At 42.5% G+C, this 230,686-nt stretch carries 227 protein-coding genes, 4 pseudogenes, 1 riboswitch and 1 other annotated feature (2 of these 233 running past the window's edge); of the genes and pseudogenes, 38 read left to right on the top strand and 193 right to left on the bottom strand.

The window, feature by feature from the left end; translation table 11 throughout:
• The 21 genes and pseudogenes from K1I94_RS02590 to uvrC form a co-directional block, all read right to left on the bottom strand.
• A protein-coding gene (locus K1I94_RS02590) for a CAP domain-containing protein (RefSeq protein WP_223314311.1) crosses the window boundary here: on the bottom strand, positions 1-1,355 show its 5' portion. It extends 574 nt beyond the left edge of the window; only the first 1,355 of its 1,929 coding nucleotides appear in the window; its start codon is at positions 1,353-1,355; the stop codon falls past the left edge of the window.
• A 702-nt stretch (positions 1,356-2,057) separates the two neighbouring features.
• Positions 2,058-2,348, bottom strand: a complete 291-nt coding sequence (locus K1I94_RS02585; RefSeq protein ID WP_002906439.1) for a cupin domain-containing protein — start codon at positions 2,346-2,348, stop codon at positions 2,058-2,060.
• 29 nt (positions 2,349-2,377) lie between these two features.
• Complete coding sequence (ldcB, locus tag K1I94_RS02580; protein WP_373276228.1) at positions 2,378-3,172, bottom strand: LD-carboxypeptidase LdcB/DacB; 795 nt, start codon at positions 3,170-3,172, stop codon at positions 2,378-2,380.
• Between the two features lie 4 nt (positions 3,173-3,176).
• Positions 3,177-4,907: a TcaA second domain-containing protein gene (locus tag K1I94_RS02575; RefSeq protein ID WP_002912591.1), complete on the bottom strand. Its 1,731-nt coding sequence runs from the start codon at positions 4,905-4,907 to the stop codon at positions 3,177-3,179.
• 15 nt (positions 4,908-4,922) lie between these two features.
• The gene (locus tag K1I94_RS02570; RefSeq protein ID WP_223314310.1) at positions 4,923-5,960 is read right to left on the bottom strand and encodes a DUF6574 domain-containing protein; all 1,038 of its coding nucleotides are present in this window, start codon (positions 5,958-5,960) and stop codon (positions 4,923-4,925) included.
• A gap of 98 nt (positions 5,961-6,058) precedes the next feature.
• Entirely contained in the window at positions 6,059-6,373 is a 315-nt protein-coding gene (locus tag K1I94_RS02565) for a rhodanese-like domain-containing protein (protein ID WP_223314309.1), read from the bottom strand.
• Positions 6,366-7,328 (bottom strand): zinc-binding alcohol dehydrogenase family protein, encoded by a 963-nt coding sequence (locus K1I94_RS02560; protein ID WP_223314308.1) that lies wholly within the window; start codon positions 7,326-7,328, stop codon positions 6,366-6,368. Before K1I94_RS02560 ends, K1I94_RS02565 begins: the two co-directional genes overlap by 8 nt.
• Before the next feature lie 275 nt (positions 7,329-7,603).
• A complete protein-coding gene (locus tag K1I94_RS02555; RefSeq protein WP_223314307.1) occupies positions 7,604-8,092 on the bottom strand; it encodes a prolyl-tRNA synthetase associated domain-containing protein in 489 nt (162 codons plus the stop codon).
• A gap of 11 nt (positions 8,093-8,103) precedes the next feature.
• Complete coding sequence (locus tag K1I94_RS02550; protein ID WP_002897466.1) at positions 8,104-8,688, bottom strand: uracil-DNA glycosylase family protein; 585 nt, start codon at positions 8,686-8,688, stop codon at positions 8,104-8,106.
• Between the two features lie 53 nt (positions 8,689-8,741).
• Positions 8,742-10,148: a dipeptidase PepV gene (gene pepV / locus K1I94_RS02545; protein WP_223314306.1), complete on the bottom strand. Its 1,407-nt coding sequence runs from the start codon at positions 10,146-10,148 to the stop codon at positions 8,742-8,744.
• Positions 10,149-10,217: 69 nt separating this feature from the next.
• A pseudogene (locus tag K1I94_RS02540) lies at positions 10,218-10,823 on the bottom strand (nitroreductase family protein).
• A gap of 118 nt (positions 10,824-10,941) precedes the next feature.
• Positions 10,942-11,475: a T6SS immunity protein Tdi1 domain-containing protein gene (locus K1I94_RS02535; RefSeq protein WP_223314305.1), complete on the bottom strand. Its 534-nt coding sequence runs from the start codon at positions 11,473-11,475 to the stop codon at positions 10,942-10,944.
• Positions 11,476-11,488: 13 nt separating this feature from the next.
• Positions 11,489-11,965, bottom strand: coding sequence for a hypothetical protein (locus tag K1I94_RS02530; RefSeq protein WP_223312996.1), 477 nt, complete (start codon positions 11,963-11,965; stop codon positions 11,489-11,491).
• Between the two features lie 289 nt (positions 11,966-12,254).
• Entirely contained in the window at positions 12,255-12,740 is a 486-nt protein-coding gene (locus K1I94_RS02525) for an Imm6 family immunity protein (RefSeq protein WP_223312997.1), read from the bottom strand.
• 10 nt (positions 12,741-12,750) lie between these two features.
• Positions 12,751-13,233 carry an Imm6 family immunity protein gene (locus K1I94_RS02520; RefSeq protein ID WP_223312998.1) on the bottom strand — a complete coding sequence of 161 codons (483 nt, stop codon included), beginning with the start codon at positions 13,231-13,233 and terminating at the stop codon, positions 12,751-12,753.
• Positions 13,234-13,246: 13 nt separating this feature from the next.
• Positions 13,247-15,394, bottom strand: a complete 2,148-nt coding sequence (locus K1I94_RS02515) for a hypothetical protein (RefSeq protein WP_223314304.1) — start codon at positions 15,392-15,394, stop codon at positions 13,247-13,249.
• Complete coding sequence (locus tag K1I94_RS02510) at positions 15,391-15,870, bottom strand: hypothetical protein (RefSeq protein WP_223314303.1); 480 nt, start codon at positions 15,868-15,870, stop codon at positions 15,391-15,393. Before K1I94_RS02510 ends, K1I94_RS02515 begins: the two co-directional genes overlap by 4 nt.
• The gene (locus K1I94_RS02505) at positions 15,846-16,538 is read right to left on the bottom strand and encodes a DUF5081 family protein (protein WP_223314302.1); all 693 of its coding nucleotides are present in this window, start codon (positions 16,536-16,538) and stop codon (positions 15,846-15,848) included. Before K1I94_RS02505 ends, K1I94_RS02510 begins: the two co-directional genes overlap by 25 nt.
• Positions 16,535-16,870: a hypothetical protein gene (locus tag K1I94_RS02500; protein WP_223314301.1), complete on the bottom strand. Its 336-nt coding sequence runs from the start codon at positions 16,868-16,870 to the stop codon at positions 16,535-16,537. Before K1I94_RS02500 ends, K1I94_RS02505 begins: the two co-directional genes overlap by 4 nt.
• Entirely contained in the window at positions 16,871-17,302 is a 432-nt protein-coding gene (locus K1I94_RS02495; RefSeq protein WP_223314300.1) for a hypothetical protein, read from the bottom strand. It lies immediately after the preceding gene.
• Between the two features lie 129 nt (positions 17,303-17,431).
• Positions 17,432-19,261 (bottom strand): excinuclease ABC subunit UvrC, encoded by a 1,830-nt coding sequence (gene uvrC, locus K1I94_RS02490; protein ID WP_223314299.1) that lies wholly within the window; start codon positions 19,259-19,261, stop codon positions 17,432-17,434.
• A gap of 364 nt (positions 19,262-19,625) precedes the next feature.
• Here uvrC and K1I94_RS02485 point away from each other — a divergent pair, with 364 nt between their 5' ends.
• From K1I94_RS02485 to K1I94_RS02475, 3 genes are all read left to right on the top strand, one after another.
• Complete coding sequence (locus tag K1I94_RS02485; RefSeq protein WP_223314298.1) at positions 19,626-20,882, top strand: extracellular solute-binding protein; 1,257 nt, start codon at positions 19,626-19,628, stop codon at positions 20,880-20,882.
• Between the two features lie 81 nt (positions 20,883-20,963).
• Entirely contained in the window at positions 20,964-22,322 is a 1,359-nt protein-coding gene (locus K1I94_RS02480; protein ID WP_223314297.1) for a carbohydrate ABC transporter permease, read from the top strand.
• Positions 22,322-23,158 carry a sugar ABC transporter permease gene (locus K1I94_RS02475; RefSeq protein ID WP_002897450.1) on the top strand — a complete coding sequence of 279 codons (837 nt, stop codon included), beginning with the start codon at positions 22,322-22,324 and terminating at the stop codon, positions 23,156-23,158. The genes K1I94_RS02480 and K1I94_RS02475 overlap by 1 nt, the downstream gene beginning before the upstream one ends.
• Before the next feature lie 162 nt (positions 23,159-23,320).
• Here the strand turns inward: K1I94_RS02475 and K1I94_RS02470 are convergent, their stop codons facing one another.
• From K1I94_RS02470 to rimM, 3 genes are all read right to left on the bottom strand, one after another.
• Positions 23,321-25,882: a CAP domain-containing protein gene (locus tag K1I94_RS02470; RefSeq protein WP_223314296.1), complete on the bottom strand. Its 2,562-nt coding sequence runs from the start codon at positions 25,880-25,882 to the stop codon at positions 23,321-23,323.
• A 190-nt stretch (positions 25,883-26,072) separates the two neighbouring features.
• Complete coding sequence (trmD, locus tag K1I94_RS02465; RefSeq protein ID WP_049547688.1) at positions 26,073-26,795, bottom strand: tRNA (guanosine(37)-N1)-methyltransferase TrmD; 723 nt, start codon at positions 26,793-26,795, stop codon at positions 26,073-26,075.
• Positions 26,785-27,303 carry a ribosome maturation factor RimM gene (rimM, locus tag K1I94_RS02460; RefSeq protein WP_002903018.1) on the bottom strand — a complete coding sequence of 173 codons (519 nt, stop codon included), beginning with the start codon at positions 27,301-27,303 and terminating at the stop codon, positions 26,785-26,787. Before rimM ends, trmD begins: the two co-directional genes overlap by 11 nt.
• A 198-nt stretch (positions 27,304-27,501) precedes the next feature.
• Here rimM and K1I94_RS02455 point away from each other — a divergent pair, with 198 nt between their 5' ends.
• Positions 27,502-27,960, top strand: coding sequence for a hypothetical protein (locus K1I94_RS02455; protein ID WP_125397115.1), 459 nt, complete (start codon positions 27,502-27,504; stop codon positions 27,958-27,960).
• 107 nt (positions 27,961-28,067) lie between these two features.
• On the opposite strand, the gene K1I94_RS02450 is transcribed toward K1I94_RS02455, so the two are convergent.
• From K1I94_RS02450 to lepA, 14 genes are all read right to left on the bottom strand, one after another.
• A complete protein-coding gene (locus tag K1I94_RS02450) occupies positions 28,068-28,856 on the bottom strand; it encodes an alpha/beta fold hydrolase (RefSeq protein WP_223314295.1) in 789 nt (262 codons plus the stop codon).
• A gap of 163 nt (positions 28,857-29,019) precedes the next feature.
• The gene (locus tag K1I94_RS02445; RefSeq protein WP_223314294.1) at positions 29,020-29,811 is read right to left on the bottom strand and encodes an alpha/beta fold hydrolase; all 792 of its coding nucleotides are present in this window, start codon (positions 29,809-29,811) and stop codon (positions 29,020-29,022) included.
• A gap of 15 nt (positions 29,812-29,826) precedes the next feature.
• On the bottom strand, positions 29,827-30,375 hold the full coding sequence (locus K1I94_RS02440) for a putative immunity protein (protein WP_223314293.1): 549 nt from the start codon (positions 30,373-30,375) through the stop codon (positions 29,827-29,829).
• A 166-nt stretch (positions 30,376-30,541) separates the two neighbouring features.
• Positions 30,542-30,781, bottom strand: a complete 240-nt coding sequence (gene kphA, locus K1I94_RS02435; RefSeq protein ID WP_002895313.1) for an RNA-binding protein KphA — start codon at positions 30,779-30,781, stop codon at positions 30,542-30,544.
• A 19-nt stretch (positions 30,782-30,800) separates the two neighbouring features.
• Positions 30,801-31,073, bottom strand: coding sequence for a 30S ribosomal protein S16 (rpsP, locus tag K1I94_RS02430; protein WP_002895310.1), 273 nt, complete (start codon positions 31,071-31,073; stop codon positions 30,801-30,803).
• Between the two features lie 128 nt (positions 31,074-31,201).
• On the bottom strand, positions 31,202-32,029 hold the full coding sequence (locus K1I94_RS02425; RefSeq protein WP_223314292.1) for a hypothetical protein: 828 nt from the start codon (positions 32,027-32,029) through the stop codon (positions 31,202-31,204).
• Positions 32,026-32,730: a YjjG family noncanonical pyrimidine nucleotidase gene (locus K1I94_RS02420; protein ID WP_317627920.1), complete on the bottom strand. Its 705-nt coding sequence runs from the start codon at positions 32,728-32,730 to the stop codon at positions 32,026-32,028. Before K1I94_RS02420 ends, K1I94_RS02425 begins: the two co-directional genes overlap by 4 nt.
• A gap of 190 nt (positions 32,731-32,920) precedes the next feature.
• The gene (locus K1I94_RS02415) at positions 32,921-33,847 is read right to left on the bottom strand and encodes a DNA repair protein RadC (protein WP_223314290.1); all 927 of its coding nucleotides are present in this window, start codon (positions 33,845-33,847) and stop codon (positions 32,921-32,923) included.
• Positions 33,848-33,900: 53 nt separating this feature from the next.
• On the bottom strand, positions 33,901-34,734 hold the full coding sequence (locus K1I94_RS02410) for an AraC family transcriptional regulator (RefSeq protein ID WP_223314289.1): 834 nt from the start codon (positions 34,732-34,734) through the stop codon (positions 33,901-33,903).
• Positions 34,735-34,931: 197 nt separating this feature from the next.
• The gene (locus K1I94_RS02405; protein WP_048763203.1) at positions 34,932-35,426 is read right to left on the bottom strand and encodes a YkgJ family cysteine cluster protein; all 495 of its coding nucleotides are present in this window, start codon (positions 35,424-35,426) and stop codon (positions 34,932-34,934) included.
• 167 nt (positions 35,427-35,593) lie between these two features.
• Positions 35,594-36,238 (bottom strand): hypothetical protein, encoded by a 645-nt coding sequence (locus K1I94_RS02400; protein WP_075202667.1) that lies wholly within the window; start codon positions 36,236-36,238, stop codon positions 35,594-35,596.
• 103 nt (positions 36,239-36,341) lie between these two features.
• Positions 36,342-37,133, bottom strand: a complete 792-nt coding sequence (gene pnuC, locus K1I94_RS02395; protein ID WP_002895303.1) for a nicotinamide riboside transporter PnuC — start codon at positions 37,131-37,133, stop codon at positions 36,342-36,344.
• Between the two features lie 439 nt (positions 37,134-37,572).
• Entirely contained in the window at positions 37,573-38,067 is a 495-nt protein-coding gene (locus K1I94_RS02390) for a DUF3592 domain-containing protein (RefSeq protein ID WP_223314288.1), read from the bottom strand.
• Positions 38,068-38,170: 103 nt separating this feature from the next.
• Complete coding sequence (lepA, locus tag K1I94_RS02385) at positions 38,171-39,994, bottom strand: translation elongation factor 4 (RefSeq protein WP_223314287.1); 1,824 nt, start codon at positions 39,992-39,994, stop codon at positions 38,171-38,173.
• 122 nt (positions 39,995-40,116) lie between these two features.
• Between lepA and K1I94_RS02380 the strand changes: the two genes are divergently transcribed.
• Complete coding sequence (locus tag K1I94_RS02380) at positions 40,117-40,932, top strand: Cof-type HAD-IIB family hydrolase (RefSeq protein ID WP_223314286.1); 816 nt, start codon at positions 40,117-40,119, stop codon at positions 40,930-40,932.
• 82 nt (positions 40,933-41,014) lie between these two features.
• On the opposite strand, the gene K1I94_RS02375 is transcribed toward K1I94_RS02380, so the two are convergent.
• The 7 genes from K1I94_RS02375 to K1I94_RS02345 all read right to left on the bottom strand — a co-directional run bounded on the left by K1I94_RS02375 (position 41,015) and on the right by K1I94_RS02345 (position 47,339).
• Positions 41,015-41,590, bottom strand: coding sequence for an NADPH-dependent F420 reductase (locus K1I94_RS02375; RefSeq protein ID WP_223314285.1), 576 nt, complete (start codon positions 41,588-41,590; stop codon positions 41,015-41,017).
• A 235-nt stretch (positions 41,591-41,825) separates the two neighbouring features.
• Positions 41,826-42,191 (bottom strand): TIGR02328 family protein, encoded by a 366-nt coding sequence (locus K1I94_RS02370; RefSeq protein WP_223314284.1) that lies wholly within the window; start codon positions 42,189-42,191, stop codon positions 41,826-41,828.
• A gap of 50 nt (positions 42,192-42,241) precedes the next feature.
• Positions 42,242-43,336 (bottom strand): ferrochelatase, encoded by a 1,095-nt coding sequence (gene hemH, locus K1I94_RS02365; RefSeq protein ID WP_223314708.1) that lies wholly within the window; start codon positions 43,334-43,336, stop codon positions 42,242-42,244.
• 195 nt (positions 43,337-43,531) lie between these two features.
• Positions 43,532-44,815 (bottom strand): glycosyltransferase, encoded by a 1,284-nt coding sequence (locus tag K1I94_RS02360; RefSeq protein ID WP_223314283.1) that lies wholly within the window; start codon positions 44,813-44,815, stop codon positions 43,532-43,534.
• On the bottom strand, positions 44,784-45,431 hold the full coding sequence (locus tag K1I94_RS02355) for a hypothetical protein (RefSeq protein ID WP_223314707.1): 648 nt from the start codon (positions 45,429-45,431) through the stop codon (positions 44,784-44,786). The genes K1I94_RS02360 and K1I94_RS02355 overlap by 32 nt, the downstream gene beginning before the upstream one ends.
• A complete protein-coding gene (locus K1I94_RS02350) occupies positions 45,424-46,566 on the bottom strand; it encodes a glycosyltransferase (protein WP_223314282.1) in 1,143 nt (380 codons plus the stop codon). Before K1I94_RS02350 ends, K1I94_RS02355 begins: the two co-directional genes overlap by 8 nt.
• A 2-nt stretch (positions 46,567-46,568) precedes the next feature.
• Positions 46,569-47,339 (bottom strand): SDR family NAD(P)-dependent oxidoreductase, encoded by a 771-nt coding sequence (locus tag K1I94_RS02345; protein ID WP_223314281.1) that lies wholly within the window; start codon positions 47,337-47,339, stop codon positions 46,569-46,571.
• A 138-nt stretch (positions 47,340-47,477) separates the two neighbouring features.
• On the opposite strand from K1I94_RS02345, the gene pepT reads away from it, so the two are divergent.
• Entirely contained in the window at positions 47,478-48,701 is a 1,224-nt protein-coding gene (pepT, locus tag K1I94_RS02340) for a peptidase T (protein ID WP_223314280.1), read from the top strand.
• A gap of 43 nt (positions 48,702-48,744) precedes the next feature.
• Here pepT and K1I94_RS02335 read toward each other — a convergent pair whose 3' ends face one another.
• The 17 genes and pseudogenes from K1I94_RS02335 to K1I94_RS02255 all read right to left on the bottom strand — a co-directional run bounded on the left by K1I94_RS02335 (position 48,745) and on the right by K1I94_RS02255 (position 66,405).
• Positions 48,745-49,404: a DUF6572 domain-containing protein gene (locus tag K1I94_RS02335; protein WP_223311537.1), complete on the bottom strand. Its 660-nt coding sequence runs from the start codon at positions 49,402-49,404 to the stop codon at positions 48,745-48,747.
• 84 nt (positions 49,405-49,488) lie between these two features.
• Positions 49,489-49,917, bottom strand: a complete 429-nt coding sequence (locus K1I94_RS02330) for a hypothetical protein (protein WP_223314279.1) — start codon at positions 49,915-49,917, stop codon at positions 49,489-49,491.
• A gap of 282 nt (positions 49,918-50,199) precedes the next feature.
• Positions 50,200-50,754 carry an alanine acetyltransferase gene (locus tag K1I94_RS02325; RefSeq protein ID WP_125356859.1) on the bottom strand — a complete coding sequence of 185 codons (555 nt, stop codon included), beginning with the start codon at positions 50,752-50,754 and terminating at the stop codon, positions 50,200-50,202.
• Positions 50,755-50,770: 16 nt separating this feature from the next.
• Complete coding sequence (locus K1I94_RS02320; protein ID WP_168955583.1) at positions 50,771-50,908, bottom strand: hypothetical protein; 138 nt, start codon at positions 50,906-50,908, stop codon at positions 50,771-50,773.
• Between the two features lie 54 nt (positions 50,909-50,962).
• Positions 50,963-51,118, bottom strand: a complete 156-nt coding sequence (locus K1I94_RS02315; RefSeq protein ID WP_223314278.1) for a hypothetical protein — start codon at positions 51,116-51,118, stop codon at positions 50,963-50,965.
• Between the two features lie 192 nt (positions 51,119-51,310).
• Positions 51,311-51,400 (bottom strand): annotated as a pseudogene (locus K1I94_RS02310) (DUF2185 domain-containing protein); the annotation flags it as partial.
• A 6-nt stretch (positions 51,401-51,406) separates the two neighbouring features.
• Positions 51,407-52,015 (bottom strand): hypothetical protein, encoded by a 609-nt coding sequence (locus K1I94_RS02305; RefSeq protein ID WP_223314277.1) that lies wholly within the window; start codon positions 52,013-52,015, stop codon positions 51,407-51,409.
• Positions 52,016-52,133: 118 nt separating this feature from the next.
• Positions 52,134-52,880, bottom strand: coding sequence for a PoNe immunity protein domain-containing protein (locus K1I94_RS02300; RefSeq protein ID WP_223314276.1), 747 nt, complete (start codon positions 52,878-52,880; stop codon positions 52,134-52,136).
• 283 nt (positions 52,881-53,163) lie between these two features.
• Positions 53,164-56,709 (bottom strand): pneumococcal-type histidine triad protein, encoded by a 3,546-nt coding sequence (locus tag K1I94_RS02295; RefSeq protein WP_223314275.1) that lies wholly within the window; start codon positions 56,707-56,709, stop codon positions 53,164-53,166.
• A gap of 9 nt (positions 56,710-56,718) precedes the next feature.
• The gene (locus tag K1I94_RS02290; RefSeq protein WP_002906389.1) at positions 56,719-57,657 is read right to left on the bottom strand and encodes a metal ABC transporter solute-binding protein, Zn/Mn family; all 939 of its coding nucleotides are present in this window, start codon (positions 57,655-57,657) and stop codon (positions 56,719-56,721) included.
• A gap of 268 nt (positions 57,658-57,925) precedes the next feature.
• Entirely contained in the window at positions 57,926-61,105 is a 3,180-nt protein-coding gene (gene carB, locus K1I94_RS02285; RefSeq protein ID WP_223314274.1) for a carbamoyl-phosphate synthase large subunit, read from the bottom strand.
• A 23-nt stretch (positions 61,106-61,128) separates the two neighbouring features.
• On the bottom strand, positions 61,129-62,205 hold the full coding sequence (locus K1I94_RS02280; protein WP_223314273.1) for a carbamoyl phosphate synthase small subunit: 1,077 nt from the start codon (positions 62,203-62,205) through the stop codon (positions 61,129-61,131).
• Positions 62,206-62,319: 114 nt separating this feature from the next.
• The gene (locus K1I94_RS02275) at positions 62,320-63,237 is read right to left on the bottom strand and encodes an aspartate carbamoyltransferase catalytic subunit (protein WP_002917113.1); all 918 of its coding nucleotides are present in this window, start codon (positions 63,235-63,237) and stop codon (positions 62,320-62,322) included.
• A 107-nt stretch (positions 63,238-63,344) separates the two neighbouring features.
• Positions 63,345-64,628, bottom strand: a complete 1,284-nt coding sequence (locus K1I94_RS02270; protein ID WP_125347999.1) for a uracil-xanthine permease family protein — start codon at positions 64,626-64,628, stop codon at positions 63,345-63,347.
• A gap of 8 nt (positions 64,629-64,636) precedes the next feature.
• Positions 64,637-65,155 carry a bifunctional pyr operon transcriptional regulator/uracil phosphoribosyltransferase PyrR gene (pyrR, locus tag K1I94_RS02265; RefSeq protein ID WP_002904664.1) on the bottom strand — a complete coding sequence of 173 codons (519 nt, stop codon included), beginning with the start codon at positions 65,153-65,155 and terminating at the stop codon, positions 64,637-64,639.
• A 271-nt stretch (positions 65,156-65,426) separates the two neighbouring features.
• Positions 65,427-66,059 carry a Pr6Pr family membrane protein gene (locus K1I94_RS02260; RefSeq protein WP_002904665.1) on the bottom strand — a complete coding sequence of 211 codons (633 nt, stop codon included), beginning with the start codon at positions 66,057-66,059 and terminating at the stop codon, positions 65,427-65,429.
• A gap of 7 nt (positions 66,060-66,066) precedes the next feature.
• Positions 66,067-66,405, bottom strand: a complete 339-nt coding sequence (locus K1I94_RS02255) for a zinc ribbon domain-containing protein YjdM (RefSeq protein WP_223314272.1) — start codon at positions 66,403-66,405, stop codon at positions 66,067-66,069.
• Between the two features lie 274 nt (positions 66,406-66,679).
• Between K1I94_RS02255 and K1I94_RS02250 the strand changes: the two genes are divergently transcribed.
• Both K1I94_RS02250 and K1I94_RS02245 read left to right on the top strand, forming a co-directional pair.
• Positions 66,680-67,204 (top strand): membrane protein, encoded by a 525-nt coding sequence (locus K1I94_RS02250; RefSeq protein WP_002904666.1) that lies wholly within the window; start codon positions 66,680-66,682, stop codon positions 67,202-67,204.
• 20 nt (positions 67,205-67,224) lie between these two features.
• A complete protein-coding gene (locus K1I94_RS02245) occupies positions 67,225-67,758 on the top strand; it encodes a transcription repressor NadR (RefSeq protein ID WP_002897397.1) in 534 nt (177 codons plus the stop codon).
• A 120-nt stretch (positions 67,759-67,878) separates the two neighbouring features.
• On the opposite strand, the gene K1I94_RS02240 is transcribed toward K1I94_RS02245, so the two are convergent.
• From K1I94_RS02240 to K1I94_RS02205, 8 genes are all read right to left on the bottom strand, one after another.
• Entirely contained in the window at positions 67,879-68,175 is a 297-nt protein-coding gene (locus K1I94_RS02240; RefSeq protein ID WP_002900174.1) for a hypothetical protein, read from the bottom strand.
• 44 nt (positions 68,176-68,219) lie between these two features.
• A complete protein-coding gene (locus K1I94_RS02235) occupies positions 68,220-68,687 on the bottom strand; it encodes an 8-oxo-dGTP diphosphatase (protein ID WP_223314271.1) in 468 nt (155 codons plus the stop codon).
• 92 nt (positions 68,688-68,779) lie between these two features.
• Positions 68,780-69,226 (bottom strand): hypothetical protein, encoded by a 447-nt coding sequence (locus K1I94_RS02230; RefSeq protein ID WP_223314270.1) that lies wholly within the window; start codon positions 69,224-69,226, stop codon positions 68,780-68,782.
• A gap of 32 nt (positions 69,227-69,258) precedes the next feature.
• Entirely contained in the window at positions 69,259-69,804 is a 546-nt protein-coding gene (locus K1I94_RS02225; protein WP_223314269.1) for a DUF1697 domain-containing protein, read from the bottom strand.
• Positions 69,805-69,925: 121 nt separating this feature from the next.
• Complete coding sequence (locus tag K1I94_RS02220; protein WP_149565415.1) at positions 69,926-70,702, bottom strand: hypothetical protein; 777 nt, start codon at positions 70,700-70,702, stop codon at positions 69,926-69,928.
• A 106-nt stretch (positions 70,703-70,808) separates the two neighbouring features.
• Positions 70,809-72,797: an excinuclease ABC subunit UvrB gene (gene uvrB, locus K1I94_RS02215; protein ID WP_223314268.1), complete on the bottom strand. Its 1,989-nt coding sequence runs from the start codon at positions 72,795-72,797 to the stop codon at positions 70,809-70,811.
• A 160-nt stretch (positions 72,798-72,957) separates the two neighbouring features.
• Positions 72,958-73,905 (bottom strand): CPBP family intramembrane glutamic endopeptidase, encoded by a 948-nt coding sequence (locus K1I94_RS02210; protein WP_223314267.1) that lies wholly within the window; start codon positions 73,903-73,905, stop codon positions 72,958-72,960.
• A 76-nt stretch (positions 73,906-73,981) separates the two neighbouring features.
• Positions 73,982-74,917, bottom strand: a complete 936-nt coding sequence (locus K1I94_RS02205) for a CPBP family intramembrane glutamic endopeptidase (protein ID WP_223314266.1) — start codon at positions 74,915-74,917, stop codon at positions 73,982-73,984.
• 195 nt (positions 74,918-75,112) lie between these two features.
• Between K1I94_RS02205 and K1I94_RS02200 the strand changes: the two genes are divergently transcribed.
• Both K1I94_RS02200 and K1I94_RS02195 read left to right on the top strand, forming a co-directional pair.
• On the top strand, positions 75,113-77,281 hold the full coding sequence (locus K1I94_RS02200; RefSeq protein ID WP_223314265.1) for an ABC transporter substrate-binding protein/permease: 2,169 nt from the start codon (positions 75,113-75,115) through the stop codon (positions 77,279-77,281).
• Positions 77,281-78,021, top strand: a complete 741-nt coding sequence (locus K1I94_RS02195) for an amino acid ABC transporter ATP-binding protein (RefSeq protein ID WP_002895249.1) — start codon at positions 77,281-77,283, stop codon at positions 78,019-78,021. Before K1I94_RS02200 ends, K1I94_RS02195 begins: the two co-directional genes overlap by 1 nt.
• A 57-nt stretch (positions 78,022-78,078) precedes the next feature.
• Here the strand turns inward: K1I94_RS02195 and K1I94_RS02190 are convergent, their stop codons facing one another.
• The 5 genes from K1I94_RS02190 to K1I94_RS02170 form a co-directional block, all read right to left on the bottom strand.
• Entirely contained in the window at positions 78,079-79,860 is a 1,782-nt protein-coding gene (locus K1I94_RS02190; RefSeq protein WP_223314264.1) for a serine hydrolase, read from the bottom strand.
• 64 nt (positions 79,861-79,924) lie between these two features.
• Entirely contained in the window at positions 79,925-81,712 is a 1,788-nt protein-coding gene (locus K1I94_RS02185) for a serine hydrolase domain-containing protein (protein ID WP_223314263.1), read from the bottom strand.
• A gap of 102 nt (positions 81,713-81,814) precedes the next feature.
• On the bottom strand, positions 81,815-82,627 hold the full coding sequence (locus K1I94_RS02180) for a CPBP family intramembrane glutamic endopeptidase (RefSeq protein WP_223314262.1): 813 nt from the start codon (positions 82,625-82,627) through the stop codon (positions 81,815-81,817).
• Positions 82,628-82,832: 205 nt separating this feature from the next.
• Entirely contained in the window at positions 82,833-84,623 is a 1,791-nt protein-coding gene (locus tag K1I94_RS02175; protein WP_223314261.1) for a serine hydrolase domain-containing protein, read from the bottom strand.
• Between the two features lie 113 nt (positions 84,624-84,736).
• Entirely contained in the window at positions 84,737-84,928 is a 192-nt protein-coding gene (locus K1I94_RS02170) for a hypothetical protein (RefSeq protein ID WP_223314260.1), read from the bottom strand.
• A 619-nt stretch (positions 84,929-85,547) separates the two neighbouring features.
• Between K1I94_RS02170 and K1I94_RS02165 the strand changes: the two genes are divergently transcribed.
• On the top strand, positions 85,548-87,074 hold the full coding sequence (locus tag K1I94_RS02165; RefSeq protein ID WP_223314259.1) for an ATP-binding cassette domain-containing protein: 1,527 nt from the start codon (positions 85,548-85,550) through the stop codon (positions 87,072-87,074).
• A 75-nt stretch (positions 87,075-87,149) separates the two neighbouring features.
• Here K1I94_RS02165 and K1I94_RS02160 read toward each other — a convergent pair whose 3' ends face one another.
• The 11 genes and pseudogenes from K1I94_RS02160 to K1I94_RS02110 all read right to left on the bottom strand — a co-directional run bounded on the left by K1I94_RS02160 (position 87,150) and on the right by K1I94_RS02110 (position 97,953).
• Positions 87,150-88,886: an ABC transporter ATP-binding protein gene (locus K1I94_RS02160; RefSeq protein WP_223314258.1), complete on the bottom strand. Its 1,737-nt coding sequence runs from the start codon at positions 88,884-88,886 to the stop codon at positions 87,150-87,152.
• Positions 88,876-90,618, bottom strand: a complete 1,743-nt coding sequence (locus K1I94_RS02155) for an ABC transporter ATP-binding protein (RefSeq protein ID WP_223314257.1) — start codon at positions 90,616-90,618, stop codon at positions 88,876-88,878. The genes K1I94_RS02160 and K1I94_RS02155 overlap by 11 nt, the downstream gene beginning before the upstream one ends.
• Positions 90,619-90,714: 96 nt before the next feature.
• Entirely contained in the window at positions 90,715-91,902 is a 1,188-nt protein-coding gene (locus K1I94_RS02150; RefSeq protein ID WP_223314256.1) for an MFS transporter, read from the bottom strand.
• A gap of 125 nt (positions 91,903-92,027) precedes the next feature.
• The gene (gene asnS, locus K1I94_RS02145) at positions 92,028-93,374 is read right to left on the bottom strand and encodes an asparagine--tRNA ligase (RefSeq protein WP_223314255.1); all 1,347 of its coding nucleotides are present in this window, start codon (positions 93,372-93,374) and stop codon (positions 92,028-92,030) included.
• A gap of 21 nt (positions 93,375-93,395) precedes the next feature.
• A pseudogene (locus K1I94_RS02140) lies at positions 93,396-93,762 on the bottom strand (VOC family protein).
• Between the two features lie 179 nt (positions 93,763-93,941).
• Complete coding sequence (locus tag K1I94_RS02135) at positions 93,942-94,292, bottom strand: hypothetical protein (protein ID WP_124765511.1); 351 nt, start codon at positions 94,290-94,292, stop codon at positions 93,942-93,944.
• A gap of 9 nt (positions 94,293-94,301) precedes the next feature.
• Positions 94,302-94,895, bottom strand: a complete 594-nt coding sequence (locus K1I94_RS02130; RefSeq protein WP_223314254.1) for a hypothetical protein — start codon at positions 94,893-94,895, stop codon at positions 94,302-94,304.
• 14 nt (positions 94,896-94,909) lie between these two features.
• Positions 94,910-95,329 carry a hypothetical protein gene (locus K1I94_RS02125; protein ID WP_002895228.1) on the bottom strand — a complete coding sequence of 140 codons (420 nt, stop codon included), beginning with the start codon at positions 95,327-95,329 and terminating at the stop codon, positions 94,910-94,912.
• A gap of 232 nt (positions 95,330-95,561) precedes the next feature.
• Positions 95,562-96,035, bottom strand: coding sequence for a hypothetical protein (locus K1I94_RS02120; protein ID WP_223314253.1), 474 nt, complete (start codon positions 96,033-96,035; stop codon positions 95,562-95,564).
• A gap of 251 nt (positions 96,036-96,286) precedes the next feature.
• A complete protein-coding gene (locus tag K1I94_RS02115) occupies positions 96,287-97,468 on the bottom strand; it encodes a pyridoxal phosphate-dependent aminotransferase (protein ID WP_223314252.1) in 1,182 nt (393 codons plus the stop codon).
• Positions 97,465-97,953 carry a cell wall elongation regulator TseB-like domain-containing protein gene (locus tag K1I94_RS02110; protein ID WP_223314251.1) on the bottom strand — a complete coding sequence of 163 codons (489 nt, stop codon included), beginning with the start codon at positions 97,951-97,953 and terminating at the stop codon, positions 97,465-97,467. The genes K1I94_RS02115 and K1I94_RS02110 overlap by 4 nt, the downstream gene beginning before the upstream one ends.
• Positions 97,954-98,067: 114 nt before the next feature.
• Between K1I94_RS02110 and K1I94_RS02105 the strand changes: the two genes are divergently transcribed.
• Positions 98,068-98,514, top strand: coding sequence for a MarR family winged helix-turn-helix transcriptional regulator (locus K1I94_RS02105; RefSeq protein WP_002933417.1), 447 nt, complete (start codon positions 98,068-98,070; stop codon positions 98,512-98,514).
• Positions 98,515-98,599: 85 nt separating this feature from the next.
• Positions 98,600-99,148: an NADPH-dependent FMN reductase gene (locus K1I94_RS02100; RefSeq protein ID WP_002895223.1), complete on the top strand. Its 549-nt coding sequence runs from the start codon at positions 98,600-98,602 to the stop codon at positions 99,146-99,148.
• Between the two features lie 99 nt (positions 99,149-99,247).
• Here K1I94_RS02100 and K1I94_RS02095 read toward each other — a convergent pair whose 3' ends face one another.
• The 9 genes from K1I94_RS02095 to K1I94_RS02055 all read right to left on the bottom strand — a co-directional run bounded on the left by K1I94_RS02095 (position 99,248) and on the right by K1I94_RS02055 (position 104,844).
• The gene (locus tag K1I94_RS02095; protein ID WP_125337135.1) at positions 99,248-99,547 is read right to left on the bottom strand and encodes a DUF4176 domain-containing protein; all 300 of its coding nucleotides are present in this window, start codon (positions 99,545-99,547) and stop codon (positions 99,248-99,250) included.
• 31 nt (positions 99,548-99,578) lie between these two features.
• The gene (locus tag K1I94_RS02090) at positions 99,579-100,124 is read right to left on the bottom strand and encodes a hypothetical protein (protein WP_125337133.1); all 546 of its coding nucleotides are present in this window, start codon (positions 100,122-100,124) and stop codon (positions 99,579-99,581) included.
• A complete protein-coding gene (locus tag K1I94_RS02085; protein ID WP_125337131.1) occupies positions 100,121-100,663 on the bottom strand; it encodes a hypothetical protein in 543 nt (180 codons plus the stop codon). The genes K1I94_RS02090 and K1I94_RS02085 overlap by 4 nt, the downstream gene beginning before the upstream one ends.
• A 101-nt stretch (positions 100,664-100,764) precedes the next feature.
• Positions 100,765-101,319, bottom strand: a complete 555-nt coding sequence (locus K1I94_RS02080) for an ABC transporter permease (protein ID WP_125337129.1) — start codon at positions 101,317-101,319, stop codon at positions 100,765-100,767.
• A 33-nt stretch (positions 101,320-101,352) separates the two neighbouring features.
• Positions 101,353-102,801, bottom strand: coding sequence for an LXG domain-containing protein (locus K1I94_RS02075; protein WP_223314250.1), 1,449 nt, complete (start codon positions 102,799-102,801; stop codon positions 101,353-101,355).
• Positions 102,792-103,151 carry a hypothetical protein gene (locus K1I94_RS02070; RefSeq protein WP_125337125.1) on the bottom strand — a complete coding sequence of 120 codons (360 nt, stop codon included), beginning with the start codon at positions 103,149-103,151 and terminating at the stop codon, positions 102,792-102,794. Before K1I94_RS02070 ends, K1I94_RS02075 begins: the two co-directional genes overlap by 10 nt.
• Positions 103,151-103,450, bottom strand: coding sequence for a TIGR04197 family type VII secretion effector (locus K1I94_RS02065; protein WP_223310215.1), 300 nt, complete (start codon positions 103,448-103,450; stop codon positions 103,151-103,153). Before K1I94_RS02065 ends, K1I94_RS02070 begins: the two co-directional genes overlap by 1 nt.
• A gap of 64 nt (positions 103,451-103,514) precedes the next feature.
• Positions 103,515-104,243 carry a peroxide stress protein YaaA gene (gene yaaA, locus K1I94_RS02060; RefSeq protein ID WP_223314249.1) on the bottom strand — a complete coding sequence of 243 codons (729 nt, stop codon included), beginning with the start codon at positions 104,241-104,243 and terminating at the stop codon, positions 103,515-103,517.
• A gap of 16 nt (positions 104,244-104,259) precedes the next feature.
• On the bottom strand, positions 104,260-104,844 hold the full coding sequence (locus K1I94_RS02055) for a VanZ family protein (protein ID WP_125337115.1): 585 nt from the start codon (positions 104,842-104,844) through the stop codon (positions 104,260-104,262).
• 129 nt (positions 104,845-104,973) lie between these two features.
• On the opposite strand from K1I94_RS02055, the gene K1I94_RS02050 reads away from it, so the two are divergent.
• On the top strand, positions 104,974-105,435 hold the full coding sequence (locus K1I94_RS02050) for a DUF1836 domain-containing protein (protein ID WP_223314248.1): 462 nt from the start codon (positions 104,974-104,976) through the stop codon (positions 105,433-105,435).
• Positions 105,419-106,066 carry a PAQR family membrane homeostasis protein TrhA gene (trhA, locus tag K1I94_RS02045; RefSeq protein WP_002913457.1) on the top strand — a complete coding sequence of 216 codons (648 nt, stop codon included), beginning with the start codon at positions 105,419-105,421 and terminating at the stop codon, positions 106,064-106,066. The genes K1I94_RS02050 and trhA overlap by 17 nt, the downstream gene beginning before the upstream one ends.
• Before the next feature lie 64 nt (positions 106,067-106,130).
• On the opposite strand, the gene K1I94_RS02040 is transcribed toward trhA, so the two are convergent.
• Together K1I94_RS02040 and K1I94_RS02035 are read right to left on the bottom strand one after the other, a co-directional pair.
• On the bottom strand, positions 106,131-106,697 hold the full coding sequence (locus K1I94_RS02040; RefSeq protein WP_223314247.1) for an ECF transporter S component: 567 nt from the start codon (positions 106,695-106,697) through the stop codon (positions 106,131-106,133).
• A complete protein-coding gene (locus K1I94_RS02035) occupies positions 106,678-107,544 on the bottom strand; it encodes a pyridoxamine kinase (RefSeq protein ID WP_223314246.1) in 867 nt (288 codons plus the stop codon). Before K1I94_RS02035 ends, K1I94_RS02040 begins: the two co-directional genes overlap by 20 nt.
• 39 nt (positions 107,545-107,583) lie before the next feature.
• Between K1I94_RS02035 and K1I94_RS02030 the strand changes: the two genes are divergently transcribed.
• Positions 107,584-108,903, top strand: a complete 1,320-nt coding sequence (locus tag K1I94_RS02030; RefSeq protein ID WP_223314245.1) for an aminotransferase-like domain-containing protein — start codon at positions 107,584-107,586, stop codon at positions 108,901-108,903.
• A 49-nt stretch (positions 108,904-108,952) separates the two neighbouring features.
• On the opposite strand, the gene K1I94_RS02025 is transcribed toward K1I94_RS02030, so the two are convergent.
• The 21 genes from K1I94_RS02025 to K1I94_RS01925 form a co-directional block, all read right to left on the bottom strand.
• Positions 108,953-110,692 carry an ABC transporter ATP-binding protein gene (locus K1I94_RS02025; protein WP_223314244.1) on the bottom strand — a complete coding sequence of 580 codons (1,740 nt, stop codon included), beginning with the start codon at positions 110,690-110,692 and terminating at the stop codon, positions 108,953-108,955.
• Position 110,693: 1 nt separating this feature from the next.
• The gene (locus tag K1I94_RS02020; protein WP_223314243.1) at positions 110,694-112,436 is read right to left on the bottom strand and encodes an ABC transporter ATP-binding protein; all 1,743 of its coding nucleotides are present in this window, start codon (positions 112,434-112,436) and stop codon (positions 110,694-110,696) included.
• Positions 112,437-112,524: 88 nt separating this feature from the next.
• Complete coding sequence (locus tag K1I94_RS02015) at positions 112,525-113,196, bottom strand: MmcQ/YjbR family DNA-binding protein (protein WP_223314242.1); 672 nt, start codon at positions 113,194-113,196, stop codon at positions 112,525-112,527.
• 34 nt (positions 113,197-113,230) lie between these two features.
• A complete protein-coding gene (locus K1I94_RS02010) occupies positions 113,231-113,863 on the bottom strand; it encodes a copper homeostasis protein CutC (protein ID WP_223314241.1) in 633 nt (210 codons plus the stop codon).
• 64 nt (positions 113,864-113,927) lie between these two features.
• Positions 113,928-114,788, bottom strand: coding sequence for a GNAT family N-acetyltransferase (locus K1I94_RS02005; RefSeq protein WP_223314240.1), 861 nt, complete (start codon positions 114,786-114,788; stop codon positions 113,928-113,930).
• 90 nt (positions 114,789-114,878) lie between these two features.
• On the bottom strand, positions 114,879-115,478 hold the full coding sequence (locus K1I94_RS02000) for a hypothetical protein (RefSeq protein ID WP_002914914.1): 600 nt from the start codon (positions 115,476-115,478) through the stop codon (positions 114,879-114,881).
• A 203-nt stretch (positions 115,479-115,681) separates the two neighbouring features.
• Complete coding sequence (gene rfbB / locus K1I94_RS01995; RefSeq protein WP_002906330.1) at positions 115,682-116,728, bottom strand: dTDP-glucose 4,6-dehydratase; 1,047 nt, start codon at positions 116,726-116,728, stop codon at positions 115,682-115,684.
• A gap of 213 nt (positions 116,729-116,941) precedes the next feature.
• A complete protein-coding gene (locus K1I94_RS01990; protein WP_223314239.1) occupies positions 116,942-117,535 on the bottom strand; it encodes a dTDP-4-dehydrorhamnose 3,5-epimerase family protein in 594 nt (197 codons plus the stop codon).
• 4 nt (positions 117,536-117,539) lie between these two features.
• The gene (gene rfbA / locus K1I94_RS01985; protein WP_002897349.1) at positions 117,540-118,409 is read right to left on the bottom strand and encodes a glucose-1-phosphate thymidylyltransferase RfbA; all 870 of its coding nucleotides are present in this window, start codon (positions 118,407-118,409) and stop codon (positions 117,540-117,542) included.
• A 134-nt stretch (positions 118,410-118,543) separates the two neighbouring features.
• On the bottom strand, positions 118,544-119,368 hold the full coding sequence (gene tmpA / locus K1I94_RS01980) for a ZIP family manganese transporter TmpA (protein ID WP_223314238.1): 825 nt from the start codon (positions 119,366-119,368) through the stop codon (positions 118,544-118,546).
• A 22-nt stretch (positions 119,369-119,390) separates the two neighbouring features.
• Positions 119,391-119,864, bottom strand: coding sequence for an 8-oxo-dGTP diphosphatase (locus tag K1I94_RS01975; RefSeq protein ID WP_223314237.1), 474 nt, complete (start codon positions 119,862-119,864; stop codon positions 119,391-119,393).
• A 1-nt stretch (position 119,865) separates the two neighbouring features.
• Positions 119,866-120,960, bottom strand: coding sequence for an NAD(P)/FAD-dependent oxidoreductase (locus K1I94_RS01970; protein ID WP_223314236.1), 1,095 nt, complete (start codon positions 120,958-120,960; stop codon positions 119,866-119,868).
• Positions 120,961-120,971: 11 nt separating this feature from the next.
• A complete protein-coding gene (locus K1I94_RS01965) occupies positions 120,972-121,769 on the bottom strand; it encodes a Nif3-like dinuclear metal center hexameric protein (protein WP_223314235.1) in 798 nt (265 codons plus the stop codon).
• The gene (locus K1I94_RS01960) at positions 121,756-122,445 is read right to left on the bottom strand and encodes a tRNA (adenine(22)-N(1))-methyltransferase (protein ID WP_223314234.1); all 690 of its coding nucleotides are present in this window, start codon (positions 122,443-122,445) and stop codon (positions 121,756-121,758) included. The genes K1I94_RS01965 and K1I94_RS01960 overlap by 14 nt, the downstream gene beginning before the upstream one ends.
• 118 nt (positions 122,446-122,563) lie before the next feature.
• Positions 122,564-123,352 carry a glutathione-dependent disulfide-bond oxidoreductase gene (gene yghU / locus K1I94_RS01955; RefSeq protein ID WP_223314233.1) on the bottom strand — a complete coding sequence of 263 codons (789 nt, stop codon included), beginning with the start codon at positions 123,350-123,352 and terminating at the stop codon, positions 122,564-122,566.
• A 67-nt stretch (positions 123,353-123,419) separates the two neighbouring features.
• A complete protein-coding gene (locus K1I94_RS01950; protein ID WP_002909462.1) occupies positions 123,420-124,100 on the bottom strand; it encodes a DnaD domain-containing protein in 681 nt (226 codons plus the stop codon).
• 8 nt (positions 124,101-124,108) lie between these two features.
• Complete coding sequence (gene metA, locus K1I94_RS01945; protein WP_223314232.1) at positions 124,109-125,050, bottom strand: homoserine O-acetyltransferase MetA; 942 nt, start codon at positions 125,048-125,050, stop codon at positions 124,109-124,111.
• A 147-nt stretch (positions 125,051-125,197) separates the two neighbouring features.
• Positions 125,198-125,710, bottom strand: a complete 513-nt coding sequence (locus K1I94_RS01940; protein WP_002906315.1) for an adenine phosphoribosyltransferase — start codon at positions 125,708-125,710, stop codon at positions 125,198-125,200.
• Positions 125,711-125,907: 197 nt separating this feature from the next.
• Positions 125,908-126,435, bottom strand: a complete 528-nt coding sequence (locus K1I94_RS01935; RefSeq protein ID WP_223314231.1) for a hypothetical protein — start codon at positions 126,433-126,435, stop codon at positions 125,908-125,910.
• A 46-nt stretch (positions 126,436-126,481) separates the two neighbouring features.
• On the bottom strand, positions 126,482-128,701 hold the full coding sequence (recJ, locus tag K1I94_RS01930; RefSeq protein ID WP_223314230.1) for a single-stranded-DNA-specific exonuclease RecJ: 2,220 nt from the start codon (positions 128,699-128,701) through the stop codon (positions 126,482-126,484).
• Positions 128,702-128,806: 105 nt separating this feature from the next.
• Entirely contained in the window at positions 128,807-129,397 is a 591-nt protein-coding gene (locus K1I94_RS01925; RefSeq protein ID WP_002906313.1) for an HD domain-containing protein, read from the bottom strand.
• 154 nt (positions 129,398-129,551) lie between these two features.
• Here K1I94_RS01925 and K1I94_RS01920 point away from each other — a divergent pair, with 154 nt between their 5' ends.
• From K1I94_RS01920 to K1I94_RS01875, 10 genes are all read left to right on the top strand, one after another.
• Complete coding sequence (locus tag K1I94_RS01920; protein ID WP_223314229.1) at positions 129,552-130,688, top strand: phosphoribosyltransferase domain-containing protein; 1,137 nt, start codon at positions 129,552-129,554, stop codon at positions 130,686-130,688.
• An 11-nt stretch (positions 130,689-130,699) separates the two neighbouring features.
• Positions 130,700-131,791 (top strand): cysteine protease StiP family protein, encoded by a 1,092-nt coding sequence (locus K1I94_RS01915; RefSeq protein ID WP_061595137.1) that lies wholly within the window; start codon positions 130,700-130,702, stop codon positions 131,789-131,791.
• A gap of 188 nt (positions 131,792-131,979) precedes the next feature.
• Positions 131,980-133,548 carry a YceG family protein gene (locus K1I94_RS01910; RefSeq protein WP_125404941.1) on the top strand — a complete coding sequence of 523 codons (1,569 nt, stop codon included), beginning with the start codon at positions 131,980-131,982 and terminating at the stop codon, positions 133,546-133,548.
• Between the two features lie 15 nt (positions 133,549-133,563).
• Positions 133,564-134,694: a toxic anion resistance protein gene (locus K1I94_RS01905; RefSeq protein ID WP_002924275.1), complete on the top strand. Its 1,131-nt coding sequence runs from the start codon at positions 133,564-133,566 to the stop codon at positions 134,692-134,694.
• A 92-nt stretch (positions 134,695-134,786) separates the two neighbouring features.
• A complete protein-coding gene (locus K1I94_RS01900) occupies positions 134,787-135,386 on the top strand; it encodes a TerD family protein (RefSeq protein WP_223314228.1) in 600 nt (199 codons plus the stop codon).
• 25 nt (positions 135,387-135,411) lie between these two features.
• Entirely contained in the window at positions 135,412-136,107 is a 696-nt protein-coding gene (locus K1I94_RS01895) for a TerD family protein (protein WP_004191027.1), read from the top strand.
• A gap of 17 nt (positions 136,108-136,124) precedes the next feature.
• Positions 136,125-136,763: a TerD family protein gene (locus tag K1I94_RS01890; protein ID WP_223314227.1), complete on the top strand. Its 639-nt coding sequence runs from the start codon at positions 136,125-136,127 to the stop codon at positions 136,761-136,763.
• 99 nt (positions 136,764-136,862) lie between these two features.
• The gene (locus K1I94_RS01885) at positions 136,863-139,502 is read left to right on the top strand and encodes a calcium-translocating P-type ATPase, PMCA-type (RefSeq protein ID WP_223314226.1); all 2,640 of its coding nucleotides are present in this window, start codon (positions 136,863-136,865) and stop codon (positions 139,500-139,502) included.
• A gap of 383 nt (positions 139,503-139,885) precedes the next feature.
• Positions 139,886-140,668, top strand: a complete 783-nt coding sequence (locus K1I94_RS01880; protein WP_223314225.1) for an HAD family hydrolase — start codon at positions 139,886-139,888, stop codon at positions 140,666-140,668.
• Between the two features lie 22 nt (positions 140,669-140,690).
• Positions 140,691-141,767 (top strand): HpcH/HpaI aldolase/citrate lyase family protein, encoded by a 1,077-nt coding sequence (locus K1I94_RS01875; RefSeq protein WP_049553320.1) that lies wholly within the window; start codon positions 140,691-140,693, stop codon positions 141,765-141,767.
• 144 nt (positions 141,768-141,911) lie between these two features.
• On the opposite strand, the gene K1I94_RS01870 is transcribed toward K1I94_RS01875, so the two are convergent.
• The 7 genes from K1I94_RS01870 to miaA are packed head-to-tail and all read right to left on the bottom strand — an operon-like array spanning position 141,912 to position 148,178.
• Complete coding sequence (locus K1I94_RS01870) at positions 141,912-142,940, bottom strand: acyltransferase family protein (RefSeq protein ID WP_223314224.1); 1,029 nt, start codon at positions 142,938-142,940, stop codon at positions 141,912-141,914.
• Between the two features lie 58 nt (positions 142,941-142,998).
• Positions 142,999-143,709, bottom strand: coding sequence for a class I SAM-dependent methyltransferase (locus tag K1I94_RS01865; RefSeq protein WP_223314223.1), 711 nt, complete (start codon positions 143,707-143,709; stop codon positions 142,999-143,001).
• 6 nt (positions 143,710-143,715) lie between these two features.
• Positions 143,716-144,471 carry an SDR family NAD(P)-dependent oxidoreductase gene (locus tag K1I94_RS01860; RefSeq protein ID WP_002900097.1) on the bottom strand — a complete coding sequence of 252 codons (756 nt, stop codon included), beginning with the start codon at positions 144,469-144,471 and terminating at the stop codon, positions 143,716-143,718.
• Positions 144,468-145,397: a ribonuclease Z gene (gene rnz / locus K1I94_RS01855; protein ID WP_223314222.1), complete on the bottom strand. Its 930-nt coding sequence runs from the start codon at positions 145,395-145,397 to the stop codon at positions 144,468-144,470. Before rnz ends, K1I94_RS01860 begins: the two co-directional genes overlap by 4 nt.
• 10 nt (positions 145,398-145,407) lie before the next feature.
• Positions 145,408-146,031: a cystathionine beta-lyase gene (locus K1I94_RS01850; protein ID WP_223314221.1), complete on the bottom strand. Its 624-nt coding sequence runs from the start codon at positions 146,029-146,031 to the stop codon at positions 145,408-145,410.
• Positions 146,024-147,262, bottom strand: a complete 1,239-nt coding sequence (gene hflX / locus K1I94_RS01845; protein WP_223314220.1) for a GTPase HflX — start codon at positions 147,260-147,262, stop codon at positions 146,024-146,026. The genes K1I94_RS01850 and hflX overlap by 8 nt, the downstream gene beginning before the upstream one ends.
• 31 nt (positions 147,263-147,293) lie before the next feature.
• A complete protein-coding gene (miaA, locus tag K1I94_RS01840; RefSeq protein WP_223314219.1) occupies positions 147,294-148,178 on the bottom strand; it encodes a tRNA (adenosine(37)-N6)-dimethylallyltransferase MiaA in 885 nt (294 codons plus the stop codon).
• An 82-nt stretch (positions 148,179-148,260) separates the two neighbouring features.
• Between miaA and K1I94_RS01835 the strand changes: the two genes are divergently transcribed.
• Entirely contained in the window at positions 148,261-148,431 is a 171-nt protein-coding gene (locus K1I94_RS01835) for a DUF3042 family protein (protein ID WP_002895160.1), read from the top strand.
• A 92-nt stretch (positions 148,432-148,523) separates the two neighbouring features.
• Here K1I94_RS01835 and K1I94_RS01830 read toward each other — a convergent pair whose 3' ends face one another.
• From K1I94_RS01830 to K1I94_RS01715, 24 genes are all read right to left on the bottom strand, one after another.
• Positions 148,524-148,922: a hypothetical protein gene (locus K1I94_RS01830; RefSeq protein WP_223314218.1), complete on the bottom strand. Its 399-nt coding sequence runs from the start codon at positions 148,920-148,922 to the stop codon at positions 148,524-148,526.
• Positions 148,923-149,117: 195 nt separating this feature from the next.
• Complete coding sequence (locus tag K1I94_RS01825) at positions 149,118-149,582, bottom strand: nuclear transport factor 2 family protein (protein WP_317627929.1); 465 nt, start codon at positions 149,580-149,582, stop codon at positions 149,118-149,120.
• Positions 149,569-150,495 (bottom strand): helix-turn-helix transcriptional regulator, encoded by a 927-nt coding sequence (locus K1I94_RS01820; protein ID WP_223314216.1) that lies wholly within the window; start codon positions 150,493-150,495, stop codon positions 149,569-149,571. Before K1I94_RS01820 ends, K1I94_RS01825 begins: the two co-directional genes overlap by 14 nt.
• Before the next feature lie 13 nt (positions 150,496-150,508).
• On the bottom strand, positions 150,509-150,982 hold the full coding sequence (locus tag K1I94_RS01815) for a GNAT family N-acetyltransferase (protein WP_223314215.1): 474 nt from the start codon (positions 150,980-150,982) through the stop codon (positions 150,509-150,511).
• Between the two features lie 11 nt (positions 150,983-150,993).
• A complete protein-coding gene (locus K1I94_RS01810) occupies positions 150,994-151,743 on the bottom strand; it encodes a PHP domain-containing protein (protein WP_125331344.1) in 750 nt (249 codons plus the stop codon).
• Positions 151,744-151,776: 33 nt separating this feature from the next.
• Entirely contained in the window at positions 151,777-152,091 is a 315-nt protein-coding gene (gene hisE, locus K1I94_RS01805) for a phosphoribosyl-ATP diphosphatase (RefSeq protein WP_223314214.1), read from the bottom strand.
• Positions 152,092-152,222: 131 nt separating this feature from the next.
• On the bottom strand, positions 152,223-152,567 hold the full coding sequence (gene hisI, locus K1I94_RS01800; RefSeq protein WP_223314213.1) for a phosphoribosyl-AMP cyclohydrolase: 345 nt from the start codon (positions 152,565-152,567) through the stop codon (positions 152,223-152,225).
• Positions 152,567-153,325, bottom strand: a complete 759-nt coding sequence (gene hisF / locus K1I94_RS01795; protein ID WP_223314212.1) for an imidazole glycerol phosphate synthase subunit HisF — start codon at positions 153,323-153,325, stop codon at positions 152,567-152,569. The genes hisI and hisF overlap by 1 nt, the downstream gene beginning before the upstream one ends.
• Positions 153,326-153,327: 2 nt before the next feature.
• Positions 153,328-154,050, bottom strand: coding sequence for a 1-(5-phosphoribosyl)-5-[(5-phosphoribosylamino)methylideneamino]imidazole-4-carboxamide isomerase (gene hisA, locus K1I94_RS01790; RefSeq protein WP_223314706.1), 723 nt, complete (start codon positions 154,048-154,050; stop codon positions 153,328-153,330).
• Positions 154,028-154,651 carry an imidazole glycerol phosphate synthase subunit HisH gene (hisH, locus tag K1I94_RS01785; protein WP_223314211.1) on the bottom strand — a complete coding sequence of 208 codons (624 nt, stop codon included), beginning with the start codon at positions 154,649-154,651 and terminating at the stop codon, positions 154,028-154,030. Before hisH ends, hisA begins: the two co-directional genes overlap by 23 nt.
• 34 nt (positions 154,652-154,685) lie before the next feature.
• Complete coding sequence (hisB, locus tag K1I94_RS01780; RefSeq protein WP_002912765.1) at positions 154,686-155,270, bottom strand: imidazoleglycerol-phosphate dehydratase HisB; 585 nt, start codon at positions 155,268-155,270, stop codon at positions 154,686-154,688.
• Between the two features lie 11 nt (positions 155,271-155,281).
• Entirely contained in the window at positions 155,282-156,574 is a 1,293-nt protein-coding gene (gene hisD / locus K1I94_RS01775) for a histidinol dehydrogenase (protein ID WP_111675636.1), read from the bottom strand.
• Complete coding sequence (gene hisG / locus K1I94_RS01770; protein ID WP_008809347.1) at positions 156,571-157,215, bottom strand: ATP phosphoribosyltransferase; 645 nt, start codon at positions 157,213-157,215, stop codon at positions 156,571-156,573. The genes hisD and hisG overlap by 4 nt, the downstream gene beginning before the upstream one ends.
• Positions 157,212-158,201: an ATP phosphoribosyltransferase regulatory subunit gene (locus K1I94_RS01765; protein WP_223314210.1), complete on the bottom strand. Its 990-nt coding sequence runs from the start codon at positions 158,199-158,201 to the stop codon at positions 157,212-157,214. Before K1I94_RS01765 ends, hisG begins: the two co-directional genes overlap by 4 nt.
• A gap of 55 nt (positions 158,202-158,256) precedes the next feature.
• The gene (gene hisC, locus K1I94_RS01760; protein WP_223314209.1) at positions 158,257-159,315 is read right to left on the bottom strand and encodes a histidinol-phosphate transaminase; all 1,059 of its coding nucleotides are present in this window, start codon (positions 159,313-159,315) and stop codon (positions 158,257-158,259) included.
• Between the two features lie 473 nt (positions 159,316-159,788).
• Positions 159,789-160,094 carry a DUF4298 domain-containing protein gene (locus tag K1I94_RS01755; protein WP_125338581.1) on the bottom strand — a complete coding sequence of 102 codons (306 nt, stop codon included), beginning with the start codon at positions 160,092-160,094 and terminating at the stop codon, positions 159,789-159,791.
• Between the two features lie 33 nt (positions 160,095-160,127).
• On the bottom strand, positions 160,128-163,802 hold the full coding sequence (addA, locus tag K1I94_RS01750; protein WP_223314208.1) for a helicase-exonuclease AddAB subunit AddA: 3,675 nt from the start codon (positions 163,800-163,802) through the stop codon (positions 160,128-160,130).
• Complete coding sequence (rexB, locus tag K1I94_RS01745) at positions 163,799-167,080, bottom strand: ATP-dependent nuclease subunit B (protein WP_223314207.1); 3,282 nt, start codon at positions 167,078-167,080, stop codon at positions 163,799-163,801. Before rexB ends, addA begins: the two co-directional genes overlap by 4 nt.
• Before the next feature lie 201 nt (positions 167,081-167,281).
• On the bottom strand, positions 167,282-167,593 hold the full coding sequence (locus K1I94_RS01740) for a hypothetical protein (protein WP_223314206.1): 312 nt from the start codon (positions 167,591-167,593) through the stop codon (positions 167,282-167,284).
• Between the two features lie 46 nt (positions 167,594-167,639).
• Positions 167,640-168,485 (bottom strand): DUF4300 family protein, encoded by an 846-nt coding sequence (locus tag K1I94_RS01735; RefSeq protein ID WP_223314205.1) that lies wholly within the window; start codon positions 168,483-168,485, stop codon positions 167,640-167,642.
• Between the two features lie 34 nt (positions 168,486-168,519).
• On the bottom strand, positions 168,520-169,062 hold the full coding sequence (locus K1I94_RS01730) for a ClbS/DfsB family four-helix bundle protein (protein WP_223314204.1): 543 nt from the start codon (positions 169,060-169,062) through the stop codon (positions 168,520-168,522).
• A 28-nt stretch (positions 169,063-169,090) separates the two neighbouring features.
• Positions 169,091-169,501, bottom strand: a complete 411-nt coding sequence (locus K1I94_RS01725; protein ID WP_223314203.1) for a type II toxin-antitoxin system death-on-curing family toxin — start codon at positions 169,499-169,501, stop codon at positions 169,091-169,093.
• Complete coding sequence (locus tag K1I94_RS01720) at positions 169,498-169,734, bottom strand: AbrB/MazE/SpoVT family DNA-binding domain-containing protein (protein ID WP_002897305.1); 237 nt, start codon at positions 169,732-169,734, stop codon at positions 169,498-169,500. The genes K1I94_RS01725 and K1I94_RS01720 overlap by 4 nt, the downstream gene beginning before the upstream one ends.
• A 123-nt stretch (positions 169,735-169,857) precedes the next feature.
• A complete protein-coding gene (locus K1I94_RS01715) occupies positions 169,858-171,615 on the bottom strand; it encodes a glycoside hydrolase family 13 protein (protein ID WP_223314202.1) in 1,758 nt (585 codons plus the stop codon).
• A 338-nt stretch (positions 171,616-171,953) separates the two neighbouring features.
• Between K1I94_RS01715 and K1I94_RS01710 the strand changes: the two genes are divergently transcribed.
• The 7 genes from K1I94_RS01710 (at position 171,954) to K1I94_RS11350 (ending at position 179,392) form a co-directional block, all read left to right on the top strand.
• Complete coding sequence (locus tag K1I94_RS01710; protein WP_124765557.1) at positions 171,954-173,525, top strand: helix-turn-helix domain-containing protein; 1,572 nt, start codon at positions 171,954-171,956, stop codon at positions 173,523-173,525.
• Positions 173,512-174,396, top strand: coding sequence for a GSCFA domain-containing protein (locus tag K1I94_RS01705; protein WP_004186388.1), 885 nt, complete (start codon positions 173,512-173,514; stop codon positions 174,394-174,396). The genes K1I94_RS01710 and K1I94_RS01705 overlap by 14 nt, the downstream gene beginning before the upstream one ends.
• Positions 174,377-175,462, top strand: a complete 1,086-nt coding sequence (locus K1I94_RS01700) for a hypothetical protein (RefSeq protein ID WP_004186387.1) — start codon at positions 174,377-174,379, stop codon at positions 175,460-175,462. Before K1I94_RS01705 ends, K1I94_RS01700 begins: the two co-directional genes overlap by 20 nt.
• Positions 175,462-176,664 carry an ATP-grasp domain-containing protein gene (locus K1I94_RS01695; RefSeq protein WP_004186385.1) on the top strand — a complete coding sequence of 401 codons (1,203 nt, stop codon included), beginning with the start codon at positions 175,462-175,464 and terminating at the stop codon, positions 176,662-176,664. The genes K1I94_RS01700 and K1I94_RS01695 overlap by 1 nt, the downstream gene beginning before the upstream one ends.
• Complete coding sequence (locus K1I94_RS01690) at positions 176,664-177,779, top strand: hypothetical protein (RefSeq protein ID WP_004186384.1); 1,116 nt, start codon at positions 176,664-176,666, stop codon at positions 177,777-177,779. Before K1I94_RS01695 ends, K1I94_RS01690 begins: the two co-directional genes overlap by 1 nt.
• On the top strand, positions 177,763-178,941 hold the full coding sequence (locus tag K1I94_RS01685) for an MFS transporter (RefSeq protein ID WP_004186382.1): 1,179 nt from the start codon (positions 177,763-177,765) through the stop codon (positions 178,939-178,941). The genes K1I94_RS01690 and K1I94_RS01685 overlap by 17 nt, the downstream gene beginning before the upstream one ends.
• A gap of 325 nt (positions 178,942-179,266) precedes the next feature.
• Positions 179,267-179,392 (top strand): hypothetical protein, encoded by a 126-nt coding sequence (locus K1I94_RS11350; protein ID WP_263281122.1) that lies wholly within the window; start codon positions 179,267-179,269, stop codon positions 179,390-179,392.
• Positions 179,393-179,461: 69 nt separating this feature from the next.
• On the opposite strand, the gene K1I94_RS01680 is transcribed toward K1I94_RS11350, so the two are convergent.
• The 18 genes from K1I94_RS01680 to K1I94_RS01595 form a co-directional block, all read right to left on the bottom strand.
• Positions 179,462-181,174 (bottom strand): kinase, encoded by a 1,713-nt coding sequence (locus tag K1I94_RS01680; protein ID WP_223314201.1) that lies wholly within the window; start codon positions 181,172-181,174, stop codon positions 179,462-179,464.
• Positions 181,175-181,254: 80 nt separating this feature from the next.
• Complete coding sequence (locus K1I94_RS01675) at positions 181,255-181,422, bottom strand: hypothetical protein (RefSeq protein ID WP_002918774.1); 168 nt, start codon at positions 181,420-181,422, stop codon at positions 181,255-181,257.
• A gap of 276 nt (positions 181,423-181,698) precedes the next feature.
• Entirely contained in the window at positions 181,699-183,252 is a 1,554-nt protein-coding gene (gene gggC / locus K1I94_RS01670; protein ID WP_223314200.1) for a streptosactin export ABC transporter GggC, read from the bottom strand.
• Positions 183,253-183,418: 166 nt separating this feature from the next.
• Positions 183,419-184,000, bottom strand: a complete 582-nt coding sequence (locus K1I94_RS01665) for a hypothetical protein (RefSeq protein WP_002906269.1) — start codon at positions 183,998-184,000, stop codon at positions 183,419-183,421.
• Positions 183,993-184,733 carry an ABC transporter permease gene (locus tag K1I94_RS01660; RefSeq protein WP_002906268.1) on the bottom strand — a complete coding sequence of 247 codons (741 nt, stop codon included), beginning with the start codon at positions 184,731-184,733 and terminating at the stop codon, positions 183,993-183,995. The genes K1I94_RS01665 and K1I94_RS01660 overlap by 8 nt, the downstream gene beginning before the upstream one ends.
• A complete protein-coding gene (locus K1I94_RS01655) occupies positions 184,723-185,622 on the bottom strand; it encodes an ABC transporter ATP-binding protein (RefSeq protein WP_002906266.1) in 900 nt (299 codons plus the stop codon). The genes K1I94_RS01660 and K1I94_RS01655 overlap by 11 nt, the downstream gene beginning before the upstream one ends.
• 256 nt (positions 185,623-185,878) lie before the next feature.
• On the bottom strand, positions 185,879-187,237 hold the full coding sequence (gene rlmD / locus K1I94_RS01650; RefSeq protein WP_317627918.1) for a 23S rRNA (uracil(1939)-C(5))-methyltransferase RlmD: 1,359 nt from the start codon (positions 187,235-187,237) through the stop codon (positions 185,879-185,881).
• An 84-nt stretch (positions 187,238-187,321) separates the two neighbouring features.
• A complete protein-coding gene (locus tag K1I94_RS01645) occupies positions 187,322-188,671 on the bottom strand; it encodes an LCP family protein (RefSeq protein WP_002906193.1) in 1,350 nt (449 codons plus the stop codon).
• Positions 188,672-188,689: 18 nt separating this feature from the next.
• The gene (pheA, locus tag K1I94_RS01640; RefSeq protein ID WP_002906192.1) at positions 188,690-189,523 is read right to left on the bottom strand and encodes a prephenate dehydratase; all 834 of its coding nucleotides are present in this window, start codon (positions 189,521-189,523) and stop codon (positions 188,690-188,692) included.
• Positions 189,520-189,996: a shikimate kinase gene (locus K1I94_RS01635; RefSeq protein WP_002906191.1), complete on the bottom strand. Its 477-nt coding sequence runs from the start codon at positions 189,994-189,996 to the stop codon at positions 189,520-189,522. The genes pheA and K1I94_RS01635 overlap by 4 nt, the downstream gene beginning before the upstream one ends.
• Positions 189,989-191,272 (bottom strand): 3-phosphoshikimate 1-carboxyvinyltransferase, encoded by a 1,284-nt coding sequence (gene aroA, locus K1I94_RS01630; protein ID WP_223314198.1) that lies wholly within the window; start codon positions 191,270-191,272, stop codon positions 189,989-189,991. Before aroA ends, K1I94_RS01635 begins: the two co-directional genes overlap by 8 nt.
• Before the next feature lie 132 nt (positions 191,273-191,404).
• Positions 191,405-191,743 (bottom strand): YlbF/YmcA family competence regulator, encoded by a 339-nt coding sequence (locus K1I94_RS01625; RefSeq protein WP_002906188.1) that lies wholly within the window; start codon positions 191,741-191,743, stop codon positions 191,405-191,407.
• Between the two features lie 18 nt (positions 191,744-191,761).
• On the bottom strand, positions 191,762-192,868 hold the full coding sequence (locus K1I94_RS01620) for a prephenate dehydrogenase (protein ID WP_002906186.1): 1,107 nt from the start codon (positions 192,866-192,868) through the stop codon (positions 191,762-191,764).
• 15 nt (positions 192,869-192,883) lie between these two features.
• Positions 192,884-194,050: a chorismate synthase gene (gene aroC / locus K1I94_RS01615; RefSeq protein WP_002906184.1), complete on the bottom strand. Its 1,167-nt coding sequence runs from the start codon at positions 194,048-194,050 to the stop codon at positions 192,884-192,886.
• Between the two features lie 91 nt (positions 194,051-194,141).
• Positions 194,142-195,209 (bottom strand): 3-dehydroquinate synthase, encoded by a 1,068-nt coding sequence (gene aroB, locus K1I94_RS01610; protein ID WP_002906183.1) that lies wholly within the window; start codon positions 195,207-195,209, stop codon positions 194,142-194,144.
• 10 nt (positions 195,210-195,219) lie between these two features.
• A complete protein-coding gene (locus K1I94_RS01605) occupies positions 195,220-196,074 on the bottom strand; it encodes a shikimate dehydrogenase (protein WP_002906181.1) in 855 nt (284 codons plus the stop codon).
• Positions 196,064-196,741 (bottom strand): type I 3-dehydroquinate dehydratase, encoded by a 678-nt coding sequence (gene aroD, locus K1I94_RS01600; protein ID WP_002906180.1) that lies wholly within the window; start codon positions 196,739-196,741, stop codon positions 196,064-196,066. Before aroD ends, K1I94_RS01605 begins: the two co-directional genes overlap by 11 nt.
• Complete coding sequence (locus K1I94_RS01595; RefSeq protein ID WP_002906179.1) at positions 196,738-197,901, bottom strand: class I SAM-dependent rRNA methyltransferase; 1,164 nt, start codon at positions 197,899-197,901, stop codon at positions 196,738-196,740. The genes aroD and K1I94_RS01595 overlap by 4 nt, the downstream gene beginning before the upstream one ends.
• A 250-nt stretch (positions 197,902-198,151) precedes the next feature.
• On the opposite strand from K1I94_RS01595, the gene K1I94_RS01590 reads away from it, so the two are divergent.
• Entirely contained in the window at positions 198,152-200,347 is a 2,196-nt protein-coding gene (locus K1I94_RS01590) for an LTA synthase family protein (protein ID WP_223314197.1), read from the top strand.
• A 163-nt stretch (positions 200,348-200,510) separates the two neighbouring features.
• Positions 200,511-201,788: pseudogene (locus K1I94_RS01585) on the top strand (ISL3 family transposase).
• Positions 201,789-201,888: 100 nt separating this feature from the next.
• Here the strand turns inward: K1I94_RS01585 and K1I94_RS01580 are convergent.
• The 8 genes from K1I94_RS01580 to K1I94_RS01545 form a co-directional block, all read right to left on the bottom strand.
• Positions 201,889-202,740 carry an alpha/beta fold hydrolase gene (locus K1I94_RS01580; RefSeq protein ID WP_094758006.1) on the bottom strand — a complete coding sequence of 284 codons (852 nt, stop codon included), beginning with the start codon at positions 202,738-202,740 and terminating at the stop codon, positions 201,889-201,891.
• 14 nt (positions 202,741-202,754) lie between these two features.
• Positions 202,755-204,548 (bottom strand): serine hydrolase domain-containing protein, encoded by a 1,794-nt coding sequence (locus K1I94_RS01575; protein WP_223314196.1) that lies wholly within the window; start codon positions 204,546-204,548, stop codon positions 202,755-202,757.
• Positions 204,549-204,564: 16 nt separating this feature from the next.
• The gene (locus K1I94_RS01570; protein ID WP_223314195.1) at positions 204,565-206,346 is read right to left on the bottom strand and encodes a serine hydrolase domain-containing protein; all 1,782 of its coding nucleotides are present in this window, start codon (positions 206,344-206,346) and stop codon (positions 204,565-204,567) included.
• A 16-nt stretch (positions 206,347-206,362) separates the two neighbouring features.
• Positions 206,363-208,159, bottom strand: a complete 1,797-nt coding sequence (locus tag K1I94_RS01565) for a serine hydrolase domain-containing protein (protein WP_223314194.1) — start codon at positions 208,157-208,159, stop codon at positions 206,363-206,365.
• 321 nt (positions 208,160-208,480) lie between these two features.
• Positions 208,481-210,778 (bottom strand): type I pullulanase, encoded by a 2,298-nt coding sequence (gene pulA, locus K1I94_RS01560; RefSeq protein WP_223314193.1) that lies wholly within the window; start codon positions 210,776-210,778, stop codon positions 208,481-208,483.
• A gap of 23 nt (positions 210,779-210,801) precedes the next feature.
• A complete protein-coding gene (locus tag K1I94_RS01555) occupies positions 210,802-211,752 on the bottom strand; it encodes a diacylglycerol kinase family lipid kinase (protein WP_002895076.1) in 951 nt (316 codons plus the stop codon).
• Positions 211,753-211,761: 9 nt separating this feature from the next.
• Positions 211,762-213,720, bottom strand: a complete 1,959-nt coding sequence (gene ligA, locus K1I94_RS01550) for an NAD-dependent DNA ligase LigA (RefSeq protein WP_223314192.1) — start codon at positions 213,718-213,720, stop codon at positions 211,762-211,764.
• 105 nt (positions 213,721-213,825) lie between these two features.
• Positions 213,826-214,341 (bottom strand): QueT transporter family protein, encoded by a 516-nt coding sequence (locus tag K1I94_RS01545; protein ID WP_223314191.1) that lies wholly within the window; start codon positions 214,339-214,341, stop codon positions 213,826-213,828.
• Positions 214,339-214,475: riboswitch (PreQ1 riboswitch) on the bottom strand. (Overlaps the previous gene by 3 nt.)
• A 28-nt stretch (positions 214,476-214,503) precedes the next feature.
• Here K1I94_RS01545 and K1I94_RS01540 point away from each other — a divergent pair.
• Positions 214,504-214,944, top strand: coding sequence for a GtrA family protein (locus K1I94_RS01540; protein WP_002895065.1), 441 nt, complete (start codon positions 214,504-214,506; stop codon positions 214,942-214,944).
• 70 nt (positions 214,945-215,014) lie between these two features.
• On the opposite strand, the gene K1I94_RS01535 is transcribed toward K1I94_RS01540, so the two are convergent.
• The 16 genes from K1I94_RS01535 to K1I94_RS01460 all read right to left on the bottom strand — a co-directional run bounded on the left by K1I94_RS01535 (position 215,015) and on the right by K1I94_RS01460 (position 227,753).
• Complete coding sequence (locus K1I94_RS01535; protein WP_223314190.1) at positions 215,015-215,722, bottom strand: B3/B4 domain-containing protein; 708 nt, start codon at positions 215,720-215,722, stop codon at positions 215,015-215,017.
• 17 nt (positions 215,723-215,739) lie between these two features.
• On the bottom strand, positions 215,740-216,189 hold the full coding sequence (locus K1I94_RS01530) for a MarR family winged helix-turn-helix transcriptional regulator (RefSeq protein WP_223314189.1): 450 nt from the start codon (positions 216,187-216,189) through the stop codon (positions 215,740-215,742).
• 120 nt (positions 216,190-216,309) lie between these two features.
• The gene (locus K1I94_RS01525) at positions 216,310-217,320 is read right to left on the bottom strand and encodes a hypothetical protein (protein ID WP_223314188.1); all 1,011 of its coding nucleotides are present in this window, start codon (positions 217,318-217,320) and stop codon (positions 216,310-216,312) included.
• A 32-nt stretch (positions 217,321-217,352) separates the two neighbouring features.
• On the bottom strand, positions 217,353-218,279 hold the full coding sequence (locus K1I94_RS01520) for a YihY/virulence factor BrkB family protein (RefSeq protein ID WP_223314705.1): 927 nt from the start codon (positions 218,277-218,279) through the stop codon (positions 217,353-217,355).
• A gap of 33 nt (positions 218,280-218,312) precedes the next feature.
• Complete coding sequence (locus tag K1I94_RS01515) at positions 218,313-219,170, bottom strand: methionyl aminopeptidase (protein WP_060975871.1); 858 nt, start codon at positions 219,168-219,170, stop codon at positions 218,313-218,315.
• 21 nt (positions 219,171-219,191) lie between these two features.
• Positions 219,192-220,469: a CBS-HotDog domain-containing transcription factor SpxR gene (gene spxR, locus K1I94_RS01510; RefSeq protein ID WP_185756118.1), complete on the bottom strand. Its 1,278-nt coding sequence runs from the start codon at positions 220,467-220,469 to the stop codon at positions 219,192-219,194.
• The gene (locus tag K1I94_RS01505; RefSeq protein ID WP_223314187.1) at positions 220,462-221,013 is read right to left on the bottom strand and encodes a GNAT family N-acetyltransferase; all 552 of its coding nucleotides are present in this window, start codon (positions 221,011-221,013) and stop codon (positions 220,462-220,464) included. The genes spxR and K1I94_RS01505 overlap by 8 nt, the downstream gene beginning before the upstream one ends.
• Positions 221,014-221,046: 33 nt before the next feature.
• Positions 221,047-222,306 (bottom strand): UDP-N-acetylglucosamine 1-carboxyvinyltransferase, encoded by a 1,260-nt coding sequence (locus K1I94_RS01500; RefSeq protein ID WP_223314186.1) that lies wholly within the window; start codon positions 222,304-222,306, stop codon positions 221,047-221,049.
• A gap of 245 nt (positions 222,307-222,551) precedes the next feature.
• On the bottom strand, positions 222,552-223,742 hold the full coding sequence (gene metK / locus K1I94_RS01495) for a methionine adenosyltransferase (protein ID WP_223314185.1): 1,191 nt from the start codon (positions 223,740-223,742) through the stop codon (positions 222,552-222,554).
• A 263-nt stretch (positions 223,743-224,005) separates the two neighbouring features.
• Entirely contained in the window at positions 224,006-224,428 is a 423-nt protein-coding gene (locus K1I94_RS01490) for a hypothetical protein (RefSeq protein WP_223314184.1), read from the bottom strand.
• A 172-nt stretch (positions 224,429-224,600) separates the two neighbouring features.
• A complete protein-coding gene (locus K1I94_RS01485) occupies positions 224,601-225,068 on the bottom strand; it encodes a deoxycytidylate deaminase (protein WP_002895042.1) in 468 nt (155 codons plus the stop codon).
• 218 nt (positions 225,069-225,286) lie between these two features.
• Positions 225,287-225,646 (bottom strand): 50S ribosomal protein L20, encoded by a 360-nt coding sequence (gene rplT, locus K1I94_RS01480; RefSeq protein WP_000124830.1) that lies wholly within the window; start codon positions 225,644-225,646, stop codon positions 225,287-225,289.
• Between the two features lie 44 nt (positions 225,647-225,690).
• Positions 225,691-225,891, bottom strand: coding sequence for a 50S ribosomal protein L35 (rpmI, locus tag K1I94_RS01475; protein WP_002895038.1), 201 nt, complete (start codon positions 225,889-225,891; stop codon positions 225,691-225,693).
• Positions 225,892-225,924: 33 nt separating this feature from the next.
• Positions 225,925-226,455 (bottom strand): translation initiation factor IF-3, encoded by a 531-nt coding sequence (gene infC, locus K1I94_RS01470; protein WP_002895037.1) that lies wholly within the window; start codon positions 226,453-226,455, stop codon positions 225,925-225,927.
• A gap of 16 nt (positions 226,456-226,471) precedes the next feature.
• Positions 226,472-226,602, bottom strand: a sequence feature (ribosomal protein L20 leader region).
• 26 nt (positions 226,603-226,628) lie between these two features.
• Positions 226,629-227,306: a (d)CMP kinase gene (gene cmk, locus K1I94_RS01465; RefSeq protein WP_223314183.1), complete on the bottom strand. Its 678-nt coding sequence runs from the start codon at positions 227,304-227,306 to the stop codon at positions 226,629-226,631.
• Between the two features lie 9 nt (positions 227,307-227,315).
• A complete protein-coding gene (locus K1I94_RS01460; RefSeq protein ID WP_223314182.1) occupies positions 227,316-227,753 on the bottom strand; it encodes an SAG1386/EF1546 family surface-associated protein in 438 nt (145 codons plus the stop codon).
• 45 nt (positions 227,754-227,798) lie between these two features.
• Here K1I94_RS01460 and K1I94_RS01455 point away from each other — a divergent pair, with 45 nt between their 5' ends.
• Positions 227,799-227,996 carry a ferredoxin gene (locus tag K1I94_RS01455; RefSeq protein WP_295345912.1) on the top strand — a complete coding sequence of 66 codons (198 nt, stop codon included), beginning with the start codon at positions 227,799-227,801 and terminating at the stop codon, positions 227,994-227,996.
• Here the strand turns inward: K1I94_RS01455 and K1I94_RS01450 are convergent.
• Positions 227,993-228,481 carry an EbsA family protein gene (locus K1I94_RS01450; RefSeq protein WP_002900006.1) on the bottom strand — a complete coding sequence of 163 codons (489 nt, stop codon included), beginning with the start codon at positions 228,479-228,481 and terminating at the stop codon, positions 227,993-227,995. The two genes, K1I94_RS01455 and K1I94_RS01450, sit on opposite strands and share 4 nt — an antisense overlap.
• Before the next feature lie 79 nt (positions 228,482-228,560).
• Positions 228,561-230,686, bottom strand: partial view of an LTA synthase family protein gene (locus K1I94_RS01445; protein ID WP_223314181.1) — the 3' portion only. The gene runs 343 nt beyond the window's last position; the window shows 2,126 of its 2,469 coding nt (coding positions 344-2,469); its start codon lies beyond the right edge, outside the window; its stop codon occupies positions 228,561-228,563.

Below are 230,686 nucleotides of genomic sequence, written 5' to 3'. Positions count from 1 at the left end.
AATGGCAGCGGCTGACCAGCTTTAGCCGTTGTCACTAGGTTAGTTGAGTACAATTTCACGCTAGAGTCTTTATCACTGTACATGTATTCATCATCTGCAGTGTTTTCGTGAAGTTTTGGATCAAGAGCTGGATCGTTTGGATCAGTCATACCTTGAAGTTTCCATTTGTCACCAAACCATTTCCAATATGGAGAGTATCCATTTGCTTCTGAGTCAGATGGTATACGGTAATAATGGGTAGAACCATCGAAGTAATAGTTAGGATCTGACTCAAGAGCCTTGTCACCTGGTTTTCCAGTTGGGTAGATAATTTTTGGAGCTCGTCCATTCGGTGCCCATGTCAAATGTTCAAGACCTTCTGCTGGTTTTTCAACATATGGCGGGATTTGAGATTCACTTGGTTTATCAGTTGTTACCAAACCAGGAGTCTCTGGCACAGCAGGTCTTGTTGGAGTTTCAGGTTTTGGTTCTGCTGGTTGCTCTGGTTTCGGAGCAAATGGATTGAGATCACCTTCTGCACCGTTAATTGGAGGATTTTCTGGCAAATCAACACTTGGTACCTCTGGTTTTGGTTCTGCTGGTGTAGTAGGCTCATCTGGTTTATCAGTAGGAGCTGGCGTTGGTTGTTCTGGTTCCGCTGGAGTCGGAGTTGGAACTTCTGGTTTTGGTTCTTCCGGCTGACTTGGAGTTGTTGGATTAGTAGAGTTATCAGTAGAATCCTTAACAAATACCCACTTACCATTTTGATAGTAATAATAGTCGCCATTATCCAACACATAGTAATGATAACCATTTTCATAACGATAATGTGGATCGTTTTCCAGGTTGTTATTGGATGTGCTGTTATTGTTAGTATTTGTCAGTGGCTTCCACTCACCATCACGATAGATACGGTAAGAACCATCTGTCATACGGTAGTAATGGTTACCATTCCAGTAAATATAGTTCTCATCATTTGCCAGATTGTTGTAGTTATTCCAACCATTATATCCGTAGTTATTGCTATAGTTATAATTCCAGTTGTTATAGCCTGGATAATAGTTATTATAACCATAGTTGTAATTATAGCCATTGTAACCGTAGTTATATCCGTAGTTATAGTTGTTATAGCCATAATTATAGTTATTGTAACCATAGTTGTAATTGTTGTAACGGTAGTTGCGGTTGTTACGGTAATTATAGTTGTTATAACCATAGTTATAATTGTTGTAACCACCATTCCAGTAATTATAACCTGGTTGATAGTAGTTATAACCATAATCTTGAGCCTGAGCATTATTCGCAAGAGCAAATGCTGGAATAATAGCCGCAGCCGCTACAACAGATCTTGATAAGAGTCTGAAACGATTGTTCATATTAATTAAACCTCCAAAGTGACCAACATCACTTTATTTTTTTGTGGGGGGAATTTATTTTTTGTGCACAACTTCATAAAAAAGACTTTCACGAAAATACTGCCAGCTGACAGTTGACTGCTCCATCATTATCAAACGCAAAAAACGAATCACTAGTTAGTGAATCCACCTGATTAAAGGTTGCACATAAATGTTTTTATAACATTTGATTTAGAAACAAAGAAGTCAATATGCTTGAAAATACTTTTTTATGCATATCTCACCCTCAAGACGAATTATAGCACAAGAAATTTTTGAATGCAAGCATTTTAGTTAACAAGGTGTAAATTATTTTCATGGGTATTTTTTTATAGTTCGTCTTTTTGTTTATTTTTCTGTTTTTCAGCTTTAAAAATCTATAAAAACTTCTTTTTAACGAACTAAAATAATAGAAAAATGTTTATAATTTGGTTTACACAGTGTAAATTATTTTTATTGTTTATTTATAAAAACTTCTCACCCTCTCATTTCGATTTTTTATTTAAGTTTATTTTAAGCTTATCTTAAGCCTTTTTTAAGCTTATCTTAAGTTTGTTTTAAGAATCAAAGAATCTGTTTATGAATCCCTTTCTTATGGGTTTTTATTTACAGAAATGAATAAGTGTTCAAAAGTAGTAAAAAATACTAGAAGCATTTATTCCAGCTTCTAGTATTTTGAATTTATTAATATTTGAGTTGTTTGATAACCAAGAGGTGGCTATCTTCCTCCCCGACCAAGCTGTGTGGCTCATTGGGCTCCATCGTTAGAAAGGAACCTGCCACCAGCCGCACAGTTTGTTCTCCAGCAGAAAAGCTTACATTTCCTGATAAACAAACGACTGTTACTAGTGCATCAGCACTGTGCTCTGGCACTTCTTTTCCTTTAGCAAGATGCAGGTGATGGATGATTCTGCCTTCTTCTTGCACAGGTGTTTCTGCAAAATCATTATTGGGATTGGTAACAAAAAATTTCATTTTCTTCCTCCTTCTAATGGATGATGTGACTACTGATCTTCATAGCCTCCACCAGTAATGCCGAAATATTCTTCTAAAGATTTGCCTGATTGAGCAATTTCCTTAGCTTCTTGACCAATATAGCGCAGATGCCAACTTTCAGGCATATAGCCAGTTGAACCTTCCTTACCCTCTAGATAGCGAACGATAAAACCGTACTTATAGGCGTTATCTAGAAGCCACTGACTTGCTCCAGATTCCTGTACAAGATTGCCATTCTTGTCAATCAAGTCAAATGCCAAACCAGTCTGGTGCTCGCTGTAGCCTGGTCGAGCAGAGTAGCGATCCGCAGCGGCTTTGCCATCTTGATTGACATAGTTTTGATAGAGCTCGGTCTGAGTATCATAGCTGCGAAAACCACTGTATTGGTCGCTGATAGCATAGCCTTGTGCCTGCATGTCTGCAATCAGTTTGAGCAATTCTGCTTTAGCAGTCGCATTCTCACCTGGGTTATAGGAAGCAGACAAAGGGTAGTGTTTGTTGACAACGAGAATCTCATCATATTTCCCTTTGACACTGTAGTAGCTACCGTTATAAGAAACATTTTGATCAAGAGTTTTGGCCTCGTGATTTTGCTCCTTTTTAGTATCAGTGCTATCTGAAGATGTTGTCGTATCTTGGCTAGAGTTTTTATCTTTTTCCGCATCTTGTTTCTTAACTGTACTAGTTGAGCTAGCCGCTTGTTTATCAGAGCTATCTCCAGTAGTGTCTTTACCAGACGAACACGCGCCTAGAACAAGAACAGATGCCGCAAGAAAAATCAGTTTACTGTATTTCATTGTCATAATATCAACCTTCTGAAACTTCAAGATTATAGATTACAAAAGAATCCCCACTAGGTTTCAAGTAATATGTCTTATTTTTACGATTTACACTATTTGGAGTGTTATCAACATAGTGGACTGTATAGTCCTCATATGTTGTCACGATATAGGAACCATTTTCTTCCTTGATTTCACGGATATCCAAAGCTCCTGGCTCATAATAGTTAATTTTCGCTTTCTTAACACCACCACCAGTGGTCCACTCAACCATTTCTCGATATACTGCACTAGAGGTATCGTAGTATTGAGAATAGTTGTTACTCCTGTTAGAAACAGAGCTAAAAACAGCACTGCGGTAGTCATTAAGGAAAGTAGAGACTTTTGCTTTTTGAGCCTCAACCTTTTTCGCTTCTTCGTTCTTTTCTCTAATCTTAGAAAGCACTTCCTTAGGAAGAGATAATTTCACATTCGTGGTATCATCTTCCACAATCACTGTCTCTTTATTGGTAGTAAAGGTAGTATCAGAGATAGTAAACTTAGCATAAATTTCAAGTTCTTGATAAGGAACAAGCTGCAACTCAGGGGTCAAACTGCTACCACTTTCTTTACCATTAACAACGATTTTAATATCTGTTGCTTTTGAAGTTTCAGAAGGCATAGTAATTTTTAGCTGTTTCTTTTCAGACTTGAGATCCAGTTTGATTTCATTGTCCTTAGCTGTAGCTAAATCAAGCTGAACCTTACTCTCTACATCTCCAACATCCGTCTTACCTTTGAGTGTAAAGTCTTGTTTGATAAAGTGATATTCGCCCAATTCAGTGTCTGTATTTTTCTTAAGAGTAATAGTTTTCTTCTCACCAGGTTTAATGGTAGCATTATCCAAATTTGTATTGACTTTAACTTTGACTGGATAGGAAACCATCTGATATTCCTGGAAAATACCAAATTTCTTACTCTTTTCAGTAACACCTAAAATTTTATTATTGTTGTCATCAATATAAGCAGATTTGCCATTTGACTCAACAATGTTATCGAGCTCAGTTTCGAGATTAATCTCCTGGCTCTCTAGGTGCTCAACTAAAGCTCTTGCTTCCGCGCGTGTCCACTTATCGGATTGAGTAGAAAGAAGACTTGCCACTTCATCGAAGTCTTTACTAGAGACGGCTTTTGCAAAATGGTCTGTGACCACTTTAACTCCAGTTATAGAGTTTAAATAGAAGAAAACTCCAATCAAAGCGGCAACTAAAACGGTTGGAGCCCCAATCATGATTGCTTGCTTCTTTGATATTCTCTTTTTAGCCTTTTTTACCGGTTTCTGTGGTAATTGCGAGTCGAGCAGTTCAGACCGAATAGGCAAGTTAGAGAATCCTTGACTCTTAGCTTCTGCAAATTCTTCTTTGGTAGGTTTTCGACCAATATTATTTTCAAAAGCTTGCAGCCAATTCTTACGAAGTTCTTCATATTGGCTAGATTCAAACGCGCCTTGCTTCTCATGTTGGGAGGTTGGTTGAATCAATTCTTCTGTGACAGAATCTTCAGAAGGTGTCTCCTGAACAATATCTTGATTATCAGAAGCTTCATCAGTAGTATTTTCTACTGATGAAGTATCTGTGGTCGCTTCCTCTGCTTCGCCTGCAATCTCCTTAATCATTTTTGGATCAAAGTTAGATTGTTTGCCGGCTTGGAACTCACTTGCAGTTGGTTTTCGACCAATTACTTTTTCAAAGAGATCAACCCATTTTTCTTTTGTTGCCATAAATCTCCTCCAATATTACATCATTGCGATACTAGCTAGTAGAGAAAAAGCGATGAAAGAGAAGATAATTGTAATCACACCATTGATAATAATGGCCAATAGATATTTATAAAAAGGATCCATAGAGTTGTTTGTCTTGGAATAAATCAAAGCAAAGGTAGCTCCAACTCCAATCAACAAAAGCCCAATCCATGTGAAGAACAGGGATAAATGAATAACACCCAACAGAGCAAACAGAGCAGAAACAGCAATAAATGGAAGAACAATAGCATACAATCGGCCGTACCAATCAAAAGCCTTATTAAAGGTAAAACTTCTATCTTGGTAGACCAAACGCTTCACAACAAAACCACCTAAAATAATAGAAAAAAGGAAGAGAGCCGCTGCTATCAGAGAAACAAAGAAGACTTTGAAATTAAAAGTCGGTCCATTATACATACCAAAACTCATGATACCAATGGTACTGAAAATATTGTAGTTTGCAACAATAGCAAAAAAGAACGCTGTCAAACCTAGAGAAAGGTAACCATTCACCTTACTGCTCTCAACTTCAGATGTCGGTGATTTCCAAGCTGAAACGAGCCAAGCCCAGAAACCTTTCATTGTTTTAGAAAACTCGCTGGGTTGAGGAGGTTGCTGACTGTAATAAGCCTGTGGTCCTTGTTGAGGTATTTGTGAATTGAACTGTCCTTGCTGCTGGTTGTTCTGATAAGCTTGCGGACCAGAAGACTGAGGCTGTCCAGCAAAGGGACTTGCTTGCTGAAATCCTTGTTGCTGATAAGCTTGTCCCTGATTTGCAAATTGATTTGGATTTGCTTGTTGCTGAGGAACTTCTTGATATTGTTGAGAAGCCTGCTGAGCAAAAGGCTGTTGGAAGTTTTGCGGCTGTTCAAAGCTTGATGAAGCCGGGCTAGCTTCACTAGAGGCTTGCTCCGCACTTACCTGTTCAGCTTCAACAAATTCCCCGGCAGCCAATGCTTGGGCAATTTCTTCCTCTGTAGCCGAGCGTCCATTAACGGCCTCAAAATATTCAAGCCAATCTTGTTTTGACATAAAATATCTCCTATCTATAAATTATTATACTACTATAGTATACAAAAAAAGGGCCGGAAATTCAATCTATTCCGGCATTTGCTCTTCTTCATCGCTTGTCATATCGTCAATTTAGCAGGAAAAGCTTCTACTCCTCCTTCGACATTGGTTACTTGGTAACCCTTAGCTTCCAAAAATTCGCAGGCGCGCGCTGAGCGTCCGCCTTTTTGACAGATGATATGGTAAGGGATTTGTTTATCCAATTGTCCATAATTCTCCGCCAAGCTGCTGAGAGGCAGATTCTGAGCTCCAGAGACATGTCCAGCTGTAAATTCGTCCACCTCGCGAACATCAATCAACTGCAGTTCTTCTAGCTGCAATTTGTCATATAAATCTTTCGCACTAATTTTATGCATCATTTTTCTCCTATTCATTCATAATCACGATTTTTCCAAAACCTGCTGTTCCCTCTATAAAAGCATGAGCTTTGGGCACTTGCTCTAGGGAAAAGACACGCCTTGGTGTAACATTGACCTGATAGCGGTCAATGTAGTCAAATAATTCATCCATCAAATCTTGGCTCACATGAGCTGAGTGAAAACTTGTTAGAAAACTGTTATTTTTAATTTCCTCAATTGGGTTGAAACCATTCAGCTCCCACTGGCCACCCAAGAGGCCAGTCACACAGATAATCCCGCCCTCTGCGATATGGTTAAAAGAATCCTTGACAGTTGCCGGACCGACCAACTCCAGAATTTTATCAAACTTCTCCTCTGTTTCCAGTCGGCCATCCTGGTCTATAATGATATCGTCGTAGGCTTGGTGCTTGAGTAGAAACTGTTTGGAACCGCTATTGACCGAGCCCACGATATGTGTGTCTGGAAACTGTGCCTTGACCAGACGAGCAAAGGCCAAACCGACACCGCTAGTGGCAGCCCGAACCAAAATCTTGTCATTGGGCTCAATGCGCAGATTTTTCATAGAGCCTAAAGCAGTATAATAGGTCTCTGGTACTGCTGCCAACTCTGTCCAGGTCAGGTTGGTCTCGACCGTATAAATTTGGTCGTTAGGCAGGAGGACATACTCAGCATAAGAACCATCAAAAGATCGCCCCATTTCTCCCATGATGGAAACCACTTTCTGACCAATTTCTAAATCAGACCGAGTCGTCTCGGCCACTTGGCCAACGCACTCAATGCCTAAAATCCGAGGAAAGGCGACACTAGGCGATAAACCCTCACGAGTAAAAATCTCCGAACGGTTAATCCCAAACCCTCTGACCTTGACCAAGGTCCAGCCTTCTTGAAGTTCTGGAATCGGTCTTTCTTCCAGCAGAAGCTTTTCTGGCCCACCCGCTTCGTAAATGACTATAGCCTTCATCGTTTCCATAGAATCACCTCGCTTTCTACAAAGTTTAGCATTCTAAGCTTAGACTTTCCAAAAAATCAGTCAGCTACTCCAGCAAGATCTAATAGTTCTTTGACAAAATCATCAGCCGGCTGTTGGAGAATCTCCTGAGGGGAAGCACGTTGCTGGATATGTCCTTCATCCAAAATCAAGATAGAGGTACAAAGACGCTAGCAAACGAGTGATAGCAATCCGCTAGGTTTAATCACCCGAAAGAGAAGCTAGATAGCACTCCTCTAACTCAGCAAAACAGCTTACTAAAGCTCCAGAACTTGGTAAGAGTAGCCCAAATCTTGCAAGAATTTAAACAAATCTGTTGTAGAGATAAAGATAGTCTTTTCATTGGTATTAGGATGGAAAGTCATGCGTTCTTCGTCAATAATCTCTTTATCAAAATAAACTTGAATATCTCTTTCCTCATTGTTGAGCAGACCAAAAGGTGAAACCGTTCCTGCTGATAGGCTCATTTTTTCAGCCAAGGAGTCCAATGAAGCCATACGAATTCGGTTGGCTGAAACCAGCTCTTTAAACAAATTCATATCCAAACTCTTCTTGTCATCCATAATTAGAAGATAATACTGAGTTTTCTTCCTGTTGGTCAAAAACATGGACTTAGTCCGGACTCCTTCCATGCCTTCAATATAGCTATCTGCCTGCTCTGTCGTAAATGCAGGTGGGTGCTCTACCACATCAAAGGTGATCCCCAACTCTTGCAACTTATTAGCTACTTGTTGATAAGCATCCATAGTTTTTTCCTTTATTGATGAATAATCTTTTGTACCAATGCTTGCAGGTCTGGCACAACCTGCTCTGCAAACCAAGGATTTTTAGCCATCCAGATTTGGTTGCGGGGCGATGGGTGTACCAAAGGGAAAAAATCAGGCAGATAGTCTTGATAATGCTGAACTGTCTCGGTCAGCTTGATATTTCCTTTTTGATGCAGATAGTATTTCTGTGCATACTGACCAATCAAAATGGTCAGCTCAATATCTGGCAAAAGCTCTAAAATCGGCTGATGCCATTTGTCCGCAAAGTCCTTACGAGGTGGTAAATCTCCAGACTTCCCATGTCCCGGAAAATAAAAATCCATGGGTAAAACCGCAAAGTAGCCAGAATTATAAAACGTGTCTTCATCAACACCAAGCCATGTTCTCAGCCGGTCACCGCTCTTATCTTTCCAGTAAAGCCCTGCCTCTTGAGTTTTCAGCCCCGGCGCTTGACCAACAATGTTAATCCGAGCATTCTTTGGTGCCGCAAAGAGCGGCTTGATTCCCTGCTTTGTAAATTCTTGATTTTCTGGGTCGGCCATGATGGCCTTAGTAATATCTTCTAATGTATGCATGGCAGCTCCTTGCAAAGAAACTCATTTGGCAAGACCAAACGAGTTCTTCTTTTTTATTTGATTAATTCGTAGATAGCCTCCGCATAAATGGCCGCAGCACGGAATAGGTCTTCTACATCTGTAAATTCATTGGCTTGGTGCATAGTGTTGACATAATCTGGGAACATAGCCCCAAAAGCCACACCGCGCTTCAAAAGACGGCCAAAAGTTCCACCACCAATGACTTGCTCGTGTCCTTTGAGACCTGTTTGTTTTTCGTAAACACTCAAAAGAGTTGCTACCAACTCATCATCTGCTGGGACATAGTGCGGAGTATGTCCATGTTCAGACAAGCTCACTGATACAACACCAGTGACTTTTTCAAGACCGGCCTGAATTGTTTTCGGATCAGTACCTTGAGGGTAACGGATGTTCAGAGCAATGGTATTGTCAGCCTTGTCACTGTCAAAATGGAAAACACCAGCATTCATGCTGAGAGCACCCATTTTAGCATCTGTATAAGCAATTCCTAACTTCTCACCTGCAAAGTCCTCGTGCAGAACTTGAGCTGCAACTTCCAGATAAGCTTTGGCGTCACCACCAAAGTCAAATTGGTTAAGGAAGAGAGCTAGATAGGTTGCTCCGTTGATACCGTCCTCTGGTGTAGAACCATGAGCTGATTTCCCAATGACTGTCACTTCAAGAGCGTCGCCATTTTCTTTCAGACTAGCTGAAACCTTGTGGGCAGAAGCAAAGTCTTGTAATTTGACATCCAATTCCGCTGCATCAATTGGCGCTGTAAAAATGGCTGTCGCTGATTCTGGCACCATATTCTCACGAAGTCCACCAGTGAAGCTCTTGAGTTTAAAGCTGCCATCATTACTGTTACCAAAGTGGAGATATTCTGTGATATTCCCTTTTTCACCATTAATGATTGGAAATTCCGCATCTGGTGAGAAACCAAAGTCTGGCTCAGGCAAACCAACATGCTTGAAATAATAGTCCATGTCTTGCCAACCGGATTCCTCGTCTGTCCCCACCACAAAGCGCACACGCTTAGATACTGGCAAGCCCAAGTCTTTGATGATTTTCAAACCGTAGTAACAAGCCATGGTTGGCCCTTTATCATCAGACGAACCACGCGCATAAAGCTTACCATCAATAATTTCAGGTTTGTAAGGATCTGTATTCCAACCACTTCCAGCAGGAACCACATCCATGTGGGCAAAGATTCCCAATTCTTCCTCACCCTCACCAAAAGTAAAGTGGCCAGCATAATTGTCAACGTTCTTGGTTTCATAACCATCGCGTTCAGCGATTTCTAAAAACTTATGCAGAGCTTGAACAGGACCAGGTCCAAAAGGATGTTCCTTGTCTGCCTTGGAATCGTCCCGTTCTGAGTTGATTTCTAAAAGACTGAACAAGTCAGCTAAGAGAGCTTCTCTTCGTTTTTCAACTTCTGCTTTAAAATCAATTGCCATTATATTACCTCAATCTATAATTCGATTTAAATCGATATTGTTACGAATTAAATCACAAATGCAATTATATCAACGTTTCTCAATGATTTCATCAACCGGCAAACGATAACTAGGTTCTAGTTTTTCATCAGTATAACCAACCGTAATCAAGAGTTCCGGACGGAAACGTTCATCAATTTCCAAAACCTCATTAACCTTAGATTTATCGAAACCTAAGATAAAGTTAGAGCCGATACCTTGGTCAGTCAGAGCCAGAACAAGATTCATGGCCACCAGACCAGCATTGAGAGATAAATAATCGCTCTTTTGCTGCTCACTATAGCGAGCAAACTCAGCAGGCAGATTCTGCATGTAGAATTGGAGCTGCTCGTCAGAGAAATTCTTAACTCCAGCTACACGCGCAATCTTGCGAGCCCGCTTGCTCAAATCTGTATCTGTAAAGAGGGCAATGGTCACTGGAGCTTCCTTAATCTGGTCCACATTTCCACCGAAAGCTGTCTCTGCTAGAGCCTGATTGCGCTATCGTACTACTACAAACTTCCACGGCTGACTATTGTGAGCACTTGGTGCCAAAGTTGCAATCTCAATCGCTGTGCGAACATCCTTTGGATCCACAGGTTTGTCATTGAAATGCTTGGTCGCATGACGCTTTTTATTGAGTTCTAGAAATTTCATAAGTCGCATCCTTTTCTAAATATACTAGCTTCATTTTATCATATTTTGTAAGAGTTTGCAGAAGTTTTTCACAGAGGAGTTTTTCATTCCTTCGCAAATAAGCTCAATTTTCAAAATATCAACCAATATTACCAGCCAATTGAGCAATCAATAGAATATGTTCATAAATCTTTACCCTATTTAAATGTTTTACATCTTTAAAGCCACCTAAAGCTAATAGAGGAACAAAACCAAAACATTGGGAATAATCAAGAGGACCATATTTCTCTATCGCTTCATGATAAAGCGGTAGATCAAAATGTTTTGTAATATGATTACTATCTATAAATTTCAAAAAATGAGTAAAGTTTTTTATCATGATATTAAAACTGCCATTTTTGTATTTAATAATTCCCACATATTTGTTTTCTTCCCAAGTTATGATGTCGCCAAAACCTGTCACAAAAATTGGAATGGAAATATCCCCTCTGAAATATGTCTCCCTAACCAGTTCAAGATACACATCTGGATTAATCACCTTTAGGAAACCGTCTAAAAAAGTCCCCAGACCATCTTCTCTCCATATTTGAACTAGTTCTGCTGGAACTTGATTCTTATACTTCTCAATGATTTCTTGGGGCATGACCGCCCCTTTAATAATATTTTTTAACATCTCTTCTAAAAAATTAATCTTCCGCAGCAATCTTCAAAAATGCTTGCTTAAAATCTTCATACATTTCAAAAGCGATTTTCATGACATCCCGAAAATCTACATAATCGGAAATAATGGGATCCATTATCTTATTTTCCGGTGAAGTTAGTAATCTTATAATTGTAAACAAATTAGTTCCTAGCAACACTTTTTGGTTTGAATCTTTTAAGTCCCAAATCAATTCAACCATTCCATATTCCAAAGAAAATTTAAAACCGAATTCATATTGACCATTTTTTTCCTTTTTTAACGAGAAAAAATACTCTTTCTTATTAAATTTCACTTCATAACCGAATGAATTGATTATTTCCATTAAAAAATCACCATCATAATAATCTAAAGCTTTCTCTTTAGGAGTTCTACCCCTACTAAATTTATTGGACAATGCTTCATATCTCTCTACAAAATTTATATTTTGCAAAGCTTGTTCAGCTCTAGTATCTAATTTCATCTATTTATTCCTCAGTAAATTGTAATTCTAGGGTGTACTTTGGACATATTATATCACAACCAGATAATTGTGTAATCAATAGAAATCTAGTATAACAAAAACTTTTGAAAAATGAGAAAACCATCCATTTGAATTGGATGGTTTCGTTTTATGTATATCAATTATATTCATCATGCTTTAAAAAAGCTATCTACCAACTCTAACTTAACAATCATTTGCTCACGACTTGCAAATTCAGCAATTTCTTCTTAACAAATTATTATCATTTCCAAAATATTTAAAAGACACATTACAATTCAATTAGTCCCAATTTCCCCAATTCGTTGAGAGCAGCAATTTTTGAAAACGAGTGATTATTCCCCACAAATTCTTTTATCTCTCCAACATATTTATATAAATTTGAGTTTATTTCTTCTAAATTTTCAATAAATATGTCTAATAAATTTGAATCTATATTTTCCAAGGCGGAAGGTAACTGTGTTTGTTGTTCAAATAAGTACGCCTCCTTAGCAGTTGCACCTATCGCATAGCTGATATTATCCCATAAAGGAATATTAGATTCATCATTATCTAACTGCATGTAGATAAAAATTCCATTAAAATCAGTTCCATCATCTAACAGAATATAAAGATCTTTACCTGACTTATTTTTGTTTTCTAAAAAACTCCAACATTCATCTAAAGCAGTTCGAATTTGAGTTTTATATTGTGTTTTTATTTGAGCAAAAATTGCCTCTGAATAAGTTAGCATAAAGCAAAGTTCAACTACTCTCATATCCTTATCTTTATCCTTCGAAAAGAAATTTAAAATAATGGGCAACAACTTTATCTTTTAAATACTTCTCATCCTGGAGTGAGTTGTTCAATTTTGATAATTCTTTATACGAATTGATTAGGTTTTTATAATTATCAAAATAATCTTCTAGTGTTTCTTCATCCACACTCTCAATGGTCTCAGGAAAATATTTTTCACCAGTAGTTTCATAAGAGTAGTAACTAACTAAAGCAAGGAAATTCGCGATGCAACTCCAAATAGCAGGATTGGTCTCTTTATCTAACTCAAAATAAGTTAAAATATCTTCCTCATCAATGTTTTCCAATCTACTATACAATAAGTCTGGATCAGACTCACTAATTCTATCAATAGATTTACTTGTGAGTTCTAATGTTTTATGTACATATTCCTTATAGTCTAGGTTTTTTATATACCTTTCTAGAGAATCCGTTAATTTTTGCATAAAATGTAAAAGATTAAGACTTAATTCCATTTCTATTTCCTTTCTAATCTACGACATACAGACCATTCTCAACTACAAATTGTAACCGTCCATTTACTTTGACTCCCTCAACTATTTCTGAAGTCACTTCAATTCTAAGCTTTGGAAACATTTCACTCAACTGTTTAATAACCCCAGAAGGTTTTGCAGGATTTCCTAGACCACTTAAACAAGTTGGGCATACACCTTTAGGGTTTGACTGGTGAATTTTAAGTGTCCCAGTTACATCTTCAGCATTTAACTCTGCTTCTTTTATAGCCTCAATAAAATTATTTGCAACATTCTCCTCAGCATGTCTAGTAGCTGAAGAAATCTTACCTGAGCTTCTCACCTCTCTATCTGGAAATGCATCATCTAAATCAGGTAAGCCAGCTTCTTTTCGAACTTTAGGAGATCCTCCCTCAAATACTCTATCCTCAAGTCCAGGTATATCTGTCTTCCCAACTGCAATTGTATCTGTCTCAGGCACATTCCATTTTTTACGTAAATCAGATAGTGCATCAGAACCCCAATTAGAGTTTTCTAAACTGCTAGCATCACTATGTGGTGTGCTAACTTTACTGCTTCCTCCAACACCCTCAAAATCCTGAATCTGTTGTCTGCGCTTGACAGAAAACTGCTGGATCTTTTGAGATAGGTTTTCCATACTTTCAGAGAAGTTAGGGTTGACTCCAATGCCAGGTGCACCTCCTGCCAACTGAAACTCAGGCGCAAGATTTCCTTGCATAGCTGCCAGATTCCTCTGGAAGTTTTGCTTTTGAGCTCCCCACGCTGCATTGAGATTATCAAGCTTTTCAGATACCTTCTCCGCTCCAGAAGCCAAGGCTCGATTTTTCGTATTATTCGCCTTCGTTTTGAAATCATCCCAACTCTGGCTAGCTTGGGCTCGGACATTTCCCGCCTTAGTCTTGACATCTGTCCAAGTATTGCTCAAGCGTTCCTGGATGCTACCTTTATAGGAAGCTGCCTTTCCACTTCCCAGATTAACATCCGCTGCTTTACTAGCTCGATAAGCCTGAAAGCGCTGGCCAAGATGCCCTACCGTTCTACCGATTAACTGACTGGTTGCTAAGTTGGTTAGAGCCATTTGCGGATCTTCGATAAAGTCATGGCCAAACTGGGCAACATCGTAGGCATTAGCTCCAAAACGGGCAACCTTATCCGCATTGAGCACACCTTGGGAGACTGTTCGCTCTGCAATACTGGCTCCCTTCAGGTAGGAACCAAGACCGCCCGATACAAGAGTAGTAACTGCTTCTGCACCAGCCCATATTCTCTGCTCATTCGTTAGGACATCGCCTGTAATGGTTTCTCCGGAGATAGCGCGATAAGCTGCTTCTCCACCTAGAAGTGTTGTCCCTAAAGCCAAAGCTACTGGAGCTAAAGTTCCACCAGATGCGAATGTTCCGACAACCAAGGCTGCTGTCCCAACGACCTTGACGCCTATATCCACCCAACCCAGCCACCATTCATTATCTTTTGACCAAGTAGATTTAAGACGTTTGTATTCACCTAGTTCTGTTGGGAAGAAGGTCTCCACTAGCTCTTTCTCAGACAGGTCTTTGATTTTATCATAGGTCTCCTTGTCTTCCGCTTCCAGCTTTGCAAGGTTTTCTTTGGCAACCTTGAGCTTATCCTGATATTTAGCTGCAGCAGATGAGATAGGGCTCTTATCGCTGTTCAAGATATCGGACAGGCTGTAATAGGCTTTACGTTTGCCCTTAGCTGTCTGTATGCCATAGCCTGTCTGATAAGTTGTCTGATAGGTGTATGTTTCCTCATAAGTTAAATGCTCAGACTTATATTTATTCTTCCCTTCATTGATCTTATTCAGAGCCTCCATTGCATCTTCCAAGCCACTTATGTACTTATTCTCAATGTTTTGGACAATCTCCCGATGCACCCGCTTCATCTCCTCCATTACATCCAAAACAGTGTGCTCGGAATCAACAAAGGTCTTCTCTGGCATGTCCTTGCCTAGGGTCGCACCTCCTTTGGCAATGTAAAGGTGGGACAGATCGTTACTCTTGACAATCTCAGCGGTCTCCGAAATATCCTTGAGCAAGTCCTTGACCTGACTGACATTATCCTCAAACCAGCCAAGACGTTTCCCCTGCTCAAAGTCGCTTTTATTAGTATAGTACTCTGTCATGAAGCACCTCCCTGAGATGTCTGACCGCTATAAAGTATGGCTTCCTCTGACTTAGGTCCCTTATAGTCTGGCGCCGCCTGATCTTTCTTCAAGCCATCACGAGTCAGCTCGAAAGCTTTCTGAGGATCTTGCTCTAAGGCCTGACGAGTTTCGGCATCTAAGTTGGGATCCACCAAGGCTGCATTTACAATATCAGCAGCTAAAAGTTTATCTGTATCAATAAAGCCTCGGTAGGTTGCCTGAATATGATAGAAAAGAAGCTCTGTTAATGCCTGAAAAGTCTGTGCTTTTGCGGTGAAATGATTGAGCGGAAGTTCACCCAGACGAGATTGGAGAGATCCTTCTTTACATACAGCAGGAATTTTATCAATCAGACCTTGCAATTGAGTTGTTAGCTGGCTAGAGCTTGTTGCTAGCTCACGGGATGCTAAGAGTAATTCCTCCTGTTCTGTTAAGGAAATACTAATTTTGGGCATGGTTGTATCCTCACTTTCAACTGGTCGATGATTTCTTTCTTCATGTTATCAGTGCTGATGGAGCGGATTCGCTGCTCCTGAATATCATACTGATAGAGAGCCGAAGGCGCATTTAGATATAGGTAGTCTTTAGACCTGCTTTGACCCGAATAGGAAGTAACTCTCAAAGCAGGGGCTTTCCCATAGTAGATGATTAGTCTCTCCTCAGAATAGGATTTCCAATCTGGCGCTGCTGGATTAATCTCTCGTTCTGGTATCTGACTCAAGAAAGGGTGGCTTTGAATCGTCATTCCAAGGAATTGGAAACTATGTATGCGATCTATCCTATAGGCATTTTCGTCTACTGTTTCAATGACGATATGGTACCAGCGATTAGAGTCTACTAGCTGAGCACAGTAATATTGATCGTCAACCTCGCAGTGAGAATAAGCTTCTTGGTACTTTTGAAGATAGGTACCTTTGGCCAAACAAGCCGTTGTCGGCTCATTATTTTCATCAATCAGACCCATAGCCTGGAGATCAGAAAATCCCTGCTCTATTATCTCCTTTAGTTGAGCAGTTTTCTCCTCACTTGCAACCTCTGGAAGAGGAAGCAGAAATAAATCTTCAGAATAACCATCGTAATTCAGCATATGCAGAGCATATAAAGATTCTAGTGTAAATATCATTTGCTTTCTATATCCTTCAGTACTTGCGCATCATTTATGTGGTAAAAAAGAGTTTCTAAACCATCTACGGCCTCATGGATCTTTCCTACTGCTTCAGAAAAGTCTGCCTGATATTGGTCAATGAAGTCCTTAAGCCCCAGATACTGCTCCTTAGTCTCACCAGACCAAAGCGAGTCTTTCTGAGCCAATGCCTTGACTTGAGAAGGGATGGTTGTATTAATTAAATCATGAACCTGCTTAAGATGGGAAATCAGATCTTTCAGTTCTCCATCGTCATAACGAATTGTATCGTGGGAAAATCGATCCTGAATGCTGTTGATATTTGTATCCATTTAAAAGATGCCTCCCCCAAAAAAATCAAGCGGATTCTCATCCAATCCAAGTCTATTGAAGTGCTTCTTGCCTTTATTGTACTCTGTTTTAATACTTTCTAGCTGAGATTCTAAAGCGCTAATCTTGGCCACCACATCACTATAAAGTTCCATAAAGGAAGAATTGGAATTTCGCACAAAGTCTACATAGTCCTGCAAGACCTGCTTATGTTTTTTTAATTTACTAGAAGCTGATTCCAAGTAGAAATACCCACTCTCTCCATCAATGATATCGACAATGCTCTCTACATAGTCGATATAATCTTCCATATCTGAAGTAGAACGTCTGTGGTCTAGCTGGTGCCTGGAAATTCCGTCCCGTACCTGACGGTAGCGTTTTAAATCCGCTTTGACACTATCATACTGACCTCTTAATTCTGCATCACTTGTCATTTCGCACCTCGCATTTCTTTTACTGCTTCTAGTTTACCATAATTATTATTCCTTTTACACTTTTAGCAGTTTTTTTATACCAGATATATTGTTTCATTTTCTAATCACTTAATGATTAACAAATCCCATCTACTCCAAACCTATTTGTGGTTCCGCAACTTCTGGCAATGATGCTTTCTGCTGGTCTGCTAGATTCAATTTAGTACGCACCGCTTCTGCCACAGCTCGTGGTACGCCGACTTCGACGATTTGGTCGACACTTGCTTCTTTAATCTTGGTTAGAGATTTGAAGTGTTTCATAAGATTTTGCTTGCGTTTTGGTCCTAAGCCTTCAATGCCATCTAGCTGCGATGAGAAGGAATTCTTAGACCGGAGCTGGCGGTGGAAGGTAATGGCGAAGCGGTGGACTTCATCTTGGATACGCTGGAGTAGGAAAAATTCCTGCGAATTGCGGGATAATTCTACAACCTGCAGAGGGTCGCCAAAAAGCAATTCATGAGTCTGGTGCTTGTCATTTTTTTGCAGTCCAGCGATGGGAATATCCAATCCCAACTGCTCCTGAATAACTTCTTTAGCGACATTGACCTGCCCCTGTCCACCATCAATGACAATCAGATCAGGCGGTGTCAGTCCATCGCGAATCACCCGGCTATAGCGCCGCTTGATGACCTCGCGCATACTGGCGTAGTCATCGGGTCCTACCACAGTCTTGATCTTATATTTGCGATAATCCTTCTTGCTAGGTTTACCATTGACAAAGACTACCATAGCTGATACAGGACTGGTCCCCATGATATTAGAGTTATCAAAAGACTCAATACGAACAGGCGTTGGAATGTTAAGGAGCTGCCCTAGATTCTCAATAGCACCTTGAGTCTTTTCAATAGATTTCTCCAAAAGGTCAAATTTCTGCTGGAGACTAACTCGGGCGTTTTTGATAGCCAGATTGACCAGCTGTTTCTTTTCGCCTCGCTGGGGCTTAAGCACCTTGGTATCCACCATGGCTCGGACAGCTTCTTCGTCAATATCTGCTGGAATCAAAATTTCATTGGGCTTGAGGTGGGATTTTTCCTGATAAAATTGTCCAATATAGGTCAAGAAATCCTCGTCCGGATCATTGTAATAGGGAAAAAGGTTGACGTCACGTTCGATTAGCTTGCCCTGGCGGACAAAAAAAACCTGTACGCACATCCAGCCCTTGTCCACATAGTAGCCAAAGACATCCCTATTCTGCAAATCCTTGGCCATGACCCGCTGCTTGGTGCGCAGCGTGCCAATGGACTGAATCAAGTCGCGGTACTCAGCTGCCTTTTCAAACTCCATAGCTTGCGCTGCGCCGGCCATTTTCCCCCGTAAATCCTCAATAATCTGGTCATCCTGACCCTTAAGAAAGGCTGCTACCTCCTGAGCTAAGTCCTTGAAATACTGGCTGTCTACCTGGCAAATAGTGTGGGCCTTGCACTGTCCCAGATGGTAGTAAAAGCAGACCTTTTCAGGCGGATTGGTACACTTACGAAAAGGAAAGAGCCGATCTAAAAGTCGCTTGATCTCATTGGCCGCACCAACATCGGGGTAGGGACCGAAATAAAGTCCGCCGTCCTTTTTGACCTGGCGCGTGATAATCAGGCGCGGATAGGTCTCATTGGTAATCTTGATAAAAGGATAGGACTTATCGTCTTTGAGCATGATATTGTACTTGGGCTGATTTTCCTTGATTAGATTAATCTCAAGAAGCAAAGCCTCAATATTAGACTCGGTGACAATAAACTCAAAATCCTCAATCTCAGAAACCAGAGCCTCCGTCTTGGTATCATGACTGCCACGGAAATAAGAACGAACCCGATTGCGAAGATTCTTGGCTTTGCCGACATAAATAATGGTACCGTTTTTGTCTTTGTGAATGTAACAGCCGGGACTGGTCGGCAACAGTTCCAGCTTTGATTGGATTAGCTTGTTCATAGGTCTATTATAGCAGAAAAGGGGAGCATTCAACAGGTAGACACTTGATTACTAGAAAATCATAAGTTTGATTCCTTTCATAGGTAATGCTGAACTAAAACCTGTTTTTAAATCTTCTTTCAAGTACCAAAAATCTATTTTAAAAGAAGCATGTTCCTCTTCATAATAAAGCGTTTTCCAAGTAAAAATCAAGCAAGCGATTGCACTGCTATTTTAATAGGCTTTTATTATATAAACAGAAATAAAATAGAAAAATTTTAGAAAGATTAATATATTTTTAAAAAAATTTCAAAAAAAGACTTGACAAAAACTGCAAACGGTTGCATAATAGAATTGTAAATAAAAATTCCGGGAGGAAATAGGAATGAAAACATGGAAAAAAGTAGTATTGGGCAGTGTCAGCTTGCTGGCTGCAGGAACGCTGTTAGCAGCTTGTAGCTCGAATAGCAGCAAGGAGAGCTCTTCTTCTAAAGCCGATAGCAAGACCTTGAAACTCTGGGTACCAACTGGTGCTAAAGATTCTTACTCTGATACAGTTAGCAAGTTCGAGAAAGAATCAGGCTACAAGGTTGACGTAGTCGAAATGGAAGATCCAAACGCTCAGGAAAACCTGACAAAAGATGCTAGTACTGCTGCCGATGTTTTCTCTCTGCCACATGACCAACTTGGTAAATTAGTTGAAGCTGGAGCTATCCAAGAAGTTCCTTCTAATATGGCCGAAGAAATCAAGAAGAACGATACAGAACAAGCAGCGATTGGTGCTCAGTACAAAGGTAAAACTTATGCTTTCCCATTCGGTATCGAGTCACAAGTAACCTACTATAACAAGTCAAAACTTTCTGCTGACGATGTTAAATCATACGAAACAATTACATCTAAAGCTAAATTCGGTGGAAACTTGAAAGAAGTTAATGCTTACGCTACTGCTCCACTCTTCCTTTCTGTTGGCGACACTCTCTTTGGTAAAGACGGTGAACAAGTTGACGGAACAAACTGGGGTAACGAAGCTGGTGTAAACGTTCTGAAGTTCATCGCAGCTCAAAAAGACAACAGCGGTTTTGTAAACGTAGATGCTTCTAACCTTCTTGCTAAATTTGAAGATGGTTCAGTTGACGCTTTCCAATCTGGTCCATGGGACTACGCAGCAGCTGAAAAAGCTGTCGGTAAAGATAACCTTGGTATCTCTGTTTATCCAACTGTTAATATCGGTGGACAAGACGTTCAACAAAAAGCTTTCCTCGGTGTAAAACTTTACGCAGTTAACCAAACACCTTCAAACGGCGACACTGACCGTATCGCAGCAAGCTACAAACTGGCTCAAGCGCTTACTAGCAAAGAAAGCCAAGAAAACCAATTCAAGTTTGAAGGACGCCACATCATCCCAGCTAACAAAGAAGTACAAGAGTCTGACGATGTGAAGAAAGATGCCTTGGCACAAGCTGTTATCACAATGGGATCTTCTGATACCTACACAACAGTTATGCCTAAACTTAGCCAAATGTCTGTCTTCTGGACTGAAAGTGCTGCAATCCTCAGCGATGCTTACAACGGTAAATTTGGTGAAGATCAATACCTCGCAAAATTACAACAGTTTGATAAAGACTTAGCAGCAGCTAAATAATCCTCAAACGAATAAAAATAAGCATTGAAGTGAGGAGGGCAGCCTCCTCGCTTCTTTCTTTGTAAATATAAGGAGAATACTATGACTCAGTCATCCTATGACAATGCATCCATGGTTCAGGTCTTTAAAGAAGGAACTTGGGATGTCAAACTCTCTTTTCTGGTAATGGGACTGAGCAACCTTGTAAACAAACAATTTATCAAGGGGCTGCTCTTCCTCTTCTCAGAAATTGCTTTCCTGATTGCTTTTGCAGTTCAAATCATACCAGCTATTGGTGGAATGATTACATTGGGGACTCAAGAGCAGGGAGAGGCCATCAAAAAAGTTAACGGTTTGGAAATCACCGTTCAAGTAGCTGGTGACAACTCTATGCTGATGCTGATTTTTGGACTTGCTTCTCTTATCTTCTGTGCAGTCTTCGCCTACATCTACTGGTGTAACCTGAAAAGTGCTCGTCACTTAATGGCTCTTAAGCAGTCTGGTCAGAAGATTCCTAACTTCGTTGAGGACTTCAAGACTCTGGCTGATGGCCGCTTCCACATGGGCCTAATGAGCATCCCTCTTATCGGAGTACTGCTCTTTACCATCCTGCCTCTGATCTATATGATCTGTTTGGCCTTTACTAACTTTGACCATAACCATCCAGCTCCTAAATCACTCTTTGACTGGGTTGGCTTCTCTAGCTTCGGTGATGTTTTCTCAGGTCGCATGGCTAGCACCTTCTTCCCACTTTTAGGCTGGACCTTGATTTGGGCGGTTGCTGCGACAGCTACTACTTTCATCTTCGGTATCGTTTTAGCTCTCTTGCTCAATACAAAAGGCCTCAAGTACAAGAAAGTTTGGCGCACACTCTTCGTTATCACTATTGCTGTGCCGCAATTCGTGTCCCTGCTCTTGATGCGTAATTTCCTGAATGACAATGGACCTTTGAACGGATTATTGCAAAGCCTCCATCTCATTCAGCATCCAATTCCATTCTTGAGTGACCCTGTTTGGGCTAAGTTCTCAATCATCCTTGTCAATATGTGGATTGGTATTCCATTTACCATGCTGGTAGCGACTGGGATTATCATGAACCTGCCTAGTGAGCAAATCGAAGCTGCTGAGATTGACGGAGCTAGCAAGCTTCAAATCTTCAAGAGCATTACTTTCCCTCAAATTCTCTTGATTATGGCGCCATCACTCATTCAGCAGTTTATTGGAAACATTAACAACTTCAACGTTATCTACTTCCTGACAGGCGGTGGACCTACTAACTCTTCCTACTATCAGGCGGGCTCAACTGACCTCTTGGTTACCTGGCTCTATAAACTGACCGTTTCAGCCAAGGACTACAATCTGGCATCTGTTATCGGTATCCTGATCTTTGCAATCTCTGCAGCCTTCAGTCTCTTAGCCTATACTAGATCCGCATCATTCAAGGAAGGAACTGCTAAATAATGAAAAATAGAAAAAAACTCAGTTTATTAGGGATTTATGTCTTGCTGGCTGTTTTAGCACTCATCTGGCTAACGCCGATTATCTGGATTTTTCTGACCAGCTTCCGTGGTGAAGGTTCTAATGCGGTCCCTTACTTCTTCCCTAAGACCTATACTCTTGACAACTATATCAGACTGTTTAATAACAACACATATCCTTTTGTTCAGTGGTTTATGAATACCCTGATTGTTGCAACAGCGACCTGCATCCTGTCTACTTTGATTACTGTGGGTATGGCTTACTCACTCAGCCGTATCAAATTCAAGCATAAAAATCGTTTCCTCAAGCTGGCTCTGGTACTTAACATGTTCCCAGGCTTCATGTCTATGATTGCGGTTTACTACATCTTGAAAGCACTCAATTTGACACAAACCCTGACTTCATTGATTCTGGTTTATTCGGCTGGAGCGGCTTTAGGCTTCTATATTGCTAAAGGTTTCTTTGATACTATCCCATATTCCTTGGACGAATCCGCTATGATCGACGGAGCGACCCGCTTCCAAATTTTCCGAACTATTACATTGCCGCTTTCAAAACCGATTATCGTTTATACAGCGCTTATGGCTTTCATGGGACCTTGGGTTGACTTCATCTTTGCCTCTGTCATCCTAGGCGATGTCAAGGAAAAATATACAGTGGCTTTAGGACTTTTCCAAATGCTTAATAAGGACGCCATCAATAAATGGTTCTTACCTTTCACATCTGGAGCGATTATCATCGCTATCCCAATCACTCTTCTCTTCATCTTCATGCAGAAATACTACGTAGAAGGTGTAACAGGCGGAGCAGTCAAATAAAATCTATTATGTATATCAAAAACTTCCGACAATTTAAATCGGAAGTTTTTATCTTTCTTAGAAAATATGGAACTTAACTCCTCATCCCTTTTATATGAGATTACTTATTAACTTGGACAAAAAATGAGTCTGGAAATTATTCCAGGCTCATTTTGTATTTCTTTAATTATAATCTTCGTCTCTACGACGGCGTTTGTTGGTTCCCAAAAAGGCAGCTGCACCAAGTGCCATACCAAAAATTGCAAGGCGTTCTGCTTCTGAACCAGTATTTGGCAGAATAGCAGGAACTGTTGGAGCCTTATCAGCAGTTGTAGCCACGCTAGCAAGTTGAGCTGCAGGATTTACAACAAAATCAGTGAATACGTCACTACCTGCCGCTTGAACAGCACCTGTAGTTGCTCCTTTGACTTCACGAGTGTTCGCATGAACTTCTGCAGTCTTAGCATCTGAATCTTTCTTAGATTCATCCTCTGCACCTGGACCAGCAGCTCCGCCTTTTACAGCAGTTAGAGTCTGTTTATCTTCACCTGAGCGATAGTTGCTATTCAGAGCATTTCCATACAGGAGAGATGCTTGATTCAAGATATTCAAGAGAGTTTCATAATTCGCTTGAAGACTGTTGTAGGATTCCTCAAGAACAGCTAAAGTTGCAGTCTCTTGATTTAAGATTGATTGTTTAGCTTCATAATCAAGCTGCGCTTCTGCCAACTCCCGCTCTGCTTCTGCAAGTAACTGAGGAGCATTCTGAAGGTCAATAACTTTCTTTTTAGCTGCTGCTAATGTCTTTTGAGCAGCCATGAAGTCCTCTTGAGCAGTTCCCAAATTAGCTTTTGCAGCTTCTTGAGCTGCCTGAAGTTCTACCAACTTATCTTTAGCTGCTGCTAGAACTGCCTGAGCATTGCTCAAGTTAGTCTGATAAGGTGCTAGGTTTGCTGCAATCTTAGCTGTCGCTCTGTCGAGAGCTTCCTGCTTAAGGGCAACATTTTGTTTGGTCAAGGCTAGATTATTTTCAGCAGTTGCTACCTTCTGACGAGCTGCTTCAACTGCTGCAATTTGAGCTGCCGCTGTCTTTTGAGCATCAGCTAATTGAGCATTTAGGATATTAATAGCTGATTCCTGACCTACTTTTTGAGCCTTGAGTTCAGCTAATTGATTCTTAAGTGCTGTAACATTTGCGTTAGAACCTGCAGAACGACCGCCACCAGCACGCAACAACTGCTCCATAGCCGCAACAGTCAGCAACGTACCGTTATTAACACGTTGGTCAAAGTTGCTAATGTGATGGAAACCAACCTCAGATGTACCATGAGGTGTGCCCCATTGGTTTGGATGTTTATCATAAGCCGCCGAGATAGCATTGGCTTTATTGTCCATCATCTGCACATAGTGGCCAATTTTAGCAAATACATCAGCACCAACTCTCATGTAGATTGCATTAGCATCAATCTGAGTTTCATCAGTAGGCAGTCCATATTGCGCCGCAATCCGTTGATAGAGTTCTTTTTCACTATGCCAGAAATTGACAGCTCCTTGTGGGTCAAAGCTAATCGCTACATTTTCGTTACCAATCAGCTTGCCCATATGCCAGTTATTACGCTCAAAGTAGATAGTCTGAATCTGGCTAGCCACATTCGCATACGGATCAACCAACAACTCTTGTAAGCCGGCATTACGACGGTAAGCATTAATCGCCTTGACCAACTCTAAAGCTTGCAGGTTATTTTCCAGATTAGCTGGACTAGTTGGGTCAGAATTAACTGAGATACCAAATTCATTCTGTCCACGTTGGTAAACAGCAAGTGCATTGTTAGCAGCATCACGAATTTCTTGATTAGCTGCATTGTTACGAACATTTTCTAAAAATTGGGAATAAGTCGTATTGCGAAGGTCAACAGGAGCTGTTGTTGCTGCTTTCTCTGCAGCAGGAATTTGTCCTTCAAGAGAGCTGATAGCTTGATTGGTTTGGCTCAAAGATGCCTTTGCCTGGTTGATTTTATTCTGGATTTCAGCCTGCACTTGTGGAGCAGAAGACGCTGCTTGTTCCGCCTTTGTCAACTCAGTCTTTGCATTGTCTAAAGCGGTCTGTGCTTGACTTTGCTGGCTCTTAGCAGTTGCTACAGCTTGCTCCTCTGAGTTAAGTGGTGTTTTAGCTTGTTTCAATTCAGTCTCGGCAACGTCTACCAGAGATTGGCTCGCCTTAACAGTATTCGCTTGATCTTTAACAGCTTGGTCTGCCTTGGCAGCTTTAGCCGCTGCTTCTCGAACAGCAGTGTCTTTTGCGCCAACCTCTTGCTCTGCTGTTTTTGCTTCCGTCTCCGCCTTAGCAACATTTTCTTCTGTTGCTTCTGCCTGCACTTCTTTAGCAGTCTCAACAGCGGCTTCAGCCACTTTCACGCTAGTTTTTGCATCTTCAGCTTCTGTTTTAGCAGTATCCACTATCGATCTTTGCTGATCAAGTTTAGCTTTGGCTGCTTCAGCATTTTCTTGGGCAACAGCTACATCTGCTGCTGTCACTGGTTTCTCTGTTACTTCAGTCGCTTTTGGAGCTGTTACAGTTGATTCAACCAACTCATCCGCGTGCACTTGATGGGTCAGTCCACCAGAAATAATAGTTGTAGCCGCGATACCAGTCGCTACAACAGACTTGCCTATTTTCTTTTCCATAATCAATCTCCTTTTTATAATCTCACATACTATAATTAACCTGGGTATAGCAGCCCGCATAGTAATATACTATCACAAAACGCTAGTATTAACTAGTAGCAAACGTATCCTTTTAATGGTTTTTTTATTACAATTTGGTTACAAAAATGTTTTATTAGAAAAATAAGCTGGTTTTTCCAACAAAAATGAGCATTTCTTTATCAAATAAAGCAAAAACTCCTAGATCCTTTCTAAGAGTTAACCTTGCTTGTCAGTCCGATTGAGCTTGTCGAATTTCTTCTAGCATCGCTTCTTCTTCAGCCGTCATCTTATAGTCTTCTAGTAAGTCAGGTCGTCTTAGATAAGTCTTTTTCAGACTTTCATAGAGACGCCATTTGCGGATGTTTTCATGATGGCCACTCATAAGGACTTCCGGAACTATCATACCTCGGTAGTCATATGGCCGAGTGTACTGAGGATACTCCAAGAGCCCAGACGAAAAACTGTCATCTGTATGACTGGCTTCCTTGCCAATAACCTCTGGAATCAGGCGAACTGTGGCATCAATCATGGTCATAGCCGCCAATTCTCCCCCAGTAAGGACATAGTCCCCAAGCGAGATCTCATCTGTCACTAGCGTCTTGATCCTCTCATCATAGCCTTCGTAATGGCCACAGATGAAAATGAGCTCTTCTTCTTTAGCCAGTTCCTCAGCATAGGCTTGGTCAAAAGTCCGACCAGCAGGATCTAGCAAAATCACGCGCGGCTGCTTCTTTTCAATGGCATCATAAGCATCAAAAATAGGCTGTGCCCGTAGCAACATTCCCTGACCTCCACCGTAAGGCTCGTCGTCTACATGCCGGGATTTTTCTGCATTTTCTCGGAAATTATGATAGTTGATTTCCAAGAGACCTTTTTCCCTTGCTTTACCTACAATCGAGTGCTCCAAGGGCGCAAACATCTCCGGAAAGAGGGTCAAAATATCAATTTTCATCGTCCAGTCCTTCCGGTATCTCTACATCAACCCGACCTTGCTCAATGTCAATCCCCAGCACCACTGGGGGAATATATGGAAGAAGTAAGTCGCGCTTGCCTTTACGTTTGACCACCCAGACATCATTAGCTCCTGGCTGCAGAATTTCCTTAATCCTACCAAGAAGAAGGTCATTTTCATAGACTTCAAGACCGATGATTTCATGGTAGTAAAATTCACCATCTTCCAAGTCCGTCAAATCTTCCTCTCGGACCTTCAGAGTGAAATCACGAAATTTTTCAATGTCATTGATGTGGTACATCCCCTTGAACTTAATAATATCAAAGTTTTTGACCTTGCGATGACTGGCAATCTCTACATCCATGACAAACTGATCTTTCTTGTCAAACAGGGCAAGGGTGTTGCCTTTTTTAAAACGCTCTTCTGCAAAATCCGTCACTGACAAAACCCGCATCTCACCTTGTAGACCTTGCGTATTGACGATTTTTCCAACATTAAAATAATTCATCTCGACTCCAACATATTATACTCTGCCTAGTATTTTATCATGATATAGGGGAATGTACAAGGGAGATAAAGGGGAATTTCCTTCCCTATATTTATTTGATTAAAATTGCTGTTTAACGTATAATTATACATATAGAGCTTTAACACTATAAAAACCCGAGTGTGTTTACGCAAAACTAGAAAGAAGTTGGTGACGACTATGGGAAAAAAGTTAAGTAAACTCCTGCTCTCTACTGCTATTCTAGCCACAACAGCCGCCAGTCTGACTGCTTTGACACAGGTCAAAAAAGGCCAAGCAATGGAAAATGAAACGAGGGAAACTAGAAATCTCTCAGCCCTTGATGAAAAAATTGCTCAAATTGACAATCCAACCATCAAGGCTTTTCTAGAATACTATGCTAGTCAGAACATGACCTCCGCATCGTCTCTTCCAATGATAGATGATCTCGAGTCCAATACTCGCATCATAGTTATTGATACTGATGATGCGGATAAAAGTTTGCCACCAGCCATCGGAACATCTGTGGACGGATCCGAAGGGCCTGTAGGTGGAACTGTTGATGCTGATGGCAAATACATTGAGTTTGATACCAGTGACCATAGCAAGTCCGCAACCGTTCAGGAAATTCGAGATGCTATTGCTGAAATACTAGGATAATACTCTCATAAATACGTACAAAATAGCTGAGATTAAAATCTCAGCTATTTTGCATGTATCATCACTCCCACATTCAATATACTATTTAAAGCTTGCATACATCTTGCTCATCCCATTTCTAAAAGAAGCTCAACTATCTTTTCTGACTGACTCCAATGTAAATAATGATGGCTGCCTCCTAAAATAATCTGAGTATTTTGTGAAGCAAATTCGGAATCTTTATATTCTTGTTCTCGATAGGCCTGACTAAGGATAAAAACCGAGAATTGAAAAGAGATATCTAAGTTCTGAAAATCATTTTCTGAGATACTACAGTAATGTTGAAATCCTTCTTGTACAGATTTTAATCTATATGAACTCTTTTCTGCCTTAGCCCATAAGATTTTAAAATCAGCTACTGAAAAACTCTCTTGCCCTAATTTTTTCAGATATTCATATCCTCCACTGAGCGTCTGAACTTTCTCCTGTAAGGATAAAAATTCGGGATAAGGATTCTGAGCTAATTCGCCATATAGAACAGAATAAGTGGTCGGTTCAATCAAGATTAGTCCCTGACAAAACGGCTCTGACTCAGCAATTTTAACTGCCACAAGGCCGCTAATACTGTGTGCGCAAACAGCATACTGAATGACTTTAAAATGCGATAAAACCTCTATAATAGATTGAACCAAATCGTCCAAAACAAAATTTTCTTGATTTTCCAGTGGGCTTTGCCCAGCATTAGGGTAATCTATTGTTAAATAGCCCCAATTTTTAGGTAACTTCCGAATAACTGGCAAAAAATTTTCATAGGTCGGTAGACTCCCAGAACCGCTTAAAAATACAGCAATCTTTTCCGCAGGTTGATAGGATACAAATAGTTGTCCTACTTTCGTTTTTATTATTCTTTCTTTCATAATGTTTCCAATCCATTCTTAAAAATATTATCTGGGCACACACTACGATTTGAGAGCTAGCTATTTTACCAATAGAATAAGGACGCCCCAATACCAGAAATTTTTCATATTCAACCAAGGACCGTGTCACAAGAGGCAGTTGCTAGTATTGCCTTAGAAGGTGTTAGGCATTCTCTTCGAAAACCTGTTTAGCAAATTCCTCTACCAGAGCATTAAACTTGGCTGGTTGGCATAGATTCGACGGATCAAACGAATCAGCAATGACAAGATCCTGAGCAAGCCTCAGATGTTCCTTAGTTGTTTTCATCATTTGGACTAATTTTCCTGAAAAATCCCCCGCCAGCAAAAGTGTAGGAATCTTGCACTTATCCAAGGCGGCACGATAATCAATAGCTTCAATTGCCCTGCGCTGCAAAACAGACTCCTCAGGTCGCATCCGGTCGAATAAATCAACAAAATAGGAGCGAGCTAAAGGCCATCGTTTATAAATCGGCAAGGTTGATAGCTTCATAAACCATGAGTATTTCACTAAAGGAGCCGTAAGTTGAGCCAGAGAGTTCATCATTGGCGACAAATCCGGCGCACAAAAAGTATCGCACAAGAAAGCTCCCTTAAAGATTTGAGGATTTTGAGTCATGAGGTGCATGGTTAAGATACCGCCATAGGAAGTCCCTCCGATAATGGCTTGGCTGATACCTTCTTTTTCCAAAATCGCCAGCACATCTGCTGCCTGTATATCTAGAACCTGATCCGCCTGACAAGTCAGTTGGCTTGATTGCCCATTTCCTCGTAAATCAGGCGTAATAACCTGATAGCGATCCTTAAAAAAATCTATCTGAGGCTGAAACATGCCCGAGTCAGCACTCAAACCATGCAGGAGCACGAGCGTTTCTTTGTGACCTCGTCCGTCCATCCGATAAAATACCTTGCCATCAGTTCTTTCGATATAATCCATCCTATCGCCTCCACTCTAGATTTCATTTATACTTTTCTGCGATTCTTTGGCCAGTTCTATCTGTTGCTTTCTTTCCCTGACAACTGCTTGCATATCATCTGGACTCTGCAGATTTAGAACTTTGACAGCATAATCCGCCGAGACAATGGCATGACCTCGCATATGGGCTGTTGCAACCGCTTGGGCAAAGACACGAGCGGCATACTTGCTGACTGGTGATTTGGCTTGCTGAGATAGCTTCTGAGCCAAGAAACCAGCCTTCCTCAGCTCATAGGCAGAAACATTTCCCACAAGTCGCGCCTCAAACACTTCCTGAACTTGAGTCAAGATTTGCTGTTTTTTTAGATCGTCACCAATATCTATCAGAGCTATAAAGCGAGTGGCATGCTGCATTGCCCATTGGGCAAGCTGCTTTTGAGGAAGCTGGACCAAGATTTGTTCCAGTTCCAATCTTTTCTGTCTGTCATCAAGAATCTTTAGCTTGTAAGGGCTGGGCAGACTCACTTGTCCATTCTCATAACACTCTCGTTCATGGACATTCCAAGCATAATCTTCTGACTTCATATTTCCTCCGTTTTCCACGCTTCTCGCTTTCCTCGTTGAAGAAGCAAATGTACGTAGTTCTCGCATACGATCGAACTGCATCAATTTCTCTAAGCTCACTTGAGAGCCGCGTACTCAGCTCGCTAAGAGAAATAGAAAAAAACGGGACACACCGGTCCCGTTCTTCTTATTTCTCATCAATAACGATGCGAACTTTTTTGTATTCAGTTGGGACAGAGTAAACAATCGTCCTTATAGCGGAGATAGTACGACCTTTACGACCGATTACACGTCCAACATCACTCTGATCAAGATCTAGGTGATATTCTAAAAATTCAGGTGTATCCTCAATCTTGATAGTTAAGGCATCTGGCTGTGAAATCAAAGGTTTCACTATCGCAATAATTAGATTTTCAATCGTGTCCATATGTCAACCTACGCTTCTATTATTTAGAGTATTTTGAATCGTGGAATTTCTTCAATACGCCTTCTTTTGAAAGGATATTGCGTACAGTATCAGAAGGTTGTGCACCATTACCCAACCACTCAAGGATACGGTCTTCTTTCAAAGTCACTTGGTTTTCAGCTACAAGCGGGTTGTAAGTACCAACTGTTTCGATGAAACGACCGTCACGAGGTGAACGTGAGTCTGCAACATTGATACGGTAGAAAGGTTTTTTCTTAGAACCCATACGAGTCAAACGGATTTTTACTGCCATTATTAAGGTCTCTTTTCTTTATTTTTTTCTTTTGGTGAAATAGCAGAGCTATTAAGCACATGTTCTATTATAACAGAATAAAAAAAGCTGTCAAGTTTTTTTCTTGACAGAGTTAAAAGTTTTTTAGATTAGTCTTTTTGGTTGTTTAAAACTATCTGTTCAGAAAGGTTTTCATATTTTTTAAAATACAATTTGACTGAAGCGTCTTTAGGAAAAGTACCTAAATCAATATACTTATTAATGGTCTCTGGTGCATAATATTCTGTGTCTCCACTACGACTACTATAGAACCTACTTTCTGCTTCATCTTCAGATATATTTTTCTCATCCAATACTTGGTCTGAATGAAATTCGAAAGACCATTTTAAAAGACCAGCTTTATCCATCTTTTGGACAATCTCTTTTAGCTTATCATGATTTTCTGGATTCTTCCTGAATTCGACTAAAAACTTACTATATAGCATAAGATATTTATTTAGGCTGTCTGAATCATCAACTTTTTTAGAGGACGAAACGCTTATAGTCTGAAATTGAGCTCTGTCAAATCCTGATTTTTGCTGGTATTCAGCTGTCATGTCATCTTCCATTTCGCCCTCAATCTCATCAATTAAGCTAGTTATTTCTTGGTCTACCAAACAATCCAGCAACTGATCTGCTGTTCTCTCTCCGTAAAATATCTCATAAAATTCTATTTTACTGCCCTTTCGATCTGGGTGGTATTTTAGAATAGGATATTTTTGGATATCTTCCTCGGTGAAATACAAATCAATTGTCGCCCCACCACCCTCGTAATGATAACTACCATCAGAACTAACCTTGACAGGCTGAAAAGGGAGCTTTTTAAAAAGGGCCTTCGTCGTTCGTATGCTTTCGTCGACTTCTTCTTTCTTAGCATAACAGGCTGTCAGTAGCAACAAACTTGCAAGAAGTGAAAATAAAGCAACTGTTTTTTTCATTTGCAGTCTCCATATGGAACCAAGAGTCTGATAATGTCGTCATAAGAATAGGCGGTATAGGTCGGTTGAAAAGGACTTTGATTTTCTAGCTGCTTGGGATTGTACCAGATAGAGTCCAATCCAGCATTATTAGCGCCAGCAATATCAGCTGTCAAGGAGTCTCCAATCATCAAAGTCTGAGACAGGTCAAAATCTGGTATCTGCTCTGCTATTTTTTCATAAAACAAAGCTTCGGGCTTCTGAGTTCCCATCTGCTCCGAGATGAAAATATGGTTAAAATAGGGCGCAATGTCGGAATGGGCCATGCGGCCAGTCTGAATAGCCGTGATACCATTGGTCGCTCCATAAATCTCATAATCAGCTGCAGTTAGACTATCCAACAACTCGCTAGCACCAGCGTATGTCTGGCCTTGCTGAGCAATATGCTGCTGATAGAGAAAGGCCAACTCGGCTCCATCCTTCTCTATGCCAAAATGATCAAAAAGGCGAGAAAAGCGAGTATTGACTAGCTCAGGCTTGGTGATTTCCCCCTGCTCCAGTTCCCGCCAAAGCCCCTTGTTCATAGGAATATAATAGTCTTTGTAAGTCTGAATCTCCGTTACGCCCTGCTCCTCCAAAAAATGAGTTAAGGCGATGTCTTCTGCCGTATCAAAATCCAGCAGCGTATGGTCAAGGTCGAAAAGTAGAAATTTGTATGACAAGGTAGAAATCCTTTCTGTAACTGTAGTAGCTTCATTATACCACAAGCTACAAAAACCAGCCCCTCAAAAATGAAGGGCTGGTTTCTGATCTATTTCACCACTGGTATCCAGACTCTCATTTGATAGTTTGGTGGCTCTTGTTTTGATTCAGCTGCATTTCCAAACAGCATCTTCATTTTTCCCACTTTTTCTACTCTTCTTTATAGTGAATACACAAATCTCTAAATTTATAATCTAGTGCTGCAATATCAAACAAGACTTCTGATAGTTTCTGGTAATCTTCCTTGATACAACATAGATGAGCTTGGCCGAACAATTTTGCTAAATTTTCTTTTAGTTCAGATCTGACCGTATCGTGGTCTTTTAAGAAGTTGCTCATGTATAGATTTCTGATAGAAGCTAATTTGAAACTAAAGTATTGATGAAGATGTTTTTGTTCTTCATTCAAGCCATTGTCCGCTACCGACTTAGCATATCTTTCGATCACATTCTCCTCGCCATCTTCATATTGTTGCTTCATCAACATAGATGTTTTCTGGTAAATCTCTTTGGAAGTAGGAGAGTAGATTTTTTTAAAGTTTCCCCACATGGAGAAAGAACCTCTTTTATAGTCAATGTTTTTAGCTTCCCAAGCATTCGCAAATTCTGACAAACTCATTTTCATACAAGCAAAGCCTGCTGGATCATGGAAATAGATAAACTCATCATCTAGATCATAAACTGAAACAAAATGGTCCACCCCATACAAATGGATATGATTGGGATTATAAGTGAGATAACCCATGTCCAAAGGGCCAAGAACAAGAGGCCCGCTGAGCAAGAACTTGCTTAAGATTTCTCTGATAGAGAGAAGATTCACCGCATTTGAATCCTTTATATAGTATTCATCATATGTAAAACCCAGAATGTTTAAAGAATGGCTGATAGAACTATCTGGCATCCCATTATCAAAGAAGACTAAGGGGTGTTTTTCATCTTCCTTTACAATACTAGCGCCATTTCCCATTAACATAATGGTTTCCAAAAACTCAGGGCGAACATCATAACCATACGAATGAAGCGCCATCGCAAGTGAATATGTATAACAAAGAGGAACGTCCCCAAAATACATCAGCATAGCATCATCCTCCTCTGTAATCAACGCCTAAAAAATGACTTGCAATTACCATTTTATTTCACCACTGGAATCCAGAGTTCCATTTGATAGCCTGGTGACGACATGTCGCCTTCGGTGTAGACTTCAAAATCTGGTGCTCCTGAGTGGCGATAACCTGTTTCTGGGAAAAAGACTTCTAAGACGTATTTCCAAGCATGGTGGATGCTGGCTGGTATAGCTCCCTTGACTGGCACGATGGCATATTCAGCTTCCGGGATTTCTTTGATGGACAGACCTAGTTCTTCTGCTTTAGCTTTATCCGTCACATCATAGGCAGCCATATAGTTGATGATTTCGCCTTCTTTGACATCCGAGCAGACACCAAAGGATTGGCCACTGCCCAGACTTTCTAGGCTTTCAATACTGTGATTAGCATAGAGCTGCTCCCAGGCAGACGGACACTGGCTATTGTCAATTGCTTCCAATAGGACGCCTACTACGGTAAAAGCAGGTTTCTTTTGAATCTTGATATCCATGTTCTTTCCTCCTGTAATCTTTAAGGATAATTGAAGTCTAGGAAAGACGCGATAAGGCTTTCCATTTCGAACTTCTGAGGGAGTCGCACCATGGAATTTCTTGAAGGCTGCGCTAAAGGCATCCGCAGACTCATAGCCGTATTTCATCGCTATGTCAATGACTTTCTCAGAGCTTTCCTGCAAGTCTGTCACAGCTTCTGACAGCCTGCGATTGCGCAAGTATTCCGCCAAAGTCATATCTGCTAGGATAGAAAAGAGTCTGCTAAAGAGAGAATAAGAATAACCTGATAGCTGCTGGAATTTCTGCAAATCCACTTCTGCGTCCAGCTTACTTTCCAGATATTCCATGGTTCGATTGAATTGATGCATCATATTCTTTTTCACCTCACAAAAGATACTAAGGCCGTTAAAAGCAAAGTGAAAATTGGAAAATTGATAGAGGGGCTCCTGCTCCGAGAAAATTTCATCTTTTTCACACAACTTTTAGGCCATGTTCAATTCTAACTATAGTCTAACAGATCTAAGATACTTCCACCCTAGAATTTTTGTACAAGATTTAGAGGGGGATTCTACAACCTATCCCGCAGCTTCTCCACAAAGAGATAAGCCGCAGGACAGGTCAGGGTATTTTTGATTGTTAGATGATTAATCTGATGAATCTTCTTGCGGTCTGTATGGGGAAATTCTCTGCAAGCCTTTGGACGGACATCGTAGATTGAGCAGAGATTGTCTCCACCTAAAAAAGGACAAGGCATAGCCTTGAAAACCTTGTCACCGTCTTCGTCTACCTGCAGAAATTCCTCTTCAAAAGCCGGCAGCTTCATCTTGAAATACTTAGCAATACGGACAATATCGGCTTCCTTAAAATCTGGTCCCAACGTCTTACAGCAATTGGCACAGGCTGTACAGTCAATCTCCTCAAAGACCTCATCATGGATTTGCTGGGCAATCTTATCAAGGTTCTTTGGTGGCTTTTTCTTCAAGTTAGCCAAAAACTTTCGGTGCTCTTTCTGCTTTTGCAGGGCTAGCTGATGGTACTTTTCAAGGTCGATTTCTTGAGTCATATATTTTTCTTTCTGTATTCAAATTGCTTTTATTATATCATAAAATGAGGATTCTTAAATCTTATCAAACTAAAAGAATATTAGCTTTTTCATCTCATAAAAAAATCTGAGAACGAGTCCCAGATTTGCTTTTTATAAACTTAGAGATCTATCATCAAATGCCATCGCTAAATACTTTTTCCACCGTCCTTGCTGACGCTCCATGTATCTTCGATATAGGGGATAAATTCATACAGAGTGTCTTCATCACCTTCAAAGGACATCATATAGACCTTATCGCCTTGTTTGAAGACCCAAACCGTTAGGTTTTGAGTGGATTTTAAAACAACATTAATCTGAAAGGCTTCATTTCCAGCTACGGTACTCTTTGCTCCCCAAAAATCATCAACTTCCTTATTATCCTTCCAATGGTAGGCAATACGTTGGGCAATGGTTTCAGCGTTGAATTCTTCACCTTCTCCAATGTTAGCTTTTTCTTTTGTATAAGCGTTCATCGTGACAATGTTATAGCCACTTCCATCCGTATACTGGACGCTGTCGCCACCATCTACGTCTGTGAACTTAATCCAATTATCAGGAATACTAATATAGCCATAATCATCAGAGCCAACCCGCTGCGTACCAGTAGTCTTTGACGAATCTTTTTCTCTACGACTGCTACTACTTGTATCGCTGTCATCTCTCAGGGAAACCCGACTGGAAGAATCAGATGGTTTCCGACTGCTATAGCTCTTGATAAGGCTGCAAGAGGACAGGGAGAGACCGGCTAAGATTGTCAGGGAGAGCAGAAAGTACTTCTTTTTCATGGTCATTCCTTCCTAAATCTAATAAATTTTACTAATACTAGTTTACCATATTTTTAGGACGAAAGGAAAGAGAGACATTGTCACATCTGATTGCTTTTCGTTTATAGGACTATGCTTTCTTAGCAGCCTTATTCCACTGGTACCATCCGACCAAGCTGTTGATTAAATAGATCAAATATTTCCCTTGAATCTGAAGACTTTCACCCCACCAAAGGTAGATAGAAAAAATATTGGTCGCTGCCCAGAAAATCCACTGTTCGCGATAAACAGCTGTCATCAGGATTTGCCCTACACCATTTGTCGCATCTGTGATTGAATCTCTATAAGGACGATTAGCCCCCACAGACTGATAAATCAAGCCAAAGACCAACCACCAAAGCACACTGAGTGATAGATATTTTGTCCATCCTTTGGCATCTAGCTTACGAGCAACAAACTCTTGCTTTTCTTTTTTAAACTGACCTTGATAAATCCACACCAAGAGTCCAATTGGCTGCATGATGGTAAAGTAAAGAGTCGTCAGGACCTCGCCATAGAAGCCTTTCTGCAAAGCCAAAATCAAGTAAATCACAGAATTGATCAAACCAAAGAGATAATTGCTAGCCCGCCCTTCTGAAACGAAGATCACACAGATAATCCCGGTTAGACTGCAAATCATCCCCGTCCAATCCACGATGCGATGTTCATATATCAGCTCCAGCCAGAGCGGAAAACTCCCTAGAATCAAGAGATAAACCCATTGACCTAGACTGCGATGAGCAAACAAATCGTCCCAAATAAGTTTCAAGGTACCAGAAAAGCCGAGCTTCTTCATGCTAGTCACCATTCGTTTGTAGCCACCAGACATTTCAGAAAGCGTCAGCTTCATGTTTGCGATTTTCTTTTGGATATAAGTATTCATTCTTTCTCCTTTTGTTTTTTAAGAGCCGTGTCAAATTGACTTACGGATGCAACGCTCTATTATTTTCGAACACGCACAAGATTTGTCTTATACAGTGTTCACATTTTATCATATTCCTATTTCAAAAAATGTCAAGTAAAATCCAAAAAATATTTCCTAACGTTCGGATTTCAAGAAAAGACCTACAAATTTTTGTAAGCCTTCTTACTTAGATTTGATATTAGTCGAACGTTTTTTGATTTGTTACTATCTTTTTGTGAAACATAATAAATGCATCATTAAAATTTGACGATTTATGATTGCTATAATTTTCATTAGACTATAAGTAACAAGAGATAAGTCGTTCAAGACCATCAGGAAGGTTAGAAAACATTTTTGAGATTAGGGCATTTCATAGCTGAAAATGTAGAATAATGAGCAAACTAGTCTCAAATAAGTATCAACTCAAATAGGAAATTCCTAGAACTATTGCGGTAAGAACAAAACCAATAATGGAAAAGATTATTATTAGCAACTTAAAGATTCTACCAAGGCCTACATAACGTTCTACGAAGGCTTTTTCAGGCTTCTCAGGATTATAATAAACCATCATGGCTGAACCTTTTGGGAATATTTCTCTCAACTGTAAATTCTTTCCAGCGCTAAGAATATATTTCCTGTCAAAGACATCTTTTTGCTCTTTATTCCTGGATGTTTCTATATAATAAGCATATTCAAATTTTTTTCTGTATGTTTCCCCATTCACGAGATATTCTACAATGGGCAAAGGGATAGCCATTTCATTACGGCTATCATAATCAACTACTAGACCTGAAATTTTAGAAGTACATTTTTTCTGAATATTCTTCTCCCGTCGATAGAATAGGTATAAAACTAAATTTGTAAGACCAATAAAGAAACTTATAGCTATTATCAAGATAATCGATTTATCCAAAATTTGCCTCTCTCTCCTATTTCCTCACTCGGGTAAATAATATCGACTGAAATTTCCTTCGCCTTTATAATCCAGGAATCAGGCGAATAAAGTCCAACGGACTTTATTCCTCATCCATACTCAGGACACTGAGGAAGGCTTCTTGGGGAACTTCGACAGAGCCGATAGCTTTCATCCGTTTTTTACCAGCTTTTTGTTTTTCAAGGAGTTTCCGCTTCCGAGAAACATCACCACCATAACACTTGGCCAAGACATTCTTACGCAGGGCCTTGATGTCTGTCCGAGCCACGATTTTCTGTCCGATGGCTGCCTGAATGGGTACTTCAAACTGCTGACGAGGAATGATTTTCTTGAGCTTGTCTACAATCAGCTTACCACGCTCATAGGCAAATTCCTTGTGAACGATAAAGCTGAGAGCATCAACCTTATCGCCATTGAGGAGAATATCCATCTTCACCAGCTTGGACGAGCGATACTCAGAAATTTCATAGTCAAAGCTAGCATAGCCACGAGTAGAGGACTTGAGCTTGTCAAAGAAGTCAAAGACGATTTCTGCAAGTGGGATTTGATAGATGACATTGACCCGATTATCATCGATATAGTCCATGGTCACAAAGTCACCGCGCTTACGCTGAGCCAACTCCATCACCGCTCCGACAAATTCCTGGGGTACCATAATCTGCGCCTTGACATAAGGCTCTTCAATGGAATCAATCTTGGTCGGGTCTGGAAACTCGCTTGGATTAGAGACATCAATAGCTTCACCATCTGTCAGATTAACCTTATAGATAACGGATGGCGCCGTCATGATCAGATCAATATTAAATTCACGCTCCAAGCGCTCCTGAATGACGTCCATGTGCAGCAAGCCTAAGAAACCACAGCGGAATCCAAATCCCAATGCCTGAGATGTTTCCGGCTCAAACTGCAGACTGGCATCGTTTAGCTGAAGCTTTTCTAGAGCCTCGCGCAGATCATTGTATTTATTGGACTCAATCGGATAGAGACCAGCGAAAACCATAGGATTCATCTGCTTGTAGCCAGCCAGTGGCTCTTCAGCTGGATTGTCCGCCAAGGTCACTGTATCCCCGACCCGAGTATCCTGTACCGTCTTGATAGAAGCTGCGATATAGCCAACATCCCCTGTCGCTAAGAAATCACGTCCAATAGCCTTGGGCGTAAAGATGCCAACCTCTGTTACATCAAAAGTCTTGCCATTACTCATGAGCTGAATGGTATCCCCCGGCTTGACCACGCCGTCCATCACCCGCACTTGCAGGATTACCCCACGATAGGCGTCATAGACCGAGTCAAAAATCAAGGCCTTGAGCGGTGCTTCTACATTTCCAGTCGGAGCTGGAACTTTTTCCACAATCTGCTCTAAAATTTCTTCAATTCCGATACCAGCCTTTGCAGAAGCCAGTACTGCTTCGCTAGCATCCAGACCAATCACGTCTTCAATCTCTGCCCGCACACGCTCTGGGTCCGCAGCTGGCAGGTCGATCTTATTAATGACTGGCAGAATTTCCAAGTCATTGTCCAGCGCTAGATAAACATTTGCCAAGGTCTGAGCCTCAATCCCCTGAGCCGCATCCACTACCAAAACAGCCCCTTCACAGGCCGCTAGCGACCGCGATACCTCATAGGTAAAGTCCACGTGTCCCGGCGTATCAATGAGGTGGAAGATATAGGTTACGCCGTCCTTGGCAGTATAATTGAGCTCGATAGCATTGAGCTTAATGGTGATACCGCGCTCCCGCTCCAAGTCCATGCTGTCTAAGAGTTGGGCCTGCATTTCCCGGCTGGAAACTGTCTCCGTCGCCTCCAAAATCCGGTCAGCTAAGGTTGATTTCCCATGGTCAATGTGGGCAATGATGGAGAAATTGCGAATCTTCTCCTGACGTTTTTTCAAATCTTCTAAATTCATTTTTCTCATCCTTTTAGGGTATTCTATTTATTATAACACAAGACCAGTAATTTTTCCTATAGACTCGGACTTTCTCTGTAAATTATGCTATACTTATCACAGAATAATTTTGGAGACACTTTATGATTAAAATTCTTGCACTTGATATGGACGGCACCTTGCTCAACAGCAAAAAAGAAATTCCCCAGGCTCACATCGAAGCTCTGCACCGAGCTATTGAAAAAGGAGTCAAATTGGTTCTCTGCACAGGCCGTCCCTTGGTTGGCGTCAAGCCCTATTATGACAAGCTGGGCCTTACACAAGAAAATGAATATGTCATCGTGGACAATGGCTGCGCTACACATCAGACCAGCGACTGGAGTCTGGTGGACTGGCAAGAACTGAGCGGTCAGGATATTCGCTATCTCTATAGCCTGTCTGAAAATAGCCCTGTCCAGCTGACTCTCTTTGATGAAGAGCATTATTTCGTTGTCGGAGAAAAAGCCAGTTCCTATGTCGTGAATGATGCTAGCTTAGTATTCACCACTCCAACCGAGATTAGCCTAGAAGAGGCTTGCAGCGGTCAACACAGAATGTTTCAAGCCATGTTTTTAGGCAGCCAAGAGCAAGTAGATGCTTTTGAAGCCGACTTTGGCCAAGAAATCTGCCAGCGTTTCAGCGGTGTTCGCTCCCAGCCGGTCATTTACGAGGCCATGCCGTCCGGTGTGACAAAAGCCTTTGCCCTAGAGCGATTGGCTAAACAATTGGACGTCAATCCTCAGGAAATCATGGCAATCGGTGATGCCAACAACGACATCGAAATGCTGGAATATGCAGGTCTCGGTGTTGCCATGGGAAATGCTTCAGACCATGTCAAAAGCCTAGCCGATGCCGTCACAGACAGCTGCGAGGAAAATGGGGTCGCTACAGCTATCGAGAAGTTTATTTTGAACTCATAAAAGTATAAATCCCCAGAAGTGAAACTTCTGAGGATTTTGTTTTCAGTCTAAGAATTAGCCTGCTTTGAGGCTATTTTTTTCTTTATTTAATAACAGCAAAACCAGCTGTCCAGTTGATTTTCTCACGTACGGCAAGTGTTATTTGTAAGAAACCCATTGCCTCTAACTCACGGGCACGTTTGAGCTCGCCCGCATCAATCGTATCTAAGCCACCTTCTTGGATAAATCCAGCAAGAATTTTCTTTGCTTCTTGGTCATCCGATGCCAATTGAACAGTCGTTTTTTCTTTACCTGCTACTTGTTTCGAAGCAATTGTCGCCGCAAAATTTGTGTTAAAAGCTTTGACCACACGAGCTTCAGGAATTAACTTAGCAATTTCTTCTGCTGCCGAACTCCCAGCTGGTGTAAGCAATTCATCCATATTCTCAAAGTTTACAGGGTTAGAAATATCTACTAAGATTTTTCCAGCGAGCGCTGCTTTATTAGCTTCAATAATGCTTGCAATTGCGGCGTATGGAACAGCCAATACAACAATATCACCCGCACGTTTTGTAAGACCTTCTTTCCCTACAAAATCAACTTCATGTCCACCTGAAGTGAATACACTTGCGATTGCTTGTCCCATATTTCCTTGTCCAAAAATTGTAATGTTTGACATATTATATTCCTCCTTTTAAGTTACAAACTTTTGTTGTAATGTTATTTATTACATCTAAAATTATAACACATGATATTGTAATGTCAATAATTACAACTCGGAAATTTAAAAAAATTTCTAGTTCCTAAAAGTCACTGGTATTTTATCACAAAAAACATATAAAAAAGGAAGAGCACTATATCTTCCTTTTTGTTGTTCTATAACCTTAACACTATGCCGTCTTGGCACTTGGAAATCAGACAATATCTATCCCCTTCTCTTTGAGATTTTCCAGGCATTCTTGCAGATAGGCTGCATCATGCTCAGGATAAATGGGATGTTCGAGCTCCTCAGCTTGCAACTCCTGGTAAGGTGGACAGGTCTTGCCACGGTAGTCCTTGTCCAGCCAAAGGGTATCCGGCTGATAGCCCCGCTTTTGCATCTCCTCCATAATCAAGAGATGATAAGCATAGAGGCAATAAGGACTGTGCTCAAAAACATAGTTGACCGTCGCATGCGGCTTTCCCCACCCTCGTCCACGTAAGGCTGCGCACTCTCGGTGCTGGCCTAAAAGCTGCTGGCGCGGAAGTGTTTCAATCAAATCTTGGTGCCAAAGTCTCACGGTTTTCTCCTTTTAGAAAATCTTATAAAATCATCAACGAATATGAACAATCAACTCTTGGGCAGTTTTCCTGCTTTCTCCAGCATTTTCTTGACAAAATATGGCATCTTAACATTCTCGCGCCCTTTTTTCTCAATCAGCTTCTTGACGAAATCTGGCATTTTCAGCTCTTCATCCTCTGCAAGAATCTGGCTGCTCTCCTCCGACGGCTGTAATTCATCGAAGGTCTCTTCTTCTGGAAAACATTCTTTGAAGGGTTCATTCTCATGGCGGCGGATAGTTTGAATCAGGGCATCAATTAGACGGTCATCTGCATTGGGCATGGGCGGTCTATGATAAGCAACACCCAGTTCATCGCAAAGTTCCTTGCACTCCACGTCATTGTCAAAAAGGACCTCTATATGCTCACTGATAAAGCTAATCGGCACAAAAATATAATGCTGCGGATATGTTTCTTGCTGACGCATGTAGTCCAGCACGTCAGGTTTGATCCAAGGGAGTCCGATGTCACTCTCACTCTGCCAAACATTGAGATAATCCTCTTCTGTCAGATCTAACCTTTCAGCAATCAAACGGGCATTGTCATAGATCTGATCAATGTAAGGATCTCCGAAATCCAAGGCCAGAATAGGCACACTGTGGGCTGAAAAGAAAATCTTGAAGGTCTCTTCTCCAACCTCTTCTGTAAGAATCTTTCTCAGTTCCTCTGCCCAATAATCAAGAATAGCTTCTTCCTGATACCATTCCTTAATGATATTAAAGCGGATGGAATCACTCTGGATAAACTTCTCATAGCCCATGACAGAATAGTAAGAAAAATGCGGCTCTAGAATCAAACAGATACAATCCTCAATACCATCCTCTTCCATCTGCCCAATCACATCTGTGATAAAAGGACGTGAGAATTTATTGGCAAAATAAACTGCATACTCACCAGATAAACGCTGACGGACCTTTTCCACCTCTTCTAGACTGATACGCTGCAGAGGCGTTCCGCCAATGAGGACATAGTTATCATAGAGGGTCTGAATTTCATGGTCTTGCGGCCTGACACCGCGGCGAATGTTGGTAAAAAATTCAGCCACTCCCTCAAAGCTAATCTCCTCTGGCGAGCCAAAAGTCATCATTAGAATTGCTTTCTTCATCATCTTTCCTCTTCAGTCACTTCGAGAAAGCCAAGTTGACTTTCCAACGACTTTCTTGTAATCACTTTCATTTTAACATCTTAAAAAAGACTTGAATAGACCAAAAAACCTATTCCTTGAAAAGAATAGGAAAATTTAATAATTCAGACACTTTAATATTGGAAGTATGCTTTAATGATTTGTTGAGTTTTCCAGTTATAAATCAACCTTAAGCAGCCGCCCCAGCTCTTGATAGAGAATTTCTGTAGGCTGATATTCTTTGCTTTGCTGAGCAAGAGTTTTCAACTGAGACCAGTCCGGGCGATTTGTCAATTCCTTAAAAATGCGCAGCACTTCAGCATCGGTCTTTCTACGAGCTACCAGCCCTACTTGGGCTAGCTCAGCACGAACGGCATTGTCAAACTGATCATAATCCTGCGGCAAAATGAGACTGGGAATCTCATGCTCAATACAGGCCATCATGATACCCGTCCCCGCATGGTGAATGGCAAAATCTATCTTATCCAGAATATCTGTATAAGGCAGATAGTCAAAGAGCAGCAGGTTTTCCGCCAGTTTGCGAGGAACATTTCCCAAGCCACTAGCTTCTCCCAAGGTGACGTAAAAGAGGTAATCTGGGTAGAGTTGGCTCAGTTTTTTCGCCCGCTCCACCATGCGCTCCTTCTCCCATTTCAAATGCGTACCGCAAGTCACTAAAACCCGCTTCTTATCGGTCTCAAAATAAGACTCATGTGCTTCAGGCAGACGATCAAAGGACAGGCATTTGTAGCCAACCCAGCGAAGATGCTTAGGAAAATCATCTCGAAACTCCAGCTCTTTCATGCCCAAAGCCAAGATAGAGTAAGGCGAATAAATAGCTTCTGTGCCGTCTTCCCGATAGAGTTTAAAATCTTGATAGTCTCCCAAACTCTTCCGGACCAAGGCAAAGGCCATTTTCTTTCCACAGCGAATAACTTGCCTGCCCAAGGCATCTCTGAACTTGTATAAGGCACCCTGATGAGGTTTCCAGCCCCCCAAATAGGTCGGAGTTGTCGTCCGGCACTCAATCGCAACCGGACTCGGAATCGTGGTAATCCAGGGGATGTCAAAGCGATCAGAAATCAGACCTGCTGGTGAAGCAACAAAATCCGCTATGACCAAATCCGGTTTGCCGCCCTCCTGCCAAATTCGATTTAATTCGTCTATAACCTCGGGAATTAGTCTAGAATTGGCTCGAAACTGCTGATAAGCAATCAGAAGATTGCTTTGCTGCGGAGTATTGGCGATGTCTTCCATCACTGTCGGTCTTTCTGGAAAGAGGGCTAGACAGTCAAAACCGATTTCCTCTACTAAATCTTTCTTTTGGCAGCCAGTGATGACCCGAATCCGAAAACGCGGATCCGTCAGCAGAGGCTTGACTAAGGTCAAAGTAGGCAGCAGGTGTCCACTAAATGGCACACTAATCACATCAATCTTTATCACTTTTTCTAATCCAGTCATAAACTAATCCTTTCACATCTTCCCTGTATTCATAATCAAAATGGTTGCTATCCACTATCACATCAGCTAGATGGCCATCTAGACGTCTGCTGTAAATATCCTTCCTGCCCTTGATGACCAGCAAATCAATATCCTTACGATTTAGGAGTCTCCGTGAAACAGGCCCCAGCGCAATCACTCTCATTCTGGAGGGCAGATTTTCCTCAACCAAATCCTCCAGCCACTGGGTCAGCATATTGAGCCCCGAGCTCTTGCAGATAATGACAGCCTCCTCAGCATCTAGTAAAGGAGACAAATGTCGCTGCAAAGCCTCCTGAAAGCGAGAATTGTAGAGAGTATGCCAATAGTAACGGATATTGGAAATGGAAGCTGTCAACAAAGAAACTTGGGTTTGTCGCTCATGTTCAAATCTCTGGTTAAACGGAAAATTACTAGGCACTACTGAGAAATCCGATGGACAAATCTGTTCAAGAAACTTAAGTTGTCCTGCAGTCAGACTAGCACTCTCCAAATGACTGCTGCCACTGAGAAAAAGCAAGACCTTGCTAAATTTCAACATGGTTTGATCTGGCGACAGAGCATCCAACTTATCCAAGTACTGCTTCATCTTACTCATAGCGGATTTTCCCATCCGTCACTCGAATCTTCCTTCCCCGCCAGTTAATCACCCGCGGACTGAGCAAGACATAGAGGAAAAGCCAAGGCAAGAGTAAATCATTCAGGACTTCGTAGAACACTTCATCAGGATGCGGTTGAGTAGTTAGGATAAGGCGACGATAAGCCAGCATCCAAACCGCCTTGACTAAGAGCAAAAGCAAAGCCAGCAGCACAAAAGGCCAGCCAAGAAAGAAACTAATGAGCAAGGTAGGAAAGGGCAGAAAACTAGGCAGAACAATTAAAATAATAACCTTCCAGTCCAAGTGCTCCTTCAGATAGATAGAGCTAAAAAGCAGCCAACGCTTCATTTGCAGCAGATATTGCTTGGCATCCTTGATAGTGGTCCGAACATTACAGGTCACCCGCGTCTGGATAATCTCAACTCCCTTGCTGCGCAGAAAATCTGCTACAGCTAAATCATCACATAGATAGTCTTTAATAGCACTGAAGAGCTTCTGCTCCCTAACCAGTTCAAGTGGCAGGATGTAGAACATTCCATTAATCGAGTGATTTGCTTTGACTTCTGCCATGGTAAAATAGGTAATGAAAGAATTTCCATTGACAAAAGCTGCCACTAGCTTGGACCAGGAATTACTTCGCTCTTGATTATAGGGAATACCGGTCAAAATAACATTCTCACCTAGATGAGCTGTCAATTCTCCCATTTTTGAAAAATCAATGACGCTGTCGTCGTCGAGAACAATCAAATAAGGTCGAGTCAGCTCATCTATAATCTGCTCAATCTTATAACTCTTAGGATTAATCCCCTGGGGGACATCCTCCATGAGAAAAATGCGAATGCGCTGGGCATAAGAAGGATTTTGACAAATCTTGTCAGCCACTCGCTGCGCCTCTGGGTCAGACTGATCAATCAGCCAGTAAAACTCAACTGCTTCAGTCTGTTGGAGATTGGCTAATAAATCATTTTCCAAACGAGGATCACCAGATAGGATGGGCTGAACCACCGTATAAAGCTCCTCTTGAAAGTCTGATGAAGAGCTCTGCCCTTTTTTCAAATAAGCCAAAGACAAGAGCCAACGCAAGATAAAGAGAAGCAAATAGGCAGCAGCCAGCAAGAAAAAAATAAGTTTCATGATCAAAGCCCCTTTCGTAGATAAGCGCCAATCAAACGGATAATCCATCTTTGCGGAAGTAGCTTCATGAGCCAAGCCAGTAGTCGATATCTCTTGCCCACTATAGCATAGGAACGGCCTTGCTGGAGCAGTCCGATGATGCGTCGTGCTGCTATCTTCGGGCTCATTTGCAACTGACTTCCACCTAAAGCATTCTGTAACTCTGGAGGAAAGATGGCAGTCCGAACCGGTCCCAGTATATAAAGACAAACTCTCATTTCAGAGCCTTTGAGGCGCATCTCTTCTTGCAAGGCTAGACAGTAAGTCTGCAAAGCGGCCTTACTGGCGCTGTAAGCTGCCAGATAAGGATGGGGACAAAGTGCCGCTAGTGATGAAAGCTGGACAAGTCTTATCTTGCAATTGCGCTCCGCAACTTGCTTGATCAGCCGAATCGGTGCTTGGTAATTGACCTGCCAGAGGGCATTTTCAGCAGCTTCCGAAAGAGATAGCGCTGGACCAAAATTAGCCAGACCGCAGCAATTAATCAGTAGATCTGCCTCTAGCTGCTGAGCAAAATCGTCTACCGCAGCCGCATCCAGCAAATCCAAAACTCTGCAGGAAAGCTTAGCTCTAACTCCAGACAAGTCCTCTTGCAACTGAGTGAGCTTCGCTTCATCTCTGCCAACCAAGACCAGCTGGTCTGTCCTTTGAGCCAGTTCTCTAGCCAACTGACGACCTATACCTCCCGAAGCCCCCAAAATCACAGCTTTGCTGATTGTTTTTTCCATTTGCATAGATATAGTTTACCAGATTTTGACAAGATATAAAACTAATTGCTAGATTTTGCCTTTGTCTACAAGAGATGAAAAACATTTCTCACTCTCCCCTGAATATGCTAAAATAGACTTAAATGAAATGAAAAAGGAGCATTTATGAAATATCCTAATCTTTTAGAGCGTTTCCTGACGTATGTCAAGGTCAACACGCGCTCAGACGAGACATCTACTACTACACCCAGCACCCAGAGTCAGGTGGACTTTGCCAACAATGTCCTCATTCCTGAGATGAAGCGGGTCGGCTTGGAAAATGTCTACTACCTGCCCAACGGCTTTGCAATTGGAACTCTGCCAGCCAATGACCCTAGCTTTACCCGCAAGATTGGCTTTATTTCCCACATGGATACAGCAGACTTCAACGCAGAGAACATCCAGCCGCAGGTCATTGAGAATTATGATGGCGGTGTGATTCCGCTAGGACAATCTGGCTTTAACTTAGATCCTGCGGACTTCGCCAGTCTCCATAAATACAAGGGCCAAACTCTGATTACGACTGACGGAACCACTCTTTTGGGAGCAGATGATAAGTCAGGTATTGCTGAAATCATGACTGCTATCGAATACCTGTCTGCCCATCCAGAAATCAAGCATGGAGAAATCCGAGTGGGCTTTGGACCGGATGAGGAAATCGGTATCGGGGCTGATGAGTTTGATGCTGAGAACTTCGATGTGGACTTTGCCTACACAGTAGACGGCGGCCCTCTAGGAGAACTCCAGTACGAAACCTTTAGCGCTGCTGGAGCAGAACTGACCTTCCAAGGCCGCAATGTCCATCCGGGAACTGCTAAAGACCAGATGGTTAACGCTCTTCAGCTGGCTATTGACTTCCACAACCAACTGCCAGAAGCCGACCGACCAGAGAAAACTGAGGGCTACCAAGGCTTCTACCACCTGATGAACCTGACCGGTACTGTCGAAGAAGCTCAAGCTAGCTACATTGTCCGTGACTTTGAGACAGAGGCTTTTGAAAATCGCAAAGCTGCTATGCGGGCCATCGCTGATAAGATGAACCAAGAGCTGGGCAACGAACGCGTTATCTTGACCCTCAAAGACCAGTATTACAACATGAAACAGGTCATTGAAAAGGACATGACACCTATCCATATCGCCAAAGCAGTCATGGAAAGTCTGGACATCCAGCCTATTATCGAGCCTATCCGTGGTGGAACTGATGGCTCTAAAATTTCCTTTATGGGCATCCCGACCCCTAACCTCTTTGCCGGCGGCGAAAACATGCACGGCCGCTTCGAATATGTCAGCCTAGAAACCATGGAACGCGCTGTCGATACCATCATCGGCATTGTTACCTACCAAGAGTAAAAGAAAACCACAGAAATTTATGAGGAATTTCTGTGGTTTTTTCTCACTCTGGTAATTCTATCTTCAAACTCATATCTGTATTCTGTAATACCTTCTGAGCAGCAGCTAAGAAGGCTAGTCCATTATCCGATGGAGAATACTGGAATGTGATATGGATGACTTTTTTGTCAAAACTATCGCCATATCTCTCCACATACTGCTTGCTTTCGAGGAAGTAGATGTAGTTGTTGAGTTTTTCTTGCAAAATTTCCAGATGGACTGCTTCTATTTCTTCCTGCCAGTCAACTGGATCCACTAGAAGAAGCTCCAAATGATTATCAACTGTACCAATGGCGTCAAGTTCAGTTGGCTTGAGTTCTGAAGAGATGGCTTGAGTGACGATTTGGCTAAATTCTTCAGGAGAAAATATTTTTTTATTATCAGATAAATCATTAAAAATTAAATCGGGATTATTTCGTATAAAAATTTTGTCCGACTCTTCTTGTGTAAATTGCTTTTTAGATTTCCAAAAACCAAACTGCGCATAATTCATCAATACTTTACCAGTATGTTCTCCCGACATATAGCTCTCGGCAGCTTCTTTGGGGATTTCTTGGACTACTTCTGGCATGGTAATATTAAAAGTTGGATAACGCAAGAAATACTTATCCCCATCTTGACAGATTTCCAACATGTCTTTTTTGCTGAAATAAATTGTTTCCATTCTTATCTCCTTTGCCTTTTACCAAATATCCACTGATTATTTATTCCCTATTTTTTTGCTTTTCTTATGATGTAATCCACCTTACTATAAAGGCCAGTGCCCTGTTTCAGCATAAATCATAACTTTATATGCTCCTCTAGAAGATTCAAATGCTTTATCCATCAGTTCTTTAGAAATAGGATAGCGAACTTCTGGACCCATGGCTCCGCCAATTTCTTTAAAGAAGCTAATTTCGTAATAGCTGTCTCCCTCATATACAATAAATCCATTACCTCTATGTACAATCGTATCCGATTGATTATAATCTTCTAACTCATCTTTCTTTGGCCAACGATGATGTTCACAATAAAACATTACTTCTAAAGAATCTTTTTCTGATTTTGAAACACGTTCAGCTAATTCCTGACTAATGGGAAAGTTAAGCACTTCTTTCCCTCTACTCCACAGAATCTGATAATCATTATTGTTTTTTAATATCGTACAATTTTTGTATTGCTGAATTTCTGTTGTCATGCAAGCACCTACTCAAATACCTTTATTATTGGTTAAATTAAAATACTCTAAACTTCAGCCCTTTCCGCAATCAAATCATCAATGTTTTCAGGATCATTTTTGACATCTTTCTCTCGAACGAATTGTGGCAAATTCTTCAAGCATTCTAAACTCATAACTAGATGAAAACCCTGCTTACTGACTTTTTACCTTATGCTTGATATCCCTAAGGATATGGCAAATCTCTAGTATTAAAATATTGTAAATTTTATAAAGCTGAACTCGATAATCCTAGTTTAGATTTTAGTATGCTAAACCCAGTTTTGTCCATTTTCCTGTATCTAGATCTAATAGGAAATGAAAACGATCACGACCGTAGGAATCTCGATTCTCCTCAATAACTGCATCGCAAACAACTTTTATTTGGTTACTAAGAACATCTGTGACATAGACCATAGTATAACCCTCAGGAGATTTAACTTGATAAATGAGATTACCATATAAATCCAATATTTTCATTTCAGTAACCGAAGTCACTTCAGACGAGATTCTATAAATAACTAAAATCAGTTTTTGATTGGGGTAGAAAGAGACTGATTCTTTATTAGGAATCTCTATTTCATGTTTTTTATTATAGCCCCAGGAAATAATGTCAGTCGACCCATGATATTGGAGTATTAACACCCCATCTATAGAGTAATAATAAAAATCTGATGCAATAAAATTTTTTCCAACTCCAATAAAAATAACATTTTTATCTTTATCAAAGTCTGCAAATATTATATTTTCTATGTGAATTTCTATAGTTTCTCCATTATTCTCCCATTTAACACTTTGGTCAGTATATTTAAACCTCATATAAACTATCCTTTCACTATTCTATATTACGAATTCCAATTATCTCTAAATGTTTCATTTTTCCTCTCCCCATCAACATTTCAATCTGATTGAGACCACCTGGCAAATATACCTCTAAGTCTGGTGTACCACTGCGACCAAACTTTGCATTCATATAATCGCTCGCCTTGCCGAAACCAAAGCCCATATCTTGTCCAAACACTAAGTTCTAAAGCGCCGAGGTCGGATCTTGACCAGTTGCAGTTGCATAGACAACTTTAGATACATCGTTCACGTCATCTGCATATTTGCCTGTCGTTGCCAAATTCTTCAATAAGTTTGGACCCGATGTGCCAAACTTCGTCAGATAAGCTATTGAGCCCATTTATGTCAAAGTCGTAGCTGCATCTATCCCAGCCCAAACTCGATCCTCTGTTGAAAGACGATCGCCTGTTATCATGTCCTGACCTTGGAGATTATCATTTAATTTAAAAACAGGAACTTGCCTGCAACTAACAGTGTATAAACAAGTTCCTTACAATACATCATAAAGACTTAGTCGAGATACAAATGATACTCAATTAACGATCTCCTCGATTGTAGTCTCTCTATCTCTCACCAAATCATAAAATCCTACATGAACACCCTCCTCATATAGCCAGCATACCTACTTCTATTCTGTAGGCTGCTCTTCAGAATTTTGCTGTTTCAAGTCTTGCAAGGATTTATCAACTACTTTCCTAATCGTTTCGTCATCAGCTCCAGGGATATGGTAATGAGAGTTATTATTATCACTACTGGAGCTTTCCGTTTTAGCACTTTCTTCAATGGCCGTTGACGAATTAGACATAGAAGATGTTGATGAGCTAGATGTTCCCTCATTAACCTTAAGTGCATCGTTTAGTTCTTTATAATTAATCTTCGGCTGCTCAACAGGTCTATAGAACAACACAAAAGAGAAAAGCAAAACTAAAGTCTCACCGATACCTGCTAATGTTCTTTTACTAACCTCTGCTGCAGGTACCTTTACTCCTTTTGTACTAAGTTCTTTCCATTCAGGATGCTCTTCTTCCATCGCTTTTTTCTGTTGCCAAAAAGGAACAAGCAGAAAATGATTGACAGGTATGACAGATGCCATGGCTGTTGCCAAAAGCGGTATAAATCTGGAAGAACTAACTATTAGCATACAATCTAGTACGGCAAATAAAATGAAAAGGAAAATCACTAAAGCAAGACGAATTCTATACTCCTTTTTTATCTGTAAATATTTCTCTTGGGACATCTTATTACCTTTCTCGTTCTTCTGTTGTTTTTAATTTTGTTTGTTCGTTTTTATAAAGGGTACAGCCATTACTTCTGTAAGCCACTAATTCTATCACTTAAATATCTCTTAGCACACACTAGTCTTTCGCTCCTTCAGCAACCAAATCATACGGGAAATACGGAACACCTTCCAATTCCCTGTAATCCAAGCCCTTGATTTTGCAGAGAGCGCCAGATTCAAAGGACCAGTAACCATAATAATTATCAATATTCTCTTTATGCAGGTCATACCAACCTGTATCCCTATGTCCTGGATACCATTTCTTAGTCACATATTCTTTCAGCAGTTTGAGTGCCTGTTCATCATTCTCTTCTTCAATAATTTTCCGAGTAAAGCCATAAGGTCTTGGAAAATTATAGTTTATCCGAATCTTCCAATCTGGATGACGAGACTGAATCAAGTAATCAATCAAATAATCCTCTGGATCATCCTTTTTGACCAAATCAACTAGCTGATCAAAAATCTCATCATTAATCTCCAAAAGAATCCCAATAGAAAGGACCAGAACCATTTGAAGATAGCCAGAATTGCTCTGCCAAACTGGAAGAAGGTTATTGACAAAGTTAATATAATCCTCCTTAAAATCTTCAATAGGATAACCAGCTGTATAGGTAGCTACTAGCACTTTTTCAGTTAATACTTTAATTGTACTCTTTGTATTTGCAATAACTTTGTCATTTGTTAGCTTGTATCTTTGAACTCCTTCCTCCGTATCCTTAATTAAACTATTAATTTTTTGCCATTTTTCATTAATTGTTTTTCTATTAAAATCAATTAATTTTAGCACACGTTCTTTTGTTGTTATTTTATCTCTAAAAGTCATGTTTTATCCTCTTATAATCATATAGCGCTTTCTTTTAAGTTAATGAATTTTCAACTTATTCCCAGCCTTATTGATTATTATTCTGATTTTCTTCCTCACGTTGTTTTTGAAGATCCTCGAGAAATTCCTTCTGAACTTGCTTTATCATACTACTGTTCTCCGTTTATTTTAACACAATATCAATCAAATAAGTATAGGGTTGTGAAAATCAAAAACGAATGATGGTCTTAGACTTGGCTTGATCTTCATCATTCGTTTTATTATTTTAAATCAAAATGTAAGCTTAGCTAATCTGAACAATTTTCAGCTGGCCGTCAGCTCCTGTAAAGCTGATGCTTCTGGTTGCTGGATTGTAGCTGAAAGTCTCTGGGCTGACACCGTAGAGCTGAGAAAGCTCCTGCAATTTCTGGTTGAATGCTTCCTCTGACATGCCAAAACTCGCTGCTAAGCTTGATTGACCAGCTGGATTTGCAGTTGTCGAAGCTTCTGCTGGTTTGTCAGATTGGTTTTGAGCTGCTTCTCTAGTAGCAGATTCGGAAGGTAGATTGCTAGTTTGCGAGGTTTCTGGAGCACTGCTGCTGGATGACTGACTAGAAGCAGGCTGTTCAGCCTGTGCTTTTAGGAAGCCTTTTTGCACCGCATAGGCATCTGCTGCTTGACGATCAGCTTCTGACAAGTCTTTCTTGTAGATATAATGCTCGTGGTCCAGATGGGCTACTCGATAGCCTTGCTCGTCCGCTCCGACCATATCCTGCAGATTAAAGTGATAGACGTCATCGTCCCTATGCTGAGAATCAGAGTCGCTTGCCCCCTCAGGATGGACGAGTGACTGCTGGAAGGCTAGGATTTCCTTGAGCAGCTCTTTCTTGTCTGTAGCTCTCTGTCCAAGCTTATCAAAAAGCTGGTCCAGCTGCTGGTATTGCTGCTCACTACCTTGATTCTTTTCCAAATACTGATGGATCGACATGAGCAGATTATAAAGCTGTTGATAAACTTCCTGATTTTCCGTATTAGCTGGCTCTTCCTTTTGTCCGGCAATAGTTCGGCTCATCTGATCCAAAAGCTTCTGACTTGCTGCCAGCAGAGCTTGCTTATCCGAGCTGCTGCTTTTTAACTCCTTGCCTAATTCCAAGATTCTAGCTGCATAGTCTGCCCGGCTGTTTTGGTCCTTTACTTCTCCAAGCAGTTCCTGAGCTTTTCCAAGAAAGACAAGGGCTTGAGCGCTCTTCTCGCTCTCATCCGAGGTGCCAAAATCATCATAAATCCCCTTCAAAAAGTCATAAATCATGGCTTTGTAGGTTGGCTGATTTGGCTCTCCCTGATCCAGATCGGTTTTTTCATAGGACGGAGAAGGTTGGCCGCTAGCAAGGGCTGCTGTAATCTCTTTCTTAGTCTGATAGAGGGCAGGGAAAAGCTGCTGAAGATTGGTCGCTTCTATAAAGGCTTGAGACTTATAGAGAGTCAAGGTCAGCCCAGCTGCTTTTCTGCGCAGCTCAGGGGTCAAGCGCCCATCCTCTAATGCTTGGTAGAAATAGCGAATATAATCAACCGCTGTGACGCCTGTCCGATCATGATAATCTTCTAAAGCTGATAGTAATTGTCCTAGCTCTGCCATTTCAGCTTGATTCTGGCCAGCATAAGCATTTTGCAGACGCTGTAGCAAGTCAGCTTTCTTCAGTCCATAGCTATCCGTGTCAAGTCGGTTCATTCTCTCCAAAAGTCCTTGATAGCTCTTGTCCAGCTCGGTCTCTTGGATTGGCTTGACCGTCTGATCCACATGGATAAACTGCTTATCAAAGTTATCCAGACTGCTCAGATAACCAGCTGTTGAGTTGCTTGGCAGCTTCTTCATGGTTTCTACAAACTGCCCCAAAGCAAGCTCAATCCGCCGCTGCATAAGAGGATCATCGGCATAGAGACGCTGACTGTCTGCTTTTAGGCTTTCTACTTTTTGCAAAACAGCAGCCTCATCATAATCGCCCTGCTCATACTTAGATTGAATCTGAGGCAGACGATTTTTCAAGGCTTCTGCTGCGCCCTTGGACTGGATTTTGATATAGTGGTTATGGTCGCCATGAGGAATAACAAACTGACCATCTTCCACCTGCAGACTGTAAGGCGAAAGACCTGAGCGCAAGGCTGTTGTGTAGAGTTCATTCATGAAGTCCAGCTCTGCATTGCCTGTTACCAGAGGAATGCGAACATGCTCCTTGCGGACAGCATAGGGGTGGATATGCGTCGGATCATAGGCCTGATCAGGGTTATTAAAAACAAAGAAGCCATTTGAAATGCGAACTGCCTCCTTGGGAACGCCATAGGTTTGGCAGATATAAGCAATCTTTTCCTCATCGCTGGCATCGCGTGAATAACGTTCAGCGTCATTGACTGCTGCAGACGGTTTTACTGGTTGCTGCTTAGCCAAGACCCGCTCCGCTGCTTGAATCTGTTCAGCAGTCAAGTCTTTCTTGTAAAAGTAATGAGCATGGTCTCCGTGCGATACCATGTAGCCTTGGTCGTCCTTGCCAATGACAGCCTCCGCATGAAAACCATGGTCGTGATCAAGCTGTGATGGTAGCTGAGGCTTCAAAGCTTGCAGTGGATCGCCCAGCGGCTCATAAGTATAACCAATAGGAATCAAGCGGGCAATCTTCGCTTCCAAGTCTGACAGCTTGTCATAAGGAATGAAATGATGATGGTCTCCGTGGGGTATAACGACCCCATTTTCTGTCCGACGACTGATTTTCAGCGGGTCAAACACCACGCCGTCTCCTTCATGATAGCGCTGAGACTGAGGCAGGGCATAGAGTTGCTGCAGCAGACTTGGTAAAGATGGCTGAGATGGTTGAGTCGGCTGAAGCGGATTTGGCGGATTCGGCTGAGTAACCGCTAAGCCAGGACTTGGCTGCTCAATCTTTGAATGATTTGGCAGCTGTGGAGACGGATTTGAGACTGGCCCACCCTGATTGATAGCACTATTCTGATTCCATGTGTTGGAAGAAGCTATTGTCCTACCGTAGTTAGGCGGATTCACACTTCCTCCGGTCTGCCTGCTATTCCAGTAGCTCTGAGCCGCAGCCAATTCTGCTGGTGACAGGTCGCTCTTAGGAATGTAGTGAAAATGCCCGCCATGCGGCACGATAAAAGCATCACCAGTATCTTCGATGATATCAGACGGACTAAACGTATAACCATCATCCGTCCTATATCCCCCTTGGCCTTGGTAAGAAACTCCTGCAAGGTCTGCTGCCGTCTTTCCCGCAGCTAAGGACTTGCTGGGCTGGCTGAAATCGCGAGTCTTGCTTGATTTTGCAGTGGAAGATTCGCCACTATCGCCTTCTTCCTTGGTCTTATGCAGCTTCTTCTGCCTAGCAATCTCATCCACTGAGCGGACATTACTGGTATGTTTGGCATCCTTGAGGTAGAGATAATACTTCCCCTCCACCTTGATGATATAACCATCCTTGACCTCATTGACAATATCTGTTTGCTGCAGCGTGTAGTTAGGATCTCGGATAATCAACTCTTCGCTGATAATGGCATCAAAAGGCACCTTTCCATCAAAGTAATGATAATGGTCTCCATGGGAAGTGACATAGCCCTGATCTGTGATTTTCACGACAATCTGCTCTGCTTCAATACCTTCCTCATCATTGATTTGGTCAGGTGTCAAATTTTTATCCGTCTTGTCACCCGAAGTCTTGTCCTCAATATAGGCTACTTTGTTATCTTTGGTCTGAGTTCGAGGTTGAACTTGCCATTGGATAAGCCCATAAGTTCCGACGCCGAGAGCTAATACAGCTGCTGAAACAAGGAAATATTTCTTTTTCATGATTGTCTTTTATCCTTTCAAATCTTTAGCTAAAACTGCTAGATTTTTTTCTAAATTTTCTAAATAAGATAGTTGGTTAGCTGGGTCTGCTTCCAGAGGATTCAGCTCCTTAATTTGTACACCTGTTGCCTTGACCAAGGTTTGAGCCACTTTGGAAGAAGCATTGCTTTCCACAAAAATGGTCTTCACCTGGTGCTCCTTGACAAAGTCTTCTATCTCTGTCAGCTGACGCGGACTAGGCTCCTGCTCCGGTGAAATACCCGCAATGCCCAACTGGGTCAGCCCGAAGCGCTTGGCCAGATAAGAAAAGGCTGTATGCTGGGTGACAAAGGTTTTGTTGGGCGCTTTATCGAAAATCTCCTGATAGCGTTCTGTCAGTTTTTTGGCCTCTTCTTGAAATTTTCGAGCATTGGCCTGATAAGTATCCCGATGGTCGCTATCCAGCTCCGACAGTTTGTCAGCGATAATCTGAGCTTCCTCTGCGGCCTTCTGAGGATCCAACCAGGTATGGGGGTCATAGAGCGTCTTCTCATCCACTCCCTCTCCCGCTTGGACATCTTCCAAGCCAGCGACTCGATCCAACTCCATTCCCTGGGAAGCCTCAAGGACTTGAACCTTGGAATTCTTGAGACTAGGATTCAGCTCTCCAGCCCAGGACTCCAAGGTCCGTGAGTGATAGACAAAGACATCTGCCTCATAGATGGCTGCCACATCATTGGCTGAAGGCTCAAAATCATGAATGCCGCTACTAGACTGAATCATGCGCACGTCATTCAGCTCGCCCGATATAGCCTTAACCATGGAGTAAATAGGATAAAAGCTGGTTACGATCTTCAAGCCTTGCGGCGGGCTGGATGGACTAGATTCTTTTTGTGACTGACACCCCCAGAGACACAAGGCCAGGGCCAGCAGACTAAGGCATGCTGAGAATTTTAAAGCGTGTTTCACAATATCTCCTTAACTAATTATTAACCGGTTTATTAACCGGTTAATATCATACACCTTGTCAACTTCTTTGTCAAGTTTTTTTAAGAAAATAAAGCAAAAAGGAAGTAAGATTCTTTCCCACTTCCTCTTTGCTTTTAATTCCAATATATTGAAAGGTTATTTAATATTACTATTCAAGGACAGAATAAGCTTGGACAGATGCTTTTCTCAAAGATTACTTTTCCGACTTGCAGACGGTAAAATGACAATCTGGAAGTCAAAAATCGTTCTATATCGCTTCTGTAGTGAAACTGCGGCTTTCCAGCACTTTCAGCATGGCATCAGCTGTGTCCAAGGCTGTGAAAAGTGGAACTCCGTGCTCAATAACTGAGCTGCGGATTATTTGACCATGCTTATCTGCTGTCCGCTTGGTTCCGACCGTGTTGATAATAGCCTGAACCTTGCCCTTGCGGATATAGGCTGGGATGTCCTTGTTATCATCACTGCCGATTTTTTCTACCAGACGGACGTGTAGGCCATGATTTTCAAAATAAGAGGCTGTTCCCTTGGTTGCCCAGATACCATAGCCAATATTGGCAAAACGCTGAGCCAGCTGCAGGGCTTCTTCCTTGCTATCGTCTGCAATAGTAAAGACGACATTACCAAAGTTTGGCAGATGGAGATAGGAAGCCTCAAAAGCCTTGTAGAGCGCTTTTTCCAAAGTTCGGTCGCTGCCCATAACTTCGCCGGTAGACTTCATTTCAGGTCCCAAGAGACTGTCGACCTTCGCCAGCTTGGTAAAGGAGAAGACTGGCGCCTTGATATGAACCATGGAACTTTCTGGATGAAGACCGTCCTCATAGCCCAGCTCTGCCAAAGTTTCCCCAAGGATCAAACGAGTCGCTACTTGCGCCATCGGAATATCGGTCACCTTGGACAAGAAAGGAACAGTCCGGCTGGCCCGTGGATTGACCTCAATGACATAGACCTGCTCATCTTTGATGACGAACTGAATATTCATCATGCCGATACAGTTGAGTCCCAGAGCCAAACGCTTGGTATAGTCTGCAATAGTATCCTTGACTTTCTGAGATAGGGTTTGTGGAGGATAGGCCGCCATGGAATCCCCTGAGTGAACTCCTGCCCGCTCGATATGCTCCATAATCCCAGGAATCAAGACCTGACGACCATCAGAAATAGCATCAACCTCACACTCATCACCGACAATGTAAGAATCAACCAAAACCGGATGGTCTGGACTGGCCTTAACCGCTGTCCGCATATAAGAGCGTAGATCCGCTTCGTTTTCTACGATTTCCATAGCACGACCACCCAAGACATAGGAAGGCCGCACCAGAACGGGGAAGCCAATCTTACGAGCAGCCTCTACTGCTTCCTCTTCATTAGTGGCTGTCTGACCCGGCGGCTGCGGAATATCCAGTTCCTTCAGCGCTTGCTCAAAGAGATCCCGGTCCTCAGCTCGATCCAAGTCCGCTACTTGGGTACCTAAAATCTTAACACCTGCCTTGGACAGTGGCTCTGCCAGATTAATGGCTGTCTGCCCACCAAACTGTACGATAACTCCTTTAGGCTGCTCCAGCTCAATGACATTCATGACATCTTCAAAGGTCAGCGGCTCAAAGTAGAGCTTGTCAGAGACAGAAAAGTCAGTCGATACAGTCTCTGGATTGCTATTCATGATAATCGCTTCATAGCCAGCTGCCTGAATAGCCTTTACAGAATGAACAGTCGCATAGTCAAACTCGACCCCCTGTCCGATTCGGATAGGACCAGAGCCCAGCACCAGAACTGATTCCTTGCTGGATTTGACAGATTCATTTTCAAAGCCATAGGTAGAATAGAAATAAGGCGTCGCAGACTCGAACTCAGCAGCACAGGTATCCACCATCTTGTAAACCGGCACAATCTTCTGCTCCTGCCGGATGCGACGCACCTGCTCGGCTGTCATGTCCCACAAGGCTGCAATCTTAGTATCCGCAAAGCCATTTTGCTTGGCTTTCTTGAGCACATAGCTATCTCCGATATGACTGGCCAGCTCCTGCTCAATTTCGTAAATGTGGAGTAACTTATCCAGAAAAAAAACATCAATCTTAGTCAACTCAGCAATTTCATCCGGACTGTATCCGCGGCGAATGGCCTCTGAGATATAGAAAAGTCGGTCGTCTTGCGCCTTGACAATCTTCCTCATCAGCTCGTCATCGCTTACTTGACTGAGAGCAGGCAACTCGTTGTGGTCCGCACCAACTTCAAGAGAACGGCAAGCCTTGAGCAGACTCTCCTCAATATTACGCCCGATAGCCATGACTTCCCCGGTCGCCTTCATCTGGGTTCCCAGACGGCGCTCACCCTGCTCAAACTTATCAAATGGAAAGCGTGGAATCTTAGCGACCACATAGTCCAGAGCCGGCTCAAACATGGCATAGGTAGAGCCTGTCACCGGATTGATGATTTCATCCAATGTAAGCCCGACCGCGATTTTCGCTGCCAACTTGGCAATCGGATAGCCAGTCGCCTTAGAGGCAAGGGCAGATGAGCGGGAAACCCGAGGATTGACCTCAATGACATAGTACTTAAAGCTATGCGGGTCCAGAGCCAGCTGTACATTACAGCCCCCCTCAATCTTCAGCGCACGGATAATCTTGAGACTGGCGTCCCGCAGCATCTGGTATTCATAGTCTGAGATAGTCTGACTAGGTGCAAAGACGATTGAATCCCCTGTGTGGATGCCGACTGGGTCAAAGTTTTCCATATTACAGACAACCAGCGCATTATCTGCGCCGTCCCGCATGACTTCGTATTCGATTTCCTTAAAGCCCGCTATGGAGCGCTCGATCAGACACTGGGTAACCGGAGAGAGTTTGAGGCCGTTTTCTGCGATTTCCTGCAACTCTTCCTCATTGCTACAGATACCGCCGCCAGTTCCTCCCAGTGTAAATGCTGGACGGACAATGACTGGATAGCCGATGTCAGCCGCAAATTCCAGTGCTTCATCAACTGTATTGACAATTTCTGACTCAGGGATGGGCTGGCCTAACTCTTCCATCAGCTGCTTGAAGAGATCCCGGTCTTCCGCTTGGTCAATGGCCGATAACTTGGTCCCTAAGAGTTCCACTCCCAGCTCTTCTAAAAGCCCTGACTTGGATAGTTCCATGGCCATATTGAGTCCAGTCTGGCCGCCCAGAGTAGGCAGCAGAGCATCCGGCCGCTCCTTACGTAATATCCGCGCAACAAACTCCAGCGTGATAGGCTCGATATAAACTCGGTCTGCAATTTCTTTGTCCGTCATAATGGTCGCTGGATTAGAATTAACCAAGACGACACTGTAGCCCTCTTCTTTCAAGGACAGGCAAGCCTGGGTCCCGGCATAGTCAAACTCCGCAGCCTGACCGATAACGATAGGACCAGAACCGATGACCATAATTTTCTGAATATCTTTACGTTTTGGCATAGTGCACCTCTCAATCTTGCTTCCTAGTAAGCCTGATGGGCATCCATCATTTCCATAAACTCATCAAAGAGATAATCTGCATCATGCGGTCCCGGCGCAGCATCCGGGTGGAACTGCACAGAAAAAGCTGGATAGTCCCGATGGCGCACACCTTCGACAGACTTATCATTGATTTCTTCATGAGTCACAATCAGGCATTCTGGCAAATCCTCACGACTGACTGCGTAGCCGTGATTTTGACTGGTAAAGTCAACTCGGCCTGTCGCAATCTCACGCACCGCATGGTTGAAGCCACGGTGGCCAAACTTCATCTTATGCGTCTTGGCACCGTTAGCCATGGAGAAGAGCTGATGTCCCATACAGATTCCGAAAATTGGAATCTTGCCCTGAACACCACGAATCATGTCCAAAGCCTCCGGCACATCTTTCGGATTTCCCGGTCCATTGGACAGCATGACGCCGTCAGGATTGAGCTGGAGAATTTGCTCAGCGCTGGTATCATATGGCACCACTGTCACGCTGCAGTTGCGCTTGGCTAACTCCCGCAGGATAGAATGCTTAAGACCAAAGTCCACCAATACCACACTGCGACCCGTTCCCGGAGCTGGATAGGACTGCTTGGTAGACACCTGCTTGATGTTATCAGTTGGCAGAACAGTCGCCTGCAGCTGGTCTTGCAAATGCTCAATACTATCATCCGCATTGGCAATGGTTGCCCGCATGGTTCCATGCTGGCGGATAATCTTGGTTAGCGCCCTTGTATCAATTCCCGAAATGCCTGGTATCTTCTTGATTTTAAGAAACTCATCCAAAGACAATTGCTGGCGCCAATTGCTGGCACGACGTGCATACTCATAAACCACCACTCCCTTGCAGGTCGGCAGAATGGATTCATAATCGTCCCGATTGACACCATAATTTCCAACCAAGGGATAGGTAAAGGTCAAAATCTGGCCGTTATAAGACTGGTCCGTAATCGATTCCTGATAGCCCGTCATGCCTGTGTTAAAGACGATTTCGCCTGTCACGAAAAGATCCGCTCCAAAAGCTTCCCCTTCGAAAATCATGCCATTTTCTAATATTAAAAGTCTCTTTGCCATTGTTCCCTCCTGTCCAAGATGCAGACCGCCCACGACCATCCACATAAGATATATAATAATAGGGAGTGGGATTGCTTCACACAGCTTCACCCACTCCCGGCCTACTGTCCGAGATTATTGACGACCTTTCAAAACCGCTTCGATAATAGCCATTCTGACAAAGACGCCGTTAGTCATTTGTTCAACGATACGCGATTTTGGTGCTTCGACCAGATGATCCGCAATTTCTACATCACGGTTAACCGGAGCCGGATGCATCAGAATCGCCGTATCTTTCATGCGGTCATAACGCTCTTGAGTCAGACCATGCAGTCTGTGGTAATTTTCTTTAGAAAAGATGGACTCGTAGTCATGACGCTCATGCTGCACGCGCAGGAACATCATGACATCCACTTGATCAATCACCTCATCAATGGTGACAAACTTACCATAGTCCGCAAACTCTTGGCTCCGCCATTCTTCCGGTCCAGCAAAGTAGAGCTCTGCCCCCAATCGCTTGAGAATCTGCATGTTTGACTTAGCCACGCGTGAATGGTCCAAGTCACCAGCAATCGCAACCTTGAGTCCTTCAAAGCGACCAAACTCTTGATAAATGGTCATCAAATCCAGCAAGCTTTGGCTAGGATGCTGACCAGAACCGTCTCCTCCGTTTACGATAGAAGTCGTAATGGTTGGGCTTTCGACAAGCTCTTTGTAATAGTCCACTTCAGGGTGACGAATGACACAAACATCAACGCCGAGGGCAGACATGGTCAGGATAGTGTCATACAAGGTTTCTCCTTTATTGACCGAGCTGGTCTTGACATCAAAGTCCAGAAGATCGCAACCCAACTTCAACTCCGCTACCTCAAAGGCTTTGTGGGTACGAGTCGAAGGTTCAAAGAAGAGGTTAGACACGATATGCTGCTCATCATAATGGACTTTAGCGCCATTTTTAAATTCGATTCCGCGTTTAATCAAGGCCATAACTTCTTCATTTGACAGAGTTTCCATAGAAACAAGGTTCTTAAGAGCGATTTGATTGGATGACATGATGTAATTCTCCTTTATGAAAGAATGAGGGCTTCCAGAGTGCTGCAAGTAAAGTCGCTCTGAGAGCAAGCTATTTTTGAACGAAAGTTAATGATTTAGCGCCTAGCTCAATCCTTGGGCTCAGGCAGAACAAGATAGAGGACAATTCCCAGAATAGTTGATAAGGCAACTCCTGAGATTTGCAGACCCGACAGCTGCAAGGTCAGACCGCCGATGCCAGATACCAAGATGACACTGGCAATCAAGAGGTTCTTTTTATTGTCAAAGTTGGTCTGTGCTTCGATCAGAATTTTGAGACCGCTCGAAGCAATTACCCCAAAGAGGGCGATGGAAATACCACCCAGCACAGGACTCGGGATGGATTGGAGCAGGGCTGAGACCTTGCCCACAAAGCTCATGACAATAGCCAGCACTGCTGCGCCAGCAATGACATAGACGCTGTAGATTTTATTGAGCGCCATGACTCCGATATTCTCTCCATAGCTAGTCACCGGCGGTGCTCCGAAAAGCCCTGCAATAATCTGAGCCAGACCATCACCAGTCAAGGTCTTGTCCAGTCCTGGATCCTTGAAGAAGTCCTTACCTGTCAAGCTATTCAGTACCATGACATGCCCGAAGTGTTCTGTCATGGTTACAAAGGCAATAGGCGCCATGGTTAAAATCGCACTAGGATAAAATTTCACATCGTAGTCCAAGAAAGGCAGACTCATGGGCGGAAGGTGGAACCAAGAAGCTTCTCCTACCTTGGCAAAAGAAACGATTTCCTGCCCAGTCACGATTCCTAGAATCAAGCTAAAGATGTAGCCGACTATCAAGCCTAGCAAGACAGGGATGATTCCCACAATCTTCTTACCATAGATATTAAAGAGGATGACTGCCAAGAGAGTGACCATTCCGATAATGAAGTAGGTCAAATCATACACCTTTTCGCCATTAGCTACAGTCTTATTCATCACATCGCTAACAGCTGTCCCAGCCAAGCTCAGACCGATGACCATGATGATAGGCCCTACCACTACTGGCGGCAGCACCTTGTCAATCCAAGCATTACCAGCAAACTTGACAATCAGTGCTACGATGAAATAAACCAAACCACCGGTAATGGCTCCCTGAGCAACCGCTCCGATACCATCTGTCTTCATCAGCATCTGCATAGCTGCGATATAAGCAAAGCTGGATCCCATGTAAGCCGGAATCTTGTACTTGGTAACAGTCAGATGGGCCAGTGTCCCCAGACCGCTGGAAAAAAGAGCTACCGCGGGGTCAATTCCCACCAGAATCGGTACCAAGACCGTCGCCCCAAACATGGCGAACAAGTGCTGAAAGGATAGTCCTAAAAGCAGACCTGGCTTTGGCATATCATGCACATCATACTTAACATCTTGACTCATTTAGCTTATTACTCCCCCATAATCAACACGCGATCTTGACCGTCTGTCTCGGTCATCTCAACGATAATCTCCTCAGTTTGGCTAGTCGGAATGTTCTTGCCAACATAGTCTGCCCGTATAGGCAGCTCACGGTGACCACGGTCTACCAAGACAGCCAGACCAACCCTAGACGGCCGTCCGTGACTGACCAGATTGTCAATAGCTGCTCGAATGGTCCGTCCTGTGTAGAGGACATCGTCGATTAGGATTACTTGACGGTCGGTAATATCTACTGGAATCACTGTCGTATCTTCCTCAACCTTGATATCATCTCGGAAAGGCTTGGTATCTACTTCTGCGACCGGAATATCAATATTCTCCAACTGAGCCAACCGCTTCTGAATGCGGTGTGCCAAGTGAACCCCGCGGGTCTTAATGCCAGCCAAGACTACTTGGTTCAAGTCCTTGTTGCGCTCGATGATTTCATAGGTAATCCGCGTAATCGCGCGATTCATGGTGATGTCATCGACAACTTCTTTTGTTTTCATTCTTTCCTCCTCAAACAACAGAAAAAGTCTCCTTATTACAAGGAGACTTCAGAAAAATCTAGTCAGGCAAGCTAAAACAAGACGCACTTGCTTACACTCCACCCATCTTTTTACTTGCTCCTTGTCTATCTCTCTGGATAGAATTAAAGGATTATTTAATTTTTTATACTATATCACAAATTCAAAACTATTTCAAGAAAAAAATTGTATTTTTTCTGTTTGACTAAATAAGGATTAGTGAAATCTGTTTTTCATCTACAAGTACAAGTCTCTAAGAAGTCTTCTTTTTTGAGAAAGAGATAGCTTTTATCCCGTAAAAGACAAAACCAAAAACCAGATAGGCTGCAAAGATAATCAGACACATCTGGATGACATAAGGCCAGCCTTTCTTAAAGACATTGAGGAAAAAGTAAGGAAATGGATTGTCCTTGGATCTTGGAATATCAATTTTCAAGAAAAAGCCATTAAAGAGAGCAAAGGCCATGTAGACCAAAGGCACACTCGTCCAAGAAATCGGATCAAACCAGCGGTACTGGCGCGATTTGTCAAAGATTACTGTATCCAGAAGAAAAGCCAAGGGTACTATATAATGACACAGAAAATTCTCTAGACGGTAAAAATCTGTCGCAATTGGGGCTAGCAAGAGGTGATAAACGACACAAGTAATCATGATGGACATGGTTACCCCACCCTTGATTCTCAAGATTTTTGGCGCCTTCCAAGCATCGCCAGTTCTCATCATCAGATAGACCAGATAGCCCGTAAAGAGCAGGACCAAGAGATTGGACAGAACCGTATAGTACATAAGCATGCCTACGCCATACTTAGTAATTTCCAGATACACACCCAAAAAGGCCAGGATAAAAAGAATAATTCGATAAATTAAGATAAAACGACGATTCATAGAGGCCTCAAATTTTCTTAACAAACTCTGACTTGAGCTTCATGGCACCGAAGCCGTCAATCTTACAGTCGATATTATGGTCGCCTTCTACGATGCGGATATTTTTCACGCGCGTTCCTTGCTTGAGATCCTTAGGTGCACCTTTGACTTTTAGGTCCTTAATCAAGGTAACTGTATCGCCATCAGCCAGCTTATTGCCATTAGCATCGATCGCTACTGGTCCTTCTTCTGCTTCTTGGACCTCAGCAGGATTCCATTCATAGGCACACTCTGGGCAGACCAAGAGCGTTCCATCTTCGTAAACATACTCTGAATTACATTTGGGACAGTTTGATAAGTTGTTCATTTTTTCTCCATTTCTAGTCAAGGCTGCTAAATTTCCATACCAGCCTTCTATATATGATTAAGCTCTTCTTTCATTTTTCAAGTTCAGCAGAACACTAATCGATGTGACGGTCAACTAAATCCTAAAAATCTAGTTTACTCCTATTTCCATACCTTTCTAGTATAAGCTATTTTGAGCATTTTGACAAATCTCTTTTAGGATTTCCTACAGGTCTTGACCTTTCTGCAAAAACAATGTACTATACTAGTGTATATACAGATAAAAAGGAGTCACTATGAAACCAAGATCTAAAAATCAGTTTATGACACTGACCGCTTTTTTGACTGCACTAGCTATTGTTATCCCACTAGTTATGCCGATTAAAATTGTCATACCGCCCGCTTCCTTCACCTTAGCCAGCCATGTCGCTATTTTTTTGGCTATGTTTATTTCCCCTCTCATGACGGTGATTGTCGTGATTGGGTCTGCTATTGGGTTTGGAATGTCCGGACTTCCTTTTATCATCACTCTTAGAGCCCTGTCCCACTTGCTCTTTGCTAGCATCGGCGCTCTTTATCTGCAAAAGCACCCGGACACACTGGACAGCCAGAAGAAGACTTGGATATTTAACTTCCTACTGGCCTTGATTCATGCCTTTGGTGAAGTGGTCGTCTGCATCCTCTTTTACACGACTTCTGCCTATCCTGCTAATGCTTTCTATATCTTATTTGGTCTGGTTGGACTTGGTACGGTCATCCATAGCATGGTCGACTTTGTCATTGCTAAGTTCATCTATCAAGCGCTGAAAAAGATTCGCTAGATCTTGAAGATTCCTGACTTTTGGTTTACAATGAAGCTATGACCAAGCAAAGACGAGAAGAACTATTAAACCTTTTGAAAACATCATCTGCTGCACTCAATGGCCAGTCACTGGCTGAACATTTCCATGTGACCAGGCAGATTATCGTGCAAGATATCGCCCTCTTGCGGGCTGATGGTGCCCCCATCCTCTCAACCAATCGTGGATATCTTTATAAAGACCGCCAAGAAAGCACTGCTGTTTATCAGCTCTTCAAGGTTCAGCATAGGGCTGAGGATATGGAAGCTGAGCTGCTGGCTATCGTGGATAATGGCGGCCGCGTGCAGACTATTTTGGTTGAGCATCCAGTTTACGGCGAAATTCAGACTTATCTGAAGCTGACCTGCCGCCGAGATGTCCAGCATTTTCTCCAACAGGTCGCATCCTGTGCCTTTCGCCCCTTATCTGAGTTGACAGATGGAGTCCACTATCACCTAGTACAAGCCGACTCCCAGCAGGATTTGGACTATGTAGAATCTGCCTTGAGAGACCTAGGATTTTTACAGGATAAATAACAAGCAAGAAAAAGACTGATTAGGCCCCAACCTAATCAGTCTTTTTAGTACATACTCTTGCGCCAACCGGCTTTCAAATGATAGATAGTCGCTATAAAAATCACTGATAAAACAAGCAAACTATTCTTTAAAAGAAATTAAAAAAATTAATATTCCAGAAAATACAATACTAATAATTGACAAGACCAAGACCCTAATCTCGTTTAAATCTGTGTACAAAGAATAAAGAAAAATGAGTAAATTAAGCAAAATCACTGATCTATAAAACCTAGATTGGCTCTGCTTCCATCCTTTTAAAGTATGAAAAGCAAATGGAAATCTCAAACCGAATCCAGCATTTCTAGAAGGAAAAAAATGGTTTAAGCCCAAAAGAAAAAATGCAACAATAGCAATCCATAATGAAATCATGACAGTCATCCACCTTTCTATCTTTGCACTTCAGACACAAAAGGAAACATTTTTTAATACATACTTTTTCGCCAGCCACCTTCGATCCGCTCGTGATAGTAATATTCAGATAATTCCTCATCTTCCATCATACGCAGAAGTTCAAGCATATCGTAGGCCAAGTCCAGCTGAGGCAGGCTATCCTTGTCTACCCAAGAAATCTCGCCCTCTTCTGTCGAATGAATCTGACCAGAAAAGTCGGTCGCTTTGTAACAAAAGACGATGTAGCGAATCCCTTCATCCGTATGCCAGTTCTTTACTCCGACCAATTTCGGATGAGTAATAGTCAAACCCGTTTCCTCTAAAATCTCACGGACAACTGAATCATGGAGAGACTCACCCTTCTCAATGTGACCACCCGGAAAAGCATATCCAGACCAAGGATAGCGCTCAGGAGAGCGATATTGCATTAGAAGTTTACCGCGCGATACATCTTCAACAAGGCAGATGTTTGTTAGGATTGTTTTTTGGGAACGTGACATGGGTTTTTTCCTTTCGACACAAATGGAGAATTTTACAGTGACATTGTAATAGCTCATAGCAAGTTTGTTGAGTAGAGAACCTTTGCAAATTATTAATCAATATACCGAACGCGATTGACCTTGGTTTTCATGATATAGGGATTTACTAAATCATGGTGTTCATCATATTCACCTAATAAAAAGCCCTTTCGCAAAATAATTTCACTATCATTAGTAACATAGTCCATATTAATCGGGACAGAATTTTCTGATCCGACGATGGAAAAATGAAAGAAAACAAAGAACCATGCAAAAAGAGCAGGAAATACACTCAGAATTGCCCAGACAAGATGGAACCAGCGGAACTCTCTATTTTTCAAGAAGAGAAACCATAAGTGGCAAAATATAACAGCTGCCAGAAGAAAAAGCCATTTGTTCCACAAGAGCGGAGTAAAGGACAAGCTAAAGAAACTCAATATAAAATGTAGTAAAACAAAGATAAATAACAAAATATAGAGTGCTAACCAAATAACTTTACTTGAAAATTTCCATTGCTTCACTATTTTTTCACCTTTTATCTTCCATATTTAGCTCACTCATTTCCAACCAACTCCACAATCTTCTGGAAAGTCTTGCCGTTTCGGATAGTCAGTTGCTTGTAGAAACTGGACTTGAGCAGTTTCTTATGATAGTTGGACTTGAGATAGTCCGCTTGGTCAGCATTTCTATAAAAGAAAGCCGTCTGCCCAAAATGCAGTTGCTCCTTGTCATTCGCCCAGCTGCCTGCCAGCTCTTGAACGCTCTCCTTGTCTGTCTCCGGCAGATAAAAGAGAACATCTCGCCGAAAGGCTGTTTCATCCTGCCACCAAGTAGGCAGATTGGCTCTTTCTTTTTCAAGCATGGTAGAGCTGACAAGGACGAAAGGCAGAGGGAAATCGTAAGACTGACTGAAATAAGCCGACAATATCTCCCGAATCCTCTCCTCCTGCTCCTCGCTATCAAAGAAAAGATTGCCGCTGTTGATGTAGGAAACTGGGTTTTCAAAACCCAACTCTGCTAAATCCTTCTTCAAATCAGCCATAACGACCTTGTTTTTTCCGCCGACATTGATGCCACGGAGTAAAAGTGCATAACGCATGTGTGCTCCTTGTTTATTTCTAAATAGATATTCAAACTTTATACGAATTATCAATTTTTAAGTAATAAATCATTTTTATATTGTTCTTAATTCAATTCAAAATGTAGTATCGCCATCTAAATCATTCCGCCTGAAAACCATTGCTATCTAATTTCCCATTTTCTCCCCAAACAACTACATAAACATTTTTGGGTAAGCTAGTAAAATCAATATAGTCACTTAAACTCGCACCTTCAGGAATATCTCCTTCCAGATATAGATCGAAAAACAACAGAACCTCGTAATTTTCCGATAAACGAATGAAATCTTTTCTCAAATCCTTTATTTCTTCTGCCGATGCTTCATACTTCCCTGTCTTGGGATTATACTTTAGTTCTTTTTTAATTTGAACCAAATCACGATAAAACCCTTTTTGGTCATCAGTTACATCGTAATCTAAATCTGTTCTCAGCTCCTTAAATTTCACTGGCTTTAGAACAGACTCTTTATCAAAATATAAGGTATTCAACATAGGATGAGAATTTGTATCTAAGACAGAAGAAAATATAAGATCTTTTAGTATCGAAGATGGTTCATCGTCACTATTAGCGTAATAGGAAAAAGTCCCTTCTTCTAACTTATCTGTTAAAATTTTGTTTGCGCCTTCTGTCAGTTGAACTTTTACATCATATTCATAAGAAACATGGCTAACCCAAGTTGGAATCTCTATGTTCTTAACCTTCAATCCTAAATTATCTTCAAAAGCTGTGTTCACAACATATTCAATATGCTGCTTTTCCTCTTTTGTAACAAGTTTTGTCGGCATAAATGCCCAAATAAATTGAACTATAGGTAACATGCCTATGACAAAAATTGAAATAAAGAAAATAAATATTAGTTTAATTAAATCCTTTTTCACTTCAATTCCCCCACTTAAACTTCTCTAACTTTTTTTCACATAGTGACTCATTGACTAGAGAAGCAATTAAGAGCTTAGCTTGCAACTTTGGTGCTAACTATATTTTCTAATCCATCGTCTTTATTTCCAGAATCATATCGCGAATCTGCGCCGCCAGCTCGAAATCCAGAAGTCCGGCAGCTTCTTGCATTTGGCCTTCCAGTTTCTTGACCATGTCCTCGCGCTCTTGCTTGTTGAGGCTTTCGATTTCGACAGTTTCTTCCTTGTCTGGCAGGGCAGCCTTGGTCACGCTGATCAGGTCACGGATTTCTTTCTTGATGGTCTGCGGTACAATGCCGTGCTCTTCATTATATGCCATCTGGATTGCCCGACGGCGGGCAGTTTCATCAATAGCTCGCTGCATGGACTGGGTGATGGTGTCCGCATACATAATCACATGTCCCTCGCTGTTGCGGGCTGCCCGGCCAATGGTTTGGATTAGGCCACGCTCGTTACGGAGAAAACCTTCCTTATCTGCATCAAGAATTGCAACCAGACTAACCTCAGGCACGTCGATTCCCTCGCGCAGCAGGTTAATCCCAACCAAAACGTCAAAGACACCCAAGCGCAAATCACGGATAATCTCAGTCCGCTCCAAGGTCTTGATATCCGAGTGCATGTACTTGACCTTGACACCCATTTCTTTAAAGTAGTCCGTCAAGTCTTCCGCCATCTTCTTGGTCAGGGTTGTGATAAAGGTTCGCTCATTCTTTTCGACACGGGCATTAATTTCTCCCAAAAGGTCATCAATCTGCCCCATAGTTGGGCGGACTTCCACTTCTGGATCCAGAAGCCCTGTCGGCCGGATAATCTGCTCAATAACAGTATCCGTCTGTTCATTTTCATAGTCACCCGGCGTAGCCGATACATAGACAATCTGGTGAACATGGCTCTCGAACTCCTCCCGGCGCAACGGACGGTTGTCCAAGGCAGACGGCAGGCGGAAACCATAATTAACCAGCATCTCCTTACGAGAGCGGTCGCCATTGTACATGCCCCGAATCTGTCCCATGGTCATGTGACTCTCGTCAATCATAATCAAAAAATCATCCGGGAAAAAGTCCAGAAGGGTATAAGGAGGCTCTCCTTCGCTTCGACCATCCATGTGGCGAGAATAGTTCTCAACACCGTTAGTATAGCCCATCTCGTGCAGCATTTCGATATCATACTCCGTACGCTGTTTCAAGCGTTGGGCTTCCAGAAGCTTGCCTTCCTTCTCAAAGATACCAAGCTGCTCCTCCAGCTCGGCCTGAATCTTAGCAATAGCTACTTCCATGTGGTCTTCATTGGTCACGAAGTGAGTGGCTGGGAAGATGGCCAAATGGTCCACCTCACCCAAGACTCGTCCTGTCAAGGCTTCAACCTCACGAATCCGGTCAATCTCATCTCCGAAAAACTCTACTCGAAAGGCATGCTCATCCCGAGAAGCTGGGAATATCTCTACCACATCACCACGAACCCGAAATTTCCCCCGCTGAAAGTCAATGTCATTGCGCTCAAACTGGATATCTACCAAGTCATTAAGCAGCTTATCACGAGAAATCTCTAGGCCAGGACGCAGGCTAACTACACTATCAGAGTATTCCTTAGGCGAACCCAGACCATAGATACAAGAGACCGAAGCCACGACGATCACATCATTGCGCTCCAAAAGGGCTGATGTTGCTGAGTGACGGAGCTTGTCAATCTCGTCATTGACCGAGCTATCCTTTTCAATATAAGTATCGCTGGAAGGAACATAGGCCTCAGGTTGGTAGTAATCATAGTAGGAAACGAAGTATTCCACCGCGTTATTGGGGAAAAACTCCTTGAACTCACCATAAAGCTGGCCGGCCAGCGTTTTATTATGGGCGATAACCAGAGTCGGCTTGTTGACCTGAGCAATAACCTGACTCATGGTATAAGTCTTACCAGTACCAGTCGCCCCCATGAGAATCTGGGCCTTCTCTCCTCCCTCTATATTATCCACCAGCTGCTCGATAGCCTGGGGTTGGTCACCTGAAGGCTCATATTTAGAAACCAATTCAAATTTATTATCTGTTATTCTGTTAATCATCTTTTATTCCTCAAATTGTGCTTCTATTATTTTACCATATTTGGCCTATTTTCTCTGAATTTGGGTGTAGGTAGAATGGCCACGCTTCTACCATCTTCTGTCCCTAGTCATACATCTCGTTAAAAGACATAAAAAAGCCCAGCTAAACTGGGCGAAATGGTTATTTCTTAAAGTTCAGCGCTTGAGGCAGGCGATTTTCTTTTTTGAGTGACCAGTAAAGATAAGCAATGCAGCCAATCAGGACGATACTAGCAAAAATAGATCCTTCAGCACCAAAGGCTCCACCGGACAGCAAATCCACAGAAGATTGTGAGCTATAGTTCAAGATTGAGGTAGATGCTCCTTGGCCACTGACCTGAATACCATAGATATTCCCTTGCACAAAATTCCAAGCACCGTGCATACCAGCCAGTACCCACATATTGTCATACTTGAGCATAAGGAAACAAGCAAAGATACCGTCTAGTATGATATTGACAATAGAAAGAACGGTCACACCAGGGTTAAAGAGGTGCAGAGCCCCAAATAGAGCACTGGAAATCAAGATACCAATGAAGATATTTGACTTAGCACTAACTACTGGAAAGAGCCAACCACGCGTCACCAGTTCTTCTGTCCCACCTTGGAGAATCCAGAAAGGAATGATAGCTAGGACAAAAATCAAAGACTGCAAGTTAAGCTGACCTAATTTCAGACTGCCTGTCCCTGTCACCAAGAGCAAGACAACAACCAGCGAAAACTGAACTGCTCCGATAAGGAAGCCTTTGAGGAGATTTTTGAACCAGTCCTGTTTATAAAATCCCAGACTAGAAAAAGTACGCTTCTCACGATATCGAACCCAGAGAAAGACAGTAAGAGCGATAAAAAAGAAAGTAAATAGTTCAAAAAATAGACTATAGTGACGGAGAAATTCCATAAGTGCTGCTTGGCCGCTAGTGGGATTTGTCGCACGGAACAAAATACCAATAACAAGCCCAATCGGAAACATTCCGAACATTCCAGCAAAACGACCTACATAAACAAAACCTATAGCAATCAAGATAGCCAACCAAATCGGCGGAATATAACGCGATTGCTTGATAGCATCCAACATACGAGATTTAAACATATAATTATTCCTTTCCTCATTTTAATTTATTATAGCATATTATTTTAGGAAGAGCAAAAGAAAGCTGTTCGCACAGTTATTCTATCTTTCCCACTATCTCTGTCAAACTACCGTCTTTTTTCATCTTTAGAAGCAAATAGAGGACAGCCATCAAGAGAATGAGCGAGCTGAAAATAGAAGCTTCAGCGCCGAAAGCTCCACCAGTCAGCCATATCCATTCCGTCTTTGGAATAAAGTTCAGGACTGCCGCGTCCACACCAGTACCACTAACGCTGAAACCGTAGATATTGCCTTGGCTAAAGTTCCAAGCAGCATGAAGTCCTATAATCCCCCAGACATTGTCCGTCCGGAGCAGATAGAGACTTGCAAAGAGGCCAAATAAAGCAATGTTAAGAATGGGAAGAATACCAATATCTGGATTGCCAAGGTGCAAAAGTGCAAAGAGCAGGCTCGAAGTCAGCAAACCGATGGGCAGGTTGGTCTTTTTGACAGCAACTGGCAGCAGCCAAGCCCGTGTCACTAGCTCTTCTGCTCCACCCTGAATCATCCAAAGCGGAAGCAAAATCAAGATATAGAGAAAAGGTTCCAGTGTCAGCTGTCCCCATTCGAAAGAGCCAGCTCCGCTCAACAGCATAAGCAGAGCGACTAAACTAAAGAGGAGAAAACCTACTGCAAATCCTTTGACTAGCTCCACCAAGCTTCCTTTTTTGACAAAGCCTAGAGTCGCGAGCGGCCGTCCTTCAGCCCAGCGCACCCAAAGAAAGAGAGCCAGTATCATAAATACAAAGCCGAACAAGAGAAAAGGCAGGGCAAAATTGAAGAAGATTTCAAAGAATCCTCCTTGCCCTAAGAAACCTAGCATAAGACTGAGGCCAGCCGAAATTGGCTCCAAAGCCAGATAGGCCAATTGTTGTCCTCCTTGCACGAAAACAACTGCTAGCACTAGCGACAACAGATAGGGAGGGACAAAGCGAGCTTGATTGACTCCGTCCAAGATACGTGATTTTTTCATAAGAACCTCATTCTATCCTTGCTTTCATTTATTTCCAGTATAGCAGACTTTGCTCTAAGAACAAAGAAAAGTTGCGGCTATTTTTGCGAGAAATTCAGAGTTTATATGTCAGAAAACCTAACATAAAAACAGGAGAAATTTGCCTAATCAGTGATTTTTTGCTATAATGCTAGAATGCTAAAAAGGAGGAAGAAAATGAAGAAAAAATTCTTAGCAGTTTTGCTAACATTATTTCCATTTTTTGCGTTAGGGGCGACAGCCCAGGCAGATACAGTCAAAATCGTATCCGATACTGCTTACGCACCATTTGAATTTAAAGATTCTGATCAGACTTACAAGGGGATTGACGTTGATATCATCAACAAGGTCGCAGAAATCAAAGGCTGGGACATTGACATGAGCTTCCCGGGCTTCGATGCAGCTGTCAATGCCGTCCAAGCCGGCCAGGCGGATGCCATCATGGCTGGTATGACCAAGACAAGCGAGCGCGAAAAAGTCTTTACCATGTCTGATACCTACTATGACACTAAGGTCGTTATCGCGACGACCAAGGCAAACACCATCAGCAAATATGAACAGCTGAAAGGGAAGAAAGTCGGTGTCAAAACCGGTACAGCTGCCCAACGTTTCCTTGAGAAGAGCAAGGATAAGTACGGCTACACTCTCAAAACCTTTGACACAGGTGACTTGATGTATAATAGCCTTTCAGCAGGTGATGTTGATGCAGTGATGGATGATCAGCCTGTCATTGAGTACGCCATCAATCAAGGTCAAAACCTGAAAATTTCTATGAAGGGTGAGGCTGTTGGAAGCTTTGCTTTTGGTGTCAAAAAAGGCAGCAAGCACGAGCACTTAGTTACTGAGTTTAACGAAGCTTTGGCACAGATGAATGAAGACGGCAGTCTGGATGAAATCATTAATAAATGGACTTCTTCTAAGGGCAGCTCTGACTCAGCTGTTCCAGAGACTTCTACTCCTGCGGGTCAAAAAGCTACTCCGACAAAAGACAAATACATCATTGCCAGCGACTCATCTTTTGCTCCTTTTGTCTTCCAAGATGACAGCAACCAATACACTGGGATTGACATGGAGCTGATTAAGGCTATTGCCAAAGACCAAGGCTTTACCGTGGAAGTAACCAACCCTGGCTTTGATGCAGCTATTAATAGCGTTCAGACCGGTCAGGCTGACGGAATCATCGCCGGTATGTCTGTCACAGATGCCCGTAAGAAAACTTTTGATTATTCGGATCCTTACTATACGGCCAACTCTATCTTGGCAGTCAAGGACAGCAGCAATATCAAGTCCTACGAGGAACTCAAGGGCAAGACAGTCGGTGTCAAAACTGGTACCGCTTCTCAGACTTTCCTTGAGGAAAACAAGAGTAAGTACGGCTACTCTATTAAAACATTCTCAGATGCAGCTTCAATGTATGACAGCCTTAATACTGGCTCTGTCGCAGCTGTGATGGATGATGAGCCCGTTGTCAAATACGCCATCAAACAAGGCAAGAAACTTAAAACACCTATCGAAGGTACACCAAGCGGTCAAGTCGCTTTCGCAGTCAAAAAAGGCAGCAATCCTGAGCTGATTGAGATGTTTAACAATGGACTGGCCAACCTCAAAGAAAGCGGCAAGTACCAAGAGATTTTAGACAAGTATCTGGCTAGCGAGGAAAAGGAATCTACTGTAGATGAGTCCACTATTTGGGGCTTGCTGCAAAACAACTACCAAGAACTTCTTAAAGGTCTGGGAGTGACGATTGCCTTGGCTCTGATTTCATTTGCGATTGCTATGGTCATCGGGATTATCTTTGGTATGTTCAGCGTCAGCCCTTATAAACCGCTGCGCTGGATTGCAGAAATCTTTGTCGATGTCATTCGTGGTATTCCACTGATGATTGTGGCAGCCTTTATCTTCTGGGGGATTCCTAACCTAATCGAATCCATGACTGGTCAACAAAGCCCAATCAATGCTTTCGTTGCAGGAACCATCGCCCTCTCTCTTAATGCTGGCGCCTATATCGCTGAAATTGTCCGTGGAGGTATCCAGGCCGTACCAGTTGGACAGATGGAAGCCAGCCGCAGCTTAGGGATTTCCTATTCCAAGACCATGCGCAAGATTATCCTGCCACAGGCAACCAAGATTATGCTACCAAACTTTGTTAATCAGTTTGTCATTGCGCTCAAGGATACAACGATTGTCTCAGCTATTGGACTGGCCGAGCTCTTCAAAACAGGTAAAGACATCATCGCCCGTAACTATCAGAGTTTCCGGATGTATGCTATCCTAGCCGTGCTCTATCTCATCATTATCACGCTCTTGACCCGCTTGGCAAAACGCTTAGAAAAGAGGATTAAGTAATGGCAAAATTAAAAATCGATGTGAACGATCTTCATAAATATTACGGGGAAAACGAAGTCCTAAAGGGGATTACTGCTAAATTCTACGAGGGAGATGTGGTCTGTATCATCGGTCCTTCTGGATCTGGTAAGTCAACCTTCCTGCGCAGTCTCAACCTGCTAGAGGAAGTGACCAGCGGGACTATCACGGTTGACGGCTTTGATCTGACAGACAAGAAGACTGATGTGGATCTGGTCCGAGAAAATATCGGTATGGTCTTCCAGCACTTCAACCTCTTCCCGCACATGACTGTTCTGGAAAATATCACCTTTGCTCCTGTTGAGCACAAGCGCTTGACTCAAGACGAGGCAAATAAGCTGGGAATGGAGCTCTTGGAAAAGGTCGGCTTGGCTGATAAGGCAGATGCCAGCCCTGACAGCCTGTCCGGCGGTCAAAAGCAGCGGGTGGCAATTGCCCGCGGTCTGGCCATGAATCCAGACATCATGCTCTTTGATGAGCCTACTTCTGCCCTTGACCCTGAAATGGTCGGCGACGTTCTCAACGTTATGAAGGATCTGGCCCAGCAAGGTATGACCATGCTGATTGTGACCCATGAGATGGGCTTTGCCCGTCAGGTAGCCAACCGCGTTATCTTTACCGCTGACGGTGAATTCTTAGAAGACGGCAAACCTGACCAAATCTTTGACAATCCACAGCATCCACGTCTCAAGGATTTCTTGGACAAGGTACTGAATGTATAAAACCAAACGAAGAGCCAGCTTATATGCCGGCTCTTTTCTTGTTTCAAAATTTTTAAACTACATCACCCAGAACTGATAAAGTGACCAGTAGAGAATATTAGCTACGATAGCGAGTGCAGATAGACTAGTCAGAACTGTCAGAAAGAGGCGACCTTTTCCGAGATCCTTTCGAGTCTTGCTAAAGAGAGGATAAACCGCACAGCCTGCTAAGAACAGTCCCAGACCGGCAAAGACCATATAACGCCAAGATTGAACAATTGAGTAGTCCTGGTTCATGGCAGCCAGTAAAAGCAGAATGAGATTGCCAGCAAACAGCAGCATTCCTAGAGAGGTCAGGCAATTCCAGACCTTCCAAGAGCGAGGAGCCGAACTTTTTGCTTTACGCAGGATGAGACGGAAACTGCCAATCAGAAAACTAATCAAGACATTTCCCAGAGCAAACACGAGTGCCAGACCTCCGAGAAACACGACTAGATAATGCCTAAAGAGAACTGAATCGGAAATCCTTTCTGCATTAAGGACACCAAATTCGAGGCGATCAGCACCTTGACTTCTGTCTATGGTCCAGAAAGTGCTCAACAGATCTGGCTGATCTGATACTTTGTTGATCTTTTGGATGGCCCCAGGGATCATGAGCATGAAGGACAGTGGCCCCCTATTATAGCTTCTCAGATAGTGGTAAGAGCCAGGCTTGAATTGCTTTTTAGTAGCTTGACTGACAGTCTGCATCTTGCCAAATATCAGCTCCGGCATTTGAACATTGTAAACTTGTTCATACAGTTGATTAGTTAAGATGACTTGACCGATGCCATTTTTCAGATCCAAGTAAAGATAGCTAGAAAAGCCATCAGCATTACCACTGTGTCCCAGTAAGGTAACACCGTAGTGACTGGCCCAAAAGCCATGAGCATTACGAACAATATCCGTACCAGGGTGGGTAGAGGTTGTTGAGTAAAGCTCGGTCCAAGTTTCTGGACGATGAAAGAGCGCCTTACGTTCCAGCAAGGCTTGGGCGAATTTCTGTAGGTCTCCTAGAGTCCCCACAGCCCCTCCGACTGGGTACATCCAGAGCTTAAATGGTGTATCACCCAAGAGCTTACCTTGGTCATCATAGCCCTTGTCCTCCTTGCGCTTTTCCTGTACATAAGCGTTGTCCGATAAGTCAGGCAAGATAGCTGTCCGATCCATGTCCAGCGGCTCAAAAACATGCTCATGGACATAGTCTGCATACTTCTGCCCAGATATCCGCTCCACGATATAAGATGCCAAAGCCGTGCTGAAGTTAGAGTATGATGTCGTCGTACCCGGCTCAAAGGACTGAATAGGCTGGTAATCACGGAACTGCTCTTCCAAGTCGCTCTTGTCTCCCTTTTTGTAGAGTGGCATTTCATCAAAGCCAGCCTGATGGTTCATCAGATCCAGCATGGTGATAGGCTTATCATAGCGAAGATTGCGGAGAAATCCTTCTGGCAGATAAGTTTTGATGTCTGCTTCTAGGTCGATTTTGCCCTCTTCCCAGAGCTGCATGACCGATACCCAGACCGTCAGTTTAGTGATTGAAGCCCATTCAAAAACACTGTCATCGTCAACTTTGACTTTGTTTTCCTTATCCACATATCCAAAGTTTCCCTTGTAGATGGTTCCGTTTTTATCAAAGACTGCTGTTGCCATACCAGCCGTTGTCTTTTCATGTTCCTTGACAAAGTCTTGGATTTTCTGACCGATTTTGTCACGGTCCGTGCCAGACGGCAACTTCTGCTCTTCAGCTAGCGCAGTGGCTGGGCGAAAAAGTCCCAATGTTAAAATAGTTAGAAGTGTGAAAATAAATGTTTTTTTCATGCGATTCTCCTTTGCAGATTTATGTAGACAAAGCCCGCCTTCCCAAGGGAAGACAGGCAACTTATCACATCGCCCACCACTGGTAAAGCGACCAGTAGAGAATATTGGCTACGATAGCGAGGGCGGATAAGCTGGTCAGAACTGTCAGGAAGAGGCGACCTTTTCCGAGCCCCTTTCGAGTCTTTCTAAAGAGCGGAAAAACTGCACAGCCTGCTAAGAATAGTCCCAAACCGGCAAAAGCTATGAAGCGCCAAGACTGAATCATTGAATAATTTTGAAATGGATTCATGGCAGACAGTAAAAATAGAATGAGATTGCCCCCGAAAAGGATAATACCAATAGAAGTCAGGTAATTCCAGATCTTCCAAGAGCGAGGTGCCGAACTTTTTGCTTTACGCAGGATGAGACGGAAACCGCCGATCAAAGAACTAATCAAGACATTCCCCAGTGCAAAGACAAGACCCAAAGCTCCGAGAATCAGAACCAGATAATGCTGGAAAAGCTCCGTATCCGAAAGCTTTTCTGCATCTAGGACACCGACTTCTATACGGTCAGCCCCCTGACTCTGGTCAATTGTCCAGAAAGTAGTCAGCAGGCCCGGCTGGTCAGTTAGCTTACCAATCTTCATGATAGTGCCGGGCATCATGAGCAGGATGGACAAGGGGCCATTATTATAGCTGCTCAGATAGCGGTAAGAGCCAGGACTGAACTGCTTCTTAGTCTCTTCGCTGGCAGTCTTCATCTTGCCAAAAATCAGTTCTGGCATTTGCATATTGTAAATTAGTTCATATTGTTGATTGGTCAGGATGACTTGACCGATACCATTTTCAAGATCCAGATAGAGATTGCTAGAAAAGCCATTTGAATTGCCGCTATGTCCTAGCAAGGTGACGCTATAGTGGCTGGCCCAAAAGCCATGGGCATTACGGGCATTGTCCGTACCTGCATAGGTGGATGTCGTTGAGTAAAGGGTAGACCAAGTCTCCGGACGCTTGAAGAGGGTTTTGCGGCCCAGCAGGGCTTGGGCAAATTTCTGCAGGTCATCCAGAGTTCCCACTACTCCCCCTTCTGAGTAAAGATCAACTTTATACGGTACATTGCCTATAAGCTTGCCTTGACTGTCATACCCCTTAGCTTCCTTGAGCTTGGCTTGGGCATAGGCATTGTCCGATAAGTCCGCCAGAATGCCAGTCCGATCCATGCCCAAGGGCTGGAAGACATGCTCATGGACATAGTCCACGTACTTCTGCCCGGAAATCCGCTCCACGATATAGGAGGCCAGAGATGTGCCATAGTTAGAATAGGCCGTCGTCGTTCCCGGCTCAAAGGACTGGATAGGCTGGTAGTCCAAGAGCAACTCCTCAATCGTTTTGTTATCACCTTTATTGTAGAGCGGTGTCTCGTCAAAACCGGGCTGGTGATTCATCAGATCCAGCATGGTGATAGGCTTATTGTAGCGAAGATTGCGGAGAAAGCCTTCTGGCAGATAAGTTTTGATGTCTGCTTTCAGGTCGATTTTGCCCTCTTCCCAGAGCTGCATGACCGACACCCAGACCGTCAGTTTAGTGATTGAAGCCCATTCAAAAACACTGTCATCGTCAACTTTGACTTTGTTTTCCTTATCCACATATCCAAATTTTCCCTTGTAGATGGTTCCGTTTTTATCAAAGACTGCTGTTGCCATGCCGGCCGTTGTCTTTTCATGTTCCTTGACAAAATTTTCGATTTTCTGACCGATTTGGCTACGGTCCGTGCCAGACGGCAGCTTCTGCGAGTCAGCTAAAGCAGCGGTCGGTCGGAAGATTCCTAACGTCAAAATGGTTAAAAGAATGATTAGAATAGATTTTTTCATAGCATTTCCTTTCTGTTCAACTCAAAGATTCACATGAGCTAAGTTCAGATAATTTGTGCAGTCTCCTTTCAATTTTAGAATCAGCTTATTCTTGTTTTTTAATCATGAATTTTTCGCCTGCTTATCCGCCCGATACCAGAGATAAATACTGTAAAGGGTCATAATTCCCATGCCGCCAAGGTAAAAGAGGGAGTTAACCTGAGAGAAGTCAAACTTATCAGCTAGGTTGATGCCGACAAAGGTTTCTATCAGAATATCTAGCAGGGCATGGAAAACCATACAGGCAAGCACAGACTTCGTCTTCTTATGCAGCGCAGCAAACCAGATGGACTGGACTATAGTTACAATGATAAAGACTAGAAAGGGATTCTGACTCCGATCATAAAAGCGGTCATAAAACCAGAGAGGAATATGCCAGCAAGCCCAAGCAAGTCCGGTTATCGAGGAGGCGATAAGCATAGAGAACTTCTTTTCCAAAGCAGGCTGCAGAAAGCCTCGCCAGCCAGGCTCTTCCATGCCACCAGCTAAGGTCATGAGGTAGATGAAGGAGCCGATAAATGAAAGCAGAGCCCCATCTACCAGCTTGCCTCCAGAAGCTAATGCAAAAGTTACAGCCAGACCTCCACTGAAGAGTAGGAGATAGAGCCAAGTCCCTTTCTTGCTTGAGAAGATAAAGGAACAAATGGCTTTGAAGCCTTTTATTTTCAGCACTATTAGGCTTGCTATCACCGGTCCGAACATACTGAGACTCGTTAGGAGGCCTTCCAGAGCCAGATAAAGTATAGGTGGATTTTCAGGCCAGAGATTTTTGAGAATGATCGCTAGCAACATAAATCCCCAAGTCCAGCCGAAGTTCCAGGCTAGGAACGGCCAGACTAGTTTGGGTTGTGGTTTGCTTCTTGTTTCATTGGTCATAGAACTTTCTCCTTTAAATGGTTTGATTTTTGTACTCTGATAAGGTCCTTAATTTTTTGCCTCGTTTAGCCGCGCTCTGTATAAAAGACAGCTATTGTACTTCAGCTCCTGTTGAAAAATCACTAACTTTAAAATTGTAAAAAGAATTAATCAAACGATTTACCTCATGAGACAGTCCATTCCCCAAAAGAAAGCGGGAAAATAATCACAATGCCCACCACTGGTAGAGCGACCAGTAGAGGATATTGGCAACGATAGCGAGAGCAGATAGACTCGTCATGATTGTCAATAAGAGCCGACCTTTGCCAAGTCCCTTTTTAGCCTTACTCAAGAACGGGTAGATGGCACATCCTGCTAAGATTAAACCTAGAACTGCAAAGACTATATAAGGCCATATGCTATAGGGGTAACTACGATTACTTGCTAGAAAAGCTACAACAAGGCCATAGAAATTTAAAACCACTCCTACTGCTGCTAAAGAGGTCAGATAAGTCCAAATCCGAAGTTTCTTAGGTGTTTTAGGCTGGCCTTTTTTGAATACCAATCGGAAAAGATCTAAACCACCCCGTACCAAAAAGAGAATGATACTGAAAACAATTCCGACTACCGCTGCAATAAGCATGGCCCAGTCTGCCAAAATTTCGCTATCCTTGACTCTGAAATAACTTGCATAAGGAGTTGTCACCTTGACCTTATCTCCGCTGCCACTGACTACTGAAAAATCCTGACTCAAAAGTGGATTGTCCTCGGATTTCTTGACAAAACTAGTATAGAGGAATAAGCTTCTAGAGATAGACATAGGACCACTGGCAAAGTAGCGAGTAGATCGGTAATTTCCAGACTGGAATTTGTCAAAGGTGGCTGAGTCCGTCTTTTTCTTAGGTCCAAAGACCAAAGCCGGCATCTCATGGTTGTAGACGAATTCGTGTTCTTGATTCGTCATGATAGTCATACCGATGCCATTTTTCAAGTCTAGCAGGATGAAAGAGGAATACCCCAAGGTATTACCGCTATGGCCGACAACAGTCATGCCAAACTCTGTAGCCCAGAAACCGTGCATATTGAGCGGCAGCTCTGTCCCTGGATAGGTCGAGGTCACTGTGTATAGGGTCGCCCAAGTCTCAGCTCGCTGGAAGAGCTTCTCTTTCTTCAAAAGCGCTTGGGCAAACTTCTGAAAGTCAGCCATGGTAGAGGCAGCATTTCCCATTGGATAGAGCGCTGAGTATAAATAGGCAGTCCCCTTCGAAGTCTGACCATCTGCACTATAGGACAAGGCCTCCATTCGCTTCTTATAAACCTTAAGATTATCCTTCAAATCTGAAGACATAGCTGTATCATTCATCTCTAATGGCTGGAAGATATGCTCATGGACATAGGTAGAGAAGTCCTGTCCGGAGATTCGCTCGACGATATAGCTCGCCAAACCGGCAGAGAAGTTTGAGTAGCTGGTCATGGTGCCGGGTTCGTAGGACTGGGTTGGCTGATTATTGGCTAAGCTTTCCTCAATTGTCAATCCTGTCTCTTCCTTAAGGCCCTGAATTGACTCGCTAAATCCCGCCTGATGGTTCATGAGATCAATCATAGTGATCGGCTTGTCATAGCGAAGTTTTTTTAAAAATCCCTCTGGCAAATAGGTACGGATGTCTTCCTCTAGGTCAATCTTTCCCTCTTCCCAGAGCTGCATGACGGAGACCCAAACCGTCAGCTTGGTAACCGATCCCCATTCAAAAACGCTGCTATCATCCGTTTTGACTTTCTTTTCCTTGTTCATATAGCCAAAGTTTCCTTTGTAGATGGTGCCATCCTTATCAAAGACCGTCGTCGCCAAACCAGCCGTTGTTTTTTCATGTTCCTTGACAAAGTCTTGGATTTTCTGACCGATTTGGCTCCGCTCCGTGCCAGACGGCAACTTCTGATCCTCAGCCAAGGCTGTAACCGGCCGGAAGAGTCCTAGAGTTATAATCGTTAAAAGTGTTAGAATAAATGATTTTTTCATGATATTTCCTTTCTATTTAGCTTCGACAATCGCATAGGCGATACTTCTGTACACCATTCGGATAAAAATTCTTAACATAGCTTTCTCCTTTCTTATGCAATGATTTGCATCATCTAATCAAAGGTCACGGTTTCTAAAGCCACCTTTGTCGCTTCATCTTTCTTGACATGGTCCTGAATTTTTTGGCTAATCTGAATGACCGCCGTGTTAGACTTCAAGGATTGCTCCATCGTCTTAGCTTGAGGCGTTTTTACTAGCCCTAAGCTTAGGACTGTCAAAAGCCAGAGAAATAACGTTTTTGGCATGGTTTCTTACTCCTTAGATACAATTTAAAATGACAACTGGAATCTATCACATTCCAGCTCTTCTTATTTTTTACAAATTTTAGGCCTATTTATATAATCATTTTATATATATATAATTTTTATATACAAGACGATTATATATAATTTTCTGGTATATGTCAAATTTTTATATAATTAAAAAATTATATATCAAAATCAGCTTAAAAGCCTTGAAACCAATATCCTTAGAGAGTTTATAAAATAGTATCCAAAAAAACTTTTAAAAATTTTTATTTTTTTGAAAGCGCTTGACGAATCTACTATCTTTTGCTAGACTTAAAGCAGAACTATTTCGGAGGTACACGGAGACATGAAAAATTAAGTCTATTTTTTAAAGGAAACTTTATTTAGTAGATTTTGTCATGTTTCTGCATATCCGCGGGATGTTCGTTTTTGGTGCTTTCTAGCTTTTATTTGCTTATCTTTAGATTAATCCTGTCGCTCCTATGACAGTGTAAGCTGGAAGCCTATGAACGAATAATCCTACTTAGACACTCCTGTGTCTGCTTTGTGCAACTAAAAACAGCTCTGCTAAATAAAGCAGGGCTGTATTTTGTGTTATAAAACGAAGGAGACATCTATGCTTCAAATAAAAAATCTAACAATCACCCACCTAAAAGACCTGAAAGAGTTAGTCAAAGATTTGTCACTGACTGTCAATCAAGGAGACAAGGTCGCTATTATCGGTGAGGAGGGCAATGGCAAGTCCACCCTGCTCAAGCTCTTGCTAGACGAGCGACTGGTCAGCTCCTATGTCAGCTACAGCGGACAGATTGATAAGTCCTATACTGCTGCTGTCTACCTGCCCCAGCAGTTGCCTTCAGAAGATGCCCAACTGACGCTCAATGATTATTTCTTTGCAGATTTTGAGACCGATCTGGACTATGCCAAGCTCTACCGCTATGCTGGAGAGCTCAACTTTGACAGCCAGCGTTTTGCCAGTCAGCAGCAGCTCTCTAGCCTATCTGGAGGAGAAAAGCTCAAGGTCCAGCTCATCAAGAAACTAGCCAGTGATTGGGATATTCTCTTTCTTGACGAGCCCTCTAATGACCTCGATCTTGAAACTCTGACTTGGCTGGAAAACTTTATCAGCCACAGCCAGAGAACGGTTCTTTTCGTCTCTCACGACGAGCACTTTCTCGCTCAAGCTGCGACCAAGATTGTTCATCTGGAGCGAATCAAAAAGAAGCAGGAGGCTAGAACCAGTGTCAAGAGTCTGGACTATGAAAATTACCGCCATCAACGTCAGGAGGCCTTTGAAAAACAAGGTCAATTGGCACGGAAAGAGCGGGAAGAACATGCTAAGACTATGGAAAAACACCGACGGGTTAAGCAAAGTGTGGAGCATACTTTACGAAACACCCATGACGCTACTGCAGGTCGACTGGTGGCTAAGAAGATGAAAAACGTCCTCTCACAGGGCAAACGATTTGAAAAGGCAGGTGCTGAAATGACCGAAATCCCGACACAGGAAGATGCCATCAGCCTTCACTTCTCAAACATAGAAGCTCTGCCATTGACCAAAAGAATCCTCAAATTAGAAGGACTGAAACTGGAAACAGACGAACGACAACTGGCGGAGAACCTGACTCTGGAGATCTGCGGCCAGGAAAAAATCGGACTGATTGGTGCTAATGGTGCAGGAAAATCCACTTTGCTTAAGGAAATATGGAAGATCCTGCGTGAGCAGACAGACATGCGAGTAGGCTACATGCCCCAGCATTATGGTGACTTGCTGGCTGACGAGAGCAGCCCTTTGGATTTTCTGGCTCCCTCTGGCGACAAGTCCCAGGAGGAGAAAATCCTGACGCATCTAGCCAGTCTCCAGTTCACGCGCGACGAGGCCCGCCACCCGATTGGGCAGCTTTCCGGCGGTCAAAAAGCCAAGCTACTCCTGCTCAAACTAGTCCTAGACCGCCCCAATGTCCTCCTGCTGGACGAGCCAACCCGCAACTTCTCTCCCACCTCTCAGCCTCAGGTTCGCCAGCTATTGGGGACCTATCCTGGCGCCATTATCGCTGTCTCCCACGATCGGATCTTTCTCAAAGAAGTCTGCCAGAAGATTTATAAACTGACGGAAACAGGGTTGGAAGAACTTGAACTATAAGCAAAAAGAGTTGGAAATTCCAACTCTTTTAGTTTTGTTTAGCATCAATCTGTGAACTTTAATAAAGCTCCCCTTCTACTCCTGCGCCGTCTGCATTTGGTAATAAACACCTCTGGCTGCCATGAGCTCCTGGTGATTACCATGCTCGACGATATCACCATCTACCATAACGAGGATGATGTCAGCATTTTGAATAGTAGACAGGCGATGGGCGATGATAAAGCTAGTTCGTCCCACCATGAGCTTGCTGAAAGCCTCCTGAATCAAGACTTCTGTCCGAGTATCGATGGAGGAAGTCGCCTCATCCAAGATTAAGATTTTAGGAACAGCCAGGAAGACACGCGCAATGGTCAAGAGCTGCCGCTGACCTTGAGAAAGGGAGTCCCCAGCATCCGCCAGATAGGTGTCATAGCCCTGAGGCAGCTGCTGGATAAAGAAATGAGCGTTGGCCGCCTTGGTAGCTTCAATGACCTCTTCTCGGCTGGCATCTGGCCGACCAAAAGCTATGTTATCATGAATGGTTGCTGTCTTGAGCCAAGTCTCTTGCAGTACCATACCAAACTGCTGACGATAAGAGGCTCTAGTGTAATGCGTTATGGGAGTACCGTCTAGGGAAATAAGACCACTATCAACATTGTAAAAGCGCATGAGGAGATTGATTAAAGTAGACTTGCCAGCACCGGTTGGCCCGACAATGGCGACCTTGCTAGCTGCTGGAATCCTTATATTCAAATCCTGAATCAGCTCTTTGCCAGGCTCATAGCCAAAAGCCACATGCTCAAAGCTAATCTGTCCTTTGACATCTTCAGACTGAAGAATTTCCTGACCAGGCTCCGCTATTTCTTCTTGGTCCAAAACGCTGTAAATCCGCTCCGCACAAGCTAAAGCGCTCTGCAATTCCGACATGACTGACGATATATCATTGAAAGGCTTGGTGTACTGGTTGACGTAGTTGAGAAAAGTTACCAGCTGCCCAACCGTAAAACCTGTTCCCTGAATGATTCGGACAGCCCCAAAGCCCACAATCAAAGCATAGATCAGGGCATTGATAAAACGAGTCGAAGGATTGACTGTCGAAGAATAGAAAATAGCCGCCTGAGAATAGTCTGCATAGGTTTGATTACTGCGAGTAAAAGCTGTATCAAACTGCTCCTGAGCATTAAATACTTGAATCAAACTCTCCTGGGTCAGACTTTCCTCAATCAGCTGGGTCTGAGCTCCCCTCGCCTGCGTCTGATGTTGGAAAAAGCTAAAACTCTTTCTAGCAATAAAGCGAGCTAAGAAGAGAGAAAGGGGCGTCAAAAGCAGAACCAAAAGCAGGAGGAAAAAGTCCAATCTGGCCATGCTAATGATGGTCACTAAGATTGTCAGCAAACCCACAAAAAATTGATTGAAAACCATAAGTAGGCCATTGCTGAGCTGCTCCAAGTCCGTCGTCACCCGACTAACCAAGTCTCCGGTTCCCTGCCGATCCAGATAAGCTAAAGGCAAATAATGAACTTTCTTGATAACACCCTGTCGGAGCTGCTGGCTATAGCGATAGACCAGCTGATTATAGAGCAAGGGATTGAGCCACTGAATCAGCGTATTGGCTAAGATAACCAACAGCATCTGCCCCAAAATCGGAATCACATGCTGCTCCGCTTGAGGTAGAAGAACGCTATCAACCGCATTCCCGATTAGAACTGGAAGAAGAACAGTCAGAGCCACTTGAGCCACCGTTCCCAGACTAGCTAGGAGAAAGAGCCAGCGCGCCTGCAGCAAATCTCGAGTCAAACGCCTCAAGCTGCTAGGTGTTGTCTTATGCTTCATGCTTTCCCTCCTCTCCTTGACTATGCTGTGAGTGATGAATTTCTCGGTAAATAGCAGAGCTAGCTAAGAGTTCCTCATGGCGACCAAGAGCCACCTGTTCTCCCTTATCCAGCACTAAGATTTGATCCGCTGAGCGCAAGCTATTGGTCCGCTGAGAAATCAAGACCAGACTGGTCTCTGTCAATTCATTCTTAATAGCCTGCAAGAGTCTAGCCTCTGTCAGATAGTCCAGAGCTGAGCTCGCATCATCTAAAATCAAGAAAGGCGCCCTCCGCAAGACAGCTCTGGCAATGGTTAAACGCTGACGCTGACCACCAGAAAAATTCCGACCAAAGGCCTCTACAGTCGCATCCAAGCCACCTTCCTTCTGAGAGACAAAGTCCGTCGCCTGAGCAATCTCTAAGGCCTGCCACAAGTCTGCGTCTGTTGGCTTGGTTGACAATCCTAAAGTCAGATTGGAGCGAACAGTTCCTTGAAAAAGCTCTGCTTTCTGAGGCACCAGACTGATCCAAGACCGCCATTCTCTGAGATTTTTAGGACTGCGTCCTTGGGAAAAGATGGTTAACTGACCAGCAGCCACAGGATAAAGATGAGCCAGCAGCTGAACCAGAGTAGACTTCCCTGAGCCTGTCCCGCCAATAACCCCCAAAGTCTGACCTCTTTTCAAATCAAAAGTCAGACCAGTCAAGGCTGGACTAGCTGCATTTGGATAGGAAAAACTAACCTGCTGGACTTTAATGGCTTGATTTGCCAGAGCTGTTTCCTGCACTAATTCCTGTAGGACATCTTCTTCTGCTTGCTCGAAGACCTGACTGATACGACCTGCACTGATATAGCTTTGATTGAGTGAGTTGACTAGCATAGCTAGCTTGAGCAATTCCACCAAAATCTGCAATAAATAATTGACCAAGGCTACCAGCATCCCCTGGGTCAGCAAGCCCTTGCCGATAAAGCTATTCCCCTGCCAAATCACAGCAATCAGAGTACCATTGACTGTAAGAAAGGTCAGAGGACTAATCAGACTAGCCAGAGCTCCCGTCCTGATTTGCCAGGTTTTATAGAGCTCGTTGCGATTGCGAAAGGTCTGAACCTCGCGCTGGGTCTGACCGAAAGCTCGTATAACCCGCATGCCCTGCAGCTGCTCACGAGTCAGATTGACCAGTTGGTCTGTCAGCTGGCGAATTTTGGCATAGAGAGGATTCATCAGACGAGACATGAAAACGATAATAGCCGTTAAAATTGCTACCATGAGCAAGAACCACAAGGTAATGACCGGACTGATAGTAAAGGCCATGATGATGGAGCCAAAAACGATGATAGGCGCCCGCAGAAAGAGACGAAGAAATTGATTGATTCCCGTCTGAATCTGATAGGTGTCGCTCGTCAGCCGAGTCACCAAGCTAGAAATCGTCAACTCATCCCGACTAGCCTTAGGCAAACGCAGGATTTTTTGATAGAGGTCGCTTGTCATCTGACGAGTAAAGCCCACTGCCGCCTTTGACGAATAATACTGGGCCACCACTGCTACCACCACACCCAGCGCAGCCAAGCTCATCAAAAGAAAAACCATCCAGTAGAGATGGGAGCTGTCGTGTCTAGGAATGGTCTCATCCACAATCCCCGCAATCAAAATCGGAACCAGCAGTTCAAAACTGGCCTCCAAGAGCTTGAACAAGGGCCCCAGCAAAGACTCTCTGATATAGCCCTTGAAATATTTCAATAAATCTTTCATACCGCCTACTTCTCCATTAAACTGTATTTATTTTACCATAATTTTCAAAGGGTAAAAAATATTCTCCTTCTGACCAGCAGAAAGAGAACATTGATATTAGACTTCTTGTAAGTTCTGGCTTATTTTCTTTAATCCTAAATGTAAAAATGGAGTTACAGCAAATAAGAAGCTACCCAAAGCTATAAAAGTCCAATTGAAGCCAAAGTGATCAATCAACCAGCCCGTCACAGGGAAAATGACAATCATACTCAGACTGAACATCATAGAGTAGACACTAAGCATGGTCGCCCGTACTTCACTTGGCAGCTGCTTTTGTAAATCATTGTCAAAAATCGGCTGAAAGAGTGCATACAAGGCGTTGCTGATTAGATAAATCAAAATATAGATGACTGGTGTTCCAAAATAGGACAGCAGGTAGCTTGCTCCAGTTAGAAGAACCACTGAAGGAAAAAGTTTCAAGGCAGAAAACTTCTTTCCAATCATACTCGCCAGATAGACCGCTAAGATATTCAAAGCACTGCCAATTAGCATGACTACCGAAATCTGCCAATCTTTTAAGTCAGGCAATTGATTTTGATAATAAAAATAAAACATACACATCAGTGTTCCAATGATTTGGGACAGAATCATCCAGATAAAAAGGCTGGGATTTCTCTGCAACTCCTCTTTGACAGCCCAGATAATCTTTTTCATGGTCAGACGTTCCGCTTTCTCTGCTTTGACACTAGGTTCTTTCAGCATCCAGGTCAAGAAAAGAACGATGATAGAGGTACCAATCATGATATAGTAGGTCAGATGCAATTGTCCGTGGACAAAAAATCCAGCCCAGACCGTTCCCAAAGACCGAGTCGCCTCAGCCACCCCAGACATAAAACTGGAGATGGATAAATAATGTTCCTTGAGGCCGGCCTCCACAGATGAATCATAAACCATGGCCGCACTTGTCCCCGAATCAAAGTTATAGGACCAAGCACTAATCACCATAGCCAGTGCATAAACCAAAAAATTTCCCTGCCCAGCTAACATGAGAACAGAAGACACAATCCCAGCTATCCGGCTCAGATACAGATTAGTCTTGTAGGAAAAGCGATCCGCCAACATCCCAGAAGGAATTTCACAAATAACGCTGGTCGCATGAAAAATACTTTCCAAAAGGCCAATCTGCCAAAGGGACATGCCGTTTTGACTTAGAAATAAAATCCAAAAACTAGTAATGCCTAGAAAAGCAAAAAATTCTACTCCGGCCATAAGACCGATATTTTTCCGATAACTTCTTTTAAACATTTTTTCTCCTTTAACAAGTGTTTTTTAATTTCTATCCTTTATCACTTGTTAATCCGCTGGTTACATAATCTCCACCTCTTCTTTCTAGTGCTTTGAAAAAACGCCCCATGGGCGTTTTCATTGATTTACGGTTTAATACGGTGCAACATACGTGGGAATGGAATGGCTTCACGGATATGCTTGGTTCCTGCTACAAAGGTTACCATGCGCTCGATACCGATACCGAAGCCACCGTGTGGAACTGTTCCATACTTACGAAGATCCAAGTAAAATTCATATTCTGAAGTATCCATACCAAGCTCTTCCATTTTAGCGACCAATGCGTCGTAGTCTTCTTCACGCATAGAACCACCGATGATTTCACCGTAGCCTTCTGGAGCCAGCAAGTCAGCGCAGAGGACACGGTCTGGATTTCCAGGAACTGGTTTCATATAGAAAGCCTTGATGGCTGCTGGGTAGTTAACGACAAAGGTTGGTACACCAAAGTGGTTTGAAATCCATGTTTCATGCGGTGAACCAAAGTCATCACCATGTTCCAGATGCTCATAATCAGCATCCTCATCATTTTCATGCGCTTGCAAGAGGTCAATCGCTTCATCATAGCTAACACGCTTGAAAGGCTCTGCAATATAGCGTTTCAAAAGTTCTACATCGCGTTCCAGTGTTTCCAAAGCTTGAGGAGCGCGGTCAAGAACACCTTGGATCAAGGCTTTAACATAAGCTTCTTGCAAGTCGAGTGACTCATCATGCGTCAAGTATGAATACTCTGCATCCATCATCCAGAACTCAGTCAAATGACGACGGGTTTTTGATTTTTCGGCACGGAATACAGGACCGAAGTCAAAGACACGACCAAGAGCCATGGCACCTGCTTCCAGATAAAGCTGACCAGATTGGCTCAAGTAAGCTGGAGTTCCGAAGTAGTCTGTTTCAAAGAGCTCAGTTGAGTCTTCTGCTGCATTTCCTGACAAGATTGGGCTGTCAAACTTCATAAAGCCATTCTTGTCAAAGAATTCATAGGTAGCGTAGATGATGGCATTGCGGATCTGCATCATGGCAACTTGCTTACGAGAACGCAGCCACAAGTGACGGTTGTCCATGAGGAAGTCCGTGCCATGTTCTTTTGGCGTAATTGGATAGTCATTTGACTCACCGATGATTTCGATGTCTGTAATGTCTAGCTCATAGCCAAATTTTGAGCGCTCATCTTCCTTGACAATCCCTGTCACATAGACAGAAGTTTCTTGGCTAAGCTTTTTAATCGTATCAAACTTCGCCAATCCTTCTTCTTCGCCAAATTTCTCGATAAAGTTAGGCTTGAAGGCCACCCCTTGGAAAAAGGCAGAGCCATCGCGCAACTGCAAGAAGGCAATCTTACCCTTACCTGACTTATTGGCAACCCAAGCACCGATAGTCACTTCTTGACCAACATAATTTTTCACATCAATAATTGTTACGATTTTCTTTGACACGTTTTTTCTCTTTTCTATTTTTTATTCTTTATGACAGACTGCCTCGACATTATTACCATCTGGATCCAAGACAAAGGCTGCATAATATGATGAAAGGTTCCCCCGATAATTTGGCGCACCGTTGTCTTTTCCCCCCTGCCTTTAAACCAGCCTCATAACAAGCTTGAACCTGCTCATGGTTTTCTGCCAAAAAAGCAAAGTGAATCGGAGACTGCTCTCCATCTCCCAACCAAAAATCTTCACCAGGATGTGGGCTGTTGGGAGCAACAAAACTGAGTAGAGAACTACTTCTAAAAGCCAATTTGTAGCCTAGAGGAGAAAGAAAACTTGTATAAAAGTCTTTTGAAATTTGTAGATTCCTGACCTTTATCTCAAAATGATCAATCATATCTGCCTCCTAGATTGGTTGCTAAATGTCACTTTATTTCAAGACAAATCTTTTGGACATCTGTTCTATATTTTACCATAAAGCGATTGCAATAGCTATCCTTGAAGAGTCTAAATCTCAGAAAAATTAAAAAACCAGCCTCCTAAAGGCTGGCGGATAACTCTCTCTGAATAAGAGGACTAATTTTTCGTTCCATATAACAGTCGATCAACCATGTCATCATCATAGTTCAAGACTTTTTTCAAAGCCATCTTAAAGCGCTGATCACTGAGAATCTGACCTCCAGGACTCTGGTCAATCGTCGCATAATTCCCCTCCCCATCCTGAGTAAAGGCTACAGTCAGCTCTTGGTCAGGGTCTTCACAAACATCTCTCTGCGGATCTTTTGAACTGGTAGACGGTCGAAAGTCCATTCTTTGCAGACGAAACGACAGTTCTTTATGAAAAGCCGCAATGTCCTTCTGACGATTGGCCACTGGCTCATGTTTGTCCAGCCAAGTCAAAACATCTTCTTTTGTAATATATATCATCTTCCCCTCCTAAACCAAATCAAAGTTCGCCCTGTAAATGACCGTATCATAGCTTGGGCTAGCTGCTGAGAGAGCCGCTTGAATGATATGAAGCACACGCTGCTGTTGACCTTCGAAAGCCAAAGGCAGGAGCATATTGGAGACATTTTTGACAATCACTCCCTTAGTGAATTCCCCATCTTCATAAGAAAAATCCTGCTGATGAAAAATGGTCTTGGTCTTAAATTCAATCACCTGTCCTTGCAAGATTAGCTTATAAGTCTTCTTCCAGTTGGTTCTGCCACCAAAGCGATAAAGGACCAGATAAATCCCCAAATCATGATCTGCGACCCAATCGCCCGTCTCAAAGACTAGCTCATCATCAATCCCAGTCTTCTTTAAAAGCTCAACCCCTTCTTCAGAAATCATCTCGTGCACGAACTTCCAACTTCCTTCTTGGGGAAGAGACGCTGTTCCCTCAATCTCCTTCTGAGGACTACTACTGACTTCTTTGTGGTGAACTCTTTTAGGGGTAAATTCTTCCTCCCAAGTCATCTCTTCTTCTATGTCACTGACAGCCCGCCTAGTCGGTAAAAAATCCAAGCACTTTTCTAATAATCCCATATCCTATCTCCTCTTTATCTGTACTCCACGTGGTTTACTTCCCTTATCTTCGTATCATAATAAGGGTTAATCTGCGACAGGGCATGTTGAATCACTGTTACGATTTTGTCCTCTCGTCCTTTTAAAACCTTGGGAATCACAAGCTGGGAGATTGTTTCTGTTGATAGACCTTTTACACTTTGATCTTCCTCATTGCGAACTGGATATCTATCGGCCCGCTCTTCTTCTAGGCGAAATTCAAGCAAGTGCCCTCCGAGCATCATGGCTAAAACCTGATATTTCCCTTCACCAATACGAAATTGCTTGACGCAGAGAAAAATTCCTCTCTTCTCATCTTCTAGTAAAAATGGCAAAGCCAGTTCTTTTTCTTCAATAGAAAAATCCTCGAGAAGCTTCTTCTCTCTTTCCCCTATTTCCTTTCTGATAAATCCCATTTTATCTCCTTTTGTACAAAATAATCTTCATCCCCATTATTACTTAAGTAAAAAGACCATGAGGAACACACTGCAAGTCAATAGAATGCAGGGCTAGACCAAATGGACTTCTTTTATTATACACCGAAACACCGTCGTCTTCAACTAAATACTCCTCAAATTTTTAAGTCGTCTGGTGATTCCTATCGGAAAGTGACTTATACATAGTTAATCTAGCATTTATAGCTGCTATTTAATCAATTGGCGGATCATCCTTTACCTCTTCTTCCGTCTTCCAGTAGGCCATACTGCTTTTCTTAGTATCTACCTCCATCTTTTTATTAAGTCTAATATCAACCTTATAATAGGCGCGTTTAATTAAAAACTTTTGACTGTCCTCTGCAGAACCCCAAGTTCTACAAACCATCAAAAAGCGTGCAGATCCTTGTCCGGATATCTCCTCCTTAGTATAAGAACCGGGAGCAGTTGGGCGTTCTAAGATTCTCATATTTAATCTCAGTTCTGGCTGGTAATTGCTCAAATACCAGTCTATTCGGGCAGAGTCATTCTCATAATATTGGATACGGTAGCGATGACCTTTGGCTTGCAGACTATAGCCATTGGATTCGGAAATAGTGGTCCACCCTTGCTCTGAATCAACAACAGAACAAGCTGCCAATAAAACCAAACTAACTACCATAAATAGGAAAATTAATTGTCGTTTCATATCCTTCTCCTTTACTCCTGTTTGCAAGCTCTAACAGCTATAATATAACTACTCCCAGCTTTTATTTTGCCGCCCAAAATCTTCTTAATTCGACCTGAAAATATGAAAGCGATTTTATGACATTCTATATTATTTTACCATTTTGTCGAATTATTTGCCAGTACAGTTTAGGGGAATTGAAAAGGACGAACGCTGAGTTCATCCTTATCTATTGTTTATAAAACTTTGAAAGTAGTGTAAGATTGAGATATCTATTTACTCTCCATAAATTGCTGCAAGCGCTGAACAGCTTCTTTGAGCGTATCCAAGTCCGTCGCATAGCTAAGACGGACATTTTCTGGAGCACCGAAGCCTGCTCCGGTCACCAGAGCCACGCCAACTTCTTCTAAAATTGCTGTCGTAAACTCGGTCACATCAGTATATCCCTTTATTTCCATGGCTTTCTTGACATTTGGAAAGAGATAGAAGGCACCTTGTGGCTTGACCACTTCAAAACCTGGCACTTGAGCCAAGAGAGGATAGATGGTATTGAGACGTTCTTCAAAGGCCTGGCGCATGGTTTCAACCGTTTCCTGACTGCCAGTCAAGGCCTCTATTGCTGCATATTGAGCCGCTGCTGTTGGGTTAGAAGTCGTCTGACCTGCAATCTTACTCATAGCTGCTATAATCTCTGGCTCACCAACTGCATAGCCAATCCGCCAGCCTGTCATGGAGTAGCTCTTAGAGACACCATTGATGACCACCGTATGCTTGCGAATCTCCTCTGATAGACTGGAAATTGGCGTAAATGTATTACCGTTATATACCAGCCGTCCATAGATGTCGTCTGCCAAAATCAGAATATCATGCTCTACAGCCCAGTTCCCAATCGCCCGCAGTTCATCCGCTGTATAAATCATACCCGTCGGATTGGACGGCGAGTTCAAAACTAAGACCTTGGTCTTGTCAGTACGAGCAGCTTCTAACTGTTCCACCGTTACCTTGAAATTATTCTCCTCAGTGGCTTGGACAAAAACAGGAATCCCCTCGGCCATCTTAATCTGGTCGCCATAGCTGACCCAATAAGGCGTCGGAATGATAGCTTCATCACCTGGATCAAGCACACTCATAAAGAAGGTATAGAGGGAGAATTTAGCTCCGGTTGCCACCGTCACTTGATTCGGCTGGATGGTGTAGCCGTAATAGTTGGCAAAATACTCTACTACAGCTTCTTTTAGCTCTGGCAAACCGCTAGTCACCGTATAAAAGCTAGCACGCCCATCCTCAATGGTAGATACAGCCGCATCTCGGATGTTCTTAGGCGTCGGAAAATCTGGCTCCCCCAGAGTCAGAGATAGAATATCCCGCCCCTGCGCTTTCAAAGCCTTTGCACGCGCTGCTGTTGCTAAAGTCACGCTTTCTTCCATCTTTAAGACACGATTTGATAATTTCATAGTCCCTCCTTGCTGACCAACTGTCCGCTTTCAAAACCAATCAGGTAGTAGGTGCCTCCCGACTTGACTTCCCAGATGGGCTGATCTTTAAAATAGCCCATGGTCACCTTATCAATAGTTCCTGCTCCATTTTCCTTGGCAATGCTCTCTGCTTTAGACTGACTGACACCTTGGTCCAATCGATAGACCCGTATCTCATTGGTATCTTTTGCAATCAAAACAGCTTTTTCGACACCCTTACTGGTCTTGCCAAGCAGACTGTAGTAGGATTCCTGCCCATTGTAGATGGCAAATGAGTCAACTTTTTCAAGATTTGCATATTCTTTGGCCAAGCGGCTGCTTGCTTCCTTAGCCGACTGTCTCGGCTGCATGGATACTTGCAAAACAGCAAAAAATGAAAACACAAGAACGCTGAGAACGATAAAAATACCGATAAGGTATTGCCAAATTGGAAAACTGGCTTTATTTCTATTTTTATATTTCACTCCGTCATTATACTACAAATACTCCTATTTTTCTATCTTTTTTTGATGAGAATATTCTCATAATTCTAAAGCAATATCCTTGCATATGATACTATTTATTGGTAAAATATTGTTATGAAGATTACAGACGATTTAAGCAAAGAAACTCTGCTTGATTTGAAAACCATGATTGTCTTTCATAAGGCAGAAAGAACTATCCGTGCCATTGAAGCCCAAATTTTTAAAAAGCATGATTTGACTCCTACTCAGTTTTCCGTCTTAGAAACCCTATACAGCAAAGGAGAGCTGCGTATTCAGGACCTGATTGACCGTATTTTGGCTACTTCTGGCAACATGACTGTCGTCATCAAAAATATGGAACGCGACGGCTGGATTGTCCGCACCTGCGACCCAAATGACCGCCGGGCTTTTTTGATTGGCTTGACGAAACAAGGCAGAGCTAAAATTGAAGCCGCCCTGCCTGATCATATTAAAAATATTCAGCAAGCTCTGTCCATTCTCGAAGAAGACGATAAGCAGGATTTGATTCGTATTTTAAAAAATTTCAAAAAATTGAGCTAAATAATTGCTAACTAGTGATTAATGTTGTAACATATATTGTAACAAGAGAAATATCTCTTTATTTTATAAAAAAGGAGACAATGCAATGTCTAAAGTATTATTCATCGTCGGCTCGCTTCGTCAAGGTTCTTTCAACCACCAATTGGCTGAGCAAGCTGAAAAAGCTTTGGCTGGTAAGGCAGAAGTTTCATATCTTGATTACAAAGATGTACCATTCTTCAACCAAGACATCGAAAGTCCTGCTCCAGCTGCTGTCGCTAAGGTTCGTGAAGAAATTTTGGCCGCTGATGCCATCTGGATTTTCTCACCTGTCTACAACTGGGCTATTCCAGGAGTAGTGAAAAACCTCTTGGACTGGGCTTCACGCGCTTTGGATCTGTCAGACCCAACTGGTCCATCTGCTCTGAATGCTAAGGTTGTTACTGTTTCATCTGTAGCTAACGGCACATCACCAGATGAAGTATTCAAGCACTACCGCAGCCTGCTGCCATTCATCCGTATGAACGTGGTAGAACCATTCACAGGTGTTGGTATCAACCCAGAAGCATGGGGAACTGGTCAACTGACTGTCGCAGAAGACAAACTTGCTGAACTCTCAGCACAGGCTGATGCTCTTTTAGCAGCCCTTAACTAAAAAGAGAAGATTATAAAAAGAAAAGAAAACTTATAAGACACTAAACCCCCGCAAATAATTGCGAGGGGTTTTAGAATACTTTACTGACAGGAACAGGTATTATAAATCAGCTAAAGAATATTTAGGATAAGGAATTTGAGATAATTTATCTTCTATCGTTACTTGCATTTCCTCTTCTGATTCATCTATATACCCCTCAAACCAAATTTTTTCAATATCTTCTTGGTTAAAAAAGCAAGCTTGATTATCCGTCATACCAAAAGGATATACACAACCGGAATAGTCTAAATAACCAATTTCACCCTTATTATCATAAAGAGGATAACGGTTAATAATCATAATTTTTACTTGTCCATTTTTAAGTTGGACAACACTCCCTATCGGTAGTAGCTCAGTCATTAGAAACCTCCTTTAAAAATCTTCTCGAATTCTAAGTATTCTTCTTTTTTAATCTTTTTAGAACTTTTATCTGTTTGAATAAATGGGATCTTATGAGACAAAAATAAACAATCAAGAAGCCAATATCACTTAACAAATAAGAGACATAGACACCTCTGCTTAGATACTCAGTTGCATGATAAATTGCAAAAAAGGTAAAAAACAAACCGAATACAAGCTTCGCATATACATTTCGACTAAAAATATATAAAAATTCGTCCTTAATGGGAAGCGTTTCAAAGCGAAACTCTTTAAATGACAGTTCCTTCTTTGTTCTCACGAGTAATTCTACTAAATACCCAAGAATAATATAACCCAATACTAGAGAAATCAACTTCCACAAGAAGGAAAACTGGCTATTCGAAACAGATGTAAATCCATGTAGCAGCAGAATGCTAGCTGCAGGAACATAATTCGTGAGATCCAGATGGAATGTTGGTCTATCTACATTGACATAGATTTTATTAGTTTTTGGGTCAAAATAATAGTTTCTACCCTGAAAAGCTAAGAGTTCGGTTAAATAATCTTTTTTCTTCATTTCAATTGCTTTTCCAACCTTTTAAGTATAATCAATTTCTCTAACGGTCTATTTCCTATTAACATGAGCCCAGATGCCGGGAGAAAACCAATTATACCCATAAAAGAAAGGAAGCTTCCTGAAAAATAATAATCAATTATAAATTTAATTGACGTAAAAAATAGTATAGTCCCAAAAAACAATATTCCTTTACATTGTGTTTGTTGGTTATAAAGAAAATTAGGCCAGTCAAAATATAGTTTCTGATTAAAATTTTTCATAGTTCCTTTTCTAATATTTCTTAGAACAAATATTATCAAAACTAAAACGCAGAGAACAGTCGAACACAAAATAAATATTCTGATAGGCACACTGGCAACCTGAGTTGCTGTTGCTTCTGAATAAATATTTCGTAAAAGAAAGGAAGCAGGCAGAATAGCCCAAGTGAGATTAGTAGCTTTCTCTTCTTTCTTATCTATAGAGTATAGTTGCCCAGTTTTTCTATCATAAAAAATATTTTTATCTCTGAAATTACCCAACCAAAATACATTCTTATTCATTGATTTCATCCAAGTGGCGACGGTTCATAATCATAGCACTTCCATTCAGTAAGTAATTGGTCATACATTACCTTGATTCATAGATTATAAGCTAAAGCTCTTTATTTATTTTTTATCAATTGCTTTATTGCCGCCATTCTTTTCATAAAATTGCTTTTGGCTATTGCCATATAAAATATAAAATAAAAGATAAAAACTTTTACTAAGTTTATCATAGTAGGATCGTTCAAGTATTCTCTAATTTGAAAAGCAGCTAATAAAGCACTTACTACAAATGTAACAAGTAGAATATTTACTCGCTTTCTTTCTTCTTCTAAAAAATTCTTCCAACCTACATGTTCATATAATTTCGGATTAAATGCTTCAACGTTTTGACCTAAATACTCATCTTTAAATCCAAATTGACAAACCAAAGATATAAGAATAAGAGTCGCACACAAAACAATTACTCTTAAAATAGGGGATTCAAATTTTATATTGTTTACTTGAATGAGAAAAGCATTTCCTAGAATTCCAAAGGATATTACTAACCACCTGAGATTAGGAAAAACTCTCTCATTGACTTTATTAGAATATACTTTTTTTCTTTTCACATCATAAAAGATATTTCGACCTTGAAAGCCGCCTATGATAACCATAGATTTCGTTTTCTTCATTTTTCAATACCTTTCTATTCTAAATAAATTAAGCTACTGCTGGAGACCTATTTTATCCAAGTATCCTTTGGAACCTGAATTTTCTTTCTTAGGATCTAGTAAATAGTTTTTTGCATCTTCAACAATAGGTTCTATATGCTTATCATAAACATTATCAAAATCCTTGTTAGTTGCCGCACTTATAGCAGTACCTATTACAAAAGCAGTTACAAAACCTGCTACACTGCCCGGTCCTGGGAAAAACATTGTGCCAATTGCAGCTCCAATTTTACCAGCTCCCAGTCCTATACCGAAATGTCCCGCCGTTTTAAGAGCCGCATCCTCAATGTCAGCTCCATCATCAATCTGACTTTGATAGTCCCAAGCAACTAAAGCAGCGTTAACGCCTCTAGAAAGCAATCCACCAAAGATAGTGGAATTAGTTTGTAGTTCAGGTCCATTTGCAGTCTCAACAACTTCAGTTGTTGTTGTTACAAAATTTGACCCAATGCCTACATTTGGACTATCTAAACCAAGTGAATAGGCCTTAAGTTGTTTAATCATCTCCCAGGTAAGGCCAGCTTTCTGTAAATTTTTGATCACAGTCGGATTGTTAGCTAACTGTTTATCAACTCCTTCTGTAATCTCACTAATTAGATTACTCCGTACCTCTTCATCTAGATTTGGAAAATTCTTATTTAAAAATTCTTCTACTGCAGATTTCTTTTCAGTAATAGTTGTCGCTTTTTCTATCTTATTCAAAGTATTTCCATATTCTTTGGCCAAATACTTAGCATTCTTAGAAGAATCATATTTTATGCTCTCAATCTTCTGTTCTGTCATCTTCTTGACCCAGCTCATGTCCACACCATCAACATAGTGATTACCATCACTATCAACTAGGACTTGGCTTAGCTGGCTGGCTCCTTGGATAGCTAGACGAAGAACTTCTAGACTATCGCTGAAATATTGAGAAACTTGAGCGACAAAGAACTCAAGCTTTTCAATCTTCTCTTCCAATTCTTTGATTTGTGATTCAATTTGCGATTCTGCACTAGAAAGAATCACCAGAGACTGCATGTGAGAAACGATATTAAATGTAGCAATAGACTTCATACGCTCTAAGAAAGATTCTTTGGCTTCAATAGCCTTTTTGACAGAGGCTAGCTGCTGCTCTCTCAACTCTTTTGTCTTCTTCAGCTGATCTAGGTCAAGGTTTCCGTACTCAGCTACCTGAGCATCTGCAGCTCTGTATGAATTTAACTCCGTTTGAATGTCGTCCACTGCAGCCTGTAGCTTCTTAATGGCAGGAATGATAATCTCTGAAAAGAGGCCTTTCCCTGCTGTATAGGCAGCTCCCATGAGTTCTCCTGAGTCTAGGGTAGCTATTAGGTGGTCACATCCCTGAGACAATCGGTCTGTCACCTCATTGGCTACTTGAATATTACTAGACATAGCCTCCATCAGCTGTGAAGACTCTGACGCACTGTACTTTACTCCCATGGTAAAGAGTTCCTTTCTTTCGTCAATTTTTCTCGATTTTCATCTAATTTTTGTTGAACTTTCCTTGTTTGTTTGGAAACATTGTCCAACTCCTGCTCTACGTAGCTGTCAATTGTTTGCTGCAAGGCTTGGTTTTCTTCCCATATTTTACGATTGGTAGAACTAGTCTCTGATACGGGGTCTATCAAATTTTCTATTTGGGCATTCATCGTCCAAATATCTGTACGAAAATCCATTACCTTCTCTTCATAACGCCTTTTGAGAACTAAAAGATCTTCTTCTTGATTCTCAAGCTGAATGATTTGCTTATGTAATTGCTCGCGTTTTTCTTGATTTTTATCTTTTATCATCAGTTGCTCCAACGTTGCGCCTGCTCTACATCACGCTTTTCAATTTTATAAGCTATATCAGGAAATTTATTAGCCTGAACTAGGACAGCTGCACTAAAGTCACTGACAGCCTGCAGCATTTGATTGCATGCTTGACGGCCTGCTTCCATCCCAGCAATCTCTGTAGTATAGCTAAACTCTACCTGTTGATTTTGCCTGTCGCTTGTATCTACCCCAACCAATTCACTGATAGCATTCTGAGCAGAGATAGTACTCGACTTAATTTTTCCCATAGTTCTAAAACTCCTTAGAAACTTCATTTATTTTATAACAATTTTATCACGGAAATATTACAAAAACGTTACAAGAACCAATTTTTCCTTTTCACACTTCCTTGACATAAACCAGCTCTTGTTCACTAGATAGATCAGGTTGATAAGTGAAGCCAGCAAAGCTTAATTTCTTCATTTGTTCGACTTCTGTCACTTGGTTAGTTATTAGAGCTGTTAAAAACTCGCCACGTGCTTTTTTAGAAATGGTCGAATGGACTTTCAAATTGCCGCCTCGGTCTTCCAGAAACTTGAAACCTATCATGCGCTGGCGGGTTTCCTTGGAAAAGACTGTTTCAAACTCGCTGGACAGGAGGGAGAAAATCACCTCATCTTCTGCCAGAGCCTGGTCATAAGCTTCTTTCCAAAATGCCTTGAGACTCTTCCCATCTAGTTTAAGCGGCATCATAAAGTCCAAGCGATGGGGCGCTATGGGCTCCAGGGCTGGGATGACACCGTAAAGCGCTGATGTGATAGCAAGATGCTTCTTGATATACTGACTTTCCTCCTTGGTATAGTCCTGCCTCTTGATATGGCGGTACATAAGGCCATCAAATAGATAAAGTGCTGGAGCATGCTGCGCAGTTCCATCTCGCAGAGCCTGAATGGCTCGCCACTCTACCTCCGCTCTTTCTGGGGAAATTTTATAAAAAGATGCCAAGTCAGCTACTGACATGGTTGCCAACTCATCCAACACAGCCTGAATTTGTGCTGAAGCTAGATTCGGGATTGCAGATGGAACAGTTAGATTCAACTCTTTAGCAGTTGGGATAAGAATTTTCATAGTTTCCTTCTTTCATTTAGTGAATATGGCGGACAACCCATTTGCCTAAGGCTGTCTTTAGTAGATAGCTGCCGATGATGAAGCCTAGCAGATTAGTCAAGATATCACCCAAGTCAAAAATGCCCAGGTGAAAGAGATACTGGCTCCCCTCAACCAGACCGATAGCCAAGGTAAAATAAGCCACATGCCTCCATGACAACTTGCAGAGAAAGCCCAGCGGAATGAACATAATGATGTTCATGGTCGGTACCAGCTTATCTCCATAGATCCAATTATAGGTAAAAGACTGCAGGTCCAGACTGAAGCCCTGCTTACCGATATTCTTCAAAAAGAGAGCATAAAACAAAATAATAAAATAAAGTGTGTAACTAGCCACCATCTGCCAACGAGGAATGTGCCGACTATAGAGGCCACGTATAAAAAGCGAGCTAATAGCTGTCAGAGTCAGGATGATAGAAGCTGGTATCAGCAGGTTCCACTCTGGCTGATTCTTGTAAAAGACGACGGCTACGTAGGCATAAAAAAAGCGCATATAGAGCCAAGACCAGAAAATCAGACTGCCTAGGAAGGCTGCCATATCAAAGATTGTTTGTTTTTTCATCTGAAACCTCCCTTTCTTCTTTTTAAAATTATATCAAATTTCAATGGGACATTCTATTTTTTGCTTGACTTTGATTTGCAGAGATGTTATCATCTAGTTATAAAGACTAGATAAGAAAGTGATAAAGATTTGAACGCTCAACAAGTTTTTCCCAAGTGGGACGAAATACCAGAACTAGATCTATATTTAGACCAAGTTCTGCTCTATGTAAACAATGTCTGTGGCTCTTCTATTTCAGCCGCTGACAAAGGACTGACCGCTTCTATGATTAACAACTATGTCAAGCACGGCTATATTGCCAAGCCGGTCAAGAAAAAATATCAACGCCGCCAAGTAGCTCGCTTGATTGCCATTACGACCTTAAAAACGGTCTTTTCTATCCAGGAAATCTCAGCTACTTTAAATATGCTGCATAAATCAGCAGATTCCCGAGAGCTTTATGATGACTTCGTTGACTATATGAACGGCAGCAAGCTAGAGGTGGCACCCATCATTTCCACAGCCTGCCAGACGGTCAAACTCTATCAGAAGACCTTATCCCTAATCCAAGTACCAAATGAGGAGGAAGAAAACCTTGAACTACGCGCTTAAACTCAGCAAAAAACTATCCTTCGGAGAGGAAATTGCCAACGCTGTTACCCATGCGGTAGGGGCTGTTCTGATGCTGATTCTGCTGCCTATCTCAGCCATTTATAGCTATGAAGGGCACGGGTTGGTGGCTGCTATCGGAACTTCTATCTTTGTTATCAGCCTCTTTCTCATGTTTCTCTCTTCAACTGTCTACCATTCTATGTCCTATGGCTCGACCCACAAATATATCTTGCGCATTATCGACCACTCCATGATTTACATCGCCATCGCTGGCAGCTACACGCCTGTCGTGCTGTCGCTGATGAATAACTGGTTTGGCTATCTCATCATTGCTATCCAGTGGGGCACGACCATCTTTGGCATTCTTTATAAGATTTTCGCTAAGAAGGTCAATGAAAAATTCAGTTTGGCTCTCTATTTGATTATGGGCTGGCTGGTAGTCTTTATCATTCCGCAGATTATCGGTCAAACCGGACCTGTCTTCTGGGGGCTCATGCTGGCCGGTGGCCTCTGCTATACTGTAGGAGCCGGCTTCTATGCTCAAAAGAAGCCCTACTTCCATATGATTTGGCACCTTTTCATTCTAGCGGCTTCTGCCCTGCAATATCTTGCTATCGTTTATTTTATGTAATAGAAAAACACAAAAACCGTCTGATAATTCTCAGACGGTTTCTTTGTTTATGCTGATTATTGATTCATTCTTGCTTTTCCAGAGGACTTCTTTGCTTGTGCGCTTTTCTGACTTGCTTAAAGATTGGATATAAGATTGGGACAGCGATGACTGTCGCTAGACTGGAGCCAAATGTACCAGTAATCTCAGCTACTGCCAGTAAAAAGGCTGCTGGTAAACTACTCCCGCCAAACAGTGTTCCTGTCAGAGTGTACTTGAAGATATTGAGCACAATTTTCACCAAAGCTGCTGCTACTGCTGTCACAAGAATATTTCTTAGTCGTTCCTTTCTCTGAAAGAGTCCTTCATATAGAAAATGAATCACCGCGGCCACCGCAAGTGCTTCTAACAAGATAATTGGGATTTCGGCCGCATAACCATTTAACAAGTCAAATATTCCCAGTCCAATGGCAGCCGCTAAAAAACCGAGTTTACTGCCAAAAATCAGACAGCCCACTACCACCAGTGCATTTCCAAAGTGAATAAACTGAGCTCCGACTGGAATTTTGAAAAACTGAATGCTCAGAAAAATCAAAGCAGCAAATAAACTAATCATGGTTAAGGTTTGCAAATCAAGTGTTTGTTTTTTCATCTTTATCCTCCATTAAGGCTTGAAAATCAGCAAAAAGCTCTCCTAGATAGGGCTGGTAAAAAACGCCCTCCTTTGGATCTATTTGCTCTTTAAAGCTAAGTGCCAAGCTCTTTTCAATAAACTTCAAAATCACAGGCAGGGCTTGCTTGATGTCGACCCCTTGAACAAAAGCCGCAGCTACAAGTGTCGTCAGTATATCACCCGTTCCAAAAAATTGCTGGGGCAGAGCTGGACTAGAAAAGAGGTTAAACTCTTCTGTTACTACATCAAAATAGGCCACACCAATCTGATTTTCTTTCATGGGCAAGCCAGTTAGCAAGACCTTGCTCGGTCCTAACTCAGCCAAACGCTTGCTGAAGTCCTCCCATCTATCTTCTGATAAACTCTCTTCGTAGGGTTCTTCCAACAACAAACAGGCTTCCGTCAAATTGGGCAGAACCAAATCGGCATGTTGGCAGAGGCGACGTATATGGTCTAGATGGGCATCTGAAAATCCCTGATAAAAAGTCCCCTTGTCCCCCATGATAGGATCCACGATAAGGGGCAAGCTTTTTTCCTCTTTAAAGCGCAGCAAATTTTCCACCTGTATGTCTGATTTCAAATATCCTGTTACCAGAGCTGAAAAGTCGAACTCTAGGCTCTGCCATTGTTTCAAAAAAGCAAGCATCCCATGCGTGTAATCATCTATATAGACGTCTGGAAAACCGCCTGTATGGGACGACAAAATCATGGTTGGCAAGAGAGCCACCTCTAGCTGGCAAATTGCAAAGAGCGGCAGGGCAGCTGTTGCAGCAACCTTACCTAAGCCAGAAATATCTGTGGCCAGAATAACTGTTTTTGTTTTCATGACTCCTCCTACTTGCTCTCTATTGTAAAATATCTGAAAATGAGTTACAATATGAAAAAATCAAATCTGTATGGGGACAGTTTCATGGTTAAAGCAAAATACCAACGCATCGTTGATAAGATTACTAAGAATATTAAAGAAGGAAAATTGGCAACTGGTCAGAAAATTCCTTCTGTCCGCAAGCTGGCAGAGCATTATCACTGTAGCAAGGATACCGCACAAAAGGCTCTGATTGAGCTCAAATATCAGAAGTACATCTATGCCGTTCCCAAAAGCGGCTACTATGTGCTGGAGAATGCTCAGGAAGAAAAGCAGGATTTGGAGCTGCCTGTGAGGGATGACCGTCACCAAGCCTATGAGGATTTCCGACTCTGTGTAAATGAAACTCTGATCGGTAGGGAAAATTATCTCTTCAACTATTACCCTCAGCAGGAAGGACTGGAGGATCTGCGTCGCTCTGTTCAAAAACTGATGCTGGACTCTGCTGTCTATGCTTCTAGGGATCAGTTGGTACTGACTTCCGGCACCCAGCAAGCTCTCTATATCCTTTCACAGATTGAATTCCCTAATAAAAAAGAGCGTATCTTGGTGGAGCAGCCAACCTACCATCGGATTAATGATCTTCTGCTAGCGCAAAAGCTTCCTTATGAAACCATTGAAAGGACTCCGCAAGGAATCAATCTGCAAGAACTTGAGAAGATTTTTCAAAGCGGAAAGATTAAGTTTTTCTACACTATTCCTCGTTTTCACTATCCCTTGGGTCACTCTTACAGTCGGCAGGAAAAGGAAGAGATTCTTCGGCTGGCACAGCTCTATGATGTCTATATCGTAGAAGATGACTACCTATCAGACTTTGATAGCCGGCGGGAGCTAACCTTTCATTATCTAGACAATAGCCAGCGGGTCATCTACATCAAGTCCTTTTCTACCAGCCTTTTCCCTGCCCTGAGGATTACTGCCCTGCTCCTTCCGCCCCAGATTCAAAAGACCTTTATCGCTTACAAAAGCGCCGTGGACTATGACAGCAACCTCATCATGCAAAAGGCTCTATCGCTCTATATCGACAGTCTCATGTTTGAAAAAAATAGGCTGGCGCTGCTGCAGCTTCAAGAAGAGGAAGCAAGAAAGGCGCAGACACTGCTAGAACAAGCTCAGCTTCCACTATCCAGCTATCTGACCAAGGATGGCATTCTGTTAGACTTGAGGTCACTTTCTTCCGTCAGTGCTCTCAAACACAGCAGCCTGCCGCTTGACTTCTTTGAACAGAGTTACCTTGCTAGCTGTCCTTACCAGTATGCTAAGCTGCCTTATGATAACTTAGAAGAAAATGTAGAGAAACTAAAAGACTATTTAAAATAGGTGTAGAATTCCAAATGAATTCTACACCTTTCACTTATAATCAGGCTTTTCAAGACTCCATCATCCCAGCCTGCAGTTGGTACATTTTCTTATAGGTTCCATCCTGTGCTAACAATTCTTCGTGGCTGCCAGATTCGATAATGCGGCCCTTGTCTAAGACATAGATGCAGTCAGCATCCTGAATGGTAGACAGACGGTGGGCAATGGCAATGGTTGTCCGCCCCCGCCGCATTTTTCTCAGTGAGGCTTGAATCAACTCCTCTGTCTCCGAATCAATATTGGCTGTCGCCTCATCCAAAATCAAGATTTTAGGCTTAGTAGCGATGGTTCTGGCAAAGGCTAAAAGCTGCCGTTGACCGCTGGAAAAAGTCGCTCCCCGCTCAGTCACAGGGGCATCATAGCCTTGAGGGAGCTGACTGATAAAGCCATGAGCATCTACAAACTTAGCCGCTTCTATAATTTCTTCTCGTGTCAGCTGCTCTTGGTAAAGCTGAATATTGGAAGCAACGGTACCGTGATAAAGGAAGGGATCCTGTAAAACAAGACCAATCTTTCGCCGCAGCTCCTCCTGACTAAAGTCTTTAATGTCACGGCCATCAATCAAAATTTGTCCCCGCTCAAACTCATAAAAACGCAGAAAGAGATTGATAATCGAGGACTTGCCAGAGCCAGTCGAACCCACAAAGGCAATTGTCTGGCCTTTTTTGACAGAAAAGGAGATATCCCGCAAAACATCTCGCTTTCCATCATAAGAAAAGGAAACATGCTTGAATTCGATGCTGCCATCTTGGATTTGCAAGTCTTGGTTAGCCTGCTCAGGCTCGTAGTCAGTGCGGTCCATGATTTCAAAAACCCGCTCCGCAGCAACCATAGATGTCTGTAAAACAGAGTAATTCTGCATGACATCAATCAAAGGATTAAAAAGCTGATTAACATACTGGATAAAGGCATACATAATACCTGCCGTAATTCCCGCCACTTGCCAAGTCAAGCCAAAGTAAGTCAGAATCACTCCATAAGCCAAGATTTTCAGCAGAGACATGGCCGGCCTCAGAAAGAGACTGTTGATATTGAGATAGCGATTGGTAAAGCCTAAATGCTGACCGTTGATTTCTTCAAATTCCCGCAGCAAGCGCTTCTCTTGCCCAAAAGCCTGAATAATCCGCATCCCTTCAATACTCTCAGATAGCTTGACATTTAAATCGCTGAGCTTATTCCGGATCTGCTTCAGCTGACGATTGGATAGATGCTGATAGAGCAAGATAGAGGCTGCCATCAAAGGCAAAAAGAGAGCGATCATCAGGGTCAATTGCCAGTTGAGGGCAAACATAGCGCTCAAAGTAACAACTAAAATCAGCAAGGAACTCAAAAAATTAGAAAAAATCTCACTGAACATATCTGCTACTGCCTGAGTATCATTAGTCAGGCGGGAAACGATAGCACCAGCTGGCGTTCGATCAAAATAAGCCATTTGCAGACGCTGGATATTGGCAAAGCTTTCCTGTCGCAAGTCCCGAACCACGCTTTGAGCCACACGCGCAAAGAAATACTTTCCCAAGAAGGTAAAAAGTACCCGCAAGAGGAAAAGGCCATAGTAAAGAGCCAGCAAAGGCAGGCCAGCCCAGGCTTGATTGCGGCCAATAAACTGATCAATAAAATAGCGAGCCAGAAGCGGCAATGCCGTTGTAACCAGAGTCGTCAGCAGGATGAAGGTCAAAGCCATGCTGCTCACTATCCTGTAGCGCCACATATAGCCTAGGAGGCGATGAAAAGTCGCTTTCTTTTTCATGTTAATCTTTCTCCTTCAAGCTTTCTGCTAGCTGCTGATTATGGTATGTCTGGGCATACCAGCCCTCTTGCTCCAATAGCTCTTGGTGAGTACCCCGCTCCTTGATACGTCCCTCTTCCATAACCAAAATCAGGTCTGCATGCACCAAGGCTGACAGCCGATGAGCTGTGATGATGGTTGTCTTGCCAGCACGCTCCGACTTTAGATTTTCTAAAATCAGATGCTCTGTCTTAGCATCGACAGCCGACAGGGAATCATCCAAAATCAGAATTTCAGGATTGGTAATAATAGCCCGACTCATTGCCAAGCGCTGCTTCTGCCCGCCAGATAAGGACAAGCCCCGCTCACCAACAACTGTATCCAGCCCCTCTGGCATAGCCTGAATATCCTCATACACACCGCATAGTTGAGCGGCAGCTAGAACCTGGCTATCTGTCAGCTGGGGATTAGCAAAGCGGATATTGTCCCGAATGGACAGAGCAAAGAGCATCTGTTCCTGTGGTACATAGCCGATAAGACGGCGCAAGTCTTTGAGGCGGTACTCCCGGATATCATGGCCATTCAGATAGATAGCCCCCTCCTGAATATCCTGCTCCCGCAGCAGCAAGCGCAGAAGAGTGGTCTTCCCTGAGCCCGTCTGTCCGACGATTCCCAGTGTCTGTCCCTGCTCAATGGAAAAATGAATATCCGATAAACTAGTCTCCTCTGCATAAGCAAATTTCTGAATGTCATAATCCAATCGACCATTTTCCGCATGAGAAAGAGGCTGTTCAGCTTCCTTGACATCTGACTCCTGAGCCAGCAGTTTCTCAATCCGTTCATAGGAAACAGCACCTCGCTGGCCGATGTTAAAAAGATAGCCTGTAGCCTGCAGCGGCCAAACCAGCATATCCAGATAAGTGATAAAAGTAACCAACTCTCCTATGGTAAACTGCCCTTGGGAGATAAAAATTCCACCGAAAATCAAGGTCAAAACATAAGAAAGACCGATAAAAAGCAAAACCAAGGGGTCAAAAAGAGAATCGTACTTGGCAGCCAAAACATTTTTTTCGTAGACTTCTTGATTTGTCTTGGCAAAAGACTGAGTCTCCGCCTCCTGATAGCCAAAGGACTTGGTCACTCGAATCCCTGAAACACTCTCCTGAACCTTATTGTTCAAATCCGAAAATGCCTCTTGAGCAGCCTTAAAACTTTCATGATTTTTTCGACCAATCAAGCCCGTGCCCCACGACAAGAAAGGCATGGGCACAATGGCAATCAAGGTCAGCCGCCAGTCCAAAACGAAAAACATGGTCAGCAGGGTCACCAAGGCTGTAATAGAAGCATCCACAGCTGACATGACTCCACCACCAGCCAGACTAACAACTGCATTGATATCGTTGGTCGCATGAGCCATCAAATCCCCTGTACGGTATTTCTGATAAAAAGAGGGAGACATGTGAGTAAAGTGCTCGAACAATCGAGAGCGCAGAATTCGTCCCAGATTATTGGATGTCCCTAAGATATAAAGGCGCCAGACATAGCGCAGGCCATACATGATAAAAGCTGAAGCAATCAGCAACAGCAAATTAAAGAGCAGCTCTTGAGAAGTCAGATGTTTGCTAGCAATTCGGTCAATAACCTGACCGATGACTCTAGGCGGTATCAGATTGAAGACGCTGACCAAGGATAAGGCCAAGATACCGATGATATAGCGCCGCTTTTCTAACTTAAAAAACCAGGCTAATTTTCTAATGAGGTCCATAATTTCTCCTATTCTTACTAGTCTTTTTATTATACTGTTTTTTGAGGAAAAATGAAACACAGCGGATTGGAGCGCTGTGTTTTCGATTTTATTTTTTACTGGTCAGCTGGTAACTAACAGCCAGTAAATCAAAGATTTCCTGATCGCTCAGGGTATCATTCAAGGGCAGACTGAGCCAATATTTCTTATTCATGTGAAAGGCCGGGTAAATCCCCTTTTTCTGAATCAGCTCCGCCACATGGTCATTCTTAACATTTAGCACCTCAATAGCGCCGCTTCGCTCTGCTTCAAACTTAGACCAGTCTGTGGTCAGAAAAGCCCCATACCATTTTTTACTGTCCTGATGGCGGAAAACCCCTGCTTTAGTCGAGCTCTTTCTGGACGACTTCTCCCAAAGGTACTCTATTTGCCCCTGATAAACCTCAGCCGCGTGATCCCGCAGTCGCTTACTCTGCTCATAGAGAAAGCCAACCTCGTCAAAACAGTGCTGACGGATAGCCAGCAGTACTGCCTGACAAGCTTCACGAACCTGACCGACAAACTCCCCCGTCACCTGCTCCATCTTGACCTGCAGATAAGCATCATCAGTATCGCAGTCAAAGACCTGATAGTCCAGCTTCCCATCTCTGATAGTCACTTCCAAGCGGAAGTCACCCTTCATAATCTTCTGCGAGAAACGGTAAGCTCCATCAGACTCCTTAAAACCGTAAGTCTGAAGCTTATCTGGATTAGCCTTGTATTTTTCAAATAATTCCAACATCTACTTAGCCGCTGCTAGCGCAGCTTACTCCTCCTTAAAATACAATTTTAGTTCCATGCAGCTGGTCAACTGCCAGACTATCTATAATTTGCTGACGATTACCTAGATCAATGCCACCACCCGGCATGATATCAATCCGATCAGCGGCATGCTCGATTAATTCGTCCAGCCAAGCAAAATGCTCCTCAATCGGCTCATTAGCAGGTCCTCCGTGGGTCAAAATTCGCTGGACACCGTTTTCAATCAGCCAGTCCATTTCGCCAAACTGGTATTCAGCTGGGATTGAGTCAAAAGCCATGTGGAAGACTACTTCCAGTCCCTTGCATGCCTCCAGCAGCCGCTGCATCTTCAGAACATCTATTTCGTTCTTCTCCGTCAAGACACCAAAAACCACTCCCTGACTGCCGGCTTCCTTGGCTTTTTGGATATCTGCCAGCATAATCTCAATTTCAAGATCAGTGTAAACAAAATCACCGCCCCGTGGCCGAATCATGGTCATCACAGTCGCACCATAAAGCTTGGCTAAGTCAACTGCTGCTTGAATCACGCCATAGCTGGGCGTCGTGCCACCAACAGCCAGATTATCACAGAGCTCAATCCGCTGGGCTCCAGCCTTCATAGCCTTTTCTAACAAGGTTACATTTTCCGCACAAAATTCATAAAGCATCATCTCACCTCTGATTTAATATATTGATTTCCTTTATCTATTATAACACAAGAGCTTCGCGATATCAGCTCTTATCAAATTTTCTAGCTTCTCTTTTACACCAATCAAGCCAATGGATCTGATAGTCTTCCTTGGACAAAATGCGGTTCTGTAAATCAGCTATCGAGAAGATACCTCTTTCTTGACAAGCCTGAACACAGTATTGATAAAAATCCCAGTTAAGCTCATCCCTATCATAATAGATGGGGATATGAGAGAGGCCAGCCTGATATGCCTTAAAGGCTCTGCTATGTCCATCAGTAAAGAAAACTTTTCCATCCATGCGCTTGACAGGTAAAGCTTCAAGTTCTTGTTGGTCAAAATCAATGCTAATCCTGTCCAGCTTTTCCCGTGAAAGGTAGAACTGACTGGGCTGAATCTGCGCTATGGGCAAGGTCAAATCAAGTGTATAGGACCTACCTCTCTCCCTAGCATGAGTTGGATAGAAACCAAGCGACTCAAATAGACTGCGAGAGGGCTGATTAAAATCATAAATTTCTTGAACTGTTAGTTTCTGATAGTCTAGATTGCGTGCGCGCTGCATCAAAGCAGAAAGAACTTTCTTGCCAACTCCTTTCCTACGGTAGTCCGCATTTCCAATGATAATAGGCAAATCATCTTGCCAAAAGGTCACATCCCCAATGGCCAGCCAGCACTCCTGCTCCAATACTTCAATAAAATACACTTCACCTTGCCTAGCAAGATAATCATACATCCTTTGAACTCGCTCCGGCGAATAGGGCTCTCTTCTGCCATCAATCATATAAATCATATCTGGATCTTGGTACCAGTCCAAGGCTAGTTCAAACTGACCATCATAGGCCCGCAAACGCAGATTGTCATCAATAATAATCAGCTCCTCTTGCTGGATATTAGGAATAGGCATCTTTTCTCCCTCACAATGCTATTGCTCAAATAATAGTATAAAAACTCCATTTGATTCGGAAGGACTCCTCCTCAAATGAAGTTTTCTTTTTTAGATTCCATAACCCATGCTGAACTGGATTTTAGCAGCACCGTTCTGGAAGCTGATTTTATTAATGCTGAATTGACTCTGCGGCAGAGCTAGAAGGAAACTATCTCCCTCCGTCGTGATAGATGAATTAGAGGCCTGCATTTGTTGCTTCAGCATTCCTGTCACCCAAGATTTAGGGATAGGAAGAGAGCCCAGCTTGGCACTATCGATTGTGATGTGCAAGACATTATCTCTCACCGTCACATCCACCTCTAAGTCCAGCTTACTGTCAATGAAGAGCAGTTTGACTGGATACTGGATGCGCAGCTTATTGCCTTCAATACTGTAAACACTATTCAGCAGCTCCTGATTCTCAGAGTCAGCCAGAGAAGACTTGAGAACTTGATTAAGCTGGACGCTATTGAGAGAAACCTCCGTGCTGACTCCCTGTGCCGTCACATTGGCATTGCTCAAAGCCGGCTCAATAATACTCATCCAGGAAGCACTGCCTTGAACATTTTTTAATTGTTCACTTTGATTAACAGATGCAGGAACCAGAAACAGCACCGCTGCAAGCAACAGCACCAAAGCAATTCCCACTACTCTTTTTACCATTTTCATGTTTGTATTCCTTTAATTTGAGAAAATCCCTTTAGCCAAAAACACAGAAAGGATTTATCTTATTTTACACTATTTTTGCATAATTTTCTGTAACAAACATATTAAAAAGCTAACAATCCTGTGAGAAAAGGCTGGGACAGATAATCCCAACCTCTCAATCACATAGCGCTAGTTTTACAAGGCTCATCATAGATAGCCTATTCTTACTTAATTACTTCCTGAGTCTTAGCATAGTTAGCCTCGACTGCTTCTTTTTCAGATTTCCACCAATCTTGGTTGTCCGTGTACCACTTGATTGTCTCTTTGAGACCTGCTTCAAAGTTGGTAAACTCTGGCTTCCAACCTAGCTCATCGCGGAGCTTACTGGCATCAATGGCATAGCGAAGGTCATGGCCGGCGCGGTCTGTCACATGGTCATAAGCATCAGCCGGCTGACCCATTTCCTTGAGAATCAGCTCCAGAACTTCCTTGTTGTTCTTCTCACCATCAGCACCAATCAAGTAAGTTTCACCGATTTGACCCTTGGTCAAAATTGTCCAAACACCTGATGAATGGTCATTAGTATGAATCCAGTCACGAACGTTTTTACCTTCGCCATAAAGTTTTGGCTTGATACCGCTCAAGATATTGGTGATCTGGCGCGGAATGAACTTCTCAATGTGCTGGTAAGGACCATAGTTGTTTGAACAGTTAGAAATCGTCGCTTTGACACCAAATGAGCGCACCCAAGCTTTAACGATCAAGTCTGAAGCTGCCTTGGTTGATGAGTAAGGTGAGCTTGGATTGTACTTGGTTTCAGCAGTAAATTTCTCACCTGGACCTTCTCCATGACCTGGCAAGTCTTCACGCAGAGGCAGGTCACCATAGACTTCGTCAGTCGATACATGGTGGAAACGAATGTCGTACTTACGAGCTGCTTCCAAAAGTGTGTAAGTTCCGATGAAGTTGGTGTGGATAAATGGACTCGGGTCATTGAGCGAGTTATCATTGTGGCTTTCTGCCGCATAGTGAACGATAGCATCCGCTTCGGAAGCCAGCTTATCTACCAAGGCTGCATCAGCAATATCTCCAACAACCAACTCAACACGGTCGCCTAAAATTTCTTCAATATTGGCACGATTACCCGCGTAAGTCAGCTTGTCCAGCACTGTCACATGGACATCTGGAAAGTTATTGTAAACATAGTGGACAAAGTTAGAACCGATAAAACCAGCTCCACCTGTCACGATAATTTTTTTATATTCAGTCATTGATTTATTTTTTCTCCATAATAAAACAAAATAAGGAATTATTTGTTTCGTAAAAAATAGTAATTTTGAAATTATATAAAGGGCTAAGAAAATAAACAAAAAGAGGAGAACCATCATCAGAATGAATCCTAATGGTCCTAGAGAAATAAGAAAATAGAATATAATCAGCAAGAAATAGATAATATATTCAAACACTTGTTCTATTCACTCTTCTTATAAATCTTCTTTTCTTAGAGGTTTGACATCCTTAAGTAGCGGATGGTTCTTGTCTGCTTCTGAGACTTCTGCTGCTTCTAGGTTTTCCCACTGGATGCCTAGAGCTGGGTCTACATAGTTGACAAAGGCATACTTCGGTTTGAGCTCAAAAGCCCAATAGTCATTCACCAGATAGCTATAAGAAACGGTGTCAGAAAGGACTTGGAAGCCGTTGGCTACACCACGCGGAACAAAAATCCCCTTGCTGGCATCGATTACTGTCTGGTAGGTATTGCCAAAAGTCTCACCTTCACGCAGGTCTACCCAAGATCCCAGCACCTTGCCGTCATCTGCAACAGAGATGTACTTGTCCCAGGGCTCAGCATGAAGACCACGCAGGACATTTTTACGAGAAAAGCTGACATTATTTTGTAGTTTTCCTTCTGCAAAGAAGCTTTCAGGAAAGCCTAGCGGCAGCATTTTTTCCTTTTGGAAATTCTCCTTAAACCAGCCTCGGTTGTCCCCGCGTACAGGGATATCAAACTCCAGCATTCCAGGAATTCCAGGAACCTCACGCGCTGCTAATTCCTTATCAAAAAATTGTTCCGCCATCTTCTTATTCTTCTCCAATCAAGCGCAAGAGATAGTGGCCATATTCATTCTTTTTCAATGGCTGCGCCAATTCATGCACTTGCTCTTTAGTGATATAGCCCATACGATAGGCAATTTCTTCCAGATTCGCCACCTGAACGTTCTGCATCCGCTGAACTGTTTCGATATATTGAGCGGCTTCTAAGAGACTTTCATGGGTACCTGTATCCAACCAAGCAAAACCACGTCCCATGAGCTCAACAGACAAATCACCACGATCCAAGTATGCCTTGTTGACATCTGTGATTTCCAGTTCTCCGCGAGGACTTGGCTTGATGTTCTTGGCAATTTCGACGACATCGTTATCATAGAAATACAGTCCTGTCACTGCATAGTTAGAGCGCGGCTGTTCTGGTTTTTCTTCGATAGAAATAGCATTCATATTCTCATCAAATTCTACAACACCAAAGCGTTCTGGATCCTTGACATGGTAGCCAAAAACAGTTGCTCCTTTTTCCTTAGCCGCAGCATTTTGGAGCATTTTACTCAGACCTGGTCCATGGTAAATATTATCCCCAAGAATCAGCGCCACGCGGTCATCTCCAATGAAATCGGCCCCAATGATAAAGGCTTGTGCCAGCCCGTCCGGACTTGGCTGCTCTGCATAAGAGAGCTTGATACCAAACTCAGAGCCATCTCCCAGCAGATCCTCAAAACGAGGCAAATCCGTCGGAGTGGAAATAATCAAGATGTCCTTGATACCAGCCAGCATAAGAGTTGACAGTGGATAATAAATCATGGGTTTGTCATAAACCGGCATGAGCTGTTTTGACGCAGCGCGGGTCAATGGGTACAAACGAGTACCAGAACCACCTGCAAGAATAATACCTTTCATATGAGTTTCCTCTCTTAATGTATTCTCCTTATTCTACCATTTTTGAAAGCGGATGTCATCCTTTTCACTACCCTTAAATAAAAGAAAAAGAGCGGAAATTCCGCTTTCTTCCGCTCTTTGATTTTAAGTTGGTATCAACCCAAAGCCACATCCAAGACCATCATGAGAACAAAGCCCACCATGAGACCTAAAGTCGCCACATCTGTATTGCCATTGGACTGCGAATCTGGTATCAGCTCCTCTACCACTACGAAAATCATAGCTCCTGCTGCAAAGGAAAGGGCATAGGGCAGAATAGCCGTCATGGCCATCACAGCAACTGCTCCTAGAACAGCTCCGATTGGCTCTACAATCGCGGACATAGAACCCCAGTAAAAGGCTTTAAGTCGAGACTTGCCGTCTGTCCGAATCGGAATGGACAACGCAGCTCCTTCTGGGACGTTTTGCAGTCCAATTCCCAAAGCTAGACCAATCGCGCCGACAAAGGCTTCTGGACTAGGATTGGCCGCCAAAGCACCAAAGGCTACTCCGACTGCCAAACCTTCTGGAAAATTGTGAATGGTAATGGCTAAGAAGAGCAGAGCCGTCTTGGATAGCTTCTTGCGGCTATGCTCAGGAACACTCTCAGCCTCCGAAATATCCTTGCTCAAGTGCAAGTGAGGCACCACCGCATCAATCAGCCGCAGGAAAAAACCTCCCACTAAAAAGCCAATCGCCGCAGGCAACCAGGATAGCTTGCCATAAGAAACCTCCGCATACTCAATTGACGGCGCCAGAAGCGACCAAAAGGAAGCCGCAATCATAACGCCTGCCGCAAAGCCCATCATAATATCCAGCAGCTTGCGACTGACCTTTTTAAAGAAAAATACAACAGCTGAGCCTACAATAGTACACCACCATGTAAAAAGCCCAGCCAAGAATGCCTGCATAACCACAGGCTGCGATCGTAACCAGTCCATAACTTCTCCTTATCCTCTAAAATCAATCATACAAAATCGTCTTGGTTTCCCCGATACAGTGTTTTTCCTCATTCCAGTAATGAATCCGCTCGAAAGAGCCTTTCCGCCAGTAGAGAGGCAAACGTTCACGTATGTCGTCCTGCATATCTATTTGGCCAAGTTCGGAAATCTTCCACCATTTTGGCTCTCCTTCATGATCGTTTCCCCTGACTTGCCCTCCTTCAAATGCAGTACAAAGAAAATCATAATACACATACCGTTCTTTTTTACTCGGATTAGTGAAGCCTGAAATTCCCTTCAATTCCATATTTAGAGCAGTCAGCCCTGTTTCTTCTTTTAATTCGCGCCTTGCAGCTTCGAAAAAAGATTCTGGAAATTCCACCTTCCCGCCTGGTTGTATCCACCCTTTAAAGTTATCATGCTGGCGATTAAGCAGTAAAATTTCATCATCTTTTTTTACACAAACATTGACCCAATTCAAAATAGTTTCTGTCATATCAAACCTTCTTCACATACCGCTCAATAGGATAGTCAGCTGGATTCAGCAGCCCCGCTTCTCCTAAAGCCATCTGAGCCAATTGGCGTCCGATGAGTGGGCCAGTTGTCAGACCAGAAGAGCCTAATCCGCTGGCGGCGTAGACATGTGGTAAGTCTGGCACAGCTCCAAAGAAAGGTGCAAAATCGCTGGTATAGGCTCGTGTTCCCACGCGCTCACCTAAAATCTCTGCTTTAGACAGCCTTGGCAAGTAAGTTTCCGATTCTCGCTGCAACTGATTCAATACCGTCTTATCAACTGTCAAATCAAAGCCCTGATCATTTTCATGACTGGCACCGACGCTGACCTTGCCTGCCAGAAAGGGAATGATATCCAGCTCACCCTCAGGCATCACAACAGGGTAGTCATCTGTCTGCTCAGCCAGCTTGAAATCACTTAGCTGTCCCTTTTGTGGCCGAACATCTGTCTTATAGCTCAGTGGCTGCAAGATTTCTCCTAGCCAAGCCCCCACAGCTAAGATGACACAGTCAAATCTACGGCCATCCACCAGAAGTTGCTCTGCATCTACTGTCAATCTTACCTTTTTCTCAACCAACTCTGCCTTGCTGGCTTTCAGAAGTGTCTCCGTCAAGAGTGCTCCCTCCACACGGGCACCACCGGAAGCATAAAGAAGCCTCTCAAAGCCTTGCAAGTCTGGAAATTTCTCATGGGCTTCCTGAAGGCTGAGAAGACTCAAGTCCCCTATTAAGGGCGACTCTTCACGACGATTAGCAGCCAAATCATAAAGCTCCTGCAGCTTGCTCTCATCCTTTTTCAGCAGATAAACACCTGTCTGTTGGTAAAAGTCTGTCTGGATTCCAGCATCTTTCAGTTCCGCAATCAAGTCCTGATAAAAATCAGCGCCCAAACGTGCCATCCTATACCAAGCCTTGTTGCGACGCTTGGAAAACCAAGGACTGATAATGCCAGCGGCTGCCTTGGTTGCCTGCCCCTTGCCGTCATCAAAGACAGTCACTTCCACATCCGGGGATTTGGACAGATAGTAAGCTGCTGTTGATCCGACAATCCCAGCACCAATTACTGCTACTTTTTTCATGTCGCTCCCTCTCAAATATGTCGGAAAGGATTGGTCCAAGCCTGACTAGCCAGAATCTCAATCTCCCATCCTTCTTCTGCCTTCCAAGTATCAAGCTTTTCTTTTAATTTTTCCGTAAAAAGAACCTCGATATGGTGTCCAGGATCCAGCGCTAAAAGCCCTTCTGTCAGCATTTCCTGGGCTGTGTGATAGTAAATATCGCCAGTTATATAGACCTGCGCTCCCTTGGCAATGGCCTCTTGATAAAAGGACTGACCACTGCCACCACAAATAGCTACACGCTCAATCATACGATTGAGATCCGCTTTTTCATAAGTAACCAGACGCAAACTATCTAGTCCAAAAGTTGCCTTGACCTTAGCCGCAAAGTCCCCAAAGGTCTGAGGAGCAATCCTCCCCACACGTCCAATGCCGTTTTCTGGCGTCGTTTGTCTGAGAAAACTTGTCTCTTCAATCTCTAAAAGCTGACAGAACCAGTCATTAAGCCCGTCCTCCACGACATCAATATTGGTATGGCTAACATAGACAGCAATATCATGCTTGATAAGATCTAAAATGATTTGATTTTGTGCCTTATCTGCCACTAGGTCCTTGAGCGGACGAAAAATAGGCGCATGCTTAACGATAATTAGTCCAGCACCTGCCTCAATAGCCTCCGCCACCGTCTGCTCACGAATATCCAGCGCTACTAGAATTTTGTCCACTTCTTTATCCAAAGTTCCGATTTGCAGGCCTGATATGTCGCCCTCCATGGACAGTTCTTGCGGGCAATAGGCTTCATAACGGCCAATAATTTCACTTGCTAGCATGGAGTACCTCCTTGATACTTTCAATTTTTTGGGACATAGCAGAGCGTTCTAGCTCATTTTTTTCTGGGATATGGGCTAGAGCTCCTTCTAGTTTCTTCAGTTCTTTCTGCCATCTTAGCTGAAAAGCAGGTGACTGTTGCTTCATCAAAAAAGGTCCGAAACGTTTTTCTTGCTCTGTTAAAGTTTGCTGGCCAGCTTCTGCTACCAGGATTTCGTAAAACTTACCAGCCTCTTCTAACATATCCTCAGCCAGCAAACGAAAACCGTTAGATACCAGCCAGCTGCGAAGCTCATCCTCTCGGTTATTGGGCTGCAAAATCAAGCGGGAAATAGACCCAAGCTTAGCTCTGCCATTTTCCAAAATCTCCGAAATCAAGCGACCACCCATGCCAGCGATAACGATGGTGTCAATCTGATCTTTCACTTCAAAAGCCGCCAGACCATTGGCCAAGCGAACCTCAATCTGCTTCGTCAGCCCATGCTCTGCTACATTTTTCTGGGCAGACTGAAAAGGCCCCTCTACCACTTCACCGGCCAGAGCTTTCTCAATCCGTCCCTGCTGAATCAGGTAAATAGGCAGATAGGCATGATCGCTCCCAACATCCAGCAACTTTGCCCCATCCGGAACAAAAGCAGCTACTCGCTCCAAGCGTTGGGAAATAGTCTTTTTTTGCATTGCATACTCTTTTCTAAACATTCTTCTATTCAGTATATCATTTTTAAGGGTATAAAAAAAGCAACGAAAAAAATCAGCCTGTTGATAAACTGATTTTGTCTCGCCACTTGTCACTTTTTTATTTGATTTCTTGATACTCGACTGCCAAACCACGCTGGACTGCTGGACGAGCTGCAATCTTCTCCGCCCAAGCAGATAGGTGCTTGTAGGAGGTGGCATCCAAGAACTCAGCTGCGCCTGGATAGAGCTTATCCTGCACCAACTGACCATACCAAGACCAGATAGCAATATCAGCAATACTGTAGTCATCTCCAGCGATATAAGCTTTCTTGGCTAATTCTTTGTCCAGTAAATCCAGCTGTCGCTTGGCTTCCATCGTAAAGCGATTGATGGGATATTCTAGCTTTTCTGGTGCATAGTTAAAGAAATGACCAAATCCGCCTCCCAAGAAGGGCGCCGCTCCTGTCTGCCAGAAGAGCCAGTTGAGCACCTCAGTTCGACCGGACAAATCTGACAGAATCAGCTTTCCAAACTTCTCTGCCAGATAGAGCAGGATATTGGCTGATTCAAAGACAGGAATCGGCTTATGACCTGACTGGTCCAACAAGGCCGGAATCTTAGAGTTGGGATTGATTTTCACAAAATCTGAGCCAAACTGCTCGCCATCCATAATGCTAATCTTATAAAGGTCATAGGTTGCCTCTGTCACACCCGCTGCCAGTAGTTCCTCCAGCATAATCGTCACCTTGACACCATTAGGTGTCCCAAGTGAATAAAGCTGAAAAGGTTCTTTACCGACAGGAAGCTTCTGCTCAAAGCGCGCGCCAGCAGTAGGCTGATTGATACCTGAAAATTTCCCTTGGTCGCTGTCCGCAGCAGACCAGACTTTTGGCAATTGATACGTCATACTTTTCTCCTTTTTTATAAAACCAAGGGCCTGTCATATCTAACAGGCCACTATAAATCTAATAAAGTCAGTCCTTCCACAAATTCATGGCATTGAGGAAATCATCTGAAACTGTCACATTTTGAGGATTAGCTGCTTCACGTTCTTCCCGCTTGGCTTCTACCTGAGCAAGTGTGGTGATACCTTCTTTACGCCAATTGCGCAAGATAGCCTGAATATACTTCCAGTTGGCCTTGCCATTAAACACAGCCTCACGAAGGGCAGCCTTGACCAAGTCAGGATTGGTTTTATCGTCTTGGACAGTCTTGGTCAAGTCCTCAATTTCAAAGGGTGTCAAGAGACGGCCCAGCTCCTGCTGGAAGGTCTCCACCAAGTCTTTCAAAACATTCTGAGGCGCCTTTGCCACAGTCTGATGACCGCTTTTGGCTGCCAGCAGTTCATCCAGCTTTTCCAAAGCCGGTGAAGCATCAAAGATGACCTCTGTCTCTCCATTCAGCTCAATGGTCTTATACTGCAAGAGACCTTTCTCCGTCAAATGGGACATAGAGCGATTGACTTCCGACAGGGTCTTGCCAATATGCTCCGCAATCTGACTAGGCGCCAGCTCTTCCAAGGAAGTCGTATTTTGCAAATAGAAAAACTGCCAGACCAAAAAATCATCGCTGGAATCAAAGATGTCCTTAAAATGTAAAAGAAGAGCGCTCGGGATTACTAGATTGCCCGATTTAAAAGCTGATAAATAAGTCATGTCACCTCTTATAGATAAGCAAAAAACGATACATCATTTTCAGGGCTCTCCCAGTCGAAAGGTGTCTCCTGATAGACAGCATAATTGACCCAATTGCTGAAAAAGAGTGCCGCGGCCGAACTCCAGCACAAGGCCGGTGTCGTATGGACATCATCGTTTTTGAAATAATTCTCTGGAATATGTGGATTCTTGCCCGCCTTTAAATCGCGGAAATACTCCTTGGATAAAGTATCGCGGTCGTATTCCATATGACCGAAGCTATACACCTCTCGCAAGTCCCGGCTAGCCAGCACAGAGAGGCCCGTATCCTCTCCAAATGAGAGAATTTCCAGATTGGTCAGATTGACAATATCTTCCTTTAGAACTTCGGTATGACGGGAATGCGGCGCATAAAACTCATCGTCAAAACCACGAAAAAGCAGATTGCTGCTATCAGATGATTGGCTATAGACACCCGATAATTTGCGCGTCATCTGGTGTTTGTCCACGCCGTAGCGAGCGTAAAGTCCAGCCTGAGCTCCCCAACAGATATGCAGAGTCGAAAAGACATGGGTCTTGGACCATTCAATCACCTGCTGGAACTCTTCCCAGTAGTCCACCGCTTCAAAAGGCAGATGCTCTACTGGCGCACCAGTGATAATCAAGCCATCAAAATAGCGATTCTTAACCTCATCAAAAGTCTTATAGAAAGTCTCCATATGCTCTGCACGTGTCGTTTTAGACTGGTGAGAGCTCATGTAGAGGAAGTCAATAGTCAACTGCAGCGGGGTATTAGCCAAATGGCGCAGTATCTGAGTCTCCGTCACCATTTTCTGGGGCATGAGATTGAGTACCAGAATATTCAGAGGGCGGATATCCTGATGGTCCGCCCTGTCGTCATCCATGACAAAGATATTCTCAGAACTTAAAATGTCAACAGCTGGCAGTTTCTTATCAATCTTAATTGGCATGAAAATATCTCCTTCAATCGTTAGAAAGGCTTGGAAATACTTTTCCAGCCTATTCTTTGTTTATCCAATGTACTTTCATTATACTGAAAGGAGATATAGTTTTCAATTATACTTTTTCTCTAACTAGATATAGCTAGAAACTATGTATTAATAGTGCATGAGAACCTTGTAGTCGTAATCGCCGATAACTTCGCGACCCTTGAGCTCATCCAGCTCAATAAGGAAGGCACAGCCAGCCACTACACCACCAAGGCGCTCAATCATCTCGATTGTTGCCTTCACTGTACCACCAGTCGCAAGGAGATCATCGACAATCAGAACGCGCTGACCTGGCTTGATAGCATCCGCATGCATGGTCAGGGTATCCATACCATACTCTTTTTCATAGTCGGCTGAGATAACTTCACGAGGAAGTTTGCCAGGCTTGCGGACTGGAGCAAAGCCGATTCCTAACTCAAAGGCAACTGGACAGCCCACGATAAAGCCACGAGCTTCCGGTCCAACGATCATGTCAATCTTCTTGTCTGTCGCATATTGAACAATCTCACGAACAGCGTAGCTATAAGCATTTCCGTCTGCCATCAATGGGCTAATATCACGGAATGTCACGCCTTCCTTTGGATAATTTTCGATTGTTGCAATGTAGTCTTTTAAATTCATGATATACTTTCTTTCAAAAAAATTTTTTACTCTCTATTATATCACTTTTTCATCCAAATGGTAATAGAAAACTTACTTTTTTAGGGGATAGATTATTTAATTTGAAAGAGTATGCTTCATTTATTTATAGACCACCGTATTGAGACTGGAATTGAGTTGGTTAATCTTTATAATCGTTTTTTCTAGGCAAGTCAAAATCAGATGTATAGCTCTAAATAAAGAGGTGTTGCTATTTCTTGTTCATAATTTTTTACAATATCCTTCGTAAATAAGCCTAATAAGTCCAAACCATTAGATGGATTAATCTCAAATGTTGAAAATACAGAGTTTTCAAGAAAATTATGCAATTCTTTATAATTTGTCACATAGCTATACCCCTGAGGAGCGTTAAATTTCGGAGATAATTCTTTAGCTTGTTTTAATGATATAGGCGAGTCAAGAAGAGATAGGGAGTAAATTGGAGAAAAATACTTAGCACCTTCTTGCAAATGGTTTTCCAAATATGAACGACTACTATTTGCTAAATCTGAATTTTCTAAAAAGTTTTGGATCTTATTACGCTGACCTAAAACCATTTTCCCGACAATCATCTTAACGGGTGAAGAAAGATATAAATAAGCTAACGTTTCTTTTTCAGGAATCCTTGAACGATATTCAAAATGCTTTTTTCCTGTTAGCAAAGCTTTAAAAAATTCTGGTTTAAAACTCAGGATAATTTCATTCATCTAAAATGTTCTCCTTTGCAAGACTTTGGCTCAGCCTTATACCATCTCATCTCTCCATCAAATAATCATAAATCTCCTGCACTGTGCCCAGTGCCATGAGTTCTTGTTCTTTGACTAGGCGCTTGAGGTCTTGGTAAATGTGACTGCTGTCAATTTCTTTCTTTTCTGCTTCTTTATTGACCTTCATGACGCCTTCCGTTATGCTGACAAAGCCCAGCTCTTCAAAAATCTGAATCATTTTGACCAAGAGAATTGGGTCAATTTTCAGGTAAGCTGCTAGGTCCTTGAGCTTATAGCGTACATCAAACTCGGGGAACTGATAGATTGTCTTGTAGAGTTTGGCAAACTGCTCACGGTTGCCATAACCAGTCAGATAATAAGGCTTGGCAATCTCATTCTTAAAGTAAATAGCTTCGAAATCCTGAGACTGAAGAATCGTCTTCAAATCCTGCAAATCATCAGGCAAGTCATAAACCACAACTGCCCTGCTATTTCTCAAATCTGGCAATTCCTCTGTGAAACGCAAGACTGGAACCTTATCAGGCAGCGTCGCATTTTTGCTGCGGATATTGAAAAGTTGAACACCGTCCACACGGGCATCTACCAGCATGAGCTGGAGACTGGTCTGTCCATTCCATTTATTGACAGAGAGGCTGACAGCCAGCTCCAGATTCTTGGTCTGGGCAAACTCTGTCGCCAGGCTTCCTTGCCCAAAAGCTACTACTTCAAAAGTAGCATCTTGTTGAGAAATTTTTAGCTTGAGATGGCTATTGCCAGCCCCCATAGTCCGAGCATTGTCCACTTTAAAGTCCTTGAGGTAAAAAAGTGGCTTCTTATTATCCATACCAAAAGGAGCCAGTCTTTCAAAACTTTTGAGTGTATCCAGGGTCAGTTCTGGCAGACGCAGCTCCTCATCTAAATACAGAACAGTTTTACCAGTCAAATCCAAATCATTGTCTAAGATGTAGGCTGTCAGGATATCAGATAGCTCTGCTAGTTTGTCTGCTTCAAGAGTCATCCCAGCCGCTCCAGCGTGCCCGCCAAAAGCTACAAAAAGGTCACGGTGGCTGTCCAAGGCCTCAAAAATATTGACCGCTTCAATACTGCGGGCGCTACCCTTAGCGATACCATCCTCAATATTGAGCACTATGACTGGCTGGTGCAACTCTTCCAGCAAGCGCCCAGCGACAATTCCTAGCACACCAGGATTCCAGCCTTCCTTAGCCAGCACTTGCACTGGTCTCTTAGGATCCAGCATGGTTTGTGCTTCTTCATAAATCTGCTGGACGATTTCCTTGCGCTCATCATTTTTCTGGTTGATCATGAGAGCAATGTCATGAGCTTCGTCGTCGTCAAAGCCTTTTAAAAGCTCAACCGCCGGATTTGGATCATCCAGCCGTCCCAAGGCATTGAGTCGGGGAGCAAGCTGGAAACCAACCGTTTCTTCGTCTAGCTCATCTGGCTGAATGCCTGCAATTTTGAAGAGTTCCTGAAGTCCTACTCTCTGGGTATTTTTGAGGACGGAGAGACCATATTTGACTAAGATACGATTTTCCCCTGTCAGACTGACCATATCGGCAATGGTACCAATGGCCACTAAGTCCAAAAGTTCGACTTGGACTTCTTCCAGTAAGGCTGTTGCCAACTTAAAAGCCACTCCACAGCCAGCCAAATGCTTGAAAGGATAATCCGCACCGCTATGTTCCGGATGAACAATCGCATAGGCATTTGGCAACTCCTCAGGCATAGAGTGGTGATCCGTCACGATGACATCCACCCCCAGCGACTGGGCCAAATCGATAGCTTCAAGGCCCGCCACTCCATTATCTACTGTAATAATGAGCGAAATGCCTTGATTTTCAATAAAATACTTGTAAACACTGCTATTAGGACCATAGCCGTCCGTAAAGCGATTGGGCAGGTAGACCTGACACTCAGCCCCCAGCTGCTCCAAGGCTTCCTTGACAATCGATGCCGAGGTCATCCCATCCGCATCATAATCGCCATAGATCAAAATCTGCTCGTAATTCTCAATCGCTGAGCGAATGCGCTCCACTGCCCGCTCCATATCATGCAGGTCATAAGGATCGTGAAGCTGGTCTAAACTAGGCTCCAAAAATTCCTGCAAAGCTTCTTCAGTCTGCACACCCCTTTGGTAAAGGAGACTAGCAGCGGCAGGTTCCAATCCAGCTTTTTTAGCCTTTTTTAGAAATTTTTCGTCTGTAAAATTAGTGGCAAACTGCCAGTCGTATTTTGAGCTAATCATGATAAGTGAAACACTTTCTCCGTTCAATCTTGTCTGAATATTATAACATGAAAAGACTGGTTCAACCAGTCTCAAACTTCTTATCTTCGAGCAAGGTTCTCAGCCTCACTCATCTAGATAAAGTCCCTTAGCAACGCTTTTATCAATAACTTCCTGAGCTAATCCCCAAAGACTTTCAGAGGTTTCTTGAATAAAGGATTTCTTTGCGATGACCTGCGACTTGGTCAGGCCATGAGGGTTATCATGAGGCTGAGCAACTTCCAAGTGATTGAGCAGGGGAACCAGAGCATCAAGTACTCGGGCATATTTAGCCTCTATGCTAATGCCGGTTTCAAATTCCTGCCAAAGCTCTAAAAAGGAATCCTGCTGATCTAGTGGCAACTTGTCCAAACTGATTTTCAAGGACCCCAGCTCTCTATCATAAGAATCGCTCTTGCCCACGTCGTCAAAGATAAAGGTATCACCAGCATATATTTCGCCCAAATCATGAATCAATAACATTGACATGATCTTTTCCAGATTGACCTCTTCGGGGATATATTCTCGAAAAACTAGCGCCATGAGCGCCCCCTGCCAACTATGCTCAGCAGAATTCTCAAAACGATAAGCGTCCAAGGTCCGATTGTTGCGATGAGTGGCTTTCAGCTTTTCCAGCTCATTGGTAAAAGCTAGCTGCTGTTGTAGACGTTCAAGCATGTGGAACTCCTTTGAAATGTTTTTATTATTATACCACAATAGCACTAATAAGATTGTCCAGATTTGTTTGAAGTATTAAAGTGACAGTTGAGCTAATTAGTGATATACTAAGACAATAAAGGTTAATTAATTGCAAACTTTGAAAGGAATAATAATGACCTATCTTTTAAAAGTAGAAGATTTTGTTAATATAGAAGAAAATAAGAGTTCCTTCGTTATCAATGATCTGGTTGCTATTTGCAAGCGAAGTAATAATCCCAACCGAGACTATTTATTTGTTAATAAATATCAAGCTAAACATTATCCTGTTAAAGCCCATAATACGCTGCGGCTATTTTCCGAACTCTATCAAGAAATAAAAAGGCAAATTCCTTCTGACAAGCGTATTTTAGTTGTTGGTTTTTCTGAGACGGCTACTGGAATCGCCCAGGCAATCATGCATATTGCCTTGGAAAACAAAGATTTGAATACTGTCTTTTATTTACAGACTACTCGAGAAAGCATTAATACGGATATCCAAAATATCTCTTTCGAAGAAGAGCATTCACATGCAAGCACACAAAAATTATATTACCGATCAGATATTCCTGACTATGATACTGTCTTATTTATCGAAGATGAAATAACAACAGGAAATACAATTGTTAACTTTATTGAAAAATTTCAAAAAATTAAAGACGGTATTTCTTTTGCAGCCGCTTCTATATTAAACTGGCAAAATACAAAGAATCGTAAGATTTTTCAAGAAAAAGGAATCAAAAGAATATACCTAGTCAGTGGTCAAATGAGAGATAATACTCCACTCATAGAGCTGAAAGAAACAATACTGGAAAAACCAAGACTAACTTCAGACGTTCACTATCATTTATCTGACAAGCTCAATCCTCGAACAGGTCTCACTAAAGAAGAGTTTTTAGTCTTCCAAGAAACTGCTCTAAATCGATTGACTTCGCAAGTCTCTCGGAAATCTAAAGAAGAAACAATAGCTGTCATTGGAACTGAGGAAAATATGTGGTTACCAATTAGGCTAGCCCAAGAACTTGATGCAGAGGTTCGCTCCACTACAAGAAGTCCTATTTCCCTCTCCAATGAAGACAACTATCTTTTCCATAACGGCATAGCTTTGGCCAGTGCTTACGAAAGTAATAGAATGACTTTCCTTTACGATATTGAACGTCATTATGACCAAATTATCATCGTCTATGAGGTTATGACTGATGCATTTCGAGCAACTCTTCAAAATAAACTGCAGCCCTTTAGTAAGCAAACACTAATTTTTGTTAAACAATAAGAAAGGCTTTTATGAATTTAGTAAAAACTAGTTACCCTGAATCCGATGTAACCATCCTCTTACAAGATGTGCGTGGAAAGGTTCCTGTATTAGACACTGCTGAAAGAGAAAAGTTAAATCAACAGGGCGTTCATTATTCCGAAATGCTACCTCTAGAATATGCCCCAACAGAGCGCTATATGAAAATCTATCAAGAAAGCCTCGCAACTCTTTCTTTTGAGACTGCTAACGCTATAGCAAGTCTTTCTGAAAAGATTTTTAAGAAAAAAGGAGAAAATCTTGTTTTAGTTTCCTTAGCAAGGGCAGGGACTCCTATAGGTATTCTAATAAAAAGGTACCTTCACTATAAATATCAGCTTGATGTGCCGCATTATAGTATTTCTATCATTAGAGGTAAAGGGATTGACATAGCTGCCATGAATATTATAGCCAACAAGCACCATCCTAAAGATATTCAATTTGTGGATGGTTGGGTTGGAAAAGGAGCAATAAATACCGTCCTTGAAGAAGCCTGCCAGAGGTTAGCAGAGGAAAACAAATTCTTTTCCGAACTAGATCCTACTCTAGCTGTACTCAGTGATCCAGCTTCGGTAACACCGCTTTATGGTACTCGTCAGGACTTTTTAATCCCTAGCGCTTGCTTAAATGCTACTGTCAGCGGCCTCGTCAGCAGGACGGTCAAATTAAAAGAAATGAAAGATGACGAGCTTCACGGAGCTGTTTATTATGCAGAAAACGAAGCTTACGACCATTCATTGGAATTCTTAGATAAAGTGCAATCCTATTTTGACCAAGTTCAATTAGATTATTTCAATCCTTCACAAGAAGAGCTCAATGAGGATTTCAAAGGATTGGACGAAGTTAAGAAAATCGCCCAATCCTACAACATTAGTGATATCAATAAAATAAAACCAGGAGTTGGTGAGACAACTAGAGTTCTGCTTAGGCGCCTTCCAGACAGGGTGTTAATTAGAGAAAAGGCTAATCAAAAATACCTTAAACATATCCTTCAATTATGTGAAGAAAAACAAATCCCAATCGAATATGTCAACCTACAGAAATATAATGTTTGTGGCATTATAAAGGAAGTCGCTGATTTATAGTTTATCTCTTGACAAAGACCATTTTATAAATATACAATGGTATCTATAAAGCAGGGGAGAGCAGACTTTAATAAGCTATCTCCAGTGATTTAGGAGGTACAAAGCAAACCATCTGCACTCTTCGTTTAACTTTTATACAAAGAAGACAAAAGATGTGACATTATAATCGTAGAAAGCAGGTATATTTCATGTCGACCAGTCTGCAAAATCTGCCCTTTGAACTTTGGCGTTCAATCACAGAACGAAAAGGAATACAAGCCACTTTCGCTCCTGTTTTTACACGATATATCGGGGTTGAAAATCAAAGTAAATATGATAGTGTATTAAAAACTATTTTGGTAAAAGCTCAAGAGGATTCAACTCACACTATTTACTTTGACGGCCAAATCCCAATGAATGCAGATTTTGATTTCATTAACAGCATAAAAAACGAGCTTGCTTCAATGGAAGTTAGTCAAATAGCCAGTCAGGATATTACACTCTTTGAAAATGCAGAGCTCAATCATCAATTTCTGATTGCTCTTGAATATATAACAAATCTTGCTATCCGTCAGGAAAATTTCCTGAATAACAGCGTGAGAAATAATTTTATATGCAAAATGCTACTCTATGCATACTTACATATTTTCAGCTTATCCTATCAAGATAGAGATTACCTTACAAACAAGTGCATCTACTATGGTAGTATTTCCAAACACGATATATATTTCTTGCTGTTACTAAATCGCTTTGGTTTTGATGTCATTTATATTAATCCACTAAAAGATGATGAAAATTTTGCTCAAGTTGACTCTGATCAAATCAGTACTGTCCATAAAAACACTCAAATCCTGCCTATCCAAAGTTGGGCAGAAAGAGCTAAAAATGGACAAATTATAGAGGAAAATCGTTCAATTACACTGGATATAGAAACACAAATTGAAGAACAGTTATTTACAAATTCTGGCATCTATAGACCTTGGCAGTTCCGAAATGGAACGACAAGCCCCATTTTTTTCAATTCAACTTTAATTGATGTAGAACAAAATTGGAACGCACCCGCAAAAGTTCGGAACGGATTTAAGACCGTTGAGAAAACAGTCTACGTCCCACATTTCTTTTTTGAAATAGAGGGAGAATATAATCCAATTGACAAGTACGCCCATTTGGTCAATATCTGTTCTTCGTCTGACAATACGCTCGTTTTAACATCCAATGGTGATGAACTGATTACTCATGAAATAAATGATTCCGATAAATATCAGCTTATGTTTTGTCAACTCAGTAATGGAAGTTTTGATATTGAGGAGATTATGAAGCTCCCATTCTATCGCTATGCTCCTTATAACGATGAAACAGAAAAATTCCTTCTCAATAAGATTAACGAAACCATTGCAGATACTCGACTGTTCAAACAACCATTGACAGTATCCAAAGAAGAAATATTAAACTTTGCACTGTTGATTCTACAGTTGGATAAAAGAGTAATACGACTCATAGATAGCTTTGATTTTACCGGCTTTATACCCAAGATTGTCTTTTTCTTGGAAGGCGAAACTCAGTTATCAAAAAATACGTGCTATGTCCTTGCCTATCTTGGAAAAATTGGTTTTGACATCATCATTTTTTCACCTGCCGGCTTATCTGACCTGAACTCTTACATTAATGCAGAGTACTTTAACACTGTCAGATTAGATGTTATAAACTATGAGCAAAGTTTTCAAGCTATTCAACGAAAGATGAAAAAACAAAATTTCTTCAGTAAACTTTTTAATTAAAGAAAGGAAAACAATATGCCTATCAACACAGGAAGTTTTGATTCGACTCCGCAAGAGATTGAATCAACTGAACTTGAACTTGCTAAACCAGAAGTCCTAGCTGACAACTTAGCCTATAAGCAGAAGCTAAGAACACTGCCTGAGGTTCAGAACCTCACCAATGAGATTGATATTACTAATGTCAACTCTATTATGGCTTTCGGTCAAAAACCGAGTGAAGGGATTTCTCAAATGTCTGATGCTCTATTATCTTCCATGCGAAGGGTAGATGCAGAGGAAGCTTCTCGAATGCTCGTTCAACTTACTAAAATCATGGATAAATTCGATATTAAAGAAATTGAAAATCCAGAAAAAGCATCTGCTCTGCAAAAATTATTTGGCAAAATAAAGAATAGTATTGATAAACTTTTTGCTAAATATGAAGATATGGGTAAAGAGGTTGATCAGATTTATACCATATTGAAGCAATATGAAGTTCAGATTCACCAAACTCAAGAAAATTTGGAAAAACAATATAAAACTAATGTAGCCTACTATGAAGAATTAGAAAAATATATTGTTGCTGGTGAGATTGCTCAAGAAGAAATCGAAGAATACAGCAATCAGATTGCGGCTCGTACGGATATAACAGAGCAAGAAAAACAAACTCAACAGCAAAAGCTAAGCATGATTAAAGATATGCTCGCACAGCGAACATATGACTTACAAATTGCTGAAAACGTGGCCATGCAAACCTGTCCTATGATTCAGACCATGCAAATGTCTAACTTTAATCTGATGCGGAAAATCAATTCTTCCTTTATTATCACATTGCCAATCTTCAAGCAATGTTTGGTTCAAGCTATTCAATTAAAAAGACAGGAAATTCAAGCTAAGTCTATCAAACAATTGGATGAAAAAACCAATGAACTTCTAATTCGTAATGCACAAAATACTGCTAATCAATCTGTTAATATTGCTCGTATGGCTGGTGGAAGCTCTATTCAAATGGAAACTCTTCGTACTACTTATGAGACAATCAAAAAAGGAATTGAAGAAACCAAGCAGATCAATAATCAAATTGCTGAAAAACGAAAAAGTGATTCGATTGAGTTAGAACATATGAAATCTGACATGGCTGAAAAAGGTTTTATAAGCGGTCATTGATATCACTTAAAATAAGGTACCGATAACTCTTACTTGGCTTTCCTTAAGCTAAAGAGTTTTAAAAATATTATGACTCAGAAAGGAATATCTATATGGATTTCACTAATTTAAACTCTGGCAGCTCTGCTGCTCCTCTTAACCTCTCTAAAGGGAGCGTTTTAGATTTAACAAAGCAGGCTCCTGCATTAAAAAATTGCGTTCTAGGCGGCGGCTGGGATATGGCTGTTGCAGGACCAACTGCTGACCTAGACTTAGCAGCCTTCCTAGTTGAAGAAAGCGGTCGTGTTGCACAAGTACCGAATGATGTTATTTTCTTCAATAATATGTCTGCAGCTGGAATTCGTCTTGAAGGTGATAATCGTACTGGAGAAGGCGAAGGCGACGATGAACGAATCCAAATTAATCTTGATGCAATCGAACCTCGAATTAAGAAAATTGTCTTCTTCATTACTATTTTTGATGCAGTCACTAAACGTCAGACTTTTGGCATGATTAAAAATGCTTTTGTCCGCCTTCTAGATGCCGACAATAACGAACAGGAAATCTGCCGCTATGAATTGAGTGACAGTTATTCTGCTGATACTTCTGTAACAGCTTGTTCCCTTAGTCGGACAGCTAATGGCTGGGCTTTTGAAGCAATCGGTGAGGGAGCTATCGCTGACCTCAACCAACTCTTGTCTCGCTATATGTAATTAAGAAAATAGAAAGGAAAATATTATGGGACTTTTTGGTAAATTGTTTGGTGGAGATGAGCAACAAACTCAAGCTCCTGTTGCTAACACACCTGTTCAAACTTCTAGTACGGAAGGACGTGAAGTCACACTCGATTTAAATAAAGGAGGCATGCTTAACCTTGCAAAAAATGACTTCCTTAATCTTTCTAAAACAGATTTCTCTTTAGAAAATATTCGCGTATCAGCAGGATGGGATGTTAAGACAAGTCTCTTTGGCTCTGACTTTGACCTTGATCTTTGTGCCTTCCTTCTTGATTCTTCTGGCCATCTGACTCGTTCAGTTAATAATCTTGTCTATTTCAGTAAAAAGAAATCTCAGGGGATTCAATTAGATCATGATAACCTTACCGGTGCTGGTGACGGTGATGATGAAAACATGTTTGTCAATTTCAATAATATTCATCCAGACGTGGCTCAAATCGTTGTAGCAGTTGTTATCTATTCTGGTCAAAATCGCAAACAATATTTTGGCCAAGTAAAGAATGCCTACGTTCGCTTAGTTGATCAAGCACAACGTCCTGAAAAAGAAATCGCTCGCTTCAATCTATCAGAAGATGGCGGCAAAGCGACGGCCGTTAAATTTGCTGAACTTACACGTACTGTCAATGGTTGGACTTTCAAAGCAGTTGGAGAATACCTAAACGCTTCAATCCAAGACATTGAAAAATCTTACCGTTAATCAGAAAGGAATCTCTCATGGCTATTAATTTCACCTCACTTGGCGGACCTGCCGATCCTACTCCAACACCCACTGAAGTTGCTCCTGCAACGGGAGGTGTATCTCTTGATTTAGAAAAAAATACTATCCTGAACTTAGCTAAAGCTGCTCCAGGCCTTACAAAAGTTGACTTATGCGCTGGTTGGGATATCTCTGCCGGTGGTGCAGATTTTGACCTTGATATTTCTGCTTTCCTATTGAATGAGGCAGGCAAAATTACTTCTGCTAGTGATGTTATTTTTTATAATAACAAAACTGCTCCCGGTATTCACTTAAATGGTGATAATCGTACTGGTGCAGGTGATGGTGATGATGAAGTTATCAATTTGGATTTAGCTGCTCTCTCACCAAGTATCCATAAGGTCATTTGCGCCGTTACCATCGATCAGGCTATCACTCGTCGTCAAACATTTGGCATGGTTAATAATTCCTATGTTCGCTTAGTTAATGCTGAGAACAATTCTGAACTTTGCAAGTTCCAACTTAAAGATGATTATTCTACCGACACAGCTGTTGTTTTTGCAGAACTTGTAAAAGATGGTTCAACTTGGGCCTTCCACACCATCGGTGAAGGTAAGCAGGCTGATTTAAATGGTATAGCTGCACTCTTTAGCTAAAGACAGACAGTTGCCAAATCAAGTTTTATTGACATACAAAAAAGAGACTGAACACTATTGTCTCAGCCTCTTTATTTTTAGAAAGGACAAACAAACCAAATGAATAACTTTAAAGGGCTAAGCTCAGCTGAGGTTGCAGCAAGCAAGTCAGCCCATGGAGATAATAAACTTTCCAGTAAAGAAGCTAACTCACTTCTTTCAATATTTATTGAAGCTTTCAAGGATCAGTGGATTTTGATTCTGCTTGCGGCCTTAGGTCTCAAAATTATTTTCAACTTTATCGGCATGATTTTCCCAGGTATTGGTGAAGCAAATTGGTACGAAGCAATTTCCTTGATTTTTGCCATTCTCCTGTCAACAGGATTTTCTGCTATCTCACAATATCAAAATGAGCAAAAGTTTAATACATTACAAGAAGAAGCCAGCAAAACTAATGCTAAAGTCTATCGCGACGGTAAACTTAAAGAAATTTTAGTAGATGATATTGTCAAAGGAGACCAAATTCTACTTCAAACTGGTGATAAAATTCCTGTTGATGGTATTATTCTTGCTGGGGAATTAAAGGTAAATCAAGCTGTCTTAAACGGAGAAAGTGAAGATGCTACAAAAATCGCTTTAGGTGATAATGCAGAACCAGATAGTCAAGACCTTTTTACAGAATTAAAAATCTTCCGTGGAACTGTGGTAACATCTGGTGAAGCTGTTATGGAAGCAACTGATATTGGTGACCATACTGTTCTTGGAAGCATCAATACCTCTCTCCAAGAGGATGGGAAAGATTCTCCATCAAAAGAGAAATTGAATAAACTAGCAGAAAATATTGGTGTTCTTGGATACAGTGCTGGAGCTGCATACTCTGTCATCAATCTTATTATTGGTTTACTCGCTTTAAATACCACAAATAATTTGAATCTTTCATCTATTTTCTTATTAGTTATTGAAACAATCCTCTTTGCAGTAACTATCATTATCATGGCTGTTCCAGAAGGATTGCCAATGATGCTGGCTCTTGTATCTTCTATGAACTCAGGCCGCTTGTTAGCTCAGAATATTCTAGTTCGCCATCCTGATACTATTGAAACAGCTGGTTATATGAATATCCTTTTCAGCGATAAAACTGGAACAATTACAGAAGGGAAACTATCTGTTGTTGATTTCTTCCTTGGTGACGGAACTCTTTATGAGACAACTGATGAGAGTTCTGCTGCTGATTTCTCTAGTATGTCTGAAAAGTTACTCAAGCAAGTTATTCATGGTATTGGTTTGAATAATGACGCTAATGTTGCAGACGGTATAGCTGTCGGAAGTAACGCAACTGACCGTGCTCTTTTAGATTTTCTAATCAACCGTAATCTCTTAGATTTCGATACAAACACTATTGCTGAAAAAGAACAGTTTAATTCTGCTAAAAAATATGCTAGTGTTACAACTAAGTCAGGCGAAGTTTACATCAAAGGAGCACCAGAATTTATTTTAGACGATTGTCATTTCTATCTTGATAAAGACGGAAATAAAACTGCTTTTACTGCAGCTGATAAAGATAAATTCTCTGCTATCTCTTTAGAACAGGCTAATCGTTCTATGCGTCTTCTCGCTATCCTCAAGAAAGAGGGGGCAGACAAAATCTTGATTGCTGTCGTATGTATTCGAGACAATGTACGGGATTCCATTAAACAGACTGTTGAAACAATGAACAAGGCTGGAGTTCAAGTAGTTATGGTTACAGGGGACCGTAAAGAAACAGCTGTCGCTATTGCTAAAGAAGCCGGAATTGTTACCAGTGATACAGACTTAGTCCTGACCCATGATGAACTAGAGAACCTCTCTGACGAAGAATTGAAAGCGCAACTCCCTAATATGAAAGTTGTAAGTCGTGCCTTACCAATGGATAAGAAGCGCTTAATTGAAGCTGCACAAGATCTTGATATGGTTTGTGGTATGACCGGTGATGGTGTCAATGACTCTCCTGCTCTTAAAGCTGCTGATGTTGGTTTCTCTATGGGGGATGGAACTGAGGTTGCCCGTGAAGCTTCTGATATAGTTATTTTAAACAATAGTTTGACTTCTATAGAAAAAGCAGTACTTTACGGTCGGACAATGAGCAAATCAGTTGGCAAATTCATTATTTTCCAGCTGACAGTTAATGTAACTACTATTGCTATGTCTCTTCTCTCTCCTCTTTTTGGTCTGAAAGAGCCATTTACAATTATTCAAATCCTTTGGATTAACCTCATCATGGATACTCTAGCTGCTCTAGCATTTGGTGAAGAACCTACCTTAGAACGGTATATGAATGAAAAGCCAGTAGCTAAAAAAGCTAATATCCTGACAAAATATATGAAGTCTGCTATTGGAGTTGCTAGTATTTTCATTACTCTTGTCTGTCTAGCTATTCTTAAAAATGTAGCTGGTATTCAAGATTTCATCACTAATGGAACTGGAAACTTTGAAATGGTAACTACCTTCACCTTTACTGTGTTTATCTATGCGATTATCTTCAATTCCCTCAATACTCGCAGTACTGGTCTTAATGTTTTTGAGCATATTTCAGAAAACAAAAAATTCTCGATTGTCATGATTTCCATTGCTATCGTTCAATCTTTAATCATTCAGTTTGGTGGACAGGTCTTCAATACTGTTCCTATGGATATTGAACACTATATTGTAGCACTTGCTATTGCTGTTCTGATTATCCCTATAGACTTCATCCGAAAAGCTCTTACAAAAAATAAATGTTAGTTATAGAAAGGCTGAAACACTAGTGTTTCAGCCTTTACTTATCAACTCTTTTAGTGAAGTGACTATGAATACTTCATGAACAGGGAAAATTTATCCATGACAATAATCTACTTGATTCTTTATAAATGCTTCCAAGACTAGACTTATCGGCTCTTTTATAGTAAGATTGGTATAGTTTGATGAATTGCACACTTTGATAACTAAAATTTATTCTCTTAAGTCATTTAAGATTATAATATTGTTTCATTTAAGTTTGACAAAAATTTTAAGACAATCAATCTAACTTTAATAACCTTTAAATATAACTGCTTGAAATTAAAAAAGAAATTTTTGTTTTCTATTAAAATTTTACAACTATCAGTCCCAAAAAAGAGAGGAATATTATGCTTTTTGCTACTGATTTAGATCGAACCATCATTTATTCTAATAAGTTTGTTGAAAATTATCAGACTGTTTCTTGTGTAGAACATCTAGACGGACGTGAAATCTCCTATATGAGCCATAGAGCATTGGAATTACTTGCTCAAGCCAAAACTCGATGCGATATCCATTTGGTTCCAATTACAACTCGCTCGCTAGCGCAGTTCTCACGCATTATCCCCCTACAAGACTGCCCTTATGCTGTTGTTGCTAATGGCGGAATCATTCTGCATAAAGGTCAACCTTTAAAAGTCTGGCAGGAACACATCGAAAGAACTCGACAAATACAAGCATTGGATTATCCTAAAATCTTAGATATTTTAACTAAATATCAAAAATACTTAACTAGAACTCCATCTTTGGTTGACAATTTATTCTTTTTTACTAAAGTTACCGAAGATCAGGATATCGTTCAAGAGTTTATCTTGCCAAGTCTTGAAAAAGATTTAAAAGATTTAGAATGGACTTTCACTCTTCAGGGGCTTAAACTTTACATCATCCCTAAAGAAATTTCTAAAGAAAACGCTCTTTCTTTTTTAAAAGACTATCTCAAAGAAGAATTTCTAATTACTTCGGGTGACGGAAAATTAGATGCTGGCTTCTTATCTTTAGGCGATATAAAAATGATACCAAAGAACAGTGAAGTTTACCAGCTTATCGATAATAAAGATGGCTATATGATTGTTAATCAAGGAATAGAAGGCGCTGAGGATATTCTTTCAGTAGTCCTCGAACAAAAAACTTAAAAGTGTTGAATGGAAGATTTGAATGAAATTTACTTATGATTCTATACCCCTATTTAAAGAAGGATGCCAATTTAATCAAAATTCCCCAAAAGATTTATTGCAATATGCAATAGCTGGACTTCTTTATATGCCCGCTCATCGAACTCAGATAGTTGATGAAATCATTGCTGGCCTCCATCCTTGCTGTAGCTCAATCTGTCTAGATCTAGAAGATTCTATTGGAGATGGAACTGTTCATCAAGCTGAATTACAACTCTTTGAGACTTTAGACAAACTGAATCAAGCCTTGGAAACTGGCCAGCTAGATTTTGATTCTCTCCCTTTAATTTTTATCCGAGTCCGTTCTTCCCAACAATTTAATCAAATGCTCGAGCATTCTTCTCCTGATATCTTTAAACTAGTTTCTGGATTTAATTTTCCTAAATTTGATTCTACTACTGCTCCTGCCTACCTTCAAGTTTTCGACAATTTTAGCAAAAGAACAAATCAAACATTTTACATAATGCCAATTCTTGAAAGCGAGAGCATCATGAAAAAGAATACCAGAATGGAAGAACTTCTTTTTATATCAGAGTTATTAAAACCCTATAAGGAGCAAGTTTTAAATATCCGTGTGGGAGCAACTGATTTTAGTAATATTTTCGGTATTCGTCGTAATGTCCACCAGACTATCTACGATGTTAAACTTATTGCTGACTGTCTAACAGATATCTTAAATATTTTTTCCGCAGATTATATCTGTTCAGGACCAGTATGGGAATACTTTAATAGCCGTTTTCAAGATGGGAATTGGGCTCATGGATTGAAAAAAGAGCTAGAATTAGACAGACTTAATGGATTCATTGGAAAAACTTGCATCCATCCTTCTCAGCTAAGCCTTATTGCTGAGAATAACATTGTTAGTATAGAAGACTACCAAGATGCTCTGACAATTCTTAACACAAATCAGCAGCAAATTGGTGTAATAAAAGGATATAAAGAAAACCGGATGAATGAAATGAAGCCGCATAGCAAATGGGCAAAGAAAATTATCCAGTTAGCAACAGTCTATGGCATAGCTGAAGGAGATAATACAAAAGATAATTCACTGAAATCGTAGAACGACATATAATGGGTGTTCTGCCTAACTTTTTCCTTGACTAAAAACACACGCATTAAAACTGAACTTAATGCGTGTGTTTTATTTTAGATAAAGAAATAGCAACTATTCATCTTAAACATGCCAAATTTTTTAGCGATAAATTTAACCTTTCCCTCGCCATCGAATCACCAACTCTGACGTCAGGTGGGTCAGGATAATCGTCAGAAGGAAGGCCCAACGGCCATTTTCCCACTTGGTCAGCTGCTGGGATTTGAGCAGAAAGAAAGATAACTCAATAAAGATAGGATGGAGAAAGAAATAAAGGATACTTAGATCTTTTAAATGTCGCCAGTTTTTTTCACGCTTCCACTGAGTTTTTAACAGCCAATTGAATAAGAAGAGCGTAAAGGGAATGAGAGCAAAGAAAAAGTTTTTATCCAGTCCCTGCCTGATGTAAACCAGTATTCCTTCGCCTGCTAGGAAAAGACTTGCCAACAGAAGAGACAGCCAGCGTTTCTTCTGAAATAAGGCTATCTGCCCGTAATCAGCTAGAAAGTAGCCTAAATAGATAAAAATGGGCGTATAGAAGAGGCCAGTCCTGCTAGTGAAAAAGAGCTTGGCATAGGCATCATACCAGTCTGTCAGCAGACTAGGCGCCAGATAGGCGTGATAAGTCTCAATAGCACCTAAAGCGTAGATAACTAGTAAAAGAACAAATGTTTTCTTGGGACCCAACTTCCTATATAAAAAATGTACAAGCAGCAAACCTAAGAGAAAGGCAGGAATATACCAGAGCTGGTAGCTCATTCCGATGTAGAAGAGCGCTGCTAGAATAGCCAGCGGAGCTAGGTAGAGAGGCCAGTGCAGAGATTGGAAGTAAGTCAAAGCATAGAGAAGATAGACCAAACTCCAAAAGCCATAGGCCTTTAAAATACCTTTGATATACAGAGTCAGTTTCGTAGAACCGTGCTCTCGCTTCCAGCGTAATCGGAAAAAATAGGCTGAAGAAATTAAAAAGAAAGGGACCGCCATGCGGCCAAACATACTCTTCTGAATAAAATGCAGGGCTTCATGTTCAAAAAGTCTCTGGCAGTGAACCAGAATTACCAAAATGGAAGCGATATATTGAAAAAGGCTGAGCAGGGCATAATTGACTGGCTGCCCAGGCCCTACGACTTCTCTCCTTCGCATCAAGCTTTCTCCTTACGAGGTTTGTTTAAGATGTAAATGAACACTTTTTTCCTTTGACCTAGGACTTGGCTAGCCAAACATGCTGAAAGGCAGCAATGTCCCGATAAGGAGATTGGTTGCAGACAGCCAGCTCCATCTCAAGCATCTTTTCAGCCCAGTCAGGGGCAGTTTTGTAGTCATTGGATTGCAGCCCGTAAAAAATTCGTACTCCCTGATAATCCTCAACTTCTAATGGAAGACCTGAGATAACTTCCTGAACCTGATAAACCTTAGCAGTCCCCATACTGTGAGTTTGATATTCCTGCCCCGCCAAAAGCTGCTGGGCCTTTTCTGGGTCATTTTCAAAAACCACTGTATGCATAATGCGCCCAACCTCGTGATGCTTGACCAGAGAAATTTTGCCGTCCTTTTTTAAGAGGCGGGAAAATTCTGTCAAATAAAGAGCAGGGTCAGATACATACTCTAAGACATTATGACAGACGATGACATCAAAAGACTGGTCTGGTAATATTTGCAGAAGGTCCAAGCTGCCTTGCAATTGCTCATAGAAAAAGTCCTGCTTGCGATCGGCAATCATTTCTGAGTTCGGCTCAATGGCGGTCACTTGGTTCTTTTCCGCTAGAAAATCAGCCACAATCCCAAAACCGCTGCCGAAATCAAGAATTTTCTGGCCCTTAAGTGACTCAAGAAAGGCAAAAATAATATCATACTGAAGTTTGCCCCAAGGCGCCTGCAGATGAGCTTTGTAGGCTTGTAGATTAGCTGGCATAAAACCTCACTTATAGTTAAACATCTTGACTGCCATCTTATCGGCAATTCTTGGAAAAAGGGTATAAAGCTTGTGAGCTAGATTGAGAATCCCAGGTAGATTCATTTCCCGCTTCTTTTTGCCAAAGGAGTTGACAATTTTGCCTGCTACAAAGTCAGGCTCCAAGATATACTTGTCCACTGCTTTTACATAGGAACCATCAGGATCCGCTTGATCGAAAAAGGAAGTTTTAATAGGACCTGGGTTCACCGTCGTGACATAAACCCCAAAAGGCAGGAGTTCCAAACGCAGGGCATTGGAAAAACCAATCGCTGCAAACTTGGTCGCTGAATAAAGACTGGACTTGCTACTTGCAATGAGGCCAGCCATACTAACGATATTGACGATGTGTCCTTGACCTGCCTGCTTCATGCGAGCTCCAAAGATACGGGACAGGTTCATCAGGGCAAAGGTATTGACCTCAAACATGGCCTCAATATCGCTGGAGCTGATTTTGTCAAATTCTTCAAAAATCCCATAGCCAGCGTTATTGACTAGGACATCTACGTGGCCATACTGGCTGTCAATCCGCTCAGCAAAGTTTTCCAAAGCTGAGCTGTCTGTGATATCCAGCTCCACTAGGTCAAGATTTTCTTTTTCTCCATATAGTTTTTCCAGCTTAGCCTTGCACCGTCCGACCAAAATCAGTCGGTCATTGGGCAAGAGCTTAACCATTTCCTGGGCCAGTCCACCGCTAGCCCCTGTGATGATGATGGTTCTCATATCTCCACCTCTTCCAAGTCCTTGACCACATGGACCTTTTCAAAGACAGCACTGGCATCGCGGCGCATTTGGCTGATGTCCTTGGCTAAAAAGCGAGCACTGATATGATTGAGAAGGAGGCGCTTAGCGCCGGCCTCCTTGGCTACTTCTGCGGCTTGCATATTGGTAGAATGACCGTGATTGCGGGCCAGTTTTTCGTCTCCCTTGCCATAGGTCGCTTCATGTACCAGCACATCTGCTGCTACTGCTAAGCGAACGCTGGCAGCAGTCTTCCGAGTATCACCCAGAATAGCAATGGTCTTGCCTGGACGAGGAGCTGAGATATAGTCTGCTGCAATAATTTTGGTTCCATCTTCTAGGACGATATCCTGACCATTCTTGACTTTACCAAAGAGGGGACCAAAAGGTACGCCCGCATTTCTTAGCTTATCCGCATCCAGCGTTCCTTCCAAATCTTTCTGCATCACCCGATAGCCCACACAGAAAATCGTGTGATCCAGCTTATCCGCATAAACTGTGAACTTGTCCGTTTCAAGAATCTTGCCCAGACTATTTTCATCAAACTCATGAAAATCAATCCGATAAGGCAGACGAGAACCAGACACGCGCAGGCTAGACAGGACAAAGTTTTTAATACCTTTTGGACCATAAATTTCCAGGTTAGTCTGCTCTTCATTAGCCTGAAAAGAACGACTGGACAGAAAGCCCGGCAGGCCAAAAATATGGTCGCCATGCAGATGAGTAATGAAAATCTTGCTGATTTTGCGCGGTTTAATCGTCGTCTCCAAGATCTGGTGCTGGGTCCCCTCACCGCAGTCAAACATCCAGATCTCATTGATCTCCTCTAACAGCTTGAGGACAAGGCTGGATACATTGCGAGCCTTGGAGGGCTGACCGGCTCCAGTTCCTAAAAATTGTAATTGCATATTGTTCTTTCTAAATGATATAAATCATGGCAGAGCGATTCTGCGAGTGATAGTATTTTCTGCCGGCATAGGACTGAGCCAGCTGACTGACTTCATCTTGATTGTAGCCCAAAACTCTCTGGCTGCCATCAGCCAGCTGCTGCCAATCGGTCAAAGCAGTCAGAGCCTGACTATCCACGACTTGAGACTCAGCTTTGAAAGGTGCCATTTTTATTCTCCCAGCTTCTTCGTAGACCAAGTACTGCGGAAAGACTTGGGCAATTTCAAAGAGCAAGTCGTCTGTTACCGGCTCTGGCTTTTCAGGGAAGACCAAGCCGACTTTCTCGCTCTCATAGCAAAATCCATAGGACTTGCCAGATAGATTAAGTCGTACAAAAGGCTCGCTTTCTACAAAGCTAGGCTCCGCATTCCACAAGTCCAGCGCTTGGGTAATTTCTAGAAAATAGGCTGTTGCGGCTTCCGGACTTTTCTTTTGATAAAGCTCAGCAAAGTAAGCATTGATAACGCTAGGCGGCGGAGTGATAAAGCTACGCTTCTGCTCCTCTGTCAGGCCAGCCAACACTTGCTCTAAGTAGACCCTGTCTAGGCTTGTAAAACCGCCGTATTTGAGGGCCAGGTCAATATAATCAGTCATAAAATTCTTCCAGTTTCCATTTGTTTTTCTCGGCAATCCAGCCTGAAACGACTTCGACATCGTCTATGTATTCTCGATTCCCCATAATCGCGACTTTCTCTAAATCATGAATCTTGTAGGCTTTAGCAGGCGCTACCTTGATTGTAAAAGGCAAAAATAACTCTTTCATCCGCTCCAGCAGGACTTGCTGCAAAAGAGCTCTGCTATTGTCCGCCTTAGCCGAAATCAAAGAATAAGGAGTCAGGGTCGGAGTAAAATCCTCCGTCTTGTCTGCTTTGTTATAAAGAGTCAGCCGGGGAATATCCAGCATGTCCAGCTCATTCATGATGTCGAGGACAGTCTTTTCGTGCTCCTCATGATGAGGGTCGCTGGCGTCAATAACATGGACCAGCAAATCGACATTTTTGCTCTCTTCCAGTGTGGATTTAAAGCTAGATACTAGCTCTGTAGGCAAATCCTGAATGAAGCCAACTGTGTCTGTCAGAGTGACATTGAGCTGGCCACTGAGGTTGATGTTCTTAGTCGTGGCGTCTAGCGTCGCAAAGAGTTCGTCAGCCTCATACTGACTCTTACTAGTCAAGCAGTTCATGATCGTAGACTTGCCAGCATTGGTATAACCGATGAGGCCGATTTTGAAAATATTGGATTCCAGCCGTTTTTCACGAACGGTAGCCCGATTTTTCTCCACTGCTTTGAGTTGGCGCTCAATATCATGAATCTGATTGCGGACGCTACGTCGATTGAGCTCCAGCTGACTTTCACCAGGCCCGCGGGAGCCAATTCCACCAGCCTGACGGCTGAGCATAATCCCCTGGCCAACCAAGCGAGGCAGCAGATACTTGAGCTGGGCTAGATGCACCTGCAGCTTGCCCTCATAACTCCTAGCCCTCATGGCAAAAATATCCAAAATCAGCTGCATACGGTCAATGACCTTAACCCCCAAGCTTTCCTCCAGATTGACATTTTGGCGAGGTGTCAGACGGTTATTGACAATGACGGTCGAAATCTCTTCGGCATCAACCATCTGCCGGATTTCTTCTAACTTACCAGAGCCAACAAAGGTCTTGCTGTCATACTTTTCCCGCTTCTGGCTATAGGAGCCGACTACTTCAGCCCCTGCCGTCTTAGCTAAACTTTGCAGTTCCTCCATGGATAGGTCAAAATTCTCCGTGTCTGCTAGTTCCACACCGACCAGAAAGACACGCTCTGTTTTTTTCTCTGTTTCTATCATCTCATATCCTTACTAAGACTTGGTCAGCCAGCTACTTGTCCAGAAAATTCTTGATGTCTTCCATGACCTGATTTTTATAGTCTGGATTTCCCACTTGATAGAAGGTCACGGACATCCGATTGCGAAACCAAGTCAGCTGGCGCTTGGCAAAACGGCGGGTATTCTGCTTGAGCTTGTCCACTGCCTCTTCTAGGCTCATCTGACCTTCAAAGTAGGGGAAAAGTTCCTTGTAGCCAATCCCCTTGCTGGCTTGACTGGTCGGAGCTTTCTCAAACAGCCAGCGAGCTTCTTCTAAAAGTCCGACTTCTAGCATCAGATCTACTCTCTGATTGATTCGCTCATAAAGTTTTTGTCGCTCATCATCTAGGCAAATCAGCAGGGCTTCATAGTCTGGTTGATTGTTTTCTAGTTGCCCGCCTAACTGAGCAATCTCCAGCGCCCTCATAGCCCTGCGTCGATTTATCTGAGGAATCTCGATACCCAGCTCTGCTATTTTCCCAAACAAATCCTCATCTGACCAACTGTCCAGCTGCGCCCGATAGGCCAGAATCTCCTCGTGAGGGACGGAGCCACCCAGATGATAGCCCTCGAGCAAACTCTGGATATAGAGCCCTGTACCACCGCAAATGATGGGAAGCTGTCCTTGAGCTTCAATCTCACGAATAGCCTTAGCCGCCTCAGTCACAAAATCATAGGCCGAGTAGCTCTCTCCAACCTCCCGCACATCCAGCAGATGATGGGGAATGCCCTCCTGCTCTTCAGGACGAATCTTGGCCGTGCCAATATCCAAGCCACGATAGACCTGCTGGCTGTCACCGCTAATGATTTGGCCATTGAAGTGCTTGGCTACTTCAATACTCAGAGCTGTTTTTCCAACTGCCGTAGGCCCCACTATCACAATTATCTTGGTTTTCATCTTTTTTCCTTGAAAAAATTTTGATTTTTCGTTACTATTAATTATAACATAAATAATAAAAGTTCAGAAAAGGAGAAATCACATGGCTAAAGGATTTGGAAAAGGCGTTCTTACAGGAGTTGCAGCTACTGTTGCTGCTGTGGCAGGCGCAGTATATGCAGTTAAGAAAAAAGTCATCGAACCTGAAGAACAAAAAGCAGCTTTCATCGAAGAAAACCGTAAAAAAGCAGCTCGCAAACGTGTAGCACACTAATCTTGCACATTTCACTAAAAAGCCTGGTTTTTCCCAGGCTTTTTCTTCTTTCAAAAAAACAGCAATCAAATCGACTGCTGCAAACAAATCTATTAGACTTTAAAAGCCTTCTCTTTCTTGGGCGATTGAATGCCATGAGAGCTAAAGATATAATTGCTTAAGAGCAAGAATACTAACAACACAAGCACAAAAAACAAATCGAAAGCAGGATTGGAAGACAGAGAAACGAAAGGAATTGCGACACACATAATTGTGATATAAAAAATTTTCAAGCGTTTGATATAAAGCCAGAAGAATTCAAGGCTTTGCCCGCCACTGATCTGCGACTTAGACTCACTTCCTGAGTACCAGATGATAAATACTTCCGCAAAAAAGAATAGACCTAGCAAAATGATCATTCTCCAAAAATGAACCTGCAGTAGAATTCCCACTGCTAGCAATAACAAAACACCCAAGCTCAGTGCTAGCACTGCTCGCCTAGTATTAGTCATAAAATCAACTCCTTTATATGACTACGAAGAACAGTCAAATTAATTGTTCCTAATCGATTAGATTGCTCTAGGAGAACATATTTTATTTCGGCTTTATTTTACCACTTGGCAAGAAAACTTATAAATAATACGATAAAGCATTGTAGAAGTTATTGGTTACTAAAAAAGCCGCCGTTCGGTGACTTTTCTACATGCCTACTTCCCTTGCATAAACTCATGGAAACGATGAGTATCAAAGTAAATGTTGGATGCAATTAATTTGTCTGATTCATCAAATTTTAAAAATTCTGCGACATCCAATTCTAGTTGATTTCCGTGTGGCAACTGCAGGCGATAGCGATTTAAAGCTGTTGCTTCTCGCCCCTCTACCAATAACTTCTTCACTTCAAGATGCTGACTTAAAGCATAGAATTGACCTGCACCTTGCAGATAAACATCACGACCTCGCCTGATCTCCTGACTGTCGCACATTCCATAATTAAAGTTTTCTGCTACGAAATCTTCCCATCCTCCTTTATTAACTGCATTAAAATAGCTTTCTGCTAATGTTTTTGCATCCATATGTTGAACCTCCAAAAATAATATAGGCAAGCACTCAAACAATGAGATTCTCAAGCCATTTAAAATTATACAAAAAGCAATATGACTACAGTCTGTCATATTGCTGAAGATTTTTTTGAAGAGAATCAATTAATTTATCCTGCAGTTTTTTTGGTGATATGACTTTTACTTGATGAGCAAAACTTAAAATCAATTCGAAAAAGGTCGGTGTCAATGCTCTGAGAGCATGGACCTTTATCCTTGTTTGCTCAAGAGTGATTTCTTCTTCTGTGAAGTGGTCATAAATTTTTGGAAGCGCAGATTCTGTGAAAATCAGCTCTACTTCTTCTTTATTGCCCTCAACTTTATCTTTGGACGGATTTAGAAAAAGATCTAGCTTTTCTTGAGATAAAAGCGGGTAATCTCCAACATCGACAGCCTCTTCTACTGGCTGCAAATCACGAATTCTGCTGAGTTTGAAAAAGCGAAAATCTAACTTTTCTAAACAGTAGCCGATAACATACCAAGCATTTAGTTTAAAAATCAGACGATAAGGAAGAATCGTTCGCTGGCTTTGTTCTTGTTTTTTAGAAAAATGAGAAAAGGAAACTTTCTTCCCAGTTTGTATAGCCTGTTCAATCTCAAGTAAATAATTTGTATTAAGAGACCATGAACTGAGATCAAAATAAAATGGATTGACCTTGTCGGTCGCTTCTTGAGAAACAAGCTTATGCTCAATGCTGTCAAAACTAGGATGTCCAACAATTTTGCCGACATTTTGGCTCATATTGATGATAAACTGCTTTTCTTCTTCTGTGAAAAAACTGCTGTCCATCTTGTAGTCATCCGGTATATAAAAACCACCCTTATCTCCGCGTTCTGAGTAAATAGGGATTCCAGCTAAGCTGAGCGTATCCATATCTCGATATACGGTACGAGTAGATATTTCAAAACGTTCAGCAATTTCTTTAGCTGTTATCTGCCTCTTATTCAAAAGGGCTAGTAGAATATAGATTAATCGTTCTAGTTTCATGAGTTTTCTTTTCTTATTTCAATCGGCACAGCATCAAATAATCATCTTCCCTCTCTTCAACCGTAACAAAGCCCAGTCTTTGATAAAAGCCAACGGCGGGATTGTCTTTGGAAACGGAGAGGGAAACACTTGGGTAGCCTTTGGACTTGAGTAAGTCCAGCATGGCCGTCATCAACTGCTGCCCTAGACCTTGACCCCTGAACTCAGGCAGGAATGAAATGGACAGAGAGGGAGTCCGGTCGTCATAATAGCCGTAATCTTTCATAATCCGAACCCAAACAGCTCCGACCAGCTGGCCGGCCACTTCTACTGCTAAAGCCCAATCATCTGGCTGTTGACCAAAATCCTTGATATACATCTCTAGTTCTGGTTCATTCAATATACTTCTGGGTAGCGGCTCTAGACCTTGAGGGATAAAAATAGCTTGGTAAAGAAATTCCTCTAAGAGCGGGATTTCCTCTGATTTTAAGGACCTAATCTCAGTCATGATTTCTCCTTCTAGATCAACTGCTCCTCACCTATGCCAGCCTCTGCTAAGATTTTGGAAACTCGGTCAAACTGCAAGCGGAAATGCTCCAGCTTGTGGCCATCTGATCCCACTGAAAAGCGCTGACCGCCCAGCTCCTTGACTAGCGAAAGAGCATAGATATAGAGTTCCTCGTGGCCGTACAGATACATGGACTTGCAGTTGAGCTCAAAGGCCAGACCATAATCAATCATCTTGTGAAAAAGCTGTCGCAGCTCTGGTTCAAAAGTTTTTAACTCCTCTACGGTAAGCGCAAATTTTCGGAAACCATAGTCAAAGTGAGCTAGTACATCTGCTGGCACAGCCTCGATAGCCTCTTCTAACTCTCTCAGGTAGCGGGGAATTAACTCCATCTTATCCAGCTGCAAGACCGGATCTTCCAGATAGTCAAAACTGCCATTGTGGTGGACAGATAGGAGCTTGAGGTCGTATTCCTTGTCCGTTAGGAAAGCTAGAATATCGTCCTTACGCGGAGCGTAATAGCCAATTTCAATCCCCTTTTTAATGCGGTTGCCATATTGCTGGTTCAGCTCTGCTATTTTTGCTGAATAGGCCTCATAGTCAGGCACATCATCGTGGGGCGAGGCAGCTTCGTAAGGGTAGGGATTGGACAAATCATAGTGCTCAGTGGTGACAATCTCGCCCTCGTAATGGTCCAGATAGTCACAGAAATCCGCCTCAGAATCATAGGAAAAATAGGTATGAAGATGGTTGTCGCGCATGCTGGACCGCCTTTCTGCAAATCTTGTGTCCCTTTAGTAATGGTCAATTTCAGGTCGATCATGAATCCGGCTCTGCTTGCCCTGTCGGGCCTGGAGGACGGCCTCTACCTGATCCAGACTGACGCCAGTTTCGACGAGAGCGACCGCCAGATGGTAGAGCAGATCAGCGGTTTCATTGGCCATCTCGTCCTTGTCAGCATTTTTAGCCGCAATGACCACTTCTGTTGCTTCTTCACCGACTTTTTTGAGAATCTTGTCCAGCCCCTTGTCATAGAGATAGCTGGTATAGGAGCCTTCCTTAGGCTCTTTTTTGCGTTTGAGGACTTCTTGATAGAGGGTTTCTAGCATAGTATCTCCTTGTTACTTTCTTTATTTTACTATAAAATACAATTCTTTCCAATGGCGAGCTGGTGTCTTGATACTGACTTCTTAGTTTTATTCTTGCATTAACCAAGTACTAAAGTAAACCAAGGGAGCATTTAGTCAGTTTTGCCGTCTTCTTCATCCCAGATTGTATGAAAAAAGCAGGATTTGGCACCAGTATGGCAGGCTACTCCCAGTTGCTCTACCTCGATCAGCAGGGTATCTAGGTCGCAGTCAGCTGTGATTTTTTTGACAGTCTGGTAGTGGCCGCTGGTAGCTCCCTTATGCCAAAGTTCCTGACGTGACCGGCTCCAGTACCACACCTGGCCGCTAGTGCGGGTCAACTGGTAGGCTTCTTCATTGAGATAGGCCAGCATGAGGACTTCTTTGCTGGTGTGGTCTAGGATAATGGCAGGTATGAGACCGCCTTGCTTTTGAAAATCTAACTTTACTTCTGTCATCAGATGCGTACCTCCAATCCAGCTTCCTGCATGGCTTTTTTGGTATCTGAGATGGAGACCTGACCATAATGGAAAATCGAGGCTGCCAAGGCACCCGTCGCTGCAGTCTTTTCAAAAACTTCTAGGATATGCTGGCTAGAGCCAGCACCACCAGAGGCGATGATAGGAACGGAAACCACTTGAGAGACGGCTTCCAGCATTGGCAAGTCAAAACCTGACTTGGTCCCATCCTTGTCCATACTGGTCAGAAGAATTTCCCCCGCTCCAAGACTGACAGCTTCTTGGACCCAGTCTAACAGGTCGCGACCGCTGTCCTTGCGTCCGCCAGCCAGATAGACATGCCAGCTGCCATCCGTTTCTTTCTTAGCATCCACGGCCAGCACCACACATTGGCTGCCGAATTTCTCAGCACAGTCAGCTAAAAGCTGAGGATTTGCCAGCGCCGAGGAATTAACCGCAACCTTATCAGCCCCGGCCTGGAGCATCCGCTTCATGTCCTCAACAGTGCGAATGCCGCCCCCGACGGTAAAAGGAATGAAAACCTGCTCTGCCACGCGCCGGACCATCTCGACCGTCGTATCTCGCTCCTCATGGGTGGCGGTGATGTCCAGAAAGACCAACTCATCGCAGCCAGCTTCATAGTAAGCCTTGGCCGCATCGACTGGATCTCCCACATCAGTCAGATTGACAAAGTTGATGCCCTTGACCACCCGGCCGTCCTTGACATCCAGACAGGGAATGATTCGTTTTTTCAGCATGGCTAGCCCCTTTCTGCTTCCTTGATCTGCTCTAGGCTAACTTGACCACTGTAATAGGCCTTGCCCACAATGGCACCAGCCAAGCCCAGCTTTTTCAGCTCTTTCAAATCCTCTGCTGACTGAATGCCGCCAGAGGCAATGACTTGAGCATCCTTGAGCGCTGCCAGCAATTTTTGATAATGCTGGATATTAGGGCCAGTCAGAGTCCCGTCTCGATCCACATCTGTATAAACGAAGAGGCGAACGCCGAGCTTTTCCATGGCCAATGCTAGGCTGATATAGTCCTGACTGCTGGTTTCCAGCCAACCCTCAGTCGCAACTAGACCCTCTTTCGCATCGATGCCAATCACGATTTTGCTGCTTCCAAAGCGCTCCAGCGCGGCCTCAACAAAGACAGGATTCTTCACAGCCATAGAGCCAATAATGACACGGTCAATACCGACCGCCAGGTAATCTTCAATCTGCTCCAGACTGCGGATACCACCCCCGACTTGGATAGCTAGACCAGTCTCCGACTTAATTCGGGCAATCAAATCCCGATTGGCCGCCCGACCTTCTAAGGCTCCGTCCAAGTCAACCACATGAATCATGGTAACCCCAGCTTCTTTGAAAATTTTGGCTTGCTCCAAGACATCGGGATTGACCACCGTCTTCTGGCTAAAATCCCCTTTAAAAAGGCGGACGGCCAGGCCGTCTTTGATATCAATAGCGGGCAGTATTTTCATAGACATACTCCTTAAACTTCTCTAGGATACCGAGGCCAACAGCGCCAGACTTTTCTGGGTGAAACTGACAGCCAAAGACCGAGCCTCTATGAATCATGGCTGGGATAGGCAGCCCATAATCAGCCGTCACATCCAAGTACTCCTCCGGAACATCTGTATAGTAGCTATGGACGAAATAGACTGACCGGCCCTCAAGATCAGCTGTCAAAGCAGACGACTGCTGGACCTGTAAGTCATTCCAGCCCATGTGAGGCACAGGCAGACCAGCCTGGTCCGGAATCCGGCGACAAACACCCGGAATCAAGCCCAGTCCAGAACTTTGACCATTCTCCAATCCAGACTCCAGCAGGAGCTGCATTCCTAAGCAAATCCCCAAGAGAGGCTTGCCATCAGCCACAGCCTGTTGGATAACGGAGACCAGCCCTCGCCTTTCCAACTCCTGCATAGCCGTAGGAAAAGCACCGACTCCTGGTAAAATCAAGCCATCGGCAGCTAAAATTTCCTGCGGATCAGCTGACAGGCGCGCTTCTACTCCGACCTGAGCCAGAGCTCGGAGGACATTGGCAGTATTTCCTGCGTCATAATCAATAACAATCATCATCTCTACATCAACTCCTTTCACTCAGAAGGGCAAGCTAGAGTAAGCCCTTGGTGGAGTTGACTCCATGAATCTCTGGATTTATCGTAATAGCCTCCCGCAGAGCTCGGCCAGTCGCTTTAAAGAGGCTTTCCGCCTTGTGGTGGCTGTTCTTGCCATGAAGGATTTTCAGGTGCAGATTCATCTGCAGATTAAAGGCTAGGGCTTGGAAAAATTCCTCCACCAGTTCGGTGTCAAAATTCCCAAGCTTGGGATTGTCAAAATCAGCCTCAAAAACCAGATAGGAGCGACCGGATAGGTCCAGACTGGCCATACCCAGCGTTTCATCCATAGGCACAAAGCTAGTGCCGTAGCGGTTGATACCTGCCTTGTCTCCCAAAGCCTGACGTAGAGCCTGCCCCAGCACGATCCCCACATCCTCGACCGTATGGTGGCTATCCACCCATAGGTCGCCTTCAGCCTTGACTGTCAGAGAAATCCGACTGTGGCGGGCAAAAAGGGTCAGCATGTGGTCAAAGAATCCGACACCGGTCTCGATAGCTACTGGCTCCTGTTGGTCAAGATTGACAGCCAGTTCAATATCGGTCTCCTGTGTTTTACGCTTGATTTCAGCTTGTCTCATGGCAACTCCTTTTATTTTTCCTGTCTGCGGGCTTCGATGGCCTTGGCATGTCCCTGCAGTCCTTCTGCATAGGCCAGACTGGTAATATCTTTGTCAGCCGCACCTACAGCAGCACGGCTGTACTGGGTGTACTGGATGCGCTTGATGAAGTCATAGACTCCCAGAGCTGATGAAAAACGGCTGGTGCTGGTTGTCGGTAAAACGTGATTGGCTCCCGCATAGTAGTCACCGATTGGCTCACTAGTATAATGCCCCAGAAAGACAGAGCCAGCATTTTCAACCTGATCCAGATAGCTGTAGGCATCATCCATGGCAATTTCCAAATGCTCAGGTGCCACCTGATTCATGAGCTCAAACATGGCTTCCTTAGAAGGTGCAAGGATGATGCGGCCGTTGTTCTCAATCGAAGCACGCGCGATTTCCTCCCGCGGCAGCTCTTTCAGCTGTCTGTCTAGCTCTGCTTCCACTTGGTCTGCCAGCTCCTCTGAATCGGTCACCAGAATAGCCCGAGCCAGCTTGTCGTGCTCGGCTTGCGATAAGAGGTCAGCTGCCACATAGACAGGACTAGCTGAACGATCCGCAATAACTCCAATCTCCGAAGGCCCAGCAATCATGTCAATTCCCACGACACCATAAACCATCTTCTTGGCTGTAGCCACAAAGATATTACCCGGCCCAGTTATCTTATCCACCTTGGGAATGGTCTCAGTACCATAAGCCAGAGCTGCTACACCTTGGGCTCCACCAATTTGGAAAATCCGATCCACCCCAGCCAGCTTGGCTGCGACCAAGATCGCTGGGGTAAAGTGCTCTTGGGGCGGTGTAATCATGATGATTTCTTTGACACCGGCAATCTTAGCCGGGATAACATTCATGAGGACGGAGGAGGGATAGGCTGCGGTGCCGCCAGGTACATAGGTGCCGACCCGCTCAATCGGCCGAATCAACTGACCACGGACAACGCCCTCACTGGGACTGTCCTCAAAACCGGTATCCAACTGCTGGCGGTGGTAGGATTCGATATTAGCTTGGGCATTTTTCAGGGCGGCCAAGACCTCTGGATCAATCTCCTCAAAAGCCTGGTCAATTAGCTCCTGCCCAATCTCAAAGTCTGTCACCTCAACCTTGTCAAAGAGCATGGTATAGTCTCTTAAAGCTTGGTCACCGTCTTGTTTGACCGTTTCAATAATCTCAGCCACCGCTTCTTCCACATCTAAGTTCTGCTGACTAAGCTGCAGCTGCTCTTCGTATAAAATCCGTGAAATTTCTTCGTTACTTCCGCTTAAACGCTTGATAATTGTCATTTAAAAGCCACCTCTCTTCTTCCTACTAGGGATTCAATCTTTGCCACAAAAGGCATGATATCCGGGTTATTTTTCAGGGAAGCCTGATTGGCAATGAGCCGGGCCGACACCCGACAAATGTCCTCAAAAACCAGCAGGCCGTTAGCTGACAGGGTATGCCCCGTCTCCACAATATCAACAATGGCATCCGCCAGACCCAGCACCGGTGAAATCTCCACACTGCCTTGGATGGAGATGATTTCTACATCCTCCCCTTTTTGATTAAAATAGTCAGTCGCCACCGTTGGGTACTTGGTCGCAATCCGCTTGCGCTTGTGATCATGAGGGTCATAGCTGGGCACTGAGGCCAGTGAGAATTTACAAAGGCCAAAGTTCAGATCCAGCAGCTCCAGATAGCCGGTCGGATGCTCAAAGAGAATATCTTTGCCGACAATACCTAGATCAGCAACTCCATGGCGCACATAGGTCGTCACATCAGGCCCTTTGACCAAGAGAAACCGAAAGCGACTGTCTGGACTTTCAAAAATCAAGCTGCGCCCCTTGTCTGCCATGAAGGACATATCAAAGCCAGCCTGGGTCAAGAGCTTGACCGTATCTTCCTCAATCCGCCCCTTGGTCAGGGCAATGGTAATCTGACTCATCTGCTCTCACCATCCTTTCTCGCTTCATCCGGCAGGTCATCATGAATGGCCTGATAGACACTGTCAATGTCTAGGGACCAGCCGATAGCTGTCAGTTCTGCTGCCCCGAAGCGCTTGAAAAGCTGGTCATAGCGCCCACCAGATAGAAAGGCATCTGGTACTCGGTCGCCAAAGACCTTGAAGGTCAGGCCGGTATAGTAAGGCATGGCCGCCACCTGTCCCAAGTCCATAGTTGTCTGATCCAGCAAGCCTGATAGGCTCTGCAAAACTTGCTCCAAATCATCTAAAGCTGTCAATATCCGCTCGTTGTCAACTATCTCTCTAGCCCTAGCTAAAACCTGTTGGCTAGGACCAAACAAATAGGGCAGCTCCTGCAAAAACTCATCAAATTCACTCGATCTGGTCTGGGTGAATTCAAAGAGTCCCGTCCTATTTTTCTTGCGAATATAATCTAGCAGCTGGGCTTCCTCCTGAGAATCTAAGACCAGACTCTCTAGAATTGTCTGCAGGATTGCTGCATGGGAAAACTCGAACTGATAAGACTTAACCTGCGCTAAATCCAGCGACTGCTTGGCTGTCTTGATAGCCTCAAGCACCGCCTCGCGAGCTGGATAGCCAATAATCTCAATACCAGCTTGGCTGAGCTCGTTGGCAAGACCGCGCAGCTCTTCTTGATAGTGAAAGACCTTGCCTGAATAGGAAAACTTGGTCGGCGTATGCACTCTGGTCGAAGCAATAACCCGACCAATCTGGCTGGTCACATCTGGCCGTAGAACCAGTAGCTCGCCTTTTTTATCGAAAAGATGATAATGATGGGGCTCCACATAGTCACTGAAGACCTCGAAGTGCTCCAAAGTCGGTGTGTCAATCCGATTGAAGCCCTGAGCCATCAGAAAATCACTGATGTCCCGCTCAATCTCGTAGGTCACACGCGCCCTCTTGAAAAGCTTGTCATGCATGCCAATCGGAAGGGTGATTTTATTCATAGGCTGCTTTCCTTTCTTGCTCTATTCTTACATTGGTTGGCTCCGAGTCAAACTCTCAGCTGCTACAAATTTCCTTGATAGCTGCCAAGACTGCTTCCATCTCCTCTCGCCGTCCGATAGAGATGCGCAGGAAGTCTTTGATTCGTTCTGCTTTTGGAAAATACCGCACATAAATCCGACGCTCCTCTAGCTTCTGGAAAAGCTCTGCTGCAGAGATTCTAGTAGGATGGGCTAGGACAAAGTTAGTCTGACTGGGCAGGACTTGGAAATCCAGCGCAGCCAATTCCCCAGCAAACCAATCTCGGGTCTCTTGAATGGCTCTACCGGTCTCCAGATAATAATCCCAATCTTTCACTGCCGCAAGGGCTAAACGCTCTGCTAACATATCCACTGAATAAGGATTGATGGAGTCCTTAACAGCTTTCATGACAGCTATTAAGTCTGGATGGCCAATGCCGTAGCCCACCCGCAGACCAGCCAAGGCTGCATCCTTGGAAAAGGTCCGCGTGATAAAAAGGTTGGGATAGGTGCCTAGCAGAGGCAGGGCAGATTGACCACCAAAGTGAATATAGGCCTCATCCACCACCACGACCACATCTTGATTGGACGCCAGAATTTCCTCCAACTGATCCAGCGGCAGATAAATCCCCGTCGGAGCATTAGGATTGGCTAGGATAATGCCGCCATTGTCTCCAAAATAATCGGAGGGATGGACCTCAAAATCAGCTGTCAGAGGGATTTCTCGAAAAGGCACATGGTAGAGGTCCGCCCAGACCTTGTAAAAACCATAGGTCAAATCCGGAAACAAGACCGACTCGCCACTGTTAAAGAAGGCCAGGAAAGCCATGGACAAGATGTCGTCACTCCCGTTACCGATAATGAGCTGGTCGGGTGATACACCCAAATTTGCAGCCAAAGCCTGACAGAGATCCGCCTGATCCAAACTGGAATACTTGCGCAACTCCTGAGCATCAAAGTTCTGCAGGGCCTCTGCCACCTTAGGACTCGGCCCATAAGCATTTTCATTGGTATTGAGCTTAATCATGTCTGGCTCATTGGGCTGTTGCCCCGCTACATAAGGATTGATCTGCCTGAGACCTTTTAGCTTAACCATCTTGCCACCTCTCTTTCACACACTAGCCATTATCTGACTCTGATTATCTTTGAGAACTTCTAATAAATGAAAGACGAAATTTACCGCTTTGGTAACGGAAAATAAGGGAATCTTCTAATTTAAATATAATAAAAAGCCCTCGCAAAAAAACTTTGCAAGGACGTTGACACGCGGTTCCACCTTTATTCGGACCCCAGTCGCCTGAGGACCCTCTGGGAGTACAAGACTCCAGATTGATAACGGCAATCAACCGTCGGACACTAGTCTCAGACTGCTGACTGATTTCGCATCCGCACTCAAGAATGTGTCGTCTAAGGATTGCATGCCGTCTCACCATTAGGCACTCTCTGTTTCTTGTCTCAGACTTTTTCTCTCATCGCTTTCAATTTATTGTTGAATATTCTACATGAATTTTTATTAAAAAGCAAGAGGAAAATTGAAAAAAATTAATTATTTTTTTCTTTCTAAATAAATTAACGTTCTTTCAGCATGGAACTAGACAAATCCAACAGATTAATCGCTGTCTCAAAATGCTCCCCCATCAGGTCATAGACAGCATCTTCGCTTAAGACGCCGCAAGCTATATTTTCAGGGAAATCCGGTCCATTCGAGAATTCTAAATCATCAAAAAATTCCTGACCAGTATAGTAGTCCCTCAACTGGATATAATCTGACTGGCAGCGCTCCAGCTCAGCTAAAGCTTCCTGAGCACTTGCTAAGACCTGAGAATATTTATTCAGGTGCTTTTCCATTTTTTGAATACGTTCTAACTGTTCCACAGGCTTCCTTCCTTTCCAGACACGACAAGCTAATCAGTCCACCTTAACCACCTGCAACTGCTCACCGCCTAGCAGAATCAAATATTTTTCAATCTGCGAAATGCCATAAGAACGGTTGAGAGCTTGAGCATATAAGTCTAGCTGGCTTCGATAGCGAGCAATCAGCTCAGACGAATCCTTGTATTTATCCGTCTTGTAGTCAAAGAGAATTATCCGGTCTTCAAATAGCAGGTAACCATCCAAAATCCCCCGCAAAACAAATTCCTGACCACTGATTTCGTCCCTCTTGAGCATGGCAAAAGGTGCTTCTCGACGAACTCTGTCACTGTTCTCAATCAAGAGTCGTCCCAAATCCGTCTCGAAGAAAGATGAAATCTTAGGCAGCTGAATCTGCTTTTTAACCGCTTCATCGGCCTGAACCTGAGCTAAAGCAGAACGAAGTACAGCCATGCTGGGACTGCTATCCAAAGGAATCCGCTGCATGAGTTCATGAACAGCACTGCCGACTTGCGCTCCAGTCACTTTGGCTTTCTTGCCAAAATCAGGCAAGTCAAAGTTAGGCTGAGGCCGAAAAGCTGCTCGCTCATCCATGATATCCAGGCCATCCGTATCCATGATCGGCTCATAAAACTTCTTAATCTGGCTTGGAGTTCGCACACTAGGCAGCTCAATGGCAGAGCGATACTGGCTATTCAGTCGATCCACACTTTCTAAAATATCCAGAGCCCGACGGATATCGTCCGACTGCCGATTATCCGCCAAATCATCCGCTGGAAAGAGCACAGGTTCATTAATTCGCCCTATCTCTTCAGCAGTTAGCTCCTCATCAGTGACAAAACGAGTCTCGTAGGCAAGATTCTCATCAGAAAAAACAGCCTGAATGGCATAGAGCCAGTCTTGGAAATTGTTGAGTTGGCTGCGCAGACCGGCAGACAAACGCCCTTGCTGGCTCTTGCCCCACTGACGCTTATCCAAGGCCTCTTGACTGCCCTTGCCGACCAGATAAAGCTTGGTTTCAGCCCGCGTCATAGCCACATAAAGCAAGCGCATCTGCTCAGACAGACTAGCCAACTGCAGCTCCGCTAGATTCTGCTGATAAGGCAGCGTATCCATGGAAATGCGCAGCTGATTCGGCGCATAGGGGTCTTCCACAGACACTGATACATCCGCTACATACTTGATGCCGATTCCCTTGGCTCGGCTAAGGATAATAGCAGAGCTGCTATCCTGACGATTGAAGGCCTTGTCCATATTGAGCAGGAAGACATATTTGAACTCCAGCCCCTTACTCTTGTGAATGGTCATGAGACGAACGGCGTCCTTAGGCGCCGCCACTGGCACACTGGCCAGATCATGCTGATTTTCCAAGATACGGTCAATCATCCCGATAAAGCGAGACAGGCCTTTAAAGCTAGACTTTTCATACTCGTTGGCCCGCAAAGAGAGGGCATAGAGATTGGCCTGTCTCTGGGCACCATTGGCCAGAGTCCCCACCATGTCATAGTAGAAACGGTCCTGGTAAATCTTCCAAATCAAATCATACAGGGAGTGCGTCTTGGAATAGGTCCGCCAGCCTTGCAGGGTCTCATGGAAATGCTGCAGCTTTTTCTGCAGTTCCTGGGTGACTAAAGCTGTTTGCAAACCTCTTCCTTGGAGAGCATTGACCAATTTTTCATAGAGATTTTCCTGAGAATGCTCTTGACTGGCCTGCAGGGACAGCCGAGCCAGCTCGTCCTCACCAAAGTCAAACATGGGAGACTTGAGAAGGGCAGTCAGGGCATAGTCATTCAGCGGATTATTGATGGTCCGAAGGGTATCCAGCATAACCAAAACCTCCACTGACTGCAGATAGTTTGCGGCGTCATCATCTGGTACCAGCGGAATCTGGTGCTGCTCAAAGGCAGCTAAAATCAAATCATTGCGGGTTCTGGAAGCCGTCAGCAGCGTAATATCTTTAAAAGCCACTCCTTCTTCATTGTGCAGGCGGATGATTTCCTTGATGACTAGGTCCACTTCTCCAGCTGATACTGCCTGTGGCAAGCCTTCATCAGCCTCCTCTTCCGGACTCTCCATGGAGCCTTCATAGATCAAGAAAGAAGCGCGATTAGCTGGATTAGGCTCGCGTTTGGCAGGATTTCCAGCCACCAGATAGTGGGTTTCATTGTAGTCAATTTCCCCAACTTCTTCATCCATCAGGCGTTTGAAAACATCATTGGTCGCTTCCAGTACCTCAAGATGACTACGGAAATTTTCCTTGAGGACAATCAGCTTGCCCTGACTGCTATCCTCCTGATAGGCTTTAAACTTATCACTGAAAATCTGCGGATCCGCTTGACGGAAACGGTAGATAGACTGCTTGATATCGCCCACCATAAAGCGATTTTGCCCTCTGGAAAGCAAGTCCAGCATGCACTCCTGCGTGTGGTTGGTATCCTGATACTCATCCACCATGACCTCGTGGTAGCGTTCTTGATAAAAGCGACGTACCTCTGGGAATGTCTCTAAAATCTCAATAGCAAAATGGCTGATATCACCAAATTCAAAGGCATTTTCTGCCTTCTTACGCTCCAAATAAGCCTGTGCAAAGTCCGCCACAAAATCCCGCAGAAGCTCAACCAGAGGCAGGCACTCATCCTGGTGCTGCTCGATAAAGTCCAGCTGATAAAGCTGCTGGTCAAAGCTTCGCAGCCGCTCAATCATAGGCTTCCTGGTCTCATTGTAGTCCTTGGCCATTTCTTTTTTGAGCTCGTCTGCATTCTTGCCAACCCGAGCTGTAAAGGCCTGGCCATTGGACAGTTGGGAAAGTGCTACAATCTGCTTGAGAACCTGAGCTGTTTCTTCTATCGAGGACAGTTCATTCAGGCCTGCTAAGATGGTCAGAGCATCTTGGACATTTTCCTGATATTTAGCACCTGAAAACTCTCTTCCTTCATGCTCCAGATGGACAGAAAAGAAGGTTTCCAGCTCCCAAAGGGCTGATTTGATTTGACAAAATATCCGCTCTCTCTCTGCTGCAAAGTCACTGTGCTCATAGCCATAGAGGAAGGTTTCCTCCAGCCAGCGCTGAGGACTGCTGGTTGATTGCAAAAAGTTGTAAATCCGATAAACTTGATCCCGGAAGCCTGATAAATCCTTGCGCTTACCAGTAAAGTTCTTTACCAAACGGCTAAACAAAGCCTGACGCTCGCTGTCATAGTAATGGTCAAACACTTGGCTGAAAACTTCATTTTGCAGAATCAGCTGCTCACTGGCAGACTGGAGAATCCGAAAATTCGGTGACAAACCAAGCAGGTAACCATAGCGACTCAGTACTTTCTGGGTAAAGGCGTCCATAGTGCCGATGTCAGCATTGGGCAGATCAGCTAATTGCTGGGCCAAATGTTGCTTGAGTTCAGGACTCTCGGCCTCTTTCAAGGCCTGCCCCAGTTCTTTCTCCAGCCTCTCTTTGAGCTCTCCTGCCGCCTTGACGGTGAAGGTCGAAATAAAGAGCTGGCTGACAGCAACACCTCTAAGAATCTGGTCAATAATCCGCTGGACCATGACAAAAGTCTTACCCGAGCCGGCCGAAGCGGAGACCAGAATATTCTGGCCAGAGGAGTAGATAGCCTCAATCTGCTCTGCCGTCTTTTTCTGTGTCTTGTCCGAAGCAGCTTCTTGGGCTTGCTTAAGAGCAATTTCTTCTGCAGTTAAAAAAGGAATTCTCTTCATTTTTCCATCTCCTCCCTCATCTTTTCTAGCCAGGCCTGGCGTAACTTCTCACCAGTCGGCCGCCTATCAAACTTGCTTGCATCCAGCTTTTCTAACTGGCGTGCCTGTCCTAGATGGAGATTGGCTTCAAAGCCCGTAATGGCCTTAAACTGCTCTACATAAGGAGCAATGCTGCGCCCATTCTCTGTATAAGGATTGACTGCAAAATGGCCTGATAGAATGCCTTCCGCAGCTTTTTTATAGAGATAAGCATTGTAGGCCAGCAGCAAGTCCAAATCTTCCTGACTCAGCAAGTTGGTCTTATTTTTTTCATAGAGCGGGCCAAGCTCCTTGACAGCATCAGCCACAAAAAGCCCCTTGTACTGCAATGGCTTCATAGACTGATTGACTGCATCAGCCAAGGTCTTGGTATCTTTAAGCGCCACAATCGGATCAGTCATCTGCAAATACGTGGCACCAAATGTTCCCTTATCCTCTTGATAGTCTGCTAACTCTTCAATCGCTGCCAGATAGGTCGGCAGCTGAGAATTAAGCCCATTAAAGAACTTTTCAAAGCTGAACTTAATATCGCTAGACTTATAGTCCACCACTCCCAAACTCTCGGTCTTAGTCAGACGGTCAATCCGGTCCACCTTACCGCTCACGGTCACTGCTCTACCATTTTCCAAGGTCAAGAAAGGCGTAGAAGCTGAGCCAAAGCCAGTCTCCTCGCCAATAGTCTCAATCCCGCTTGGATGAGCCAGCACACGGCCGGTTGCCCGCGCTGTATCTAGCAAGAGCTGGCGCGCAAAACGGGTCTGACCTGACTCACTGTAGATACTCTCAAACTCGGTCTCTCGGCTGGTCTCTTCCATAGCCTGCGCTAAACGCTGGTCAAAATCAGCCGACGAATCATCCTGCAGGACCTTTTCAAAGATCCGATGGAGGAAAATCCCATGACTGCGAGCATCGGGATGAATAGTCCACTCTTCCTGCAGGCGTAGAACATACTTGAGAAAATAAGCATACTGATGCCGGAAATATTCATTGAGAGCAGAGGCTGAAAGTCGGAGGGGCTGCTCCTGAGGGTAGAGGACTTGCAAAGTTTCCGACTGCAGAGTCTCCGTTTTCAGTTCCTTGCTGATTTGCGGAATGCTGATGCTTTCTGCTGCCAATTTCTTGCGGAGAACCCGCACAGCCACCGCCCAAAAAGTCTGCTCCTCTGCTGTCCACTCTCGGTCAATCTCCTCTTGGTGGAGCTCGATGATTTGAGAAAGCAAAGCTCGGTAGCTGCCAATATCGTCACTAGAAGCCTGAGGCTTTTTGACAATGATGGGCAAGGAAAGTGGAGCCGCAGTCAATTCCAGCAGATAGGTCGACATGCTGTCCTCTACTTCATTGACCAAGGCTGGCGCAGACAAGACCAGCTCTTTGGTAGCAGAATTCATCAGCGACAGAGCCGTATAGCGATTCTTCTTGAGATTTTCTGAGCTAGCAATCTGGAGTTCCGCCTGAGAATCCGTCGCTTCATTAAGTCGAGCCCGATCTTCATCACTAAGCAAACTCTTGTTTTGCGCGATTTTCGGGAAACGCTCTTGAGTCAGTCCAATTGCGTAGACGTAAGGAGCTACTAAAGGCTCTATCAGGTCATAAGACTGGACCTTGACCACATCTACTGTTGCCGGCACCGTCCGATAGTTGGACAAAAGCATACCCGACAGGACTAAAGCCAGAAAGTCGTCCAACTTGACCTTACTATCTGAAAAGACCTGAGCAAACTGCTCTAGAACATGACTGAAAGCCTTCCAGACTTCCTCATGACGCTCCTGCTCCTGCTGACTTGCTCCCTGTAGCAGAGCCGTCAAATTGTCCGACAAACGGGCCACTTGGACGAAATCCGTAAACTTAGCTAAGAGCCCCGACGCCGTCTGACTACGGGATTTGAAAAAGTCTTGCAGCGGAGTCATGACTCGGCGACGAATATGATTGAGACAGTCTAGGTCAAATTTCCCTTGGCTATTGGCCGTGAAATCCTTGGCTAGCTTGCCTGCCCCCTTAATGTCCGCAAAGCGCAGATATTGCTCAAAATGATCCAGCTCTTCTTGAGTCAAATCGCCATAGAGCCCCGTCTTTAAAAGATTGAGCAGGTCTTCCAGTTGGAAGTTATAGCGCTTGAGCCGCTCCAAGGACTCGACAAACTGAACCAGCGGATGCTGTGCCATTGACTCACTCCGCCCCAGATAGTAGGGAATCTGATATTGTTCAAAAATAGTCTTGAGCTGAAGCTGGTAGGCTTCCACATCCCCCAAGAGCAGACGAATATCCTTATAGCGCACACCGTCATGAACCCGCTGCCGGATGGACTTGGCCACATACTCCAGCTCTTCTTTCTGGTTCATAGTAGCCCAAATCTGAAGCTGCGAGCGGTCTATCTCACTAACTTCAACAGCTGGCTCTGAAAAATCATAGCGACTCTCCAAAATCTTAGAAATCCGTCCAAAGGCATCTTCCGCTTCCGCATGAGGGATATAGTCAGGCTTGACCTGATAGTCCTCGGCCAGCTTTCTCAAAAAATCCACGCTGGCCTGATAGAGATTGCCCTCACGAAAGGCTGCTCGATAGGCTTTTTGGCTGGCATAGGTCCCGATGACAATCTCCACACCTTTTCGATGCAGGAGACTGACCAGGTATTCCTCTTCGGCAGAAAAACGAGTAAATCCATCAATGACCAGGGCCAAATTCTCCAACTCCTCATCCGTATCACCAGCCAGAATATGCTGGGCAAAAGCAGCAGTCTGAGAAGACGAATCAAAATCCCCCTTATTCAGAGCAGCAGTCACCGCTGTAAAAATCTTGACCAAATCCTCCCGCTTCTCAAGCTCCTCGAGAAATTCCAGATCCGCAAAGGACATCTGGGCTGTCTGCAATTCATGGTAAAGATCCATCAGCTGCTGGATAAACTGGGGATCTTTCTTAATCCTGCCATAGACCTTAAGATCTCCATCATCTAACTCTGTTAAGGTCCGATAAATCAGCATTCCTAGACCAATATCGTCCAAACTCTGCCCTTGCCGAACATCATTGAGGACAAAATACCGAGCCATCTGGGCAAAGCGCGTCACTGTAATGGCAAAAGAAGCCTTGTTCTTCAGGCACTCCAAAACCGCCCGCTCCTTCTCAAAAGATAGCGAATTTGGCGCAATATAAAAGACTCGCTTACCAGCCGCCACCAAGATCTCAGCCTCAGCCACCAAGACCTTGGTCAAAGAATGGCGAATATCTGTATAAAGTAATTTCATAGCCTGCCTTTTCCTCTAGAAAATATAGGAACATTATACCATTTTTACCGATAATTCTCATGGAGAATAGCCCCAAAGCCCAATTAGAACCCATCGTCCAAAGATAGCCGTAGTAAATAGTCTCATCATGCTAAGAAACAAACGAAAAAGCCACTGCTTCCAGTGACTTCCTAAGGCTCTCACTTCTTTCAAAGTAAGAACTCATTTAATCTTATGCTTATTCATCTTTTCTTCAAAAATGCTTATCATAATCACGCGCAATTCTTCTGTTTCCTTGTCAGGAAGTTCGCCTTGCTGCTTGGCTACAGCGTACAACTCAGGATATTGCTTAGCAACTCGCTCAACGGTCTTGGTCGTCGCATGCCCTCTCACGAAGAAAGGAATCCTCTTAATCCATTCTTTAGGCACAAGTGCCAGAATCTTTTTGGCAGCTTCCTTATCGGAAATTTCCGCGGTGCTGAGCCCTTGATTAATCTGCTCCTGTTCCTTTTCTGTAAAATCTTTTAATTCCATACGCTAAATCTCCCAGTTCTATTTTCTTAATACTAACTGAAGCACACTACTTACCCTCTACCCACTTATCATTGTCCATGATAAAGGGCTTGGCCAAACCTTCCCCTGTATAGTCCTTATATTTGGTCTGCAGATACTTATAGCAGTCTTCTTTGCTGGCAAATTTGATTGCCTGATAAGGCTCTTCAAATGTCAGCTTTTCGATAAATAAGTAGCCATCTTTATCTGGAACCAAGACGCCGACATGCCCTACAAAGAGAGAGTCGCCATCAAGATTGTCGTGGACTATGACAGAAAGCATCCTCGCCTTTTCGCTAAACTTGAACTGTTTGAAGTATTCCTCCATTTTCTTAGCATGGACTTTTACATCTTGAGTCGCTTCAGTCTTGACTCTTGAAAACAGAATATTAAAATCTTCCTTATCTTTTGCATCAAAGAGCTTGCCCTTGTCAATCGAATCATTATCTATGAACAAAAGTTCGTCATCTTTTTCTATTTGAGGGATGTCGATGCTATTTTTCAGCAAAGTATAAGTATTAATCCGACAATTTGTTCCGATAAAATCGCCCTTTTTTGCCTGCCATAGAGGATTGATTTTTTCTACATCATATTCTGTTTTAGTAAACTTAGTGAAATCGCCCCTTAATCCAGTAGAGCCAACAAGTCCATTGTAGTCATTGACTAGATTGACAAAGTTATCGACACTATCTTTATCCAAATGAGCTGATAACAAACTCTTGACTTCTTCGACACTCTTTTTACTGTTTAGATTTGAATAAGTCGATGTAGTTTGACTTATTTGATTATTTTTCTGCGAACTAGTACAGGCCGCCAACCCAAAAGCTAAAGCTAGGCATGCGCAGGACATGATTATTTTGCTGTATTTTTTCATATTTTATTCTTCTCCACTACTCGTATTCAATTAACTATTTTAATTTACAATTTTTCTGATGAGCCTTCAATTTTTTCATGGCCCAGTCATAATGGCTGGAGGTGGCACTTACAAAATAGGAACCTAGTACAGTCCCTCCGACCCATTTATATACGTCTTTTGAAAATAATTCTTCATTTGTAAATGTGTCGGCTAAGTCCAAAACATCTTGATGGGACTGACGAAATATCTCAGTTGCCTCCTTTAGAGAAGTCTTTTGATGCTTCTTCCAAAATTCCAGATTCAACTCTCCATAAGTCTTCCAGTTATAGGGCGCAGGAAGAAAGGGCTGCTCTTGACCCTTTTGATTGAAATGCACCCAATTCAACAAGAGCTGATGCCATTCATAGAGGTGAATCAAAACATCTCTTACATTTTTATCTCGCCTCCAATGGGCCTCTTTCTTCTTTTCATCCCGAGAAAAATCAAAAGGCGTATTTAACTCTTGATCAGACAATTTGGAAATGAGAGTTTGCAGCTTCTCATAGTTTTCCTTAGCAGCCAGCATCAAATCTTCTTTAGTTTTCGGTCTAGGCATAAGATTGCACCTCTTGCATAGTTAAAGCTTAATCGTTATCATTACGAAACGAATGTTCAGAAACCCATTTTGAGTAACTTTTTAAATTTTGCTCCGATAGTGATTCAACCGCTATTCTTACACACATTTCAACCGCTTCTTCAAGCGTAACAGAAAAATGATAACCGTTTAATCGTAAAAATTTTACTAAAACATAAAAAGCCGTTCGTTTATTAGCACTAGCAAAAACATGCTTTTTTATCAATTGAACAAATAAAATTGTTGCCTTATCAAAAATCGATGGATAAAGAGGTTTCCCAAAAACAAATTGTTCAGGTAAGTTCACAATCATATTTAGTGCTGATGGACTAATCGTCTTGATTCGTTCTTTCGGAGAATAGCGCTGAATAACTAAAGTATTAATCTTTTCAATTTGCATTTCTGTTAAATAGACTGTCATTTTTCCACCAAAGCTTTAAAAATATCATCGTATTCATCAAAAATATTATCTAAATCCAATTCAAAAGATTCGTCAGAAATATAAGTAACCTGATTTTCAGTCTTTTCCGGAGTAAAGACAATTTCGCCACTCGGTAACAATTTAGCATCGTAATGCACGCCACTCGGAATATTAAATTCACTTGGAATCGTTATTGTTATAGAATTCCCTTGTTTTCTAGTTTTTACTGCCATCTTGCTTCCTCCTTAGGGATATTATAACAGATAATTACAGTAATTACAAAATAGAATAATCTTTCGACTTCTCTTATCTTATTTAGAATACATCATAGGATTAAGATATTCGCTAAACACATCTCAAATGCAAGACTCATCACAATAAACTACAAATCCCTTTGGTAAGATGACAAGTTGTTGGTCATCAGTTTGGCAATGACTCACTAAATCAGCTGAATCTCTGTCTAACAGATAATTCTCATTCGACTGATTAAAAATGGCTCGGATTACTTGACGATCATGTTGCCATTCTAAAGCCAGTACATCAGGTTCGATTTCTTCTAGACTATATTTCCCATGCTGAATAATGTCCGCAACATCCTTGCGAAGCTGAATCAAGTTCTTCATAAAATTGAGCATGTCATTGCTACTAGACACTCGTTCCCAAGGCATGACCCTTCTACAATCCGGGTCCATACCTCCGCCCAATTCTAGCTCGGTCCCATAATAGATACAAGGTGTCCCTCTTTGTAAAAAGAGAAAGGCGAGTGCGGATTTGACAAGCTGGATATCTCCTTGAGCTGTTGTCAAGATGCGCTCCGTATCGTGCGAATCCAAGAGATTGAACATGACCTCAGAAATCTGCTGCTTGTAATACATGGACTGGCAGTTGATCTCAGCTATGAATTGACTGGTCTTCTTGCGCCTACTCAAAAAGTAGTCCTTGATACTATCGGATAGAGGATAATTCATGACAGCGTGAAACTCATCACCATTTAGCCAAGGCTGAGAGGTATGCCAAACTTCTCCAAGAATATAAAGGTCAGGCTTTTTGGCCAAAACAGCCTTACGAAAATCTCGCCAAAATTGATGATCAACCTCATTGGCCACATCCAGTCGCCAAGCATCAATATCAAAATGTTCAATCCAATAGGTCGCTACGCTTAAGAGATAGTCTTTCACATCAGGATTTGCCGTATTGAACTTAGGCATATAGCTGGCAAAGGCAAAGGTATGATAAGGCAGTTCTTTGGGATTCACAAGCTTGTCATTCGTCACTGGGAACTCCTGAATGTGGAACCAGTCTTTGTAAGCTGACTTTTCACCATGTTTGAGAACATCCTGCCATTGAGCGGATTGATCGCCAATATGATTGAAAACCGCATCCAGCATAAACTTCATGCCACGTTGATGGGCTTGCTCCACCAGTTGACGGAAGGTTTCCTTGTCTCCAAAGTGTCGATCAATTTCAAAGTAATCTGTCGTATTGTACTTGTGATTGCTTGGCGATTCAAAGATGGGACAAAGGTAAAGCCCTGTAATCCCTAGGTCTTGCAAATAATCCAGATGGTCAATAATCCCCTGTAAATCCCCACCAAAGAAATCACTGCTTTTAGGTGTGATAGACGAATCCCAATCTAGAGCTCTCTCTGGTGAAAGTTCAACATTTCCATTGGCAAAACGTTCTGGGAAAATCTGATACCAGACCGTTTTTGAAACCCAGTCAGGAACCTGGCAGCCATCGATTTCGTGAATATAAGGGAGTTTAAAACCATTGCCTTCTAAAGCAAGGTTTTCTGGACTATTGTCAGCGAAACCTTTATCTCCATACAAGATGCTTTGACCTTCTTTATCCTTAAGCTCAAACAGATACTGGAGCCTAGCAAAGCGCACAGAAACAGCTACTTGCCAATAATCAAATAAGGCATCAGAGGTCACTTTGACCATCTCTTTCACATCTTCATAAGAATCCTCAAGAAAAATAAAGGGATCCCCATAGTGCAAAACGATTTTCTCTACATCATCTTTCTTAGTCCTAATTCTGATATGCACTTGACCTTCTTTATAAAGATAGGCATACTCCGACTCCGGTCTATGATAAATGGCTGTTAATTCCATACTTTTCATCTCCTAGATTTCTCTTTTTAAATTCATCGTAATTCTATGCAAACGATTCCATAGCTTAGCCCTAGTATACTATTTTAAAAAAAGGATTGCAAGCCATTGTTCAAGTTTGGGAATAAAAGGTATAGCAGAGAATATTAAAAAGAGACCAATCTATTACATTGCTTAACTAAATCTAAATCCTCTAATTTTACAACACCCAATTTTGGCTATTTTATATCTTTCATAAGAAAAATATATGACACAAATTGTTGCATAAAAATTCTTGAATTTAACAAAATATTTAGTAAAATATTATTCAAACATTGACATATACTTGAAAGGTGGATTATATGATTGGGAATTTCTTAAAACAAAAACGACTAGCTATGGGACTAACTCAAGACTTTGTAGCCAAACAACTCAATATAAGTAGGCAGGCAATCTCTAACTGGGAAAACGGATCTCGCGATATCAATATTAGAGATCTCATAGCCTATGCTAAAATCTTGGAAATTTCCTTCGAAGATTTGGAGGTCCATGTAAATCGCATAGATGGCAATAGTAATCAAGATACCCCAAAAGCATCTAGGCGTAGACTACCGACCCACTTTAATATGGAAATCTCTAAAACAAACCGTATTAGACCTACTAAGCATATAAAAATAGAAGGGGATAAAGTTGTTGGAGTACATATTCTGTTAACGAGTTTATTCTTTCACGGAAAACAACTTACAATTAACAACTGTCCCACTGCCCTAGATTTCCTTAATATTCTTTATGAGTTTGGAAATAATGAGTGGGTTGAGTCCACTACTAATAAAGATTCAATTAAACTGATACCTCAAAAAAATCCTTATGACATTACAACTCTAAACAGGATTAGTCGTGCCAGTATTGGAATCATATCGTCTCTAACATACAAATTTCACCAGCTTTTATTTACGTTCCCTGGAGGAGATAATTTTTGTTTTCGTCCTATTGACTTACACTTGGATATACTATCAATAATAGCAAATTATCAGTACGATAACATAGGTAAGCTATTCTATTCTGAAAAAAATGATTTTCTCAATAAAAATGTCTCTTTCAACTGTTATGCAAATGGTAGTAAGAGTGTAGGAGCTTTCTTTAATGCCATCAGCCTAGCTTATGTTTACCCAAATGAAATAACTATTAATGGAATTTCTCCAGATCCAACTATTTCTTATTTAGTTGATTTACTTAAGAAGTCTACTAATCGTAAAGTAAAATATCTAACACCAAATAAAATTAGCATCTCTAAAGTAGACACAATTGAAATATCAAGTGCTGAACTGACTCTTCCACCAGATATGAGCATGTTAGTTTCTTATGTTTTATTGTTCTGGGATTCTCTGAATGATATTATTTTTGACAATGTATCAATAAATGATATTCCAGAAAGTTATTTAAATCTTTTCTATAAATTAGGGCTCTCGGTTCAAGAAAACAACAACACGATTAGATTTACTAAGAAATCTGAAATTGATTACGAGTATTTCGAATTTTTACGTTTAGGTGGTGCACCATTTATCACTACTGATTTAGGCCCAATTATTTCTGAATTTCTGGCATCTTATAATGTTCCGTCCATTATATTTGACGAAGTATTTATAAATAGATTTAGTCATGTATCTGAACTAAAAAAATTAGGCATCAACCTTAAAGTATTAGATAATGGAGCTTTAAAAACTCTCCCTCGAACTAACCTGCCATTAGAAAAAACTAATAAATTTGACCTCAAAGATATTCGTGCAGGAATGGCTATTCTTATGGGGATTAATCAAACCAATATTAGTTCAGCAACTTTATACAACTTTGATCAAGTCCTTCGGGGCTTTGGTAATATTAATGATGTATTGAAAGAATTAGGGTACGAAGGAGTTCTTCATGGAAAAGCTTAATTTTTATTCAGAGAAAAAATCAGAACTGTTTTTAAAGTCTACATTCAAAAGCATATGTTTTCTAGGTGCCTGTACCGCTCATAATTTAGCATCCGGAATTGAGTATTTTTCGAATTACAATATTACAACATATGCCCCCTACCAAACTATATTCAATGCTCCATCCCTCTTAAAAGATTTAGAAATTGTGAGTCATAGTTTAAAACATAAGGTAATTATTGATAGTCAACTAAAATTGTTCACTGATGAAATTAGATTTTGGAATACTTCTAATAATGTCAATGAAGTTATTGAAAAAAATAAACAAATTGACGAAGAGGTTGTTAAAAACATAGTGAACAGTGATTTAGTTGTAGTTTCCTTGGGATCTGTGGAAATGTGGAAAAAGTCAAACCGAGTTCTAAATAAACTTCCAAAAGATCAGTTTTATAATACTGAAATAGTAAACGTATATTTAACAGCAGAAGATCTTGTATCTATTGCACAGGACATAATTAAATGTATTCATTCTATCAATCCGTCTTCATCAATTCAATTTTCTATCCCCTATGTTCTCCTAAAAGCATCAGAAAAGTTTTCTAATCTGCACCTAGCTACCACAGAAAACTATAGAATAATGAAAAATGCTATTATGGAACTTGGTACAGAATACTATTTCCCAGAATACGAACTCTTTAAATTCTATATTGAAAAAAATAAAATTAACTTTCAACAAGATAAACGACACCCTTCTGTTGAGTTAATTGCGGACGTTTCAAAGCATATTGTCCGTGAAATTGATAAAAGTTTATTGAGTAAAACACCTAGCGAAAGATTTTCAATCAATAAAGTCAACACAAGAGGAAAGATCTATGGAAAAGATTACTTATAAAGATGAATTGTTAGTTGCTTTTAATGCCCAGGTACTTCCTGAATCGGATCTAATCAGAGGCGACAAGAATTTGTTTACTTTTTCACCAATTCAAGATGAACTGGATAAATTCAAGCAAGAAATTAAGGGGATTTATTATAAAGAGCAAACTTGCTTTAGGCAAGTATATCCAGCAAATTTAATCAATCCCCTTTCCACTCCTTGTCAACCTTTAATCAGTATTTTCTCATTTCAAGAAACAAATTTTACAAAAATTATCAATACATTTATTACTACTTTCCTCGGTAAGTATATCAATAAAAATGATATCTATGTCATCATCCCTGATATTCCAGATATTCGACAACAGTTTTCTACAATAACGGATAATATAATACCGATTGAAAAACAAAGACTGCATTGTAATATACCATTGAACGGTGAGCATTTTTATATTAAAATTTGTGTGAAATACTATGATGGTTTAGTAACTTTGATGAACTTTGTATTAGTTAATTATCTCCAAGGAAATAGTTCACAACTAGATAGCGTCTTCTTTCCATTGCGGTTAGATATGGTTAAAGAGAATGTAAAATCTATTTACGAAAGCAGTAACTATCACAAGTATTACAAAAAAATATTTGAAATTGTACAGAATCATGAATTAACACATTTTTATGTAAGTCAGTTTGATGCTCTTTCTACATTGATGGATAAAATAGGAAAATCAAGTAGCCATAAACATGGATACGTTCTAAAAAAATTAGCAAGAGAAATTTTTCTTGAGTCTGATTGCAACGATATTCCTTTGAGTACCCTTCTTGAAATATATCCTCAATTGAAAGATGAACTCACAAAAATGTATTCAGATTATTCATCAAATATTAACAGAGCAATGAATAAAATTCAAAAGAGTAAGGTTGAAATATCAGCAAAATATGCCTATGAAACACTAGGGCTTCCTTATAAGCTTTACCAATCTAAAATTGATAATAGTTATAAGATTCCTGAGTTACCAAGTAATTTTGCCTACTATAGAGAAGCATCAAAAAACATCCATCAAAACCCAATAGAAAGTTATAAATAATGAAAAATATTCTAATTCTACACCCGTACCGAGAAAATTATACGGAAATTTATAAATGGCTTCCTTCGACTCATCAATTCACAATTCTCACTGATGAGTCGAAACTAAGCTCATTTGAACAATCTCGCCTAGCTAATGTAAGTATAATCTCTACGACTGATTATCAGAATAATTGTAAATCAAAAGCTCGAGAAGTATTACAGTTAGAAAAATTTGATGCTATTGTAGCGCTTGATGAGTTTGATATTACCACTGCTGCTGAGCTAAGAGAAGAATTCAACATTGAGGGACAATCTGTAGCTGAAGCTGAGGTGTTTCGTGATAAAAATTTAATGACGAAAAGAGTAAAAGAACTTGGATACACTGTTCCAGGAACTCAAAAAATTTCTACTTTTGCAGAATTACAAGATTTTTATAATGTTCACAAAAACATCATCCTTAAACCTCTTAGTGGAGCTGGATCGGTCGACACTTTTCATATAAAATCTAAATCTGAACTCGAACTAGCTGCCAACATTGCTCTTAAAAATGGAGAGGAAGTGCTAGTTCAGGAATACATCAATAGCAATATTTATCACATTGATGGCTTTCTTGACAATGGAAAGGTAGTATATTGTGAACCTTCTCTATACATCTACAATCCTTTATTAATTAAAGAGGGGATCTCTGCTGCAGCTGTATCACTAGACCATGATTCATTAGATTACACTAGACTAGTAGAGTATGCTTCTACATTAGCTAGTCAGCTATACCCCGGCGGGACTTTTCTATTTCATTTAGAAGTATTCTACAACTCAAAGGAAATTACTTTTTTAGAAATTGCTTGTCGAATGGGAGGAGCAAGAATCAGACAAAACATTGAGTTGAAATTGACACATAATCCTCTCCAACTATTAGTTTACGGTATCTGTGGTGAGCAGCTTCCCACACTACCAACAGAATTTCCTGTAACTGGGTGGCTTCTGACTGCAAAAAGGAAGGGTGTAATCACTCAGCTCCCAACTCTCACTGATGAGTTGAAACGTAAGTATTCTATTTTTGATTATATTGAGTATACAAAAGTAGGAAACACAGTAAATGACGCATTTCATAGTGCTGATGCAATAATCGGAATTTCAGTTAGTGGAAAGGATTTTGTCACTACAAAAAACACTCTTTTAAATGCCGAAACATGGCTAATTAAAAATACGAGGTATGAATAATGAAATATTTTATCTACCGTTTTAATCCCTCTACCATAGGAATCAAGGCTGACAGTAATTTAAGTGTTATATGTCCTGAACGCTTAAAAGATAATTACTTAGAACTTAATTTTCCTTCAACTAATATTAGTACCATCAAAGACTTTGATTTACCAGAACTATTGCAGCTCTTTGAGAGTCGAAATGATATCAGCGACATCTTCACACTTGACGAAGGTCTCATGCACATCACAGGAATATTAAAATCTTTGTTTACTGACCATAATCAAGCTTGGAAGATCGCTTACGCTTATAAAGATAAAAAAATTATGCGGCAAACTCTAGCAGGGAAAATCAACCAGCCTGCTCTGCTAGATAATGATGATCAATTGCCAGACCAATTTATGATTAAACCACGCTGCGAAGCTTCGGGCAAAGATATTCATATTGTATCTGAAGTTCCTGATTATTATTCTACTAAAGATTATATTCTTGAGACTGTTGAATCATTTGATACGATGTTTACATGCGATGGGATTGCAGTCAATGGAAAAATCGAATACTTCTTCACTCATGAATACATTGGAAATATTTTAGATATTAAAAAAAATTATTTTAATATTATTAGAACGAATTCATTTTACAATAATGAGCAGTTCATTGAACGACTAAAGAATGAAACTCAATGTGTTCTAGATAATTTGGGTACAGAGGAAGTTCATCCATTCCATGCTGAATTTTTTTATCAAGCAGATACAGATCGACTAAGTTTCTGTGAGATTGGTAAAAGATTTGGTGGAGGTAATATACCTCTACTTGTTAAACAGGCTTTTAAATTTGATTTACTTGCTACATATTGGAAGTTAATAAATGGTAACTTAGAAAAAAATAATTATAATGAAAAACCGCAATTTATTGCTTTAACATTAGCAATATTCCAAAGCGGTCAAAAACAACTCCCTCCCACTCTCCCTATTACATTTGATTACTATAGAGAATATCCAGAAAAAGAATCTATATCTGCAACTTCTTTAGATGACTTAAGATTTCTAATCACATTTACTCTAAAATCTCAACAAGAATTCACTCATGTTTTTGAACTATTGAAGGGATACTTACATGAACAAAGAAAATAAGAATATTCTCCTTTTATTAATAAGGGGACAAACAACTCACTTCGGGAATATTATTTTTGATTATGCAAATAAGTTACTTATTGCTAATCTTGCTGTAAACTCTTCATTTTTTATGATGATTTATTTATCCAGTGAATCAGTTATTCAGTTATTTCTTAATTTATTTACTGGGCATTTTGCTGATTTCAATAATCGAAAACGTATACTTATCCTGACAGATCTAATTGCCGGAGCAGTAACTTTTCTGCTATTCCTATTTTATAATCCTGATAACATCTGGGCATTTGTGATTGTAAATATCATATTAGCAATTTTATTTAGCTTTAATCGTCCAACCTATAAAGCAATCGTTAGAGATTTATTATCTAGCGAAGGAATTCACAAATACAATTCAATATCTAAAATACTTGCAGAAGTTGTTGCCGTAAGTGCTCCTATCTTCTCCGTATTTGTAATTCAGGAATTCGGCTTCAAATATGGTATGCTCATTAATTCCATCTCATTCTTTATCTCCGCAATATGTGAGCACTACTTCCATATCCTAAAAGTAAATAAAGCCAATAATACTTCGTTTTTATCGGGAATAGCAGATGGTTTCAAATATGTGGTAAACGATAAAGCACTCCTCATTATTCTTGTTGCCAGTGCTGTATTAAACTTCCTAGACGCTATTTATTCATTTTACCTTCCATTCACATCCTCTTTTTCAGGATATAAAAATATATACGCCTACATACTTATAGCTCAATCTATAGGTAGTATAGGGGGAGCTTTAATAGCTGGAGTATATAAGAAAACACTAAAACCTGAACAATTTTTCCATCTTCTATTACCAGGTGCAGGAGCTTTATTTCTCATTGGATTTGCTAGTTCTTCACAATTGTTAGTGTTAGTTCTATTTGGAATTTTCACTTCTAGTGTAACTCTTTTCAATGTTAATTTGATGTCCCATCTTCAAATTACAGTTAATTCAGAATTTCTCGGAAGAGTTTTTAGTATTATTTTTACTATCAGTGGGATATTTGTTCCTTTCGGAAGTTTTGTAGCATCTGTGATTGATATGAAGAATTGGAATATTTTCCAATATATTGGTCTTGGTCAATTTGTTATTTATATACTTTGCCTAATAATTTTCATTCAAATTAAAAAGCCAAATACTTAATTCGTTGAATGAATGAAAACAAGAGCTGAGTTACCTTCAATTAAAACTTTCTTTATTTATGTTTGGTAATTACATCTCCATCACCAGTCTATGGAAATAAATTTTCTACACCTACTTCAAAAAATAGTATAAAAGCAACCACCTCAACTTAAGTGGTTGCTTTTATACTTACCCACTAAGACCAAAAAGCCACTGTTATCAGTGACTTCATAAAGCCTTTCGCTAAAAGATTCTCACTCCTTCACCAGCAGAGCTACACACTCAGCGGTTCGGACTTACCGTATCATTTCGTCGGTTTCCCTCCTCATTCTACGAGTCCTATCCCATGGGCGGAGCATCTACTTCTACTTCGCTGATGCCTCAGCTCGTACAAGCAGTGATACCGCCTCGACGTGTCTTGACTGTTATTCCCAATACTATGAAACGAAATGATATCCCTCTGAAGATTTGAATTAAACTATTAAACGTAAGTGTTAATTTCGCAGTCTGTTTAAAAATCTTTATGAGGCTCAAGCTGCCTTCAGAATAACAGTTCTTCCAATTCAAAATTTCGCATTTTTTTATGAACTACATAGATTTTTCTTGGCAAGTTATCTCTTGTAAGATAAAGTTTTTGATTTTCTCTAATCCCTTCATCAAGCTTCTCAAGTGCACCCTCAAAAGATTCCACTTTATAAAATAACAGTCTTTCATAGTGTTCTATACCATCATCATTAAATTCAGCAGTGTTATTGAGGAAGTCATATATTACTTTCTGTTTTTTGCCATCATCATATTCAAAAATAAAATTCTCACTGTAATGTTTGAATTCACGAATTTTCCTGCAAAGATTGTCAAATTCATCATAATCCAGGATTGCTAACTCATATTTTTTCTCTCCAGGAATTATGCAAGATCCTAAAAGAGCGAAATATAGATAAATAGCATTCTGTCGCGTTTTATCAACTAAATTCCAATCATTAAGATTATGCGTGTGGAAGAAACCGTTACGACATTCAATTCTAAAGCAACTAATCATATCAGCAATCAATTTTGCTTTATTAGGGTTTGAAAAAATATTCTTATTATTTCGTAAGAAGTGTTCGAATGTCCCAATTGAACTATCCATATATTCTTTCTGAAGACTAGTAAAGTCTATATATGGATATTGAGTAAATTTATAACCTTTACCACTTGTTTTTAGATTCTTAAAACCCTTACCAGTTGACTCATAGACTATGAGGTTCTTATCATATACCTTTTTTCGTAAATTATTTTTAATGGCTATCTTACAATTGTTATCAATGTTTATCATTACAATCTGATACAATAACTGTTCAATGGATTTCAAATATCCACTGATAACCGACGTATAATCAAAGTTCTTTTTTTCTTTTAGGGAATAATAAAGCCATTCTGATGTAATAAAACTCTCAGCATATTCATTAGCACCAACCATTGTCCTATACAGTTTACCTGCTACATAAGCTTTTTCCATATCTTCAAAATTATCATTAATAGTGTTATCATGTGAAATATATAAATAGTTTCGAACTAATTCATTGTTCACGTCAATAATCTGGTATCTGTAGTTTTTATAATCCCACTCAGCAAGAATCTTTTCCTCAAATAGCTTTAGGGAAGCAAGATTCATAGTAGAAAGAAAACTTATAGACTGATAACCTGTAATCTCTCTCGTAGCCTTTAAATAATCATCTATTGAAGCAATGAATGCTTTGTATTCTTCTTCTCCAAATTGGTTTTTATAAAAGTCATGAATGGATACTGCTCTTAATTTTAGTCCATCCTCCTCGTACTGTTTGTTCTCATGTGATATCCAGTCAACCGATCTATCAGAAACTTTCCAAGTTCTAAGTATTACAGCCCCATCAAGATTAAGTTCCTCGACAATTTTGTTAACATCTCCATAGTCGTAAAAATCGTTAAATCTAAACCCAATTTTTTTATTATTATAGTAGAGTATGAAGTTAAAAGGAGAATTTCCAGAATCCTCCATAGCTACCTCATATTCTATCATTACCCGATAAATTATATTAATCAATAACTGCTCGGTGGTTTTTTCTTGTCTGTCAACACAAAAACGATAAAAATAGTAATCATCATCCGCATATTGAAAAAGTTCTTCATTCCAGTTTGAATGTGAGCTCATCCACGCTTCTCTAAAACGTTTAAGTGATTTTATGAATCTTTCAGTTTCTTCTTTATAAATATTTCTACAATTAATTCTTTTCATTTTATTTCTCACTATTAAATATTTATCAAACTAAAAAGGCATATAATCATAAGATTATGTGCCCTTTTTAAGTATAGGAGTCAACAATTACTGTTAATAGAAACTGCGTACTCCTTACTAGCTTCAATCGCATGAATCGAAACTCTCTCAACTGCAGACTCATCAATTTTCATAGCGAAAATTATGCCAACTGCAGTTGCACCAAGGGCAACAACGAACTTCCAGTCAATCAAGACAGTCAAGTTCATAGCTCTCACCTCCTTTCTGGTTTTAAAACCAAGAATATATAGGTGGCTATTAGTTACCCTTGAAAACGTCCTAATTGGACAGTTTTAGTATACTGCTAAGATTATAATCTGTCAACAAATTTTTAAAGTATATTATCCCATAAATTGTTCGCTAAACAGAAAAAAAGTTGAAAATTAAATCAGATTTTCAGTAATAAACGCCTATAACCTATAAATAGAAAACATCTTATTTTCCAACCCACAAAAAGAGTGGCCTCTGCCACTCCTTTCTGAAATCTATGTCTCCACCGATCTCACCAGTTTTATAACCTTATCATAGCGCTCCAAGTCCTCATCGCTATAGTGATGAATCACTTCCACAAGTGCCTGTGGGAGAGAGAAGAGAAGCTGACTGATTTTCTCTTGATTCTTAAGGTCTAGATTGGCCTTGACCTCATCAGCCAGGATAAAGTGGCGATTGTGATAGAGAGCTCGAGCAATTTCTAGCCGCTGCTTCTCACCGCCTGACAGGGTTTGATTGTTGGATATTTTGCCTTGAAGAGCTTTCAATCCAGTTTGCTTCAGGATTTCCTCCATCCTCACAGAATCCAATTCTTGTCCCAAAGCGATATTTTCCTCTAGGCTCAAGCCATCAAAGACATGACTGGACTGGAGAATGTAGGCACCTGCCTGATAGAGTTCATCCGAGCTTAGCTCTTGTCCATGGTAACGAATCCGACCTTGACTAGGCTTGATTTCACCATAGATTAGGTTAAGTAAGGTTGTTTTCCCAGATCCGCTTTCTCCGATAATGGCAATCTTTTCCCCTTTCTCAATAGTAAGGTCACAAGGGGCTAGGATATCTTGACCATCACGTTCTACGCTGACTTGCTCTAGCTGGATAGGAAAGACGGAACTTTCAAGAACAGAAGGCATCGTCAACTCCTCTACCAGTAATTTTTGATATTTATCACAAAGAGACTTGGCTGATTTTCTAGTATTGATAAAGTAAGATAACTCCTGAAATTGGTAGCCGATATTGTGCGATACTAGGTAAATCCCAACAAAGCTGGCTGCTGAAAGGTAGTTATAATAGGTCATGAAACCACCAATGACAATCGGCGCGACCGAGCAAAAAGCATCAATCCCATTGATAAAGAGACTGTTTAAAGTCCGTTGCTTTTCATAGGCGACTTCTTGCTCTAAAGCCTTGTGCAAATCTTTGGAAAACAGTTTGTAAAACATGCTTTGTCCCAGATAATGACGTATGGAACGAGCACCCGCAATCATATTAGTCACTTGAGAAACATAGCTTTGGTTAGACATGGACTTCTGCTCAGAAATCGCATCCAAGCGTTTGGAACCTATGCTACTACAAAGGACAGGTATCGAATAAAAAATGATAAAGAGCAAACCCAGATAAAAATTAGTCCAGAGAGCATAAGAGATAGAGACGGTTGTAAATCCCAAAGAAGAAATGATAATGACAGTCGGCTCAATATAATTATCTTCTAGCTGTTTCACATCATTTTCCAGGTCGGACAAAACCTCTTCATCCGCTATCCGACGGCTATATAAGAAAGTCTGAAAGATAGCCTGCTTAATGCCCGACTTGAAGTCCGTCAGCACTCGTGCATAGTAGTAGCGTTTCCCCGCCAAACCTAGCAAGAGAATCAAATTCCCCACAATCCCCCAAATCAAGACCTGCCACAGCAAATGCAACTGGTGATTGGTAAAACTAGAGACAATATACTGAATCAAAGCTGGTGTAATGACAGCCTCCAGCCAAGTAATCATAATTGCCACAAAATAGAAGAATAAATACTTTTTAGTTACAAAAGATCTAAGCATAGCGTATAAACCTCCTGAAGTTATTTACCAACTTAGACGGTCGTTTTCTCTAGACGGGAATATAATAGGAGCCTGATTATTTGAATGAAACCATTAAACGTAAGCCTACTTTATAATTTTTCAGAGAAAGGCTTAAATAACTAGTTCTATACATATCAATTTACTTTTATTTTTTATTCAAAAACATATCCAACACATCTGCATAGCTAACAAAGGGAGCTGGAAATACTAGTCCAGAATAAAATAACATTATCGTATTAAATAAATTCAATAAGACGGATACTCGTTTAAAGCGTTCTGTTAACTTAATTGCCATGGTATATAAGACAAAAAATACAGCATAATTAAGTATTGACATCAAAATCAAATCCACTAAATGGAATGAGGGCATAAAAAATTTTCCATTAAAAAACATATGCGATAGAATGATTGAAGTCAAAAAAATGAGTGTCGACCAAATAAAATAAGTTGTTGATCTAGCAATATAAATCATCATTGGTGTCCGTCTAGTTGTTTTGATATTTGTATATTGATTAGTGCGAATTTCAAATTCCAACTCCTCATTAGCAAGCAATATCACATTAGTTATCGAATAATAAATAAAAAAATAGAGTAGATTTATCGGTTTATCACTATTGAAAATAATAATGATTCCTGTGATAAAAATCATGGAATAAATCACTTCGCAAATACTATCAAACGTGTATCGAACTCTATAATTGAAATATCTTCTTAATTCACTAAACATGGAAAAGGCTCCCTCTTTTTTTAGCAATGTTCAATAAAGTGAAAAATAGGAAAGTTCCAGCTGACCAATATACTGCACAATAGACTATAATAAAAAAGATACTCTGGTAGGACGGAGAAATAATAAAATTCCTCAAGGCATAGTAAGGGAAAAGCTTTCCTATAAAGCCAAATAAACCACCTAGCGGTGTTAGTATGCCAGTAAAATACAGCATGAAATAAGAAATTAACGATGTAATGCTAGAAGTACGATTAAAAATGAAGCAGAGGCTTGATAGGCAAAAGCCCAAACCATACATGCTAATAATAGTTAGCATACATGCAGCGAGGTTTCCAACTAACTTTAAAATACTATCCGGAAAATCAATATCATTTAACGTGGATAAAACGATAAATATAGGGATGGCTTTAACTAGATCCACCAATATCTGAACAATAATTTTAAACATTAAAACATGAAAAACACTCTTACTACTCTGGATTACACTAATCAAAGTTCTGTCATAAAGGTCATCCTCAATAAAAAAAGTTGGGTGCGTAATACTATGACTCGTAAAATACCAAGTAAATAACAAACATAACAATAAAAATTTACTTTGTGTATCTTTAAAATATTGAAGATAAGCTGAAACCATTATCAAAATTCCAAAATTTGAAAAAAATAAATTAAATTTAAACTGCATCATCTCTTGCAGCTGTCTCTTTAACTCCCTTCTTATTTCTTTAATCATCATTGATAACCTCATACAATATTTCTTCGATGCTTTCCTCAACTTCTTCAAAAAATATCATCTCAAAATTATTAAAGATATTATTTTTCACCTGACTATCTTTCACTTCAACAATCAATCTTTCATTTTCTACTTGATAAGATAAATCAGGAAACAATCTCTCAAAAGCATCTTTTTCAGAATCTGAAATACCAATTCTATATTTAATCCATCTGGTATTTTTCCCAAAAACTTCTGAGAAACTACCTTGCTGTATTATTTTCCCTCTACTCATGATACAAATTCTTGTTGATATTTCTTTTGCAAAATAGATATCATGAGTCGTCATGAGAACAATGGTTCCTTTTTCTTGGCTGAGAGTTAGTAACAATTTCGCAAACTGCTTTTTGGCAATGACATCCAGACCATTAGTTGGCTCATCTAAACACAATACTTTTGGCTTACAAAGCAATGCAATAATCAAAGACAATTTTTGTCTCGTTCCTTGTGACAATTCGGACACCAAGACATCAACATAGGGATGGAAAGCTAGTTTATTAAATAAATCCTCCAATTCATCCTTAACCTGACCACGCGAACTTTTATTCAAATGTAAAAAGTAATCAATATTTTGATTTGCCGTCAGATATTCATAGTAGCCTCTACCGCTTTCTAGTACGAGCTTGACATTGTTATGAATACCTTTCGAAGTATTCTTACTACCAAAAACAAATAAATCACCTGCGTCCTGTAACATTAAGCCAGAGATAATTTTTATGAAAGTTGATTTACCTGCACCATTGGTGCCCACTATAGAAACAATCTCTCCTGAATGCGATCCAAAGCTAGGAATGTCCAATACAACTTTACCACGAAAATTTTTCTTTAGATTGCGTACAATAATTTCATTCATACTCGCATTAACCTATTTCGATTACTGATACTTAGACTGCCAAAAATTTAAAAAGAAGGATTTTTGAATGACTTTCACTTGAATATTCCTAGTTTTTCACCAGCAAAGCTACACATTCACCGGTTCGGACTTACCGTATCATTTCGTCGGTTTCCCTCCTCATTCTACGAGTCCTATACCCCAGGGCACCTTCTCGACCTTCGGTCTCACCTTGTCGCATGGGCGGACTCAAAAGGTTCAGTGAACCTTTTAAGGATTAGCTACGTTTCACTAACAAACTTACCGCCTCAACATGATGCGTTTGCGGAAATAAGTCCACCGGCTGGACTTTCTTCAATTCATAGCCCAACTCTTGGTAGAGTTTGATATCACGCGCCATGGTCGCAACATTACAGGAGATATAGGCAATGCGGTCAGCTCCTGTTTGGGCACTTGCTTTGATGAAGCTCTCTGTCAGGCCCTTGCGGGGTGGGTCGACAAGGATAGCGGTTGGCTGAATTCCTTCCTTGAGCCAAGTCTTCATGGCATTTTCAGCTGTGTCACAGACATAGTGAGCATTGGTAATGCCATTTAAGGTAGCATTCTTCTGGCTATTTTCTACTGCTTCTGGGATGACTTCTACTCCATAAACTTCCTTGACATGCTTGGCAACTGATAAGCCAATAGTTCCGATTCCTGAGTAGGCATCAATCACCACATCATCTTCTCTTAAGTCCGCAAAGTCAATAGCTGTTTGATAGAGCTTCTCTGCCATTTGAGTATTGACCTGGTAAAAGGCTGGTCCAGAGATTTGGAAGTTGTTACCCAACATTTGGTCCATAATATAATCTTGACCATAGAGAACCCGCCATTCTTTCCCGAAAATAGCATTGGTATTCTGGTCATTGATATTCTGTATGATGGTCTTGATAGCAGGGAAGGCTTCTGTCAAGCGGTCAATCAGCTGCTCTACTCGGAAAATCTTGGGACGGGTTGTGACCAGGATTACCATGATTTCCCCTGAATAATGCCCACGGCGAACAACTAGATTGCGAATGAGTCCAGTCTTTTCTTGCTCGTCGTAAGGTTTGAGGTCAAAGCGACGCAGTAAGTCGCGTGTAAAGAGGATAACTTGGTCAATGACTGGATCCTGAATATAAAAATCTTCAATCGGCAGGAGGTCATGGGAATTTTTCCGGAAAAATCCTGTTTCCAGCTGGCCATTGACACGGCGGACAGGCACTTGAGCCTTATTACGGTAGCCCAACGGCTGCTCCATACCAAGTGTCGGCGGCACCTCTACATCAGACAAACCAGCAATCTTATAGAGACTGTCCTTGACCTGCTTGCGTTTGAAGTCTAACTGGGCTGGATAGTTCAGATGCCCCAAGTCGGCAATCCCCGTACGCAGATAGGCCATATCAAGATTTTCATTGCGCTGATCTGAAGTACGGAAAAATTCCTCCACCTTGCCAAAGCCAATTTTTTTGTTGACCTTGAGCACACGCATGCGGATGAGTTCACCCGGCAGGGCATTTTCCACAAAGAAAACCAGGCCTTCTGCCTTGGCCACCCCTGCTCCCTCATGGCTCAGATCCACAATTTCAACTTCAATCATATCATTCTTTTTTAACATATTTTTCTCTTTCTGCTTTATCGCTCTGCCTCTTCCCAAAAGAAAAGGCAGGACATCGTCCTACCTTTCATTATATCATATATCTTATCTGAGACCCATTTGCTGCAGTCTTTCTTTATAGGCTTCAAAGTCAATCAAGAGCCCTTGGCCACCGTACATGTCATAGGTATCAACCCAGTCGCCATTTTCCGGAATCGTCAGGCGCTCAACCCCATTGCGGGAATCTCCTGCCATAGAGAGACCATTAGTCAAAAGGAAGCTGTAAGTCACATTGGTCGAAGTCAAGGCAAAGACCTTACCAAGAGCCTCTGACCCAGTAAAGAGCTTAGTCGGATCTTTGACCTGCTGGAAAACAGCTGTCAAAACTTCCTGCTGGCGGCGGGTCCGGCCAAAGTCACCTTCGTCATCCTTACGGAAGCGAGCGTAGTTGAGCAAGGTCCGACCGTCCATCTGCTGCTGACCTACCTTGATTGTTTGATTGGGTACCACACCGTCTTTCATATTCAGGTCATCTGGTACTTCAACTTCAGTCACCCTTTCCCCATCAATGGTTGAGAACTGGGCATTCATGCTGACGCCATTTGGGAAAAGGGTGTCAATAGCTGTCGCAAAGGTCTGGAAATCCACCAGTGCATAATATTTGATGTCCAAATCGAAATTGTCCTTGAGCATCTGGCGGACATAGTCTGCACCGCGGTTGTGGTTTTGCTCCCCAATCGTATAGGCAGAATTGAGCTTTTGGTCATAGTAATCGGCCTGCGACGGGTCCGTGTACTCATTGCTGACGCCGTCAATGTGAATAAGAGTATCACGCATAAAGCTGACCAATTTCACCTTGTGGTCCTTATTCCCAACGTTCAAGACCATAATGGAGTCAGTCCGCGTCTCAGTCGAGTCGTCACCAACCCGGCCATCCGTCCCAAGAATGAGGATATTCACTCCGTCCTTAGTATCCTTGCCGTCAAAGAATTCCGTTTCTGCTGGTTTAGAATTGCCAGTATGAGCTGTCGTCAAGCCTTTGATAAACATGAAAATCATGCCCCCCAAGACCATAAGCAGGAAAATCCCTGCCCAGAGCAGAATCCGTTTCAAGCGGATTTTTTTGCGGGGTTTCTTAGGCTTATCTTGTCCCAGACCAGCTCCTGCCAGAGCTTCCGACGCTTTCTTTTGCTTTCTGCTGCGAGAAGAACGCTCAGGGTACTTGGGCAAGAGGCCAGAAGAATCCATTTCCACTGGCTCTTGCTCATAGGCGTCGCTAACTGTATGCGGCTGCTCTTCATGGTCAGGCGCACTGGCTGAACCGCCAATCCCCTTGGACTTCTGACGCAGATAGTCAAATTCTTTCTTTTCTTTAGCGTTTAGATAATAATAATTTTTATAGAGATAATCTAAGCGGAGCTGTTCATGATGGCTAAGATTTTCTGGTTTCTTCATCTCTTCTCCAATCTACTGCTACTTGTCCTGAATCAGAAACACACTGTAGCTACCAAAAATTTTATAAGTAATTCCAAGACTTGTCAACTCTTGATAGGCAAAATCCGCCAATTTTTTCTGTTCGTTGTCAATGTCAATAATGAAGAAATACTCTCCCAAAGCCGTTTTTAGAGGCCGGCTCTCAATCTTGGTCAGGTCAATCCCACGCCAAGCAAAGGTCGACAAAGCCTTATAGAGGGCACCAGGCAAATTGTCCGGCAGGGTCAAAGCCAGTGTCTGCTTGTCTCCTACCTTGACCAGTTCAAGCTCAGGCACCTCATGACCTAGAATCCAGAAGCGGGTATAATTTTCTTCCATTTCCTGAATGTCGCTGGCTGCTACTTTAAGCCCGTATTCTGCTGCAGCCGTGCGCGGGGCAATAGCCGCAAAATTCTTTTCAGGATGTTCTGCCACAAAACGAGCTGCATAGGCCGTACTAGCTGTCACCTCAATGGCAGCCTGCGGATAATGCTGGCGGATGTATTTCTTTCCTTGGGCAATAGCCTGCGGATGAGAAAATATCTTCTTGATCGGCTTCTCCAAATCGGTCACCAAGAGCTGCTGCTTGATGGGCTGTACAATCTCAGCCACCGCCTGAATATCTGCTTGATGAAAGAGATAGTCCAACGTCTCATGGACACTGCCCTCAATGGAATTTTCCACCGGAACAACCGAGTAATCCACTTCCCTAGCCTCATAAGCCTTCATGACCTCGGTGATATTCTGATAGGGCACCAAGTCCTGGCTGGGAAAAGCAGCCTGGGCTACATGGTGAGAAAAGGAGCCTCTAGGACCTAAAAATGCTATTTTCATTGAATTTCCTCAATAATTTCCTGCGGGCTTTTGAGCCTCGTATCAACAATCTGGGTCGCTACTTCCTCATACCAGGCCTGACGCTGCTCAAAAATCTGCTGCAAGTCTGATTTGCTCTGGTTTAAGAACAGAGGCCGCTCTTGCTCAGCATCCTGCTGAATTCGCTGGTAGAGCGTTTCAAAATCTGCTTTCAGGTAGATATTGTCAGCATTCTGAGCCAGCAGTCTGCGATTTTCAGGGCTGACCACCACACCGCCGCCAGTTGAGACCACCAAGTCCGTATCAATCAACTCAGCCAAGAGCTGGACTTCAGCAGCCCGAAAGGCCGCTTCACCATGCTGGTCAAAATAGTCCTTGATTGACATGCCCAGCCGCTGGCAGAGCAGTTCATCCATATCGACAAAGTCTTGGGCTAAGCCTCGGGCCACTGTGGATTTTCCGGCTCCCATAAAGCCTAGCAATATCCTAGCCATGCATCAAGCCCTCCAAGTCGCTGAAGAAGCTTGGATAGCTGGTCTTAATGGCTTCAGACCGCTCAAGTTCTACCTGACCACTTTGAGCCAACAAAGCAGCAATTGCCGTCATCATCCCAATGCGATGGTCACCCAAGGTGTTGACCTGTGCGCCGTGTAAAGGTGTTTTCCCTTCGATAATCATGCCGTCTTCCGTCGGGGTAATAGCTGCGCCCATGCTATTGAGAGCGTCTGCTACTACCTGGATCCGGTCGGTTTCCTTGACTTTGAGCTCCTCTGCATCACGAATGACAGTCCGTCCCTGAGCCTGCGTCGCAAGAAGAGCAATAATCGGCAGCTCATCGATCAAGCGCGGGATAATCTCGCCGCCAATCTCAGTGCCCTTAAGCTCAGAAGTCTCAACGGTAATGGTTGCAGACTTGGCTACTGGATCAACATCTGACAGCGTCATCTGTCCGCCCATGGCCTCTATCACTTCTAGAATCCCTGTACGAGTTTCATTGATGCCGACATTCTCTAAGACAATCTTAGAGTCCGGTACAATCAATCCAGCCACCAGCCAGAAAGCCGCGCTGGAAATGTCTCCTGGGACCGTCACTTCTTGGGCAGTGAATTCCTGACTGCCCTGAATGCGAATTTCCTTCCCCTTGACTTCAATCTGCCCACCAAATTGGGCAATCATATCTTCTGTATGATTACGAGTGATTTCCTTTTCTATAATAATCGACTCTCCCTGAGCCTGCAGGGCAGCAAAAATCAAGGCCGACTTAACCTGAGCAGAAGCCACTGGCAGCTGATAATGAATAGACTTCAGTTCCCTACTGCCCTTCATCTTGAGCGGTGGTAAATCACGCTCAGTCCGACCAGCAATCTCGACTCCCATCTGCCGCAGAGGGATGGTCACCCGATCCATAGGGCGCTTGGATAGACTGTCGTCACCAAACATCTCCGCTTCGAAATCCTGACCAGCCAAAACACCAGAAATCAAACGGATAGACGTTCCAGAATTGCCCATATCCAGCTTATTTTTCGGTGCTTGCAGACCTTCAAATCCTACACCATGTATCTTGACTAGATTTCCATCGTCCTCAATCTGCACGCCTAAGTCACGAAAAACCTGCATGGTAGACAGCACATCTTCTCCTCGCAGAATGTCGCGAACAGTAGTGACCCCCTTGGCCAAACTGCCAAAAATAATGGAACGGTGACTGATAGACTTATCTCCAGGTACGCGGATACGCCCTTTCAGGCCTCTTACATTGGTTGATAATTTCATAGGTGACCTCGTACTTTCCTTTGTTGCTTCTTATTTTATCATAAAAAGACCAGAAATTCTTAAAATTTCTGGAATCCTAGCTGAAGCAAAAAGAATCCAGGTATTCAGCCCAGATTCCTCTTTTTTATTAGCTTACTTAAGCAAATCCTGCACCGGATCAAAGATGATACGCTCAATGTCCGCTAGATAGATGGACAATTGCTGCTGCTTATTGAAGAATTCAGAAAGAACAGCATTGCCCTGAATCTTCTCACCAAAGGAAGTCATCTTGTCCTGTACCTCCTGAGTCGGTACCTGACCAGTATGAGCCAGCTGTTGCAACTCCTGCTGGAAAGTCAGATAATCCGCAAAAATAGCCTTCGCTTCGCTATCAGCATCTACTGCTTTCTTGCTTTCTGCGACTGCTTGGTACTCAGGCAATTCACGCAGATTTCTGCTCAGTTCATTGGCTAAATCATAAATATTTGACATAGAGTTCTCCAATCTATATTAGTCTTCGGACACTAGGTAATCCGTATTTTCTCTTACTATTTTAGCAGATTTTTCCAAATCTTGGTGATTTTTAAAGGTGATTTGCAGAATACCATTTATATCTTCTCGGTTTTCCTCGTTGATACGAATATTGACAACTGAAATTCCGCGCAGAAGCTCCAGAATGCCCAAAATCGCATCTTCTTCGTCGGGCACTTCAATAAAGAGGTCATAAAAGCTGTCCACACCGGCCCGCTTATGAATTTCCATCTGCTTGCGGCTCTGCCGTCCTCGGTCGAAAAATTCCCAGATAGCTGTCTCGTCCTTAGCCTCAATCGCTGCGGCAACCTTGTCTAACTGGTCTTTAAAATCTTCCAGCCGATCCAAGATAGCTTGAGGATTGGTCAAGAGAATAGAGGTCCACATACCAGGCTCACTCTCTGCAATCCGCGTCATATCTCGAAAACCGCCAGCTGCAAAAGACTGGGTCAGCTCATGCTCTTGGCTATAAGCTGCCGCTTGCTCCATAAGACTGGAGGCTAGGATATGCGGAAAATGGCTGATTTGACTGGTCACTCGGTCGTGCTCGGCTGCGTCCACTTGGATAAAGCGGGCATGAAGACCACTCAGCAAGTCTCTCATTTCCTCAAGAGTACCTGACTTGGTTAGGCTAGAGGGCGTAAAGATATAATAGGCATTTTCAAAGAGAGTGACATGGGCAGCCTTGGCTCCGGTCTTGTGACTTCCGGCCATAGGGTGAGCACCAACAAAACGGACGGGCTTATTCTGCAGATACTTTTCTGCTGCTGCCACAATCTCAGCCTTGGTTGATCCAGCATCTGAGATGATAACATTTTCCTTCAGGCTCAGCTCTGCTATATCCTTGATAAATGCTATGGTCTGCTTAATGGGCACAGCTAGAATAATCACATCAGCCAATGGAGCAAAGGCGGCAAAATCATCCGTTACCCGGTCTACCATTCCACGTTCCAAGGCGACTCTGCGCGATTCCTCACCGCGGTTGTAGCCGAGAACTTCATACTCAGGGTGGTCACGCTTGATGCCCAGAGCCAAGGAAGCTCCAATCAGTCCCAGACCTGCGATATAGACAGTTTTTCTCTCCATGCCCACTCCTCTCTTCTAAAAGTTCTTGACAAATTCCCGATGGCGGGCTACCGCATCCTTTAGTTCTTCTAAATTGTCCGAAGAGAACTTCTCCAGAACTTCAGTGGCTAAAACTGTTGCCACCACGCTTTCCATGACAACACCCGCTGCAGGCAGAGCAGTAGGATCGCTCCGTTCTACTGTCGCCTTATAAGGCTCGTGGGTCTCAATATCCACGCTCATCAGTGGCTTGTAAAGGGTTGGAATGGGCTTCATAACACCGCGAACCACGATTGGCTGACCATTGGTCATACCGCCCTCAAAGCCGCCTAGATTATTGGTTCTGCGAGTGAAGCCATCTTCCTCAGACCAGAGGATTTCATCCATGACTTGACTGCCCTTGAGACGACCGGCTTCAAAGCCCACGCCAAACTCAACTCCCTTGAAAGCATTGATAGACACGACTCCTTGAGCAATCTTGGCGTCCAGCTTCTTGTCCCATTGGACATAGGAGCCCAGACCAACCGGAACACCGCCAACGACAGTCTCAATGACACCGCCGATGGTATCCCCGTCTTTCTTAATCTGATCAATGTAGGTCTTGATTTCTTCTTCGCGATCGGGATTGACAATGGAAACCTCTGACTGAGCAGCTCTTTCCTTGATTTCTGCTACAGTGAGCTGATCTGGCACATCAATATCAATGCCGCCAAAGGTTACGATATGGCTGGCTACCTCTACACCGATTTCTTCCAGTAAGCGCTTGGCTACTGCTCCGACTGCTACACGCATGGTCGTTTCCCGTGCAGAAGAGCGCTCTAGGGAATTTCGCAAATCATCAAAGCGGTATTTCATACCTCCGACCAAGTCAGCATGGCCAGGGCGTGGTTTGGTAATCTTGCGCAAGCCTTTTTTCTTTTGGTCCACATCAGCTGCGCTCATAATCTCCAGCCACTTCTGGTGATCCAGATTCGTGACATTGAGGGTAATCGGTCCGCCCATGGTCAAGCCATGACGAACCCCAGACGTAATCTCGACTTGATCGCTTTCAATCTTCATGCGGGCACCGCGACCGTAACCACCCTGGCGTCGCTTGAGCTCAGCATTGATATAGTCAGCGGTCAAAGGAAGACCAGCCGGCACTCCCTCAATAATAGCTGTCAGACGTGGTCCGTGGGATTCTCCTGCAGTTAAGTATCTCATACATTTTCTCCTATTCTGAGATGGAAAAAGTTGGACATTCTGTCTATTTTTTCATCCAAACTGTCCAATCGTCTTAAACTCCATCTGGCACTTATTTCTTCAGAAATTCTTTCATCTCTTCCAGCGGAATCTGGTGAATACTTGCCGAACCCAGCTCGGGCACCAATACCAGCTTGATAGAATTGCCTCGAGCCTTCTTATCATGGGTTAAGGCCTGATAAAGAGCATTCTCATTCCATGGCTGATAATCCACCGGCAAGCCAAACTTCTGACACATACGGATGATGTCTTCTGTGATTCCAACTGGCATGAGGCCTTTCTTTTCAGCGACACGAGAAACCTGTACCATGCCAATCGCCACAGCTTCACCATGCATGACTTTTCCATAACCCGCTGTCGCCTCAATAGCGTGCCCAATAGTATGGCCGAAATTCAGATAGAGGCGGACGCCATTATCCAGCTCATCCTCGACCACAATCTTACGCTTGACATCGCAGGAATGGTAGATGATGCTCTCTGCATGCTCCAAAATAGACTCTGGACTTCCATCCATTTCTGAAAGCTCATTCCAGAGTTCCTTATCCTCAATCAAGCCGTACTTGACCACCTCGCCCATGCCTTCAATCAATTCACGTTGCCCTAAGGTCTGCAAGACATCTGGGTCAATCAGAACTCCGTCAGGCTGGGTAAAGGTCCCGACCATATTCTTTGCCCAAGGCGTATTGACACCTGTCTTACCACCGATAGAGGAGTCCACTTGAGCTGTCAGACTGGTCGGAATCTGCACAAAATGAACGCCCCGCATATAGGTAGAGGCAACAAAGCCCGCCAAATCACCGACAACACCGCCACCCAAGGCCACGATACCATCGCTGCGGGTCAGACCAACCTTGACCAAAAACTCATAGACTTTGTTGACCGTCTTTAAGTTCTTGCTGGCTTCACCCTCCAAAAAGTCAAAGACAAAAGTCTCAAATCCAGCCGCTTCCAAGCTCAGCTTGACCTTTTCCGCATAGAGTCGAGCCACTCGATTGTCCGTGACGATAACTACCTTTTGAGGCTGCCAAAGCTGACTCAGCCAACTTCCAGCCTGAGATAAAGACCCCTTTTCGATGAGAATATCATAGGGATGATGCGGGAGATTCACATTCAATTTCATAAGCGCCTCCTTATTTGTATAATTCTTCTAAACACTGCCAAATTTCCTGACTGGGCATGGTCTTGCCGGTCCAAAGCTCAAAGGCTTCTGCTCCCTGATAGAGCAGCATACCAAGTCCATTGACCGCTGTGACATTTTGATTTCTGGCCCATTTGAGAAAGGGCGTTTCAAAAGGTTGGTAGATAACATCCGCAACTAAAATCTGGCTAGGCGACTCAATCTGTTCAGGCAGGGGCATGCTGATGCCATCCATACCTAGACTGGTCCCATTTACCAGAAGGTCTGATTGGTTGATTGTATTCTGCAAGCTATCCGCATCCTCCAAGGTTAGTACTTGGATACGACTCTTGGTTTGGTGGCTGATAACTGCCATTTTGCTGACTGTCTTCTCATAGGAAGCTTGCCGAGTAAAGACGAAAATTTCCTCTGCATTGTCCAAAGCTGCTTGGGCAATAATCGCTGTCGCTGCTCCACCTGCCCCCAAAATCGTCATTTTTTTTCCCCGAATAGCAAAAGAAGGCAAGCTCTTAAAAAATCCCTTGCCATCTGTGTTATAACCAACTAAAATTCCATTTTTATTCACAACGGTATTGACTGCTCCGATAAGGCGGGCGCTGACATCCAGCTCATCCAAATAAGGTATCACTTCCTGCTTGTAGGGCATGGAAAGATTGACACCAAACATATCGTATCTGCGGATATTTTCTATACTGGCCTGCAGATCCTTTGCTTCTACTTCCCAAGCTAGATAAACACCATTGACACCAGTCTTTTCAAAAGCCATATTGTGAATAAGAGGAGAAATACTGTGCTTAATTGGCTTGGCAACCACAGCAGCCATGCGGGTGTGGCCATTAATTCTCATTCAAAATCTCCTGGATTTTCTTCATATTGCTCAGAGAAATCTGACCAGGTGCTGACGCCATATCCTGACTGGCAAATGACCAGCTGGAACCTGTCAAGTCAGCCGCAATGCGTGAAATTTTGCCGACTTTTCCCATGGAAATGGTGACAAAATCCTGCTCAGGATTCAAAGTCTTGAAACCGCGAGTATAGTTCATCAAGTCCAGCACATCCTGCTCATTATGAGCCATGACAGAAACCTTGACCACCTTAGGGGTCAGAGAAGTCAGCTCAGACAGAATTTCCATCATATTTTCAGGTGTTTCTTCGAAATTATGGTAGCTTAACACCAGATTAGGAAACTCTAGCATTTCTTCAAATTTCCCCTTGTGAGAGAAATATTCAAAGTCGATATAATCCGGCTGGTAAAAACCGGCCACTTCCTTTATGAGAGCTACGTATTCATCATCGGATAGTTCGATTTCTCCGCCTTCCTGACGGGTCCGCAGCGTGAAAATCAATTCACGTCCGGCAAATTTTTCAAAAATAGCTGGCGCAACATTTAAAATATCATCCTTGGCCAGAAAATCTGCCCGCCACTCAATAATATCCGCATCTTCATAGCGTGATACATCAATTTCTTGAGCTTCTTCTAAACTCTTGGGCATTACAGAAACGACTAATTTCATTGGTCCACCTTTATTGTAAATACCTTGAGGTAATTACTGCTCCCGTCTTTTTTATTATAGACAAAGTCTGCTGGCAAGCCATACTCCGCAAGATAGCGGTGCTTTCTGCCGGCAAGGCCTTTTTCAATTTCTTGTTTAAACTTACTTTTGGAAAGATTGGCTGCATTGGTACTTAAAATCATGATTCCCTTAGGATTCAGGATTTCCAAAGCTTGTGCAACCAAACGATGATAATCTTTAGCAACTGAAAATGTTCGCTTTTTATTTCTGGCAAAGCTAGGCGGATCTATCACAATGACATCAAAGCTTAGAGCGTGACGCTTAGCGTATTTAAAATAATCAAAGACATCCATCACCTGAAAGCGATGCTGATCCAGTGTCAGACCATTGGCCATAAAATGAGCTTCAGACAGCTCACGGCTTCGCTTGGCCAAATCAACTGATACTGTCTGACTGGCACCGCCCATGGCTGCTGCTACTGAAAAAGCAGCTGTATAGGAAAACATATTGAGTAAACTTTTACCAGCAGCCAGACCATCTACCAGACTGGCACGCACCTCGTGCTGATCCAGAAAGATACCGGTCATGAGACCGTCATTCAGAAAAACCTGATAGCGAACACCGTTCTCCAAGACTGTGAAGGTTTCTGGAGCCTCCTCTCCGTAGAGATGGGCCGATTCATAGTCCAAACCCTTGAAACGAATCTTTTCATAAGCTCCCTGAATCTCTGGGAAAACCTTAGCGAAGGCTGTCAGAATCCGCTCCTTTATAGCAAAGACAAAGTCATTGTACCAAGAAAAAAGCGCAAAGTCATTGTAGAAATCCACTGTGAAGCCACCGAAGCCATCCCCCTCTTGATTAAAGAGTCGAAAGGCTGTCGTGTCAGACGAATGAAAATAAGCAGAACGTCTGCTCTTAGCCTGCTCAAAGAGACCTTGAAAAAAATCCGAGTTCAGCTCTACATTCTTCTGGGAAATCAGCCAGCCAACTCCCTTATTCTGCGGAGAGAGATAGGCTGTGCCTAAAAACTTTCCCTGACGGTTTTGTAGCTCCACACATTGATTCTGAAGCGAGAGAGCGCCAAAATCCTTTTTATCTAATAAAAGAATGCCCTTTCTCAGTTTTTCTTCTGCCTGTTGAGTAACAGTAAGTTTATTCATAAATTATATTATACCAAAGATTGTGAAAATTCTCAAAACATATTTTACATTTGAGTTAATAAAAGATTTCACAAACGAGTGCAAAACGACTATAAACCTCTCTATAGAGAGGATAAGGCTTTCATAGGAATATTACAATTTCGCCGATTTAAAATATCTCAAATACGGCTCAAATTTTCCTTAACTGGAGAAATTATGTTATACTTAGAGGAGAAAATTTTTAGGAAATAAGACAAGGAAGTAACTTTTTGTGAAAAAAATAACCAAGAATTTACTCAATTTCATGAGTACGAGACTAGGTTTTGTCTTGATTTTACTGGTCCTCTATTGGATAAAAACCATGTGGGCCTACACGATTGATTTTAACCTTGATATCCAAGGTGCCTATCAAGTATTTTTAGCTATTATAAACCCTTTCCCTATCAGCCTCTTGCTGCTAGGTCTAGCACTTTATGTAAAACGAACCAAATTATTCTACAGCCTAGCCTTCGGAATCTATCTGCTCCTCTTTGCTTGGCTGGTATCTAATTCCATTTACTACCGCGAGTTCAGTGACTTTGTTACGGTCAACACTATGCTGGCTTCTAGCAGCGTTTCAGCTGGACTTGGGGAAGCAGCACTTGAGCTCTTCCGCCCTTGGGATATTCTTTATCTGATTGATTTCCCGATTTTGGCCTTCTTATTCTTTAAGAAATACATCCGTATGGATGATCGGCCTTTCAATAAACGCGCCAGCTTTGCTGTAACCTCCTTGTCCGCCATGCTTTTCTCAGCCAACCTTTTCTTGGCTGAAATTGACCGGCCTGAGCTCTTGTCACGTGGATTTTCCAACTATTATGTCGTTCGGGCTCTGGGCTTGCCAGCCTTTCTAGGTTACAGTGCCAACCAGACATATACCGCCAATCGTGAGCGCTCCAAAGCTTCTGAAAAAGACTTGGAACCAGTAACAGAATATATCCAATCCCACTATGCGGAGCCTAATCCAGAATATTACGGGATTGCCAAAGGCCGCAATGTTATCTATGTCCATCTGGAAAGCTTCCAGCAGTTCCTGATTGACTATAAGCTGCAGGCAGATGGGAAAGAGTACGAGGTGACACCTTTCCTCAACTCCCTCTACCACTCCAATTCGACTTTGGCTTTCTCTAATGTCTTCAACCAGGTCAAGGCTGGTAAGACTTCTGATGCTGAAACCATGATTGAAACTGGACTCTTCGGTCTCAATCAAGGATCCTTCATGGTCAACTACGGTGGTACTAATACCCAGCAAGCTGCACCTTTTATTCTTTCCAAAAACGGCGGCTACACTTCCGCTGTTTTCCACGGAAACACTGGAAGCTTCTGGAACCGTAATACAGCTTACAAGCAATGGGGTTATAACTATTTCTTCGATGCGTCATACTTTACCAAGCAGGACGATACCAACTCCTTCCAGTATGGTTTGAACGACAAGATTATGCTGAAAGATTCCATCAAATATCTGGAACACCTGCAGCAGCCTTTCTATGCTAAGTATATCACGGTTTCCAACCACTATCCTTACACGACTAGCTTGATTGGTGACGAAATTGGCTTCCCGCTGGCTAAGACCAAGGATGAAACCATCAACGGTTACTTTGCTACTGCTAACTATCTAGATTCTTCTGTCAAGGCCTTGTTTGACTATCTCAAAGAATCTGGCCTCTATGAAAATTCCATTATTGTCCTCTATGGCGATCACTTTGGAATTTCCCAAACCCGCAATCCTAACTTGGCCCCTCTTGTAGGAAAGACCTCTGAGACTTGGTCCAACTACGACAATGCCATGATGCAGCGCGTGCCATACATGGTAGTGGTGCCTGGCATGGACAAAGGAAAGATCATTGATACCTACGCCGGTCAAGTGGATATGCTGCCAACATTGGAGCATTTGCTGGGCATTGACTCTAAAAACTACCTTCAGGTCGGCCAAGATATGCTATCAAGTCAGCACCAGCAAATCACGGCTTTCCGCTCCAGCAATAACTTTGTCACTCCAAAATACACTAGCTTCAACGGACGGACCTACTACACCCAAACCGGTGAGGAAATTACCAATCCAGACGAAACCATCAAGAAAGAACTGGATGAGATTCGTAATGCCGCCAATACTCAGCTGAAGATTAGTGACGCTATTCAAACCGGTGACTTGATTCGCTTCTACAAGGGAAATGACTTAGGCAAGGTCAACCCTAAAGATTACTCTTATCTTAATTCAATGAAGGCCTTGTTGGCTATTGAAAAGGAAAAAGGCGACCAATCAACCAGTCTTTACTCTAAGCGAGGCAATGTCTCCACTGTGGACCTCTTTAATTCGCCAAGCTATCGTGCACTGCATCCAGAGCAGTTCCAAACTAGCAGCAGCGACGAAGACAGCAGTCAAGAAGACTCGAGCTCTTCCAGCTCTAGCTCCACAGCCAATCCATAGATAGCAAAAGCCTTAAGTCCAATGGACTTAAGGCTTTTCAGGCTCTATAATTTCTGTAGTGGGTAAAACCGCTGTAGGAATGATGGAGCCTCTTTTGTTGTAGAAAAAAAGTCCCATAAGTCCTATAATGAAAAGCGATGAAACTATCATTAGAAAGACTCTTATGGAACAGTTCAATTTTATCACAAACTTACTGGGAATAAAAGACCCTAACATCACCATCTTGGATGTTCTAGATGCTGGTACACATAAAGAAATCATCGCTAAGCTAGATTATCCTGCCCCTAAATGCTCCCACTTTCAAGGATAAATGGCTAAATATGACTTCCAGAAAGAATCAAAAATTCCCTATTTAGAGTGTGCGGGTTACAAGACTCTCGTTCGATTGAGAAAGCGCCGTTTCCGCTGTAAAGTCTGTAGGAAAATGGCGGTCGCAGAGACTTCCTTAGTCAAGAAGAATCACCAAATCGCAGCCATCGTCAACCAGAAAATCGCTCAAAAACTAATCGAGAAAGTCCCTATGACAGCCTTCGCTGAAAGCTTAGCTGTCTCTACTTCCACCGTCATTCGTAAATTGAAAGAATTCAAGTTCAAGACTGACCTTAACTGCCTTCCAGAATACATGAGCTGGGATGTGGAAACAGTCAGGGAAGTGACTGTTTCAATCGGCAGATAGAGATGAGCTTCATTGCACAGGATTTCGATTCCAGAAAGATTATAGCTATCTTAAGATGGGCGGACTCAAGCAACGATTCGCAATCACTTTCTGCGCTATTCCAGACAGGTCCGAAACCAAGTCAAAGTCATTACCATGGACATGTTTAGTCCCTACTACGATATTGCCAGAAAACTATTCCCAAACGCTAAAATCGTTCTGGATCGTTTTCACATTGTACAACATCTCAGCCGGGCTATGAACCGTCTTCGCATCCAAATCATGAATCAGTTGGATCGAAAATCTCACGAATATAAAGTGCTGAAACGCTACTGGAAACTCATTCAACAGGATAGCCGTAAACTCAGCCATAAACGCTTTTATCGTCCAACTTTTCGCATGCACTTGACCAATAGAGAAATTCTGAAAAAGCTACTTTCTTACTCTCAAGAACTCAGAGAACACTATAAACTCTACCAACTCCTGCTTTTTCATTTTCAAGAGAAAAAAACTGAGCATTTCTTTGGACTCATTGAAGATACCATTTCTTATGTAAATCCTATTTTTCAAACTGTTTTTAAGACTTTCTTGAAAAACAAGGATAAGATCCTGAACGCACTGGAACTGCCCTACTCAAATGCAAAACTAGAAGCTACTAACAACCTCATCAAAGTCATCAAGCGAAATGCTTTTGGCTTTCGAAACTTTGAAAACTTTAAAACTAGAATTCTCATCGCTTTGAATATCAAAAAGGAGAGGACTGATTTAGTCCTCTCCAGATTATAACTTTTCATCAACCTACTACGGTTGACAAAGAGCCCGAAAAAGAGGGATAAGTTGCAGATAAGTGAAAACCTCTAAAGTTGGAAAACTTTAGAGGTTCATGCTAAGGTTGAAAATGCTGGTGCAAGATAGCAAAGTAGTCTTCTGGATTGTGGAGAAATGGGAAGTGGCCGCTGTTTTTAATGGTGAACACCTGAGCGCTGGGATAGCGGCTGATGACAAAGTGCATGCTAGCACCAAAAATATCATTGTCACCGAAAGTCACGGTAATAGGAAAAGCAGGATCTTCTAGTCGGGGCAAGAGAGGATAGGCCATAATTTCCTTTCTTGTCTGATTGCCTGCTTGGACTGAAACATTGCTCATGTCTAGTTTCACATCATGAAAGGCTGGATAGTCGGCATTGTAATTACGGACAACTTGGCGAAAGAGAGCTTGCGAAGCCTTGGAACTACCAAGATTGCCGAGCAGAGAATAGATTCCCATTTTTAGCCATTCGATAGTCGTGCAGTGATTTTTATTGTAATTCATCATCTCTTTTTCCATTTGCTGCCACTGCTTGCTCGTGCCTGTTCCCGGAGAGGAAAGAAAGAGACTAAGAACCCGCTCAGGGATTTTGCTGGCGTAGATTTGCGCGTACAATCCGCCCCAGGAATGTCCCAAAAGGTGAAATTTATCTACATTGAAGTGGTCGGCAATCGTGTTGATGTCCGCAATGTAGGCTTCCATGCTGTAGTCGCCACTCAGGCAGGGCGATTTTCTCGTTCCCCGCTGGTGAAAGACAATCAGTTGATAATCTTTTTCGAGCTTAGGGATAAAGAGCTTGAAGTCATCAGGCGTTCCCGGTCCACCGTGTAGCAAGATAATCGTTTCTTTGTCGGGATTGGGGTAGCAGATGGTGTAGAGCTGGTCGGAGCCATTTCGGATCATCGTTTCGATTTTTTGAGAATGGGTCATAGCTTTCCTTTCTTTTAATAGAGCGTCCACCACTGATAAAGAGACCAGTAGAGGAGATTGAGTATTGTAATAAGCGAAGCGCTGCTGGTCAAGTAGGTCAAGATTTTTCGACCCTTGCTCACTTGGAATTTTGAGCGCAGGAAGAATGAGGCAATAAGGCTAACCAGGAGGCTAACTCCCACAGCTGCAAAGCCCATAGAAAGCCAAACACGGCTGTTTGGTGAGGAATGTAGACTCAGGACGCTTTGGATAAAGAAGTAAAGCAGGAGCATGGTAGATAGAATGAACCCGCAAGTCAGGTATTGCCAGAGCGACCAAGCAAGCGGTGTAAGTTTGTGATTTTTCCGCTTGAAAAGAAGCCAATAGAGTTTGACCAGTAAAGCAGATACAGGGATGAGGAGGGCATAGAAAGCAGCGAGGCACCACAAGACGAGACTGCCGTAATCCTTGACTACATCCCATGTGGAAAGTTTAAGGTAGTCTGCGATAGGCAATTTCAGCCGTTCTTGCTTGCCGTTTTTCTCCAATTCCCAGTATTTTTGAGTGACAAATTTACTATTTTTCTCAAGATAGTTAGTTATTGGCGGAGCAATGCGCGTGATTGATAAGGCATTGGTGAAAACGCGACTTGAGCGATAAACGCCCGGTTTAAACTCTGCTTTTATCTTCTCTGAAGTAGTTGCCTTGTTTCCATAAATCAGCTCAGGAATTTTTTTAAGATAGTTACTTTCGTATTGTTGATTGGTTAAAATGACGGTAGCGATACCTGATTTGAAATCCAAAGTTAATATGGATGAAAAGCCAGCCGTATTACCACCGTGACCGAGGATAACGCGGTCTTGATAAAGGTCACTCCAAAATCCGTGAGCATTGATTGGGAGTTTGCTATCAGGAAAAGTCGAAGTCGCCGTATAAAGGGTGTCCCAAGTTTCCGCGCGCCTAAAAAGTGTCTTCTTTTGCAGGAGTGCTTGGGCAAAGGTCTTAAAGTCTTTCAAAGTTCCTGTTGCTCGCCCGCTCGGATAGTAAGGATTAGGCTTGTTTGCCTCGCCAATCAGCTGACCGTCTGAGGTGTAGCCCTTGATTTCCTTGCGTTTTTCGACCACATAGTCATTATCCGAAAAATCGGGCAAAATAGCGGTGTGCTTCATACCTAAGGGCTGAAAAATATGCTCGTGCACATAGTCAGCGTAAGATTGTCCGCTAATCCGCTCGACGATGTAGCCAGCAAGCACCGTTCCAAAATTGGAATAAGCAGTTATTGTCCCCGGCTCATAGGCTTGAATAATCGGCGCCTTTTGTAGCGTATGGGCTAGGTCTTTGTCTTCATTTTTGGCCAAGTCAACATCTGCGAAGCCTGCTTGGTGGTTCATGAGGTCAAGCATGGTAATGGGTTTGTCAAATTTGAGCTTGCTTTTGAGAAAATCCTTGGGCAGATACTCTTTGATGTCGGTTTTTAGGTCAATTTTCCCCTCTTCCCAGAGCTGCATGACGCTGACCCAGACGGTTAATTTCGTTACAGAGCCCCACTCGAAAACTGAGTTGTCATCCACCGCCCACTTTTTTTCCTTGTCTACATAGCCAAAATTATTTTGGTAAATGGTTTGACCGTCCTTGTCAAAAATAGATGTTGCCAGTCCTGCGCTGGTTTTCTCGTTTTTCTGATAATAATCCTCAATCTTCTGTCCGATTTGGTCGTAAGATGTCCCCGACGGCAATTTTTGCTCATCGGCTCGAACTTGCGCTACTCCAAAAGCGAGCAAGCCGCAAGTCAGCAGCGCCACAGTGCTCTTCAAAAATGATGTTTTCATGATACTTACCTTTCTATTAAAGTGCCCACCATTGGTACAGGCCCCAATAAAGGATATTGAGAACGACGATAAGTGAAGCGCTGCTGGTCAAGTAGGTCAAGATTTTTCTGCCTTTGCTGACTTGGAATTTTGAACGCAGAAGAATTGGCAAAACAGAACTAGCAAGAAGCAGCAGACCCGTTATTGCAAAGATGACATAGAGCCAAGCACTGTTATTTGGCGAGCCGCTGATGTTCATATTATATTGCACGATGAGAATGGTTATGAGTACAGTGGACAAAACAAGTCCGCAAGTCAGATAATGCCAGAGCGACCAAGCAAGTGTCATAGGTTTGCGGTTTGTCCGCTTGGCAAGGAGCCGGTAGAGCTTGACCAGTAAAGCAGATACCAAACTAAGAAGAGCATAGAAGATTGCTAACCCCCATAGGATGACACTGCCGAATTCTTTGGCAACTTCCCAGTTAGATAGTTTAAAGTAATCAGAAACTGGGCGCTTGATAAATTCTCGCTTACCGACTTTCTCCAAGCTCCAGTAAAATCGATTTTCACTATTTTTATCAATATAGAAGGTCGCCATATTTAGTCGCGCAATGGATAAAGGCCCAAAGAATTGACTAGCGTCACGATAAAAGCCGGGTTTGAGTTCTTCTTTCTTTTTGTTGGGAACATCTTTCTTTTGCCCATAGACCAGCTCGGGAATTTTCTCAACATAATTTTTCTCGCCCAGTTGGTTCGTTAAAATGACAGCAGCGATACCTGATTTTAAGTCTAAGGTCAAACTTGATGAAAAACCAGCTGTATTACCACCGTGCCCGAGGATAACTTGGTCTTGATAAAGGTCACTCCAAAAACCATGAGCATTGGTAGGAAGATCGCTATCAGGATAGTTAGAGGTTGCTGTATAAAGGGTGTCCCAAGTCTCTGAACGCTTAAAAAGTGTCTTCTTTTGCAGGAGTGCCTGAGCGAATGCCTTGAAATCTTCCAAGGTTCCTGTTGCTCGCCCAGCAGGGTACATTTCTATTAGATATGGAGCTTCGCCAATCAACCGACCGTCTCTAGTGTAACCTTTGACTTCCTTACGTTTTTCTACTACATAGGGATTATCTGATAAATCGGGTAAGAGAGCGGTGTGCCTCATATCTAAAGGTTCAAAGATATGCTCGTGGACATAGTCAGCATAAGATTGTCTGCTAATCCGCTCGACGATATATCCTGCCAGAGCCGTCCCAAAGTTAGAGTAGGCTGTCACTGTTCCCGGCTCATAGGCTTGATAGATATGTACTTTTTTGAGCGTATCTCCCAAGTTCTTACTAGTTCCCTTGGCAAGCCCCGTGTCTCCAAAGCCTGCTTGGTGGTTCATCAGATCCAGCATGGTGATTGGCTTGTCGTATGTGAGCTTGCCTTTGAGAAAATCCTTGGGCAGATACTCTTTTATATCTGTTTTAAGGTCAATCTTGCCTTCTTCCCAAAGCTGCATGACGCTGACCCAGACGGTCAACTTGGTGGCAGAGCCCCACTCGAAAACTGAGTTGTCATCCACCGCCAACTTTTTTTCCTTGTCTACATAGCCAAAATTATTTTGGTAAATGGTTTGTCCGTCCTTGTCAAAAACAGATGTCGCCAGTCCCGCACTGGTTTTTTCGTGTTCCTTGTAGTAATCCTCAATTTTCTGACCAATTTGGTCGTAAGGCGTGCCTGACGGCAACTTCTGCTGGTCAGCGTAAGCGTGACCAGCTCCCAGAGCGAGCAAGCCGCAAGTCAGCACAGTTAAGCAATGTTTAAAAAATGATGTTTTCATGATACTTACCTTTCTATTAAAGTGCCCACCACTGGTAAAGGCTCCAATAAAGGATATTGAGAACGACGATAAGTGAAGCGCTGCTGGTCAAGTAGGTCAAGATTTTTCGACCCTTGCTCACTTGGAATTTTGAACGCAGAAAGATTGGCAACCCAGCATTGACTAAGAAAATCAGTGCAAGCAGGGCAAAGAGAATGGCTTGCCAGCGATAATCGGGCATGTACTTCCCCGAAACGGCAACTATGACGAGACCTGCTAGATTGACTAGGCTAACCAAAATCAGTCCGCAAGTGCCATAATGCCAAATTTTCCAACTTCTTGGAGTCGGTCTTTTGCTTTCTTTTCCAAAAAGTGAGCGATATATCTTGCTCAAAGCAGCTAACAGAAGAACAAGTACGGCATAAACCGATGCCAGTCCCAGCAGAGCGACAGAGCCATAATCCTTTATCACCTCCCAAAGCGAGAGCTTTTCTAAATTATTATAGGTTGTTTCAACTTCTGTTCGGCCTTGGCGCTGTTGCAAAAGCCAATAGTTGCTGACTAATAAATGACCGTCTTTTATCACATCTTTCACATAAAAGGTATAAGCGGGGGCAAGGCGCGAAATAGAGGTCGGGCCTTGCTGAATGGAGCGGGAAGTCCGATACATGCCCTCCTGAAAGTCTTTTTGAGACTGGTTAGGGGCTTGCTTTTTCTTGCCAAAGACTAAATCGGGCAGACCGAAAGAAAAGGTGGCTTCTTCTCTCTGATTTACCATAGTAACCATGCCAATACCCGATTTGAAATCTAGCGAAATCAGGGTGGAAAAACCGGCAAAAGAATAGCCGCCGTGTCCTAAAATCGCCCCTGTCTCATACTCTGTCACCCAAAAGCCGTGAGCGTTCTTAGCGACTGCTTTATCTGAGAATGTAGAAGTTGTCTGATACAGTTCATTCCAGGTTTCTGGGCGCTTAAAGAGCTTTTCCTTTCTCAAAAGAGCTTGCGCGAACCGCTTGAAATCGGCAAAAGTCCCTGTCGCCTGCCCCGCTGGATAAATATCCGCGGGAAGCAATTTATCTAGATATAAACTTCCGTTTGTATCATAGGTTTTCTCACCCTGCCGCTTGTCTCGGACATAGGTATTGTCCGACAAATCAGGTAAGAGAGCGGTATGGTTCATGCCCAAAGGCTGGAAAATATGCTCGTGGACATAATCCGCAAAGTCCTGTCCGCTGATGCGCTCCACGATATAGCCTGCTAGAGCTGTACTGTAATTGGAATAGGATGTCACCGTCCCTGGCTCATAAGTTTGAGCGGGCTGGCTTTTTAGTAATTCTTCCAAGCTCTTGCCTGTTCCTGTGTTCAGCGGCGTTTCATCAAAACCCGCTTGGTGGTTCATCAGATCCAGCATGGTAATAGGCTTGTCGTATTTGAGGTGTTTCAGGAAATCCTTGGGCAAATACTCTTTTATATCTGTTTTTAGGTCAATTTTTCCTTCTTCCCAGAGCTGCATGACGCTGAGCCAGACGGTCAATTTGGTGGCAGAGCCCCACTCAAAAACCGAGTTGTCGTCCACAGCCAGCTTCTTTTCCTTGTCCATATAGCCAAAGTTCTTTTGGTAAATGGTTTGGCCGTCCTTATCAAAGACTGCTGCCGCCAGTCCCGCGCTGGTTTTTTCGTGTTCCTTGTGGTAATTTTCAATCTTCTGTCCGATTTGGTCGTAAGGTGTGCCTGACGGCAACTTTTGCTCATCAGCTTGGACTTGCGCCGCTCCAAAAGCCACCAAGCCACATGTTACCAGCGCCACAGCGCTTTTCAAAAATGATGGTTTCATGATATCCTCCTTAAGATGTATTTTCCCCTTTGCACCCTTATCCTAACAAATGGACAATAACAAATCTACCCCTTTTCGGTAAGTGGTAAGATTTCCTAAGTAAGTGGTAGAAAAAGTAGCTCTATAATTTCTGTAGTGGGTAAAACCACTGTAGGAATGAGCGAAATGCTTTCGGATTTCGGAACTTTGACAACTTTAAAACTAGAATCCTCATCGCTTTGAATATCAAAAAGGAGAGGACTGATTTAGTCCTCTCCAGATTATAACTTTTCATCAACCCACTACGGTTGACAAAGAGCCGCTTTTCATGTAGCTAATAACTTATTGAATAACTTCAAAAACAGAAACCGTCAGATTTTCAACATAGAAAGGCTTCTTATGACGGCTATTGCCAACTAGGAGGCGCAGCTTATCTGCATTAGGCAGATAATAGGGCAGGCCGCTGGCATTAAATATGACTTGATAATGCTTGTCATCCTTAATCTCAAAGATAATCAAACCACTGCCCTGCTCGGCTGATTGGACAAAGACATGCTTGTAAATATCTTCATAGGTCTGATAAGAAAAGGCTTTGCAGCTTGTCTTGAGACGAATAATGTCCTTGATAAAATCAATACTCTCTTGATGGTCCTGCAAAATATCCCAATTCACCTGATTGACTGCATCAGGCGCATTGTAGCTGTTCATAGCCCTTTCGCGATCGCTATGCAGGACTTGGCCGTCCTCCCCCGTAGCTACGAGCTTAGTACGGGAAAATTCCTGTCCAACCTCCATGAAAGACATGCCCTGCATGAGCAGGTTCATAGCAGTTGCCAGCTCAATCCGCTTGGTGCGAGTCAGAACATCATCGTCGGGATGCAGCTCCGCAAGCAAATCATGTAAATTGAAATTGTCGTGAGCCTCCACGTAGTTAAGGACTTGATCAGGACTGAGATAGCTGCCTAGCTCACTGCTGCCAAGGATAGACTTAGCAACGATATCCTCCGTCGCCTGACCACTGACAAAACCAGCCTTGATGCCACCGTAAACTTCTGCTCCCTTAACCGCATCCCGCTCTGTATCATTGAAAAATCCAATCCGCGTCAACTGATAAGCATTGTCCTTCTTGGCCTTGTCTTCTGGTCTCAGGCCCGTTCCCATATCCCAGCCTTCTCCATAGAGCAGGATTCGCGGATCCACCTCATCCATAGCTTGGCGGATGGCATTCATCGTTTCCACATCATGAATTCCCATTAGGTCGAAGCGGAAGCCATCTACATTGAACTCCTCTACCCAGTAGAGCAGAGAGTCAATCATAAACTTGCGAAACATCTCATGCTCGCTGGCCGTCTCGCTCCCCACTCCAGTTCCATTTTGGAAAGAGCCGTTAGGATTCATCCGATAGTAATAATCCGGTACCGTAGCCTGAAAAGCTGAGTCATAGGTCGAGTAGATGTGATTGTAAACAACATCCAGTGTCACAGAAATCCCCGCATCATGGTAGGCCTGAATCATCGTTTTCAAATCGCGAATAGCCTGCGCTGGGTCAGCAGGATTGCTGGAAAAGCTAGTCTCCGGAGCATGATAATTCTGCGGGTCATAGCCCCAGTTGTAGATTAGCTCTCCATTTTCATCATAGTCCTTATGACGATCAGAGACAGGCTGAAGCTGGACGACATTAATGCCTAAATCACTGATATAGTCAAAGCCTGTCTTTTGCCCTAGATGATTGGTAGTGCCTGTTTGACAGGCTCCCAAGAAGGTCCCGCGCAGCTGACTATCCACGCCTGAAGTCTCCGACTTGGTCAAATCACGAATATGCATCTCATAAATCACTGCCTGATTTGGATTATCCAAGCGCCAGAAAGCTTCTTTGCCTTGCAGAACTTGAAAACCAGCTACTTCTGTCTCATCCGCTCCAAGAATCGCTGAGCGCTTGCCATCTGGACTGGTCGCAACAGTATAGGGATCTCGAGTATAAAAATTGCGGTATTCAAAGCTAACATGGTAGTGATAAGTTTTGCCGGTCAAGTCTTCTGCTATTTCAACTGACCAGACACCGATGGTATTTTCCTTATGGTCGTGGGAATATCGGTCACCTTTTTGCATTGGGAAGATTTTATAAACAGGAGCTTGATTGTCAGCCGATTCATAGACTACCAGCTCTACCTTCCTAGCTGTCGGTGCCCAAACTTTGAAGGTATGTGCGCCGTCCATCTGACGGTGTCCCAACCAGCCTTGATAGCCCCAACATTCATCAAAGTAGTCTGTTCTCAGGGCAACATCAAAGTTATGCGGACGCCGGCGTGAATACTGGTGACTCGTCGTTGCAGCCTGCAGGGAATAATAAACCTGCGTATCTCCCTCAATCAGCCAAATTTCCGTCACCAGATGAGGCGGTAACAGATCAATATGATAGTCACATGACTGGCTAGACCAGTCTGAACGTTTGATAATCACATGAGCATGATCTAAGGGCTCCCAGGTCTCAAATGATAATTCTCCCTGAATACCAAAATAATCAAGTTTGGAAAAGGCTGCTTCCTTTCCCCATTGGTTTGTTTGCCACTGCCACATATCATAGGAGAAATAATCCCCAGTAGGATTGTGGTAATGGACTAAGACTTTATAGTCTAGCATGTTCTTTTATCTCTTATCTAAAATTATTCTATTGAAAGGGCTGTCTGACTGATTTCATCAATATTGGCAAAAAATTCCAAATGTCCGTGTAGCACTTCCAGTTCAACAGGCGTATCGCCACCGTATTCTCCATCCAAATTTAGCATAAATGGACCTTTTTTATCTAAAACTTCCAGCTGCAGCTTGCTTGTTTTGAGGTATTCTACATTGATATCGCCAACGTGCTGACCGCCATTGATAGCCTGCATCATCAGACTCAGCATATCAAAGAGATTGGCTGTCTTGACCAAAATCAAGGTAAAATTCCCGTCATCTAATTTAGTGTCTGGCGCTAGCTTTTCAAAACCACCGATAGAGTTGGTCAGAGCCGCAAACATGAGCGAAATTTTCCCTTCAAAGACACCGTGGTCGTGCTTGATACGGACCTTGCGGAACTTAGAGCGAGGGAGCTTTTTTGCTCCTTCTGCAACATAGGCAAAGTAGCCTAGGCGGGATTTGACCTCGCTAGGAACGCTGTACGTCAGCTCTGTCAGGGTTCCAGCTGCTGCAATATTGATAAAATACTTGCTGCCATATGCCCGGCCAATATCCATTTTAATGGTCTGGTTCTTTTCAATAATGCGGGCCGCCGCTACTGGGTCTCCCATGGGAATCTTCAGAGCACGCGCATAGTCGTTGGTTGTACCAGTTGGGATAAAGGCTAATTTAGGCCGTTCATCCAGATTCGCCACGCCATTAACTACCTCATTGATGGTACCGTCGCCGCCTGCCGCAATAATCAAATCAAATCCTGCTTTTGCTGCTCTTTCAGCTTCTTTTTGAGCAGAAAGGGGGGCCGGAGTGGTTTGGTAGGCGCTGGTTTCATAGCCTACATCCTCCAAAACATCCAGCACTTCCGCAATATTTTTCTTAATAATTTCCTGTCCCGAAGTCGGGTTATAAATCAATCGTGCTCGTTTAATCTTATCCTTCATACTTCAGCCTCATAAGCTATCAAGCCAATCTTCATCCCGAATTTCAATTCCTAACTCCTGAGCCTTGGCTAGCTTGCTGCCGGCATCTTGGCCAGCCACTACCAGGTCCGTTTTTTTAGAAACAGATCCGGAAACATTGGCACCCAGACTCTGCAATTTTTCCTTGGCTTGATTGCGGGTCAATTTTTGTAATTTACCAGTCAGAACAACCGTCATACCAGATAGGGCTGCATCAGCCGCTGCCTTTTGTCCCAGATAGTCCAGATTCACACCTGCTTCCTGCAGTTCCGCCAAAAGAATCTGAGAGCCTTCCTGCTCAAAATAGGTATGCAGGCTTTGGGCAATCACCGTCCCAAGACTGTCGATAGCCGCAATCTCTTCTTGGCTGGCCTGAGACAACCTAGGAATATCATGGAATTTCTCCAGCAAAATCCGACTGGCCTTGCTTCCCACATGGCGAATCCCCAAGCCGAACAAGAGGCGTTCAGCCGAGTTTTCCTTAGAAGCTTGAATAGCAGTATACAATTTATTTGCTGATTTTTCCTTAAAGTTCTCTAGTTCTAGTAAATTTTCTACCGTCAGCCGATAGATTCCAGCCACATCCTTGACCAGATTTTGAGCAAAGAGCTTCTCTACTACTGCTGGACCAAGACCAGTAATGTTCATGGCATCTCGGCTGGCAAAGTGAATCAAGCCCTCCTTAATCTGGGCTGGACAGAGCGGATTGATGCAGCGCAGAGCGACTTCATCTTCAAAGTGTACCAGCTCACTCTCACAGCTCGGACAGTGACTTGGTATTTCCAGATGCTCCTCTGAGACACGCTTGGAGTCCACCACTCGCAAGACAGCAGGAATAATATCTCCCGCTTTATAGACGATAACGGTGTCTTTCTGACGAATATCCTTCTCTGCAATATAGTCCACATTGTGCAAGGTTGCTCGGCTGACAGTCGTCCCCGCTAGCTGAACCGGCGTCAGATTAGCTGTCGGAGTCACAACTCCCGTCCGACCCACTGTCCAGTCAACAGATAGAAGCTGGGCTTCCTTTTCCTCAGCTGGAAACTTATAGGCGATAGCCCACTTAGGTGCCTTGACAGTAAAGCCAAGCTCCTCTTGCATCGCCAAGTCATTAACCTTGATGACAATACCGTCAATTTCATAAGGCAGGCTATCCCGCTCCTCAGCGATCTTTTCGATAAACTCCCAAACTGATTCAATAGAGTCCGCCAGAATATGAGTAGGATTGACTGAGAAGTCCAAATCTGCCAGCTTGTTTAAGACCTCTTCTTGGCTGCCAACCTGAGTAGGACTGGCTTCTTGGTATAGGAAAGTCGCTAGATTGCGCTTAGCCACAACTGCTGTGTCCAGCTGGCGCAAGGTTCCCGCTGCTGCATTACGTGGATTGGCAAACTCAGGCTCACCATTTTCCTGTCGCAGCTGATTGACCGCATCAAAGGATGCCTTGGGCATATAGCACTCTCCGCGAACCGTAATGTCCAGCGGTTCTTTCAAAGTCAGTGGAATATCCTTGACTCGCTTGAGATTTTCAGTAATGTTTTCACCAACAGAACCATCCCCCCGAGTCGCTCCTGCTACCAAGATTCCATTTTCATAGGTCAGGGAAATAGAGAGCCCATCAATCTTGAGTTCACAAAGATAAGAAACTTGTGGAAATTCCTTGCGAACCCGCTGGTCAAAGGCTAGTAATTCTTCACGTGAAAAAGCATCCTGCAAACTAAAGAGAGGATACTGGTGTGGATATTTTTCAAATCCTTCTAAAATCTTCCCACCCACCCGATGCGTCGGACTGTCAGGCAGGATATCGGTTGGGTACTTTTCTTCTAACTCCGCTAACTCACGATAGAGTCTGTCATACTCGCTATCCGATACACTTGGCCTGTCTGCCGTATAATACTCATGGGCATATCGGTTGAGCAATTCTACTAATTCTGACATTCTTTCTTTCATACTTCTATTTTATCACAAATACACAAAATCTTCCTCTATTTGTTCCGAATTCTTCCTAAAAAAGAAAAGGACATAAAAAGAGCGGAAATTCCGCTCTCTGCTGTTTTATTTTGTCAAATCAATACTTTTTGCAATCTGGTTAATAAGGATAGCTCCAACAATCAAGGAAGCAAATTCTCCAATGGCCGTTGTAAACCAAGTCAGGAAGAATGGCAGGCCTTGCAAGAAGTGTAATTCTGCAGCGATTGTCACCATCGAAATAGAGAATAAAACTGCAAAATAGAAATGATCCAAACGAATCAAGCCTTTAATCAGATATTGATTCTTATAACGACTGAAAAGGTAGACACCTAGTGACAGGAAGACCAAGGTGGACCCACCACCGACAAAGACATCAACGATTCCAAAACTATAGAGATTGGCAATCATACAGCCAATGGTCACTCCCATGATATATTTCCGATTATAAAAGGCCATAAAGTTCATCATTTCAGAAATTCTGAACTGGTAAGCACCATAGCTAATAGCATTTAAAGGCGGCGTAATCGTAAGAGCTACATAAATAGCAGCAATAATGGCAATCTGAGCCAAATCACGAACTCTCAGTTTTTCTTGTTTCATGTTTTCTCCTTTAGCGGCTTTACCGCGTGTAATATGCTTGGCGAAAGAAGCTAAGCGCCAAGGGTTGCATCACATGAGAGGAGCATTATTTGTTGATTCCCCCACAGATTTGGCAACCCAACTAGTATAGCATAAATCCCAGAAATATGATAGACTATCTTTATGAAAACTTTAATCAAAAAATTCTTTGACAATGAGGTTCTGTCCTATCTTTTCTTTGGTGTGGCAGCTACCCTTGTTTATATGACCACTCGTCTTCTTATCTTCGCTCTTACGGGACAGACATTATTTGCCACTATTACTGCTAATGTCACAGCAGTTCTTTTTGCCTTTATCACAAATGATACCATTGTCTTTAAGCAGCAACGCAAAGGTTGGCAAAAGCGACTTTTTAAATTTGCTCTGGCGCGTTCTGGCACTCTTTTGCTAGACATCGTTCTTGCAAAATTATTAGTGGATACTTATCCTAATATTATCGGGCAATTTGTCAACAATAACCGCAATCTTATCAACTCTATCGAGTCACTTTTTTCTCAAGTACTTATTATTGTTCTCAACTATGTTTTCAGTAAAGTCTTTATCTTTGAAAACAAGAAAAGCTAATTGACTATGATACTTCAACCTTAAAATATCAAATCTGGACCAGATAATTCTGATCCAGATTTTTTTATTCTCAGATTTGCAAGCTTGGATTATCAAGCGTCAGATGGGTGATTTCACCTTTGACACCAAAATAGTCCTCAATCAGAGTCTGAAGCTCTGTCATGGCTGCTTGTGCACGCGCTGCTTGCTCTCCATTGATGGCCTCGATGACCAATATGGCATTCTTGGTCTCCTCAGTCAGCATGGTCCGCTGGGCTTCTCGCCAGTTAAGACAACGGCATACAGCTCCCTCTGCATCATAGTAGATGATTTCTTCTGGCAAAGCCGGCGCGTCACTCTCAGCACCCAATGGGAAAAAGGCTTCCCCACCCTTGGCTTTACCTAAATAAAGACCTCCGACAATCTTATCCAAATCCTCACCACCACATGGAACCGCATAAGACAGCGAGACACTGTTGTAGATATCAACCAAAGGATTGATTGGATGAAATTCACGCCCCTGACTGACCCGCTTGAGCAGAGCTTCGATAGAGGATCGTGCCCCTTTCTTGGTCTTGAATTGGCTGAAGGCCTGCCGCCACTCCTGAATGACTTCATTCTGAGTGAAGTTCTCATCTAAGATAAAGTCTTCAGCTCGTTTCGCTCCCTTATCCAGCAGGGATTTGAAATAAGGATCCTTACTTTCATCCACTCGATTATCCAGTCCCTTGACCACTAAAACACTAATCTGAGCTTCCGGAAATACTTGCCAAAATTCATGTTCAACTGTAACTTTCATGATGTACCTCTTCAATCTTAATAGTTTCTTTTTTGTCCTTTTTTGACTGCTTCCCAGTCACCTGTGATGTTTTCACGCACTCGGACCAGCATTTTCTCCAAGGCTTGAACTTCCGCCTGAGAAAAGCCCTGCAGGGATGTCTCTTCAGAATAGTCATTCTCAGCTAGGATAAAAGGATAGAGTTTTTCCCCTTTTTCCGTCACAAACCATTCCTTGTTCTTCTTGTTGCCCTTGGCTGCCTTCTGCTGCACCAAGCCCTTGGCCTCTAGCTTCTTGACAGAACGGGCAACAGTTGAGCGATCCACCTTGAGCAGCTCCGACAGTTCCTCTTGGATAATTCCTGGATTCTCCGCGATTCGCACCAGATAAAGATATTGCCCCCGTGCTAGCTCTATGTCACGGAACTCAATATTAGCAATGGAATCCAAAGCCCGGGCGATAATCCCAATTTCCCGCAATACTGACATATCTTCTCCTTTTAAATTTTATTTAAACATATTATATCGCATTTTATTGCAAATGCAATAAAATTAACTAAAAAGAAAAAAGAGGAAAATCCTCTTTAAATTTGGCAAAAAAATCTTTTTCTAGTTTTCTTCCTTATAATATTTTTGCAATTCTTCCGCTGAATTAATGACATGTTCCTGCCCATCTACTGAATATTGAGCTGGGATAGTCACGTTCTCAAATACATTCGTTCCAGGCGGAAAGAAGAGTTCGGTTACGTTTTTTACTAACTCAACATCGGTTTCTTTATTTAAGAAAGCAATACAAGCATCTTTTTCATGCATAATCTTATATACTTGGGGATATTTACTTAATAGAAGTGAATTCTCAAATTGTTTTTCTGAATAAGAACTTTCCAGGGACATCCATGTTAAATGAAGTGCGACACCTCTTTTTTTCATACGTTCAGCAAAATTAGTGGCGGTCGTAAAACCATTAGGAAGTTTTCTATATGGATTGATTCCCTTATCTGAAACAATTCTCCCTTCATCTAGATTAATACAATATGCCTTTTCTTTATCAGTTGACTTCTGTCTTAAATAGATTACTGCATAATACTTTTGAGTGTTTGAGTCCGCTATAATATCTGAACGTATTTTTATCGGAATCAAATCAGAGTCGTAGTTACGAACCATCTCAAAAACATCAAATTCTCTCTTTTTTAATTTTTTATTCTGGAATTTGTAGACTGCCAACTTCCAATATTCCCCTTTTTGAGGAATATTTCGATTAAATTCATCTTTATTCAATAGATTGGGATTAGCCTTTAGCTTCATGTAACTATTGACGAAATATCCGTAGTCAAACTCTCTTATAACATTATAATCAGGATCTACTATATATGATTTTGCTTTTTTCATATTTTCCTGTTCTTCAGAATTTACAACGTTCCAGTTATAAGCAATAGCCTTATCGTTTTCAAGAAAGCTATAAACAGGTTCATATTCAGGAGAATAATATGTAAACTGTCCGTATTTTTCTTGGAACTTCTTTGCCTCTTCCTTACTCCAAATAAAATACATTGCAGCTCCTAGAAGCAAGACCAGGGCGACCGCAATACTCTTCCATTTAGTTAGTTTTTTACTTTTCATACTTATTTATCCTTTTCCACTCTAAAACAACATCAGTCCTCTTCTTCATCCTGCTCCTTCTTCTTGAAAGTAAAGCGTCCAGTGCTCTCAACTTGGAACTCTGACTCACAGCAGCTCTGGATACTGGCATTGAGCACTGCGCCAACAATCAAAATTTTAGCAATCATGATAAACCAAAACATCATCACAACCATAATGATGGAGCTGAAAAAGCGAACATCAACCAGGTGATTTAAATAATTATCCATGTAGACAGAAAAGATATTCAGCAAAGCCAGAATAGTCAGAAGCACAAAGGCACTGCCCGGCAGAACATAGCGTTTTTTGTTGATTTTCACATTAGGAAGAAAATAATAGAGCATAACCAAAACCGCAAAGAGTAAGGCGTAAATCAGGGGCTCGGTAAAATTCTGCAAGTGCTGATAGAGCTGGCTATCTAGCTTCCAGTAAGTACGGAGGAAGTCCAGCGACATATGACCAAACATGGTCAGAAAGAGGGCCAAGGCAAAGAGAATCTGCAGACCTAGACTCACAAAGAGACTCATGACGCGATGGGAAATCAGACCCCGACTCTTAGCCACCCCATAAGCTTTGTTAAAGGCAATCTGGAGGAAATTCATGGACTTGGAAAAAGTCCAAAGAGCCGACAAGACTGAGAAGCTCAGCAGGCCAGTCGAAGGCTGGGTCAGCACTTCACGCATGATTTTTGCTACAACATCATATAAAGTCTCTGGAAGCATGTCCTTGATGGCTGTCAGAAAATCCGCCACCGGAATGTGAAAATAGGGCAAAATATTCACCACAATTAAGAGCAAGGGAAAAACGGAAATCAGCCAATAATAAGCAACTGCAACGCTGGTCAGCTCACTATCTGCCTCTTTATAAAAACGGAAAAATTCTCTTAAAAACTGATTTCTACGAATCTTGGCAAAAAATTTCTTCACTCTCTTCTCCTTCAAAAAAAGCTGAGACAAGTGCCCAGCCTTTGATTTCTAATAAGTCCCTTCTTCTCCCTGGCTGGTCAGAATGACAGGACCATCTTTTGTAATGACAAACTGATGCTCATACTGACAGGACAGGCCGCCATCCAGCGTTTTATGTGCCCAGCCGGTCTCAAAGTCCGTATCGATTTCCCAGGTACCTGTATTGATCATGGGCTCGATAGTCAGAACCATTCCCTCACGCAAGCGCAAGCCGCGTCCTGCTCGACCGTAATGCGGCACCATAGGCTCCTCATGCATGGTTGGACCAACACCGTGCCCCACCAAATCCCGCACAACGCCATAGCCATGACTTTCAGCATATTCCTGAATAGCTGCGCCAATGTCGCCGATACGATTGCCAACCTTGGCAGCCGCAATTCCACGGTAGAGACATTCCTTGGTCACATCCATCAGCTGCTGAGCTTCTGGGCTAATTTTCCCTACTGCATAGGTCCAACAAGAATCCGCCACACCGCCCCGGAAGCTCTCTGTGTGTTGCTTCATCTGTTCCACATTGTCAAAATCTAGCTTGGACACATCCAGCTCTGCCTTATCGACCAAGCCAACAACCATATCAACACTGATGACATCACCTTCTACTAGCTTCTGATGACGAGGAAAGGCATGGGCTACCTCGTCATTAAGAGAGCAGCAGGTCGCATAAGGATAGTCCATGACAGAGCCTTCAACACCAATCTGCAGGGGCAGCGCATTGTCTTCTTTACAACGCTTGCGGACATACTCTTCGATGTCCCACATGTCAATGCCTGGCTTAATCAAGTCTCTCAAACCAATATGGACAGAAGCCAGAAAATCTCCACTCTTGTCCATCAAGTCAATTTCACGCTGTGATTTTAAAGTAATCATTCTTTCTCTAAATTCCTCTTCTTAATTAATTTTCACTGTAATCGTAGCTTTGGCAACCAGCATTGCTTCCAGATACATCTCAAAGTCAATAATAGCTGTCCGCCTAGTCTGACGGATAATACGCGGCTGGATATGCAGCAGGTCATCAATCTGAACCGCCTGAAAGAAATAAATCATCAGCTGGTCGATTATCAGGCTGCGGCCGCTGTTGACCATGAGCTGCTGGGTAATCCGAGTCAAAATTTCTGTCAGCACACCGTTGGCCAGCACACCATTTTGCTCCAGCATAAAAGGCTCAACAGTAAAGGAAAACAAATCATCCTGACGGCTAATCTTCTGTCCCACTTGCTCACTGAAAGTCGGCAAGCTGGAAATCTGAGAACGACTCATTTTTTCCATAATGTCCCGCCGCGTAATCACACCCAGCAAGGTCTGATTGCTGCGCACTACTGGTATCATTTCGAAGTCTTCTGCAATCATGCGCTGGCTGATATTGGCAATATTAGCAGATAAGCCTGTCATAAAGACGTTTTTCGTCATGACCTTGTCCAAGGTTGTCAGAGGAGACTTATCCCCAGCATCCCGCATGGTTACTACTCCCACCAGCATCTGCTGCTGGTTGATAACCGGAAACCGGCTGGCACGATTGCGACGAACCAAGTCCAGATAGTCACGAACAGTATCAGTATCATGCAAGAAGCCGTACTCATGGCTGGAGCGATAGACCTGCTCCACTGTTAAAATATCGGTCTTGATCTGCATATTGGACAGGGCACGATTAATCATGGTTGCAACGGTGTAGGTATCGTGCTTGGTCCTGAGAACCGGTATATTAAGCAAATTAGCCATCTTCAGAACTTCCGAGCTGACTTCAAATCCTCCGGTTACCAACACCGCATTCTCGTTTTCCAGCGCCAAAAGCTGGATTTTTGTCCGATCTCCAACAATCAGGAGACCTCCCTCATTCAGATAGCGCAGGATATTCTGCTCCGTCATGGCTCCGATGGAAAACTTATTAAATTCTTTTTCTAGACCATCTTCTCCAGCCAATACTTCTGAGCCAGTAATATCAACAATTTCCTTGTAGGTCAGATGCTCCAAAACAACTTTCTTGGACTTAACCCGAACCGTACCACTCCGAGGCCTGGTCTCAACAATACCGCGGTTCTCTGCTTCCTTGATCGCTCGATAGGCCGTCCCATCACTAACTCCCAGATAGTTTGAAATACTGCGGACACTGACCCTCTTGCCGATTGGAAGATTTTCAAGATAGGTTAAAATTTCCTGATGCTTACTCATTAAAATCTCCTCTCTCATAACGGTACTCCAGATAATCTCTCATCTTCCTCGTGTACCGATCGCTCCCTTTAAACTGCCGGTAGAGGCTGAAGCCAGATTTTTGAGCCACCTTTTGACTAGCTAGGTTCTCTGCATGAGTGATAATACTGAGGCGTTTGAAGCCAAAGCGGGTAAAAGATAGAAAAGCAATCTCTCGAACAATTTCTGTCATCAGCCCTCGTCCCCAGTAGTCTTGCCGTAGGAAATAGCCTAACTCAGCCTCTTTCTTGATCTCGTCCATCTTTTCAAACTTGACAGAGCCAATCATTTCCTGCGTTTCCTTGTGACAAATGGCCCAAATCCCCAGAGGATTTTTCATAAAGAAATTGGCAATGACGTATTCACTTTCCTCTAGGCTTGCTTCTGTCGGAAAGATGAACTGAGTATTTTCCGGATTGGACGCAATCTTATATAGGGCCCCTGCATCTTCAAAGACAATGGGGCGCAAAAAAACATGCTCTGTCTCAATAAATGAGCAGGCTGCTAAATGTGTCCATAAATTCATCTGCTACCTCTACAAAAAATAAGCGAAAAACGCTTATTCTTCTATCAACTGGATATCTGCACCCAGACTTGTTAATTTTTCAATAATATTAGAATAGCCACGCAGGATAAACTCGATATTAGTAATCTCTGTCTTTCCCTGAGCCATCAAACCTGCAATAACCAAGGCAGCTCCTGCTCGTAAATCAGTTGCCTTGACCTGAGCTCCCTGCAGTTGATTTGGTCCCTCATAGACAATCTGGTCGCTGCTGGTCGAAATCTTACCTGCCATCTTAGCCAGCTCCGCCACATGGTTAACCCGCTTCTCATAGATGGTGTCTGTAATCTTACCATGGCCATTAGCCGTCAGTAAGAGCGGGGTAATCGGCTGTTGTAGGTCAGTTGCAAAGCCTGGATAAGGAGAAGTCTTGATGTTTATAGCACGCAGATTTTGCTGCTCTTCGACAAAAATGCTGTCTTCAGAAACCGTCATCCGAACACCCATTTCCTCAAGCTTGGCAATAAAACCCTCTAAATGCTCATAAAGGACATTATTAATCTGAATTCCCTGACCAATAGCTGCAGCAAGGGCGATATAAGTTCCAGCCTCGATACGGTCTGGAATTACTTGATGGCGCGTTCCATGAAGGTGTGGAACCCCCTCAATCGTAATAATATCAGTTCCTGCTCCACGTATATGCGCTCCCATATTATTCAAGAGAGTTGCCACGTCGATGATTTCTGGCTCCCGCGCTGCATTTTCAATAATGGTCCGACCTTTGGCCTTGACAGCAGCCAACATAGTATTGATGGTAGCACCCACACTGACCGTATCCATATAAATGCTAGCACCTTTCAGCTGCTGACCTCCTGTGGATAGGTTCATGTAGTTACCGTCCATGGTCATCTTAGCCCCCATCGCTTCAAAAGCTTTGAGATGCAAGTCAATAGGACGCGGCCCCAAGTCACAGCCACCAGGCAGACCTACCGTTGCTTCACCATAGCGACCAAGCAAGCTGCCATAGAAATAATAGGATGCTCTTAGACTGTTGATTTTTCCATAAGGCATAGGGACATTTTGGATACCACGCGGATCAATTGTCAGACTGTCCTCAGAGCGAGTAACACTAGCCCCCATGGCAATCATGATATCAATCAGACTATCCACATCCGAAATATCCGGAACGCCATCCAACGTTACAATATCATCTGCCAGAATCACAGCCGGAATCAAGGCAACGACACTGTTTTTAGCACCATTAATAGTCACCTCTCCTTTTAAGGGGCGACCACCATGTATTACAATTTTTTTCATGTTTAAAATAAAGCTCTTTCAAGGTATTGCCATTTATTATACCACAGATTCGAGAAATTTCCTATACTTTTAGATAAATAAGACAATTGAAATTAAAATGAAACGGGGAAAATTGCTTTTTCAACAGTTCTTTCAGAAAAACACAGTATTCCCAAGAATGAGAGAAGCGCAAGGCTAGACTGCTTAACTTTTAAAAGCCACCTATATAAAAAAGCTCTCAACCATTACGATTGAGAACTGTCATCTTACTGCACTGCTGCTTTCAATGCCTCTACCTTATCCAACTTTTCCCAAGGCAGGTCAATATCTGTCCTACCCATGTGGCCATAAGCTGCTGTCTGACGATAGATTGGACGTTTCAGATCCAGCATTTGAATGATACCGGCCGGACGCAGATCAAAAATCTGACGAACTGCTTCCTGAAGCTTGCTTTCTGCAACAGCACCAGTTCCAAAAGTATCGATGCGTACAGAAACCGGCTGAGCCACACCAATGGCATAGGCTAACTGCACTTCTGCTTTCTTGGCCAGTCCCGCCGCCACGATGTTTTTAGCAATGTAGCGAGCTGCGTATGAAGCAGAGCGGTCGACCTTGGTTGCATCCTTACCAGAGAAGGCACCGCCACCGTGACGAGCATAGCCGCCATAAGTATCCACAATAATCTTACGGCCAGTCAAGCCAGAGTCTCCTTGCGGACCGCCAATTACAAAGCGGCCGGTTGGATTGATGAAAAATTTTGTCTTATCATCCAGATACTGGGCTGGAATAACTGCTTTAATCACCTTTTCAATCACATCACGATGAATCTCTTCATTGGTCACTTCTGGATCATGCTGGGTCGAAATAACTACCGTATCCACGCGCACAGGCTGGTCATTTTCATCATACTCAACGGTCACCTGAGACTTAGCATCTGGACGCAGATAGGAAATCTCTCCTGATTTGCGCAACTCTGCCAATCGACGGACTAGCTTGTGACTGAGCGAGATAGGAAGCGGCATGAGCTCTGGCGTTTCATCCACAGCAAAGCCAAACATAAGCCCCTGGTCTCCAGCACCAATCAAGTCCAATGGATCTTGATCTGCATTCCCACGAACCTCCAAGGCTTCATTGACACCCTGAGCGATATCTGGCGACTGCTCTACCAAAGACGGATGCACACCAACTGTCTCTGCTGAAAATCCATACTCTGTATTGGTGTAGCCAATCTCAGCAATGGTATCACGAACCACACGGTTAATATCTACATAAGCTGTGGTCGAAATCTCACCAAAAACATGAACCGAGCCCGTATAAACGGCTGTTTCAGCAGCCACATGAGCATCTGGATCCTGACTCAAGACAGCATCCAAAATAGCATCGGAAATTTGGTCTGCAATCTTATCAGGATGCCCCTCCGATACAGACTCAGACGTGAAAAGTTTACGTTCTGACATAGAAATGTCCCCCCTTAAATAAATTGTTATAGAGTTACAAAGTACTGATAGAAAAAACTACCACCTTATCGGGACTATATAACTTCTTCATTATACCATAATTTACGATACCACTCCCTTTTTTTAAAAAAAGAACAAGATATAGATTAAAACTATACCTTGTTAAGCTCCATTCATTCTTGGAAGTTAACCAACCTATCCAGACTAAATAACAAAATAAAAACATAAAGAGAAGATATAGTTTAGCACCAAATTTTCTTCTGTTACCTCTCCACTTCTTTAGCCATTAGAGTTCCGAACAAAACAAGAGCTGCTAAAACAAATGGAGCGATTTGAAAAAGAAACCAATCTGGGTCTCCTGCAAAAAAGGCAGAAATCAGGTAAAGTCCTGAACCTGCATACAGTAAACCCCTATTTCCTCTATTCTTTCCAATACCAGTTAAAACGGTCGCAATTAAAATACAAATTAAGCTGGGTGCTAGGAAAATTAACAAGACGATCCCCCATGGACCTGCTAGAGTGAAAAGTAAAACAAACAAGACAAGATAAATTATCGATAGATAAAAAGCAAATGACAGCAGACCTGACCTATACTTGGTTTCTTTTGAATTCTTCATAGTAACGTCAGGAATATTTTGTTCCTCAATAGATTGATTATTATCTTTATTCATCTCATTATTCGTCATTTGATTCATCCTTTCTAATTATTTTTTAGACTGAAGAGGCAAGATATCTATCCCACTATTGTTCCTCAGATAATAGCATTTCGCTTATGTCCAACCTCTATAATACACGCTTGATTCAGAGAATATTTTGCTACATAACATACATATGCGCTTTTCACATAAACTCCTCATTCTATACCAAATCCGTCTGAGCGATAGCCTTCTTGACATCATCCAGCGGCAGATGAACTAATTCCACCTCTTTCTCCTTGTAGAGATACTGAGCATAGTCATCTATGCGATATTGGTTGATGTAGACCACCCGCTTGCAGCCGACCTGAAGCAGTTGCTTGGTACAGTTGAGACAGGGAAAATGAGTCACATAAGCCGTAAAGCCCTTGGGGACTCCCCGCTCGGCTCCTTGCAAGATGGCATTGACCTCAGCATGCAAGGTCCGCACGCAGTGACCGTCAATAACCAAACACTCATGGTCAATACAGTGCTCAGTCCCTGAAACTGATCCATTGTAACCAGTTGAAATAACCTTATTATCCTTAACCAATACAGCGCCAACCTTGGCCCGCTTGCAGGTTGAGCGATTAGCAATTAAGAGAGCCTGAGCCGCAAAATACTGGTCCCAAGCTAAACGATTCTCTGACATGATTTCTCCATTCTACTGATTTTTTATTTACATATATGTCTGTTTTTATCTATTATATCGCAAATTCCTAGTTTTAACTAGCTTTACCATGAAAGCTGTCTTATCAGTAACAAGCCTTTATCTATACTATAAGTGGCATGGCAGGCTATTTCTCTCTTCATACTTTTCATTAAGAGTTATCAAAAAAGAACCAAGGAAATCCTCAGTTCTTATTTTAATTATTTACCAAGCTTAGCTTTAGCTGCATCTGCAAGAGCTGTGAAAGCTGCTGCGTCGTTAACAGCTAAGTCAGCCAACATTTTACGGTTAACTTCAATCTCAGCCAATTTCAAACCATGCATCAATTGTGAGTATGAAAGTCCGTTCAAACGAGCTGCCGCATTGATACGAGTGATCCAAAGTTTGCGGAAGTCACGTTTTTTCTGACGACGGTCACGGTATGCATAGTAGTAAGAATTCATTACTTGCTCTTTTGCAGTACGGAACAAGATATGTTTTGCTCCATAGTAACCTTTAGCTAATTTTAAAATACGTTTACGGCGTTTGCGTGATACAACGCCACCTTTAACACGTGCCATTTATATTTCCTCCAATATTTCCTAGATAATTGTTACAGCAGCTCTTATTTCAGACCTGTAAGCATTGCTTTGATACGCTTGAAGTCTCCTGCATGCACCATTCCTGCTTTGCGAAGATGACGGCGTTGTTTCTTAGTCTTTCCGTGGAAACGGTGAGAAGTGTAAGCACGGAAACGTTTCAAGCCACCAGAACCTGTACGTTTGAAACGTTTAGCTGATGCGCGGTGTGTTTTTTGTTTTGGCATAATGTTTTCTCCTTTTTCTATCTTTCTGACAATCTATTTTTTGTCAGGAATTGGCGCCATCTGCATGAACATCTGACGTCCATCCATCTTAGGCTTTTGCTCAATGATAGCAACATCTTGAGTCGCTTCAGCAAAATCTGCTAAAACTTTAGCCCCGATTTCTTTGTGGGTAATCATCCGGCCTTTGAAGCGGATAGATACCTTTATTTTATTTCCTTTTTCAAGGAATTTGCGTGCGTTGCGAAGCTTAGTGTCAAAGTCTCCCTTATCAATGGTTGGACTGAGACGGACTTCCTTCACAGTAACAACACTTTGTTTCTTGCGTTGTTCTTTTTGTTTTTTCTGGTACTCAAATTTGAACTTGCCATAGTCCATAATTTTTGCAACAGGTGGTTTAGCTTGTGGCTGAATCAGGACCAAATCAACATTTGCTTCATCCGCAAGAGACTGCGCTTCGCTCAGCGGTTTAATACCTAATTGTTCGCCGTCAAGACCGATCAAGCGAACTTCACGCACACGAATTTCATCATTGATGAATAAGTCTTGTTTTGCTATGGTTTTCACCTCTTTTTTTATTTTTAGAGAAAAACAAGTGCGGACCTGCTAACGCAAACCCGCACTACATGATAGTATTTCATCACTGAAACTAAATCCTGTAGAGCCAGACAACGTTAGTCGCAAGGCGAGAAGCTCTCACTTCTGCTTTTCTCAACTCTACTATCATATCAATTTTCATTTTATTTGTCAATGATTTTTTTCGCTTTTTCTTCGATAAATGCAACAACTTCAGAAATTCCAATACCAGTTGTATCAAAATGTATGGCATCTTCTGCCGGTCTCAATGGCGAAACTTCGCGGTGACTGTCCTTATAATCCCGCTCTGCAATTTCTTCTTTCAGTTTGTCCAAATCAGCTGGAATTCCTTTTGATAGATTTTCCTTATATCGGCGCTCAGCTCTTTCATCAACCGAGGCTACCAGATAAATCTTGAGCTCAGCCTGAGGCAAGACAACCGTTCCAATATCACGGCCATCCATGACAATCCCTCCCTGAGCTGCAATTTGCTGCTGCAAGGCCACCAGTTTCTCACGGACTTGAGGAATGGCAGATACCCAGGAAACATTATTCGTAACTTCATTTTCCCGAATCGGGTGAGTCACATCCACGTCGCCAACAAAGACTAGCTGCTCGCCATCTTCCGCTCGACCAAAACTGACCGAATGATTATTGAGCAAGTCTACAATTTCAGTGGCATCTGCTTCTGTCAGATGATGCCGCAGAGCCAGATAGGTTGCAGCCCGGTACATGGCTCCTGTATCTAAATAAGTATAGCCAAAATCCTTAGCAATAATCTTGGCAACGGTCGATTTTCCACTGGAAGCTGGACCGTCAATCGCAATTTGAATCTGTTTCATAGCTGGCTCCTACTCAATCTTCACAACGTCACCTGGATTGGCATACCAAGAACCAGTGGACATATGAGAAGGGTTAAGCTGTTCAAGCTTGGCAATAGAAATACCTGCACGCGCTGCAATGGCTGCCTCACCTTCACCAGGCTGGACAGTCAGAGTTCCTTCAGAGGATTCTGTAGTATTTGCCGCCGTCTGCTCTGCTGTAGAAGACGCTTCGCTGCTTGAGGTTGCTGCTGAAGTGCCGTAGAAACCTTCCATTTGGGTTTGTCTATTACTCCCTCCAGTAGACAGATAGGTCAGGAAGCACACCACCGCAACCACTAAAATACAGAAAATAATGGTTAATATGGTCAATAAGCGGTCTGCATTCAAGGCGCTAAACTTCTTGGTTCGTTTCAACTTATCTTCTCCGTTATCGTATACATCTTCTTCCCATGGTTCTTTTTCCATGACTTCCTCCTTGAGTTTTTCTTAAAATCTTATTACAATATGGGTATGAAAGTAACACTCATTCCCGAACGGTGCATTGCCTGTGGGCTCTGTCAAACCTACTCAGATCTTTTTGACTATCATGACAATGGCATCGTCAAATTTTACCAGGACGACCAGCTCCTAGAAAAGGAAATTGCTGAGGATCCCGATGTCGTGGAAGCCATCAAAAACTGCCCAACCCGAGCTCTTTTGAAAGACTAGGATTTTTTGGACTGACTGCCATAGTAAGCTTCAAAATAGTCAATATGGGTAAAATTATCTACTAATTCTACCTCACCCTTAAAATGCTCATTAAGGGCCAGGGCATTGACAAAATATTTCTTAGGCCACTTGCGCATACAAAAACTCCGGCTGCGGTTCTGCCCTTTAAAATATAAGGTAATTGACGTCTTAGTCACTTCGACTTTTTCAATATCTGAAATCTTGACCTTTATCGGAGTAAAGGGATTGGCTGTAATAATTCGCAAGGTTCCATCGTCATAAATGGTAAAATAACGATGAACTCCCATTCCCAGCAAAACCATGAACAAGAAGAAAGAAAACAGAACAAGAGTCGGCACTCGTGAGCTTTCATACATCAAAGCCAGGCCAACAAAAATCGGAATGACCGATAAAGACCAATATATTATCAGGATAGCTACATCTGGCTGCCAGTGATAGCGAACCTTACCGAAAATCTTTATCATGCTCACACCCCCATACTACTAGTTTAGCATAAATTAAGAAAAAATAGAACAGGTAGACTTGCCTATTCTATTTTTTTATTTATGATTTTGCTGTCTTAAAGAAGCTATCAGACAAGTAGCCCTTGCCTCTGACCATATCATACTCAATCAGTTTCAAATCATCTGCTATTTCTTGAGCTTCTTCGTCCAATTCCTTTTTATCCACGCTGGCCTTATGCAATACTTCTGTTAATAAAGCATAGTAAGGTGATACTTTGGAATTTGTCTGCTCCAGTAAGAGAGCGGAGAAATCGCTAGAATTGACCCTTGGATAATCAAGTTTAGGAGTTTCATAATTACTCCAAACGAAATAATCTGTTAGATATTGGCTTTCTGGATCTTCTTTAAAGGCTGACTGAGGATAGAGACCAGGCAGATGGTCACCGTAAAAGACGACTGTTACTTTTTTATCTACCTTTGAAAGCTTCTCAAGAAAATCATTGGTGGCCTGATCTGTATGGTAAAGCATTCTGACATAGCTGGAAAGAGATTCGTTCCCTTCCTTGCTAAAATCAGGATAGCTGGCAGACATGTAGACAGGATTGGGTTCACTCCAAGGCATGTGGTTCTGCATGGTCATGACAGAGAAAAATTGCCCCTGCTTGCCATTCAAATGTTCCAAGACCTGATTATAAGTCGTTTTATCGCTGTAATTACCACCTATATTATCACCCTTTAGGCCTTTAGTACCATAGTGAATAAAGGTATCAAATCCCAAATCCTGGTAAATGACATTTCTGGCATAATTGCTAGGGGAGGCCAGATGGATTACTGTCCGATTCTTAGATGAATAAGCATCACTAATGGAAGGGAATCTATTCATCCTCGGGACAATTTCAGTATAGAGAACCGAAATAGACGGAGACAGATTATAAAAAGGTAAACCAGTCAGGGTCTGAAATTCCATGTTGGCCGTTCCTCCACCATAGCCGTCTGACTTCATAAGTCCACTGGTGGTGCGAGTTTTAACTTCCTGAATATAAGGAATTGGATTTTCAGACATGGTAACGCCGTCAACCCGAGCAGGGTCAGAAAAACTTTCACTCAGGAGATAAATTACCGTTTGATCTTCGATTTTATTCTGGCGGTCTTTGTTAATAGCTTCCGCAAGATTCTTATACTTTCTTTCTATCTCTTGAATCTTTTCCTTAGAATAGCCACGCGGCTCAATCATGGTTGTATCCGACATCTGTGAAAACCAGACAAAAGAAAGGGAGCGCAGCTGTGAATTGACAGTATTTCCCATCCAAGTCAGGTCATGGAAATTATTTAAGATCGAAATAACTGGGATATTCTCTACTATTTTGCCATTCTTTTTAGTAGCAAATATATCCATGACTCCCAAGAAAAAGACCAGGGGCAGGACTAGCAAGAGGAGCTGGTATTTAAGAACGGTAATGAGCTTGCCTGGCAAGATTTTCTTACGCAAATACCAGTAGAGAGCGCCTAAAGCAACTAGTCCCAAGATAGCATAAAATCCATAATTGCCTCCGAGAAAGTCAAAGAGGGTCTTGGGATTTCTCAGCCAGACCATATCACTAGGCAATATTGGCTCTTGGCGATACTGAAATTTCAGACTGCTAGCTATGGTGGCAATCACCACTAGCGCTGTTATCAGCATGGTTGGCAGGAGAAAATGATTGAAAATCAGGTAAAGAGCCATAAAAATCATGAAAAAAACGATGATTTGAAAGAGACTGGCTCCAGTGAAAAGATACTGATCCAAAACAATCACGTCTCCTCGGATACTATTTTGGATTGTATAGTTAAATATAAGAGCAAACACTGCACTCAACACAAAAGCGACAGAAGCACTGGCTTTATTCTGAGCAAGATCGCGCAATCCCTTCACAGCTAGAAAGCTAGGGAGAGAAAGCAGGATAAAGATAAGTGCGATAAGGCAGAGGAAAGTTAGCATAAAGTTCTGCGTTATATCCAACTTGCCTTCCTCAAGGAAATTCACTAAATAGCTTTGGTGATGCAGCAATTCCGGCATCTTATCGTCCATCAAAGCAAGAAATAGAAAGAATTGGGATAGAAAAAGATTTTCCAGTACCTCTCTATTTTTCTTAGTAACTTGCAAGAACTTACCTGGGAAGCGTTTTTTAAGCTTTGGAAAATGAATAAAAATATACGCAAATAAGAAAATCAAAAGCAAGCCAGGCA

The organism is Streptococcus sanguinis (genome assembly GCF_019929145.1).
Taxonomy (GTDB): Bacteria; Bacillota; Bacilli; order Lactobacillales; family Streptococcaceae; genus Streptococcus; species Streptococcus sanguinis_U.
This window is presented reverse-complemented; position numbering and strand designations above follow the sequence as displayed.

Coding starts and splice junctions, on each gene's coding strand:
- K1I94_RS02585 (WP_002906439.1), bottom strand. CDS start 2,348: ATGAAATTTTTTGTTACCAATCCCAATAATGATTTTGCAGAAACACCT.
- ldcB (WP_373276228.1), bottom strand. CDS start 3,172: ATGACAATGAAATACAGTAAACTGATTTTTCTTGCGGCATCTGTTCTT.
- K1I94_RS02575 (WP_002912591.1), bottom strand. CDS start 4,907: ATGGCAACAAAAGAAAAATGGGTTGATCTCTTTGAAAAAGTAATTGGT.
- K1I94_RS02570 (WP_223314310.1), bottom strand. CDS start 5,960: ATGTCAAAACAAGATTGGCTTGAATATTTTGAGGCCGTTAATGGACGC.
- K1I94_RS02565 (WP_223314309.1), bottom strand. CDS start 6,373: ATGAATAGGAGAAAAATGATGCATAAAATTAGTGCGAAAGATTTATAT.
- K1I94_RS02560 (WP_223314308.1), bottom strand. CDS start 7,328: ATGGAAACGATGAAGGCTATAGTCATTTACGAAGCGGGTGGGCCAGAA.
- K1I94_RS02555 (WP_223314307.1), bottom strand. CDS start 8,092: ATGGATGCTTATCAACAAGTAGCTAATAAGTTGCAAGAGTTGGGGATC.
- K1I94_RS02550 (WP_002897466.1), bottom strand. CDS start 8,688: ATGCATACATTAGAAGATATTACTAAGGCCATCATGGCCGACCCAGAA.
- pepV (WP_223314306.1), bottom strand. CDS start 10,148: ATGGCAATTGATTTTAAAGCAGAAGTTGAAAAACGAAGAGAAGCTCTC.
- K1I94_RS02535 (WP_223314305.1), bottom strand. CDS start 11,475: ATGTTAAAAAATATTATTAAAGGGGCGGTCATGCCCCAAGAAATCATT.
- K1I94_RS02530 (WP_223312996.1), bottom strand. CDS start 11,965: ATGAAATTAGATACTAGAGCTGAACAAGCTTTGCAAAATATAAATTTT.
- K1I94_RS02525 (WP_223312997.1), bottom strand. CDS start 12,740: ATGAGAGTAGTTGAACTTTGCTTTATGCTAACTTATTCAGAGGCAATT.
- K1I94_RS02520 (WP_223312998.1), bottom strand. CDS start 13,233: ATGGAATTAAGTCTTAATCTTTTACATTTTATGCAAAAATTAACGGAT.
- K1I94_RS02515 (WP_223314304.1), bottom strand. CDS start 15,394: ATGACAGAGTACTATACTAATAAAAGCGACTTTGAGCAGGGGAAACGT.
- K1I94_RS02510 (WP_223314303.1), bottom strand. CDS start 15,870: ATGCCCAAAATTAGTATTTCCTTAACAGAACAGGAGGAATTACTCTTA.
- K1I94_RS02505 (WP_223314302.1), bottom strand. CDS start 16,538: ATGATATTTACACTAGAATCTTTATATGCTCTGCATATGCTGAATTAC.
- K1I94_RS02500 (WP_223314301.1), bottom strand. CDS start 16,870: ATGGATACAAATATCAACAGCATTCAGGATCGATTTTCCCACGATACA.
- K1I94_RS02495 (WP_223314300.1), bottom strand. CDS start 17,302: ATGACAAGTGATGCAGAATTAAGAGGTCAGTATGATAGTGTCAAAGCG.
- uvrC (WP_223314299.1), bottom strand. CDS start 19,261: ATGAACAAGCTAATCCAATCAAAGCTGGAACTGTTGCCGACCAGTCCC.
- K1I94_RS02485 (WP_223314298.1), top strand. CDS start 19,626: ATGAAAACATGGAAAAAAGTAGTATTGGGCAGTGTCAGCTTGCTGGCT.
- K1I94_RS02480 (WP_223314297.1), top strand. CDS start 20,964: ATGACTCAGTCATCCTATGACAATGCATCCATGGTTCAGGTCTTTAAA.
- K1I94_RS02475 (WP_002897450.1), top strand. CDS start 22,322: ATGAAAAATAGAAAAAAACTCAGTTTATTAGGGATTTATGTCTTGCTG.
- K1I94_RS02470 (WP_223314296.1), bottom strand. CDS start 25,882: ATGCGGGCTGCTATACCCAGGTTAATTATAGTATGTGAGATTATAAAA.
- trmD (WP_049547688.1), bottom strand. CDS start 26,795: ATGAAAATTGATATTTTGACCCTCTTTCCGGAGATGTTTGCGCCCTTG.
- rimM (WP_002903018.1), bottom strand. CDS start 27,303: ATGAATTATTTTAATGTTGGAAAAATCGTCAATACGCAAGGTCTACAA.
- K1I94_RS02455 (WP_125397115.1), top strand. CDS start 27,502: ATGGGAAAAAAGTTAAGTAAACTCCTGCTCTCTACTGCTATTCTAGCC.
- K1I94_RS02450 (WP_223314295.1), bottom strand. CDS start 28,856: ATGAAAGAAAGAATAATAAAAACGAAAGTAGGACAACTATTTGTATCC.
- K1I94_RS02445 (WP_223314294.1), bottom strand. CDS start 29,811: ATGGATTATATCGAAAGAACTGATGGCAAGGTATTTTATCGGATGGAC.
- K1I94_RS02440 (WP_223314293.1), bottom strand. CDS start 30,375: ATGAAGTCAGAAGATTATGCTTGGAATGTCCATGAACGAGAGTGTTAT.
- kphA (WP_002895313.1), bottom strand. CDS start 30,781: ATGGACACGATTGAAAATCTAATTATTGCGATAGTGAAACCTTTGATT.
- rpsP (WP_002895310.1), bottom strand. CDS start 31,073: ATGGCAGTAAAAATCCGTTTGACTCGTATGGGTTCTAAGAAAAAACCT.
- K1I94_RS02425 (WP_223314292.1), bottom strand. CDS start 32,029: ATGAAAAAAACAGTTGCTTTATTTTCACTTCTTGCAAGTTTGTTGCTA.
- K1I94_RS02415 (WP_223314290.1), bottom strand. CDS start 33,847: ATGCTGATGTATTTTGGGGACGTTCCTCTTTGTTATACATATTCACTT.
- K1I94_RS02410 (WP_223314289.1), bottom strand. CDS start 34,734: ATGATGCATCAATTCAATCGAACCATGGAATATCTGGAAAGTAAGCTG.
- K1I94_RS02405 (WP_048763203.1), bottom strand. CDS start 35,426: ATGACTCAAGAAATCGACCTTGAAAAGTACCATCAGCTAGCCCTGCAA.
- K1I94_RS02400 (WP_075202667.1), bottom strand. CDS start 36,238: ATGACCATGAAAAAGAAGTACTTTCTGCTCTCCCTGACAATCTTAGCC.
- pnuC (WP_002895303.1), bottom strand. CDS start 37,133: ATGAATACTTATATCCAAAAGAAAATCGCAAACATGAAGCTGACGCTT.
- lepA (WP_223314287.1), bottom strand. CDS start 39,994: ATGAATTTAGAAGATTTGAAAAAACGTCAGGAGAAGATTCGCAATTTC.
- K1I94_RS02380 (WP_223314286.1), top strand. CDS start 40,117: ATGATTAAAATTCTTGCACTTGATATGGACGGCACCTTGCTCAACAGC.
- K1I94_RS02375 (WP_223314285.1), bottom strand. CDS start 41,590: ATGTCAAACATTACAATTTTTGGACAAGGAAATATGGGACAAGCAATC.
- hemH (WP_223314708.1), bottom strand. CDS start 43,336: ATGAAGAAAGCAATTCTAATGATGACTTTTGGCTCGCCAGAGGAGATT.
- K1I94_RS02360 (WP_223314283.1), bottom strand. CDS start 44,815: ATGACTGGATTAGAAAAAGTGATAAAGATTGATGTGATTAGTGTGCCA.
- K1I94_RS02355 (WP_223314707.1), bottom strand. CDS start 45,431: ATGAGTAAGATGAAGCAGTACTTGGATAAGTTGGATGCTCTGTCGCCA.
- K1I94_RS02350 (WP_223314282.1), bottom strand. CDS start 46,566: ATGAAACTTATTTTTTTCTTGCTGGCTGCTGCCTATTTGCTTCTCTTT.
- K1I94_RS02345 (WP_223314281.1), bottom strand. CDS start 47,339: ATGCAAATGGAAAAAACAATCAGCAAAGCTGTGATTTTGGGGGCTTCG.
- pepT (WP_223314280.1), top strand. CDS start 47,478: ATGAAATATCCTAATCTTTTAGAGCGTTTCCTGACGTATGTCAAGGTC.
- K1I94_RS02335 (WP_223311537.1), bottom strand. CDS start 49,404: ATGGAAACAATTTATTTCAGCAAAAAAGACATGTTGGAAATCTGTCAA.
- K1I94_RS02330 (WP_223314279.1), bottom strand. CDS start 49,917: ATGACAACAGAAATTCAGCAATACAAAAATTGTACGATATTAAAAAAC.
- K1I94_RS02325 (WP_125356859.1), bottom strand. CDS start 50,754: ATGAGGTTTAAATATACTGACCAAAGTGTTAAATGGGAGAATAATGGA.
- K1I94_RS02320 (WP_168955583.1), bottom strand. CDS start 50,908: ATGAATGCAAAGTTTGGTCGCAGTGGTACACCAGACTTAGAGGTATAT.
- K1I94_RS02315 (WP_223314278.1), bottom strand. CDS start 51,118: ATGGGCTCAATAGCTTATCTGACGAAGTTTGGCACATCGGGTCCAAAC.
- K1I94_RS02305 (WP_223314277.1), bottom strand. CDS start 52,015: ATGTCCCAAGAGAAATATTTACAGATAAAAAAGGAGTATAGAATTCGT.
- K1I94_RS02300 (WP_223314276.1), bottom strand. CDS start 52,880: ATGACTTTTAGAGATAAAATAACAACAAAAGAACGTGTGCTAAAATTA.
- K1I94_RS02295 (WP_223314275.1), bottom strand. CDS start 56,709: ATGAAAAAGAAATATTTCCTTGTTTCAGCAGCTGTATTAGCTCTCGGC.
- carB (WP_223314274.1), bottom strand. CDS start 61,105: ATGCCAAAACGTAAAGATATTCAGAAAATTATGGTCATCGGTTCTGGT.
- K1I94_RS02280 (WP_223314273.1), bottom strand. CDS start 62,205: ATGGCAAAGAGACTTTTAATATTAGAAAATGGCATGATTTTCGAAGGG.
- K1I94_RS02275 (WP_002917113.1), bottom strand. CDS start 63,237: ATGTCATCCAATCAAATCGCTCTTAAGAACCTTGTTTCTATGGAAACT.
- K1I94_RS02270 (WP_125347999.1), bottom strand. CDS start 64,628: ATGAGTCAAGATGTTAAGTATGATGTGCATGATATGCCAAAGCCAGGT.
- pyrR (WP_002904664.1), bottom strand. CDS start 65,155: ATGAAAACAAAAGAAGTTGTCGATGACATCACCATGAATCGCGCGATT.
- K1I94_RS02260 (WP_002904665.1), bottom strand. CDS start 66,059: ATGAATCGTCGTTTTATCTTAATTTATCGAATTATTCTTTTTATCCTG.
- K1I94_RS02255 (WP_223314272.1), bottom strand. CDS start 66,405: ATGAACAACTTATCAAACTGTCCCAAATGTAATTCAGAGTATGTTTAC.
- K1I94_RS02250 (WP_002904666.1), top strand. CDS start 66,680: ATGAAACCAAGATCTAAAAATCAGTTTATGACACTGACCGCTTTTTTG.
- K1I94_RS02240 (WP_002900174.1), bottom strand. CDS start 68,175: ATGACTGTCATGATTTCATTATGGATTGCTATTGTTGCATTTTTTCTT.
- K1I94_RS02235 (WP_223314271.1), bottom strand. CDS start 68,687: ATGTCACGTTCCCAAAAAACAATCCTAACAAACATCTGCCTTGTTGAA.
- K1I94_RS02225 (WP_223314269.1), bottom strand. CDS start 69,804: ATGCGTTATGCACTTTTACTCCGTGGCATCAATGTCGGCGGAAAAAAC.
- uvrB (WP_223314268.1), bottom strand. CDS start 72,797: ATGATTAACAGAATAACAGATAATAAATTTGAATTGGTTTCTAAATAT.
- K1I94_RS02210 (WP_223314267.1), bottom strand. CDS start 73,905: ATGTTTAAATCTCGTATGTTGGATGCTATCAAGCAATCGCGTTATATT.
- K1I94_RS02205 (WP_223314266.1), bottom strand. CDS start 74,917: ATGAAAAAATCACGTATCTTGGACGGAGTCAATCAAGCTCGCTTTGTC.
- K1I94_RS02200 (WP_223314265.1), top strand. CDS start 75,113: ATGAAGAAAAAATTCTTAGCAGTTTTGCTAACATTATTTCCATTTTTT.
- K1I94_RS02195 (WP_002895249.1), top strand. CDS start 77,281: ATGGCAAAATTAAAAATCGATGTGAACGATCTTCATAAATATTACGGG.
- K1I94_RS02190 (WP_223314264.1), bottom strand. CDS start 79,860: ATGAAAAAAACATTTATTTTCACACTTCTAACTATTTTAACATTGGGA.
- K1I94_RS02185 (WP_223314263.1), bottom strand. CDS start 81,712: ATGAAAAAATCTATTCTAATCATTCTTTTAACCATTTTGACGTTAGGA.
- K1I94_RS02180 (WP_223314262.1), bottom strand. CDS start 82,627: ATGACCAATGAAACAAGAAGCAAACCACAACCCAAACTAGTCTGGCCG.
- K1I94_RS02175 (WP_223314261.1), bottom strand. CDS start 84,623: ATGAAAAAATCATTTATTCTAACACTTTTAACGATTATAACTCTAGGA.
- K1I94_RS02170 (WP_223314260.1), bottom strand. CDS start 84,928: ATGCCAAAAACGTTATTTCTCTGGCTTTTGACAGTCCTAAGCTTAGGG.
- K1I94_RS02165 (WP_223314259.1), top strand. CDS start 85,548: ATGCTTCAAATAAAAAATCTAACAATCACCCACCTAAAAGACCTGAAA.
- K1I94_RS02160 (WP_223314258.1), bottom strand. CDS start 88,886: ATGAAGCATAAGACAACACCTAGCAGCTTGAGGCGTTTGACTCGAGAT.
- K1I94_RS02155 (WP_223314257.1), bottom strand. CDS start 90,618: ATGAAAGATTTATTGAAATATTTCAAGGGCTATATCAGAGAGTCTTTG.
- K1I94_RS02150 (WP_223314256.1), bottom strand. CDS start 91,902: ATGTTTAAAAGAAGTTATCGGAAAAATATCGGTCTTATGGCCGGAGTA.
- K1I94_RS02135 (WP_124765511.1), bottom strand. CDS start 94,292: ATGATATATATTACAAAAGAAGATGTTTTGACTTGGCTGGACAAACAT.
- K1I94_RS02130 (WP_223314254.1), bottom strand. CDS start 94,895: ATGGGATTATTAGAAAAGTGCTTGGATTTTTTACCGACTAGGCGGGCT.
- K1I94_RS02125 (WP_002895228.1), bottom strand. CDS start 95,329: ATGGGATTTATCAGAAAGGAAATAGGGGAAAGAGAGAAGAAGCTTCTC.
- K1I94_RS02120 (WP_223314253.1), bottom strand. CDS start 96,035: ATGAAACGACAATTAATTTTCCTATTTATGGTAGTTAGTTTGGTTTTA.
- K1I94_RS02115 (WP_223314252.1), bottom strand. CDS start 97,468: ATGAAATTATCAAATCGTGTCTTAAAGATGGAAGAAAGCGTGACTTTA.
- K1I94_RS02105 (WP_002933417.1), top strand. CDS start 98,068: ATGAAGATTACAGACGATTTAAGCAAAGAAACTCTGCTTGATTTGAAA.
- K1I94_RS02100 (WP_002895223.1), top strand. CDS start 98,600: ATGTCTAAAGTATTATTCATCGTCGGCTCGCTTCGTCAAGGTTCTTTC.
- K1I94_RS02095 (WP_125337135.1), bottom strand. CDS start 99,547: ATGACTGAGCTACTACCGATAGGGAGTGTTGTCCAACTTAAAAATGGA.
- K1I94_RS02090 (WP_125337133.1), bottom strand. CDS start 100,124: ATGAAGAAAAAAGATTATTTAACCGAACTCTTAGCTTTTCAGGGTAGA.
- K1I94_RS02085 (WP_125337131.1), bottom strand. CDS start 100,663: ATGAATAAGAATGTATTTTGGTTGGGTAATTTCAGAGATAAAAATATT.
- K1I94_RS02080 (WP_125337129.1), bottom strand. CDS start 101,319: ATGAAGAAAACGAAATCTATGGTTATCATAGGCGGCTTTCAAGGTCGA.
- K1I94_RS02075 (WP_223314250.1), bottom strand. CDS start 102,801: ATGGGAGTAAAGTACAGTGCGTCAGAGTCTTCACAGCTGATGGAGGCT.
- K1I94_RS02070 (WP_125337125.1), bottom strand. CDS start 103,151: ATGATAAAAGATAAAAATCAAGAAAAACGCGAGCAATTACATAAGCAA.
- K1I94_RS02065 (WP_223310215.1), bottom strand. CDS start 103,450: ATGAAGTTTCTAAGGAGTTTTAGAACTATGGGAAAAATTAAGTCGAGT.
- yaaA (WP_223314249.1), bottom strand. CDS start 104,243: ATGAAAATTCTTATCCCAACTGCTAAAGAGTTGAATCTAACTGTTCCA.
- K1I94_RS02055 (WP_125337115.1), bottom strand. CDS start 104,844: ATGAAAAAACAAACAATCTTTGATATGGCAGCCTTCCTAGGCAGTCTG.
- K1I94_RS02040 (WP_223314247.1), bottom strand. CDS start 106,697: ATGAAAAAACAAACACTTGATTTGCAAACCTTAACCATGATTAGTTTA.
- K1I94_RS02035 (WP_223314246.1), bottom strand. CDS start 107,544: ATGAAAACAAAAACAGTTATTCTGGCCACAGATATTTCTGGCTTAGGT.
- K1I94_RS02030 (WP_223314245.1), top strand. CDS start 107,584: ATGAGTTACAATATGAAAAAATCAAATCTGTATGGGGACAGTTTCATG.
- K1I94_RS02025 (WP_223314244.1), bottom strand. CDS start 110,692: ATGAAAAAGAAAGCGACTTTTCATCGCCTCCTAGGCTATATGTGGCGC.
- K1I94_RS02020 (WP_223314243.1), bottom strand. CDS start 112,436: ATGGACCTCATTAGAAAATTAGCCTGGTTTTTTAAGTTAGAAAAGCGG.
- K1I94_RS02015 (WP_223314242.1), bottom strand. CDS start 113,196: ATGTTGGAATTATTTGAAAAATACAAGGCTAATCCAGATAAGCTTCAG.
- K1I94_RS02010 (WP_223314241.1), bottom strand. CDS start 113,863: ATGCTTTATGAATTTTGTGCGGAAAATGTAACCTTGTTAGAAAAGGCT.
- K1I94_RS02005 (WP_223314240.1), bottom strand. CDS start 114,788: ATGCCTATTCCTAATATCCAGCAAGAGGAGCTGATTATTATTGATGAC.
- K1I94_RS02000 (WP_002914914.1), bottom strand. CDS start 115,478: ATGAAAATGGTAAAAAGAGTAGTGGGAATTGCTTTGGTGCTGTTGCTT.
- rfbB (WP_002906330.1), bottom strand. CDS start 116,728: ATGACTGAATATAAAAAAATTATCGTGACAGGTGGAGCTGGTTTTATC.
- K1I94_RS01990 (WP_223314239.1), bottom strand. CDS start 117,535: ATGGCGGAACAATTTTTTGATAAGGAATTAGCAGCGCGTGAGGTTCCT.
- rfbA (WP_002897349.1), bottom strand. CDS start 118,409: ATGAAAGGTATTATTCTTGCAGGTGGTTCTGGTACTCGTTTGTACCCA.
- tmpA (WP_223314238.1), bottom strand. CDS start 119,368: ATGGACTGGTTACGATCGCAGCCTGTGGTTATGCAGGCATTCTTGGCT.
- K1I94_RS01975 (WP_223314237.1), bottom strand. CDS start 119,864: ATGACAGAAACTATTTTGAATTGGGTCAATGTTTGTGTAAAAAAAGAT.
- K1I94_RS01970 (WP_223314236.1), bottom strand. CDS start 120,960: ATGAAAAAAGTAGCAGTAATTGGTGCTGGGATTGTCGGATCAACAGCA.
- K1I94_RS01965 (WP_223314235.1), bottom strand. CDS start 121,769: ATGCTAGCAAGTGAAATTATTGGCCGTTATGAAGCCTATTGCCCGCAA.
- K1I94_RS01960 (WP_223314234.1), bottom strand. CDS start 122,445: ATGCAAAAAAAGACTATTTCCCAACGCTTGGAGCGAGTAGCTGCTTTT.
- yghU (WP_223314233.1), bottom strand. CDS start 123,352: ATGACGTATCAATTGCCAAAAGTCTGGTCTGCTGCGGACAGCGACCAA.
- K1I94_RS01950 (WP_002909462.1), bottom strand. CDS start 124,100: ATGACTTATTTATCAGCTTTTAAATCGGGCAATCTAGTAATCCCGAGC.
- metA (WP_223314232.1), bottom strand. CDS start 125,050: ATGCCAATTAAGATTGATAAGAAACTGCCAGCTGTTGACATTTTAAGT.
- K1I94_RS01940 (WP_002906315.1), bottom strand. CDS start 125,710: ATGAATTTAAAAGACTACATTGCAACAATCGAAAATTATCCAAAGGAA.
- K1I94_RS01935 (WP_223314231.1), bottom strand. CDS start 126,435: ATGAATGAAATTATCCTGAGTTTTAAACCAGAATTTTTTAAAGCTTTG.
- recJ (WP_223314230.1), bottom strand. CDS start 128,701: ATGATTAGCTCAAAATACGACTGGCAGTTTGCCACTAATTTTACAGAC.
- K1I94_RS01925 (WP_002906313.1), bottom strand. CDS start 129,397: ATGCTTGAACGTCTACAACAGCAGCTAGCTTTTACCAATGAGCTGGAA.
- K1I94_RS01920 (WP_223314229.1), top strand. CDS start 129,552: ATGACCTATCTTTTAAAAGTAGAAGATTTTGTTAATATAGAAGAAAAT.
- K1I94_RS01915 (WP_061595137.1), top strand. CDS start 130,700: ATGAATTTAGTAAAAACTAGTTACCCTGAATCCGATGTAACCATCCTC.
- K1I94_RS01910 (WP_125404941.1), top strand. CDS start 131,980: ATGTCGACCAGTCTGCAAAATCTGCCCTTTGAACTTTGGCGTTCAATC.
- K1I94_RS01905 (WP_002924275.1), top strand. CDS start 133,564: ATGCCTATCAACACAGGAAGTTTTGATTCGACTCCGCAAGAGATTGAA.
- K1I94_RS01900 (WP_223314228.1), top strand. CDS start 134,787: ATGGATTTCACTAATTTAAACTCTGGCAGCTCTGCTGCTCCTCTTAAC.
- K1I94_RS01895 (WP_004191027.1), top strand. CDS start 135,412: ATGGGACTTTTTGGTAAATTGTTTGGTGGAGATGAGCAACAAACTCAA.
- K1I94_RS01890 (WP_223314227.1), top strand. CDS start 136,125: ATGGCTATTAATTTCACCTCACTTGGCGGACCTGCCGATCCTACTCCA.
- K1I94_RS01885 (WP_223314226.1), top strand. CDS start 136,863: ATGAATAACTTTAAAGGGCTAAGCTCAGCTGAGGTTGCAGCAAGCAAG.
- K1I94_RS01880 (WP_223314225.1), top strand. CDS start 139,886: ATGCTTTTTGCTACTGATTTAGATCGAACCATCATTTATTCTAATAAG.
- K1I94_RS01875 (WP_049553320.1), top strand. CDS start 140,691: ATGAAATTTACTTATGATTCTATACCCCTATTTAAAGAAGGATGCCAA.
- K1I94_RS01870 (WP_223314224.1), bottom strand. CDS start 142,940: ATGCGAAGGAGAGAAGTCGTAGGGCCTGGGCAGCCAGTCAATTATGCC.
- K1I94_RS01865 (WP_223314223.1), bottom strand. CDS start 143,709: ATGCCAGCTAATCTACAAGCCTACAAAGCTCATCTGCAGGCGCCTTGG.
- K1I94_RS01860 (WP_002900097.1), bottom strand. CDS start 144,471: ATGAGAACCATCATCATCACAGGGGCTAGCGGTGGACTGGCCCAGGAA.
- rnz (WP_223314222.1), bottom strand. CDS start 145,397: ATGCAATTACAATTTTTAGGAACTGGAGCCGGTCAGCCCTCCAAGGCT.
- K1I94_RS01850 (WP_223314221.1), bottom strand. CDS start 146,031: ATGACTGATTATATTGACCTGGCCCTCAAATACGGCGGTTTTACAAGC.
- hflX (WP_223314220.1), bottom strand. CDS start 147,262: ATGATAGAAACAGAGAAAAAAACAGAGCGTGTCTTTCTGGTCGGTGTG.
- miaA (WP_223314219.1), bottom strand. CDS start 148,178: ATGAAAACCAAGATAATTGTGATAGTGGGGCCTACGGCAGTTGGAAAA.
- K1I94_RS01835 (WP_002895160.1), top strand. CDS start 148,261: ATGGCTAAAGGATTTGGAAAAGGCGTTCTTACAGGAGTTGCAGCTACT.
- K1I94_RS01830 (WP_223314218.1), bottom strand. CDS start 148,922: ATGACTAATACTAGGCGAGCAGTGCTAGCACTGAGCTTGGGTGTTTTG.
- K1I94_RS01825 (WP_317627929.1), bottom strand. CDS start 149,582: ATGACAGACTGTAGTCATATTGCTTTTTGTATAATTTTAAATGGCTTG.
- K1I94_RS01820 (WP_223314216.1), bottom strand. CDS start 150,495: ATGAAACTAGAACGATTAATCTATATTCTACTAGCCCTTTTGAATAAG.
- K1I94_RS01815 (WP_223314215.1), bottom strand. CDS start 150,982: ATGACTGAGATTAGGTCCTTAAAATCAGAGGAAATCCCGCTCTTAGAG.
- K1I94_RS01810 (WP_125331344.1), bottom strand. CDS start 151,743: ATGCGCGACAACCATCTTCATACCTATTTTTCCTATGATTCTGAGGCG.
- hisE (WP_223314214.1), bottom strand. CDS start 152,091: ATGCTAGAAACCCTCTATCAAGAAGTCCTCAAACGCAAAAAAGAGCCT.
- hisI (WP_223314213.1), bottom strand. CDS start 152,567: ATGACAGAAGTAAAGTTAGATTTTCAAAAGCAAGGCGGTCTCATACCT.
- hisF (WP_223314212.1), bottom strand. CDS start 153,325: ATGCTGAAAAAACGAATCATTCCCTGTCTGGATGTCAAGGACGGCCGG.
- hisA (WP_223314706.1), bottom strand. CDS start 154,050: ATGAAAATACTGCCCGCTATTGATATCAAAGACGGCCTGGCCGTCCGC.
- hisH (WP_223314211.1), bottom strand. CDS start 154,651: ATGATGATTGTTATTGATTATGACGCAGGAAATACTGCCAATGTCCTC.
- hisB (WP_002912765.1), bottom strand. CDS start 155,270: ATGAGACAAGCTGAAATCAAGCGTAAAACACAGGAGACCGATATTGAA.
- hisD (WP_111675636.1), bottom strand. CDS start 156,574: ATGACAATTATCAAGCGTTTAAGCGGAAGTAACGAAGAAATTTCACGG.
- hisG (WP_008809347.1), bottom strand. CDS start 157,215: ATGAGTCAGATTACCATTGCCCTGACCAAGGGGCGGATTGAGGAAGAT.
- K1I94_RS01765 (WP_223314210.1), bottom strand. CDS start 158,201: ATGAATAAAATCACCCTTCCGATTGGCATGCATGACAAGCTTTTCAAG.
- hisC (WP_223314209.1), bottom strand. CDS start 159,315: ATGGTTAAGCTAAAAGGTCTCAGGCAGATCAATCCTTATGTAGCGGGG.
- addA (WP_223314208.1), bottom strand. CDS start 163,802: ATGAAGAGAATTCCTTTTTTAACTGCAGAAGAAATTGCTCTTAAGCAA.
- rexB (WP_223314207.1), bottom strand. CDS start 167,080: ATGAAATTACTTTATACAGATATTCGCCATTCTTTGACCAAGGTCTTG.
- K1I94_RS01740 (WP_223314206.1), bottom strand. CDS start 167,593: ATGGAATTAAAAGATTTTACAGAAAAGGAACAGGAGCAGATTAATCAA.
- K1I94_RS01735 (WP_223314205.1), bottom strand. CDS start 168,485: ATGAAAAAATACAGCAAAATAATCATGTCCTGCGCATGCCTAGCTTTA.
- K1I94_RS01730 (WP_223314204.1), bottom strand. CDS start 169,062: ATGCCTAGACCGAAAACTAAAGAAGATTTGATGCTGGCTGCTAAGGAA.
- K1I94_RS01725 (WP_223314203.1), bottom strand. CDS start 169,501: ATGACAGTCTATTTAACAGAAATGCAAATTGAAAAGATTAATACTTTA.
- K1I94_RS01720 (WP_002897305.1), bottom strand. CDS start 169,734: ATGGCAGTAAAAACTAGAAAACAAGGGAATTCTATAACAATAACGATT.
- K1I94_RS01715 (WP_223314202.1), bottom strand. CDS start 171,615: ATGGAATTAACAGCCATTTATCATAGACCGGAGTCGGAGTATGCCTAT.
- K1I94_RS01710 (WP_124765557.1), top strand. CDS start 171,954: ATGATTGGGAATTTCTTAAAACAAAAACGACTAGCTATGGGACTAACT.
- K1I94_RS01705 (WP_004186388.1), top strand. CDS start 173,512: ATGGAAAAGCTTAATTTTTATTCAGAGAAAAAATCAGAACTGTTTTTA.
- K1I94_RS01700 (WP_004186387.1), top strand. CDS start 174,377: ATGGAAAAGATTACTTATAAAGATGAATTGTTAGTTGCTTTTAATGCC.
- K1I94_RS01695 (WP_004186385.1), top strand. CDS start 175,462: ATGAAAAATATTCTAATTCTACACCCGTACCGAGAAAATTATACGGAA.
- K1I94_RS01690 (WP_004186384.1), top strand. CDS start 176,664: ATGAAATATTTTATCTACCGTTTTAATCCCTCTACCATAGGAATCAAG.
- K1I94_RS01685 (WP_004186382.1), top strand. CDS start 177,763: ATGAACAAAGAAAATAAGAATATTCTCCTTTTATTAATAAGGGGACAA.
- K1I94_RS11350 (WP_263281122.1), top strand. CDS start 179,267: ATGGGCGGAGCATCTACTTCTACTTCGCTGATGCCTCAGCTCGTACAA.
- K1I94_RS01680 (WP_223314201.1), bottom strand. CDS start 181,174: ATGAAAAGAATTAATTGTAGAAATATTTATAAAGAAGAAACTGAAAGA.
- K1I94_RS01675 (WP_002918774.1), bottom strand. CDS start 181,422: ATGAACTTGACTGTCTTGATTGACTGGAAGTTCGTTGTTGCCCTTGGT.
- gggC (WP_223314200.1), bottom strand. CDS start 183,252: ATGCTTAGATCTTTTGTAACTAAAAAGTATTTATTCTTCTATTTTGTG.
- K1I94_RS01665 (WP_002906269.1), bottom strand. CDS start 184,000: ATGTTTAGTGAATTAAGAAGATATTTCAATTATAGAGTTCGATACACG.
- K1I94_RS01660 (WP_002906268.1), bottom strand. CDS start 184,733: ATGATGATTAAAGAAATAAGAAGGGAGTTAAAGAGACAGCTGCAAGAG.
- K1I94_RS01655 (WP_002906266.1), bottom strand. CDS start 185,622: ATGAATGAAATTATTGTACGCAATCTAAAGAAAAATTTTCGTGGTAAA.
- rlmD (WP_317627918.1), bottom strand. CDS start 187,237: ATGTTAAAAAAGAATGATATGATTGAAGTTGAAATTGTGGATCTGAGC.
- K1I94_RS01645 (WP_002906193.1), bottom strand. CDS start 188,671: ATGAAGAAACCAGAAAATCTTAGCCATCATGAACAGCTCCGCTTAGAT.
- pheA (WP_002906192.1), bottom strand. CDS start 189,523: ATGAAAATAGCATTTTTAGGTCCTAGAGGCTCCTTTTCTCACCATGTA.
- K1I94_RS01635 (WP_002906191.1), bottom strand. CDS start 189,996: ATGGCTAGGATATTGCTAGGCTTTATGGGAGCCGGAAAATCCACAGTG.
- aroA (WP_223314198.1), bottom strand. CDS start 191,272: ATGAAATTATCAACCAATGTAAGAGGCCTGAAAGGGCGTATCCGCGTA.
- K1I94_RS01625 (WP_002906188.1), bottom strand. CDS start 191,743: ATGTCAAATATTTATGATTTAGCCAATGAACTGAGCAGAAATCTGCGT.
- K1I94_RS01620 (WP_002906186.1), bottom strand. CDS start 192,868: ATGGAGAGAAAAACTGTCTATATCGCAGGTCTGGGACTGATTGGAGCT.
- aroC (WP_002906184.1), bottom strand. CDS start 194,050: ATGAGATACTTAACTGCAGGAGAATCCCACGGACCACGTCTGACAGCT.
- aroB (WP_002906183.1), bottom strand. CDS start 195,209: ATGAAATTGAATGTGAATCTCCCGCATCATCCCTATGATATTCTCATC.
- K1I94_RS01605 (WP_002906181.1), bottom strand. CDS start 196,074: ATGAGAATTAATGGCCACACCCGCATGGCTGCTGTGGTTGCCAAGCCA.
- aroD (WP_002906180.1), bottom strand. CDS start 196,741: ATGAAATTAGTCGTTTCTGTAATGCCCAAGAGTTTAGAAGAAGCTCAA.
- K1I94_RS01595 (WP_002906179.1), bottom strand. CDS start 197,901: ATGAATAAACTTACTGTTACTCAACAGGCAGAAGAAAAACTGAGAAAG.
- K1I94_RS01580 (WP_094758006.1), bottom strand. CDS start 202,740: ATGACCCATTCTCAAAAAATCGAAACGATGATCCGAAATGGCTCCGAC.
- K1I94_RS01575 (WP_223314196.1), bottom strand. CDS start 204,548: ATGAAAACATCATTTTTGAAGAGCACTGTGGCGCTGCTGACTTGCGGC.
- K1I94_RS01570 (WP_223314195.1), bottom strand. CDS start 206,346: ATGAAAACATCATTTTTTAAACATTGCTTAACTGTGCTGACTTGCGGC.
- K1I94_RS01565 (WP_223314194.1), bottom strand. CDS start 208,159: ATGAAACCATCATTTTTGAAAAGCGCTGTGGCGCTGGTAACATGTGGC.
- pulA (WP_223314193.1), bottom strand. CDS start 210,778: ATGCTAGACTATAAAGTCTTAGTCCATTACCACAATCCTACTGGGGAT.
- K1I94_RS01555 (WP_002895076.1), bottom strand. CDS start 211,752: ATGAAGGATAAGATTAAACGAGCACGATTGATTTATAACCCGACTTCG.
- ligA (WP_223314192.1), bottom strand. CDS start 213,720: ATGAAAGAAAGAATGTCAGAATTAGTAGAATTGCTCAACCGATATGCC.
- K1I94_RS01545 (WP_223314191.1), bottom strand. CDS start 214,341: ATGAAACAAGAAAAACTGAGAGTTCGTGATTTGGCTCAGATTGCCATT.
- K1I94_RS01540 (WP_002895065.1), top strand. CDS start 214,504: ATGAAAACTTTAATCAAAAAATTCTTTGACAATGAGGTTCTGTCCTAT.
- K1I94_RS01535 (WP_223314190.1), bottom strand. CDS start 215,722: ATGAAAGTTACAGTTGAACATGAATTTTGGCAAGTATTTCCGGAAGCT.
- K1I94_RS01530 (WP_223314189.1), bottom strand. CDS start 216,189: ATGTCAGTATTGCGGGAAATTGGGATTATCGCCCGGGCTTTGGATTCC.
- K1I94_RS01525 (WP_223314188.1), bottom strand. CDS start 217,320: ATGAAAAGTAAAAAACTAACTAAATGGAAGAGTATTGCGGTCGCCCTG.
- K1I94_RS01515 (WP_060975871.1), bottom strand. CDS start 219,170: ATGATTACTTTAAAATCACAGCGTGAAATTGACTTGATGGACAAGAGT.
- spxR (WP_185756118.1), bottom strand. CDS start 220,469: ATGAGTAAGCATCAGGAAATTTTAACCTATCTTGAAAATCTTCCAATC.
- K1I94_RS01505 (WP_223314187.1), bottom strand. CDS start 221,013: ATGAATTTATGGACACATTTAGCAGCCTGCTCATTTATTGAGACAGAG.
- K1I94_RS01500 (WP_223314186.1), bottom strand. CDS start 222,306: ATGAAAAAAATTGTAATACATGGTGGTCGCCCCTTAAAAGGAGAGGTG.
- metK (WP_223314185.1), bottom strand. CDS start 223,742: ATGTCAGAACGTAAACTTTTCACGTCTGAGTCTGTATCGGAGGGGCAT.
- K1I94_RS01490 (WP_223314184.1), bottom strand. CDS start 224,428: ATGACGAATAATGAGATGAATAAAGATAATAATCAATCTATTGAGGAA.
- K1I94_RS01485 (WP_002895042.1), bottom strand. CDS start 225,068: ATGTCAGAGAATCGTTTAGCTTGGGACCAGTATTTTGCGGCTCAGGCT.
- rplT (WP_000124830.1), bottom strand. CDS start 225,646: ATGGCACGTGTTAAAGGTGGCGTTGTATCACGCAAACGCCGTAAACGT.
- rpmI (WP_002895038.1), bottom strand. CDS start 225,891: ATGCCAAAACAAAAAACACACCGCGCATCAGCTAAACGTTTCAAACGT.
- cmk (WP_223314183.1), bottom strand. CDS start 227,306: ATGAAACAGATTCAAATTGCGATTGACGGTCCAGCTTCCAGTGGAAAA.
- K1I94_RS01460 (WP_223314182.1), bottom strand. CDS start 227,753: ATGGAAAAAGAACCATGGGAAGAAGATGTATACGATAACGGAGAAGAT.
- K1I94_RS01455 (WP_295345912.1), top strand. CDS start 227,799: ATGAAAGTAACACTCATTCCCGAACGGTGCATTGCCTGTGGGCTCTGT.
- K1I94_RS01450 (WP_002900006.1), bottom strand. CDS start 228,481: ATGATAAAGATTTTCGGTAAGGTTCGCTATCACTGGCAGCCAGATGTA.